Origin of the sequence: uncultured Rothia sp., assembly GCF_963555405.1 — a bacterium.
GTDB lineage: Bacteria > Actinomycetota > Actinomycetes > Actinomycetales > Micrococcaceae > Rothia.
In genome coordinates, this window is the sequence record NZ_CAUVVO010000002.1 from 1 (window position 1) to 230,686 (window position 230,686).

Sequence of the window (230,686 nt, forward strand, 5' to 3'; positions counted from 1 at the left end):
GTCAGAGTGTTTTAAGGATGCCAAAAAATCTTCAAAAAACTTCCAAAAAACCTCAAAAATCTGCGAATCCCCCTCTCTGGAGCCCCAAAACGGGGTCGAAAGGTACCCAAAGCCCTCGCGAACCAAGACAAACCCAGAACCAGAAAGCAGCAGAACGATAAAAGAAGAGCCCCTCCTGACGGAGGGGCTCTCTATAGGAGTCTGTATATAGGGACATGAGGAGAACAGAAAAGGAGGGGTGCTCCCCCACTGACTACTCAGTGGAGAAGCGCCCCTCCCCCTCTATGTATAGAGAAAGTCAGAAGAGACTAGATAAGCTCTACAGCGCCCTGGTTCTTCTTGCCACGGCGAACCATCGCAAAACGACCATGCAGCAGATCATCCTTGGAGATGGTAGCGTCCTCACCCTGGACCTTCACGCCGTTCACCGAAGCGCCGCCCTCCTTCAGAATGCGACGAGCCTCAGAGTTAGACTTCGCAAAGCCCAACTCGGTCAGCACCGAAATCAGGTCCAGACGATCCTCGGTCAGCTTCGCCGAAGGAAGCTCAGCAACCACAGACTCCAGGGTAGCCTCATCCAGAGCAGCAAAATCGCCCTTACCGAACAGAGCCTCCGAAGCAGCCACAGCCTGATCAGTAGCCTCAGTACCGTGAACCAGCGAAGTCACCAGGTACGCCAGAGTCTTCTGAGCCTCACGCTTAAACGGTTCCTTCTCAACCTTCTCAGCGAACTCAGCAATCTCCGCACGAGTCAGGAAGGTGAAGACCTTCAGGCGATCCACCACATCCGCATCCGCAGTGTTCAGCCAGAACTGGTAGAAAGCGTACGGCGAGCACATCTGCGGGTTCAGCCAAATAGCGTTACCCTCGCTCTTACCGAACTTAGTGCCGTCAGAGTTAGTAATCAGCGGAGTACCAATAGCGTGAACGCTCTTACCCTCCACCTTACGAATCAGCTCGGTACCGCTGGTCAGGTTACCCCACTGATCAGAACCACCGGTCTGCAGGGTGCAGCCGAAACGACGGTTCAGCTCCAGGAAGTCCAGACCCTGCAGAATCTGGTACGAGAACTCGGTGTACGAAATGCCTTCATCAGAGTTCAGGCGCTTCGCAACAATCTCCTTCTTCACCATGGTGCCCACGCGGAAGTGCTTACCAACATCGCGCAGCAGCTGCAGAGCAGACATCTGACCGCTCCAGTCCAGGTTATTCACCATACGAGCAGCATTCTCGCCCTCGAAGGAGAGGAAACGCTCAATCTGAGCACGCAGGGACTTCACCCACTCGGCCACAACCTCGGGAGAGTTCAGCACACGCTCAGACGTCTGACGCGGATCACCAATCAGACCGGTGAAACCACCCACCAGACCCAGCGGCTTGTGACCAGCCAGCTGCAGACGACGCATCACCAGCAGCTGCACCAGGTGACCCAGGTGCAGGGACGCAGCAGTCGGATCATAGCCCGTGTAGAAAGTCAGGCTCTCCTCGCTCAGCGCCTTCTCCAGAGCAGCCTCATCAGTGCTCACGTGCACCAGGCCGCGCCACTTCAGCTCCTGCCAAATATTCTCGAAGGTATCGTCATTATGCTGCGCGTTGAGGATCTCGGCAGACATGCTTCTCCCATTCACAAGGTAACAACGCCCAAAGGCGCTCGAACAAAATATGTAACAAGCCTAGCACCGCACCAGCCCAAACGCTCAGAAAAACCCAAACGAGCGCCAAACCGGTGCGGCACCGGCTCAAAGAAATAACAAGAAAGGTACTACAGAGCTACAGGCCCGCGGGCATCCGCGAACCCACCATGTGCAGACGCTGAGTCGGACGAGTCATCGACACGTACAAGTCACCCACAGCACCATCAGCATCATCAATCAGCTGCTGCGGCTCAACAATCACCACAACATCAAACTCCAGGCCCTTAGCCTCCCACGGAGTCAGAACCAGCACCTGATTCTCCAACGCCGTCTGCGCGGTACCCGTACGATCAGCATGAGCACGAGCCACAGCCTGAGCCGTCTGAACATACAGGCTCGGCGGGCACACCACGCCAATCAGAGCGCCGCCCGAATGAGCGACTTCCTCGCTGACCACAGACACGGTCTGCTCCACCACGGACTCGGCAGCGACCTCATGAACCAGCGGAGGCCACTTGCCCTCACGCACAGCACGAGGTGCAGACACCTCATAACCAGCAGCCTGAGCAACCGACACCGCCGCCTCAGCAATCTGAGCCGGAGTACGGTAATTAATCGTCAGCTCCTCCAGGGTGAAACGCTCACCCACGAACGGCTCCAACGCCTGCGACCACGACGAAGCAGCCGCAGCGGAAGACGCCTGAGCAATATCGCCCACAATCGTGAACGACTTCATCGGGCAACGACGCATCAGCAGACGCCACTGCATGGGCGAGAGCTCCTGAGCCTCATCCACCACAATATGGCCATACGCCCACGTACGATCAGCAGAAGCCGCAGCCGCAGCAGTCATACGCTCGCCACGAACCTCATTCATCATCGCAATCTGCTCAGGAGTAATCACTCCATCAGCGCCAATATCCTCCAGCGACTGGTGAACATTCTCCAGCGCCTTTGCAGCGTTCTCAAGGTTCGCGCGATGCTCCGCCGCAGCACGAGCCGCAGCAGCCGCACCGGTCACCTTCGAAAAATCACCCAGAAGCTCAGCAGCCTCATCCAGTAGTGGAACATCCGCCTCGGTGAAGGGGGCATCCGCAGGACGAGCCAGTAGAGCACGCTCGGCCTTCGACAGCTCACGGGTTGCAGACTCCAGGTAATGCGGCTTCGAGAACAGCGAGCGCAACAGAGTCTCCGGCGATAGCGGCATCCACGCCAGGTTCAGGGCGCGGCGCACATCCATCGAAGCACGCACATCATCCTGCAGGTACGGACGCTCCACCACACGACCCGCCGCACGATTCAGCTGATCATCCAGCTTCGCGGTCAGCTCCTTCAACAGAATCTTCACGAACGTCTCGCGAGCCTCATTATGCGGCTTACCGGTCGAACGAGCACGAGAACGAGCCGAACGAACCATCTCCGGAGTCAGCTCAACATCAGTACCCTCAACATTCAGGCGCTGAACCTGAGCCGGCACCTTCTGACGATCCGCAACCGCACGCTTAATAACCTTCACCATGCGCAAATCGCCCTTCAACGCGGCAACCGCACGGTCCTTCTCAGGCACAGCACGCAGACCCGGGTACAGGGTCGCCAATGAGGACATCACCACGCCGGTCTCACCCAGCGACGGAAGCACACGCTCGATGTACCACATGAACGAATTCGAGGGGCCAACCACCAGCACGCCAGCCTTCGACAGGCGTTCACGGTTCGTGTACAGCAGATACGCCGCACGATGCAGCGCCACAGCAGTCTTACCGGTACCGGGACCGCCCTGCACCACGCGCACGCCCGGCAGTTCCGAGCGGATAATCGCATCCTGCTCAGCCTGAATCGTCGCCACAATATCACCCATGCGGCCGGTACGCTTCTTATTCAACGCCGCCAGCAGAGCGCCCTCACCGTGGAGGGTGTCCTCATCCTGCAACATCTCCGAATCGAAGACCTCATCCTCAATATTTGCGACAGTACGGCCCTCAAGCATCAGGTGACGGCGACGGCGCACACCCATCGGCTGGAAAGCAGTCGCCTGATAGAACGTACCCGCCTCAGGGGCACGCCAGTCCATCAGCAGACGCTGCTGATTGCTATCCGTAATACCGATACGACCGATATAACGCACCGCATCAGCACCCTCACGGTCCATATCCAGGCGTCCAAAGGTCAGACGAGAATCCACAGCATTCAGCTGCGCCAAACGATCCTCATAGTGAGTAGCAAAAGAGTCACGCTCCGAACGGTTCTGATGACCGCCCACCGCCTGATTCTTACGCACAGCAGCCAGCTTCTCAGCCGTCTCCTCACGGAGCTCATCCAGACGGGCATACACGCGAGCAACATACTCACGCTCCGCAGCCATCTGCTCAGCAAACAGCTTCTCAGCCGCCGAAGAATCAGCAGACTGCTGGGGCAAAGATTCAGATGACACGTAAGCTCCTTAAACCTATAGTGCCTCAAAGACAGGGTGCGACAGGCACCGAAAAATACGGGTCACTATTTTACAGGACAGGCTCCGCAGCGCCGAAATATTACCCCCACAGAAAACCCGCCCAGGCATACACAGAAAAGTGCCCCACCGGACCAACCGGCAGGGCACCTCCACATCTATAAAACTACTTCGACGGCAGCGGATACTCAGAGACCAGGCTCAGCGTCTCAAGACGGTAACCGTCCAACGCCTCACGACCGCCCAGGCCCTCCAACTCCAGAAGAGCACCAACACCGGCAACCTTCAGGTTCGCGCGCTCCACCAGCTTCGCGGCAGCCACCAGGGTACCGCCAGTCGCCAGCAGATCATCCAGCAGAAGCACACGAGTACCCGGCGCGAAATCATTACAGTGAATCTCAATCGCCGCACTACCGTACTCCAACGCATACTCCTCACGGTACGTCTCACGCGGAAGCTTACCCGCCTTACGAACCGTCATCACACCGGTGCCGGTAGCGTACGCGAGCGCAGAAGCCAGCAAGAAGCCACGAGCCTCAACACCAGCCACCACATCAAACTGACCCTCAAAACGAGCAGCCAGCTCATCAATGCATGCCTTGAAAACCTCAGCATTAGCGAAGAGAGTGGTCACATCGTAAAAGAGGATGCCCTCGTGCGGGTAATTCGGAATCGTAGCGCAAGCAGCCGGAATCAACTGCTCGATAGGGGTTCGCGAAGCCTCAGAAGCGGGAACGCTCATGCTCTCTCTTTCGTGGATGGTTCAGCCCAGGTATAACAACCGGGAACAATAACGCGGTAGAAGCCGCCTACAAAATTCTACCCTCTTCGCCCGCGGTTGTCCTCAGAACAGCGCCACAAACCACCTGGCGGGTTCAGCCCTGCTGAATCAAAACCCGCAAGTCACGCTTGAGGATCTTACCGGTCGGGCCCAGCGGCATGCTCTCCACCATCACATAACGGCGAGGATACTTATACGCCGCCAAACGAGTACGCGCCAAAGCATTCAACTCCGCCTGCAGCACGCCCTCATCAGCACCCGGACGCGGCATCACCACGGCGACAACCTCCTCGCCCACGCGCTCATCCGGCACGCCCAGTACCGCTACCGACTGCACCTGCTCATGGGTGTAGAGAACATCCTCAATCTCACGCGGATACACCGAATAGCCGTTACGCAGAACCATGTCCTTAATGCGGTCCACGATGAAGATATTGCCCTGCTCATCAACACGAGCAACATCGCCGGTCGCAAACCACTCGCCGTCAAAAACCTCAGCAGTAGCCGCCGGATTATTCCAATAACCAGCCATCACGTTCTCGCCGCGCACCCACAGCTGACCGCTCACGCCCGGCGCGCACTCGGAACCTTCCGGGCAACGCGCCTGCACCTGCACGCCCGGTAGCACACGACCCACCGAACCGAGCACCATGCCAAACTCCGCCTGATTAAACGAAACCACCGGCGACGTCTCGCTCAGGCCGTAGCCCTCATACACCGGGCACTCAATCAGCGTTTTCAACGCAGCATGCACCGGTGCGGGTAGCGGCGAACCACCCGAAATACCGAAACGGATGCGACCGCGCAGCGAGCGCGCACGCTCAGGCTCAGCCTCCAGCGCCGCCGCCAACGACACGTACATGCTCGGAACCGCAGCCAACACCGACACCCCGGCACGCTCAATCAGGTTCAGCGCACCCTCGGGAGTAAAACGCGGCAGCAGAGCCACCGTAGCCGACGCCGCAAACGCCGCATTCATCGACACCGTCTGGCCAAACGCATGGAACAGTGGAAGACCACCAAAAATGACGTCCTCAGCCCTAAACCCAAAAACGCTCACGCAGCTACGAGCATTCGAGAGGATATTCGCGTGAGTCAGCGTCGCGCCCTTCGGCTTGCCCGTCGTACCCGAAGTGTACAGAATAATCGCCGGATCACTCGCCGACACCGGGACAGGCTCCAGAACAGCAGCCGACAGCGCACTATCGGCAGGCGCATCAAAAGGAGCCACCGGTGAACCCTCTCCCCCAGTGAAAATCTCGCAACGAACCGAACCGTTCTTCACCGGCACCGTCGAGGTTGCCTCCGACGCCAGGCGAGTACCCGCAAAAGCAAAAAGCATTTTCGCCCCGCTATCGCGCAGATGATACTCCAGCTCAGCACCCGACAACAGCGGATTCAACGGAACACAAATCGCACCCGCAGCCACAATGCCGTAATACAGCGCAGGCATCAACGCCACGTTCGGCATAGACAACGCCACACGGTCACCACGCTCAACACCGAGCGCCTCCAGATGACGCTGAACCTGCGAGGCAGCAGACGCCAACTGCGCGTAGCTCACCACCTGCGTATCAGCAGGTTCAGAAGCCGGAATCGCCAAAGCAGCCTTAGCCCCGGCAGACGATGCCGCCTCCGCCAGAAGGTAGGCAATATTGTTCGCTGAATCGTGCATTTCAGACATGATAAAAAACTCTCACCACAGAAAAATCGGTATATCTAGAAAAGAAGAAGCCAAGATAGAAGCCCGGAAAAGAGCCCGAAGACAGCAGAAGGGCGTACCTTCAGCCGCTCCCCCGACACATCAGAGGAACAGCACAAGATACGCCCCAGCTACTACTGAGCAGCAGACCAGTCCAAGAAGCTCTCGGCAAGCGCAGCCCCACCATTGGGGTCACGAGTCACAACAATGACCGTATCGTCACCGGCGATAGTGCCCATAATCGCCTCAAGACCGCCCTGGTCAATCGACGACGCCAAGAACTGCGCGGCACCCGGAGGAGTACGCAGAACCGTAATATTTGCCGAACCCTCAGCGGTAATCAGCAACTCCTTAAACAGGGAAATCATACGAGCATCAGGTGCAGTACCACCGCCACGACGAGCAGGATAATTCGGCACAGCATAAATCAGGCCGGCGCCTTCATCACGGATGCGCTCAGCGCCAATTTCAACAAGATCACGGGAAAGGGTCGCCTGAGTAACCTTCATACCATCATCGGTTAGGTACTGCGCCAGTTCAGCCTGGGAGCGGACACGTCGGGTCTGCAGCAATTCAACGATGCGTGCCTGACGCGCGATCTTGGTCGAGGGGAAAGGCATAATATCTCTTCTTCCTACGGTGCCAATCACGAATTCAGAACGGGCTGCCCAGCGGTGGCGCAGCGCAACATTCTTCACTACCCAAGATAATACATATGCACATAAATATGCGCACCAAATATGGATTATTCCAAGATATGGGGGAAATTTCAGGGTTTATCTCACCAGCTGTCACGCAAAACGCCGCGAACGTAGCGTGTATCTACACATTCAGGCGCATAACCTCGCAATGAATGCATAGCGTGCAAGAACATTGTGGGCTGGTGCGCCACACCGGTCAAGAGACCTTCCGGTAGGCGAGCGCGAAAAAGGAGCCCGCCTCCAGCAACACAACGTGCGCCAGAAACAGGCTCCTTCAACAAAACTTCGAGGTGAATCCTCAGGACTCAGAACGCCTAGCGCTCATCCTCCACCAGACCGTCCAGGTCCTCATACTCGACATCGTGCGAACGACGGTTCAGCCACACAGCAAAACCAAGACCCAGCAGAAGCACCAGCACCGCACCAACGATACTTGCGATACCGGCAAAACGCTCAGCATTCACGCTTGCCTCAGTCACAGGCTTCAACGTGCCCTTCTCAGCGGTGTAGACAACCTCAAGGCTGCCGTTCTTCTCCACCAGCAGGCCGTCCACCTCACGCGGGAACTCAGAAGGAACATCACCAGTCTGCGAACCACGGAACTCAATCGAAGCGCCCGAAGTCACCTGGTACTTATCCTTCAGATTCGACACGTACGTCTTACCGTTCAGAGCGTCATCAGCCGGCAAGTTGCCCTTATACCGAGCCACATTACCCTTCGTAATCAGGTCAGGAGTCAAATCCTGGTAAGTACCCTGAATAACCCAGCTCTTACCGGCATACTCGGCGTTATTATTCACCGACGCAAACGCGCGGACACCCACAACAGCCAAAATAATGGAAAGAATAACCGCAACCGCAGCAGAAAGAACCGACAGCCAGTTCACGCCCGGGCGGTCATCCAGCTCTTCCTCACTCATCGCGAAAAGAGAGGAGTTCTCTTCCTCATCGTCGTAATCCTCGTACTCGTCGTACTCCTCATACTCAGAATCTTCATACTCAGAGTCATCGTACTGAGAATCCTCGAAATAGGTTTCTTCGACCTCAGTAGACTGCGACAGCTCGTCCTGTTCGCGCGAGTTCTCTCGATTAGCCATTACTCTCTCCCTCACTTCATCTATCTTCTAGGGTACCCATAACCACATGAGTTCACCAAGGAAAGCGCTTATCAGCGCTTCATGAACACGCTAAACAGGTATACCCACGACGCAACACCAAAAGCTACGGGGTGGGAGCCAACAACTCCCACCCCGTCAGCATTAGGCGTTACGCCATAGGGTTAGACCCGGTTAGACACGCGGTTCCGCACCCAGCTGCTCAACAGTCGCAGCCACAGCAGCCTCACGAGCAGCCGACGCCTCATCAGCAGTCAGCGTACGATCCGGCGCGCGGAAACGCAGAGCAAACGCCAAAGACTTCTTCGACTCATCAATACCGACACCGCGGTAATCATCAAAGACGCGGATGTCCTCCAGCAGCTCGCCAGCGCCCTCACGCAGAACACGCTCCACCTCAGAAGCAGGCAGATCGCGGTCCACCAGAAGCGCCACATCCTGAGTAGCAGCCGGGAAAGTCAGCACCGGAGTAGCCTGACGCGCATCAACACGACCAGCAAACAGCGCCGAGAAATCCAGCTCAAACGCGCAGGTACGCTCAGGCAGGTTCAGCTCCTGCAGAAGCTTCGGGTGCAGCTCACCAGCAAAACCAACACGCTCACCGGTTGCATTCAGAACCTCAGCCACACGGCCCGGGTGGAACGCAGTATGCACACCGTTACGCACCTGAATCTCAGCCGAAACAGCGTCAGCAACCAGACGCACAGCGTCCAGAGCGTCACGCCAATCGAAAGCGCGCGGAGCGGCACCCGGCATCGCCTCGTGCTCAGTACCTGCAAACAGACCAGCAACGAAAGTGGGCTGCTGCGGAATACCGGCGTTCAGATCAGCCAGAACCTCATCCGACGGGCACGCGCCCAGCGGCGGAATAGACTCCGAACCCAGCTGCTCACCCGGAATGAACACGTGACCCGCCTCGAAAATAGCCAGGTTCTTGAAACCGCGAGACAGGTTACGCTTCAGCACCTCAACCAGGCCCGGCAACAGCGAACGGCGCATCCAGCCCTCAGCCAAAGAAATCGGGTTCTCCAGGCGAACCGAAGGAACCTCAGTCACCGGGTTCTCAGGGGTGCTCACCCACGGAGCCGACCACAGGTTGTTCGCATCAGCCGACACGAAGGGGTACGCGAACACCTCAGTCAGGCCCGAAGCCGCCAACGCATTCAGCGCACGACGCTTACCCGCCTGCTCCGGAGTGTAACCGCGACCCGCAGGAGCCACCGGCAGAGTCGAGGGGATGTTCTCGTAACCGTCAATACGTGCGATTTCCTCAGTCAGGTCCTCCTTCGCACGCAGGTCAGTACGCCACGAGGGGACAGTCACCGCGTAACCAGACTCGGTACGCTCCACCGAGCAGCCAATCTCACGCAGGCAGGACTCAATCTGCTCCGGCGAGTAATCCACGCCAATACGACCAGCAGTGTAGTCAGCAGGCAGATCAATCACGACCGGCTCGTAGCCCAGGGACACGTCGGTTACGCCCGGCTCAACCTGAGCGCCAGCCAGCTCAACCAGCAGCTCAACCGCACGCTGAGCAGCCGCGGCCTGAATCTGCGGATCCACGCCACGCTCAAAACGCTTCGAGGACTCAGAAATCAGCTTGTGACGGCGAGCAGTACGAGCCACCGACACCTCATCAAAACGAGCAGACTCCACCAGAATGCGGGTGGTCGAGTCAGTCACCTCAGTCGAGGCGCCACCCATCACACCGGCAAGACCAATCACGCCGGAATCATCAGCAATGACAATATCCTCGGGGTGCAGGGTACGCTCAACGCCATCCAGGGTCACCAGCTTCTCGCCAGCAGCGGCGCGACGCACCACAATCTCACCCTGAACCTTGTCAGCATCGTAGAAGTGTAGCGGCTGACCGGTCTCCAGCATCACGTAGTTCGAAATATCCACCGGCAGCGACAGCGAGCGCACACCCGCCAGACGCAGACGCGAAGACATCCAGGTCGGAACCGGCGCATCTGCCTTCACGCCCGACACCTCACGCATCACGAAACGAGTGCATGCGGGGTTACCGTGAATCGGGGCGTCATCACGCAGAACAACCGGGTGACCGGCGTCGTTAGCCTCCGGGGCGCGCTCGCCGTACGCCAGCACAAAATCCTCGAAGGAAGAACCGGTAGCGTGGCACCACTCGCGAGCAATACCGCGCAGAGAGAACGCGTAACCGCGGTCCGGGGTCACGTTCACCTCAGCAGCCTGATCGTACAGGCCCAGCAGCTCCATCGCGTCGGTACCAACCTCCGGGTCCAGGCCCAGGGTCGAAAGCACCAGGATGCCGCCGTGATCATCGCCAATACCCAGCTCACGAGTCGAAGCAATCATGCCAGCCGACTTGTGACCGTAAGTCTTACGGGCAGTAATCGCGAAACCACCGGGCAGAACAGCGCCGGGCAGGGTCACAACAACCTTGTCGCCGGGTACGAAATTGTGGGCACCACAAATAATGCCCTGAACGCCGGAAGGCTCAATGCCTTTACCGGTCAGAGTCTGCTCCTGACCCTCCGGAACCACACGCACCTGGCACCAGTTCACGGTCTTGCCGTTCGAGTGGGTCTCCGGCTCCATGGAGAGCACCTGACCAACCACAATCGGGCCGGACAGCTCATCAGAGGGGCGGTGAACGTCTTCTTCTTCCAGGCCAACCTTCACCAGGGTTGCCATCAAATCTTCAGCCGAAGCATCCTCGGCTACAGGCACGAACTCGCGCAGCCATGACAGGGGTACACGCATAATTTAGATCTCCATCCCGAACTGCTCAGAGAAACGGATGTCGCCTTCAACCATGTCATGCATGTCAGCGACGTTGTTACGGAACATGAGGGTACGTTCAATACCCATACCGAAAGCGAAGCCCGAGTACTCCTCAGGGTCAATACCCGCAGCACGCAGAACGTTGGGGTTCACCATGCCGCAGCCGCCCCACTCAATCCACTGCGGGCCGCCCTTAGCGTTCGGGTGCCACAAATCCAGCTCAGCGGAAGGCTCAGTGAACGGGAAGAAGTTCGGGCGCAGGCGGATCTTAGCGTCCTCACCGAACATGGCGCGTGCCATGTACTCCAGGGTACCCTTCAGGTCAGCCATCGTCAGACCCTTATCCACGGCAAGGCCCTCAATCTGGTGGAAGACCGGAGTGTGGGTCGCATCCAGCTCATCGGTGCGGTACACCTGGCCCGGGCACACAATGTACAGCGGCAACTCGCGAGAAAGCAGCGAGCGCATCTGCACCGGCGACGTGTGAGTGCGCAGCAGCAGGTGAGCGTTCTTCGGCTCAACGTAGAAAGTGTCCTGCATTTCGCGTGCCGGGTGATCCGGCTTAATGTTCAGAGCGTCAAAGTTGTACCACTCAGACTCCAGCTCCGGGCCGTCAGCAACTTCCCAACCCATACCGACGAAAATGTCGGTCAGGCGCTCCTGCATCAGAGCAATCGGGTGGCGGCCGCCCAGGGAACGGCGAGGCGAAGCAGCAGAAACGTCCACAGCTTCCTCAGCCAGGATGCGAGCCTCACGCTCAGCCTCCAGCTCAGCGGTACGAGCCTCAATAGCCTCAGTCAGGGCTGCACGAGCCTGACCCATCAGCTTACCCACCGGGCCCTTGTGCTGGTTCTGAAGATCACGCATCTGGCGGTTAGCGATGCTCATGATGCCCTTCTCACCGAAGAAGCTCAGGCGCACCTCCTTGAGGCTGTCAAAGTCCTTAGCCTTCTCGCGAATCTCCTGCTTGGCACGCTCACGCTCAGCCTCAAAAGCCTCACGGATAGCGTCCAAACCGTTCTCGGGGTTCTCCTCCAGAACCTGCGCAATGCGGGCGAGAACCTGAGCCGGGCCGTTAAGACCCTCGTGTTCCTGCACGGAATCGGTCATTGTCACTCTTCTCTGCATACCACCGGCACTATACCGGCTGGCTCGTTATACACCTTAGGTAGCACCGTCTGCTCTCCCCCGGCTGCCCGTACAGGGTGCGGGACAAGGGGAAAGCGACGGGCGCATATCCTATCCATTTTAGACCAGAGAAGGAAGCGTAAACAGCAGAACGCCCGGATAGTCCATCCGGGCGTTCTAGAGTATATCTTTTCAACAACAGGGTTGAAGAGGGCGCTTCTACTTCAGAGCCTGCTTCACAGCCGGGTCGAAAGATGCACGAATCCACAGCACGTTCGCAATGAACCATGCCGCGTACAGGGGCACGAAGCCGTAGCGCTGAGCGTCAATGACATTACCAATCAGAGACAGAATCGCCACGAACGCACCCAGAATCGCAAAAATCAGACCGACGGTCAGGCCCAGACGCTTGCCCTTCTGAATCGTGAAGTACACCCAGATGTACACAACCGCAGAAACGACCAGCAGGCCGATACCGCCCGCAACACCGACCTCCGGCAAACCCTTCAGAGGGGACAGGTTATCCGGTGCGAACGCGGAAATAACACCGTGGATCAAGCAGAGCAGCGCGGAGACAATCATAATCTCCTGCAGACGCAGAATCTTCGGGTGCTTGGTCGGCGAGTGGAACAGAATTCCGCGCGAATCAGCGCCGCCTTCCTGAATATAAATAGCTTGAGTGTCCGAGGGAACCGCGTCGGAGCGGTAAGCACCCGGATCAAACGGGGGTTGAGCAGTCATCATTGTCTCCCAATACGTATGTGATTTCTCCCTCAATACTACCCGCCTACCGATTGGTTTCCAAAGTATGTATCCGTGTCGAACCCATATATGACAAAATCCCCTCCCCAACAAACACACAAGTCAGGATTACACGGCGCATAAATCCCCCTCAAAATATGAATAAAGGCGGGACTCCCCACAGGGAATCCCGCCTTCAAACAGTGTCAAAAAAGATAGAGAAAATTTATCCTGTTACCGCCGCGAGTTTGTCACATAACGGCGACTTAGCCTCGCAACGAACTAGCGCAGAGCATTAGGTCAGACCTTGGGTCTACGCCTCACCAGTGCCAGTGTCCTGCAGCTGCTGCAGAAGCGCTTCCACAATCGGCAAATCCGCCGGAATCCACGGCAAACCCAGCAAATCATCGTACGCCTGTGCGTCATCCTTAGACTTCGGCAGCGGCATCCACCGCAGCGCGCTGTGATCTTCCAAAGTATCCGGAGTACCCGAAAGAATCTCCGCAAAGAACACGCGCATCGCCAGACGCTCACTCAGACGCCAGCCCTGCGGATACGCGCCGGGCACCTCAGCACCCAAACGCGCCTGCACGCCCAGCTCCTCCTTCAGCTCACGCACCAGCGCCTGCTTGCAGCTCTCCCCCGGCTCGACCTTACCGCCCGGGAACTCCCACATGCCGGCAACAGTCTGCGGCTCAGAACGCTGAGCCACCAGCATACGGGTCGGAGCCACCAAAGAATCAACCACGGCGGCGCCAACCACCTGAACCTCAAACGAGGGCGACACTTCACTCATCTTTCTCTACCTTCTTCTACGCTTTAGAATCCTTCAGCGGATGCGCATCCTCAGCAGCGTGCTCCGCTACTTCCTTCTCGGCATCCTCAGTATCCTCAGGCTCAGGAGCTTCCTCCACGCCTTCCTGCCACTCTTCTTCCTCATCATTCATATTCGAGGCTTCTGCCACCTCACGGCGAATATTAGTGCCGTCATTCAGCAGAATCAGAAGGCGGTTACCGTTCTTGAACTCCATGAGGAAGACATCCTCAAGCTCGACCTCAGCGGCACGCAACTGTAGGTACACCCAATCCTCGGTCTTGTGCGCATCCGCGATATCGCGAGTGACCAAGCTACCCTTCACAATCAGAGCAAAGTTCGGCACACCGTCACCCTTACGAATCACGCTCAGCGCACCGTTCGGTTCAATCTGAGCGAACTCAATGTCTTCCAGGTCGTAAATACCCTGCGCACGAAGGTCAGCAATCAGGCGCATCGGATCAAGAACCACATCTGCCTGCTGGAAGCTCTTAATATCGATATCACCATCCGTAATGACCGGCACGCGCTGCTCACGCACCGCCATATGCAGAAAACGAATCTTCGTGGTCGCCACGTTCAGCAGCTGAATCATGCACAGCGTAAACACCATGTAGATGACAAAGTAGAACAGGCTAATCTGCTTGCTGTACAACACGCCACCGAACACACCACCGATGACAAAGTTACCGATGGTATCAATCGGGGTCTGGTGCCCCGCCTGAGAACGGTGAGTCAGACGCAGGTACACCAAAAGAATGATCAGGCCAACGAAAATCTTTAGCAAACCATCAACGATCATCTCAACGGTCATAACAAAAATCTCCTAGAACTAAGCCCGGAAAATATCCGGCTCCAAATAAATGATGCGTGCCGCAGGAACAGCCTCGCGAATACGAACCTCAGCCGCGTCAATCTCATCAGCTACCGCACGACCAGTGTCAGCATCATGAATTCGAATCTTTGCCGCCACCAGAATCTCCTCAGGACCCAGGTGCACAGTCTTAATGTGGATAATGCGCTCGCTATCGCCATCCTCAATCGCCGCACGAATCTTCGCCAAATCCTCCGGCGAAGCAGCCTCACCCAAAATCAGCGACTTCATCTCCACCGCAAGGAACACAGCAATAAAGACCAGCAGCACACCAATAGCCAGGGTACCGAACGCATCCCACAGACCATTACCGGTCAACAGAGTCATACCCACGCCAAAAAGCGCGAAAATCAGACCCAGCAACGCACCCGCATCCTCCAGCAGAAGCACCGGAAGCTCCGGGTTCTTCGAAGTACGCAAGAAACGCATCCAGCTCTGCTTGCCCTTCAGATCACGCGACTCCTTCACCGCCACGCGGAACGAATTACCCTCCAGCAGGATCGATCCCACCAGAACAGCCACCGGAACCCACTGCCACTCAGTAATCCCGTGCGGATCATGCAGCTTCTCATAACCCTCATACAGAGCGAACAAGCCACCCAGGGCAAAGATAATAATCGACACAATAAACGCGTAAATATAGCGGTTACGGCCATAACCAAACGGATGTTCCTCATCAGCCTGCTTCTGCGAAGCACGACCGCCCAGAAGCAGCAGCAGCTGATTACCGGAGTCAGCCACCGAGTGAATAGCCTCCGCCAACATCGACGAAGAACGAGTCAGCGCAAAAGCCAAAAACTTCAGCACCGCAATACCCAGGTTCGCACCCAGCGCGGCAATAATCGCGCCCGAACCCGAATGACCAGAAGGAGCAGACATAATTTCCCTTTCTCAGCCCTAAACTAAAACTCTAAAACCCATGATGCTAAAGCGGCCCACCGCTGTACCACAGCCGTGAACCGCCCAAAACCTAGCGAGAAACGCCGCGCTGAGCCATCGCCGAAGCATACAGGCACACAGCAGCAGCCGTACCCACATTCAAAGACTCAGCCGAACCATAGACAGGAACAGCCACGCGCATCGTCGCCGCTGCCTTCTCTTCAGCATTCAAGCCCTGCGCTTCATTCCCGAAAAGCCACATCGTCGGCTTAGAAAGATCAAAACTACCCTTCACACCGGACGGGGCACTCGCCTCCACACCGGCACGACGAGCCGCCGTGTACTCACTCAGCTCCTGCAGATTCACCGCACCATAACCGTCAGCAGCCAGCACAGCAGTACCCTGAGACTTCACATCCTCCGCGAAATCCTCCAGCTGCACGCCCTGAATAATCGGCACATGGAACAGCGAACCCGCGGTAGAACGCACCGTCTTCGGGTTATACAAATCCACCGAACCCTTAGTCGTAATCACCAAGTCAGCACCGGCCGCATCAGCAACACGAAGAATCGTGCCCGCATTACCCGGATCCTGCACACGAGACAGCACAGCAATCAGCTTCGGGTTCAACGCGCCCTCACCCCACAGCAGCGAGAACGACGCATCCACCATAAAGGAAACCGCAATAATACCCTGCGGGCTCACCGAATCAGCCATCGCCTCCAGCACCTCATCGGTCACCACACGCATGAAAACGCGGCGGCCCTCCTCCGGGGTGGGAGTACCGTAGACCTGCTCCAGCAGATCAGCGATATCCTCATGACGGTCAAACGCCGCCTCCGTGACATACACAGCGTCCAGGATGGGGCTCTTCAGGTGCGCCTTCAACGCCTCACGCACAGCCTGCGGGCCTTCCACCAGGAACTGGCCCTTCTTCGTGCGCGCCGCGCGGGTACGCAGCTTCGCAATATCGCGCACACGATCAGCCTGCGGATTGGACATCACAACGGGGGTACTAATACGTTCAAAAAAGTTCACTCTTAAAGGGTACAGGCAAAGGCACACCCAAAAACGCAGAACAGTCACACGCACAACCCCCAGATACGCAGAAAGCGGCCGCCCACACTCAAAAGTGCAGACGGCCGCTCACGACGCTTGAGCATCCCACCCCGAACCTAGATCTTCAGGGCAGAAGCACACAACCTCAGGCTAATTAAGCCTTGGGAGCCGAGGTGTCCTCGGGCAGGTTGTTCTTAGCAATCTCAACCAGTGCATTGAAGGCAGCGGGCTCGTTCACAGCCAGCTCAGCCAGCATACGGCGGTCAACCTCAACACCAGCAGCCTTCAGGCCCTGGATGAAGCGGTTGTAGGTCAGGCCCTGTGCGCGGGAAGCAGCGTTGATACGCTGGATCCACAGGCGACGGAAGTCACCCTTCTTCTTACGACGGTGGTCGTAGCTGTAAACCAGCGAGTGAGTGACCTGCTCCTTAGCCTTACGGTACAGGCGAGAACGCTGACCGCGGTAGCCGGATGCACGATCGAGAATAGTACGGCGCTTCTTGTGCGCGTTAACCGCGCGCTTCACACGTGCCACGTGTGTCTCCTTCGTCTTATGTCCTGAACAGCTCACATATCACGCTGAACAGGAGCGAGTCTTTAATCAGTGCGCACCACTATCGGTGCGCCAGGTGCAGAGAGTAAGCGTTGCTTACTTACCCAGCATCTTCTTGACAACCTTTGCCTGGCCGCCGGTAACGATCTGGTCAGAAGCCAGACGACGGGTCAGACGAGAGGACTTGTGCTCCAGGTAGTGGCGGCGGTTCGCCTGCTGGCGCTTAACCTTGCCGCTACCGGTGAGCTTGAAGCGCTTCTTAGCACCAGAGTGGGTCTTCTGCTTCGGCATAGCTGCCGTTCTCCTTACATTCATCCCCCGCCACAACGGCGGGGTAGCTTAGTGGGGTTGAGCGATACACGCATCAGCCCCAAGGACCAAAGGTGAGGCACCCCCAACGAGGTGCCTCGGAACCGGCACCGGGTGAACCCGCAACACCCACCCAACGGTGGAGGCGCGTGCCCATCCTAAAGTGACGACCCGGTTCCCTACTCGGCGGAAGCCTGTGCCTTCAACTCGGCAGGCATAGCGTCTGCCAGAGAATTAGTTACGGGCTTCGCCTTGGTCGTGTCAATACGCTCGCGACCCTTGCGACCGCCGGCGCCCTGCTCACGGCGAGCCTCTGCCTTACCGCGAAGCGGAGCCAGAACCATCACCATGTTGCGGCCATCCTGACGGGGGCGAGACTCAACGGTGCTCACCTCAGCCAGCTCAGCCGCCAGACGCTCCAGCAGACGCACACCCATCTCGGGGCGCTGCTGCTCACGACCACGGAACTGAATCATTGCCTTGACCTTGTCACCACCGGAAAGGAAACGACGAGCGTGTCCAACCTTGGTTTCGTAGTCGTGGGTATCAATCTTCAGGCGGAAACGGATCTCCTTCAGAACGGCATTAGCCTGCTTCTTGCGGGATTCACGAGCCTTGATTGCGGCTTCGTACTTGTACTTACCGTAATCCATGAGCTTGCACACGGGCGGCTTCGCGTTCGGGGCAACCTCGACCAGGTCGAGTTCGGCGTCCTCAGCCAGACGCAGAGCGTCCTTCAGAGGGACAACGCCTACCTGCTCGCCACCGGGACCGACAAGACGGACCTCGGGAACGCGGATACGATCGTTAATGCGTGGTTCGCTAATGACTAGCTCCTGTGCTCTGTGGGTTTCCCCGTGAATACTATCCGTTGCGGGCACTAAAAAAGCCCCCGCAGTTACACAAGCGGAGGCACAAACCAGCGTACGCCGAAAGCGGCGGACGAACCCGTTCACCTCAAAACTCGCAAACAAACGCCTGCGGCGGTCAACCGGGTGGGAGGCATGCTCCACTTGCAAACTGCCTACAACCATACCGCAGAACCCCCTACAGGCGCAAGGAATTAGACGTAAAACACCATAAAAATTACGGTTCTGACCGCGGAAAGTCCACGGAGGCGCCCACTCTTAAGGACGCATTTACCGAAACAAACGAAATGTGAGATTCTAGGACTATGAGCACTGAAAACACGAGTTTCCGCTTCACCGCGGAAGAAGAAACCCCCGTACACGGCCACACCGAACTCACCGAAGAGCAGGTCGAAGCCGTCAACGAACAGCTGCGCGACATCGCAGACGTACCCGCCATCGAAATCATCAGCTCCGCAGCCATCCACATGATGAGCGCCGCAGCCGTCAAGTGCGGCCTCGCAGCCGACGACAACGCCAACGACCTCAAGGACCTCGACGAAGCACGCAAGCTCATCACCGCGCTGGCAGGCCTCGTCACCGCCGCAGCACCCGAAATCGGCTCCCAGCACGCAGCACCCCTGCGCGACGGCCTGCGCACCCTGCAGCTCGCATTCCGCGAAGCATCCCCCTTCCCGGACGAGCCCGGCAAGGGCCCCGGCGAAAAGCTCACCGGCCCGGTGTACTAAACCAGGTTTCTAACCCGCTCGGGCCGCCAAGCCGCATCTGGTCTACTTACAGCGAAGCCCCGCCTCCCTCACGATGAGGAAGACGGGGCTTCGTTATATATGCAGCCTGTGCGGACAAGGAAGCTGCGCGGGCTAGAGCAAGCCGGAAGCTTTAGCGGGAGCCGGCAGCCTCAAGAGCCTGCTCAAAACTAAAGTTGCCCACGTACAGTGCCTTACCAAGCACCACGCCCTCCAGCCCATAAGGCACCATGGAACGCAGCTTCTCAAGATCAGCCAGCGATGCCACACCACCGGACGCCACCACCCGACAGGCGGTCTGGGCAAGCACCTCATCCAGCAGCTCCGCACCGGGACCTGCCAGCGAGCCGTCCTTGCTCACATCCGTAACGATATAGCGGCGCACGCCCGCGCCCTCCAGCCAAGCCAGCGCCTCCGCCAGATCAGGGCCCGACCAGTCGGTACCGCGAGCCACCGTCACCCAGCCCCGCTCAGGGTTATAGCGGGCATCGAGACCAAGAGCCAGAAGATCAGAATCGGCGTAATGAGCCAGAGTGCCTTCAAGCCAGGAAGAATCCGTTAGAGCCGCACTGGTCACGTTCACGCGGTCCGGATTCAGGCTCAGGGCGCGCTCCAGGCTCTCAGCATTACGAACGCCGCCGCTGACCTGGATACGAACCGGAGCGGAGCCCGTTCGGGCATTCTCGGCACGGACGGCGGCAACCACCTCAGCCAGAACCTCAGTATTCGTGCCGCGACCAAACGCCAAATCAAGGTCAACCAGGTGGATCCAGCGGGCACCAGCCTTCACCCAGGTCAGAGCCGCATCCACCGGGTCGAGGCGTTGCTCACCACCGGACAGGGTGCCACCCACCGGGCGCACTGCATAGCCTTCAGAAATATCAACAGCGGGCAGAAGTTCAAGAACGGGTGCAGACATTAGTTACCTCCCGCAACAGTAGCGGAGTCGCCAGAAGACAGACGACCGGTCACCGCGAGAGACGCAACCCAACGGCGCATAAACTCAGCACCCAGCTCGCCGGATGCCAGCGGGCAGAACTGCACCGCCGTCAGCGGGCCGTTCTCAACCGCCGCAATATAGGGAGGTTCAGTTACCGTCCAGGTCACCGCCGGAGGAGCAATATAGTCAATGCTCTGATCAAAAGCCCACTCAAAAACGCCGTGCTCGGATTTGAAGTGAGCCTCACCCTCAAGGTCCTTGAGCAGCGCGCTATCGGCAGACGGGCTCAGAGCGGAAGTTCCGGGCATCAGGTCGCGGGTAGAAAGCTCCACGCCCTCACCGGGCCACTCCCCCATGCCCTGCACCTGAACCTGCCCCATCTGCGGATGCTCCACCGTAACGGACTCAAAGAGGCAGCTCAACGCTGCACCGGCAACCAGCACCGGACGACCGCCGGCAACACGGCGACCAATCACGCGCTCGGCGTCCTTGGCTTTCAGGTCTTCGTATGCCTCAAGAGAGCTCGCGCCGCCCGTAACCACCATGCCGTCAGCCTCACGTAGCTGATTGGGCACGGTAGTGACGATAACGTCCGCCCCCGCATCCTGAAGAAGCTTCACCAGGGCGCCACGAGTTCCGGGTTCACCCAAAACGGCAACCACAGGACGAGCGCTCTGCACAGTTTCAGCTTCGACGGCTCTGGATTCAACGGGAATAGGCATCGGTGCGCTCCTATTTCATAGGCTCAGAATTCATGTAGTTCAGGCACTACAGCTTAAGCCAGATAGCGGGTTCAGAATCTGCAGACTCAGCTCTGCTACCCCAGGAGCGGGCATGAGCCGCGGCCTTGAGCTTTAGCGCTGAGTCTGAGGAATTTCCAGACGCTGACCGGCATCAACAGAGGTGCTGGTCAGCGAGTTCAACTCCATAATACGAACCACAGTATCACGGGTGTCACCCTGCGGATCCACCGCCTGCGCAATATCCCACAGGGTCTCGCCGTGCTTGACCACAACGACGGTTCGAGTCATCGAAGCGTTCTCCACGGAAGCAGAAGCCGCCGGACCAAAGAAGCTAATAGCACCGAGCACAATCAGCGCCGCCAGGGTCAGCAGAGGTAGGCCCTTCAGGAAACCGCGCGGAGTGCCAAGACGACGAATAGAACCGGGAACAGAGCGCAGAAGCTCACCACCCTTAGCCAGAAGAGCACTCTTCACGCTAGGCGCCTGCACATCAGAAGCAGCCTGCGCCTCAGAAGCTACAGGGCGAACCGGAGCAGGTGCCTGAGCAGAAACAGCAGGGGTAGAAGCAGCGGGAACGGGCTGAGCCACCTGCGCGGGACGGGGTGCATGAGCCGCACGAGAAGAGCGAACAGACTGCGAAGACGCAGGCACACGAGAACGCCCCCGCGCGGTGCTGGCGGACGCGGTGCGGGCGGGGTGAAGTACCACCAAACCTGCCGGAAGGTGTGCAGAAGTGCCGCGAGAAGCAATAGGTGCTGCAGTAGTCATTGTGGTTCCTTTCTCTCAGCTCGCCCCGGGGATACCCCGCGGGTCTAGCAATGCCGAGCGATACCCGCTCGAAGGTCCTAGTTGAGTGATAATAACTATGGAGTGGTGATTGTTAGGCGATAACTATTGGGTAGCTAGTCCCTAGTAGTTAGGTCAGAGCGTCGGATGCACCGGGCTGATTTGGGTATCCCCGTTTTGGGCACCCCATCCCCTGCGCTCTCTCTTCGCCGGATACTGTCTAAAACATTCGGGGTAGAACGTGCGAAGAGAGAGGCAGAGGACTTCGAATACATTCGAACACTCATTCACTCTCCTCTCCCGAAGGACTCGGGGCCGAATCTTCGAATATTCTTCGAACACTCGCCTGTAAATCCTGCATTTCAGGAGAGATTCAAGAGTATATACGAACTCTTGTTCTAAAGTCTAGCAGAGATGTACTAAAAATTTCTTCGAGTTTCGAAGAAAAAATCTAGAATATTTGTTTGAGTTTTTCGGTGTAGTGTTCTACACTGGTGTCAAGAGACGTTCCACACGCTCCTGATGAGTCCTACTCACAGCAGGTCTCTGTATTCGTTACAGCTTGGTTCTGTATCGACCGCAGGTGCTGCTGGCTGAGTATTGCTATGTAGGGCGGAGGCACTGACTCGTTGCCCGCGCGTTGCTCCGGCACGAATAGAATTCCTCCACCCCCTGACGAGATAAGACCCATTTCGGCAGGGCCCCAAAAATTTTTAGGACACCATCAGAAAACGTGTGAAGCACCCATCCGTACCCCGACCGGACTATAGAAATCGGGGCACAGACCGAAGGAAAAGAAATGGCAACAGCACCCCGTCCGGCGCTGACCGCGCGCCAGCAGAAGATTCTTGACGCGATCCGCACCGAGATTGAACAGAAGGGTTACCCGCCGTCCATGCGCCAGATTGGTGACATGGTGGGTCTTGCGTCCCTGTCCTCGGTCACCCACCAGCTCGGTCGCCTCGAGACCATGGGCTACATTCGCCGCGACCCCAAGCTCCCCCGCGCCATTGAAGTGCTGGATGAGAACGGCGTCGGCATGCACGGTAGCTCCTCCTCGTCCCTGCCCGAGCTGCCGAACTTTGAGGTCGGCGACGAAGACCTCGTCCCCGTTCCCCTGGTCGGACGAATCGCAGCGGGCGGTCCCATTACCGCCGAGCAGTCCGTGGAGGATGTACTCGCCCTGCCCCGTCAGCTGGTCGGTAGCGGCAAGCTCTTCATGCTCAAGGTCAAGGGCGATTCTATGATCGACGCCGCGATCTGCGACGGCGACTGGGTGGTCGTCCGCGAGCAGCACACCGCCGACAACGGCGATATTGTTGCCGCTCTGCTCGACGATGAGGCAACCGTGAAGGTGTTCCGTCAGGTCGACGGCCACACCTGGCTCATGCCGCGCAACTCCAACTACGAGCCGATTATGGGCGACCGCGCAACCGTCATGGGTAAGGTCGTCTCTGTACTGCGCAGTCTCTAGACCGTGTTGCGCAGTCTCTAGATACATAACGCCAGGCTTTTAGCTCTACATAAAAATCACCCCGGTGATATGTGAACATGCACGTATCACCGGGGTGATTTTTATATTTCCAAAACGGATATTTCCAAAGCGGAGGGGCGGCGGCGCCAGGACTGGAGCCTGCCCGAGCTAACGCTCGATACTCGCCGAAAGACGAGCCAGCGCACCAATCACGGCTGCCTTATTCTGCGTCGACCACATGGGCGGCATCGCCTTCATCAAGAAACCGCCATAACGCTTAGTCGCCACGCGAGAATCCAGTACAGCCACCACGCCGCGGTCATTCACCGAACGAATCAGACGGCCCGCGCCCTGCGCCATACGAATCGCCGCGTGGTGAGCAGAAACCGCCATGAAGCCGTTTCCGCGGTGACGGTTCACCGCCTCCGTACGAGCCTGCGCAATCGGATCGTCCGGGCGCGGGAACGGAATGCGGTCCATCACCACCAGGCGGCACGAGTCGCCCGGAACGTCCACGCCCTGCCACAGGCTCATCGTGCCGAACAGGCACGAGTCGACGTCCTCGCTGAATTCCTCTACCAGTGCTTTGAGTGAAGACTCGCCCTGCAGAAGAATGTTCAGGTCGCTATGCTCACGCATGTACTCGGCGGCACGCTCGGCGGCACGTTTCGAGGAGAACAGGCCCAAGGCACCGCCCTCTGACGCCTCGCACAGCTCGCGAAGTCGCTCCAGCTGGCCCTCATGCACGCCAAATCCCGGAGGCTTCAAATCCCCGGCAACGTACATGATGCCCTGCTTGCGGTAGTCGAACGGCGAACCCACATCGATGCTCGTCCAGCGAGGCGCGCCCTCGCCCTGCAGTCCCAGGGCTGCGGCGGCAACGTCAAAAGAGTCACCCACGGTCAGGGTCGCGCTCGTCAAAATCACGGTGCGGTCAGCAAAGAGTCCGTCACGCAACTGCAGGCCAACGCTCAGCGGCGCAATGTTCAGGGTTGCCGGGTCGGTATCGGAAGCTGCAACGTAGCGGCCATTCTCCCAGCCGCCCTGACGAGAAATCCACAGCACATCCTGCTCGGCAGAAGCCTCCAGAATGCGGCTACTCATATCGTGTACCTCAGAGACACGCGAGCGCGCCATCTGCAGGCCCGCGTCAACGTCCTGGCCGTCCGGCTTGGTGTCGGACAGGGCGGTGCGGGCGGCATCATTCACCGCAGAAATCGCGGTCAGGAGGCGACCGTCCAGGCCCTTCAGCAGGCCCTCGGCAAGGCCTTCGAAAGCGGTCTCCAGGGTGCCTGCCGCCATTTCTAGGGCACCGGAATCAGCCTTCGAATGCTTCTTCACGCTACGCGCCGCACGGCGAACCATCGCAACCGTCAAAGAACCGGACACCGCACCGGTCACGCGGTCCACCAACTCATGAGCCTCATCAATAATGACCGTCTCGTGCTCGGGCAGAACCTTCATACCCTCAAAAGCATTAATCGCCAGCAGGGCATGGTTCGTGATGACAATGTCAGCCTCGGCGGCACGGCTGCGCGCCATCTCGCTGAAGCACTCCTCCACCAGCGGGCAACGGCGGCCCAGACACTCGGCGGCGCTCACCGACACCTGTGCCCAGGCGCGATCAGAGACGCCGGGCTTCAGCTCGTCGCGGTCGCCGGTCTCGGTGCGGTCAGCCCACTCACGCAGGCGCACCACTTCCTCACCCACGCGGGAGGTCGAAGAAGGCATGTCAAAGAGAGCATCCGGCTCGTCTTCCGGGTAGCCGCCCTCCAGCTTATGCAGGCAGAGGTAGTTATTGCGGCCCTTGAGCAGAGCCACCTGCGCCTGCGACTCCGGACGCGGCTCCAGTGCTTCCAGAAGGCGCGGAATATCGCGGTTCACGATCTGCGCCTGCAGGGCGAGGGTTGCGGTCGCAACCACAATCGGCTGGTCAGACTCCCCCACACGCGCCAGGGCAGGAACCAGGTAGCCCAGGGACTTACCGGTACCGGTACCCGCCTGAACCAGCAGGTGACGCTGCAGTTCAAGAGCCTGCGCCACATGCGCCGCCATGGTGCGCTGACCGGCGCGGTTCTGACCGCCGGTGGCGGCAACCGCCTCGTCCAGCAGGGTCAGGGCATCCTTCGCACCGGGCAGGGTCTCAAGCTCCTGCCCGGTGAATCGGGTGCCGTCGATTGCGGGTGCGGTTCCCGGGGCGTTTTTGGGCGCGTTGATGCTCTCGGTCACGCTCATACGCTCCTAGAAAGCCTCAGCGGCAGAGGGCTGCTCGGGCTCAGATGCGGTCGCCTCGGTGAGGGCGCGTGCCTCCGCAAGTTCCTCTTCCAGAACCTCCAGCAGGTCACCCTCCAGCACATACTCGGACAGCTCAGAAGCGACATCCTCACGGACCAGAGCCACCACGAAGGTGCCGTCCGATACGAAATCGGTGCTCTTAATTTCGGCATCCCACTCGTGCAGGCGCGAAATAATCTCACCGTGCGAGTACGGAATCAGCAGCTTCACCTCAATGGAGGGGCGCGGAATGGTGTCCGCAATCTTCTGCTTCAGCTCTTCAATACCCTCACCGGTACGCGCCGAAACAATCACGTGCTCCGGCTCGCGCTGACGCATGCGCTCCAGCACGAACGGGTCGGCGGCATCCGCCTTATTCAGCACAATGATTTCGGGGATATGGCGGGCGTCGACCTCCGCGATGACCTCGCGGACAGCACGAATCTGCCCCTCCGGGTCCGGGTGCGAAGCATCCACAACGTGCAGGATGACGTCAGCGTCAGCGACCTCTTCCAGGGTGGAGCGGAACGCCTCGACCAGCTGGGTCGGTAGCGAACGCACGAAACCCACAGTGTCAGAGAGGGTGTAGCCGATACCGTCCGGGGTCTGTGCCTTACGGACGGTCGGATCCAGGGTTGCGAACAGGGCGTTCTCCACGAGCACGCCCGCGTCGGTCAGACGGTTCAGCAGGGAGGACTTACCCGCGTTCGTGTACCCGGCAATAGCCACCGAGGGCACACGGTTACGGCGGCGGTTCAGGCGCTTCGTCTCACGTGCCGGCGCCATCGCAGCGATCTCACGCTTCAGCTTCGCCATGCGAGCGCGCAGGCGGCGGCGGTCCATCTCAATCTTGGTTTCACCGGGACCACGCGAACCGATGCCCTCACCTGCTGCGGCGCGGCCACCCGCCTGACGGGACAGGGACGCACCCCAACCGCGCAGACGCGGTAGCATGTACTCCAGCTGAGCCAGCTCAACCTGCGCCTTACCCTCGCGGGACTTAGCGTGCTGAGCGAAAATGTCGAGAATCAGGGCGGTGCGGTCAATGACTTTGACCTTCACAATGTCTTCGAGGGCACGACGCTGAGAGGGCGCCAGTTCGGAGTCGACGATCACGGTGTCGGCGCCGGTCGCCTCCACAATGTCCTTGAGTTCCAGTGCCTTACCGGAGCCGAGGAAGGTGCCGGGGTCCGGCTTGAGGCGGCGCTGAACCAGGCCGTCCAGAACCTCGGAACCTGCGGTTTCAGCCAGTGCCGCGAGCTCACGCAGGGAGTTCTCGGCATCCTCCACGGTGCCTTCGGTCCACAGGCCGGCAAGCACCACACGCTCCAGACGCAGCTGGCGGTACTCAACCTCGGTGACGTCTTCAAGCTCGGTGGAGAGGTTCGCGATACGGCGCAGTGCGCGGCGCTCGGCGAGGTCCTCCTGGTCACCATCAAATTCAGAGTGCTCGCGCTGAACGTCAGAAATTTCGCGTGCGCGAGTATCCAGCACACGGCGGCTATTGTTGCCGTGCGTGCTGGAGGAGTTGTCGCTGTGGTGCGCGGTACCGGCGGCGTCATACGTCGTGACGGAGGCGGCGGCCTGGGAGCGCCCCAGAACGCGGTCTACGGTGCGGCGTAGCTGCTCATCGCTGGGCAGCTTTTCGGTATCAGATACGGGGGTGTTCTTAGAATTCATACGGTTACAATTCTACCGCCGTTGCCCGCATCGGGTAGGGGGTTCGGTCGCCTGTGCGCTCAGGGCGTGCAAGCTGCTGAACCACCCCGCGCATACTCTGCCCGTGTGCGGCGGGATCTTGCCCTACCGGTACACTGGATAGCATGAGCGAGCAGCATTATTTCTCTGAAACCCCCGAGACCGAATTCAAGCCCCGCCCCGTGCAGGTAGAGCTTGCCGGCCGCAAGGTCACCGTCACCACAGCTAACGGCATTTTCAGCCCCTCCGGCATTGATAAGGGCACCGCTATTTTGCTGCAGGAAGCACCCGACCCGCAGGGCGAACGCATGCTCGACATCGGCTGCGGTTGGGGCCCCATCACCCTGACTCTGGCGATGCTCGCCCCGCAGGCTCAGGTGCACGCGGTGGACGTGAACTCCCGCTCCATCAGCCTGACCGAACGCAACGCCGCCGCTCTCGGCCTGTCCAACGTGACCGTGGGAACCCCCGACTCCGTCGACCCCGAACTGCGTTTTGACACCATCTGGTCGAACCCGCCGATTCGCGTGGGCAAGGAGGTTCTGCACGAGATTCTGCTGACCTGGCTGCCGCGCCTGGCGCCCGGCGGTGACGCCTACCTGGTGGTTCAGAAGAACCTGGGCTCCGATTCACTACAGAAGTGGATGGACGCGCAGCTTGAGGAACTGCACCCCGGCGAGTTTGAGGTGTCGCGCTATGCGACGTCGAAGGGCTTCCGTATTCTGCAGGTGCACCGCTACGAAGACTAAAACCCCTGACGCTGATTTCTCTGGCGCTCATTGCTAAAAACGTAAAAGCGGCGGGTGTTTTCTGATTTTAGTTTCAGAAAACACCCGCCGCTTTTGTATATCAAAGTCTCTATCGAGGACTGCTCGCTACCGCAGCAGACTATCGCAACACGACGGTTGCAACCATCTGCGCCGGACCAGCCAGAACCACATGCTCCAGGTCATCCGGGCCCAGCACGAAAGTCACCGCGAGGGTGCCGCCGGGCACGTGCACGAGCCACTCATCCGGAGCTTCCTCGCCACCCCAGAAACGGGTCGCCGCAGCCGCCGCACACGCACCGGTACCGCAGGAGAGGGTCTCACCCACACCGCGTTCGTGCACGCGCATACGGATAGCGCCCACCTGAGTGCCGCTCTCAGTATCCACATCGACCGGCACCACAAATTCAACGTTCGTGCCGTTGACCGGGGCGGGGTTCACCTGCGGCAGGCTGTGCAGGTCCAGGCCGTCCAGCTTACCGTCGGAGCCGAGCATCACCACGGTGTGCGGATTGCCCATCGAAATGGACAGACCAGCACGCGGAGTCTTCAGGCCGCGAGCAGACACCAGGCAGTCCTCGCCACCCTCACGGGCAGCGTCACCGTGAATGAAGCTCCACGGGCCCATATCAATCGCGTAGCCCTCTTCGGTGCGAGCCACAGTCTTCACGCCGGCACGGGTACCAATCTTGACGGTCTCGCCCACCTCAAGCTCAATCAGGCCCTCAGTGCGCAGGTACTCCACGAACGCACGCACACCGTTGCCGCACATCTCTGCGATAGAGCCGTCACCATTGCGGTAGTCCATGAACCAGACAGCGTCCGGGTGCTCTTCGAGCAGCTTCTGACCCGCGCGGGAGGCGGTGCTGCGGGCAGCACGGATGAAGCCGTCCGCGCCAATACCGAAATGGCGGTCGCAGACGCGGGCTACCAGCTCGGGGGTGAGGGCAATTTCTGCGTTCTCGTCCGTCAGAAAAATGAAGTCGTTACCGGTGCCGTGACCCTTGGTGAGGGTCAGGCCTGCCAGCTCGCCCCAGATGGAAGGGTTCTCGCTCATATGCTGTCCTTAAGGTTGGTGACCAGTCCGTTTATGATTTTACCGCGCCAGATGGTGATTCAGGCATTCTTCTCAGAAACGCTTCTGCGGCTCCCGGTTAACTTGATGAGTTCATCAAGTTCGCCGAAAGCCGCAGAAATAGGCGGAATACTTTTAGAGTTTATGAGGATGCCGTTACGGTGCCTGCGGGACGATTACGGCGAATGCGCAGAAGCTTTCGATCCTTCAAAGCCAGCGCCGGCTTCTCAACATACAGCCAAGACAGCCACGCCAGACCAATAGTAATTGCGAAGGTAAGGATGGCGTTCAGAACCCATCCCAAAGATGCGCTACCGAAAATCACTAGAAGAATCTGGACCGGGAATGCATAGATATATACACCGTAAGAAATGTCATTATGCCTACACATATTTGTCTTAATCGCAGCGCTGAGAGCCAGGATTCCATATGCCACAGGTAGGTGCATGTACTGGGCAATACCAGGTACAAACCATTGCAGAGCAAATCCTAGAATCGTGATCATAATAGCTAGGGTAGCGTTATAACGGATACGCTTACCCCACATGTAGAGAATGACACCTGCGAAAAAGTATGGATGCAGACGAAGAATATGCTCTACAAAGCGATTAGGCTCACGCCCCATTAGCGCAAAAATCTGGTGCCCAAAAAATAGCCCAGCATAGATGACAGGAACCAACCATTTTGCGTTCTTACGAATAAACCCAATGTAGAAAATCGGAATGAGCGCCAAGTAGGCAAGGAACTCGAAACCCAGGGTCCAGGCAGACCCATTCCACGCGTGAGTGAAGGGTATACCAATAGGGCCACCGAAAAGGGGGTATTGCAGATTGAAAAGGTCAAAATTGCGCGCTATGTATCCGCCTGCACCCTTCAGCGAGTAGGGCTCTTCGGTGTGTCCTGTTGCAACAGCAATCGGTGCGCACAGGAAAACGACAAAAAGGATCGATACCCAGTAGCCGGGAAAAATTCTTAGGGCGCGACGCTTAACATAACCGGCGATAGTACCCCGTTGTGCACTGTGAGCAATCAGGAATCCCGAAATGCAAAAGAACATATTCACAGCCCATTCACCCAAAGTGCCGATATGTTCGGGAACAGGAATTCCGAGAATTCCAGCGTTAAAACCGACAAGAGGGGCAGAATGGGCCACGATAACTAACGAGGCCAATGAGAGGCGAAGAAAATTCAGGGAATTTTGCTTGCCAAGAATAGCGTCATGAAGAGAAAACTTATCTGACCGTTCTGCAGACGCAGTGGCAGAATTTTTTGCATGTGATGTGAGTGACATATTTCTCTCTATGGTTGAGTCGAATATGCCCTCAGAATAACCCAGGACCCCCAGATTTAGTACACCTATTTGCTCATTTTTGCAAAATTGTAGCCAACGCCTCATCTGCAAGGGTGGGTGAGAGCGCATCCAGCCAGTGCACGCGCGGGTCCGCACGGAACCAGGTCAGCTGGCGGCGCGCAAACTGGCGGGTGGCAATCGTCGTATCCTCAATCGCCTGCTCCACGCTATAGTCTTCATCTTCAAGGGCACGGGCAAACTGCGCGTAACCAATCGCGCGGGAGGCGGTCTTCCCCTCCTGCAAACCCTGCTCGTTCAGGGTGCGCACCTCGTCCAGCAGGCCGCGCTCGTGCATCAGCTCCACGCGGCGGTGCAGACGCTCGTGCAGCAGGGCACGATCCATATCCAGACCAATCTGCACGCTCTCGGTCACGTACTCGCGCACCGGCATGAACGCCGAGAACGGGCGGCCCGTCACCTCGAACACCTCCAGGGCACGAATAATGCGGCGCTCATCCTTCACACGCGCAGCCGACTCCGGGTCAACCTCCGCCAGGCGGGCGTGCAGAACCCCGATGCCCTCGGCGCGTGCCTGCTCCTCCAGGCGCTCACGCACCCGCGCATCCGTGCCGGGGAACTCCAACTTATCCAGGGCGGCACGTACATACAGGCCGGAACCGCCCACCAGAATCGGGTAGCGGCCACGGCCGCGAATCTGCTCAATCAGCTCACGGCTACGCTCCTGAAACTCCGCTACGGACGCCTCATCCCGCACGTCCATGATGTCCAGCAGGTGGTGCGGAACGCCTCGCATCTCCTCCGCGGTGACCTTCGCGGTACCAATATCCATACCCCGGTAGAACTGCATAGAATCAGCGTTAATGCACTCGCCGTTCAGGCGCAGAGCCAGCTCAATCGCAAGCGCACTCTTACCGGTGCCAGTCGGGCCCACAATAGCGATAACGGGCAGAGTTTCGGAGATAGTCATGCGCCCCATTCTACCGGTTCCCTCACCCCCACTTGCGGTGGCGGTGCGAGCCCGAAGAACGGGGCGCATGATTCGTTATAGGTTTTAGGGGCGCAGACCGATGGTCGGCATGCCCAGACCCACCGGCGCACCGGGCACCTGGGTGGTGCCGGTACCGCAAGAGTCAGCCTGGGAGCGGTCCCACGCGTCACCGGCGCGGGTGCGGCGCAGCTGGTACTGCTCGGCGGTCGGATCAGAAATCAGGTGGAAGGAACCAGCCTCGGTAATGGGCACGGTGACCATGTCGCCGGGGCGGGGAGTCTCGCAACCCTCGGGCACCGAGAAGTGCACGAGGCGCTGGTCCGGGCCGCGACCGGAGAGGCGGTGAGTCTGCTCAGCCTTACGACCTGCCTCCGCAACCACCATCAGCTCAACGGTCTTACCGAGCTGCTTGCGGTTCTCCTCACCGGCGATGCGGTCCTGCAGGGCAATCAGACGCTCGTAGCGTTCCTGCACGACCTCCTTCGGAATCTGGTTCTCCATGGTCGCCGCGGGGGTGCCGGGGCGGATCGAGTACTGGAAGGTGAACGCGGAGGAGAAACGAGCCTGCTCCACAACCTTCAGGGTGTCCTGGAAGTCCTCTTCGGTCTCGCCGGGGAAGCCCACAATGATGTCGGTGGTAATCACGGCGTTCGGGATACGCTCGCGCACCTTGTCCAGAATGTTCAGGAACTTCTTGGAACGGTAGGAGCGGCGCATATCCTTAAGCACCTTGTCGGAGCCGGACTGCAGCGGCATGTGCAGCACGGGCATGACGTTCGGGGTTTCCGCCATCGCGTCGATCACGTCGTCGGTGAACATTGCCGGGTGCGGGGAGGTGAAGCGTACACGCTCCAGGCCTTCAATTTCACCGCAGGCACGCAGCAGCTTGGAGAACGCCTGGCGGTCGCCGAACTCCACGCCGTAGGAGTTCACGTTCTGGCCGAGCAGGGTCACCTCGATAGCGCCATCGTCGACCAGCGCCTGAACCTCGGCGAGAATGTCGCCGGGGCGGCGGTCCTTCTCCTTACCGCGCAGGGAGGGCACGATGCAGAAGGTGCAGGTATTGTTACAACCCACAGAAATCGACACCCAGCCGGAGTACACGTGATCGCGCTTGGTCGGCAGGGTCGAGGGGAAAACTTCGAGGGATTCAAGTAGCTCAGCCTGCGCCTCGTGGTTGTGGCGGGCACGCTCCAGCAGAGCCGGCAGGGAACCAATGTTGTGGGTACCGAACACGACGTCAACCCAGGGCGCCTTCTCGATGATGGCGTCCTGATCCTTCTGTGCCAGGCAGCCGCCCACCGCAATCTGCATGCCCTTGTGGGCGCGCTTGACTGGTGCGAGCTGGCCAAGGTGACCGTACAGGCGGTTGGAAGCATTTTCGCGGACCGCGCAGGTGTTGAACACCACCAGGTCGGGCTGGGTGCCTTCCTCAGCGCGAACGTAGCCGTTAGCCTCCAGCAGGCCGGACATTCGTTCGGAGTCGTGCACGTTCATCTGGCAGCCGAAAGTGCGCACTTCGTAGGTGCGGGGGCTGGTTTCGGGGGTCTGGGCGGAATCGCTGAGGGTCGAAGTCATGCCCTATAGGGTATCCGATGGGGGATAATGGCTCTATGCAGGTTTCCCTTAGTAGTAACTTTCCGGCTCTGTCACCGAACGATTCTTCCGCTCCCGCCCCTGATGGGGAGCTTCTGAGCGCCCTCATTGAGGAGGCGATTGCCGCCTACTCCCCCGTGCCGCCCCAGGCGAGCGCCGATTCTGCCTCGATGCGCCAGAACCTGATGCAGCTACTTAGCTGGGCGCATTCCCTGGAGCAGGTGGCTGGTCGTACGGTTGAGCGCGTACAGATTCTGGGTACCGGCATGCGTTCGGTTGTGGTGCGTGTGGCGTATGAGCCTGCGGCCGAGTCTGCCCAGTCTTTCGAATCTGTCCAGTCTTTGCCGACCTCGATTATTGTGAAGCGTTACCGCCGTAAAGATTCGACGGTGAACGCGGGCGGTTTCGGGTACCTGCGTGAGCGCTACGGTCTGGAGGCGCTGAACCAGCAGGTTCCGGGCCTGTTCCCGCAGCTCTACGGTGCGGACGCCGAACTGCGCGTGCTGGCGCTGGAGGATGTGAGCGCCGGAACCGTTGAGGGCGAGCAGTATTCGGTCGCCCATGCCCTGCTGGAGGGCACCGAGCAGCAGGCGCTGGATGCGCTGAACTACTACATTGAGGCGTACCGTTCCCTTGCCGCCAGCGGCATCATGGGTGAGGCGGTAGAGGATTACCGTCTGAACCTGGCGCGCGCCGACCGCAAGGCGCAGTTCCCGGGTGCTATCGCCTCGCCGGGGCTGGCTGAGCGCGGTTTGAAGAAGCTGTACGGTGTGGCTGACGACGCACGTGCGCCCGAGCATGGCGTTGACTCTAGCCCCGATTCAAGCCCTGCCGCGCATGAGGACGCGCCCGTTCTTCCCGCCGCGGTTGAGGAGCTGTCCTTCCGTTTCCGCCGCGTTCTGCAGCCCTTCTTCACCAAGCGCCCACCAGTGCCCGAGCAGTTCAAGCTCAACCGTGGACGTGTCTACATGCTCTCGTCGGGCGATTTTTCGCCGCAGAACGTGCTGATCGGTTCGGCGGACGGCGCGCAGGTGCGCATGGTCGATGCGGAGGGCACCTGCCTGCACCACCGCGGATTCCCCTTCGTTGAGGCGATGCTGGGCTTCCCCTCCTCGCCGGAGTACCCGCGCTACCGAGTGGACCGCAAGAAAGCGCTACCGGCGCTGTACTCGGCACTCTTCGAGGACGCCCCGCTGGATGAGCACCTGGCGGAAGACCTTGCCGTGTGCACGGCAGTGACCGTGTGCGCCCTGCTGGAGCTCTACTCTTCTTCGGCGCGTTCCGATTTGTTGCCGCGTATTCGCCGCGAAGGTGCGCAGCTGATGCGCCTGCTCCTGGAAATCGCCGGCTCTCAGGATGCAACCCTCGCCGAGTTCGCGGAGCGTCTGGGAGCCGCTGAATAAACAGCAGAGTAGAGGGCGGATATAGCCTTCGACAAGGCGCTTTATACAGCTCAAAACGTAAAGGGTGAGCCCACAACAGAGTATTTCTGCAGCGGGCTCACCCCTTATTGCGTCTGTTTTCGTGGTCACCCCGGCGTGGGTCTATCCGTGCGTACAGAGCGTATTTATTCGCCCTCTACCAGAGCTCGTCCTCCGCACCGTAGGCGGCAAGCTCCTCACGAATCACCGACATCGACACCGAAGAAGAGTACCCGCGGCGAGCCAGCATCCCCAGCAGTCGGCGGGTCACCCTATCCTTTTCGGCGCGGTCGCTCAGAGCCATGCCGGGGCGCAGCTTCTTACGCACCAGCTCGGCGGCGTCCTCACGTTCCTGCTCGTCGGTGCGCTGAGCCAGGGCGTTCTCCGCCTCTTCACCGCGCACCCCGCGTTCAGCGAGCTCACGGCGTAGCGCGGCGCGGGAGAGCTTCTTGGTGCGGCTCTTCTGCGCCACAAAGCTTTGGGCGTATTCGGCATCGTCAATGAGTTTTGCAGCCTCGAACTTATCGAGTAGCGGCTCAATGAGCTCCGCCTCGAAGCCTTCTGACTGGAGCTTCTTACGCAGCTGACCTCGGGTTTTTGCCGAGTACGCCAGCTGGTTGTACACGATGGTTTTAGCGCGAGTGTAGGGGTCGGTCTCCTCGGCGGCACGGGCGGCACGCACCTTCTGCTTCCAGGAAGGCACGTTGCTTTCCGCCGGTGAGGAAGTATTTCCTCTCTGAGAGCTACCCGGCTGAGAACCGTGCGCTCGAGAACCGCCCTTTGGGGAACCAGTCGAAGCGGCGCGGCGCTTTCCGGCGCCGACGCCCTGCGCCTCTTCCTCTGCAATACCGCGGATGAGCGCTTCTTCGGCGGGGGTGAGTTCTTCGTTCAAGGCGCTTCCCTCCCTAAATAGGTTGCTTCCCGAGCCGCGGCGCGTGGGGCTCTTGCGGGTTTCCTCGTCGTCACTGCGAGCCCCGAAGGCAGGCGCATAGGGCGAGCGGCTCCGCATTTTCTCTTCCTGCGCCGCGCTCATGCGACGGAATCCGCGTTTGTAGTCGGTGTTCTTAGAGACTCGCGAAGGCTTGCGTTTCTTCTGCTTATCCCGCTGCGCAGCTTGCCTCTCGATTTCTTCCTTCTCTTCGGCGGTGAGCCCCGATCCGATGGAGGCGGCGCCGGCTCGGCTCATACGGCCTGCCGCCATGGGGCGCGGCTCAGCACCGCCGGGAGTGAAGGCACGCTGGGGTGCTTCGTCGATGGAGACGGCGGGCAGGTTCGGGTCGATGAGCAGGCTGCGGCGCGGTGATTTACCGTCTTCCTCAGAGCTGCCACCTTCAGAGTTGGCGGGCACAGCCTGCAGGGGTAGGACGGGTACGCGGAACTCACCGGCGTAGTCGCCGCCGTTATCCCGAGCAATGCTTTCTTCGATAAAGCCGTGTGCGGCGGGGTGCCAGTCCGGGAACTCCTCAGTGGCTACCTGCTCCGCGGCCTTGTTCCGCGCCCACTTTTTGGGTGCGTTTTCTGCGGACGCTGACTTCTTCTGAGGCGCGGGCTTTTCAGCCTGCGGTGCTTTCGGCTTGGGTTTTTGGGGTGAGGGTTCTTGGGGTGAGGGTGCGCGGGGCGAAGGGTCCAGAACAGCAGAGGTATCCTGCGGTGTCTCCCAGCTGAGGGTGGGCTCCGCCAGGGCGGCAGGCGCCTCAAAACTGAGCGCCTCGAAGCCGCCTACCTCAACCGGCGGGGCAACAGGTTCAAAGGAAATAGCGGGCTCGAAGGAAGCAGACGCCGAGAATACAGAGTTACCAAGCGCTGAGGAACCAAAGTGCGGTTCGGTCGCATCCAGCGCCGCAAAACCGGCGTCGCCGTCACGCGTGCTGTTTCGCTCGTGCTCTTCATGACCGTTCTGTTCCGTCATGCGCTGTTCCGTCATGCTCAGTTCCTCCTCTCCCCTGTGTTGGCTCGCTTGATGACCCGTGCGCCAGGCTATACGGCGCTCCCCCATTGTATCTAGGCGTTATCTCGGCGCCCCCGATACTCCCCTTAATGAGTGCCCATTAACGCGCTCCCGTTAACGACAGATTGCCGTGCACCGTGCGGAATGCACAGCACACGGCAATAAGTCGTGGCGTTAGCAAGAAGCTACGCGGGCCGGTTTAGAACTCCTCAGCCAGCTCGTCCAGCGGGTCGTTGCCCTCGGACTCAGCAACTGCCTGCTCGTCAGCTTCTTCCTCAATGATGCCCAGCTTCACCAGAACCTTGTACTGCAGTTCCTCGGTGAGCTCGGGGTTATCCTTGAGCAGCTTACGAACGTTCTCACGACCCTGGCCCAGCTGCTCACCGTCGTAGGTGAACCATGCGCCGGACTTCTTGACGATGTCGTTCTCCACCGCCAGGTCCAGGATGCCGCCCTCAACGGAGATGCCCTCACCGTAGAGAATGTCGAACTCAGCCTGCTTGAAGGGCGGAGCCATCTTGTTCTTCACGATCTTGGCGCGGGTGCGGTTACCGATCGGGTTAGCACCGTCCTTGAGGGTCTCAATGCGGCGGATGTCGATACGGACCGAAGCGTAGAACTTCAGTGCCTTACCACCGGTGGTGGTTTCGGGGGAGCCGAAGAAGACACCAATCTTCTCACGCAGCTGGTTGATGAAGATTGCGGTGGTGCCGGTTGCGGAGAGGCGACCGGTAATCTTACGCAGAGCCTGGCTCATGAGGCGAGCCTGCAGACCCACGTGGGAGTCACCCATGTCGCCTTCAATTTCGGCGCGGGGTACCAATGCTGCCACGGAGTCGACGACCACGATATCGACGGCGCCGGAACCAACCAGCATGTCCATAATTTCCAGTGCCTGCTCGCCGGTGTCGGGCTGAGAGACCAGCAGCTGGTCGATGTCCACACCCAGCTTTGCCGCGTAGATCGGGTCCAGTGCGTGCTCGGCGTCGATGAACGCTGCCACGCCGCCTGCCTTCTGAACGTTCGCTACCGCGTGCAGTGCGACGGTGGTCTTACCGGAGGACTCGGGACCGTAAATCTCGATGACGCGGCCGCGGGGCAGACCGCCAATGCCCAGAGCGGCATCCAGAGCGATAGCGCCGGTGGAGATAACCTCGGTCTTGGTGGTTTCCTTATCACCCAGGCGCATGACTGCACCCTTGCCGTAGTTCTTGTCGATCTGTGCCATCACGGCTTCAAGTGCCTTGGCGCGGCCCTCTTCGGGAACGCGAGCTACGCTCTGAGACTTGGTGTTCTTAGCCACGGTAGTACCTCGTTCTTTGTGTTGTCAGTGGTTGACGGGAGTAATGTTTCTTCGGAATCGGTGGGACTCGTAATCGAGACCTTGAAGGTTTTGGCCTACCGGTTCCTTCTGAGACTACTCTAGGGTCACAGCCTGACAGGATAAGGCCATTTTTTAAAATCTGTGGAAAACTTTGAAGATTTTTCCGAAAAATTCCTGATGTGGAAAAGTCTAGCACGAATCGAACAAAATTACGACACGGTTTCGAATGAATCGGATAGGGTTTCGGCATATATTTTCGAAAAACCCCGGAATCCCAGCTAATTATTCGAAAATACCGCCCGCGCGAGCGCTCATACTCGAACAAACGGCAGGGCTTGAACAAACCCGACGCACGCGCCAGAAAACGCCAGCCCTGCTACTTAGCGCAGCGGCTCCTTATCCGGCCCCAGGCGGCGCTCCTGCGGAATCTCCTGCTCCTCACAGATCGCAAGCCACACATCCTTCGGGGTAACGCCCTGGTCCAGCGCCTCTGCCGCGGTCACATGGCCCAACGAACCCAACACCAAGTCCCGCGCCAGCACCGGCGCATACCCGGCACCGAACTCATACTCCATGCACGCCCAAAATTCGCTCAGCTTCACAAGCACTCCTCCACTTCACCGCTAGTTCGCTTCATAATTCGTCACATCACCCGAGAATAAGCGATGCCGCACACCCACCTTACGGGGATGCACGGCATCGCTTCACGTTTAGTGCGGCATGTGCCGCCTCGCATTACTTCGAGAGAATGTAGTAATCGCTCTTGTACTGCTCAGACATCTCAGCCGGAACAGTATCCGGAATCTGAACGCCCTCGAGAACCGCCATACGGTCGGCAACCTCACGCAGCATCTGGGACATCGGAATGTCCAGAGCCTGGCAAATCCATGCCAGCAGTTCGGAGGAAGCTTCCTTCTGACCGCGCTCAACTTCGCTCAGGTAACCGAGGGAAACACGGGCACGCTGGGAAACCTCACGCAGGGTGCGACCCTGACGCTGGCGAACATCGCGAAGAACCTCGCCGATTGCCTGTCGCAGGGGAACAACCTTAGCTTCCTCAACGACCGGGGCGACCTGACGGGGGGTCTCCTCGATTTCCTTCCACTTAGTAATGCCATTAATCGATACGCGCTGCTTAGCCATGAGCTTCTATATCACTTTCCTGAGTAGGTATTCCCGACCTGCGGGACTGTACAGAGTTAAGCCTAACTGATTTTTGGAGCGTGAGCTAGGAGCCCCGCCATTTTCGTCCTCTTCTTATGGCTTGTATCTATTCAAACAGGCGAACCTATGCCTTTATTCCTACGGAGCTGAAAGAACCCTGTGAATATATTTGAACCGTAAAACTTTTTCTCAGTCAGGTACCGCACAGCCCGGCGCACTACGCCAGCTCGTTCTCCAGCACACCACCGGCACCGCCGCGCACCGCACGCGCCAGCAGAGCAATTGCATCCGCGCTCGCCGCCGCACGAATCTGCGCCCGGTCCCCCGAATAGTGACGTTCAAACACCTCAGAACCGCCCGGGGAACACACACCGATATAGACCGTACCCACCGGCTGACCGTCCGCAGGATCAGGACCGGCAACACCTGTGGTCGACACCGCATAATCGGCACCGCACACACGCGCCGCACCGACCGCCATCTGCACCGCCACCGCAGGATGCACCGCACCCTCACGCGCCAGTAGCTGAGCGTCCACGCCCAGCACCTGCGCCTTCACCTCGTAGGCGTAGGAAATCACGCCGCCACGGTAATACGCGGATGCGCCCGGCACCGTACAAATCGCGCCGCCCACATCCCCGCCGGTCAGCGACTCAGCCGTCGCCACCTGCACCGGCCCCTCCTGGGAGGCACGCAACCGCACCGCATCACGCAGTAGCAGCGCCGCCGCCTCCGGAGTACCGGAGAAAACCTCAGCGGAAGAAAGCTCAAGGGACAGAGCATCTTCAAGTACGAGGGGAACCATCATTCTCTCCTTTCAGCGGCGAACCGCCGCCCAAAACCTCACGCGGCACGCAACGCACCGCAGGTACAGCGAAGGGGAGCAGCACACGCCACTCCCCTCGCCTCTAGTTACCGCCGCCCTGGGAGGCCTGAGCCTGCAACCAGTTACGACGCAAAATATACGCATCACGCACATACACCAGGCCGGTCCACACGGTAATCGCGGTGACCGCGCCCATCAGAACCCAGCCCGGAATCAGCCAGCCAAGACCCAGCTGGCCCAGCGGCAGAAGCATCAGCACCAGCGCCACCGTCTGCAGCACGGTCTTAATCTTGCCGCCCTTACTAGCCGCCATCACACCGTACTTAATGACGAACAGGCGCATGATCGTAATGCCCCACTCACGCAGCAGAATCACGATCGTGACCCACCACCACAGCTCGCCCAGCGCCGACAGCACAATAAACGCCGCGCCGGTCAGGAACTTATCGGCAATCGGGTCAGCAATCTTACCGAAGCTCGTAATCAGATTACGCGAGCGCGCCAGGTAGCCGTCCGCCCAGTCCGTGAGCATGGCAAGAATAAAAATAATCCACGCGAGCCAGCGGTGCGTCGAATCAGCGGCACCAAAAGTACCGCCCGCGACCAGGGCAATGATAAAGAAAGGAACCGCAATAATACGCAGAACCGTCAACACATTCGGCACGTTCCAGTTCGAAGGCTTCGCTGTGCTGACCGCACCGGCGGGGGCGGAATTGCGAGCTTCACTCATAACGGCTCCTTACGGGTAGATGGCTTTCGACGGTGAGAGACCGCGTACGCACCGACACCTAATCGTATCGGGGGTACGCAAACACCCCGTACCGTCCATTATACGTGTGCCGTAGCAGACATCACGGGGACGATACGGGGTGCATGTCGCGCGCGCACTCAGCCGAGTGGACTCAACCGGGTGGGCTGGGCGCTGAGGGGCTAGCGGCCGGTCAGCTGCCAGGCGTCCTCCGAGCCCTCGTCATCGGACTCATCGAAGTAATCGGTGACCGGTTCGCCCGGATCCACCGCATTCGCGTACGGGTCAGCCGCCGGAGGCTCCTCGCCGCGAATACGCGCCAGGGTCGCCTGCAGGTCGTCGGGGCGGACCAACACCTCACGTGCCTTCGAGCCCTCCGAGGGGCCCACCACGCCCTGCGACTCCAGCAGATCCATGATGCGGCCAGCCTTCGCGAAGCCCATGCGCAACTTACGCTGCAGCATCGAGGTCGAACCGAACTGGGTCGTAATCACAATCTCCGCCGCCTGCAGCAGATCGTCGAGGTCATCGCCGATTTCCTCATCAATCTGCTTCTTCGCGGCAGAGACCATCACGTCCTCACGGTAGATGGTCGGCGCCTGCTTCTTCACGTGTTCAACCACGGCGTGAATCTCAGATTCAGACACCCACGCACCCTGAACACGCATCGGCTTCGAGGCGCCCATCGGCAGGAAGAGCGCGTCACCCTGACCGATCAGCTTCTCAGCGCCGGGCTGATCCAGCACCACGCGAGAGTCAGTGACCGAGGAGGTCGCAAACGCCATGCGCGACGGAACGTTCGCCTTAATCAGACCGGTCACCACATCCACCGAAGGACGCTGGGTCGCCAGCACCAGGTGAATACCCGCCGCACGCGCCAGCTGGGTAATACGAACAATCGCCTCTTCCACATCGCGCGGAGCGACCATCATCAGGTCGGCGAGCTCGTCCACAATCACCAGCAGGTACGGGTACTCGTGCACCGTGCGCTTGCTGCCGGGCTCGGGCTGAACCTTACCCTCACGCACCGCCTTGTTGAAGTCATCCACGTGCTTGTAGCCGTAGTGGGCGAGGTCATCGTAGCGGGCATCCATCTCACGAACCACCCATTGAAGAGCCTCAGCGGCCTTCTTCGGGTTCGTAATGATGGGCGTAATCAGGTGCGGAATACCCTCATAGGCGGTCAGCTCCACGCGCTTGGGGTCGACCATCACCAGGCGCACCTGGTCGGGGGTTGCACGCATCAGAATCGAGGTAATCATCGAGTTCACGAACGACGACTTACCGGCACCGGTCGCACCCGCGACCAGCATGTGCGGCATCTTCGCGAGGTTCGCCAGCACGAAGCCGCCCTCAACGTCCTTACCCACACCCATGACCATCGGGTGGTGGTTCGCGTGAGCCTGCGGGGAACGCAGCACGTCGCCCAGGGCAACAGTCTCACGGTCCGTATTCGGAATCTCAATACCGATCGCGGACTTACCCGGAATCGGGGACAGAATACGAACATCAGGGCTCGCCACAGCGTACGCGATGTTCTTGCTCAACGCCGTTACGCGCTCCACCTTCGTGGCGGGACCCAGCTCAATCTCGTAGCGGGTCACGGTCGGGCCGCGCGAGAAGCCGGTGACCTGCGCGTCCACCTTGAACTGCTCCAGCACATTCGTCAGAGCTTCAACCACATGCTCGTTGACTTCGGAGGATTCCTTAGCGGGCGGGCCGGAAACCAGCATTTCCTCCGAGGGCAGCACGTACGCGCCGCGGGAGGACTGCACAACCTGCTCACCGCGTGCCTGCTCGGTGGTCGCCATCTGAGTGTTGTTCTGCAGCGGGCGGGATGCGCCAGCCTCGGGCGCTCGCGAAGCCGCGGGAGCCGCGTTCTTCGGGTGCGCACCCGGCGAGTGCATGCGGGTCGGAATCGGAGGCTGAGCCGCGGGAGCCGGGGCGGCACCCTGGTTCACTACTTGATGAGGTTTGGTCTGCGGTGCAGCGTCCTCAGCGGCGCCGAAGCCGTCGTATGCCTCAACATCAAAGAGGGGCTCCTCGCCAGGAATGCGGTTCACGCGGCCATTCGCCACGGCGGCGCGCTGCACCTGGTCCAAGCGGGCTGCGGGTGCATCCGATGCCTCAACGTCGAAGAGGTCCGGGCTACTCGAATAAGCGCTGTTCTGAGCGGAAGCACCCTGCGCAGCCGGTGCCTGGTTGAGGCGACCGGGCAGGCGGGACAGACGGTTCGGCTTAGCCGCAGGGCGTGCCTGTTGAGCGGATCCCTGCGCAGAATCCTGAGCAGAGTCTGCGGGCTGCACCGGCATCTGCGTGGTTTCCGGGTGGGTCTCGTCCACCACGGCGCTCACGAATGCCTCATCACCGGCGTACTCGTCCAGGGAAGAATCGGTCGGCGCAGCGGGAGCAAAGCCCAACCAGCCGCGCAGACGCGAGAACAGACCACCAGACTTCTTAGCCGGGCGTGCCGGCTTCTCATCGTCACCGTACAGGTAGCTGCGGTCGTGCTCCTCAGCGCTCAGGTCCACGGTCTGAGTCGCATCCGAAGGGCTGTCCTTCACGGAGGTTCGGGTCGTACCATTGGGCTTCTCTCCCAGAGCCAGACCGACCAGGTGCAGGGTACGCGGCACCACCTGACGAATCGGAGTGTTCGTCAGAACCATCAGACCGGCAATACCCAGCAGCAGATGAATCAGAATCTCAACGAACGCAATATGGCCGCTCACCCGCACAATGGGGGTGCCCAGCAGCACGCCGGCCACGCCACCGCCAGCCCAAACGGCGTCAAAACCATCCGCGAACGTCGGGTGACCCGCATGGCGCGCAAAGAACAGAGAGGTCGCCACCAGCATGATGAAAGAGCCCAACGCCACGCGGTTATTACGCTTAATCAGGTCGGGCCCACGGAAAACACACCACGCCATGATGAGGCAGAACACCGGAATCAGCAGGGCACCCTGGCCGAAAATACCGCCCAGCATGGTGTGCCAGGCGTCCAGGGGCGCTCGCAACAAACCGAGGGAAGTGTGCGCACGCCAGTTGTACCACTCCACTCCGGCGCTAATCAGGCCGAACAGCAGAATGGTGAGCGCGCCGCCGTCACGACGGTCTTCGGGCGCAAGGTCGGTGCGCACCGCGCCAATGGAGCGGAACAGCCCACCGATAGCGTGAGCGATGCTCAGCCAGACGGAGGAGATAGCGCCCGCTACAGGGTTCGCCGCGTTGGCACCGCGCTGGGCACCGCCTCGGGAGGTGGTGCGCTTGCGGGTGGTTTTCTTAGTGTTTGCTTTAGTAGAGGTCGTGTTACGACCCTTCGTGGTCCGTGGAGCCATACCTTTTAGGGTATCAACCTTCCCGTTAATGTACCGATTCTTTCGTTATCAGTGAGCTAAAAAGTGCGCCCCGCCCTGTCTCTGTGAGGGCACTGATAGGGCGCTGATGAGGCGCTTCTCCCCTACCGCGTTCGCTTTCGCGTAGCTTTCGCGTAGCTTTCGCGCATACGTTCGGCAGATACACAGCAGGCGGGGCCGACACAACGTATCGACCCCGCCTTTTCGCTATGACAGGCGACTAGCCTCGCGCAGAGTATTAGTTCTTCGCAGCCTTCGAGGTGTTCTCAACGACCACGGGAACAATCATGGGCTTGCGGCGCAGACGGCGCGAAATCCAAGCACCGATGGTGCGGCGCACAATCTGCTGCAGCTGCTGCACGGTGTGCACCTTCTCGGGCGCGCGGTGCAGAGCATCCTCCAGAGCGGCAGTAATCTTCGGAACAATCTCGTCAAAGACCGAGTCGTCCTCAGCGATACCGCGGGCGTGAATATCCGGGCCGGTCACCACGCGCTTGGTGGCGCGATCCACCACGGTCACGATGGACACGAAGCCCTCTTCACCCAGGATGCGGCGGTCCTTCAGGTCGCTCTCGGTGACCTCACCGACGGAGCGGCCGTCAACGTACAGGTACTCGCAGGGAACCTCGCCCACCACAGACGCCACGCCATCGCGCAGATCCACAACGGTGCCGGACTCGCAGAGCAGCACGTTCTTCTTCGGAACACCGGTCTCCATCGCCAGGTCACCGCTAGCGATCAGGTGGCGAACCTCGCCGTGAACGGGCATAACGTTCTTCGGCTTGAGAATGTTGTAGCAGTACAGCAGCTCGCCCGCGGCAGCGTGACCGGAAACGTGAACCTTCGCGTTGCCCTTGTGCACCACGTTAGCGCCCAGCTTCATGAGGGCGTTAATGATGCGGAACACGCTGGTCTCGTTACCGGGAATCAGCGAGGAGGCGAGCACCACGGTGTCGCCGGGCTCAATCTGAATCTTGTGGTCGCCGTTTGCCATGCGCGACAGTGCCGCCATCGGCTCGCCCTGCGAACCGGTGCACATCATCACGATCTGGTCGGGGCGGTAGTCGTCAACCTTCTTCAGATCCACCAGCACGTTGGCGGGAACCTTCAGGTAGCCCAGCTTCTCAGCGATGGTCATGTTACGCACCATGGAGCGGCCCACGAGCACGACCTTGCGGCCACGCTCAGCGGCTGCGTCCAAAACCTGCTGCACACGGTGCACGTGCGAGGAGAAGGATGCCACAATGATGCGGCCGCTTGCGTCACGGAAAACGTTCGATAGCACCGGACCGATGTGCTTCTCGGTCGGGGTGAAGCCGGGAACCTCGGCGTTAGTGGAATCCGGCAGGAACAGGTCCACGCCCTCCTCGCCCAGGCGGGAGAAGTGGCGCAGGTCGGTCAGGCGACCGTCCAGGGGCAACTGGTCCATCTTGAAGTCACCGGTGTGCAGAACCTTGCCTGCCTTGGTGCGGATGTAGACAGCCAGCGCATCCGGAATCGAGTGGTTCACTGCCACGAACTCGCACTCGAAGGGGCCGAAACGCTCGACCTGGTGCTCCTTCACCGCGAGGGTGTAGGGCTTGATGCGGTGCTCGGCGAGCTTAGCCTCGACCAGTGCCAGGGTCAGTTCGGAGCCGACCAGGGGGATGTCGGGGCGGCGGCGCAGCAGGTAAGGAACCGCGCCGATGTGGTCCTCGTGGCCGTGGGTCAGCACCATGGCGACCACGTCGTCCAGACGGTCGACAATGTAGCTGAAGTCGGGCAGGATCAGGTCCACGCCGGGCTGGGACTCTTCGGGGAAGAGCACGCCGCAGTCAACAATCAGCAGCTTGCCGTTGATTTCGTACACGGTCATGTTACGACCGACTTCGCCCAGGCCGCCCAGGGGCACCACGCGCAGGGTGTCCTTCTTCAGGCGGGGAGGCAGGGGAAGATTCGCTTCAAAGACGCTCATCGTGTGTCTCCTCTTTCTTCTATGTTTTCTTGTGATGTCTGTGATTCGTAAGCGACGCTTCGTACCGCAAGCACCCCAGCCGGCTCTCATGTGCCGAGGCGGTGGTGCTGCCGGTGCGTCCAAATCACCGAAAGTATTCAAAAGTATGCGGGGCGTAGTGCTCGGGTGCCTCTGACTAAGTTGGGCCCCTGTCTGAGTGGGAGCCGATTCATGTGGCGGTAAACCGCGACAATACGCCAGAGCGGACCCCTCACCTAGTGTTAGGTGTGGAGTCCGCGTCCGTTGGCTACATCACGCGCCCCGAAAACGGGGCGTAGGATAGCCGAATTCCTCTATATATACGCTCCCCCGCGCTATTGAATGCGCCGGGTATGCGTCAAAGTTTAGGAGTTCTTGAGGGTGTGAGCAATGCTCGAGGAGAGCAGGTCAGCTCGCATCGCCTGTACAACCTCCGGTTCGGAGAGTACGTGCGGCAGGCGAACGACGGGCTCATCTAGCACACCCTGCCAGGAAAGAATTTCCTTGGCGGCAACGCAACCGGGCGCACGGCCCATGGTTGCGCGGACAATCGGAGTCAGTTCCAGGTGAAGACGCTGCGCCTCCACCAAATCCTGTGCAACAACAGCATCAATCAGGGCACGGAAGAGTGCGGGTGCCACGTGTGCGGTCACCGAAACGAGGCCGACGGCACCCATTGCCATCCAGGGAAGGGTCAGTCCGTCGTCGCCGCTGTAGTAGTGCAGGTCGGTGGTTGCCATGACCTCGGTTGCGGCACCGAAGTCTGCCTTGGCGTCTTTCACCGCTACAATACTATCAATTTCTGCAAGGCGGCGGTAGGTTTCGGGTGCGATGGGGATGCCCGCACGACCCGGAATGTCGTACAGCATGACGGGGGTCTCAGTTGCCTGCGCAACGGTCGCAAAATGGGCGTAAACACCCGGCTGAGTCGGCTTGTTGTAGTACGGGGTTACGACCAGCAGGCCGTCCACGCCAACCTTTTCAGCGCGGTGCGCCAGCTCAATGGTGTGCGCGGTGTCGTTCGAACCAACACCGGCAATAATCTTCGCGCGAGAACCGACGGTGTCCTTCACAATCTGGAAGACGCGCTCGTTCTCGTCATCGGTCATGGTGGAGTATTCACCGGTGGTACCGCAGACCACCAGGCCGTCGTGGCCGTTCTCCACAAGGTAGTTCGCCAGGTCCGCGACCTGCTTTTCATCAACGGAGCCGTCCTTCGCGAAGGGGGTCACCATTGCGGTCAGGAGGCGACCGAAGACAGGCTCAACAAAAGTACCGGGGTTCGAAAGGTTCTCAGACATATGTCCAGAGTACGCCCGAAATGCAGATTTTTGCTACAGGACGCATAAGTTTTCATACGTTTTCTACTATTCGGACTCTTTCAAACCCGCGGTACTTCCGCGAGAGCCTATGAAACCGGGCACACAGCCTCGGCGTTATCAACCTCATGCCGAAAATACATACGGCATCAACCGCAAGTAACCGGGGATAGCGCCTAACGCATCCCCTTCGCTGCACCGCCCGAACGCAACGCCCACGCATTACGCATCGCCGCACGGGCACGCTTGCGCTCGCCGCCCGCATCGTACATACACGCCAGGTTGAACCATGCCTTCCAGTTGCTCGGCTCCTGCTCCACCGCCGCGGCGAAGCTCTCAAACTCCACCGCAGCAGCCTCACGATCCACACGACCCGCAGGGGTGCGCGGCAGGGTGTCCTCAGCCAGCTCGCCCGAAGCCGCCAGCTCCTGAGCCATACGCTGAATACGAGCACCGAAAAGCACCTCACGCACCAGCGCCCAGGCACCCAGAATCGGCAGCAGAATCATACCCGCGCCGAGCACCATGCCAGCCACCGAACCGGAGGCCAGCATCACAAAACCCTGCTGCGCAATATGCACCAGGTACAGGGTCAGCAGCGCGCAGGTCAGCGCCGCGAAGGTCTTACCGAATCCGCCCGCATCCACCGTCACGAAGACGGCGCTAAAAATCAGCACGCCCAGAATAGAGGCGCGCGCTGCCAGCGGCAGCGGCAGAATCAGCACGGTCAGAACCATCAGCACGCACGCGCAGACGGTCCACAGGCGCAGCGACGTCCACCAGGGACTAGGAGCCTCGGAAGATACCTGCGAATTCTCGGGTGAAGTCTGTTCAGACATAACGCTCCCCTACGACAAATCCATGTAGGCGTCCAAGCCCACGCTCAAACCCGGATGCGCCGCCACCTCACGCACGCCCAGCAGCACGCCGGGCATGAAGGAAGCACGGTCAAAGGAATCGTGACGAATCACCAGCTGCTGGCCGGGGTCACCCAGCAGAATCTCCTGATGCGCCACCATGCCGCGCAGACGCACCGCGTGCACGTGAATATCGTCAATGACGGCGCCACGCGAACCCAGCGGGTCGGAGGTGGTGGCGTCCGGGCTTGCACCCACGCCAGCCTCCGCACGGGCGGCGGCAACCTTGCGGGCGGTGTGCACCGCGGTACCGGAGGGGGCATCCACCTTATTCGGGTGGTGAATCTCAATGATTTCTACCGACTCAAAGTAGCGTGCAGCCTTCGCCGCGAATTCGGTTGCCAGGATTGAACCAATCGCGAAGTTCGGGGCGATGAGCACGCCCACCTCGGGGTGCTCCGCCAGCAGCTCGCGCAGGGAGTCGAGACGCTCGGGAGTCCAACCGGTCGTACCCACCACAGCGTGCATGCCGTGCTCCACCGCAAAGCGCACGTTCGCCTCGCTGGATTCGGGAACGGTCAGGTCAATCACAATCTCGGCGCCAGCATCGACCAGCTCCTGCAGGTCGTCGCCGCGGCCCAGTGCCGCCACCAGGTCCATATCAGCGGAGGTGTTGACGGCGCGCACCGCCTCGGAACCCATACGCCCCGCGGCACCGAGTACCGCTACCTTCCAGATTTTTTCGTCAACCTCGTGGGTCATGGTTCTCTCCTCCGTAACTTGTTAGCGCCCCGACGATGGGGCTTGTGACGTACAGCCTCTATTATCCCCCGTGTGGGTGCGGCGCACGCCATCGTACACACGGTGTGAGATACCCGGTGAGGCCTAATCACCCAAAAGGTGACATTTTATATACGTCATATAAGGGCATTTATCCGTCGTCTAAAGAGAACAAACATATAATTAGGAAGTATTTCTATAATTTCCGTCCTACGGAGTACACAGACAGTATGAAGTCCCTCTTTACCTCCTCCGTGCGTCCAGATGAGGCTAACCGGCGTTATATTCTGCCGGGTCTGGACGGCCTGCGAGCAATCGCTGTGCTCCTCGTGATGGTGTACCATTTCTGGCCCACCGTACTACCCGGCGGCATGATTGGCGTGGATATTTTCTTCGTCATCTCCGGCTTCCTGATTACCTCCCTGCTTCTGCGGGAGGGTGCGCTCACCGGCAAGATTGCCCTGGGCAGCTTCTGGATTCGCCGTGCCCGCCGACTGCTTCCCGCCATTACCCTGCTGATTCTGGTCCTCGGCCCGATCAGCCTGCTCATTGGCGGCGATATTCAGGTGAACCTGGGCCGTCAGCTTGCCGGTGCGGCAACTTTCTCGTCCAACTGGATCTCCATTTTTGCCGGTAACGACTACTTCGCGCAGACCTCCCCGGAGCTCTTCACGAACTTCTGGTCGCTGGCGGTGGAAGAACAGTTCTACGTGGTGTGGCCGCTGCTGATTGTTGCTGCTGGCCTGCTGCTGCGCCGCCGCTGGCGTCGTTTTAGCGTGGTTATGGTGCTGGGCATTATTGCGTCACTGAGCGTTGCTACCGCTCTTTTGATGTCCGGAGCACCCATCAGCCGCGTCTACTACGGCACCGACACCCACCTCTACGGCCTGCTCCTCGGCGCCCTGCTGGCGTTTGCGCGCCCCTGGTCGCTGTACCCGCCGCTGCAGCAGTCCGTGCTGTACCGCGTGGCTCAGCCCTTCGGCCTGGTCGCCTTCGCCCGCGTCATGATTAGCTGGCTGTCCCTGTTCGCGCTGACTCCCTACGCGGTTCTCGTGCCCGAATCGGCACCCGGTGCAATCCCCTGGGGTCTGTTCGGTGCTTCCCTGCTGGCGCTCGGTGTGATTCAGGGCATGCTGCCCGACATGCTCGCTGGCGCCTCCGAGATGCTGCGCCGCCTGCTGAACTTCGCTCCCCTGCGCTGGGTGGGCGAGCGCTCCTACGGCCTGTACCTGTGGCACTGGCCGCTCGCCGTGGTCATGCACTACGCTCTGGGTGCGGACCGCTCCCCGCTGGTGAACGTGGGTGTTCTGGTGGCGACCTTCGCTATCGCGGAGATGTCTTTCCGCTGGGTTGAGACCCCGATTCGCCGTTACGGTTTCCGCGGTAGCGCTAACCGTGCGGTGGCGGCGTTCCAGTCCTCGCGCACTAAGTTCCTGCCGGTTTCGGTGGTTCTGGCTGTTGTTGTGGCGGCTGCTTCGACCGGCCTGGCGGTGCACACCGCTCCCGCTATGACCGCCGCGCAGCAGTCCGTTGAGGACGGCAAGCGTGCCGCGGCTGAGCGTCTGAAGGCGCGCCAGGAGGCGCAGGCTGCGAGCGCATCGGCAAGCCCGAGCGCATCCGCCTCGGGTAAGGATGCGAAGGCTTCGGCAAGCCCCTCGGCGTCGAAGGCCGCAACCGGTTCGGTGAACTCCTCGCAGGTGACCATTGTGGGTGACTCCATTGTGGTCGCGGTTTCCCCCGAGCTGTACGACAAGATGCCCGAAGCAACTATTGACGCGCAGGAAGCACGCACCATCGCCAAGGCTCTGCCGATTATTAAGTCCATGGGTGCCAACGGCCAGATTCGTAAGACCTTCGTGCTGTCGGTGACCGCGAACTCGACCATTCTGGACGGTCAGCTCGACGAGGTTCTGGCGGCTATGCCTGCCGGTTCTAAGCTGGTGCTGGTGACCGGTTACGGTCCGCGCAACCTGACCTGGATTGATTACTCGAATGGAAAGATTCGTGAGTTTGCGGCGCAGCATTCTGACCGCGTGATTATTGCGGATTGGAACTCTGCGATTCGCCAGGCGTTGCAGACTCAGAGTGGTCTTCTTGCTTCCGACGGCGTGCACCCGGAGGCTGCCGGTCAGGAGCTCTACGCGCAGGTGCTGATGGAAGCTATTGCCAAGGCGCAAAAGTAGTACTGCTCAGAAGTAACGCGCTGAGGTAGCTCCCAACGGTAGCTTTTCGGGTTCTGCCGCTCGCTCATGCTGAGCGTCAAAAGCATGGGCGGCAGATGGCCCGTAAGCGCTGCTTCAGACAAAGAAAATGCCCGTTCCCTCCCCCTCAGATGGGGTGTGGGAACGGGCATTCTATGCCTTATCAGCGTTGGGGGTTAGCGCACGATGGTGGTAATCATCTGCTGCTCACCCAGGTACGCAGCCAGGTCGCGAACCTCCTCCAGGGAGACCGCGCGGATCTTCTCCAACAGCTCGTCGGTGCTGGTGAACAGACCCGAATCCAGTTCGGCACGACCCAGGCGGGACATGCGCGAGCCCGAATCCTCGCTACCGAGCACGGTGGAGCCAGCCAGCTGGCCGCGGACCTTCGTCAGCTCCTCCTCGGTAATACCGGCGGTGGCGAGCTTATCGAACTCGTAGCCCATGACTTCGCGCACCTGCTCGGTCTTGGCGGGCAGACAGCCCGCGTACATGCCGAAGTAGCCTGCATCCGAGTATGCACCGGAGAACGCGAACGTGCTGTAGGCGAGGCCGCGCTTCTCGCGAATCTCCTGGAACAGGCGCGAGGACATACCCGCACCGAATGCACTGGTCAGCACGCTCATGGCGTAGCGGCGGTCGTCGCCGGCGATAATGCTCGGGCAGCCCATCACAATGTTGGTCTGCTCGAAGCCCTTCTCCACCTCGCGCAGCTCACTCAGCGGAACAATACCGCTGTCGGTGCGCACGCGGCGCGGTGCCGGCGCCACGCCCTCCTGCAGATTCCAGCCGTAGCGGGTCAGCGCCTCCAGCACGAGGCGGACCATAGTGCTGTGCTCCAGCGAACCTGCTGCAGAAATAACCAGGCGGTCCGGAGTGTAGTAGCGCTTGTAGTGCTCCCACACGGCGTCGCGCGGCACCTCGGTAATCTCCTGCGGGGTACCGCCAATGGGGCGGCCCAGCGGGTTATCACCCATGAGCTGCTCCACGAAGTTCTCGAAAGCAACGTCGGTCGGGTCGTCCTGGTCCATGGCGATCTCTTCGAGAATCACGCCGCGTTCCTGCTCCAGGTGAGCCGGGTCCAGCAGGGCGTTGGTGACCATGTCGGTGATAACGTCCACCGCCATGGGTGCGTCATCGTCGAGCACACGCGCGTAGTAGCAGGTGTGTTCCTTAGCGGTCAGGGCGTTAGATTCGCCGCCTACAGCGTCGAAGGAGGATGCAATGTCCAGGGCGGTGCGGGTGCCGGTGCCCTTGAACAGCAGGTGTTCCAGGAAGTGGGTGGAGCCAAGCATGCCGGGGGCCTCATCGCGGGAGCCAACTCCCACCCAGAAGCCGATGGATACGCCGCGAGTACCGGGCATTTTTTCGGTAATCACGCGCACGCCGCCGGGCAGGATGGAGCGGCGCACCTCGTTACCGCCCACACCTTCGTAGATGAGGCGGCCGTGCTCGTAGTTGAGCTCTTCGGCAATCGCCTCAAGCTCGACGGGCAGGGAAATAGACATTCAGCGTCCTTCGATATTTCGATTAGCTAATTTTTCGTTCAAGAGGGCGAGGCAACGCAAACAGCGGAACCCGTAGCTTCTGGGCGCAGTACCCCAGCAGGAGCGAGGCGAGGATCGCGAAGATCGTTCCTCCCACAAGGAAAAGGGGCACCGAGAAGAAACCGGACTTACTCAGTACGAAACGGAAAGCGGCACCGCACACGATGTGCGCGATAAAGATTTCCAGGGAGTGGCGTCCCAGGTAGGCGAGCCAGCTGCTCCACGGAACCCGCGCTAGCAGGTAGGAGAGCGAGAGCACCGCCAGCGACGACAGCAGGGAGGCGACAATACCGACAGCAACGGCCGCCGGGTTGTTCGCAAAGTACGGCACGACGGTCGGCGGAGCGGCCTGCACATTCACCAGGATGACGGTGTAGACGACCAAACCAACGACCGCGATAACGGCATGAATCGCCAGCGATACAGACTCCATCATAGCCTGGAACTTCTCGTGGCCAAGAGCCACGCCAAGCATGAAGAAGACCGCCAGGGAGATACCCTGCGTTCCCACGTAGTCACCGCTGTAGCCCCAGAACGCAACGGCAAGGATTGCGCATACCGCCACAATAACGTAGGCATTGACGTCCTTCTGCCAGACGCGCCCCAGCACAGCGATGATGGTGACAATCATGAGCCAGGGGAAGAACCAAAGCTGCCCTTCGGGCTTCCACAGCTCCAGCAGGCTCATCACAGTCGTCTTATCGGAAGAATTAGACGGAAGTACAAGCTTCATACCCACCTGTAGAACCTGCCAAATGACGTACAGGTATCCGAAGAGAACCAGACGTTTCGTCAGGTACGAGGAGGGAGTAGTCTTCGACGCTCCTCGCGACACGAACAGGCCGCTCAGGAGGGCAAAAACTACCAGGTGCCAGAAGTAAACCCCGTAATCCAGCATGAACTTGTAGGGGCGCAGGGCCTCGGTGCCCAACCCTGACGCCCACATTCCTCGATGAATATGACCAAAGACGATCGCGATAATCGCGAGGCCCTTGGCAACGTCAATCGTCGTATCTCGTCGAGTCGACAATTCCGATATTCCTTTCATAGCGAGAACAGCAGTCTGCATTCTGTTGTTCTCTATCCTCATGAAAATGAGGGGCGCCCGGTGCATCCGGCGGGGTATGAACCGCACCGGGTGCGCCGAACGCCCCTCATCGCTTAGCGGGGGTTACGACTACTCGTCGTCGCCGCCCTCAACGACCGGTGCCAGCGAGAGCTTGCCGCGGTCATCAATCTTGGTGATCTCCACCTGGACCTTCTGGCCCACGGAGACAACGTCCTCAGCATCAACAACGCGCTTGCCACCGTTGAGCTTACGCATCTCGGAGATGTGCAGCAGGCCGTCCTTACCGGGGGTCAGGGAGATGAACGCACCGAAGTCGGTCACCTTCACCACGGTGCCCAGGTAGCGTTCGCCGACCTCGGGAACCTGCGGGTTAGCGATAGCGTTCACTGCCGAACGTGCAGCCTCAGCGGAGGGGCCGTCAGCTGCGCCGATGTACACGGTGCCGTCGTCCTCAATGGAGATGTCTGCGCCGGTGTCTTCCTGAATCTGGTTGATCATCTTACCCTTGGGGCCGATGACCTCACCGATCTTGGCGACCGGAATCTTCACGGAGATAATACGCGGTGCGAACTCGCTCATCTCGTCGGGTGCGTCAATCGCGCTGGTGATGACCTCGAGGATGTGCAGGCGAGCCTCACGTGCCTGGGTCAGTGCGCCAGCGAGCACGGATGCGGGGATGCCGTCGAGCTTGGTGTCCAGCTGGATAGCGGTCACGAACTCGGAGGTACCGGCAACCTTGAAGTCCATATCGCCCAGTGCGTCTTCCGCACCGAGGATGTCGGTCAGGGCTGCGTAGCGGGTCTCGCCGTCAACCTCGTCAGAGACCAGGCCCATTGCGATACCTGCAACGGGTGCGCGCAGCGGCACACCTGCGTTCAGCAGGGACAGGGTCGATGCACAGACCGAACCCATGGAGGTCGAGCCGTTGGAGCCCAGCGCCTCAGAGACCTGACGGATTGCGTAGGGGAACTCTTCGCGGGAGGGCAGCACCGGGGTGATTGCGCGCTCTGCGAGGGCACCGTGACCGATTTCGCGGCGCTTGGGCGAACCCACGCGGCCAGTCTCACCGGTGGAGTACGGCGGGAAGTTGTAGTGGTGGATGTAGCGCTTGGACTTGACCGGGTGCAGGGAGTCCAGCTGCTGCTCCATCTTGAGCATGTTCAGGGTGGTGATACCCATGATCTGGGTTTCGCCGCGCTCGAAGAGAGCGGAACCGTGAACGCGGGGCAGGATTTCAACCTCAGCGGTGAGCTGGCGGATGTCGGTCAGGCCGCGACCGTCAATACGGACCTGCTCGGTGAGGATGCGCTGGCGAACCACGTGCTTGGTCAGTGCCGCGAATGCTACGGAGACCTCGTTGGAGCGCTCTTCGAATTCCTTGCCTTCGCCGGTGAGAGCTTCCATGAGCTCGTCCTGCAGCTCAGCTGCTGCGGCTTCGCGCTCCTGCTTGCCAGCGATGGAGTACACCTCTGCCAGGCGGTCTGCTGCGAATGACTCAACTGCTGCGTCGACGTCCTCGCCGTGGCCGCCGAAGAAGGGCAGCTCCAGGGCGGGCTTACCTGCGCGAGCAACCAGGTCAGACTGTGCCTTGCACAGGGCTGCGATGAAGGGCTTAGCTGCTTCCAGGCCCTCTGCAACGATCTCTTCGGTGGGGGCGGTCTGGCCGTCTTCCTTGATGAGCTTCCAGGAGTTGTCGGTTGCTTCTGCCTCAACCATCATGATGGCGACGTCTTCGGTACCGTCAGCCTTGGTGACGATACGACCAGCAACAGCCATGTCGAAGACAGCGTTTTCCAGCTGGGAGTACTTGGGGAAGCAGACCCACTGGCCGTCGATCAGTGCCATGCGCACGCCACCGATGGGGCCGTTGAACGGCGCACCGGACAGCGAGGTCGATGCGGAGGCAGCGTTGATTGCGAAGGTGTTGTAAATTTCGTCCGGCTCGTAGGTCAGGACGGTGACAACGACCTGAACCTCGTTGCGGATGCCCTTGGTGAAGGCGGGGCGCAGCGGGCGGTCAATCAGGCGGGCTGCCAGGATTGCCTCGGTGCTGGGGCGGCCTTCGCGGCGGAAGTACGATGCGGGAATCTTGCCGCCTGCGTACATGCGCTCTTCCACGTCCACGGTCAGCGGGAAGAAGTCGAAGCCCTCACGGGGAGACTTGCCGATTGCGGTTGCGGAGAGCAGGGTGGTCTCGTCATCGATGGTGACGAGAACGGAGCCGGCAGCTTGCTTTGCGAGGCGGCCGGTTTCAAAGCGCACGTGGCGCTTACCGTGAATGCCGTTGTCGATTTCGACTTCGGCAAACTTGATTTCGGGACCTTCCACGGTTCCTTCTTTCTTCTTGGTAGGCCGTACGGCGCACGAGTCGGCCTTCGATAGGAAACCACGGCACCGCTCCCCTACCTTTTACATAACGCGCACCGACGTGCGTCGGCGAGGTTGTGGGGTGGTGTTGTTCCGTAATTCGCTACCGAGGACCGCGGCGTGTGTGCCGGTACGGCCCGTGTTCTTTCTTTCAGGTGGGACGGCATCTTCTCACGTTGCCTAGCTTTGAATTCCGGTGTGGAATCTAGCCAGTGGAAGATGCGCCCCTCAACGCGGCAGTACGGACGCGCTGGCGCTACCCGCCTCCGAAATGGAGGGTTGGTAGTGCTGACAGCACGTCCGCACACACCGCCTAAAGGCGATTAATCACCACAAAAGCGTCAAGACGCTCCTGTTTTATCGGCGCAGACCCAGGCGCTCGATCAGCGAACGGTAACGCTCGATGTCGACGCTCTTCAGGTAGCCGAGCATGTTGCGGCGACGACCAACGAGGATCATCAGGCCACGACGGGAGTGGTGATCGTGCTTGTGGAACTTCAGGTGCTCGGTCAGGTCGGAGATACGACGAGACAGAACTGCAATCTGAACCTCGGGCGAACCGGTGTCGCCCTCGTGGGTTGCGTATTCCTTGATGATTGCCTGCTTGACAGCGGGATCCAGTGCCACTTTTTAACTCCTAGAGTTAGTACCGCATACGTCCCGTACGGACGGTTGCCGCCGGGTGGTGGGCTTACGCCCTGTAATACACGTCGTCTACTGCGGACTGCAGACGCGTTCTTCCCATTCTACGCTACCGGGGCGCTTTCGTGGAAGGGTGAGCAGAAGCCCGGCGGCAGGTAGCTCATCACACTACCGGTCGCCGGGCTTCACAGCCGGGTTCTCGAACCAGGCTCTACATTTTCGGTATTTATGCTTCAGTGCGAGCGCGCACCACCACGAGGCGGTAGTAGCCCAGCAGGAACAGGCACCAGATTGCGCCCATGACCAGCGCTAACTGGGTGTCGGCGAAGAAGCCGAAGAGCACCACGATAAAGATCATGAACGCCAACGCCAGGTAGCTCAGCCACAGGGGCTGGCGCACCGGCTGCGGGTCGGTATCGGCGCCGGTGCGCTTGTATGCGATGTGCGCCAGCAGGATCATAACCCACACGAATACGGTCGCGAAGGTCGCCAGGGAGGCAACCACCTCGAACGCGTTCTCAAAGAGCACGTTCACAATCACGCCGACCGCCATGACCAGCACCATGATGAGGGTGGTCATCCAGGGTGCGCCGTTCTTGGTGACCTTCGCGAAGGATGCGGGGGCGAGGTTCTGCTTCGCCAGGCCGTACATCATGCGGCCAGCACCGTACACGTCCGCGTTCAGCGCAGAGATAGCGGCGGTAATGATGACCACGTTCAGAATCGAAGCAGCAGCGGGAATACCCAGGCCCTCAAAAATCTGCACGAACGGCGAGTTCGCCTTGGTCACCGAGTACCAGGGGTACAGGGACATGATGACCGACAGGGTCAGAATGTAAAAGATGAGGATGCGGAACGGCACCGTGCGAATCGCCTTGGGGATCGAGGTGCGCGGGTCCTTCGCCTCACCGGCTGCAATACCGATGTTCTCAATACCGCCGAACGCAAACATCACCACGGTAAAGCAGGCGAGGAAGCCAGAGAAGCCGTTCGCGAAGAAGCCGCCTTCAAGAGCCCAGAGGTTCGTGACGGAGGGCGCCACAGAGTCGTGCGCCTGCACACCCACGAAGAGCAGAGCGATACCGCCAACAATCATGGCGATAATGGCGCTGACCTTCACGAGCGTGAACCAGAATTCGGTCTCGCCAAACGCCTTGACCTTCGCCAGGTTGATGGCGAGCAGAATCAGCAGGACTGAGACAATCCAAATCCAGGAGGGGCTGTTCGGGAACCAGAACTTCATGTACACGGCAAAAGCGGTGACGTCCGCGATAGCGACCAGCGCCATTTCCAGGGCGTAGGTCCAGCCGGTCACGAAACCAGCCCAGCGTCCAAGGTAGCGGGTCGCGTATTCAGAGAACGCACCGGAAACCGGGTGCGCCAGGGCGAGTTCGCCCATTGCGCGCATCACCATGAACACTGCCGCGCCGCCAATAACATAGGCAAGCAGCACGGAGGGGCCCGCCAGCTGAATGGCGGATGCCGAGCCGTAGAACAGGCCCGTACCAATGGCGGAGCCGAGGGCGATGAACATAATGTGGCGCAGGGAGAGTCCACGCGCTAGCTGCGGGCTCTCGGAGGATGCCGCTCCCTGCTGTACCGGGGTTGAATCCGGGGTGGTATTCATCTTCTTCTTTTCCTTTACCTCGTGGGGTGTACCCGCCGGTGGCGGGGAAACTTATCGGGCGGTGCCGCGGCTCAGCAGGTTACTGAGAGCGGTACCGGTTGATTCACTCCCCATCGAGTGATGGGGCGTTACGCGGAAGGGGTTGCCTTCGCACGTCGCCCCGGCGCATCCCCACCCAACCGGTACGGCGGGAGGGAATACAAAAGACGGCGGGAAGGCAACGTTGCCTTTCCGCCGTCTTTTCGTCAAAGACTACTTCTGTCGCTTACGTCCAATGACGATAGAGCACAGAGCGGTTGCAGCAGTCACGGTGTAGACTGCAGGCCACGCGCCAAGCTTCTTGGCGAGCGGATGAGCGGCGCCGAACGCGCCGAGGTAGACAGCGGTGAGGAAGGTGGCACGGCCTGCGCCAGCCTTACGCTTCCAATTCTTGTAAGCCACGGCACCGCACAGTGCCAGGACAGCGCCACCGAGCGGGCGAACGCCAGTGCTGGTAGCAACCTTGTAGCCACCGAGCAGGCCGGTGACGGAGGCGAGAGTCGGACAGAACTTCACGACGTACTCCTCTGTGAGATCGGATAGTTTCCTCATTCATAGTACTCCACGACACACAGAATGTATATTCACCACGGTTAATATTTCTGCATTTCTCACGGTTCAGGCGTAAAACCGGGTACAAAAAGACCGGTACAAAAAGGCCGGGGCGTGAACCCATCAGGTCCACGCCCCGGCACTTCACGCGGCACTTCAAACGGTGGGCTCAAATTCGCATCTCACTGCAATCCAGCCGCGTGTTCTAGAGCTTTAGAGAGCCAGCTCCAGCGCCTCCAGCTGCGCCTCGGTCCACAGCTCAGCAGCCAGCTGCAGAGCGTAACGAGCCGAACGAGGAGCCACAATATCCATCGCCAGGTGGAAGTCCTGGTCAGCCTCCGGGCCGCACAAATCAGACACGCAACGTACACCGATAAACGGAATCTCGTAGTTGTGGCAGACCTGCGCAATAGCGGTGGTCTCCATGTCGGTGCTGATCGCACCCTCGAACGCCTCGCGGGTGTCCTTCACGTTGTGGGCGGTTACAAAGGAGTTGCCCGCCAGCATCTGGCCGCGGCGCACCTCCCACGCGCTCTCAGCCTGCTCACGCACCGGCTCCAGCGCGGCGAGCGCATGCTCCAGAGCGTCCTGCCACTCATCCGCCTGACCGTCGTAGCTTTCGGGCATGCCCGGAACCTGGCCGCGCGCGTAACCGAACGCGGTCGCATCGGCGTCAGTGTAGGTGTAGTTCTCGCCAATCAGCACGTCACCCACGTTAATGCCGCGAGCCAAACCGCCGGCGGTACCTGCGCTAATGACGCCCAGACAGTTCGAGGAGTAGCTAATCGCCTCGGTCACGGCGCTCGCCGCGTTCACCAGACCAATCTTGGAGCGAACCAGCAGCAGCGGCACCTGATCCTCGCCCACCTGCAGGTAGCGCGGGTGGAACTGGGCGGCACCCTCGGTGAAGGAGGGCTGCAGCTCCTCGGTCACCTTCAGGAACGGCGCGAGCTCCTCATCCATCGCCACCTGAATAATGATGGCGTTAGACATGCCGTCCATCAGCTCAAACATGCTGTTGAACGCCTCAGCCGGGTCAAAAGCGTTCGGGTCAAAATCCACCGGGTTGAAGGCGGATGCGAAAGCGTCAGGAATCTGTGCACTCATTACGCCATCACCTGCGCCCACTCATCGCGTGCCGCGAGGAACTCGCGTGCCGCAGTCTGCGCACCCTCGAGGGTGTGGTTAGCGCCCCAACCACACTGCACCTCGTTCGCCGCCGGAACCTCGGTCGCGTTGAGGATATCGTTGAGGGTTGCTTCCAGAATCGGGAAGAACTCCTCGGGCTCCAGGCCCAGGGTCAGCGCATAGAAACCGGTCTGGCAACCCATCGGGGAGAAGTCAATCAGACGGTCGGTGTGGTTGCGCATGTGCTCAGCGCTCAGGTGCTCGATGGAGTGCACAGTCGGCATTTCCAGGTGCGCGGTGTTCGGCTGGGTGAAGCGGATATCGTACTTGATGAGGGTGTCGCCACCGGGCAGAACCTTGCGGTCCGCGATACGCACGTAGGGTGCTGCTACGGCGCGGTGGTCAAGGTTGAAGGATTCGACGTTCATTTTTTCCATGACTCTATCTTCTCTTAAAACGGGAGCGACTAAAACAGGGGTGCCGTACGGCAGGTAGCCGAGCCGGCGCATAAAGGAGGGTACGCAAAAGCCCCGACGGCAGATCCGAAAATCTGCCACCGGGGCTGCAAAGCCGTTAAAGGCAAAAGCTATGAGTGCAGGATGTCGCTCTTAGAGGCCGGGCTGCTTCACTTCCGCCTGCACCGGGCACTCCGGCGGGCAGTAGTTCTTCGCATCCTCAGCCAGCACCTCGCGGGTCTGCACCACGTCATCGTTAATCTGCTCAATCAGCGCTTCAACGCCGGTGTACGCGACCATGGGGCGCAGACGCTTCACAAACTCAATGAGCACACGCTGACCGTACAGGTTGAAATCCTCCACGCGCTCTTCGGGGCGGTCAATCACGTGTGCCTCAACCTGACGGTGCTCAATACCGTCAAAGGTGGGGTTCGTACCCACCGAAATAGCGGAGGGGTGACGGTTACCGTGTTCATCCACGAGCCAGCCGGCGTACACGCCGTCGGCGGGAATCAGGCCGCGCGCCTCAAGCTCAAGGTTCGCGGTCGGGAAGCCCAGCTCGCGGCCGCGCGCCAGACCGTGCACAACCTCGCCAGCCATCATGTGGTGGCGGCCCAGCAGCTCGGTTGCGGCGGGCATATCGCCCTCCAACAGCAGCTGGCGGATGCGGGTCGAGGAGCAGCGGGTGTTCTCATCCACCATCAGATCCTCAACGACCACGACCTCAAAGCCGTACTTCTCCCCCAGCTCACGCATAGTGTTCAGGTCGCCGGAGTTGTTCTTGCCAAAGCGCACGTCGTCACCAATGACCACGAAACGCGCGTTCAGCGCATCCACGAAGGTGGTCTTCACGAACTCCTCGGGGGTCTGCGCAGCGAACTCCAGGTTGTAGTTCAGCAGCAGGTAATCGTTCAGACCCAGCAGGCACATGAAGTAGCGGCGCGAGCCCTGACCCATAATGTCGTGGTGGGCCGCCTCGGGACGGTGCACCTGCATCGGGTGCGGGTCAAAAGAGACCGCGATAGAGCTCAAACCGTGCTCTTCAGCAAGGGAGACCACGCGCGAAATCACGCGGGCATGTCCACGGTGCACGCCGTCAAAATTGCCGATGGTCACGACCGAGGGGCCGTAGCCGGCGGGGACCTCGCTCAAAGCGGTGTAGAGGGTCACGGGCTCTCCTGAAAAAGATAAATGTACCTATCCATCCTAGACCACAGGCGGCAGGATGCAGAATTCAAAACGGGAATCAACAGGGAATGGGACGGTGCCCCTCGCAGGCGATGCCCTCTCCCCTGCCGTCACGGAGTCTGGAGGCGCCTCCGGCACACGTCGAGGCACACGTCGAAAGAGCCGCACCGTGCGAACCCCGCCCATACAAAAGCCCGGGCAGGCACCCCACCGTGTGGCAGGAACCTCCCCGGGCGTTAAGACTACTTACGAGCCTGGTTACGAGAAGCCTTCAGCATCTCCTCGCGAATCTTATTGGACTTGTTAATCCAGCCGTACCAGACCAGCAGGCAGGGCGGAATCACAAGCTCAGTCACCATCAGCACGATCAGCGACCAGTGCGGGGTGCCGAAGAACGCCCACGACAGGATACGACCCACGCCGCCCAGGAAAACCACCAGGCAGGAGAACGCAAGCATGTTCACCCACTTGAACTTCAGTGCGATAAACACGAAGGACAGGCCCACACCCACATAGGTTGCCGCGAAGAACACGTAGTTCGACTGCACCGAGGGGTTCGCAAAGTCCTGAGGCGCATCCGGAATCACGCGGATACCGCCCAGAACCTGCCACACACCGTACGCAATCATGAACAGACCGTACAATGCCACCGCCGCACGGAACGCCGCACGGTTCTGAGGCTTAGCCGCCTCCTCAATGCTCTTGGGGCGGGCAAACGCCTCGCGGGTTGCCTTCTTCTCAGCCTTCTTAGCCGCCTTCTGCGACGCCTTATCGCCGGCAGCCGGTGCGCTCACGCGAACACCCTCGGGGGTCTTCGCCGCAGAAATAGGCTCAGCGGTCTTAGCAGTACCTGCCTTCGCAGCAGCTTCAGTCTGTGCAGACTCTACGCGCGGTACCGGCGCGGTACGAGGCTCACTCGCCTTCTTAGCGGAGCTCTGGTTCTCGCTCATCTTCTCTCCTTCAGCAGGGCCGGGCGGCACCCGCACGAGTAGTCATGTGTGTTCAGGGTTGTATCAGTTAGCGCGTTGAATGAGGGCGCACGTTCAATAGGCGCTGAATCAATCAGGCTTGAGGAATCAGGCTTAGGCAGGTGCAAATACCGAACCCTCTTCGCCCATCATAATGCCTCAACACCTAGTTGAAGGAACGATTCGCCTCAAAAACCAGCACCGGGGCGGCCTGCACCTTCCCGCGCTGCTTCTTGTTCTCCAGCAGGGCGACCAGGGTACCGTCCGGGGCGAAGCCCGCCACAATACCCTCAACGCTGGCATGCTGCACGGCGCCGGACTCATCCGCGCTCGCGTGCACGGAACGCTTCACCACGGAACCGTCGCCGCTGGGGCTAATACGGCGGCCGTAGGAAATATCGCTCGCCTCCGCAGCCGTGAGCTCACGCGCACCAAAGATACGGCGTGCCGCCTCCTCCAGGGGCAGTAGCGGCAAATCTTCCAGCGGCGCCTCCGACTCTTCGCGGCGCTGCTTCAACTGCGCCAAATCGGCGGCATCCTCAAGCACCACAGCACCCACACGGGTACGGCGAAGAGCCGTCAGGTGACCGCCAGTGCCCAGAATCTTGCCCAAATCACGCGCCAGGGCACGAATATAGGTGCCAGAGGAACACGAGACCGTCACCTCGCAGTCAATCACGGGAACCGAGGTAGCCGCGTGCTCCCCCTCATTCTCGGGATCCTCGATGACATACTCGGCAAAACCGTCAGTCACAGAATGCACCGTGAACTCGCTAATCGTCACCGGACGCGCCGCCAACTCAACCTGCTCACCGCTACGCACACGCGCATACGAGCGAACACCGTTGATCTTGATAGCGGACACCGCAGAAGGAACCTGCAGAATATCGCCGCTGAGCTGCGCCACAGCCTCCAGGATGCGCGCACGCATCTGCTCAGCGTCCATACCGGTCAGCGCCTCAACGGCATCCGGATGCGCGGCGGTGTGCTCGCCCTCGGCGTCCTCAGTCAGCGTCTCAATGCCCAGGCGAATCGTCGCGTCATAGGTTTTGTCCTGACCGACCAGGTAGGTCAGCAGCTTGGTCGCCTTATTGATGCCCAAAATCAGCACACCGGTCGCGGCGGGATCCAGCGTACCGGCGTGACCAACCCGCCGGGTGCCAGCAATACGACGCATCTGAGAGACTGCGTCGTGGCTGCTCATCCCGGCGGGCTTATCAATGACCATCAGGCCGGACGGGCCCTGAGGTTGCTTCTTCGCCACTTAGGCGTCCTCACCCTCGGCAGGCTCATCCTTCTTGTAGGGGTCAGCCTCACCAGCGTACTCGGCGCCCTCAGCAGCGGCTGCCAGGGCGGCGTCGCGCTCGCGAGTCTCACGCAGAAGCGCCTCAATGTGGAAGGCGTTCTCGGGAACCTCGTCAGCAACGAAAGTCAGGGTGGGGGTCAGGCGGGCAGTAATGTTCTTACCCACCTCGGCGCGCAGAATACCCTTAGCGGATTCCAGCGCCTTCTTGGTGTTTGCGGCGTCCTCTTCGGAACCGAACACGGTGTAGTAGAGGGTTGCGTGCTGCAGGTCGTTGGTCACGCGGGCGTCGGTAATGGTCACAAAACCGAGGCGGGGATCCTTAACACGACGCTCCAGCGCCTTCGCCACAATTACCTTGATGCGGTCGGCAAGTCGTGCCGCACGGGCTGCATCAGCCATGTGTTTCTCCTTGAAATCTCGTGGTGCTTCCGCGAACACTCGAGGTGCCGCGGAGGCGTTCCAGGTAATGCGGAAGCGCCCGCCCCGCCAGCCTCCGCCCCGCCAGCTCCAGTTTTAGAAGCCTGCGGGTGCGGGAGCACTAGCGGGTGACGGGCGCATCAGCGTGTGAGCCTTAGACACGCGGCTTTTCGCGCATCTCCCAAGTCTCGATAATGTCGCCTTCCTTGATGTCGTTGAAGGAGCCGAGGCCAATACCACACTCGAAACCTTCGCGAACCTCGGTAGCGTCGTCCTTGAAACGACGCAGCGACTCGATGATGAGGTTGTCTGCCACCACGGAACCGTCGCGCACCAGGCGTGCCTTGGCGTTGCGCTTGATGATGCCGTTCTTGACGATCGAACCTGCGATGTTGCCCCACTTGGAAGAGCGGAAGACCTCGCGGATCTCTGCGGAGCCGAGCTCCACTTCCTCGTACTCGGGCTTGAGCATACCCTTGACGGCCTGCTCAATTTCCTCAATCGCACGGTAGATGACCGAGTAGAACTTCATCTCGACGCCTTCGCGGTCGGCAAGTTCTGCAACGCGCTCTGCCGGGCGGACGTTGAAGCCGATAATCACCGCGTTGTCCACGGTTGCCAGGTTCACGTCGTTCTGGGTAATAGCACCCACACCGCGGTGAATGACGCGCAGCTGAACCTCGTCGCCACCGGCGTCGATCTTCATCAGGGACTCTTCCAGTGCTTCCACAGCACCGGAGACGTCACCCTTAATAATCAGGTTCAGGGTGTCCATCTTGCCCTCAGCCACAGCGGCATCGAAGGACTCCAGGGTCACGCGCTTACGACGCTTAGCCAGCTGAGCGTTACGATCAGCAGCCTCACGCTTCTCAGCAATCTGACGAGCGGTACGCTCTTCCTCGGTGGAGAGGAAGGTGTCGCCTGCACGAGGAACGGTGGACAGACCCAGCACCTGAACGGGGCGGGACGGGCCAGCTTCCTTCACAGCCTGACCGTTCTCATCGAACATTGCACGAACACGGCCGTGAGCAACACCGGCAACGATAGCGTCACCGACGCGCAGGGTACCGGACTGAACCAGGACGGTGCAGACCGCGCCGCGGCCCTTGTCCAGGTTTGCTTCAATAGCAACGCCGCGTGCTTCCTTGTTCGGGTTAGCGGTCAGTTCGAGCACGTCAGCGGTCAGGGTGACAGCCTCAAGCAGCTCGTCGATGTTGGTGCCGTTGCGAGCAGAGACATCCACGAACATGGTGTCGCCACCGTACTCTTCGGGGATCAGACCGTACTCGGTCAGCTGGCCACGAATCTTGTCCGGGGACGCGCCTTCCTTATCAATCTTGTTCACAGCAACCACGATCGGCACGTTAGCTGCCTGTGCGTGGTTCAGTGCTTCAACGGTCTGGGGCATAACGCCGTCATCCGCTGCGACCACGAGGATCGCCACGTCGGTGACCTTCGCACCACGGGCACGCATAGCGGTGAACGCCTCGTGACCGGGGGTATCGATGAAGGTAATCGCGCGGTCTTCACCCTCAACGGTGGTGTGGACCTGGTATGCACCAATGTGCTGGGTAATGCCGCCGGCTTCACCCTCAATGACGTTGGTGTTACGGATAGCGTCCAGCAGGCGGGTCTTACCGTGGTCAACGTGACCCATGACGGTAACGACCGGGGGACGGACCTCCAGAACATCCTCGCCCTCAGCTTCCGCTTCGGCTTCGAGGTTGATGTCGAAGGACTCGAGCAGCTCGCGCTCCTCATCCTCCGGGGAAACAATCTTGATGACGTAGCCCAGTTCAGCACCCAGCAGCTCGAAGGTCTCCTCGTCCAGGGACTGAGTCTGGGTAGCCATCTCACCCAGGTGGAAGAGAACCGTAATCAGCGATGCCGGGTTTGCGCCAATCTTCTCAGCGAAGTCCATGATGGACGCGCCGCGGCGCAGACGAATCTCGGTCGAGCCGTCGCCGCGAGGAACAACCACGCCACCGGGTGCCGGTGCGTTCAGCTGCTCCTGCTCATGGCGGCGAGCTGCCTTGGACTTGCGGCCCTTACGCTTGGAGCCGCCGCGACCGAATGCACCCTGTGCATTGCCGCGACCGCCGGGGCCGGGACGACCCGGGCCACGGTTGAAGCCGCCGGAACCGCCGCCGCGACGTGCGCCGCCGCCGCCGTTACCGCCGCCGTTGTTGGAACCGGACGCGCCGCCACCAACGTTGGAAACCTTAGGCATCATCGAGGGGTTCGGGCGTGCGCCGCCACCAGCCGGACGGGGTGCACCGGGACGTGCGCCACCTGCCGGGCGGGGACCGCCGTTACCACCGGGACGTGCGCCACCTGCGGGGCGGGGACCGCCGTTACCGCCGGGGCGTGCGCCACCGTTGCCACCGGGACGACCGTTACGTGCCGGACGGGGACCGCCGGAACGCTGGGAGTCGCCGCCGTTACGCTTCATACCCTGCTGGGATGCGAAGGGGTTGTTACCGGGGCGAGGACCGGGCTTGGGGCCGGGCTTCGGAGCGGCAGGCTTGGGTGCTGCCGGCTTCGGTGCAGCCTCGGGGCGTGCCATGCCCTGCTGGGATGCGAAGGGGTTGTTACCCGGGCGGGGGCCGCCGGGCTTGGGTGCTGCTGCCGGCTTTGCGGCGGGCTTAGCCGCTGCAGGCTTGGGAGCTGCGCTCTCAGCTGCTGCGGGCTTAGCTGCAGGCTTGGGTGCCGGCTTAGCGGCAGGCTTTGCCGCTGCGGGCTTGGGGGCTGCCGCAGGCTTAGCGGCGGGCTTTGCCGCTGCAGGCTTGGGAGCCGGCTTAGCAGCCGACTCTGCGGGAGCTGCTGCCTTTGCGGCAGGCTTAGCGGCTGCGGCGGGGAATTCCGCGCGCAGCTTCTTCAGAACCATGGGGTTCAGGGTGGAAGAGGAGCTCTTAACGAACTCGCCCATATCCTTGAGCTTGGCGATAACTTCCTTGGAAGGTACGCCTACCTCTTTAGCAAACTCGTGTACTCGAGGCTGAGCCAAATTTTCTCCATTCCCGGTCCGCACCGGGAATGGTGCGGACACTAATGTTTACGGGGTGCACGCCCGAAGGCGCGCCAATTCGTGAAATTGCCGGTGGGTGAGCACGAAAGGGTACTCATTTCGCGGCACTCATTAGATATCCATCAGTTTTCTGACTCGCTTTCAGATAAGAAGTCGTCAAACTCGTTGACTTACAGAGGGCATATACCCGAAAAGCGTCTACGAGGGGGTCGAGTCCGCAATCACGGCTCGAATCTGCTCGCAGCACGCCTGCAGCTGGGTTGCAGGGACCGCTTTTTTGAAGGCGCGTGCCAGACCGTTCTTCTTCTGCAGAGCGGCTACGCACTTTTCGCTCGGGTGAATCCAAGCGCCTCGTCCGGGCATAGTTCCCGCCACATCGGGCTGATAGGGCGGGGTGTCCGTCTGCTCGGTAGCAGACGTGACGGGTGTGCGGGCGATGCGCAGCAGGTTACGCTGTTCATCGCGGGCACGGCATCCGATGCAGGTGCGGACCGGTCCTTCAAACGCTTCGGAGGTTGCAGTGAGGTCGTGATTGCTCATGGTCCTCTCCCCTCTCTAGCGTGTGTGCAGAACCGTGTTCGCGGTGCATTCATGATGCTCAATCCGGTGTGTGCGAGGGCGCGTTAAAGCGCCCGGTTACACACCGGCACATCTTAATAGTGTATCCCGTTTTTAAGAATCATGGGCAAAACTGTGACGCAGGCGCAAGAACACCGGGCACGTACCTGCCCGATATCTTGCGCCTGCATCAAAAGGATATGCCGCGGGATACGCCCCTCACCGGGGCTAATGCTTATTCAGCGTCCTGTGCGGACTCTTCTGCAGCTTCTTCAGTTGCCTTCTCAGCGGAAGCTTCTTCAGCCAGGCTACGAGCCACGCGAGCCGCAACCTCTTCCTCAGCACGAACCTGAGCGTACTTGGACTCGGAGAGAATGTCGATACGCCAGCCGGTCAGCTTCGCAGCCAGGCGGGCGTTCTGACCCTCGCGACCGATGGCCAGGGACAGCTGATCGTCCGGAACCACTGCACGAGCGGAGTACTCGCGCGGGTTCGCAATAATGACCTCGGTGACCTTAGCCGGGGACAGCGCCGCCGCGATGAAGGTTGCCGGATCGGTCGAGTAGTCGACAATGTCAATCTTCTCGTCGTTCAGCTCGGCTGCAACCGCACGCACGCGGGCACCCATATCGCCGATGCACGCACCCTTAGCGTTAATGGTCGGGTTCTTCGCGGACACAGCGATCTTGGAGCGGTGGCCAGCTTCACGTGCGATGGAGTTAATGGACACCAGGCCCTCAGAAATCTCGGGGACCTCGTGCTCGAACAGGCGCAGAACCAGGTTCGGGTGCGAACGAGAAACCACAATCGAGGGGCCCTTAGGACCGCGGCGAGCCTCCACCAGGTAGGCGCGCAGGCGGGTACCGTGCGGGTACTTCTCGCCAGGAACCTGCTCGTTGCTGGGCAGAACAGCTTCAACGGTGCCCAGGTCAACCTGAACCATACGCGGGTTGTTGCCCTGCTGAATCACGCCGGACACCAGGGTGCCCTCACGGTCCTTGAACTCGCCCAGAACGGATGCGTCCTCAGCGTCACGCAGACGCTGCGACAGCACCTGACGGACGGTTGCGGCAGCGATACGGCCAAAGTTGTTCGGGGTATCGTCGAACTCGTCAATCTTCTGGTTGTCCTCATCAAGCTCAGGAGCCAGAATGACGAACTCGCCGGTAGTACGGTCGATGACGGCACGAGAGCCCTTAATAGCGCCGGGCTGCTTCATGTACGCGAGCAGCAGGGCGTTCTCAACCAGGGTGAAGAGCTCCTCCATGACGAGAGAGCGCTGCTTCGCCAATGCGCGCAGTGCGCCCAGGTCAATAGTTTTAATATCCTCCACGCTTTTCAGCCTTTCCCAGTTAGCACGGCGCCGGGACGCTCTCCGCGCCCCGGCTCCCGAACGGTATATACCTGGCACGGAGCACCCCGTGCCTGAAGCTTTAATAACTCTATTCTACCGGCTCAGCAGGCGAATTGAAGTCAATCTCGACGTGAGCAGAAGCAATATTTTCCCACGGAAGCAAAGACGGCTCGTGGTACGACTCCTTCTGGCCCTTCTTCGTATTCTTCTTACGAGCCAGCACCGGACCCTCATCCTGCACCTCGTGCAGACGTGCCAGATACTCGGTGCCGTCGGGTGCGGTCACCGCAATCAGACGGGTACGGGCACGCTCCCAGTGGCGGCGCTCGGTCAGGGCGCGGGTAGCGCCGGGCGAGGACACCTGAAGCTCGTAGGGGAAGAACTCGTCGTTCTCATCCGCACGGTCCAGCGCGCTCGAAATCGCACCGGAAATCTCCGCCAGAGAATCCAGCGACAGCGAATCGGTACGCTCAGCGGTGTAGTCCACCGTAATCTTCACGGTACGGTTCGCCGCCGGGCCCGAAATCTTCAGACCCTCCAGCACCAGCGAGAACTCGGAAATCACCGGGGCAATCGCCTCGGCAACCTCCTCCTCACGGATCGCGCGGGTACCCACGCGCACCGGTGCCTCCACCACGGGCTCACGCTCAGCGCGAGTACGGGAAGTGTTCACACCGTTTGCCACGCGGGATGCGGCACGGCGAGCGCGCGCATTCGGGGCGCTCTTCTTAGAGCCAGAACGCTTCGGCTTATACGCCACGATTACGCTCCCTTGACCTCTGCGATGACCTCAGCCACCGCGTTCTCAACGGACACCTCACGAGCTTCACCGCTACGGCGGTCCTTCAGCTCGAGCACGCCGTCCTTGAAGCCGCGACCAATCACCAGGATGGTGGGCACGCCCAGCAGCTCGGCGTCGCCGAACTTCACGCCGGGGCTGGTCTTGGGGCGGTCGTCCAGCATGACCTGCAGGCCGGCAGCTTCCAGGGATGCGCTGAGCTCTTCAGCGTACTCGTGGGATGCTGCGTCCTTGCCGGTGATGACAATGTGCACGTCTGCCGGTGCCAGGTTACGCGGCCAGATCAGGCCCTTCTCGTCGTGGTTGCCCTCGGCGATAGCGGCAAGTGCGCGGGTCACGCCCACGCCGTAGGAGCCCATGGTCACGGTCTGCAGCTTGCCGTTCTGGTCCAAAACCTTCAGGCCCAGTGCCTCGGCGTACTTGCGGCCCAGGGCGAAGATGTGGCCCATCTCGATGCCGCGGGCTGCCACCAGCTCGCCGGAGCCGTCCGGTGCCGGGTCGCCTTCGCGCACCTCGCACGCCTCAATGACGCCGTCGGCGGTGAAGTCACGGCCGAAGACCAGGTTCGCCACGTGCTTGCCCTCTTCGTTCGCGCCGGTGACCCAGCGGGTACCGCGCACCACGCGGGGGTCAACGAAGAAGGGAATGCCGGTTGCGGAAGCTACCGCATCCTCGTCCTCGGAGTGTGCACCGAGCAGGGGTGCATCCAGGCTCAGGCCGGGGCCAATGTAGCCCTTGACCAGCTGCGGGTATGCCTTCAGGTCCTCTTCGCTGGCTGCCTCAACCTCAACCTCGCCGCCAATACCCATCAGGGCACCGATGTTGACCTCAACGCGGCCCAGGTCCACGGCACGGTCGCCGGGAACGCCCACGGCGAAGACCTTACGCTCGCCGGAGGGGGTGATGACGGTGCCGAGGAAGCACTTGAGGGTCTGCGAAGCCTCGATGGCGCCGCCGGTCACCTCGGTGTGCAGTTCGTTCATGCGCTCCACCAGGGTCTCAATGGTGGCAGAGTCGGGGGTGTCCAGGATGACTGCCGCCGGGGTGTCCTCGGTGATTTCGATTTCCTCGGGAACCACGGTGGTCACAGCCTCAACGTTTGCCGCGTAGCCGCCTGCCGAACGCACGAAGGTGTCCTCACCGATGGGGGTCGGGTGCAGGAACTCTTCACTGCGGGAGCCGCCCATCGCACCGGACTGCGCGGTCACAATGACGATCTCCAGGCCCAGGCGCTCGAAGATGCGCTGGTAGGCGGCACGGTGCGCCAGGTACGCCTCGTTCAGGCCCTCATCGTCAATGTTGAAGGAGTAGGAGTCCTTCATGACGAACTCGCGGCCACGCAGCAAACCCGCGCGGGGGCGCGCCTCGTCGCGGTACTTGGTCTGAATCTGGTACAGGGAAACCGGCAGATCCTTGTAGGAGGAGTACAGGTCCTTCACCAGCAGGGTGAACATTTCCTCGTGGGTGGGTGCCAGCAGCATGTCTGCACCCTTACGGTCCTTGAGGCGGAAGAGGTTGTCGCCGTACTCATCCCAGCGGTTAGTTGCCTCATAGGGTTCGCGGGGCAGCAGCGCGGGGAAGTGAACTTCCTGCGCGCCGATAGCGTCCATCTCTTCGCGGATGATGTTCTCGACCTTGCGCAGTACCTTCAGGCCCAGGGGCAGCCAGGTGTACACGCCGGGGGCTGCGCGGCGGATGTAACCGGCGCGAACCAGCAGCTTGTGGCTGGCGACCTCGGCATCTACGGGGTCCTCGCGCAGAGTGCGCACGAAGAGGTTGGAAAGGCGAAGTACCACGATTCTCCTTGAAAGGTCGATAGGTTTAGCTAGGGTGCCCGAGGCTCACCGGGTGAGCCGTAAATAGGCACAGTCGTCTTTAATTTTATAGCGTTTTAGGGTTCAGCGTGTTTAGCGCTCGAAAATGATGGTCGAGAACTGCCCAATCTGCTCCCAACCGGTCCCCCGATACATGGCAAGCGCGCGGGCATTGTAGTCGTTCACGTACAGGCTCAAATGCGGGTAGTGGCGCTGCAGAATCTGCGCGGCGGCGGCAAAGAACGGCTTAGCCAGCCCGTAGCCGCGGTAGTCCGGGTGCAGCCACACACCCTGCACCTGCGCGGCGTCCAGGTTCACGATGCCCGCATCCGCCTTGAAGATGACGCGACCGTTCACGTCGGTGACAATGGCGCTACGCTGACCGGCAATGAGCGTGCGCAGGCGCGCCGCGTAGCCGTCGCCGTAGCGGGCGATCGGGTCGAAGCCGACCTCCTCGGTGAACATGGCGGCTGCGGCGGGCAGCAACTCCCCCAGGTCGGCGGAGGTGGCGAGGCGCGCATACCCGGCAGACTCACCGATGAGTTGAAAAGCACCGGTGGGGGCATCGGCAGGTTTGAGGGGTGCGGGCAGGTGCTCCGGTAGTTCAGGAAGCTCCGCGTCGTAGAAGCGGGCAAGGTTCTTTTCCGGCGGCAGGTACAGCAGCGGCTGTACGGGACGCTCCGATAGAACCCGCGCACGGTGATCGCACCCATCACGCAGGCTCGGCTGCAGCATCTGCAACAGCGAGTTCTTACCGTCCCGAGTCTGCTCGCACAACTCCTGCATGCGCGTCCACAGGGGCATCACGAAGGCACTCTCACCGAACATGGAATCCAGGCGAGAACCCACCTGCAGCAGCAGCTGAGCCAGCGCGTCACGATGCGCGAGCGCCGTAGCATCCAGGGTGGGGGCGTCCAGGGTGGGGGTATCAGAGGTTTCTGCCTGTTCGGCAACATCATGTTCAGCATGTTCAACGGCGACATGTTCAACCGCGGCACCGCACAGGCGCACAGGCACCACATTCGAGCCCAACAGCAGCACACAGCACAGCTGACCGTCACGCTCACAACCCACAAAACCCTGATAGTAGTGCAGCGGAATACGCGGCGCCCTCACCGGAAGAGGGCACGCCAAATAATGCTCAATGGGGTACAGATTCGGGACCGGGTCGCTGAACAGGACGTCCTCCAGCTCATCGCACCACCGAGCGTCCAGAGCAAATACGTGTTCCTTCACGCGATCAGGCATAGGGGAAGAATCCATCGACGAAGCAGCCCGCCTGCCGCGCTTGGATTTAGCGCGGAAAGAACTTGGGCGAAGAGAAGATAAAAGATTAAGCATGCTGTGTTGAGTGATAGGAGTTGAGCGATAGACAGATGAGTGACGATACGGGGCGTGCCCCGAAAAGTAGCCGAATTATGCGGCCACAGCCAACGGCGACAAGCACAAAGCCTGCCACCACCATAACCGGACATAACCGGAAAAGCGCGGAGGCGCCCCTCACCAGGGCGCCTCCGCGCACAAAGCTAACTAGCTCACCGAAACAGCCGGGGAACCTTCGGGAACGTACTCGCCCGAAGCCTCCATCTCAGCTGCGATACGGGTAGCCTCTTCAATCAGAGTCTCAACGATCTGATCCTCGGGCACAGTCTTAATGACCTCACCCTTCACGAAAATCTGGCCCTTACCGTTACCGGAAGCCACACCCAGGTCAGCCTCACGAGCCTCACCCGGACCGTTCACCACGCAACCCATCACGGCAACACGCAGCGGAACCTTCATGTGCTCCAGGCCCTTAGTCACGTTCTCGGCAAGCTCCCACACGTTCACCTGCGCACGACCACAGGACGGGCAAGAAACGATGTCCAGCTTGCGGGGGCGAAGGTTCAGCGACTCCAGGATCTTGGTGCCCACCTTCACTTCCTCAACCGGAGGAGCAGACAGCGACACGCGGATGGTGTCACCAATACCCTGAGACAGCAGAGTACCGAACGCCACCGAGCTCTTAATAGTGCCCTGGAACGCCGGACCAGCCTCAGTCACACCCAGGTGCAGGGGCCAGTCACCGCGCTCAGCCAGCTGACGGTACGCCTCCACCATCACCACAGGGTCGTTATGCTTCACAGAAATCTTGAAATCACGGAAACCGTGCTCCTCAAAGAGCGAAGCCTCCCACACGGCAGACTCAACCAGAGCCTCCGGAGTAGCCTTGCCGTACTTCTCCAGCAGACGCTTATCCAGCGAACCGGCGTTCACACCAATACGCAGAGAAACGCCGTGGTCCGAAGCCATCTGAGCGATTTCCTTCACCTGGTCGTCGAACTTACGGATATTACCCGGGTTCACACGCACAGCACCGCAACCAGCCTGAATAGCCGCATACACGTACTTCGGCTGGAAGTGGATGTCAGCAATCACCGGAATGCGGGACTGCTTCGCAATAATCGGCAGAGCCTCCGCATCCTTATCGGTCGGGCACGCCACACGCACAATATCGCAACCGGCAGCGGTCAACTCAGCAATCTGCTGCAGAGTCGCACCAATGTCGTGGGTCTTAGTGGTCGTCATCGACTGCACCGAAATCGGAGATTCAGAACCAACACCGACAGAACCCACCTTGAACTGGCGGGTTTTACGACGCGGCGACAGAACCGCAGGAGCGGGCTTCGGCATACCAAGGCTGACCGACAAGGTTTTCCTCCATACATGGGTTGTGAAGGACGTACGACGCATCCTTCGTTCAACTTTTTATTGTGCCACTGACGCGAAAGAAAGCACTAATACGGGTACCCTTACCGCACGTGACAACACACTAAAACAGGGTGATGGGCTTAACAATATCCGCCACAATCAGGATGACGGACATCACAATAAATGCGCCCGCCACCACATACGTCAACGGCAGCAACTTCACCGGATCAAACGGCCCCGGATCCTTACGCCCAGTCAGACGCGCAAAGAAGCGACGCGCACCCTCCCAGAGCGCACCCAACACGTGGCCACCATCCAGCGGCAACAGCGGAATCAGATTGAACGCAAAAAGCATCAGATTCATATTCGCCACCAGCGAGACCAACATCGCAGCCTTCGACTTCAGGTCGATGCGGTCAGTAGCCGTCACCTCACCGGCAATACGGCTCACACCCACCACAGACACCGGCGACTCAGCACTACGCTCGCCACCGGTCACCAGGGTCACCGTCAACTCCCACACACGCTGCGGCAACGAAAGCATCGACGAACCCACACGCGAAAGCGTATCGCCCACCATCGCGGGCACCTCAGTAATAGAACCGGGTACCAACTCACTCGACGGGGAAACACCCACAAAACCGCCGCGAGTCGTCGCAATCGAACCATCAGCGGCACGCGCATACTGGCCCTTACCGTCAGAAACCGGGCGGATCATCTCAACCGGAGTCACCGACAAATTCAGACGCTGACCATCACGCTCCACCGTCAGGGTGCTCGGGTGAGAACCCGCCGCACGAATCGCCGAAGACACAGCCTCCCACGAACCCGTCGACGCACCATTCACAGCAACCACGCGGTCACCCACCTGCACACCAGCAGCCTTCGCAGGCGACGGAGTGGACTTATCCGTACACTCGCCATAGCTAATCGAATCATGAGTGACATTCACGCTCGGCACGCACTCAGACACCGCCGACACCTTATTCGTCACCTGCGCCGTACCAAAACCACAAATCAGCACAGCAGTACACACCACACCAATCAGCAGGTTCATCGTCGGGCCACCCAGCATAATCACCATGCGCTTGAGCACCGGCAACTTATAGAACAGGCGGTCCTCATCACCGGGCTTCAGACGCTCAGCGTCCGCCGCACGCGCCTCCTCAGCCAAGGACGCAAACGGGCTGGTACTGCCCGAATGGCCCTCCTCATGGTGCTCCTTCACCTCAGCAGGGCTCGGCGGGTACATGCCAATCATCGAAATGTAACCGCCCAACGGGATCGCCTTGAAACCGTACTCAGTCTCGCCGCGGCGGAAAGAGAACACGGTCTTACCGAAGCCAATCATGTACTGCGGGACGCGCACATTGAACAGCTTCGCGGGCACCAGATGCCCCACCTCGTGCAGGGCAATCGAGACGGCAATAGCGATTGCCATGAGGATAATGCCCACAGCGTACAGCAGGATTTCCACGCTTTTTCTCGTTTCGGTTCGGGGATACGAAGCTTCTAGGATACTCGCTTAGCCTGTGAAGGCGCCCTCCCCCGCTTTCTGGAGGGGCTGGTTTGGGTGGGATTTGTATGAGATAGATGTGGAGGGACGGTGTTCGTCCTCGCTCCTACAGGGGCACCCGCCCTCGCTTCGCTCCGGGCACCCTGATGTCACGTTCGGACGACACCGCCCCCTCCACGCACGCTAGGCTACCCGAGGTGGCGCGCCGTGTTTTCCGGATGCGCCCTCAGGGTGTCACACGGACGCTCTCCGATGCGGAGCGAGGAAGAACGGAGCGTCCGGGTGACGGGTGCCCCTGCGTAGGCGCGGAGGAAACATGCGGCGTGCCATCCCAACCAGCGAGGCGAGGACGAACACCGCCCCTCCAAACCCTACTCAGCGCGACTAGCCTGCCGCCAGGGTCTGCGCCGGGTCAATACGCGAGGCCTTCGCCGCCGGGTACAGACCAGCCAACACACCAACCAGCGCGCCAGCGCCCAGGCCCAGCAGGATAGTGTCAGCGCTAATAATCGGCGTCCAACGGTTCATCAAAGACACAATCGAAATGCCGTTAACCGCCAGCACAATACCAGCCACAGCACCCAGGATGCCGGTCAGTAGCGCCTCCGCCGAGAACTGCAGCAGAATACCCGAAGGGCGCATGCCAATAGCCAGACGCAAACCAACCTCACGGCGACGCTCCATCACCGCGACCAGGAACGTATTCATAATGCCCATCGCACCAATCACGAGGGTAATAACGCTCATGGCAAGAAGCATGGTGCGCTGCTGCTGGTCTACGGCTTCACGCAGGGTCTTCGGTTCCGGCGGAACACTCACGCTATACAGGGTGGGACGTTCCGGCGAGAGAGCGTACGGCGCTTCCTCCGCGATCTGGTTTGCGGCACCGGCAACAGTACTCACCACAATCTGAGTGGAACGCTTACCGGTCTGCGCTGCCGCGCCACCACCACCGGCGGCGGGCTGTGCTTCTTCAGCATCGGCACCAGGCTTCGCACCCAGTGGCAGGTAGACCGAACCGTACGACAGAGTCAGCGAGGGATTCTCCCGCACCACGCCGATAACGGTGTACGGCTCATCGTGAATATAAACCGTGACCCCGGGGCTATATGGCAGCGCGAGCTGGCGCATCACGCTTTCGCTGAGCACCACAACCTTATCGTTACGCTCCACATGGCCCTCATCGAAGGTGCGACCCCACACCAGCTCGTGACCCTGCACGCTAAAGATGCTGGGCGTTGCCGCCAGAACGGACGCCGTCACGTTAGCGCCGCGCTCGCCAAAGTTGTCGGGGCCGCGCTGAATATCGGTGGATTCATCCAGCTGATCCACCAGCGCGGTACCGGTCACTCCGTTCAGCTGGCTAACACGCCGATAATTCTCACTCGCCGCCAGGCTCAAGAGTTCAGCACGGCTCATGGATTCGGTTCGGGTCGAGCTAATCGTCAGGTGCTTAGCCCTAAAAATGTCGAAGCTGTCCGCCAGCTGCCCAGAAATGGTGGCGGTCAGACCAACAGTCAGCACAAGCGAAGCGATACCCAGAACCACACCAAGCATGGTGAAGATATTGCGCCTCACCCGGTGCACGGTAGCGTCCCAGGCTTCTTTGAGGGAGGCGAGCGCCCAGGGTGCACGCCCGCTCCCCTGCGGCTTAGAGGCTTGTTCCTCAGTAAAGCTAGGCTGGTTCAGATACTCACAGCCGGTCGTTTCCTCCTGCCGCGGCGCCTTCTGCTCGATGAGCTGCCCCTCGTGCATGCGCAGCACCCGGTCGCAGTGCTCCGCCACGAGCGGGTCGTGGGTAATCACAATCGTGCTTTGCTGATTACCCGTGCATTCACGGAGCAGGTCAATCACTTCACGGGTGAGCTCTTCATCCAGCGAGCCGGTCGGCTCGTCACAGAGCAGCAACGCCGGTTCCCCGATGAGCGCACGAGCAATAGCCACGCGCTGCTTTTCACCGCCGGAGAGAGTGGTGATGGGCGCATCCGTCCGGTGGCTCAACCCCAGCAGGGCGAGAGTATCCGCAACACGTTGTGCTCGCTCCGCTTTGGGCACGCCACGGTAGATGAGCGGTAGCTCAACGTTGCGGTACACGTTCTTATGCTCGATGAGGTGGAACGCCTGGAAGACGAAACCGATGTTGTCTAGGCGCGCTTCAGCTCGCTGTGCCGCGGTGAAGGTTGCGGTGTCTGTACCGTCCAGCAGGTAGTTGCCGGAGGCGGGCGTGCTGAGCAGACCGAGGATATTCAGCAGGGTTGATTTGCCGCTGCCGGACGGTCCCAGGATTGCGACGACTTCTCCGTAGCGGACTTTCAGGTCAATATTTTTGAGCACGTCAATTCGAGTGTCACCCTGCATAAAGTGCTGGGACACTCCCTGAATATCGACGCTATAGGCTGGTGGGTGCGCGTGAGCGGCGCGGGAGTCAGTCATGTCTACTCCCTACTTTTTCTCGCGCATGATTTTGACGCTGTCGCCTTCGTGCAGGTCACCGGTGACGGCGTTCTTGCCGTTGGCGTTGCTGATGACGGTAACGGTTACCTCGCGTTCTTCACGTGCCTTCGATCCGTTGGAGCTTTCGGGGCCGAGCACGATGACTCGGGTCTGTCCATCACGGGTGTAGAGCGCCGATGAGGGTACGACCAGGTGCGCTTCGGGGGTTTCTTCGAGGGTGAGTTCCGCGTTGACGGCGCCTCGGAGGCTGTCCGCCTTATCTCCTACGTCGAGGGTGAGGATGCGTTCGCCTTCGGTGCCTCCTGCCGCACCGGCTGCGCCCTTGAGGTTGGAGCCAGCCGCACCTTCTGCGCCATTGACCTGGCGACCGGCCTGGCTGTTGCCTGCGGCACCGGCGGCTTCGGTGGTGTTCCTGTATCCGAGGGTTGCTACGTACTCAGTATCACCGAGGGAGGGCACGGTTACCTTCTGACCGCTACGGGCTTCGGGGGTGAGCCTGCCGGTGGTTCCGGTGCAGCTGAGGGTCTTGCTACCTTCGGCGATGGTGGCTACGGGACCATCTGCGATGGCGCCGGTTGCGCGGGGATTGCCGGTGACAACTCCGGCACGGTTGATGACGAGGAAGTAGCGGGCGGGAATAGGCTGATCAGTCTTGACGTGCGCGTAACCGAGGCTGTCGAGGAGGTTGTTGAGAGCCTCGTAGGTGTCTTCGGTGATGCGCGCGGGCTGCGGACCCTGGCGTCCCATGGCGGTCAGTGCCTCGTTGAGGAGTGCGGCGTCGGGGCCGCTGTCGTCGAGTTTGAGGTCGCGGTAGAGTGCGAAACCGCCGGTGAGGGTGATGAGCGGTTCACCGTTGACTTCTGCGATGAGGGTGCCGTTGCCGACGGTGTCACCGTGTTTGATGGTGATTGCGGTGTACTGCCCTTCCCCGCTGTAGCGCAGCGGGGTTGAGGTGGCGTAGTTCGCGGTGCAGGTTAGGGGCACGGTGGTGCGCAGTTTTTCGCGGGTGACCGTGGCGGTGATGGTGGAGGGGTCCGGAGGTGCCGCTTCCGCATCTTTTTGGGCGGTGGTTTTGATGTTTTGGGCGCTGATGAGCGTACCAACGGTGATGATGAGGAGCAGGGCGATAATGCCGTAGAGCCAGAGGGTTTTCTTCTGGCGGGTGGGGGTGGCGCTCATGGTGTCCCTTCTTTGGGTGCGCGTACGGGAACGCTATTGTCTGTGCCGTTTGGGCTTAGGCGGCGATGCCGTGTGGGGTTAGTTTGTGCCCGGCACGGGGATACGTGCCGGGCACAATACGCTGTGACGAGGTGTAGCTGTTGAAGCTACTCTATACGCCTGTTCCTGGTTAGTCCGGTCTGATTAGTCCGCAGGATTAGCTCAGAATCTTTCGGGCGTTCTCTTCAGCAGTTTTCTTGGCGGTGGTCACCTGTTCGATGAGACCCTGCTCCTTTTCGAGGAATGTGCTCAGGTAAGCGATAGCCATCTTTCGCTGTTCTGCATCTAGCCCGGTTGCTTCGCGGCAGGTCGCGTCGTTAATCGCCAGTTCGTGGGTGTCTTGGTTGTTCTGGCGGTACTGTAAGCGAGCCATATCCGGAGAGGTGTAGTCGCCTCCGAAGCGTTCTTTCATGCACTGTGCCCACTTCTCGGTGGCAGGCCCAAGGTCTTTGGTAATCGCGTCGTTGTTAAGATAGTGAACCGCAGTAATGTAGACCTTTTTTATGGTCGCGCGGGATTCCTCTGAGCCGAAGACTGCGCGGGTGGCTTCTTGTTGGCAACCGCCCTTTCCTTCGGTGCCGTTAAGAGCCTGCATTTCAGCGTCGCTCATAGTACGGCTCTGCTCTTCCAGTTCAGCAGTCACCAAAGAGTAGCGCTCTTTGTATCCGCGAGTGCGGGCATCCGCGACGGTGAGAGGTTCGAAACCAGCGGTCTGTAGCAGCGGGGTTTCAGTTTCTCCGGCAGGAGCCTTGTAGTTCGGGAATCCTCGTTCAGTCATGCACTGGCTCAGGGAGCGCTGGTAGGCACGGACAACGTTGTCAGAAAGTGAGGCGAGGTTCTCTACTTTTTCGATAGCTTGACTATCGGGGCTCGTGGAGGCGCTATACGCCTTCTCAGCGTTAGCGGAAGCCGAGGAGCCGGTACTGGGTTGCCCGGACGCGCAGGAGCTAAGCACCAGGGTCAGCGGGAGTAGAGCCCCGGCGAGGGCTCGTAGGGTGTTCTGTCGACGCATAGGTGTGCACTTCCTCGTGAAATATAGCTGCATCTTTGTCCACTCGCTCAGGGGCTCACCATTGTTTGCCCTTGAGAGAAGATGATTTGAACACTAGCCTACTATGCGCGGGGGGGGGAGGCAAGAGGAACCGGTATCCGTCCTCTCGCCTTATGCAGTGTCTGGGAGGGGCTGGCTGGGGAGGATACGAGGGGCGGTGTCGTCCTCGCCTCGCTGGTTGGGATGGCACGCCGCATGTTTCCTCCGCACCTACGCAGGGGCACCCGTCACCCGGACGCTCCGCTTCCTCCTTGCTTCGCTGCGGAGAGCGTCCGTGTGACACCCTGAGGGCGCTTCCGGAAAACACGGCGCGCCACCTCCGGTAGCCTAGCGTGCGTGGAGGGGCGGTGTTGTCCGTAGTGACATCAGGGTGCCCGAAGCGAAGCGAGGGCGGGTGCCCCTGTAGGAACGAGGACGAACACCAGCTCCTTCACGCCCCATTCGGGAACATGCATCCCCAGAACCGGTTAGTTGCCGGTCATACCCAGCAGCTCATTCGCGCGAACGCGAGCCCAACGCTCCGCGTTCAGCACAGCCTCCAGCGTCAAATCAGCGTCGGAGACAGCCTCAGCGCTGCCGGTGTGCTCCTCCAGCACGCGCGCGACCGAATCGACAATGTCGGTAAAGCGAATCGCGCCCGCATGGAATGCGGCAACGGCTTCCTCGTTGGCGGCGTTGAACACTGCCGGGTGGGTGCCGCCCACCTTACCGGCGTCCTTGATCATGCGCACGGCGGGGAATGCTTCCTCATCCAGCGGCTCAAAAGTCCAGGAAGCCGCCTTCGACCAGTCACAAGCGGGCACGGCACCGGGGATGCGGTGCGGCCAGGTCAGACCCAGCGCGATGGGCAGCACCATGCTCGGCGGCGAGGCCTGCGCAATGGTCGAGCCGTCCACGAACTGCACCATGGAATGCACGATCGACTGCGGGTGAACCGCCACGTCAATACGGTCCAGGTCCACGCCGAACAGGTGGTGGGCCTCGAGCACTTCGAGTGCCTTGTTGACCATGGTTGCCGAGTTGGTGGTGACGACCAGACCCATGTCCCAGGTGGGGTGTGCGAGCGCCTGCGCGGGGGTCACGTCGTGCAGCTGTTCGCGCTTGTAGCCGCGGAACGGGCCGCCCGATGCGGTGAGAATCAGTCGGTCGATTTCTGCGTCGGTTCCGGAGGCAAGCGCCTGCGCGAGGGCGGAGTGTTCGGAGTCGACGGGAACCATGGGGGTGGCCAGGGGTGAGGCGTCGACGGCGGCGCGTACGAGCGGGCCGCCTGCGATGAGGGATTCCTTGTTCGCCAGTGCCACGCGGTAGCCGCTGTTGAGGGCGGTGAGGGTCGGTTCCAGGCCGATGGAGCCGGTGATGCCGTTCAGGACGGTGTCTGCCGGGTGTGCTGCCGCCTGTACGGATGCTTCGGCGCCGTGGGCAATCTGCGGGGTGTAGCCGGTGGCGCCTGCTTCGGAGGCTGCCGCTTCGATAAGTTCGCGGAGGCGCTGTGCGTCTTCTGCGGTGCCGCTGGTGGCGACCAGTTCGGCGCGCACGTGCACTGCTTGGCGTGCGAGCAGTTCGAGGGATCGGGAGCCTGCGGAGAGGGCGACGACCTTCAGCGGTGCGTCGGCGGCGGAGGCGCTGGTACCTTTGAGCGCAGCGAGGTGGTCGATGACTTCCATGGCTTGGGTGCCGATGGAGCCGGTTGAGCCGAGGAGGGTGACGCGCTGCGGTGCGCGGGTGAGTTCTGTGAGGGCGTCGGTGAGGCGGTCGCGGCTGCCGCCGACGCGTGCTGAGGATCCAAACTTCATGGTTCTAGTGTCTCATGAGCTCGCGGGTGTCTCCGGGCGTGTAGCCTCGCCTCGGCGCAGAAGCCACTACGTAGAAGGCCCCAGTACAGAAAACCTCAGCACAGAAGAATCCCCCGCCCTGTCGTACGGGGCGGGGGATTCAACACGTAACGTTTTAGAGCAGGTCCTGCAGCAGCTCAATGCAGCGGTCCAGGAAAGCGTCCACCTGGGATTCCTCGTAGCTGACGGTGCCCGAGGCGGGGCGGAACTTTGCGTGGCGCACCACGGAGGGGTCCAGCGGCTCTTCGCTGTTGAGCTGGGCGTACACGCGGTCGCAGATAGCGTCCACGTCGCCGACGAAGTAGCCCATGTGGCGGCGCTTGCTGGGGCGGCGGAAACGCTCACCGGCGGGGCGTTCCAGACGGCCGGCGAGCAGCTCGCCGGTTTCGACGAGGGAGCGTTCCCAGTTGTCCAGGCCGTACGCCTCAATGTAGCGGCTGCGTTCGAGCTTGGCGAAGCGTTCCTCAATCTTTTCGAGGGCGCGGTCGACCACGTCCAGCTGGTAGCCGCCGGGTTCTTCACGGAAGACGACCTGGCGGATTCGTCGGGAGGTGTAGAGGTCTTCGGGCAGTTCGGAGGCTCCGCTGAGCTTCTCGTAGTCCTCGGCGAGGCGGGTGAACAGGCGGTCTACTTCACTACGCTTGTAGCCAGGTTCGGTTTCTGCTGCACGGGCAAATCCGCCTCCGCGGGTGGTGCTTGCCAAGGTGGGCTCCTCTCGACGATTGAACTTTAAGAATACCAATGCGCAGGCTACCTGACGCAAGGTTGGCGGGCGGTGTCTTAGATATAGCCCCCGTCTTCCTGACCTCTTACGCTCCTACTCAGCGGATCCTACGCCCTAAGCACGATGAGGCGGGCACAGCAAAGGCGGGGCGCCCCTCCCCCACCTGTGAGAAGAAACGCCCCGCCTCCGAGCGATAAAAGCTTGAAGCTTTAGAGCGGCATAATAAACCGGAAAATCAGGCAACCAGCCGCCGCCGCAAAAAGAATCGAGTCCAGGCGATCCATCATGCCGCCGTGACCGGGCAGAATATTCGACATGTCCTTCACACCCATACGGCGCTTGAACACGGACTCCACCAGGTCACCGGCAGTCGACGCAACCACCATGACCGCAGCCAGCGGAATAGCCCAATACCAGGGCGAACCCATGACCGCCAGGGCGATAGCGCCAACCACCGCCGAGCCGACGAAGGAACCAGCCAGGCCCTCCCAGCTCTTCTTCGGGGAGATCTTCGGCGCCATCGGGTGCTTACCCCAATTCACGCCGGCAATAAAGCCGAACGTGTCATTGCAGATGGCCATCAGCAGAATCATGAGGACGCCGCGCTCGCCGTGGTCCGTCTGGAAGTAGACCATGGCGATGCCCAGCATCAGCGGCACCCACAGCAGGGCGAGGGCGCTGCCGCTCAAAGACTTACCCAGTGAGACCTGACGGTCCGCACGCACGAGAGCAGAAGAGAGCAGCAGCACCAGCAGGCTCACCGCCAGGGCGATGCCCAGACCGGTAAAACCGAACAGGTAAGACACCGCCACAATCGCGCCGGACAGGCCACCCAGCAGGTATTCCGGGATGCCGTAGCCGCGGCGGGTGTTGAGCACGTGCCCAATCTCCCAGGCGCCCAGGCCAGCCGCAGCAGCTGCAATCGCCACAAAAATCGGCTGGTAGATCAGACCGAGCACCAACAGCACGCCGAAACCAACACCCACGCCAATGGCGGCGGGCAGGTTACGGCCTGCTTTGGCGCTACGCGACTTCACGGGGGTTACCGCCGCCTGCGGGCTCGACTGTGGAGCCGGCGGCGCGCCTCTCTCTTCTTTCGCTTCTTTGCGTGCACTCATTTGGGGTTTAGACCTCGAGCAGTTCAGCTTCCTTGTGCTTGTACAGTGCGTCGACCTGGTCGATGTGCTTCTTGGTCAGTGCGTCCAGTTCCTTCTCGGCGCGTGCGCCTTCGTCCTCACCGATTTCGCTGTCCTTGACCAGCTTGTCGATAGCGGTCTTAGCGTGGCGGCGGACGTTACGGATGGAGACACGGGACTCTTCAGCCTTGTGGTTGACGAGCTTGGTGTATTCCTTACGGCGCTCAGCGGTCATTTCGGGCATGACAACACGGATAGCTGCACCGTCGTTGCTGGGGTTAACACCCAGGTCGGAGTCACGCAGAGCCTTCTCGATAGCTGCCAGTGCGGTCACGTCAAAGGGAACGATCTTGACGGTACGTGCGTCCTCAACGTTGAAGGACACCAGCTGCTGCAGCGGGGTCGGTGCACCGTAGTACTCTGCGGTCAGGCCGCTGAAGATTGCGGGGTTCACACGACCGGTACGAACCTTAGCGAACTCAGTCTTGGTTGCTTCGATGGTCTTTTCCATCTTCTCGCCGGCTTCGGCAAGGATTTCTTCGATCACGAAAGGATCTCCTTTGTCGGAATTCTGGGGTGCCAGAATTGTCGGTGGGCGCACGCTCAGCCCTCATGATTTCTCACCGGCTCCGCGGCGCATCCGAGGCGAAAACCTTAGGAATAACGCGTAGTCGGCGGGAAAGAGGCGGAACGTCGTATTTGATATAAGTCTAGACGGTACCGGCGGGCATAAGCGAGTTTTAGCGCCTACCCGCGCGGTACCGTCCAGAATAAGTCCGCGCTATCGAGCACGGTCACAATCAGAGGGGGCATCAGGCATGCCCCAACCTAAAAATTTAGGTGTTAGCGAGTAACGAGGGTACCCATCTTCTCGCCCAGAATCGCGCGGGTCACGTTACCCTCGCCCTGCATGCCGAACACGCGCATGGTCACGTTGTTGTCGCGGCACAGGGAGAACGCGGTCTGATCCAGCACGCGAATGTTACGCTGCATCGCCTCATCGTAGGTGAGGTTGTACAGGCGCTCAGCGTTGGGGTCCTTGTTCGGGTCAGCAGTGTAGATGCCGTCCACGCCGTTCTTAGCCACCAGAACCTCATCTGCGTGGATTTCCAGGGCGCGCTGCGCAGCCACAGTGTCGGTGGAGAAGTAAGGCAGACCCGCACCAGCACCGAAAATCACGACGCGGTCCTTCTGCATGTGGCGAATCGCGCGGCGAGGAATGTAAGTCTCAGCAACCTGCGGCATGGTGATAGCGGACTGAACGCGGGTGTCAATACCCTCCTGCTCCAGGAAGTCCTGCAGAGCCAGGGAGTTCATCACGGTGCCGAGCATACCCATGTAGTCTGCACGGGAGCGGTCCATACCCGCCTGAGAAAGCTCAGCGCCACGGAAGAAGTTGCCGCCACCAATCACGATGGAGGTCTCAACTTCGCCAACGGTTGCGGCAATCTGCTTAGCGATGCTGCGCACGACCTCGGTCGAAATGCCAACTTCACCGCCACCAAAAACCTCACCGGAAAGCTTGAGCAAAACGCGGCGGCGGCCGGTCTCGTCACGGTGCATCGGGCGGGGATTCGCTTCAGTCATGGTTCCTCCAGTGGCTTACCTATGGATTGTTATGGGTGATTTGGGCGGGCTCATGCCGCCTAGTCCTTATCAAGGATACAGCAAAGCCGGGTAGCCACCAGTGGTGACTACCCGGCTTCAGGCTATAATCCCAACCTCATACGATTTCCCTTACCGGGAACCCGTAATACGGGAGGGCAGAACTGCAGCGAGTCCTTATGCACCCACGCGGAAACGTGCGAATGCGGTTGCGGTTGCGCCAGCCTCGGACAGAACCTGTGCAACAGACTTCTTGGAGTCCTTTGCGAAGTCCTGATCCAGCAGGGTGTTCTCCTTGAAGAAGCCCTTCAGGCGACCCTCAACGATCTTGTCCAGAATCTTCTCGGGCTTGCCCTCAGCGATTGCGGTCTCGCGAGCAACGCGCTTCTCGGTCTCGATCTGGTCTGCGGGGATGGACTCGGAATCCAGGTACTTGGGGCTCATTGCAGCAATGTGCACTGCAACGTCGTGTGCGATCTCGTCGGTGTTCTCACCGGAGACAGCCAGCAGAACGCCAACCTGTGCGGGCAGGTCCTTGGAGGTCTTGTGCAGGTAAACTGCAACGTTCTCGCCCTCAACGCGTGCAACGCGGCGGACAACAATCTTCTCGCCGAGCAGTGCACCAGCGTCGGTGGTCAGCTCCTCAACGGTCTTGCCCTCGTAGGATGCAGCCTGCAGCTCTTCCAGGGTGGAAGCGTCAGCAGCAATAGCAGCCTCGAGCACGTTCTGGCCGAAAGCGATGAAGGGGTCGGACTTTGCCACGAAGTCGGTCTCAGAGTTGACCTCGATCATGTAGCCAACGCCGTTCTCAACGCGTGCAGCTACCAGGCCCTCAGCGGTTGCGCGACCCTCGCGCTTGGTGATGCCCTTCAGACCCTTAACGCGGATGATCTCGGCAGCCTTCTGCTGGTCGCCGTTAGCCTCGTCCAGAGCCTTCTTGACGTCGAGCATACCTGCGCCGGTCTTCTCGCGCAGTGCCTTGATGTCTGCTGCGGTGTAGTTCGCCATTGTGAACTCCTTGTGTTGCTGTAATAAATCGGGATGACATCCCGGTGGTACAAATGGCGGACGGCGCCGCGCCCAGGTCAGGGCGGGCGCCGTCCGAACGTGGTCCCCACAGGCGGGGGCCACAAAGCATAAAGCTTAGTGGGCTAAGAAAGCTTACTTAGCTGCCTCTTCAGCCTGTGCAGCCTCGTGCTGCTCCAGGAGCTCGCGCTCCCAAGCTGCCATGGGCTCCTCAGCTGCTTCAGCCTTGCCGTTCTTCTTAGCGTTGCGCTCGATCAGGCCGGCTGCCACTGCGTCAGCAATCACGCGGGTGAGCAGGTTGACGGAGCGGATAGCGTCGTCGTTACCGGGGATCGGGAAAGCAACCTCGTCGGGGTCGCAGTTGGTGTCGAGGATAGCAACAACGGGGATGCCCAGCTTCTGAGCCTCGTTAACTGCCAGGTGCTCCTTCTTGGTGTCAACAACCCACAGGAGGGAGGGAACCTTGGACAGGTTGCGGATACCGCCGAGGGTCTTCTCGAGCTTCTCGAACTCGCGACGCATGAGGAGCAGTTCCTTCTTGGTGTAGCGAGAACCTGCTACATCGTCGAAGTCAATCTGCTCGAGTTCCTTCATGCGCTCGATGCTCTTGGAGATGGTGCTGAAGTTGGTCAGCATACCACCGAGCCAGCGGTGGTTCACGTAGGGCATGTTCACGCGGGTTGCCTGCTCAGCGATAACTTCCTGAGCCTGCTTCTTGGTACCCACGAACAGGATGTTGCCACCGTGTGCGACGGTCGACTTAACAGCCTCGTATGCCTTGTCGATGAAGGCGAGGGACTGCTGCAGGTCGATGATGTAGATGCCGTTGCGCTCGGTCAGGATGAAACGCTTCATCTTGGGGTTCCAACGGCGGGTCTGGTGACCGAAGTGAACGCCGGAGTCCAGCATTTCACGCATAGTTACGACGGGCATGTCGTCTCCTTTGTGGTGCCGCGCGGACCTCCCATTCGGGCTAGCCCAACGCGCGCATAGTAGTTATCAGTTTTTCCTGGCGGCGGTTAGCGTTCACGGTTACCCGTTCAGCTCAGGCCCTAACCACCCCGTGTGGGTGGACCGAAGGTCCCTTATCGGCTCCCCGTTTGAGGATGCCGCTCACGCCGCGCGTCGTCAGTGATGCTGTGCGGAATCCCTCGATGAGGGAGAATACCCGCGCAGGCACACTGCAATACGACATTGTACCGTATATTCCGCGATTAATCCGCCGGGTCGGGGTTAAAACCTGTGCGGGCGGTTCGGGTGTGTGCGGGGGCACTGTGGATAACGGATTTTAAGGCGGAAACGGCGGAGTTATCCACAATTTTTCGCGAGGCGCTGCGGGGCGGGGCAATTCGTGATGTGCTCAGAAGATGAAGCAGAACATGAAAAGTTTAGAGTCCGCGCTACGGCGTGCCGTGCTGGTGGCGTGCTGCCTGCTGGGTGTGCTCGTGTGTGCTGGCGGGCAGGGCTACACAGGTGGGCAGGGCTACACAGGTGGGCAGGTCTACACGGGTGGGCAGGTCTACACGGGTGGGCAGAGCTACGCGGGCAGTCAGGGTTATTTGGGCAGTCAGGGTTATTCGGGCTGGATTAGTCCTACAGGCGGGGCTGGTTTTACTAACGATGCCATCTCAAGTGCACAAGCTCCCAGCAGCGCGCACGTTCCCCACACCGTTGAGCTCACCGCGAGCCGACTACGCTACCGCTCCCCCACCTCCGAATCCAGACCGCAGGTAATCCGTCCTTTTGAGAAGCCCGCCCAACGCTGGAGCGCGGGGCACCGCGGCGTAGACCTTGCCGTACCCGAGAACGACCGGCGCGTCTACGCACCGGCACCGGGAAAAGTGGTGTTCAGCGGCACGGTCGTCAACCGCAAAGTACTGGTCATTGCGCATCCGGATGGGCGGCGCAGCACCTTCGAACCCATGGACGAAGCACTACCGGTCGGCACCACCGTTACAGCCGGTGAGGTCATCGGCACCGTCGCAGACGCGGCAGACGGCAACAGCGAGCGCCCCTACCGGCGATGCTCCACCCCCTGCATGTACTGGGGAGTACGACAGGGAGGCGCCCGCGGGGACGGCAGCGGCAAGGACGCCGAGTACATCAACCCCGTGAGCCTGCTGGGTTCGAAGGAGCCGAGTATTCTGCTTCCCGTGCCGGGCGGATACTAGCGGCGGGTACTAGCAGAGACAAGCCGCAGATACAGCTGTGGCCCGTCACCTCCCCAAAAGGAGGCAACGGGCCACAGGAGCCAGCCTAGATTGCGTTCTCTAGCGGTGCGCTAGAGGCGGCTGATTACTGGAGGATGTCACCATCATCAGCGCCGAACTGGTTCGGCTGTACAGGCTGCTGGGCAGTCTGACCGGGTTGAACCGGCTGAGTGGGCTGAGTCGGCTGGGTGGGATATGCAGACTGGGCGGCCTGCGCATCGTACGCGGGCATTGCTTTGGTCGGTTCATTCTCGCCGTAGTTCAGGCCGTGCTGCGGGGTGAACACCTGAGTCGGCGAATCATCACCGGCAGTATAGGCGGTGTTCTGCGCCGGGTAGCCGCCCTGTGCCGGGTAACCATTCTGTGCGTCAGCCTGGGTTGCACCGTAACCGGTCGCAACACCAGCCGCAGCACCCAGTGCAGCAGCCGAAGCGGCACGACGCTCACGGCCCTTCGCACGAGCCGCCGCAATCTTCTTGCGGAACAGGAAGAGCAGAATCAGGATGAGCAGCAGCAGACCCACAATAACCGCATCCACGATTACATCAGTCATGCTCAGACCTGACACCGGAACAGTCAGACCGGAGGTGCTACTGACACCGCGGTCGGTCTTCACGCTCAGCTCGCCACCATTGACGGTGAGCTGCACGTGCTGAGAGTTCTTCGCGAGGCTGTTCGCGGCATCAACCTTCTGCTGATCCAGCGAGGAGAAGGTCGGAGCCTTGAAAGTGAACTCGAAGGGAGCGGAGTAGTAGTTACCCAGCTTCGAAGAGAGCTTGATTTCAGGGGTCACCGTGTAGTCGGAACCGAAGGGGTGGTAGCCACCGGGGCGGGTGACAGTTACCTTCGAGTCGGGCAGGTATGCGTTCAGACGCTGGTTGAACTCGTTCTGGTCCTTACCGCGAACCTTCACGCTCACGATGGTGGAGTCGCCGTCCTGGCGCACCTCGGTCTCGTCATCGCCGCCGCCCGCGAAAACGTCCTTGAGCTTCTGCTCAGCGCCCGCAACATCCGCGGTCGGGAATGCGTAGAGGAACCGCGCTTCCATGGAACCGTCCAGGCCCAGGGAGGTAGCCACCTTCATGCTCTTCATCTCGATTTGGCGCGAAGAAACGCGGTCAACCGCGATGAGAGTGCTGCTACCGCCAGAACGGGAGGAGCTAGCGCGACCCTCGGGGTCAACCATGTAGGACTTATCGTTGCTGTCCACGATGGTCAGGGTCAGGCCATCACCGTTCGGGGAGCACAGCAGGGAGCAGTCCAGCAGACCCGAAATCTTCTTCTGAACGGTGAAGGTGTTGTCCTTCGCCACTACCTCACGGCTGGCAGAGAAATCGGTGCTGCTTGCGCCAAACAGCTTCTTGAGACCGTTGCCCAAGTCCTCAATCGAAGAAGCGCTAAAGGTCAGGGTACGACCCACTTCTTCCTTCGCACTGGCGGTCGATGCGGAAGGAGCGTATGCCTTCGCCTGCGAGGACTCCAGACCCTTCTTCAGCTCGGAGCCCTCAGGCTTGACCTGGTTCAGGTAGGCGTCGACCGCAGAAGCGGTCTCGGTGTTCATGATTTCCTTCGCGACGAAGGAAACCATCACGGAGTAACCGCCGTCCTTCTCCTTCACGTCAAGAATGACGTTACGGAAACCGCGGTCCTGAACATCCTTCGCAGAAATCTTAGAACCACCGGAGTTCTTCACTTCCTTCTCGCCAAACTTCACAGTGGTTTCATCGCTGCTGCTGAGAACACTGTTCTTATTGGATGCAGACACCACGCCGTCCACTACCAGCGCTTCCGGAAGCCAGCCCAGCAGGTCGCCAGAGCTGAAGTTTTCCTTCACCTGGATACCCTGAACCAGGCCCTGGTCAGAGTTGATAATGCTAATCTGCGGCTTGATATCGGAGCCGGAAGCCTTCAGCAGGGAGGTCACCTTGGAGTGGTACTCGTCCACGGAGGAGAAAGATACCTTGAAAGTCGCACGAGCCTTCTCACCCTCGGACTGAATACCTTCGTACTCCATGCCCTCGGGCAGGTGCTTACGCACGGACGCATCCAGCGCCTGGGTGCCGCCCTTAACCTTGTCCTGGTTATCCTTCATGTTGAAGGAAACCAGGATGGTACGAGTACCCTTCTCGGCGCTCTCAAGACCAAGCTGGGTCTCAATCTTTGCGCTGCAGGCACTCAGAATCAGGGCGGCAATGGTTAGCAGAACCGCCAGGAACATCCAGCGCTGACGAGCCGGTGCACTCGAAGTATGAGTCATGGTGTGCATCTTAGGCTCCCATCAGGCGGATAGCCACGTAGTAAACAACCATGGATGCCAGAACCCACGCGGTGCTCAGCGCCGCGTGCATGATAATCGGGGACTTCGCGAAGCGGCCCAGACGGTTCAGGCCCAGGTAGGTCAGAGCCTCACCCGAGAACACCGCGAAAGCAAGCACCAGGCCCATGAGCATGGTCAGGAAGAACGCGCCATCACCGCTACGGGTGAGACGCAAGAAGAACACCAGCAGGTTCAGCAGCAGGAACGAAGGAATCAGCATCAGAGAAGACACCGAAACAGCGTGCATGCTCGCGGTGAAGGACGCCGGAGCCTTACCAATACGCGCGGTCAGCTGCAGCTGTACACCGCGCAGAACCTGCACGCCGAAGATGGCGAGAGCCATCAGCACGTACGCCAGAATCATGCGTCCGGTCGGCACAGCCTGTGCGGCGTAGGCGCCACCGTAGGCGGCACCGCCTCGACCGCCGTACATGTAGCCCACCATGGACATCGCAACAACAGCAGCCAGGATAACCAGCTGGCTGAAGAAGAACGCGCCCACCAGCGCCTGCAGAGTCGTGGGAACAATCCAACCCCACGCACCTGCGGAAGAGATGCGGGCGTGCGCGGTCGCCGGATTGCTGGAGAAAACGTCCAGGAACGCGTTCCAGGTAGCGCCCAGCGCCTTCACTGCCGGATGCGGTGCGCTCGGCGCGTAGACTGCCTGCGCGGGCTGACCGGACTGCGCGACACTAGGCTGGGCAGTACCAGGCTGGGTTGCGGCGGCGGGCTGACCGGGCTGTGCGGGAGCTGCCTGAGCCTCCGCATTCGGCTGTGCATGAGCGCTCGCCGGAGTGGGCTGGGGTGCCTGCTGAGGCTGGACGGGCTGCTGAGGTGCTACCGGTGCGGCAGGCTGAGCAGCATTACCCGGCTGGCTCGACTGCACGGGCTGGCTCGGCTGAGCAGCCTGAGCTGCATTACCCGGCTGAGCAACCTGGCCCGGAAGCGAAGCGTCCTGCGCGGGACGCGCGCCGGCATCGTAGCCGTAACCGCCAGCTACACCCTGCGACGGGTTGTTGGGAGTGTTCTCCGACATTGAGATCCTCTCGTATGGTGTGTGGAAGCAACACCTACCGGCTGAATCGGCATCTACCGGCGGCATCACGCTGTCTTTCGTGACAAGACTCTTCAACCCTACCGTATTGAACGGTATGATGCGTCTTCGTTCGTCATTTACTCATTTTCATCACCGTTGATGCATTCCATGCACAAAAATAAGCTCTGCCGAGAGCACGACAAAAGAGCACGAAAAGAGAGCACGGAAAAGCCCCGCCCGCCGACAAGTGGGTGAAGTCGACGGGCGGGGCCGTAGGGAGTGCGGGGCTCGAACCCGCGACCAAGGGATTATGAGTCCCCTGCTCTAACCGGCTGAGCTAACTCCCCATCCGGTGCAGTGACGGCGCGCAATGGGCGCCAGCACCATCCTCTAGAGTACCTGAACGGCGACTGAGAACGAAAAACGCTCTCTCCTACTCAACGCTCGGAGGTCTAGAGAAACTTAGCCTAGAGAAGCTTATCGGCGCGAATCCAGGTAACGCTGGTACGGAGCGTCGCTCACGTACAGCTCCTCGAAGGTACGCCAGGTGTTCTCCGCACTGTGGAAGCCCACAATGCGGCGGGATTCGCGCCCCATCTGCTCACGCTCAGCGGCGGGCAGGGAGAGCACAGCCTCCAGCTTCTTCGCCAAATCCTGTGCGTTATTGGGTTCGAAGAGGTAACCGTTCACGCCTTCCTCCACCAGGTGCGGCAGAGCCAGCGCGTTCGCGAGCACCACGGGGGTGGAGGCGCTCATCGCCTCCAGAGAGACGAGGGACTGCAGCTCGGCGGTACCGGGCTGGCAGAACACGTCAGCCATCTGGTACACCTCGGGCAGATGCTCATCCGGAACGAAGCCACGGAAAATCACGCGGTCGGACACACCGCAATCGTGTGCTTTCTGCTCGAGAGCCTCACGCAGCTCACCGCCACCGGCGATATCAAGCACCACGTGCTCGAGGGTATCCGGCAGCAGAGAGAGCGCCTCAATGAGCACGTCCACATTCTTCTCTTCGGCAAGGCGACCCACAAAGGCGATACGCAGCTCGCCGGGAACCTTGCCAGCGTCCGCGCCCTCAGCCAGCTCGTAGTCGCTGATCTCAATACCGTTAGAAACAGGCATGACCGGGCGGTCAAAATGACCCAGGTCGCGCATCGCATCCGCACCAATCTGGGTGGGGGTGGTAACGACCGCGGTCTTGGAGAAGCAGAAACGCATGTCCTTCCAGGTTGCCTTCTCAATCACGCGCTTCACGGGAGAGGGGAAGGGTAGGAACGGATCAAGGTTCGCGGGCATGAAGTGGTTGGTTGCGATCACGCGGATACCGCGGCGCTTCGCCTGGAAAATCAGCGCACGACCAATAATGTAGTGGCACTGCACGTGCACCACGTCCGGGCGGACCTCGTCGAGGATTGCGCCAACCTCGGACCAGATTTCCCAGGGCAGGCAGATGCGGTTCGTTTCGTGGGTCGGGGGCAGGTGGGAACGCAGGCGGTGCTCCACAATGCCGCCCTCTACCTCGGTGCGGTAGCTGGGACCGGGGATGGGGCTGGCGGCGACTACGTGTACGGAGTGGCCGCGCTTGAGCATGGAAGTGGCAAGGCGGTGACCGAATTGTGCTGCACCGTTGATGTCCGGCGGGTAGGTTTCTGCGCCAATCAGAATCGTCTTTGCCTGTTCCATGACGGGGCTCCTCATCGGGGTGTAGTGTGTCGGTGACTTTGGGGTTTCGGGTGCGACGGTGCGCCGCTTCTACCTCTGTCTGCCGCGCGCACCGGGTGGGTCCAGTACGTACAGCACTTGTCTATTCTACCTGTGAGCTGCGTCCTTCTCCGATTTGTGGCGGGCGGCTTTGGCTGGGAGTTACCTCTAAACCAACCGTTGAGACAGACGCCCGGAACCTGCCTATAGACGCACAAACGCCCCGATACGAGTATCGGGGCGTTTGGACGCTTGGCGTTAAACCTGTGCGCCGGTTTGAGCGGCGACGGGGTTTATGGTGTACCGGGTTTAGCGGCGTACCAGGCGATTCAGGAAGTGCAGGACGGTTGCAATGGATGCACCCAGTGCTGCGAAGGACTTCCAGCGTGCCTGCAGAACCTCGGGCTTGCGCACGTTCTCTGCCAGGCCGCGGCCGGTAGCTGCTGCACCTGCAGCAACTTCGGAGGGTACTGCCTTGAGAGCGTCCAGGGCCTGCTGGGTGTTGGACTGAACGTCGCCGGTGTAGGACTGCAGGTCGTCGCGCAGGGCTGCCAGGTGCTGGCGACGCTCTGCGGTGCGCTGCTTGAGCTCTTCGAAGGTCGGCGGCTTGGGCTCTTCCTCGCCGCGTGCCTTGCGCTCTTCAGCTTCCTTACGGGCGCGTTCTGCTGCTTCTTCAGCTTCCTTAGCCTTCTGCTCAGCGCGCTCTGCCTGCTCCTTCTTCAGGCGCTCAGCGGACATGGCGGTACCTTCCTTGAGTACGCCGAGGTCGAAGAGCAGACCGAAGATTGCGGATTCGGGCTTGAACGGCAGCTGAGCCTTGACCTTCTTCAGACCGACCAGTGCGCAGATAGCGAGGACGATGAGGAAGATGAGGGCGAAGATCAGCGCGGATGCCCAGTAGGGCATGACGGTGCCGAGGCCGAGGATTGCTGCGGCGACCAGCGCAATGATCAGGAACAGACCGAAGACTGCTGCGACGCCGAAGAAGGCTGCGCCCTTACCAACGGCGATGCCCTTGGTCTTCAGCTCGTGCTTTGCAATCTGGATTTCGTCCTTGACCTGGCTGGGTCCGAGGGTCTTGATGGTTTTGCCAGCGTCGATGATGTTCGCGACGCCGGACTTAATCCCGCTGATGCCAGCAAAGAAACCCTTGGGTGCCTTGGGATTAGTAGTAGTGGTCATGACCACCTCTCCGTGACGTGTTTTTGGAGGCTTCTTTTTCGCACTCCACCTCCTATAGTTTAGCCCCTTATGGTACCCCTGCGTGACCGTTTGAACGGGGGTTTGCGCTATCTCTTCAGGTATTTTCGACTTTCTGAGGTCTGTATTGAGCTGCGGGCGTAGCATTCTGGGCTTGGTTGCGTCTGTGGATTTGCTCTGGAGTAGGTGCAAGAGGGCGCCGGTGGGGCGCTCCCCCGCTGCGTTCGGGATGCGGATGCGACGCGTGTGGACGGGGTGAACTTTTCTTGAGGAGCGGGCTTCATAAACTGGTTCACGGCTGTGGACAAGACTGCGGAGGGAACGTTCCGACTGGGTTCGCCTAGCGAGGCGAAGATTTTCCGAGCGCGCGAGGAAGCAAAAACCGTTATCCCGCCGAGGGCGTAAGCCCGAGGAGTTGCTGGTTCGAGTCAGAGGAACGTATATAGCAAGAACCCCGGAACTTCGTTCCGGGGTTCTTGCTATATTGGCTCCCCCGACTGGACTCGAACCAGTAACCCTTCGATTAACAGTCGAATGCTCTGCCAATTGAGCTACGGGGGATTATTTTGTTTCCGTTGCTGGTTTCCCTTGCAACGAGTAATAACTATACCGGGGCTGTTTGGGCTCCGCAACTTGAAATGCCGTGAAGTGCATCACTCTTTGAACTGGGGCTGGTGTTGCCCTCTACTGACCGGTGGCGCTCCCCCGGCAACATGCAGAACGCAGGACATTCGACAGGTTGCCGGGGCGCTCACCAGGAACTGTGTTTAGCCACGCTGGGCGCTGAGCTGGCGGCGGCGCATCTCCAGCTCAAGAAGCTGACGCTGTACCGCTTCGAACTCTTCGTCATCCGGGTTGGCGCTGAGCTGCTCCAGGCGCATCATCAGGTCGGACTTTTGGCGGGCAATCTGCTGCTCAAACAGGGCGTTGAGTGCGCCGGTCACGAAGTCGGGCAGACGCTCGGCGCTGCTGACCGGTAGCGGTGAGACGGCGAGCTCCGCAATGGCGGGGTGCACGCCCTCCACCGCGCCGGAGCGCACGCAGTTGATCCATTCGATGCCGGGTGTGGGTGCCATGACGGTTGCCGCATGAATGATGCCGGCGGCTACCTCGCGGTGGGTGCGGTAGCGGAATTGCACGGTGGCGAGGGTTCGCCACTGTTCCACGCTGATGAGTTCGGGGTGCTGCAGGGCTATCTCGAGTGCCGCTTTTTCGAGGCGGGCGACCGGGTCGGTCGGGTCGGGGGTGAGGAACTCCTCGACGGCGGGTGCGGTCGCCTCCGGCTGGGGTGCGGCGGGCTGAATGCTGCTCGGCGGATGCGCGGCAGCGTTCTGTCCGGCGTAGGCGCTGGGCGCGGCGTAATCCTCGGGAGGCGGCGCATCGTAGGCGGGGTCGTAGGGCGCGTCAGCATGAACTGCGCCCTGAGCACCCGTATAGCCCGGCGCACCCGCGTAACCCGGCGCACCCGTATAGCCCGGCGTGCCCGGCACGCCCTGCGGCCCCTCGTTCAGACGCTCGTAACGCGGCGCGGCGGCGGGAGCCTCCGCCTGCTGGGAGCGGGAAAGCTTCGGGTGGTTCTGCGCGTACGCTACGGCGCGCTGAATCTCGTCGAGCTCCAGCCCGAGCTGACCCGACACCTTACGCATGTAGGCGGGGCGCAGGTCGCGGTCCTTGATACCGGCGATAATCGGGGCGATAGCGCGCATCGCCAGCACGCGGCCTTCAAGGGTCGCCAAATCGTACTTGGCGAGGGTCGAATCAATCGCAAACTCGAAGAGCGGGCGGCGCGAAGCGATCAGCGAGCGCACGGCGGCGTCGCCCTTGTGCAGGCGCAGGTCGCAGGGGTCCATGCCGTTCTCGGCAACAGCCACGAAGGTCTGCGCGACGAAGCGCTGGTCCTCCTGGAAGGCGGCCATGGCGGCTTTCTGGCCTGCGGCGTCACCGTCGAAGGTGAAGATGATTTCACCGCCGGAGCCGTCATCGGTAATCATGCGGCGCACCATCTTGATGTGGCCGGGACCGAACGCGGTGCCGCAGGTGGCAACGGCGGTGGTGATGCCGGCGAGGTGTGCCGCCATGACGTCCGTGTAGCCTTCCACGATGACGACCTGCTTCTTCTTGGTCATCTCGCGTTTGGCCAGGTCAATGCCGTAGAGCACCTGGGACTTCTTGTACAGCTGCGTCTCGGGGGTATTGAGGTACTTGGGGCCCTGGTCGTCGTCGAAGAGGCGGCGGGCACCGAAACCGATGGTTTCACCAGCGATGGTGCGAATCGGCCAGATGATGCGGCCGCGGAAGCGGTCGTACAGGCCGCGGTTGCCCTCCGAGAACATGCCGGTCGCCTTCAGCTCCTCATCCGTGAAACCCTGGGAGCGAAGGTGCTTGAGCAGGTGGTCCCAGCCGCGCGGGGCGTAGCCTACACCGAACTTGCGGGTTGCGGCGGGGTCGAACCCGCGGGCGCCAAGGAAGCGCTGTGCCTCCTGAGCATCAGCGCTGTAGAGGTTGCATTCAAAGAACTCGGCGGCAATCTTGTGCGCGTCGAGCAGGCGGCGGCGCATACCCGCCTCGTAGAGGTCGCCGGGCTTACCGCCCTCATAGTGCAGGGTGTAGCCGATGCGCGCGGCAAGACGCTCCACCGTCTCAACGAAGCTGGTGTGCTCCATCGCCATGACGAAGGAGTACACGTCACCGGATTCACCGCAACCGAAGCAGTGGTACGAGCCGACCTGCGGGCGCACATTGAAGGAGGGCGTGCGCTCGTCATGGAACGGGCACAGCCCCTTGAAGGTGCCTATACCTGCGCTTTTGAGGCTCACGTAGCCTTCAATGATTTCGCGGATATCGGTACGGGCGCGGACTTCGTCAATGTCTTCTTTGCGGATTAATCCAGCCATAAACTCAATTCTACGGTGGGGGTCAACAGGTAGCGCCTGTGTGCGCTGCAGGAGCGGGAAATAGCGCGCGAACAGGCTCGAAAAAGGATGTGCCGCGACGCGCAAACAGCACGCCGCGGCACACAAGTACAGGGGGTTAGCCGCCGGAAATATCCAGCTCAGCCTCCACCAGACCCAGACGTTCAGCATCGCCGAGGATGCGCGAATCCAGCCAGCCATCGGGCAGGTGCGGCTGCTTGGGGCTGCCGGCGCGACCGCGCGAACCCTCCACAGCGGCGCCCGGGTAACCAATCGAGTGATCCAGCTGAGCAATCAGCTCACGGAACGTCGCCAGGTCGGGCACCTGAGCCATCTTCGCGCGCAGCTCACCGCCAACCGGGTAACCCTTGAAGTACCACGCCACGTGCTTGCGGATCTCGCGCAAGCCGCGAGTCTCATCGCCAAAGGTCTCCACCAGCAGTTCTGCGTGGCGGTAAATCATGTCCGATACCTCAGTCAGGGTCGGGCGGATACGCTCCGACGAACCCTCAAACGCATTCTGCAGGTCACCAAACAGCCACGGGCGGCCCTGGCAGCCGCGGCCAATCACCACGCCGTCCACGCCGGTCTGCTCAACCATGCGCACCGCATCCTCAGCGGAGAAAATATCGCCATTACCCAGAATCGGCACGTCCGGAATCAGTTCACGCAGCTGCGCAATCGAATCCCAGTCAGCCTTACCCGAATAATGCTGAGCCGCAGTACGGCCGTGCAGAGCAATCGCCGCAACACCGGCATCACGCGCAATCTTGGCGGACTCCAAGAACGTAATGTGGTCATCGTCGATGCCCTTGCGCATCTTAATGGTCAGCGGAATATCGTTGCGGGACGCCTCCTTCACCGCGGTCTGCACAATCGCGGTGAACAGGTCAGTCTTCCAGGGCAGGGCGGCACCGCCACCGCGGCGAGTCACTTTAGGAGCCGGGCAGCCAAAGTTCAAGTCAATGTGGTCGGCACGGTCCTCTTCAACGACCATGCGCACAGCCTTACCGACGTTGACCGCGTCCACACCGTAAATCTGGATAGAGCGGATCTTCTCGTCCGGGTCATGCTCAATAATGCGCATGGACTCGGGCTTACGCTCCACGAGGGCGCGCGCAGTCACCATCTCGGTAACATACAGGCCGCCGCCATATTCACTGCAGAGGCGACGGAAAGCCTTATTGGTCACGCCAGCCATCGGGGCGAGAACCACGGGAGTATCAACGGTCAGATTGCCCAGTTTCAGGGGCGGAAGGGTAAGACGGGGTGCTTCAGAATTCACCCCTATATTGTGGCATACGGGGGCAAATCGAGAACCGGACTCAGCTGAGGGGGTACAGAAGCGCAGTGCAAGCTCAGCAACCGCGAGGATGCGCAAGCACGCACAAGGGGCGAGGAAGCGTTCCGCTCCCCCGCCCCTTCAGCAAGAGTCAGCCCGCAGGCTCAGTACCGAGAATCTACTCGGGAACCTACTCGGTCACGTAAATATAGGTCGGGTCACCCTCCACCGAGGCAGTACCGGCACGCAGCAGCACGTCAGTCACCTGAACCAGCGCCTCCATGGCATCATCAACCTCAACCAGCACCGGATACTTAGCGCTCAGCAGGGACAACACCTGCATAATCGCCTCCACGGCGCCCTCATTATCGAAGTCATAGCCCAGCAGCAGTTCGGTGGCGGTGTTCTCATTCACCAGCGCCGCCTCCGGGTCAGTCTCGAAGGGGTGGTAGCTCACCGCAAACGCAACAATCGGACCCTTCTTACCCTCTGCAGCCGCCTCACGAATATGGTCACGAAGCACCACGGCGCCAAAAGCACGCACCTCATCCGAAAGGAAGTAGCGGTTCACCGTGCCCAAACCAACCTCGGCGGGAACATCCCACTCGTGGGCGCGGCGGTAGAAATCCCACAGCGCGGCGGTCAGCTCCACCGAACCGGTCGCCAAATCCTCAATCGCCTGAGTCTCATTACCGTCAGCGTCCTCACGCAGTGACACCGGAGGAATCGCACCCGGCTCCACACGCACCATACGGGAACGCTGAATCAGCTTCATGCCAGCCGCCTGCGCGAACTCCTCACCGTCACTAAACGGCGCCAACTTCACACGCAGAGCAGTGGTCTGACCGTGCGCCGCCGCAATCTCACGCAACGCATTCAGCAGAGCAGAACCAATACCCTGACGGCGGTGGTCAGCAGACACCTCGATGTAGGACCACAGACGCGTCGGATGCAGCAGCGAAGCTACCACAGTACCCGCAGCCACCGGCACACCAGAAACAGTCACCACCAGAGTACGGCTAAAAGGCGCGTCACTGTCCGGGCCAAAGAGGCCACGCTGGCGCTCCTCAACCTCATTGCGGGCAGAGTTCCAAATCTCAAGCAGGGCAAGGTCATCACCCTCCTGCCAGGGGCGAATCTCAAATTTTTCGCTGAGGCGTTCAGCCATATCCGTGCACCTTTCCTTTGCTCGCGTCAAACGTGCCAATCAGTCTAACCAGGGTAGCCCAAATACACGACGGCGGGTAGCCTCTTTCGCTCTAAGAAGCTACCCGCCGACCATGTTATGAATTATTTTTAGCCTGCCAGGCGTGCAGCCAGGTAGGACTTCACCTGGTCCAGAGCCACACGCTCCTGGTTCATGGTGTCGCGCTCGCGGATGGTCACAGCCTGATCCTCGAGAGTGTCAAAGTCCACGGTGATGCAGAACGGAGTACCGATCTCATCCTGGCGGCGGTAACGGCGGCCAATAGCACCCGCCTCGTCGTAGTCCACGTTCCACAGGCCGCGCAGCTCATTCGCCAGCTTGGTTGCCGGTTCAGACAGTTCAGCCTTCTTCGACAGCGGCAGAACAGCAGCCTTGACCGGTGCCAGGCGCGGGTCAAGCTTCAGCACGACGCGCTTATCCACGCCACCCTTAGTGTTCGGTGCCTCATCCTCAACGTATGCGTCAACAAGGAACGCCATCATGGAGCGGGTCAGGCCAAAGGACGGCTCAATCACGTACGGCACGTAACGCTCGCCGGTAGCCTGGTCGAAGTACTCAAGCTTCGCGTTGGAGTGCTCATTGTGCACGCCCAGGTCGTAATCGGTACGGTTCGCAACGCCCATCAGCTCGCCCCACTCGGAACCCTGGAAGCCGAAGCGGTACTCAACGTCAATAGTGCCAGCCGAGTAGTGTGCACGCTCCTCCTTAGGAACGTCGAAGCGGCGCATGTTATCCGGGTTAATACCCAGGTCAACAAACCAGTTCCAGCAGTCCTCAACCCACTCGTTGAAGTACTTATCAGCGTCATCCGGGTGCACAAAGTACTCAATTTCCATCTGCTCGAACTCACGAGTACGGAAAATAAAGTTACCGGGAGTGATCTCGTTACGGAACGACTTACCAATCTGGCCAATACCGAACGGCGGGCGCTTACGAGAAGCAGTGACCACATTGTTGAAATTCACGAAAATACCCTGAGCGGTCTCCGGGCGCAGGAAGTGCAGACCCTCCTCATTATCAACCGGGCCCAGGTAAGTCTTCATCAGACCGGAGAAGTTCTGCGGCTCAGTCCACTCACCGCGAGTACCACAGTTCGGGCAAGCAATCTCTTCCATGCCCTCAGCCGCGCGGCCCTTCTTCGCCTCAAAGTTCTCCAGCAGGTGATCCTGACGCAGACGTTTGTGGCACGACAGGCACTCAACCAGCGGGTCGGTGAAGGTCGCCACGTGACCGGACGCCTCCCACACCGCACGAGGCAGAATAACGGAGGAGTCCAGGCCAACCATGTCCGCACGGGAGCGGACGAAACGCTGCCACCACTGCTGACGGATGTTTTCCTTCAGCTCTGCACCGAGGGGGCCGTAGTCCCATGCGGAGCGGGAACCGCCGTAAATTTCACCGGCCTGGAAAACAAAGCCGCGGCGCTTCGCGAGCGCAATAACGTTATCGAGGGTGGACTTTTCAGCCATAGTTACTCCTTCTGCCCCGCCACCGGCTGTGACGTGCGTGAGTTCGGGTTCATAAGGGACGCGACCCAGAACGGGGCGCCCGTATTCGCGCTCATCGGCGCAATATGCACACTTTTTGATGCAAGACACTAGGGTACCATCACCACCCCACCCCTGGGTATGCCTACCCGGCCCACCACACCCCCATTTTTGCCGGACACCAGTATGCACCCGGCGGGATAAACTAGAGAGCATGGAAGAAATTTTTATTCGCGACGACATGATCCGCCTCGGCCAGTTCCTCAAGCTCGCCAACCTCGTAGAGGACGGCGCGCAGGCACGCGAGGTCATTCAGCACGGCCTGGTAAAGGTCAACGGCGACATTGAGGAAGCACGCGGCAAGCAGCTGCACCCCGGCGACACCGTGACTCTCAACGGCGTGACCGTGAAGATTGCGCACGAAGACTAACACTCCCCTTGACGTGAAATCTTGAGGGACGGTGCTCGTCCTCGTTCCTACAGGGAACCCGCCCTCGCTTCGCTTCGGGCACCCTGATGTCACTACGGACGACACCGCCCCTCCGCTCGCACCAAGTCGCATACCTCGGACAGCTGGGGTAGCTATACCCTCCGGAAGCGACATCAGGGTGCCGCCCCGGGCGCTCTCCGCCGCGAAGCAAGGAGAAGCGGAGCGTCCGGGTGCGGCGGGTGCCCTTGCAGGAGCGGAGGAAGGGTATAGCGTCCCACCCGCCCAGCCTCTATAGGAACGAGGACGAATACCGCTTTCCGTGCTGAGCAAAGCTGAGCACCGTTTTTCCAAACGGAACTCAACGTAAAGCCCCCGAGTCGTCAGACCCGGGGGCTTTCCATATAGTCGATTTAGGCGTCAGAGCCTTCCACGGTGCCGGTCGCCTCCGCAACCTTCTGCGCACGAATACGCGGCTCCTTACCCTGCACCTTCACCTCCAGGAACTCGCCCACATGGCGAATCTCCATGGCGCTCACGCCGTGATCCATTCCACCCATCTCGTCCATGGTCCCCATATGACCCTGAAAGGGTGCGCTTCATGGTGGAGCCTTTCAGGGTCATATGGGGCAGTGGAGAGAAGTGGTGAATCAGTGGACGGCGGTGGATGCCGGAGTAGGAGTGGTGTGTTCTTCCTTCGGACTGGTGGGAGCCAGGTGGGCAGGGTCCAGATCAATCCGGCGCAGCAGCTGAGCGTTAAGCGCCACCACAATCGTCGACAGCGACATCAACACCGCAGCAGCAGCCGGGGGAAGCAGAATGCCGCTAGAGGCGAGCACGCCGGCGGCCAGGGGCACGGACAAGATGTTGTAACCGGACGCCCAGATGAGGTTCTGGATCATCTTGCGGTAGCTGGCCTGCGAGAGCTCAATCATCGACAATATTGCCCGGGGATCGTCACTGGCCAGGACCACTCCGGCGGATTCCATTGCCACATCCGTGCCGGCCCCGATGGCGATGCCGACCTCGGCGCGGGCCAGGGCCGGGGCGTCGTTGACACCGTCGCCGACCATGGCCACGCTCAGGCCACGCTCCTGTAGCTGGGTGACCTTGGTGTCCTTGTCCTGGGGCAGGACCTCGGCGAAGACCTCATCAATCCCCAGGTCCTGGCCAACCGCATGGGCCACCTGCTGCGCGTCACCGGTGATCATCGCGACCTTCACCCCGCGGTCCTGCAGGGCTTTCACAGCGGCGCGGGATTCGGGGCGGATCTTGTCCTCGACGGCCACCGCACCGATAATCTGACCGTTGCGGACAATATGGAGTACACCGGCCCCACGCCCGGTCCAGGCGCTGGTGGTGTCGGTGAGCTCGGCCGGGGTGGTGAGGTTGAACTCGCGCAGCATGTTCGGCCCGCCCACGAGGATCTCAGCGCCATCGACAGTGGCCCGGACCCCCCTGCCGGAGGCGGCGCTGAAACCAGTTGCACGGATTTGCCGACGAGAGGCCTCGGGATGGGCGGCCGCAGCCGCCACGATGGCGCGGGCCACGGGATGCTCGCTGTCGGCCTCCGCGGCGGCAGCCAGGGCCAGCAGCTCGCCCTCAGTGACGCCGACAGTTGCCGCGACACCGGTGACCGCGTGCGCGCCCTCGGTCAGGGTGCCAGTTTTATCGAAGAGCACCACGTCGATGGTGCGCATCCGCTCGAGCGCCATCCGGTCCTTGATGAGCACCCCGGATTTCGCGGCCCGCTCGGTGGAAATCGCAATGACCAGCGGAATCGCCAGGCCCAAGGCGTGCGGGCAGGCGATGACCAGCACCGTGACCGTGCGCACCACGGCATCGTCCGGGCTGCCGATGGCGGTCCACACCACCGCGGTGATCAGAGCAGAGATCAGCGCGAACCAGAACAACAACGCCGCCGCCCGATCCGCCAGGGCCTGGGCCCGGGAGGAGGACTCCTGTGCGTCGGCAACCATGCGTTGGATTCCGGCCAAGGCGGTGTCCCCGCCGGTAGCCTCCACCCGGACGCGGACGGTGTTGTCGGTGGCCACGGTACCGGCGACCACCTTGTCACCGGTGTCGCGGAAGACGGGACGGGATTCGCCGGTGATCATCCCCTCATCGAATTCGGCGGCTCCGTCGAGGATGGTTCCGTCGGCCGGCACCCGGGCACCGGCCCTCACCAGCACGACGTCGCCGACGACCAGCTCGGAGATGTCCACGGTGCGGGTGGTCCCATCGATGACTTTCTCAGCCTCATCCGGCAACAGGGCAGCCAGCGCGTCAAGCGCGGAGGACGCACCCCCGAGAGCGCGCATCTCCAGCCAGTGGCCCAGCAGCATGATGGTCACCAGCAGGGCCAGCTCCCACCAGAAGTCCAGGTCAAAACCGCCCAGCCCCAGAGTGGTGACCCAGGAGGCGACAAACGCCACGGTGATGGCCATGGCAATCAGGAGCATCATCCCGGGTTGGCGGGATTTCAGTTCCTTCCATCCGCCCTTGAGGAAAGGCGTTCCGCCGTAGACGAAGATGATCGTGTCCAGTACCGGGGGAATCCAGGTGGATCCGGGGAATTCCGGGAGGGGGTAGCCGAGCAGGTGGGCGACCATGGGGCTGAAAATAACGACGGGAATGGACAGAATCAGTGACCACCAGAAGCGTTCCCGAAACATTGCGGTGCTGTGCCCGGCGTGTTCGCCGTGACCATGAACCTGGTGGTCTTCGTCCAGGACAGAGTGCGGGTGACCGTGGGGCATCGCCTGGCCGTGAGTGTCGGCATCTGCATGGTGTTCGTGGCTGGCATGATCCGGGTGGTGGGTGTGGTCTGTTTCCGGAGCGGGGTGATCACCATGGTGATCGCCGGAATGGTGGGGAGTGTTCATGACGTTCCTTTCGCTCAACCCGGTCGGGGTCGAGATGATGGGTAAATCGATCAGGATAAGACGGTGTAGCCGGTCGCCTCGATAGCCCGGCAAACCGCCTCCGGAGGTACGACACCGGTGACCGTGACGGTGGAAACACCACCAGCAGCGAGATCAACCTGGACGTCGTCGACCTGGGGGAGGGCCTGAAGGGCCTGGGTCACGCTTTTCGCGCAGTGCCCGCAGGTAAGGCCGGTGACCTGATAGCTAGAGGAGGACCCTCCTGCTGACGAGTCGCTGGCGGCAGGGTTGGAGACGGTGTCGGCACGTGAGGTAGGTCCGCAACAGCTGCAGCCGTGGGAGGCCATCGGCAAGAGGTGGGGTGGGGAGGTGGTCATGGGAAAGCTCCTACGGGTCGGTGGGATGCGGGGATGCTACTCTCCAGTACATACCCCCCTGGGGTATATTTTGAATGGCGGCGATGCTGTTCTCCAGTATATACCCCCCTGGGGTATATTTTCAAGAGGTGGAGGACACGGCCCTCACGCAGGGCAGGGCGAGGGCAACCAGTAGCTCGAACTCCGTGCGGGTGAGCTCCATGGTCGTCTCCCCCACCCGCGCCTGATGGGCGACGAGGTCAAGGATGAGGTCACCAACGATTAAGGGAGTGGTCACCTGCGGTGGGGTGGTGCTGGTGCGCGGGCGGCACAGCACCGCATGCACCCGGGTCACCAGTTCCCGGATGCTAAAAGGTTTGGTGATGTAGTCATCAGCCCTCAGGGTCAAACCGCTGATCTTGTCGTCCTCGCTGCCACGCGCGGTGAGCGTGAGGATGTAGCAGTCCGAGAAGGTGCGGATCCGTCGGCACACCTCCAGGCCGTCGAGTTCGGGCAGCCCCAGATCCAGCACCACAACATCGGGGGAAAAGCGACGGGCCTCGTCCACGGCCTGGGTGCCGGTGTGCGCCTGGCGGGTATCGAAGCAGGCCCCGAGGTCACCACCCTGGCGCATGCCTTCAACACCATGGCCGACCGGCTGGAACACACCGAACAGGTCCGCCGCCAGATGCTCTCTAATCTGGCCCACGAAATGGGCATCCCCCCTATCGGTGCTCACGGTCTGCCTCGATGGTCTCCAAGACGGGGTCGTGGACTGGAATAATGCCACCCACACGATCATGGCTGACCAACTCGCCCGCCTAACCCGGTTGATGGAAGACATCGACGATGTCTCCCTGGCCCAGGAACACCGGATCGATTTGGACCTGGCGGAGGAAGGGTATAGCGTACCCACCCACCCAGCCCTGTAGGAACGAGGACGAATACCGAATTTCCGTGCGGAGTCTAAACTGAGCCACGCATCCCAAGCGGACGCAAAAGCTAAACGTAAAGCCCCCGAGTTGATGACCCGGGGGCTTTCCATATAGTCGATTTAGGCGTCAGAGCCTTCCACGGTGCCGGTCGCCTCCGCAACCTTCTGCGCACGAATACGCGGCTCCTTACCCTGCACCTTCACCTCCAGGAACTCGCCCACATGGCGAATCTCCATGGCACTCACGCCGTGGCCCGCACCGGCGTACAGCACCTTAATGCCGTCGGTGTACTTGCGGATCCAGTCGTAGGTGTAGTTCACTATCTCCTGCGGGATGACGGGGTCTTCCTGGTCGCGGCCGAAGAACACCGGCAGTTCGGTCTTCTTCAGCTCCTCATCCTTGAAATAGGGCGAGTCGGAATCCACCGCGTAGCCCGATAGACCCACCACGGCGGCAAACTCGCCGGGAGCATGACGCACCATCGAAGTTGCGATGGCCATGCCCTGCGAGAAGCCCAGCAGGGTCACCGAAGCGTACAGGGTGCGGTTCTCGCGTACCCACTCCAGCACGTAGTCGCTGGCCTGTTCGATGGCGCGCTGGTCGGATTCAAGCTGCTGGTTCAGCGGGTACCACTGGTAGCCGATAGCATCTGCGGCAATGTAGGAGCCGGTCGAGTTCGCGGAGAACTGGGTGCCAACCGGCTGCGGGGCGCGCATGGAGGCGTAGGTGAAGCCCTCCTGCGGAAGGTGTGCAGCCAGGGACAGTAGGTCGTGTTCCTGGGAGCCGTAGCCGTGTAGCATGAGCACCAGGTGGGTGCCTGCGCGTTCGTTCTCGGGGCGGGTGTATTCGACGACGTATTTGTTTTCGCTCATGCACCCATCTTAGCGAGGACTCCCCCCATAAACCTGCACCGCGGGTTCCGCCGCTAGCTTGACCCTCACCTAACGTCAGGTTTTAGAGTGAAACCATGGACGCGAACAGAACACCGCCTGACGGGCAGCATGAATACACCGTAGGAGAAGCGGCATCATTGCACGGGCTAACAGTCCGCACGCTGCACCACTGGGAGCAGCGGGGCCTACTCAACCCGGCACATGATGAGTTCAACGGGTACCGGTACTACACCGATGCAGATCTTGAACGAATCACCGTCATCATGGGGTACCGCGCCATCGGCATGAGCCTTGACGCTATTCGCAACATACTGCAGGACGAAGCGAACAGCACCGAGCATCTACTCGCTCAGCGGGATATGCTTCAACGCAAAATCGCCGCGTACGGGCACATGCTTGAAACCATCGAACATCTTTTGGAGGACGCTATGGCACCTAAGAATGAGCAGCTCAGCGCTGCTGAGAAAGCAGAAATTATGGGCGAGGGATTCAGCCTCGCCCACCAGCAGGAAGCGCAGGAACGTTACGGAAAAACTGACGACTGGGCCGAGTACCAGCGCCGTACTGCAACAATGAATCGTGCCGACTGGCAGAACGGCAAGCAGCAAGTTGAGGAGGTGGAACACGCCCTCGTCGAGGCGTTCAACCGCGGCGTGCAGCCGGGCAGCGAGGAGGCGAACGCGCTCGCCGAGCGGCACCGCGCCTCCCTGTTCTTCTTCGAGGTCACCCCCGCCAAGCACGCCATTCTGGCTCGCGGCTACGTTGAAGATGCCCGCTTCAAGGCGCACTACGAGAAGCTTGCGCCCGGGCTTGCGGAGTGGCTGCGGGAGGTCATCTTTGAGAACGCTCGTGCGCACGGTGTTGACCCGGAGAAAACTACTTGGGGGTAGACTTCCGGGGTGAAGATACCTCGTGACTAAGCCTGAGTAGCTGAGCACGAAAGACGCCCGGATTCCCTGCGCGGGAATACCGGGCGTCGGCGTGCATACCTGCATGGAAGCTAGAGGGTTATCTAGCGGGTGCCATCGAGGTGACGGCGGTGCTCCTGAATACGGCGATCCAGGTGCTCAAGGTTCTGCTGCAGCCCCGCAATCTCGTTTTCAATCTTTCGGCGGGCACGCTCCATCACATCAACGGAGAGGGCGTGATCATCCGGATTGTCCAAGATTGTACGAATGTCGGCAAGACTCATGCCGGCCTGACGGCAGGTAGCAATAAACCGTGCTGCGGAGATAGACTCCTCATCAAAAATACGGGTTCCGTGAGCATCACGGGGCACCGCAATGAGCCCCTCTTTCTCGTAATAGCGCAGGGCGTGGGTGCTCACCCCCAACTGCTCCGCTACCTCTTGAATACTTACCACAACTTTAATGCTATGGGGTTAGAGCGGGTCTAAAGCAAACCGAGAACCCTTACCTTCCAGTGCAACAGGAGGCTACTTCCGCGGTATCTCGCGGAGGTTTCGCAAAGCACCCAAAAACCGGAAAATATTCCCTGACTTGGCACAATACTCTTCAAAAAAGATGCAAAGAAACGCCGGGTGCTCGCATTACGCAAGCACCCGGCGTCTCCTTATCTAACCTTTAGGATGAAGGTTAATTCTCGGCGGGCGGAAGGGCAGTTGAGAATACCCAACTATTCGCACACAATCCCACACCTACTGTTTAGGTAAAACAACATTCTGCGGGATACGTGTAAAGCACCGGGCACCGGTTGAGTTAGCGATTAACCGTGCCGTACAGGCGAGTCATCGAGTCCAGCGCTTCACGCTCGCGCTGCGCCTCGCTCGGGGTAGCAGATTCCTCCTCAACGCCCAGGGCGCGAGCCAGAATCTTCTCCACCTGCTTCGCCTCAATCAGGAAGCCGTCATGGCCGTGGTTCGACTCGATAATGTCCACGGTAACCGGGGTGGGCAGCGCCTCCGCGAGGCGGTGCGACTCGTGCGGGAAGAACAGGCGGTCCGTATTCACCGCCGCGATGGTCCACTCACAATCGGTGTGCGCCAGCGCCTGCGCCAGGGTGCCGCGGCCACGAGCCACATCATGCGAAATCAGTGCCTCGTTGACCGCCAGGTAGCTGTTCGCGTCAAAACGCTCAACCAGCTTGGCGCCGTGGTGGTCCAGGTAGCTTTCAATCGCGTAGCGGCCGCGCGGCTCACCCAGCGAACCGCCCACGGTGCTTTCGCCGCGGTTCTCCTCGCGACCGAAGCGGTGCTCCAGCTCGGCGGGGCTGCGGTAGGTGGTATGCGCAATACGGCGCGCCAGGGCAAGACCCGCAGTCGGCGCGGGGCCAGCATAGTAGTCACCGCCGGCGAAGTTCGCGTCCGAACGAATTGCAATGTTCTGGGTGTGAGCCCACGAAATCTGCTCGGCAGTAGCCGAAGGGCCGGAGGCGATGACCGCGCATCCGCGCACCAGCTCCGGGTTAGTCGCCGCCCACTCCAGGGCGCGGGCACCGCCGAGGGAACCACCAATCACGTAGCGGAAGCTAGTCACGCCCAGGGCACGAGCCAGACGCGCCTCGGCACGTACCGAGTCGCGGATGCTCACCTGCGGGAAGCGGGAACCCCAATGCTCACCGGCGCCCGGGTAGCCCTCGGGAATGACGCTTGCCGGGCCGGTAGAGCCGTAGCAGCCGCCCAGAATATTGGGGGCAATCACGAAGTAGCGGTTAGTGTCCACGACCGAGCCTGGGCCCACGATGCCTTCCCACCAGCCGTCCGATTCGATAGCGCGAATCAGCGGGGCGGGCATATCCGGGGTGGGTACGCCACGGGAGACGTGCGTATCACCGGTGAGCGCGTGCAGAATCAGGATGGCGTTATCGCCAGCCTCGTTGAGGGTACCCCAGGTTTCGTAGCCGATGGTGACCTGCGGCAGGGTTACGCCGGATTCGAGCTCCAGGTCGCCGATGTTCAGCTGACGCAGGTACCCTTGCGCTTCGGGATGCTCACGCTGGGTGCCCGCCACGGGGATGGGTGCGGTGACAGGCTGGTTGATAGTGCCGGATTGTTTGGAGCTGGACAGCGTGGTGCCGGAGGGGCTAGTGCTCTGGGCGGTCATGGGGGTCCCTTCACTGGGTTGGCCGGCGAGGTGGTGCCGGGTGTGAGCGGGGTACTCGTCTGCGGGTAGAAGAAGCAACAGGTTGGGCGGCAGCAACGCCGCTCAGTCACAAAATGCTCCGTAACGGGGAATCCGCAGGTGGACCGAAAAGCCGTAGTCTTTCCGGTCCACCTGCGGGTTGCATCACCGTTTAGGAGAGGGTGTCAAAGCCCAGCTGCAGGTCGGCGAGAATATCGTCAATGTTCTCAATACCGACTGCCAGGCGCACGAAGTTCGGGTACACGCCAATCTTCTCCAGCTCTTCAGCGGAAAGCTGGGAGTGGGTGGTCGAGGCGGGGTGAATCACGAGCGAGCGCACGTCACCGATGTTCGCCACGTTGGAGTGCAGCTTCAGTGCGTCCACGAAGTCGCGGGTCTGTTCCAGGGTTGCACCCTTGAGGGTGAAGCCGAGCACCGCGCCGGGGCCCTTGGGCAGGTACTTCTGTGCACGCTCGTACCAGGGGGAGGATTCCACGCCAGCCCAGATGACCTTGTCGACCTGCGGGTTTGCTTCGAGCCAGTGGGCGACCTTGGTGGCGTTCTCAATGTGGCGTTCGATGCGCAGGGAGAGGGTCTCCAAGCCGATGCCGATGTTGAAGGCGTTGGTCGGGGAGATTGCGGCGCCGGTGTCGCGCAGCAGGGAGACGCGTGCCTTCAGGATGTAGGAGAGGTTCGCACCGAATGCGGAGTCCTTGCCCAGGTCGCGTGCGTAGACCAGGCCGTGGTAGCCGGGTGCGGGCTGGTTGAACTTGGGGAACTTCTCGGGGTCTGCACCGTAGTCGAAGTTACCGGAGTCAACAATCACGCCGCCAATGGAGGTGCCGTGGCCGCCCAGGTACTTGGTTGCGGAGTGGACCACCACGTCCGCGCCGTGCTCGATGGGGCGCAGCAGGTAGGGGGTGGGTACGGTGTTGTCTACAATCAGGGGCACACCGTTTTCGTGCGCAATCTTGGCGATGGGCTCAATGTCGAGCACGTCGTTGCGGGGGTTGGGCACGGACTCGCCGTAGAAGAGCTTGGTGTTGGGGCGGACTGCGGCGCGCCATGCGTCCAGGTCGTCCGGGTCCTCAACGAAGGTGGTTTCGATGCCGAGGTCGGCGAGGGTGTACTTGAGCAGGTTGTAGGTGCCGCCGTACACGGAGGGCGAGGCGACCACGTGGTCACCAGCACCGGCAATGTTCAGGATTGCATAGGTAATAGCTGCCTGGCCGGATGCCAGCAGCAGCGCGCCAACGCCGCCTTCCAGGGAGGCGATACGGTTTTCGATAGCTTCCTGGGTGGGGTTGTTGAGGCGAGTGTAGATGGGGCCCAGCTCGGCGAGAGCGAAACGGTTCGCTGCCTGCTCGGCGCTGTCAAAGACGAAGGAAGTGGTCTGGTAGATGGGTAGTGCCCGAGCTCCCGTTGCGGCATCCGGTGCCTGTCCCGCGTGGATCTGGCGGGTTTCGAACTTCCAACCGGTGGGGTTGGCGGGAGTCGGGACGGTAGTGTTGTTGCTCATGCGTGGCTCTCCTAAGGGGATAGTTAGGGGGCCGCATGCCGATTGGTACAGGAATCGTCGTCGAATAATCCTGTCACGATTGATGTACCGTTTTCGGTCACATCGGTCCCGCGCTTGCGTCACGCTTGTGCGTGCCGCCCGGTCTTCACCCAGGGCACCCCACCGCGGAGGAGGGTTGCCGGCCAGCTAGCTGGGGCTTATCGCTGGCGCTCTTGACCTGTTATTTAGAGTGTCACAGGGCACGGGGCGGGGTCAAGGGTTTTGTGGGTGCGCGGCACTTTAAGACGTTTCATTGCAAAGATGACGTTTTTTAACGTCCGTAACAAAAACCCGCCTGCAACAAAACGTTGGCAACAATACCGGGTGGCAATCGAGGGGTTTGGAGGACACCCTTCCACATGCAGTAACCCCCATCACTTTTATCCGCGCTTTTCGGTACACTGAGACTACAACACTGACTACACATACACTCGCGCAGGGCGCGGCTCACTACGCCGTTTATCCTGCACAGCATCCCTCCGGTATAGGGGCCAGAGGGTCATACCCGAAGGTTACCTACCATGTCTCTTGTTCTTGACGCCGCGCAGCTCAGCCGCGTCTTTGGCAAAGGTGAAAACGCCTTTACCGCCGTCGACCGGGTGTCGCTTCGCGTTAGCTCCGGCGAGATTCACGCCCTCCTCGGTCCCAACGGCGCGGGCAAAACGACGACCGTGCAAATGTGCTCGACCCTGCTGACTCCCACCGGCGGTAGCCTCACCGTGAATGGCGTTGATGCCATCGCTCACCCGCAGCGGGCACGCCGTCACGTGGGCCTCGCCCTCGGCGGGGAGAACGGCTTCTACCCGCGCGCCAGTGCCCGCGATAACCTGCTGTTCTTCGCCGATGTTGCGGGGGTTTCCGGGCGAGCTCGACGACACGAGGTGGAGCATGCCCTAGCCCGCGTGGAACTCTCCGACGCTGCGACGCGGCCTGTCCAGGAGTTTTCTCGCGGCATGAAGCAGCGCCTACATATTGCCCGCGCCCTGCTCGGCTCCCCCGCCCTGCTCCTGCTGGATGAGCCGACCAACGGGCTCGACCCCGATATCGCTCTGACCGTGCGTACCCTCATCCGATCTCTGGCAAATGAAGGTACCGCCATTCTGCTGACAAGCCACCTGCTGGGCGAAATCGAGGACCTGGCGCACACCATCACCGTTTTGGGTGCCGGTTCCGTTGCGGTGAGCGGCACCCTCGAGGATATTGCCGCGCACGCCGGTATTGCCGCCACGACCGTGGTTCAGGTCGAGGCCACCGCCACCGAGGGCATTGATACGCTCCGCGGATTCCTCCACGATAAGGCGGCGGTACTTTTTGCCCCGCGTGGTTCCGGCTGGGAACTGACCCTCTACTGGCATGGCGAGCGCGCCACGTTCGAGGCGGGCGAGGCTCACCGCATCCTCACGGAGGGGCTTGCCACCGCGAACATTGGGGCACGGACCGAACCGTACACACGCCCGGCAACTCTGGAAGAGGCATACCTGGCGATGGCGGAGGGGCTCAAGCGATGAACGCTCAGACGCAACGCTCGGAAGAGTTCCAGCGGCAGGATCGACGGTACGACCTGTGGCAGGAGTGCGCCCGTCAGTTGCGGCTCATGGGATTTAGCCTGCGCCAGTTCCTGACGGTCCCGTACTTTATTCAGCTGCTTATCAGCACGGTGCTCGGGTCGGTCATCCTCCAGGCACTCGCCGTGCACGCGGCGGCGCAGAGCTCCGAGGGTCACTCCGTCGACCCGACCCTGGCGTGGACCCGCGCGGGCATCGTGGGCATGTGGTCGGTCTGCATCGTGTCTGCGGGCATTATCAATTTTGAGCGCTTCCGCGGGACCCTCGTGTACCTGTGTTCCGGGTCCATTTCTCCGGTGCGGGTACTGGCGGCTATCGTTTCGAGCGCCTCCATCGTGGGTCTGGCGGCTTTGCCCCTATCGTGGGCGGTTTGGGCTCTTGTGACGCTTAACCCGCGGGTCACGGACTTTTCTGCCCTCTGGCCGCGCTATGTTCTGGGCGTTCCCCTGCTGTGGGTTGCGTGCCTGTCGGTCACGTTCATGATTGCGGTGTTTTTCGTGGCGACGCCGAACGCTATCGCCTACGAGGAGCTGCTCCTCGTGCCGGTATTTATTCTCTCCGGGGTTCTCTTCACGATGGTTGAGGCGCCCACCTGGCTAGATGCTGTAGGCACGCTCATTCCCCTGCAGGCGCCGGTTCATCTCCTACTTGGGCGTACCACCATCACTACCCCGGCGGATGCACTCTTGCCCGTAATTCAGACCCTGGCCGTGAGCTTCATCTGGGCGTTGTGCGCCTTCCTCTTTGCCCGGAAAGCTCTCGCATCCGCCCGTCGTCGCGGCACTCTGGGGGCGATGTAGCGTGCGTGTTCTCTCTACTGATTCTCTGCCCGGTGTGATGCGTCGGGCTCTGTCTACCGCCTCTATTGGCTGGTCGTCGTCCATTACCTTTGCGACCCTCGGAACGGCCATCACGACCCTGGTGCTCGTGCCGGGCCTCAACGTGCTTTTCACGGTGCTTCTGGGTGCCGACCTCGCCGCAAACGATACGGTACGCATCGGCTGTGCAACCGCCCTGATTGCCACCCTCAGCTCGGTGGCAGCCGGTATTGTCGCGCGCGTCGCCACCGACCGTTGGATTGGTGTCTTCGAGTACGTGTGTACGGCTCGCCCGGTGGACGCTGGCTACTGGCTCGGTGCGGCGGCGGTACCCGCGTTGCTGGCATCCGTGACGGGTCTGAGCAATGTGGGCATCGTGTGGTTGCTCTCCCTCACGGCACCCGCTACCGGGGCGGGTTCCGGGCTTCTGCTCGGCGCCATTGCGCTGATGCCGGTTGCGGTTCTGGGCGGGGTCTGCCTGGGTATTTTTGCCGCCGGGCTGGGCCTGTACCTGTCCGATCCGTACACGGGATCCAATGTTCTGTCGATTATTCTGCCGGTGAGCGCGGGCGTGATTGTGCCGGTGAGCACCTACCCCGCATGGCTTGCTTGGGTGTGTTCCTGGGTTCCCGGCTCCCGGCTGGTGCAGGTTTTAGATGCCTCTAGCGGTATTGCGAACGGCGCCACACGGGATCTGTTCGCGCTCCTAGCGGCAGACGCGGCACTGGCGGTACTCTACGCCGCAGTGGGGTTGGGGCTGACCTTCCTTGCCGCCCGACGCATCCGCGCCGGTGCCCGCGCCTCGCTGCTATAAGGCATAACACCCCCGAGATAAACGAGATAAAAAGAACGAACCTTTTAAACACTCTCTCCCCCCAGCGCACTATCCGGGTGTGACAACCAACCGGGCGCCGCAACCACGAAAGACTATTCCTGTGACCATTCCTCCCGCCTCATACACCTTAGAGACCATCGGCTTCGACCCGTCCTGGCAGGGCGCAGCAATCCGCGCCGCGTTCACCCTCGACGGCACGCTTGATGATTTCACCCTCGCCCGCGTCAGCGCCGTGCACCGCACCCGCTGCGAACTGCTGACCTGCGAGCAGGGCGAGCTCGTGAAGCTCTCCGCTCCCCTGCGTCCGGTCGAAAACGACTACGGCGAAGAAGAGTACCCCGTCGTGGGCGACTGGGTGCTCGCCCAGCCCATCCCCGGGACCGGTAGCGATAGCCAACCCGCGGAGCACAAACCCCTCGCGATTCTGCCCCGCCGAAGCTACCTCACCCGCCCCAGCGCCACCCGCGAATCCTCGGATCAGCCCGTCGCCGCCAACGTGGATATGCTCTGCATCGTTGAGCCGTGCTTCCCCGAGCCGTCCATCGGGCGAATCGAACGCTACACCGCCCTGGCGCACGCCTCCGGGGTGCAGGTCGCGCTGATTCTCACCAAGGGCGATTTGGTGACGGCCGAACAACTCACCGGGTACCGGGAATCCCTGGGTAGCGGCGTGGATGCGGTGCTCACCGTCTGCACGGATAACGGCTACGACCCCGCACCGGTCGCGGAACTCGTCGCAGGGCGTACCGCCGCGTTCCTGGGCCGCAGCGGCGCCGGAAAATCTACCCTGGTCAACGCCCTGCTCAACCCCGGAGTTGACCCCCGCGAAGATACTTCAGAGAACCAGGTGCAGGCCACCTCGGCGGTTCGCGGTGCCGACGGCAAGGGGCGCCACACCACCACCAGCCGCCAGATGATCGTTCTGCCCGGCGCTGGAGAATCTGGCGCTGAAGAATCCGATGCAGAAGGCTCCAGTGCGGAATCCTCGGCTGGCACGGTGCTGATCGACACCCCGGGCGTGCGCGCCCTCGCCGCCACGAGCGACAGCGCCGCCATTGACGAAACCTTCGACGACGTCTCCAGCTACGCCTCCTCCTGCCGGTACAGCGACTGCTCCCACGGCTCCGAACCCGGATGCGCGGTGCAGCAGGCGCTCGCCGACGGCACCCTCGACCCCGAGCGTTTTGAACGCTACCGCAGGATGATGGCGGAATCCGCGCGCCTGCGCCTGCGCTCTCAGGAGCGCGAGTACCGGCAGAGTAACCGCGCCTTCACAAAGGCGAACAAGACGGGCCGCCGCACCCTCATGTCCATTAAAGGCCGCGCCAACTAGCCGCGAACACGCACGCCCCGGCTAGGCTTCGGTGAGACTTCGGCGGGGCTTCCACAGGCTGAGCCGGGCAACCCCGTACAAGCCGCAATATAGTAGCCTCCCTCACTCTTCGATACACTAGAACTAGGCGTGCCCATAGTCCCCTGCCCCGTCCCCTCGGCGGTAGAAGACGCAGGCGCAGACGGCACACACCATTCACAAACCCATAACTCATGAAAGAGGTGGCAGCATGGCTGAACAGAACCTCACCCCGCCCGTACCGAAGAAGGTCGAGCACCGCCGTGAACACCACGGCGACGTCTTCATCGACCACTACGAATGGCTCCGCGACAAGGAAAGCGAAGAGGTCCTCAACTACCTCAAGGCAGAAGCCGAATACACCGAAGCTGTCACCGCAGACCAGCAGCCCCTCCGCGAGTCCATCTTCAACGAGATTAAGAACCGCACCCTGCTGTCGGATCTGACCGTCCCGAACCGTATCGGTGACTGGTGGTACTACAGCCGTATGGTGCCCGGCGGCCAGTACCCCGTCTTCTACCGCTACCCCGCCCTGCACGAAGGCGACGAGGTGGTGCGCTACACCCCGCCGACCGTCACCCCCGGCGAGGTGCTTGAGGGTGAGGTCGTCATCCTCGACTGCAACGAATACGCCAAGGACATGGAGTTCTTCTCCCTGGGTAGCTTCCAGCCGGCGCGTAACGGCAAGCTGCTGAGCATCTCCGTGGATGAGAAGGGCGACGAACGCTACGAGCAGCGCTTCCTCAACATGGAAACCGACACTTTCCTCGAAGACACCATCCCCAACATTGCGGCGGGTTCCTTCTTCATCAACCACGCCGAACAGCTCATCTACGTAGTCCCCGACGACTCCTGGCGCCCCTGGCGTGTCTACGTGCACGACGTCGGACAGGGCACCGAAGATCACCTCATCTACGAGGAACCTGACAACACCATGTGGCTCTCCGCCGCTATGAGCTCCGACCGTTCCTCCGTGGTGCTCACCAGCTCGAACTCCGAGTACACCGAGGTGCGCATCGTCCCCACCCGCGAACCCAAGGGCGAGCCGACCCTGCTCATCCCCAAGAGCGCGGGCATCGAATACTACGCTGAGCCGCTCAACATTGCCGGCGAGCAGCACCTGCTGATTCAGCACGACTACAATGCTCTGAACTCCGAGCTGGTGCTCGCAGACATGCCGCGCGAAGGCGAAAGCCTCGAGGAGTACGCGCAGCGTTGGGTGCCGGTCATCCGCCACAGCGAGCACGTGCGCCTGGAGGGCTTCACCTTCACCGCAACGCACCTGGTCGTCACCGCCCGCGCAGACACGACCACCCGCATCTTCCTTGCGCCGCGTGAGCAGCTGCCCATCCAGTGGCGCCGCCGCCGACCCGCCGGCGTGACCTTCATGGAGCCCGCCGGCTTCGACGAGGAGCTGTACACCGCATCCGTGCTGCGTGCGGAGAACTACTCCCCCGTGCTGCGCATCGCCTACACCTCGTACCTGACCCCGCGCCGCGTCTACGACTACTTCCCCATGTCGCAGACCCTGCTGCTGCGCCGTGAAACCCCGGTGCTCGGCGGCTACAACCGCGAGGACTACCGCGCCTACCGCGACTGGGCACCGGCGGCGGACGGCACGCTCATCCCGATTTCCGTGATTCACCGCGCCGACCTGGACATGAGCCAGCCGCACCCGGTCATCCAGTACGGTTACGGCTCCTACGAGTCGTCCATGGACCCGATGTTCTCCATCCCGATGCTGTCGATCCTGGACCGCGGCGTCATCTACGTCATCGCGCATATTCGCGGCGGCGGCGAGATGGGCCGCTCCTGGTACCAGAACGGCAAGAAGCTCGCGAAGAAGAACACCTTCACCGACTTCGTTGACGTCACCAGCTACATTGCGGCCAAGCCGTGGGCTGATGAGGCACGTATCGGCTGCTACGGCGGTAGCGCCGGCGGCCTGCTCATGGGCGCCGTGCTGAACCTCGCCCCCGAAAAGTACGCCGCCTGCCTGGCAGCCGTGCCGTTCGTGGATGCGCTGACCACCATCCTCGACCCGGAGCTGCCGCTGTCGGCGATGGAGTGGGAAGAGTGGGGCAACCCGATTGAGGACCCCGAGGTCTACGCCTACATGAAGTCGTACACCCCGTACGAGAACATCCGCCCGGTCCGCTACCCGGCGATTGCTGCGGTGACGAGCCTGCACGACACCCGCGTGCTCTACGTGGAGCCCGCCAAGTGGATTGCGGCGCTGCGCGAGCAGATTGACCCGTCGTCGCCGGTGCCGCTGCTGAAGATTGATATGTCGGGCGGTCACGGTGGTGGTTCCGGCAGGTACACGCGTTGGCGCGAAATTGCGTGGGATTACGCGTTCCTGTTGACTAACCTCGGCGTTACTGAGTAGCTCATCTCTTAAATAGAACGCTCCGTCTGTATCTGAGTGATGCGGACGGAGCGTTCTTCGTTTATCCCTGCTCTTGTGGCGGTTCGCTACACACTTCCTCCGCGCCTACGCAGGGGCACCCGTCACACGGGCGCTCCGCCCTTCCTCGCTTCGCTGCGGAGAGCACCCGTGTGACACCCTGAGGGCGCTTCCGGAAGGTGTAGCCTCGCCGCCCGGTCACATGGGCCGCGGAAAGCACCCGAGAGGGTACCCTGATGTCGCTTCCGGAAGGTGCACCGGCACGCTTTGACCGCGGGGCCGAGAGCGGCTCGCTGAGGGGCTACCCGAGCACCCAACCGGAAAACGCGGCCGCCCCCCCACAGTACCCCAGCGCGGAAAGGCGGTATCGTCCGTAGTGACATCAGGGTGCCCGAAGCGAAGCGAGGGCGGGTGCCCCTGTAGGAACGAGGACGATAACCGCCTTTCCAAGCGGAACCGTGCATCCCGCGCAGAACCTGGAATGAGGTAAAAGAGCGAAAGAGGCGCCGCCTCCCACACGGGAGACAGCGCCTCTTTCATTAGAACCGGGTCAGCGGAAAAGCTTAGCCTTCCACGCCGCACTCAGCCAGAATCAGCTCACGCACGCGGGCGGCGTCAGCCTGACCGCGGGTAGCCTTCATGACCTGGCCGACGATAGCGCCAGCTGCCTGAACCTTGCCGGCACGAATCTTGTCGGCGACGTCGGGCATTGCTGCCAGTGCTTCCTGAACGGCTGCGGTGAGTGCGCCGTCGTCGGAGACCACGGCCAGGCCGCGTGCCTCAACGATTTCGGCGGGGGTGCCTTCACCGGCGAGGACGAACTCGAGCACCTGGCGGGCGATCTTGTCGTTGATCTTGCCTTCGGAGATGAGCGCTTCGAGGGCAACCACGGTTGCGGGCTCCACGCCGAGGGCGGTGAGCTCAACTTCGGCCTGCTTTGCGCGGCGGGCGATTTCGCCCATCCACCACTTGCGGGCTGCTGCTGCGGTTGCGCCTGCTGCGACGGTCTCTTCGATGACGTCGAGTGCGCCGGCGTTGACTACGTCGCGGAACTCTTCGTCGGAGTAGCCCCACTCGCCCTTGAGGCGGCGGCGGCGCTCTGCCGGGGGTTCAGGCAGTTCGGCGCGCAGACGCTCAATCCATTCGCTGTTGGTGACGACCGGGACCAGATCCGGCTCCGGGAAGTAGCGGTAGTCGTCAGCATCGGACTTGGGGCGACCCGAGGAGGTTTCACGAGTGTCTTCGTGCCAGTGGCGGGTCTCCTGGGTGACCTTTTCGCCGCGTTCGAGGATTGCGGCGTGGCGGCGGATCTCGTAGCGGACGGCGCGCTCGACGGAACGGAGGGAGTTCACGTTCTTGGTTTCGGAGCGGGTGCCGAACTTCTCTGCGCCCTTGGGCATGAGGGAGACGTTGGCGTCGCAACGCACATTACCGCGTTCCATGCGGGCGTCGGAGATGCCGAGGGAGCGGACGATGTCGCGGATTGCGGCAACGTAGGCGCGTGCCAGTTCGGGTGCGCGTTCGCCGGCGCCGACGATGGGTCGGGTGACAATCTCGATCAGGGGCACGCCTGCGCGGTTGTAGTCGACCAGGGAGGAGGTTGCGCCCTGGATTCGGCCGTCTGCGCCGCCGACGTGGGTGAGCTTGCCTGCGTCTTCTTCCATGTGGGCGCGCTCGATTTCGACGGTGAAGATGGTGCCGTCTTCGAGTTCTACGTCCAGGGAGCCGTTTTCCGCGATGGGGCCGCCAGCCTGGGAGGTCTGGAAGTTCTTCGGGGAGTCCGGGTAGAAGTAGTTCTTGCGGGCGAAGTAGGACTTGTCTGCGATGTCGCAGCCCAGTGCCAGGCCGAGCTTGATGGCGGACTCAACAGCGGTCTTGTTCACCATGGGCAGCGCGCCGGGCAGGCCGAGCGAGACGGGGGTGACGTTGGTGTTGGGCTCGTCGCCGAACTCGTTGGGTGCGGAGTCGAACATCTTGGTCTTGGTGTTCAGTTCGACGTGCACCTCGAAGCCGAGGACCGGGTCGTACTTTTCGATGGCTTCTTCGAAGCTGAGGACTTCTTCACTCATTACTTGGTTCCCCCAAAGTCAAAGTCGCGGATCAGGGTTTCGGTGTCGGGCAGGCTCTTGTAGAGCGGTGCGCCCCACTTTGCGGTGAGCAGTTCTTCCAGTGCTGCGCCGACGCGGTAGAGGCGTGCGTCTTCGCGTGCGGGTGCGGTGAACTGGATGCCGACGGGCAGGTTGTTCTCTTCGGAAAGGCCGCCGGGCAGGGAGAGCGCCGGGACGCCTGCCAGGTTGACGGGCACGGTGGCGACGTCGCCCAGGTACATTGCCATGGGGTCGCCTTCGGTCTTCTCGCCGAGCTTGAACGCGGTGGAGGGCGCGGTCGGGGAGATGAGCACGTCGCACTTTTCGAATGCTGCCGCGTAGTCGCGCTGGATGAGGGTGCGTACGCGCAGTGCGGCGCCGTAGTAGGCGTCGAAGTTACCTGCGGACAGTGCGTAGGTGCCGAGGATGATGCGGCGCTTGACCTCGTGACCGAAACCTGCGGAGCGGGTTGCGGACATGACGCGTTCGATGGTGACGGGGCCGTCTTCGGGTACGACGCGCAGGCCGTAGCGGACGCCGTCGTAGCGTGCCAGGTTGGAGGACACCTCGGAGGACATAATCATGTAGTAGGCGCTGATGGCTTCGGTGACGGAGGGCAGGGAGACCTCAACGATCTCTGCGCCTGCGGCACGAAGCTCTTCGACGGATTCGCGGAAGCGTGCGAGGACGCCTGCTTCGAAGCCTTCGCCGTCGCCGCCACCGAGTTCCTTGATGACGCCGATGCGCAGACCGGACAGGTCGCGCTTGCGCGCTGCTTCTGCGCCTGCCTTGGCTTCTTCAACAAAGTTGCCGGGCTCATCGGGCAGAGAGGTGGAGTCGAGCGGGTCGTGGCCTGCGATTGCTTCGTGGAGCAGCGCGGTGTCCAGGACGGTGCGTGCGACGGGGCCGACCTGGTCGAGGGAGGACGCCATGGCGATGACGCCGTAGCGGGAGACGGAGCCGTAGGTGGGCTTGACGCCGACGCTACCGGTCAGTGCTGCGGGCTGGCGGATGGAGCCACCGGTGTCGGTGCCGAGTGCCAGGGGTGCCTGGAAGGCGGTGACGGCTGCTGCGGAGCCGCCGCCGGAGCCGCCGGGTGCGCGGTCGAGTGCCCAGGGGTTGCGGACTACGCCGAATGCGGAGTGCTCATTGGAGGAGCCCATTGCGAATTCGTCGAGGTTGGTCTTGCCGAGGATGGGCATGCGTGCTTCGCGGACCTTGCGGGTGACGGTGCCGTCGTAGGGGCTCATCCAGCCTTCGAGCATTCGGGATGCTGCGGTGGTGGGCTGGCCCTTGGTGACGATGAGGTCCTTGACGGCGATGGGTACGCCTGCGAGCGGGGGCAGTTCTTTGCCTGCTGCGCGGTCTGTATCCACTGCTGCTGCGGTGGCGAGTGCTTCTTCGGCGTTGATGTGCAGGAAGGCGTTGAGGCCGCTCTTGCCGTCTGCGCGGTTATCGCTCAGGGGTGCGCCGTCGGTGGCTGCGATGCGGTCCAGGTGTGCCTGGGTGAGCTCGACGGAGGTGATTTCGCCGGATGCGAGCTTTTCTGCTGCTTCTGCGGCGGTGAGCTGGATCAGTTCGTTCACTTGGTTGTTCTCCTCTTAGTCTTCGTCGAGGATTGCCGGCACGCGGAACTTGCCGTCCTGTGCGTCGGGGGCGCCGGAGAGCGCCTCTTCCTGGGTGAGGGTGGTGACGGGTACGTCTTCGCGGAAGACGTTCTCGAGGGGGATGGGGTGGCTGGTCGCGGGGATGTCGGCAGTTGCTTTCTGCGACATGGTCTCAACGGATGCGACGATGACGTCCAGCTCAGACGCCATCGCGGTGAGTTCTTCATCGGTCATCTCAATGAGTGCCAGCGATGCCAGGTGCTTTACCTGTTCAAAGGTGATGGCAGACATGGTTCTCCCGTAGTTTGTTTTCTTGTCTCTTCTCTAGTGTAGTGGAGGTTGCGTTTTCCGTCTCATTGGGGGTTGGAGGGTTTACCTGCTGGTTTGCGTGGTCAGGCGGTGTTCTCCTCCCCTATTTTCGGGTTAAATGCTCAACGCCCCGCTCCTCGTGTGAGGTGCGGGGCGTTGAGCTACAACGTGTCCACGTTACGCTTGGGGGTTAATCCTTAGGCGGGGATGGTCAGAACCTGGCCGGGGAAGATCAGGTCAACGTTGTAGATGATGTCGGTGTTCGCAGCTGCGATTGCCTGGTAGCCGCCTGCAACGCCGAGCTTTGCAGCGATCAGCGAGAGGGAGTCACCGGGAACCACGGTGTAGGTGCCTGCTGCAGCCTTGGGAGCTGCGACGGGTGCTGCTGCTACGGGAGCCTCAGCTGCCGGTGCTGCTGCGGGAGCTGCGGGAGCCTCAACTGCGGGTGCAGCGGGTGCTACCGGTGCAGCGGGAGCTGCTGCGGGTGCCTCAACTGCTGCGGGTGCAGCCTGAGCTGCAGGAGCTGCGGGTGCAGCCTGTGCCGCGGGAGCGGTGTAGGTCTGCTGGGTCTGCGACTGTGCAGCCACGGTGGTGGTGGGCTCGGTGTAGGTGGGAGCTGCGCCGGTCTTGCCGTAGAGGCCAAGCTTAGCGGAGCATGCGGGCCATGCGCCCCAGCCCTGGATAGCGAGCAGACGCTCGCCAGCCTCGATCTGCTGTGCACGGGAAGCGGTTGCGGGGGAGCCGGACATGCCGACGCCGTTCCAGGACTGCTGGGTGAACTGCAGACCGCCGTAGAAGCCGTTACCGGTGTTGATGGACCAGTTGCCACCGGACTCGCACTGTGCCAGTGCGTCCCAGGTAGCACCGTCTACTGCGTTTGCAGCGGGCATCGACATGGTAGCTGCTACAGCGCCACCGATGGCGAGAGCTGCTGCGGTACGACGAATGGAAGTGTTCTTCATAATGCTCCTTGGGGCCGTCCCCGCTCGTTCCGTCCCCGGAACTCTAGCGCGCCGCCGCTCACCCTTTGATAACGAAGTAGGTTACTCATTTTCTGGCTCTACCATGTGAGCGGCTCTCCACCGATTTCATGTCACTGTGAGCGATTCTGCACTTGTGTGCGGAATCCGGGTGGCACTTCCTCGGTGGGGACGTGCGGTAGAACCGGGCATCGTTTCAAGCATTCCAAGCTTGAAACCACACAGGCGATTCCCTTGCGAGAATCTGTCTGGTCTCAAAGATAACCGAGGTTTTTTATGATTCCAACCTGATTTCAAGTTCACAGTGAACGTCCCGGGTTCTCCCAGGGTTCTTTCAGGTTAAAAGTGCAGGAAACATTAATCAAGACCTAGAACCCCGCGTATCTTAAGGGTTTCACCCCGGAATTTCGGGGTTTTCTAGGGACTTAACCCCGAGTGCACTCCCCCACTGAGCTTTCCGAATCGGGGTGAATGAGCACCACCTTTAAGGGTTTTGAACGGCGTGTAAATATTTTTTAAATATTTCTTCGCTTTGGGAGTGTTTTAAGGCGCTTCCACCTTAAATGCTGTGGTAATTACAAATACCAAAAATTGGCATTCAGGCTCTGGAGCACGCACTCCAGAGCCTGAATGCTCTATATATTGCAGGGGTCAGATTCAGATGACCCCGCTACCGGGTCTACTCGGCGGTAGCCTCAACCGCCTCCGGGCCACCCTCGAGCAGGGCGGTAAAGCCCTCCTCATCCAGCACCTTCAGACCCAGCTGCTGAGCCTTATCCAGCTTTGAGCCGGCGTTCGCGCCAGCGACCACAAAGTGGGTCCTCTTAGATACAGAACCGGATGCCTTACCGCCGCGAGAAATAATGGCTTCCTTCGCACCGTCACGGGTGTAACCGTTCAGCGTGCCGGTCACGACCACGGTCAGGCCCTCCAGGGTGCGCTCTACGGACTCGTCACGAGTATCTTCCATGCGCACACCGGCGGCAGCCCAGGAGTCCACCACCTCGGCGTGCCAGTCCTCAGCAAACCATTCAATAATCGAGTCGGCAATCGTGGTGCCCACACCGTCCACAGCGGCGAGGCGTTCACGGTCAGCCTCGCGGATCGCCTGCATCGAACCGAACTCCGCGGCGAGCGCGCGGGCAGCGGTCGGGCCCACGTGGCGAATCGAGAGGGCAACCAGCACGCGCCACAGCGGCTGCTGCTTTGCCTTCTCCAGCTCGGCAAAGAGGTTCAGCGTATTCTTCGTGGGCTTCGGCTCGGGGCGCGCCTTGGTCGGCTTGGTGTAGAAGTAGGGCACGCGCTCCATCTTTCCGGTGCCCACGCCCTTGACCTTCTTCTCACGCTCGATGGTGACCTCGCGCAGGTCCTCGATGTTGAGGCTGAACAGGTGCGCTTCGGTCGTGAGCGGAGGGGTGTCCGGGGTTGCGGGGCTGGTGAGTGCCTTTGCTGCTTCGTAGCCGAGCGCCTCAATGTCGAAGGCGCCGCGGCTTGCCGCGTAGTACACGCGCTCGGTCAGCTGCGCAGGGCAGGAGCGGGGGTTCGTGCAGCGCAGGTCCACGTCGCCTTCCTTGCCGGGGGCAAGGGGCGAGCCGCAGGAGGGGCATTCGCTGGGCATGACGAACTCGCGTTCGGTGCCGTCACGCAGGGCAACCACGGGGGCGACAATCTCGGGGATCACGTCGCCTGCCTTGCGTAGCACCACGGTGTCACCGATGAGCACGCCCTTAGCCTTGACCACGTCCTGGTTGTGCAGGGTGGCGCGTTCCACGGTCGAGCCGGAGACGAACACGGGCTCCATGACGCCGTAGGGGGTCACGCGGCCGGTACGTCCCACATCCACGCGGATGTCCAGCAGCTTGGTGTGCACCTCTTCGGGCGGGTACTTGTACGCGACCGCCCAGCGCGGCACGCGGGAGGTGTAGCCCAGCTGAGCCTGGGTCGCGAAGTCGTTGACCTTAATGACGATGCCGTCGATTTCGTGCACCAGGGAGTGGCGCTGCTCGCCGTACTTATTAATGAAGTCGAACACCGCCTCGGTGTTAGCGGCGATTTCACTGTAGGGGCTCACGGGCAGGCCCCAGGAAGCGAGCAGATCGTAGGTCTCGTACTGGGTGGCGATGTCCAGGCCGGTGCGTGAACCGATGCCGTGCACGTACATGCTCAGCGGGCGCGAGGCAGTCACCGCAGCGTCCTTCTGGCGCAGGGAGCCTGCCGCGGCGTTACGCGGGTTCGCGAAGGGGTTCTTGCCGGCGGCAATCATGGATTCATTGAGCTTCTCAAAATCGGCGGAGGAGATGAACACTTCGCCGCGGATTTCAATCTCTTCGGGGTGGTTCTCGCCGGTCAGCTGCTGCGGGATGCTCGCAATGGTGCGCACGTTGTGGGTGACGTCTTCACCGGTGGTGCCGTCGCCACGGGTTGCCGCGCGTACGAGGGTGCCGTTGCGGTAGAGCAGGTTCACGGCGAGGCCGTCAATTTTCAGCTCGGTCAGCCACTGAGGTGCGGCACCGGTGAGGGTGCGGGTGCTCTCCTCGGTCTTGGTCAGCCAGGTGCGCAGTTCTTCGAAGGAGAAGACGTCCTCAAGGGAGTACATGCGCTGCAGGTGGGTGACGGGCGCGAAGGCCTCGATGGCTTCGCCGCCGACCTCCTGGGTGGGCGAGTCGTTGGCGATGATGAGCGGGTGCTCGGCCTCAATGACTTCGAGGCGGCGGTAGAGCGCATCGTATTCAGCGTCGGAGAGGAAGGGGGCATCCTCGTTGTAGTAGGCGCGGCGGGCGGCGCGAATCTTATCGGTCAGTTCCGCGTACTCGGCACGCAGAGCCTCGGTAATCTCTACGGTGTTCTCTGCCGCAGTCTTTGCGGGGGCAGTCTGCTGGGTGGTGTTGTTCTCAGTCACCCGTCCAGTTTAACGTTTTTGCCGCGCCGCTCCCCTATCGCTCGTCATATTGCTCGGGTTCCGCCAGCGCAAACGCTGGCGCAAGAACACCGTAGCTACTTCCTGGATTGCGCTTCCTTAGTTTCTGTACGCGAATACAGTTCACCCCCGCCTCCTGCAGGCACTCAATCGAGCGCTCGAAGAAAGCGGGGGGGGGTGAACCGTCAGGTATGAAGTTTAGGCTTCGACAGCGTCGGCAACAATCACCGTAATGTTGTCGCGTCCGCCCGAACGCAGAGCCTCGTGCTGCAGAACGTCAGCGGCATCCTGCGGGTGGCGGATTGAGGTAAGCACGCGCGCCATGTACTCGTGCGAAAGCTCACCGGAGAGACCATCGGAGCAGAGCATCAGGCGGTCACCAGGGCGGGCGGGCAGAACCCAGAAGTCCGGCTCCCAGTAGTTGCCGGTACCCAGCGCGCGGGTAATCACGTTACGGCGCGGGTGGGTCAGCGCCTCCAGGGCGGTAATCTGTCCTTCATCGACCAGGTACTGCACCTCGGAGTGGTCACTGGTGACCTGCTCAAGCGATGCAGAACCCTCGGAACCGGGCAGCTTCTCCATGGCGGAGTGGTGAATGCCCTCTTCCTCACGCAGCAGACGGTAGGTTCGGGAGTCACCCACGTTGAAAACAACCCACAGGTTACGGTCGCCAATGCGGGTCAGCCAGGCACCGGTTACGGTCGTACCGCCGGAGCGGGAAAGCGCCTGCTTAATCTCCTCGTTAGTTTCACCAATCAGATCGTGCAGACGGTTCAGGGTGCCCACAATCTCATTGTTGAGCAGGGTGTTTGCGCGGCGGCGGCGCTTGGCGGGATCTTCCTCATCAATAGCGGCGAGGCGCTCAAGGTAAGTCTGCTGTTCCTCTTCGCTACGACCACCGGGCATGGTGAAGAAGGGCGAGTAGGCGAGCTGACGCACGCACAGGCGCGAAGCGACCTCGCCCGCCTCGTGACCTCCCATGCCGTCCGCGACCACGCAAAGGGAACCGGCGACGACCATCGAATCTTCGTTATTTTCTCGATGTGCGCCGCGGTGCGTTGCACCACCGGTACGTAGTTTCAGTTCAGTCATGAGAGGTCTATCTCCATTGTGTAGTTCACGCGACGAGTCACCGCCACGGGGTCTACGTTACCAAAGCTTCTAACGTTTCGTGTTCCCTGAGAGGTGAGATTGTAGCGATTTCCCACCTGTCGGAGCGTGTTTGCTGTCTCATTATCGGTCAGCACGGTACCCGGTTCAGCCAGGGAGACCAGGCGCGCAGCCAGGTTCACGCTGGAGCCGTACACATCACCGCGGTTAGCCAGAACCTCACCCCAGATGAAGGCGACACGTGCATCCGGCAGTTGCGGGTCGGCACCAATCTTTTCGGAGAGCTGCAGGCTAATCTCTGCGATAGCATCCGGGGTTTCGGTGAGGAAGAAAACTTCGTCACCGAGAGTCTTAATAATGCGACCACCCAGGGGTGCAATAACGTCCAGGCAACTCTGCTCAAAGTGGTTGATGAGCTGAGAAAGAGCCGCCGCGTCTAGGTTACGTACCAGAGAGGTGTACGAGACCAGATCCACGAATCCCACGCCACGCACCAGGGGCAGGCGGGAAAGACCGGAGGTGGTCACGTTATTTTCGCGCAGTCCCAAGCGCAGGATTCCGGCGTACATCTGACGGCGGTATGCGTACAGCGCCAGACGCTCGAGAACCTCGAGGTAACGCGGGAAGTCTTTGAGGAGCTTGCGGCGGGCATCATTGTCGTCGAGGTTTTCGGTGACCATAATGTTGTGCACCAGCGCCTCAATCTGCCAGGCAACGGTACGGTCGGTCAGTTGGCCTTCGGCACGAACCAGGGACGCTACGTACTCCATCCGAATATCGCCGGATTCATCCAGCTTCTGCAGGTCGGCGAGCATCTGCACGTCGGTTTCAGTGAAGTAGGGCGCGTGCTCGGCGATGGTCGGGAAGCCCATGTTGTGCCAGATGCGCTGTGCGGTTTCGAGGGGAATTCCGGCGTATTCGGCAGCCTGTACGGGAGTGTAGCGGCGGCCTTGGCCCAGAAGGGATTTTTCGAGCTCTCGGATTCCTGCCTTAGATTCCTCGTCTCGATAGATATTGTTCTGGGCGAGGTTCTGGAGGATTCGGAGGTTGAGCATTTGGGTTTCGGGGCCCATGGTGGCGCCGGTGTCCTGCGGCGAGTGCGCAGGTTCGTGGCGGTCTGCCGTGCTCATTGCCGCTGCCGCTCCTTTCATCCCTGCCGGAAAATACTGTCTGGTCTATACCGTGGTGGCGCTAGGTTACGTGGTACCTCGTTGTGCTCTGCGGGTTTCGCATTGCGTCGCTGCGATGATGCTCACCGTGTAGCGCCTTGTTAATATACCCCTCCGCGGTGGTGTTTGGGTCACAAAAGCGCCCGCACCCCAGGATAGTTTAGTGGAGTAATTCACATTTAAGAATACTCTAATCCGCATTTTTTCGGCAGATTTAGCGGCGGGTTTAGGCTCTGAGCCGACCCGACAGTTCCCGCCCGGGTCGGTGACAGAGGCGATGAAGCCCTAAATATAGCGAGCGCGCAGGGCGTAGTAGTCGCGTCGGGCGGCTTTAATTTCTTTCTCAAAGCGCTTCGGGTCGGGCACATAGGTTAGGCGGTGATGCACCCCGCGGCAGACCACATACACCGAACCGTAGCCCAGCCAGGCACCCGGGCCGCGCTGTTTTGCCCAACGCTCCCCCATGGAATCCAGGTAGAGGGATTCGTCTCCGCTGCGGGTCATCACGCCGCGGCGCACCACGAGCCGGTGTGTGGTCAGCAGGTAGTAAGTGGTTGCCCAACGCCAAGCGGTACGCACGGCACCGACCAGGGTACCTACCGCGCAGAGCATGCCGAGAGTCCACAGAATCGGTGAGGACCGTGCCGTGGAGGCGAAGGTTGAGGCGGCAATAGCAACCAGCAGGTAGGCAAGCGTGGGCAGCAGGGCACCGTAGTGCTGGCGGGTCGCAATGATGACATGCTCACCGGGGTTGAGTTTTCCGCGCAAACGCATGGTGTTCCTTAGCTGTGCTGGTTGGTGTGTTCCGGCTGGGGTCGCCGGTTGAGGTGGTGCGGGTTCGTTGAATGCAGCCGTGCCGGACTGAATTTTTAGGGGTTGGTTCTAGTGTGCCTGCTGAAAATCTCCGTAGCTACCGTTGGCGGGGCGAAGGTGCTCAATATCGCCCACCGCGTAGGGTTCTAGCGTGCCATCCTCGCGGCGAATGAGGATGCGCCCCTGCGCGTCGAGGTCTTCGGCAACGCCTTCTACGGTGCTTCCGTCGGGTAGGCTCATGCGCACGCTGGCGCCGAGGGTGGCGGTGGCGTCGCGCGCCTGATCGAGCAGGCTGAGGCTCTCCGGGTTGAGCGGGTCGGGGCGTTCCGGGTCGCCACCGGCGCGCACGAAGGCGCGGTAGCGTCGAGCGAAGATGCTCAGTAGTCGGGTGAGCACCTCGGAGGAGTCGACCGCGGCACCGGTGCACAGGCTCAGGCTGGTGGCGGTGGGTACGGGCAGCTGTTCGGCGGACATATTCGTGTTCTGACCGATGCCCACGATGATGCTGCGCTGCCCCTCGGTGGAGCCGCTTTCGGGTACAAGCTGGGCGAGGATTCCGCATCCCTTAGCACCCTGCGCGATGACGTCGTTGGGCCATTTGAGGGCCGCATCCACGCCGTAGCTGCGCCAAATATCAACCACGCTGAGCCCGGCGATGAGGGTCAGCCAGTGGTAACTGTCTTCGGGGAGCTCTCGGGTCAGCGGGTCGGTGGAGACGTGCGGGCGCACCACAATGCTCGCGGCAAGGCACGCCCCGGGAGGCGCGGTCCAGGCTCGGGCGAGGCGGCCGCGTCCGGCGCTTTGGTAGAGGCTGGCGTAGACGGAGAGCTCGCCGAGCTGTTCGCGTTCGGGGTCGGTGCCGCCCATGAGTAGCTCGCGGGCGCGGGTGGTGGTGGAGTCCACTTCGTCGTAGAGGTTCACGCTGGAGTAGCCCGCATCCAGCGCCACGGTGCGGATGCGCGGCGCATCCAAAACCGAATGATCACTCTGGGTGTTCATATTCTTCTCCATAGCCTGCACCTTTCTATCCTGTCCGAAACTACTCTGCACTATGGCCGCTCGTCACCGAAACCTGCGGATTTCAGTCGAGCCACGTTGATTTCTCACCATATCAATTTCTTGCCGCCGGTGATGCCCACCCGGCACCCGAGACGGTACATTAGACAATGAGGGTGCATCAAGCACCGACCGGCTGCGGAGGTTCCTCCGCCCTGCTCGAAAGAAGACCGTTATGGCTTATTACGCAATTACTTACGTTTACGCAGCTCCCGAGGAGCAGGCGAAGTACCGCCCGGCTCACCGCGAGTACCTTGGTTCGCAGATTGAGGCGGGCAACCTGATCGTGTCCGGTCCCCTGCTGGATGGCGAGACCCCCACTGGCGCCCTGCTGATTGCAAAGGTTGACTCCGCTGAGGTTGCTGAGAAGATCGTGGCTAACGACCCGATGAACGTTGGCGGCGCGGTTCTGTCCCACACCGTGACCGAGTGGAACCCGGTTCTGGGCACCATCTAAGCGTCATTTCACGTTGAAAGCTTGAACAAAACCCCCTTTTCGCCGGCATGGCTTGCCGAGACGGAAGGGGGTTTTCTGTGCTCTTTTGAGCGGTTCTTTCGCGCTTTTCGTTCACTGTATGCACCTTCTTGGGTGCTGGGTGCATAAAAGTGTATCTAGTGTTGATATTCTGGCTTCTCGCCTGGCATGTGTGCCCTAGTTCGCACTATAGTTGAGGGATATGCACATTGTTCAAGAGTGCTCTTCAGGGCCTTCTGAACAACCATCACCGCAACCACTGGCTCCCGACAATCGGGTGGAGCAGGAACGAGGAATAATGTCCGAGAACCTCCAGCAGGAATTTGATTTGAGCACCACCGCCGGTAAGCTCGCTGATTTTTATGCACGTCGAGAGCGCAGCTTCGCGCCCAGCGGTGAGGCAGCTATCGAGAAGCAGCACGCACGCGGCAAGAACACCGCCCGCGAGCGCATCGAAATGCTTCTGGACGAGGGTTCTTTCGTTGAGTTTGATGCCCTCGCCCGCCACCGCACCACCGCGTTCGGTATGGAGGCGAAGAAGCCTCTGGGTGACGGCCTGGTGTCCGGTTACGGCACCGTGGATGGCCGTCTGGTCGCCGTGTACTCGCAGGATTTTACCGTGTACGGTGGCTCCCTCTCGCAGGTGAACGGCGAGAAGATCGTGAAGGTGCAGAAGTTCGCGCTGAAGAACGGCTGCCCGGTCATCGGCATTAACGACGGTGGTGGCGCCCGTATTCAGGAGGGCGTGGCTTCCCTGGCGATGTTTGCCGATATTTTCCGCATGAACGTGCGCGCATCCGGTGTGGTTCCGCAGATTTCGGTCATTATGGGCCCCTGCGCTGGCGGTGCCGCGTACTCCCCCGCTCTGACTGACTACATCATCATGGTGGATAAGACCTCGCACATGTTCATTACCGGCCCGGACGTCATTAAGACCGTGACCGGCGAGGACGTGGACATGGAGACCCTCGGTGGCGCGCGTCAGCACAACTCTGTGACCGGCACCAGCACCTACCTGGCTGAGGATGAGGAAGACGCGTTCGACTTTGTGCGTGAGCTTCTGGAGTTCCTGCCCTCGAACAACCTTGCTGAGCCCCTGCCCCTGGAGCACGACCAGGAGCCCGTGGTGACCGTGGACGATCTGGATCTGGACACCCTGATTCCGGATTCGGCGAACCAGCCTTATGACATGCGCGCGGTCATTGAGTCCGTGGTGGATGACGGTCACTTCCTGGAGATGCAGGCGCTGTACGCCCCGAACGTGATGATTGGTTACGCCCGCGTCGAGGGCCGCACGGTCGGTATTGTGGCGAACCAGCCGATGCAGTTCGCTGGTTGCCTGGACATTTCGGCATCCGAGAAGGCCGCCCGCTTCGTGCGCAATTGCGATGCGTTCAACATTCCGATTCTGACTTTTGTGGATGTTCCCGGCTTCCTGCCCGGCACCGATCAGGAGTTCAACGGCATTATTCGCCGCGGCGCTAAGCTGCTTTACGCTTACGCGGAGGCGACCGTTCCACTGGTCACCGTCATTACCCGCAAGGCGTACGGTGGCGCGTACATTGTGATGGGTTCGAAGAAGCTGGGCGCCGACATTAACCTGGCGTGGCCCACCGCGCAGATTGGCGTGATGGGTGCGCAGGGTGCGGTGAACATTCTGTACCGTCGCGAGCTGGCTGCGCTGGCGGCTGAGGGCGGCGACGTTGAGGCTCGCCGCGCTGAGCTGATTGCCAAGTACGAGGAAGAGCTGCTGAACCCGTACCAGGCTGCTGAGCTGGGCTACATTGACGAGGTCATCGCCCCGAGCGAGACTCGCGTGCGCATCATTTCTTCGCTGCGCGCCCTGCACGATAAGCGTGCGGCTACCCCGGCGAAGAAGCACGGTAACATCCCGCTGTAGGCTTCCGTTGTGCCCGCACCGTTTGTGGTGCGGGCCTTCGCATGATTTTAGGTTTCTAAGGAGGCGTGCCTTTGGCAGGCTACAATCCGCTGAGTTATTTCTCGTTCGGTAAGAAGAAGGATAGTTCGGAGTCCGCTGAGGGTTCCGAGCAGCTTGAGCGTAGCTCCGCTCGTTCTTCTGCCCGTTCTTCTGCGCGCTCGGCTACCGCATCCAGCGCAACGAAGGAACCCGTTCAATCTTCGGTAGATACTGACGCTGAACAGGAGCCGCTGCTGAAGGTGGTCAAGGGCTCCCCCACTCCGGAGGAGATTGCCGCGCTGACCGCCGTTGTGGCGATGATGCAGGCGAGCGCCGCGAAGCAGGAGCAGAACTCGCTGGTGGGTGCGGCATCGCGTCTGCTGAACCGTCGCCAGCGTCTGGGTGCTTCGTTGCGTCCGGGTCCCGGTTCGTGGAGGCGTGCCCGCCCCATGTAGTGTGGGTGGTTCATCTGAATAGTAAATTCCCGTTGCACCGGCTGGTGCGGCGGGAATTTATTGTTTTGCCTCAAATTCAAGATTTATATTGCGTTATTCAACATCTAATGCGCTGATTCTTTCGGTTTTGTCATATTAGAAACGATAAAGTCATGATGATACGTACTGATGCTACGATGTATATACCATCACATTAGTGTTAATAAATTGGCAGGGACCATGGCAAAGATGCTGAATAAAAACCATAGGCCCCCACCGGATGTCTATATCGCGCTTCTGTTGCCGACGCTACGGCGCTTGTCGAAGACTGTACCTCGCACCGCAGCCTATGTTAGTGAGCAGTTGCGGCAGCAGACTAAGGCGTTGGGGTCGAAGAAGAACCTTCCTGATCTTGAGTCCACCGATTTTGCGGTGGCTGTACGTACCACCTTGAAAATCTTGGTGGCGCTTCGCTATGCCCAGTTGATGCCTCGTCTGACCCCGTGGGAGAAGAGGAAGTATCTGCTCACTCCCCTGGGCGCCGAGCTGACCTGCACCCCGCATCTGCACGGTTCGGTGCCGCCGCGTGTAGTGAAGCAGGTGCAGGCTCTGTGTGCTCAGAGTTTGACGGCGAGGACGACGAAGAAGCTCAAGAAGCAGGCGAATGCACTCCTGGCGACTGCGGAGGCGGAGCATCGTCTCATTTTTGGTGCTTCTGATGGTGATGCAATCACCGGTATGGAGCCGTTCCTCCCTGCTACCGATACCGGGGAAACCACCTCCGCCCATAAGGCAACCGGTGCGGAGCATCTTGCACATGCGTTGAATTCTGCGGGTACTGCCGAGACCTGGCCCGTGGGTCAGTCTCCTATGGATATTATTTTGCGTGCCAGCGATTCACCGGTTATTCATGCTCAGGCGGAATTTGCTGAGCACTTTACGCAGGATTTAATTCAGCATATTCACGCGGTGACTCCGGAATATTTTGAGCAGATTGTTGCCGATATTTTTACGGCTCTTGGTTTTAGTACCGAGGTAACCGGCGGTGCCGACGATAAGGGTGTGGATGTGATTGCCCGCTACTCTGACGGCCTGGATTTCGCGCCGATTTATATTCAGGTGAAGCACTATTGCGGAACCATGAAGGTCACTCCTAACGAGATTCAGAAGCTTGCCGGTGCGGTGCTTCTGCACGGCGGTTTGCAGGGTGTTTTGGTGACTTGCGGTGCTTTTGCGCAGCCGGTGCCTGAGTATTTGCAGGGTTTGCCGGGGGCACGCAATATTGCTCTGGTTGATCAGCATCAGCTGGTGGAGCTGATGATTCGTCACCGTGTGGGCGTGCTTGATGGTGAGGGCGAGTGCGGTTATCGCATTGACGAGGAGTATTTTGCCCGCGGCATGGAGTAGCCGGGGGTATTTTGGGGTGAGCGTTTCACTCTGAACGTCTCTGCTCTTTGCACATTCCCACGTTATTTCACTAAATGTATTTTCACTTTTCCATGAGGATATTTTTCATATATCGGCTGGTTTTAGAAATCTAGGTTATTTCTCGAACCAGCCGATACAATGAGAAGGTAGTGCGTTATATATTCTTCGCATTATTTCACGAAGTGTATATACCCGTGACGGTCTAGACACTTCACCCCAATTTATAGCGTTCTTTCTGAGTGCGCGTCATAGAAGACGGTGCGTAAGCGGGACGGGTTGAGAAAAAACTACCTACCTTGCTTCTCTTCACAGCGGGATTTCAAAGTGCCGGCCCAAAAATAAAGATGGTGCCGCTCACTTTCGTGATTATTTTCCCGCTCAAATGACTGCACTTCATGAAGAACGCCTGCACGATAAATAACACTAGATAAGGAGCCCGGCGTGGCTTTTGTGAATAAAACAATGCTCCATATCGATCATTCCGAATTGCACTCTTTGCAGCAGGAAACCTCGTGGGAGGCTCTACCCGAGGAAGCACGCACTCTCAGCGTTGCGGCGGCTTTCTCTCTGCTCCGCCATTTTGAGCGCGCGCAGGATCGTGGCGAGAAGGTTTTCTTCCCCGATATGTACACCCCGGTTGGCGTAGACCTGGGTTTCAATATGACTCAGCGTTTCATCGCTGTGGGTGACAATGTCCTCTTCCGTGAGGCGCTTAATAAGCTGATTGCGGCGCTGGTCAACGCTGATTATCTTGAGGTGTCCCTCAGCCAGCTGCATCCGGGCAATCTGCACTACACTCTGAGCGAGGCTGGCCGCGAGCTGTTGGGTACCCCGAAGGAGCAACAGGCTCAGGCTCTCTTGCCGGTTCTGCCCCTCCTCAGCGGCGTGTACCTCTACTACTTGAAGCAGTTCTACCCGGTTCTGCTCTCGCACATTACGGTGCGTGAGCTTCTGCCCATCGTCCTGAGCGTTACCCCGTCCTACCCCGCGGCGGCTCCCGTGAAGATTCGTGAGCTGGTGCTGCGCGAGTGCGGTTTCGTGCAGGGTTGGTACGGTCTGTCGTACCTGGAGCAGCGCATTGTTGAGCCGGTGATTGCTCAGGCATTGAGCCTGCTGACCCGTGAGGGCTACCTGCGCACCAAGACCATTCACGAGCACACGGATTCGCCGCTGACTCTGTACTCGCTGTCCCCGTCTGCGAAGGAGCTGGTGGCTCGTCATGAGGAGACCGGCGTGCCGGCGAGCGAGCTGAGCTCCGTGCTGGCGTTGGTGAAGGATGAGGGCACCTCGATTACCGCTGAGGATATTGCCGCAACCGACGCTCTGCTGACCCACATGGGCGTGCTTCTGCTCGATACTCTCAACGACCACGGCGCCGATGTGGAGCTGAGCCTTCCGAGCCTGGAGCAGGTCTTTGACCGCGACGAGCGTATTCAGCAGGCGTCCTCGAACCCCTATTTTGTGCAGATTGACGCGCAGGATTACATCTACGATGTGCTGACCGCGCACCACTACCTGTCCGAGCGTGAGACCGTCTACTCGCTGGGTTCCGCGTTTGCGCCCACCCTGGCGCAGATGGCTGAGCCGAGCGTTCAGAAGCTGGTGGCTTCGGCTCTGCTGGATCCTGCCGCTGTGGATGCTCTGCCGTACCCGCATCAGCTGCTGTACCCGATTCTGAAGCTCGTGGAGGAGAACCCGCGCATCTCCTACTACGACATTTACGATGAGCTGAAGATCGCCCTGGACATCCCGTACCTGCAGGGTGAGGTCGCGCCGCACCGCTACAAGCTGACCCCGCGTCTACGTAACCGCTATTCGGTGGCGATGCACGTGCTGAAGGGCGAGCGCTACCTGAACGCTCTGCGTGAGGGTACCGGTCGTACTTCCCGCAAGAACCCGGAGCGTTACGAGCTGAGCGAGGCGGGTAAGGAACTGCTCAAGCGTTTCCCGGAGGGCGCTCCGGAGGCGGTGACCGCCCGCATGGCGCCGCTGCCGCCCCAATCGCTCAAGCACAAGCTGCCTCAGGATATTGCCGCTGAACTGCAGGCTCGTGAGGAGGCTCTTCAGGCTGCCAAGGAGGCGCGTGCCGCGGAGCGTCAGGCTCGTCTGGCGGCCCGTGAGGGTCGTGAGCCGTTGGCTCCGGTACCGGGTGCTTCTCCGGCGCTGTTGGCGCGTCCGGCTGGTTCGCCGGTGGCGGCTGCTACGCAGGCTCCCGCTGAGGTTCCGGCGGCTGCGCCGGTTGTTTCCGCGGCTCCGGTTGTTGAGCCGGCTGCGCCCGCTGTTTCTGCACCCGTTGTGGCTCCCGTTCAGCCGGTTGTTTCCGCTCCTGCTGTTTCTGCTGCTGAGCCCTCGACCGCGCTGCAGGTTGCTGCCGCTCAGGTGCGTGAGGCTCTGAAGCGTTACCGTCAGGTCTTCCGCCGCGAGGCTCTGGCACCCGCCCTGGCGCAGGTGTCTGAAGAGCGTTTCCGCAGCATTGGTTTCGACCTGTTCCTGATGCGCGGCTACACCGTGGAGGCTCTGGAGGCTCGGGGTGTGGACGGCGTGGCTACCCCCGCCACCGGCGAAAAAGAGCGAGCGTTCTACGTTCGTACTCTGCGTCCGGCATCTAACGGCGTACTGTCCGCCGGCGTTCAGCCGCAGGACATTACCGCGTTCTTCCTGGCGATTCACGCCCGCGGCGGCCAGCTCGGCACCTTCATTACGAACGCCCCGTTCAGCGATGAGGCGTACGACGAGTTCATCCGCTGCTCGACCAAGTACCCGAACATTCTGGTGGACTTGGTGTCAGGTGATGAGCTGCAGGACCGCCTCATTGCGCACCGCCTCGGCGTGGTCGAGGGTGCGAACGGTCTGCTGGAGCTGAACGGCGAATACTTCGCCGGCTAGCCTCCCCTGCTAGTAGCTTGTAGCCCATCTTGGGCACGCCCCGGTTTTCTCTTTCCTGCACGTTCGGAGGGAGAAAGCCGGGGCGTTTTCGCGCATCCGCCCCTGGGAGTTGTCCACAGGTGTGCCCTTTTTGTCGCATTCGGTGCTTCTCAGCCCGTAATATTGCCGGTTTAAGCGAGCTAAATCACCGAAAATCGTGGTTGAAGGCACACCCCTGCGTTAGGATATGAACATGAGCACTTACCAGGAACTTCCCAGCATCTACCGATTGAAGCGCTCGCTGACCGACGTCGATCAGATTGCTAACGAATACTTTGAAAAGGTCCTCGACCTGAACCCCGTCCATGCAACCGAGCTTGGTCGTAAGGGCGTAGAGACCCTGTACCCCGATTACTCGCCCGCCGGCGAGAAGGCTTTCGCGCGCCTTGCGAAGAAGACCCTCAAGAAGGTTGATAACGTCCTGCCTATTGATGACGTTGACCTGGTCACCCTGGATGCTCTGCAGGAGCGTCTGAGCCTGTACCGCAAGCAGCACAAGGCTGGTTTTGGCGGCTGGCAGCTGAACAATATTGCGTCCGTACCGCAGGAAGTGCGTTCGGTCTTCGACCTGATGAAGCGCAACACCCAGCAGGATTGGGAGCATATTGTCGGTCGTATGCACCGCGTCACCGAGGCTCTGGAGGGCTACATCCAGACCCTCGAGGCGGCTCGTGAAGAGGGCAAGGTCGCCCCGCGCCGCCAGGTGGATATTGTCATTGAGCAGACCGCCGCGTACTACGCTCCGGGTGGTTTCTTTGACGATTTGGCGGCTGAGGTCGCCGAGGCTGTCCCCGCCCTGAAGGACGAGGCTGCCGCAGGTGCCGAGGCTGCGAAGGAAGGCTACCGCCGCCTCAACAGCTACCTGGTGGAGAAGCTGCAGCCGGTCGCGCCTTCCCGCGATGCTGTGGGCCGTAAGGCGTACAGCCTGCACTCCCGTTCGTTCCTGGGCACCACCATTGACCTGGACGAAACCTACGCTTGGGGCGTGAAGGAGCTGGAGAGCATTATCGCTCGTCAGCGTGAGGTTGCCGAGGAGATTGAGCCGGGCGCAAGCATTGAGCGCGCGAAGCAGCTGCTCGATGAGGACCCGGCACGTCAGCTGCACGGCACCGATGAGCTGAAGGCGTGGATGCAGAAGCTCGCTGACGCCGCTGTGGAGAACCTGGCGGGTAGCCACTTCGAGATTGGCGGCCCCATGCGCCGTATTGAGTGTTGCATTGCGCCGACGAACGAGGGCGGTATTTACTACACCGGCCCCTCCCCTGATTTCTCGCGTCCGGGCCGCATGTGGTGGTCGGTTCCCGAGGGTGAGAATACGTTCACTACCTGGCGTGAAACCTCCACCGTGTACCACGAGGGCGTTCCGGGCCACCACCTGCAGATTGCGATTGCTACGGCTCTGCAGGGCACCATGAACTCCTGGCGCACGAACATGCTGTGGGTGTCCGGTCACGGTGAGGGCTGGGCACTGTATGCCGAGCGCCTCATGGAGGAGCTGGGCTACCTGAAGGATCCGGGTGACCGCATGGGCATGCTGAATGCTCAGCGTATGCGCGCCGCCCGCGTGGTCTTCGATATTGGTGTTCACTGCGAGATGCCGATTCCCGATGAGTGGGCTGAGCAGCTGGGCGTTGAGCCGGGCACCATCTGGACTTCTGAGCTGGGTTACGAGTTCTTGAAGCTGAACCTGGACGAGTCCGAGGGCCACCTGCGTTTCGAGTTCCTGCGTTACCTGGGTTGGCCGGGTCAGGCACCGAGCTACAAGATTGGCGAGCGCCTCTGGCTGGAGCTGCGTGATCAGGCTGTGCGCCGCGGCGATGACATGCGTGCATTCCACACCCGTGCGCTTCTGCTCGGTTCGGTGGGTCTGGACACTCTGCGCCGCGCCCTGACCGATGAGATGATGCTTCCTCTGGATACTGAGGATGACGACGATGAGGACGACGAGTAGCCTCTAGTCTGCTCGCTCCTCGCCGCTTCTGGAGTGTCTCCGGGCGAGGCTCTATAGATGAAGCCCCCGCTTCAGCTGTTGCTGAGGCGGGGGCTTCGTCTTTTCATGCAAGGTTTATCTATCGGGATTCCGGGCTATCCGAAGTTTGCGGTGCCGGGGTCCGTGGTGCCGAAGCCCATACCGGTGGAGTCGTTCAGGTCCACCAGGTGCGGGGCGAAGCGGCACCAGTAGTCGGTGAGTGCGCCGTTGGACTCGCGGATGCCCATGCCTACGGTGCGTCCGTCGACCACCCACACGCCGAGGATGGGGTGGCTGACCGGGTTGATGATGCCTTCGTAGCGCGGTGCCGGAATGTACTCCTGGTAGATGAATTCGCTTTCGGGGGCGTTGGCGAAGAAATCGTCGTCTTCGGGTTTGATGAAGACGTCGTAGTCAGGGGCGTAGATTTCTACGCCGTCGCCTTCGCGTCCGAAAAGGGGCTTGCGAACCCAGTTGCGCATGCCGCCGCGGTGGCCGGCGTAGGTGGGGACCAGGTTCGGGTGGCCGGGGTATTTGTCCCAGAGCGCGGCGAGCAGCAGCTTATTGGAGAGGAACATCTTCCACGCCGGCTCAATCCAGCGGTCCATGGCGCCGTGGTAGGCGAAGAGGAGCTTGTCGTAGCCTGCTTCGCTGTCGGTGACGAGGTCTTCCCACGGGTAGAGCTTGAAGAGGTTGGTGATGCGCCGTCCCTGTGCGTCTTCCCAGCTCTTGGTGTCTTCGTTGAAGATGACTTCGTCAATGGGGATCATGTGGGTTTTGATGCCTGCCTGCTGTGCCGCGTAGGCGATGAGCCAGAGGTTGTTGTAGTCCTCGTTGGTCTCGTCAATCTCGGGGGGCACGTGCGCCAGGTGCAGTACGGGCTGCACGCCGGCGGTGATTTCGGGGGCGAAGATGTGGCGCCAACGGTTAGTGAAGGCTTCACCGATTTCACCCCAGTGGGCGTAGCCGCGGGTGTCGAGGCGCTGGTCTTTCGCCCAGGTTTTCTGGCTGACTGCCGCCTCCACAATGCCGGTGGGGGTGTCGGCGTTGTATTCGAGCAGCTTCATCGGGTCGCCAGGCACGCCCGAGTAGGTGAAGTCGAAGCGTCCGTAGAAGTCGGCGTCGCGGCGGTTCCAGGATTCTACGGCGAGGTTGAACGCCGCCTGGGGCAGGCCAAGGGTGCCGAACGCGCCGGAGGCGATGTACTCGACGGTCTCCAGGCACATGCGGTGCATTTCTTCCGCCTGGGCGCGCACAGAGTCCATTTCTTGCGGGCTGAAAATGTAGGCGGCGTATTCGTTCCAGTAGTGGTCGGTGTCGTGGGGGCCGTCCACGCTGTAGGTGAGGCCTTCCTCAATGATGACGTTCTCCCAGTCGGGTCGGCCGACGGGAAATTCTTCACGGCGCATGAGGGGCTAGGCTCCTTCGAAGTAGTGAATGGAAAGCGGTGTTGTTACATCACCGCGGGTGTGGTTGTTCTAGTGAGGAAAATGCGGGCGGGACCGTTCAGTCCCTGCCCGCATTCAGTGTGATGGCTGATGGCTTAGCCGCCGGAGCGGCCGCCACCGGACTTGGAGCCGCCACCGAAACCGCCCTTGCTGCCGGACTTCGAGGAAGAGCCAGACTTGGACGAAGAGCCAGACTTCGAGGACGAACCCGACTTGGAGCCGGACTTCGAGGTATTCGACTTGCTGTAGGAGCCGGTACTACCGCTATTGCTGGTGCCCTGCTTACCGCTAGAGACCGAGCCGGTGGTCTTGTTACGCACCGTGGAGGTCTTACCGGAGTTATTGGTGCTGGTCACCTTGCCGGAGGAGACGGTGGAGGACTTCTTCGCGGTGCGGTAGGAGTCCTCGAATCCGCCGCCCTTAGAGGAGACACCGCTGTAGACGGTGCCGTTGCTGGGGCGGGAGGTGGTGCCTCCGGACAGCTTGGATCCTACAGGAGGAATGTAGTGGGATCCGGAAGAGTTAGCGGCACTCTGGCGGCCCAGATAGTACCAGAGGAAAGCATTCGACGTATTGTGACTGGTGGTCGAACCAGATGAGCCCGAGGAACCAGACGAACCGGAAGAGCTGGAGGAGCCAGAGGAGTTAGAGGAACCCGAGGAATCACTGCTGGACGAGCCGTTGCTGGATGAGTCGGTCGGCTCCTGAACGCCTGCCTTCTCACATTCGCTATCTTCCACGCGCAGGCCGGTCTTCGCGTCCTGGCAGACGCGGGCGTACTCTTCGCCCTGCGACAGGAATGCGTTCTCTTCCTGGTGCATGGAGTTGTAGGCGAAGATGCCACCGCCAACCAGTAGCACGCCGGCACCCGCTACGGCAATCATCTTGGCGATGCCGGGGCGGGTCGCGCCCAGGTTTAGGGTCTGCTGGGCAGAGGTCTGTGCGGCGCGGGTAGCGAAATCTGCAACCGCTTCCATGCGGTTGCGAGGCTTCTTCGGGCCGTTGGGGGTGGTGGTTCCGCCGGGGTATTGGGGAGCAGAACTCATGCATCTCTCCTTGAGGGGTGGTGCGTGGCGTAACGCTCAACGCGTACATGAAGCTGAGTGGGTACAGCATCATCCGGCGACTTTCGCCGGACTATCGGTGTGATTCCAGCATATCAAGCCCTCGCTTTCGGATTATTAGCTGACGGCAAAATCTCAGTAAGCTTCGCCGCATGTTGCGCAGTTGTTTCCTTTCTGTTTGCTTTCGCGGTGATTCCCCCTTAAATATCTGCCTCTAGCTACCTCACGAACTGCCGTTACGCTCGCTTGCAGGCGGGCCTGCCGGAAGGTCACGATTCGTCACACATCCCCTACACTGCACCGGGTTGAAACACTTCTTCACACAAACTCGCGCGCGAGTGCACAAAAGTTTTAGAGTATGCCACATGTCTACACCGCATGCATCATCTCGTTCACGTCTGCCCAAGTGGGCTACTTCTTTCGGCAACCAAATCATTGCCTCCCTCATCCTGGGTATTGTTCTCGGCGCGCTCGCCCTCGCACTGGGCGGGGACGCGAAGAGCAACCCCAACTGGCTCATGGTGACCCTGGATACCATCGGTTCTTCCTACGTCACCCTGCTGAAGGCAGCCGTTGTTCCGCTGATTTTCACCGCCGTAGTCGCCTCCATCTCGAACCTGTCGCAGGTGACGAACGCGGCACGCCTGGCGGTTAACACGCTCATCTGGTTTGCGATTACCGCGTTCTTCGCTGTGCTCATCGGTATTGCGATGGGCCTGATTGTTCAGCCGGGCGTGGGCGCGCAGGTGCAGGGTAAGGCGTACACCGGTTCGACCGGTTCCTGGACCGCGTTTTTGACCGGTCTGATTCCGGTGAACTTCCTGGGTCTGGGCGTCAGCGCCAAGTCCGGTGATTCCGGCATCACCGCTTCTGCGTCCTTCAACGTGCTGCAGATTCTGGTTATTTCCGGTGCGGTCGGCATTGCCGCGCTGAAGGTCGGCGAGGCAGCTAAGCCCTTCATCGACGTGGTCAAGAGCGCTCTGGCGATTATCCAGAAGATCCTGTGGTGGATTATCCGCCTGGCACCACTGGGCACCGTGGGTCTGATTGCTAAGGCAGTGTTCGCGTACGGTTGGGCGTCGATGGGTTCGCTGGTCGCGTTCGTTATCGCCCTCTACATTGGCCTGCTGCTGGTCTTCCTCGTGGTCTACCCGATTATTGTGCGCGCGAACGGCCTGTCGGTCCGCCAGTACTTCTCGGGCGTGTGGCCGGCGCTCCAGCTGGGCTTCGTTTCCCGTTCCTCGATGGGTTCGATGCCGATGACCCAGACCGTTGCAGAACGCAACCTGGGCGTGCCCCGTGCGTACGCGTCCTTCGCGGTTCCGCTGGGTGCAACCACTAAGATGGACGGCTGCGCTTCGGTTTACCCGGCTCTTGCCGCAATCTTTGTGGCTCAGTTCTACGGTATTCAGCTGGACTTCACCCAGTACCTGCTGATTGTGATGGTGTCCGTGCTCGGCTCGGCAGCGACCGCCGGTACGACCGGCGCTATCGTGATGCTGACCCTGACCCTCTCCACTCTGGGTCTGCCGCTGGACGGTGTGGGTCTGCTCCTGGCGATTGACCCGATCGTTGACATGGGCCGTACCGCCCTGAACGTTGCCGGTCAAGCTCTGGTTCCCGCGATTGTGGCTCGCCGCGAGGGCATCCTGGATGAGGAGCTTTACAACGCTCCCCGTTCGGAGGGCGGCTTCGTGGCTCAGGAATTCTACGATGAGCGCATCGCCGGTGAGGCGCAGCGACTTCACGAGGTGGAGGACAACACCGTCGCGGCACGCCGCTAATCTGACGAATCTTGAAGCTACACGGCGCTAGGCGTACTGCTTAGCGCCGTGTAGCTTTCTTAATCTCGTGCCTCAGCATGGACGAAATACATTTGTCAAGCGTCATAAAAACGTCACGATTGATTCTTCTTTTCTTTAACGTTTGAGAAGAGTTATGATTTTGAACGGCGTGTTCCATCTCCTACGTGGTTGAGGGGGATGGGACACGCTCTTTTCATACCCCTTCACCTTCCCCTTTCCCCAGCTTCTCAGCGCCCTTCAATCTGCACCCGAGGGTAAGGGTCACTCGTGAGGCTCTAAAATAGAACCTATGAGTACCACACCGACCCGATTGATTCTTGCCTCCGCCTCCCCGGCACGCCGCAAGCTCCTGGAGGATTCCCGCATTGCTTTTACGGTGCGCGTCTCCTCCGTAGATGAGGACGCCGCGCTCGCCGCAGCCAACGAGCAGGCGCGAGCGCAGGGACGTGCGGGACTCACCCCGGCTGAAACCGCCTCCCTGCTGGCGCGGTTGAAGGCGCAGGCAGTTGCCGCGGAGCTTGCCGTCGAGGGTGTGCGCGATGCGCTGGTTCTGGGCTGCGATTCGGTCTTCGAGTTTGAGGGTGTCGCCTACGGCAAGCCCCACACTGCGGAGGCGGCACGCGAGCGCATCAGTGCGATGAGCGGCAACTACGGCGTGCTACATACCGGTCACGCGCTCGTGGATTTGCGCGGTCTTGAGCCGGGTGCCGAGCTGCCCGCAACTTCTGAGCTGCCTACCGTTTCCGAACTGCGCAGCGCCACCGTCCACTTTGATGAGCTCAGCCCCGAAGAAATCGAGGCGTACATTGCCACCGGCGAGCCGCTCTGGGTGGCGGGTTCCTTTACCCTGGATGGTTACGGTTCCGCGTTCATTCGCGGTATTGAGGGTGAGTTCCACACGGTGGTGGGTCTGTCCATCCACGCGCTACGCGATATGCTGCGCCGCCGCGAAGTAGCTGTGACCGATTTGTGGCTACCGCCCGAGGATGAGGACTAGAACCACGCCCACCGCATAAACCCACCGCATAAATCTGTCTCAAAGCGCGCCCTGAAATACACATTGTTGAACACCAATCGATAAGATAGAACAGTATGATGCGCGTTATATTCGCCAATCCTGCCGATGTATCCTTGGAGCAGGAGATTAAAGGAGAGCTTTAAGTGACTCAGCACCAGGCAGAAGCCGCCAAGAAATTTACTGCAGTCCCCGGCCGCCACACCGGCCCGGTCAGCAAGATTCTGATCGCTAACCGCGGTGAAATTGCTGTCCGCGTGATTCGTGCAGCCCGCGATGAGGGTCTGCAGACCGTCGCCGTCTACGCTGACCCGGACCGCGACGCCCAGCACGTGAAGCTCGCCGATGAAGCCTACGCTCTCGGCGGCGCCACCGCGGCTCAGTCCTACCTGGTGATGGACAAGCTCATTGAGATTGCTATCCGCTCCGGTGCCGATGCTGTGCACCCCGGCTACGGTTTCCTGTCTGAGAACGCGCAGTTCGCTCAGAAGTGCATCGACGCGGGTCTGACCTGGATTGGCCCCTCCCCCGAGTCCATTACCCAGCTGGGCGATAAGGTGGCAGCACGCCACATCGCGCAGAAGGTGGGCGCTCCCCTGGTGCCCGGCACCAAGGATCCCGTTAAGTCCGCCGATGAGGTTGTCGCGTTCGCTGATGAGCACGGCCTGCCCATCGCAGTGAAGGCTGCTTTCGGTGGCGGTGGCCGCGGCATTAAGGTTGCCCGCGACCGCGAGAGCATTGTTGAGATGTACGAGTCCGCTGTTCGTGAGGCTACCGCGGCATTCGGTCGCGGAGAGTGCTTCATCGAGCGCTTCTTGGATTCGCCCCGTCACGTTGAGACCCAGTGCCTGGCCGATGCGCACGGCAACGTCGTGGTGGTTTCTACCCGTGACTGCTCCCTGCAGCGCCGCAACCAGAAGCTCGTTGAGGAGGCGCCCGCCCCCTACCTGACCGATGAGCAGAACGAGCGCCTGTACGAGGCGTCCCGCGCGATTCTGCGCGAGGCCGGCTACCAGGGTGCCGGCACCTGTGAGTTCCTGGTCGGTACCGACGGCACCATCTCCTTCCTGGAAGTCAACACTCGTCTGCAGGTGGAGCACCCGGTTTCCGAGGAGATTTCCGGTCTGGACCTGGTTCGTGAGCAGTTCCGTATTGCTCGCGGCGAGAAAATTGAGGAGAAGGACCCGGTTCTGCGCGGTCATTCCTTCGAGTTCCGTATTAACGGTGAGGATGCGGGCCGTTCCTTCATGCCCGCCCCCGGCACCATCGAGAAGATGACCGTACCCACCGGCCCCGGTGTTCGCTGGGATTCCGGCTTCGTTGCTGGTGACGTTATCGGCGGTAACTTCGACTCCATGCTGGCTAAGCTCATTGTCACCGGCGCGGATCGCGAGCAGGCTCTGCAGCGTGCCCGTCGTGCCCTGGCTGAGCTGAGCATTGAGGGTATGCCCACCGTCATCCCCTTCCACCGCGTCGTGCTGGATGACCCCGCCTTCGCACCGGCTAAGGGTGGCGAGTTCAAGGTGCACACCCGCTGGATTGAGACCGAGTTCAACAACACCATCCCCATGTACTCCGGTGCTCCCGGTAGCGTGGATTCGGATGAGGACGAGCGCACCACCGTGGTTGTTGAGGTCAACGGCAAGCGCATGGAGGTGTCCCTGCCCGACCTGGGTGGCGCCACCAAGCCTGCCGCTAAGCCCGCCGCCAAGACCCGTAAGTCGCGTTCGGCACGCGGCGCGGCGAAGGGTGGCGGCGACGAGCTGACCAGCCCCATGCAGGGCACCATCGTGAAGGTTGCTGCTTCTGACGGCGACACCGTTGCTGAGGGCGACCTGATTCTGGTGCTGGAGGCGATGAAGATGGAGCAGCCCATTACCGCGCACAAGGCGGGTAAGGTTTCGGGTCTGTCCGCTAAGCCGGGCGATACCGTCACCTCCGGTGCGGTTCTGGCGACCATCAAGTAGCTTTCGCTCCTGCGCTCTCGCGACTGCGAGCGCATGGCGCCACCGCGAGCGCATAGGTTTGATGACTCCCCCGGGAGGGTACGAGGTATTACCTCGTGCCCTCCCGGGGATTTTCTGTATGCGCTCTTGTCTGTTTCTGTGGGGTTTGAGCGACCACCTATTGCGATTACGTCCAGATAGTGACCGTATTTGTTGGGTCTTTTCTGAACAGAGTTATAATGTTGCACTTTAGAGGAGCCTTTCAGATTCCGGCACCCACCCACCTCACCCGGTGCGGTCACGGCACCCGGTACGCGCCCACGGCACACCCGCCTCCCGCGCCGACCGGTCATGGAACACCTATCCCAGGCTCCTTGTGTACACACAAATTCACCATCTCGGGAGTTTTCCTCATGAGCGCCTCTGCACCCGACACGAAAGCGTCTGCTGCATCGGTGAAGAATACGACTCCTCGCAGTCGAGTTATTCTCGCCTCGCTCGTTGGTACCACCATCGAGTTCTACGATTTCTACATTTACGCCACCGCGGCAGTGGCTGTTTTCCCCGTGCTGTTCTTCCCCTCGAAGGACGCAACCACCGAGCTTCTGGCGTCCTTCGCCACCTTCGGCGTCGCCTTCATCGCACGCCCCCTCGGTTCCGTGATCTTCGGCCACTTCGGCGACAAGATTGGCCGTAAGGCAACCCTCGTCGGTGCACTGCTCACCATGGGTCTGGCGACCTTCATCATCGGTCTGCTGCCCACCTACCACCAGATTGGTCTGTGGGCACCGACTATGCTGACCATCATGCGTTTCTGCCAGGGCCTGGGCCTGGGCGGCGAATGGTCCGGTGCGGCACTGCTCGCCAGCGAATACGCTGAGGACGGCAAGCGCGCTCGCGCCGCCATGTGGCCTCAGCTGGGTGCACCCATCGGCTTCGTGCTTGCGAACGGCTTTATGCTGCTGCTGACCAGCTGGATTACCTTCAACTCCGCAACCGACGGTAAGAACCTGGACCACCCCTTCCTCATCTGGGGTTGGCGTATTCCGTTCCTGCTGTCCATCGTGATGGTTGCTGTCGGCCTGTACGTGCGTTTCAAGCTGGAGGAGACCCCCGTCTTCGCCAAGGCTGCCGCTAACAACGAGAAGGTTAAGACCCCGCTCGTTGAGGCGTTCAAGGTCGCTTGGTGGCCCATGATTCAGGGTACCTTCATCATGGTGGCATGCTACGTGCTGTTCTACCTGATGACCGCGTGGGTTCTCTCCTACGGTATCGGCAAGGCTGACAAGGGCGGCCTGGCTATCCCCTACCGCGAGTTCCTGATTATTCAGCTGATCTCCATTATCGGCTTCGCGATCTTCATCCCGATTTCGGGTTGGCTGGCTGACAAGTACGGCCGCCGCACCCAGCAGCTGTGGACCACCATCGCTATGGCTGTTTTCGGCCTGTCCTTCGGCCTGTTCATCTCCCCCTCCGTCGTCGGTACCGGTGCGAACGCAAACGCCGCAGTGGTCACCCTCTTCATCTTCATCGGTATGTGCCTGATGGGTCTGTCCTTCGGTTCCATGTCCGCATACCTGCCGGAGCTGTACCCCACCAACGTGCGTTACACCGCCAGCGGTATCGCCTACAACGTGGCGTCCATCCTCGGTGCGGCGCTGACCCCGTTCGTGGCAGTGTGGCTGAACACCTCCTACGGTGTGGCTGCAGTGGGCGGCTACCTGGCATTCGCCTCGATTCTGAGTGTTGTCTTCATCCTGCTCACTCACGAAACCCGTGACGTGGACATGAACGCTGTCAGCACCACGAAGTAAAGCTTCGCGTAGCTAACGCGTCTCTACGGCAAAGCGGTGGGGGTCGCCTCCTGATTCTTAGGAATTCAGGAGGCGACCCCCACCGCTTTTGTGCGTTTCAGAGATACCGGCTCTCTATAAGCCCAGGGTATCTATGCGCAGGCTACAGGCTACAGACCGCGAGTGTGCAACTTGCGTGCTGCCTCAGCAATAGAGCCGGAGAGCGAGGGGTAGACCGTGAAGGTATCCGCCAGGTCGTCCACCGCGAGCTTCTTCTCCACCGCCAGAGCAATGGGGTAAATCAGCTCGGAAGCACGCTGACCAACCACCACACCGCCAATGACGGTGCCGGAGTGGCGGCGAGCAAAAATCTTCACGAAGCCGTCGCGCATCGCCATCATCTTCGCGCGCGGGTTGGTGCTCAGTTGCAGGGTCACCGCATCACCACGGTAAGCGCCCTCGGCGAGATCCTTCTCGCTCACACCCACGGTCGCAATCTCCGGGGAGGTGAAGATGTTTGCCGCGACCTTATCGGTACGCAGCGGACGCACCGCATCACCCAGGATGTGCGCCATAGCGATACGACCCTGCATCGCAGCCACGGAAGCCAGCGGGTAAACACCCGTGCAGTCGCCGGCAGCGTAAATGCTGTTCACGCTCGTGCGGGACACACCGTCCACCTTAATGTGACCGCTCGGGGTCTGCTCCACACCGGCTGCTTCCAGGCCCAGATCTTCAGTGTTCGGAATCGAACCAATAGCCACCAGGCAGTGAGTACCGGAAACCTTACGGCCGTCCGACAGGGTCACGATAACGCCGGATCCGTCCTCGGTGCGCTCAACAGCCGAAGCACGCGAGCGCGGCATCACTCGCACGCCGCGACGCTCAAACACGTCCTCCAACACGCGGGCTGCGTCCTCGTCCTCACCGGGAAGCACACGGTCACGCGAAGACACCAGAGTCACCTTCGAACCCAGACCGTTATACGCCGACGCGAACTCCGCACCGGTCACACCCGAACCAATCACAATCAGTTCCTCGGGAACCTCGCAGAGGTTGTACAGCTGAGTCCAGGTCAGGATGCGCTCGCCATCAGGCATGCCGGTCGCCATTTCACGCGGGTGCGTACCCACAGACAGCAACACAAAGTCTGCCTGCAGGGGGTAAACCAGACCCGCCTCGTCAGTCACCTGCACGGTGTGGCGGTCCAGGAGCTTACCGGTACCGTGAATAATCTTCACGCCAGCAGAAGCCAGCGCACGCTTAATATCGGCTGACTGCTGCTGAGCCAGGTCGCGGACTCGGCGGTTCACGCGGTCCATATCAACACGAAGCTGCGGCGCCTTACCCTTCGTGTTTTCGATGCCCAGGCTACCCGCCTCGGAGAAGCGGGTCATCATATCCGCCGTAGCGATCAGGGTCTTAGAGGGCACAACGTCAGTCAGAACGGCGGAGCCACCAATGGCATTACGCTCGATCAGAGTCACGTCCGCGTTGGATGCGGCAGCCACCATCGCTGCCTCGTAGCCGCCGGGGCCGCCACCAATAATTACAATTCGCTGAGATGCATAGTTCACCGTTGAAGTCATGCCTTAATTGTGAGCTATGCCGCCCCTACGGGGCAAACGCACTCGCCGTGCAGATATGCCATATTGTGGCAATCTGCACGGCGAGCATTTTCTGACGCGGTAGCCCGGTATGACCGGGCGCTCCCCTATTCTTCTAGTCTCTAGTCCTCGAGTGCCTGGGGCTTCTCCGAATAAATCGAGTTAATGAACTTCTCAGCCCACTGCAGCATCGCGCCGTCCACCAGGTCCTTACCGCCGACCGGCATGGTCTTCGGGCGTGGCACCAGCGTCAGCCAGGTATCCATGCCCTTCGGCTGAGCGTGCGTGGAGCCCGGGTACACGCGCTTCAGACGCATCTGACGGGACTCCGGCAGCGGCGCAGCGGTCACCACGCGGACCTTCGGACCCAGAACCACCAGCTCGTGAATACCGGCGGCACGGGCGTGCATACGCACCGTCGCCACGGCAAGCAGGTTCTCTACCGCCTCCGGCAGCTCACCGTAACGGTCGACCAGCTCCTCGCGAGCCTCCGCAATCTTCTCTTCGGTATCGGCGGCAGCAATCTGACGGTACGCCTGCAGGCGCAGACGCTCAGAATCAATGTAGGTGTGAGGAATATGCGCGTTGACCGGCAGGTCAATCTTCGTCTCGACCTCGCGTTCTTCCTTCTCACCGCGATAGTTCGCCACCGCCTCACCCACCAGGCGCAGGTACAGGTCAAAACCAACACCTGCAATATGACCGGACTGTTCGCCGCCGAGCAGGTTACCCGCGCCGCGAATCTCCAGGTCCTTCATGGCAAGCTGCAGACCCGCACCCAGCTCGTTGTGGGTCGCGACAGCCTTCAGACGCTCGTGCGCAATCTCGCCGAGGGTCTTGTCCACCGGGTACAGGAAGTACGCGTAGGCGCGCTCGCGACCACGACCCACGCGTCCGCGCAGCTGGTGCAGCTGGCTCAGGCCGTAGTTCTGGGCGTGGTCCACAATGAGCGTGTTCACGTTCGAAATATCCAGGCCGGTCTCCACGATGGTCGTGCACACCAGCACGTCAAAGCGGCGCTCCCAGAAGTCCACAATGATCTGCTCCAGGCGCGACTCACTCATGCGGCCGTGCGCGGTGGCGATGCGCGCCTCCGGCACGAGCTTGCCGATTTCTGCGGCAACATCGTCGATATCGGCCACGCGGTTATGCACGAAGAACACCTGGCCCTCACGCATGAGTTCTCGGCGGATTGCTGCGGTGATTTGGCTGTCGGTGCGCGGGCCAACGAAGGTCAGCACGGGGTGGCGCTCCTCGGGGGCGGTCGCCAGGGTGGAGGTCTCGCGGATGCCGGTCAGCGACATCTCCAGGGTGCGCGGAATCGGGGTCGCGCTCATGGCGAGCACGTCCACATTCGTGCGCATCTGCTTGAGCTTTTCCTTATGCTCCACACCAAAGCGCTGTTCCTCGTCAATGATGACCAGGCCCAGGTCCTTGAATACCACACTGTCCGAGAGGATGCGGTGCGTACCAATCACCACGTCCACCGCGCCGGATGCGATCTCTTCGGTAATCTGGCGGGTTTCCTTCGCCTTCTGGAAGCGGGAGAGCACGCGAATCTTCACGGGGAAGCCCGAGAAACGCTCGCTGAACGTCTCGTAGTGCTGCTGAGCCAGCAGGGTCGTGGGTACGAGCACGGCAACCTGCTTACCGTCCTGCACAGCCTTGAACGCGGCACGCACGGCGACCTCGGTTTTGCCGAAGCCCACGTCGCCGGAGATGAGGCGGTCCATGGGAATTTCCTTCTCCATGTCTTCCTTCACCTCGTGAATGGCGGTGAGCTGGTCGGGAGTCTCGTTGTAGGGGAAGGACTCTTCCAGCTCACGCTGCCAGGGGGTGTCTGCGGAGAAGGCATGACCGCGCGATGCCTGACGTGCCGAGTAGAGTTTCACCAGGTCCGCAGCGATTTCCTTGACAGCCTTGCGAGCGCGGGACTTGGTCTTCGCCCAGTCACTGCCACCCATCTTGGAGAGGCTCGGGTTCTCGCCGCCCACGTAGTTGGAGATTAGATCCAGCTGATCGGAGGGTACGAAGAGGCGGTCGGGCGCGCCACCGCGCTTGGCGGGGGCGTACTCGATGACCAGGTATTCCTTCATGGGCTGCACGCCGTTGACCGGGGAGGCACCCGCCACCGGGCGGGAGGTCATCTCGACAAAGCGACCGATGCCGTGGCGTTCGTGCACCACGTAGTCGCCGGGGTTCAGTGCGAGCGGGTCGACGGCATTGCGGCGACGGCGGGTCTTGAATTTCTGTCCGGCAGCGCCTCGGGGTGCGTAGGTACCGCGGCGTCCGAGTAGCTCGGCTTCGGTGAAGACGGCGAGCTTCGCCTCCTCAATCAGGAAACCTGCGGAGGCGGGCGCCTCGCACACCTCGACGATGCCGTGATCGAGGTCGCCGGCGGGGTCGGCTTCGAGGGTGGTGCGGCGGGCTGCGGGGACGGCGGATGCCCCTTCCCCGGAGTGGAAGAGGTCGATGAGTCGGTCGGTGGAGCCGCGGCCGTTGGTGAGGGCGAGGACGGTCCACTGCTTCTGGATGAGTTCGCCGACCTGGCTGAGCATGCGTTCGACGGAGCCGTTGAATGCGGTTGCGGGGACGGCATTGACGGTGTAGGTGTCGATGCCGTCTTCGATGGCGTCGGCGATGCTCTGGCTCTGGATTGCTCCGGCGGCGTCTTCGAGCAGGTCTGCGTCGGTGACGAGTTCGGTGATTTCCCACCAGCTGAGCTTGGCTTCGAGTGCCTGTGCGGTGGTTTGGTCAATAGTTCGGAATCCGCTGTCGCTCATGCGCAGCTGGCCCAGGTCGATGGGTGCTACAGCATCGGCTTCTGCGGAGGTGTCCCAGGCGGCGGCGAGGAATTCCTCGTTGGTGGCGACGAGGTCTTCGGCGCGGGCGCGCACGCGTTCGGGTTCGACGTTGATGATCATGGACCCTGCCGGCAGCAGCGCGGTGAGGGTGGTCATGGATTCGATGAGTAGCGGGGTGAGCGATTCCATGCCTTCGACGTAGATTCCGCCCGCAATCTTCTCAAGCATGGATGCGGCTGCCGGGTAGTCTGCCTTCAGGCGTGCGGCTCGGCTCATCACCTCGGGGGTGATAAGCAGTTCGCGGCAGGGCAGCAGCGTGAGTTCGGTGAGTTCTTCTCCACCGCTGAGGGTGCGCTGGTCGGCGACGGAGAAGTGGCGCATTTCGTCGAGTTCGTCGCCGAAGAATTCGAGGCGTACGGGGGTGGTTGCGGTGGGCGGGAAGACGTCGATGATGCCGCCGCGCACCGCGTACTCGCCGCGCTTGGCGACGAGGTCTACGCGGGAGTAGGCGGCATCGTTGAGGCCTCGTACTACGTCTTTGAAGGGGTATTCTTCACCGCGGACCAGGTGCACGGGTTCGAGCTTTTCGATGCCGGTGACGATGGGCTGGATGACGGCCCGCACGGGTGCGATGACAACCTGCGGGCGGTTGGTGGCGTCCCCGGTGATGGCGCGTAGTACCTGCAGGCGGCGGCCGACGGTGTCGGAGCGCGGTGAGAGGCGTTCGTGGGGCAGGGTTTCCCATGCGGGGAAGAGTGCGATGTCGGCGGCGGGCAGGTAGGAGCGCAGCGCTGCGGCGAGGTCTTCTGCCTGGCGGTCGGTGGGGGCGATGATGAGGCTGAGCGCGTCGGCAGTGGTGCCGCGTACTGCGGTGGAGATGTCTGCGATGAGTGCGGCATGGGTTCCAGCAACGGCGCCGATGAGGGTGCGTGCGCTACGTTCAGCGGGCTGTGCGGAGGCTGCGGTGCGGATTGCCGCCCAACTGCTGAGTTGGTTGAGGGTGTTCAGGAGGGGCTGCAGGGGTGCCTCGAGGGGCTGTGCGGTAGCTTTTCGGGTGGTGCTCACGGGTTCTCCTGAATCTGCGGTCCTCGGTTGGGGCGGGTACGTCGGTGGTGTGTGCCGTGTTGGGTACCTGCGTGAGGTTGGGTACCCGAGTGGTTTTACCTTTATTTCACGGTGCTTTTGTGTGTTTTGGGGTGTTTTATGCGGCTTTTCCATTGTAGGACTTGTCTGCATTTTCTGGCATTTTTCTCCTGCGTTCTTCCGCGGTGGAATATATGTCTTTTTGCACTCGACTGTCGCTTTCATGGGTGATATTTGAATATGGTTTTCTTCTGTGTCTTTTCCTGTGTCACAACGCCCATTACATGGGGCGTAAATCACACACCCACAGGCATCTTTGCACTTTGTGCACCATTATTTTCACAGCTTAATCCTGTACCCTAATCATTAACACTTACAGAAAAACCAGACGGTATATCCTCTTCCGGATTCTGTTTACCTCTTCCAACCAACCTCAGGTTTTCAGTATTTACTGCGGTTTTTCTAGTGCAATAATTCACCGTATCTTTCGATGTTTCTTCCGGAACGTCGCATCAGAAAGACGCATATGACAACCACATACACGAACAATCCCGCTGAAAAGCCCCATGCCCATTCATGGTCCGCTAAGAAGTGGGCTGCTTTCGCACTCGCTTTTGGTACTGCTTTTACTGCGGCACCGCTTACTCCTACTACTCCCGCCTCGGCTGCAACCGGAACCCATGACGGTTCCAGTAGCGATAAGGCGGCGGCTTCCTGCTACGAGGTCAAGCAGGTTAATCCTTCTGCCTCTTCTGGCACTTACTGGCTGTACACCCCGCAGATGAGCGGCCCGGCGCAGTTCTATTGCGATCAGGAAACTGATGGTGGCGGCTGGGTCATGATTGGCCGCGGTCGTGAGGGCTGGACCGAGTCCTACAACGGCACCGGCGACCCAAACCAGCTGCATCAGAACCCCACCGGCCCTTCCGCTTTTACTCCGGTCCAGCTTCCCGCAAACACTGTCGATGCGCTGCTGAACGGTATTAAGCCTCAGGACCTTCCCGACGGTATGCGCCTGCACCGTGCCCACAATGCGAGGGGCACCCAGTGGCAGAACGTTTATGTTCAGCGTCCTCAGACTGAGCAGTGGACCTGGGCGATGAGCTACGGTCAGCGTTGGGGCACCGTGAAGTTCACCGGTGCCGGCATTAACCGCACCGCGCGTATGGGCGGTTCCGCTTCGGAGATGGCTCCGGGTATTACCACCAGTTCGGTGCGTTTCTTCGCGAACCCGAACCAGGGCTACCAGATTGGCTTTGCGTACGGTGCGCTGGTGAACTTCGGTAATGAGAACTCAGATTCGTACATTTACCACAAGCGTGGTTCTGCCGGTTACTCTATCCCCTTCACTCAGGTGTTCCTGCGTCCGAAGCTGACTCAGCGTGACCTGAACTTCTCGCAGATTGGTTCTGGCTCCGCGGCTAGTAACCGCCGCGCCCTGCCGAATAGCTACACGATGCCCGTTCGCTGGCGCACCAGTGAGCAGACTGGCACCGGCAAGAAGAACGAGATGAACACCTACGTTCAGGCTATTACTCAGGTGGGAGACACCGTCTTCACCGGTGGCGACTTCAAGTACGTTGAGTCTGCTGGCGGCGAGCGCGTGGACCAGTCGTACCTGGCTGGCTACAACGTAGATTCGGGCGAACTGGTTCGTTCCTTCCGCCCGACCTTCAACGGCCAGATTAAGGCTCTTGAGGCGCTGCCAAATAACCGCCTGGCGGTTGGTGGCGAGTTCACCGAGGTCAACGGCGAGAAGGTCAACCACTTTGTGATTCTGGATGCGACCACCGGCCAGATTGACCGCACGTGGGATCTTCAGATTCAGCGCCGTAACGGTGCTGCGGCTCAGGTGAAGACCCTGCTGGTTCAGGATGGTTACCTGTACATTGGCGGTAACTTCACCCACGTGAAGGGAAACACTTCTAAGGCGTACGCTTACTCTCGTGGTGCCGCTCGTATTAATCTTTCGAACGGTGCGGTGGATTGGAATTGGCGCCCGAACTTCAACGGTACGGTCAACGGTATTACCGCTGCATCCGATAACTCTACTGTTCACGCTGCGGGTTACTTCACTGAGCTGAATAACCAGCGTGCGTTCCGTCTGGCTGCGCTGAATGGTTCTAACGCTTCGAACATTAAGTGGGAGTGGGAACCGTCGCTGAAGCTGAACATTACTGACCGTATTGTGTACGCGTTCCAGTTCGATGTTCAGGATGCCGGCTCGACCGTGTGGACTGCTGGCGCGGACCACCTGATTGCGAACTACTCGAAGAACGGTTACGGCCGTATCTCCACCGCGATTTCTAAGTACGGTGGCGACTGGCAGGATCTGCACCTGAGCGGTAACACCATTTACGGTGCGTGCCACTGCGGTGACGTTCTCTTTGAGGGTTCTACCGGCTACCACACCTACTGGAAGGAGTCGAAGGCGGTTCACCGTATGCGCCTGGTCGCAGCGTTCGATAAGGACAGTGGCGAGGTTGTTGGCGAGTTCAGCCCGGTTCTGAAGGGTGCTAGCGGCTACGGTGTCTGGGAGTCCTTCGTGGATTCTCGCGGTAACCTGTGGGTTGGTGGCGACATCAACCGTTCGCTGGGTGCTAATGGTGAGCAGCGCACTGTCGGTTTCGCTCGTTTTGCTCCTCGCGATGTAACTCCCCCGTCGACCCCGTCGAACCTGTCGGTTCAGCGTGATGGCTCGACCGATAAGCTGTCCTGGTCTGGCGTTCGCGAGGCGGGCACCCGTTACCAGGTGCTGCGTGATGACCGTGTGATTGCTACGGTCTCGGGTACCAGCTACGAGGTTGAGCACACCGATGGAGCTCGCTACTACGTGCGTTCTATCGACGCGTCTGAGAATTTCTCGGCTTCTACGGGAGCTGCTCAGGCTTAGGTCAGGTTACTGATCTAGTTTCTTTGAGCCGCCGCCTGGTTCGGGCTCTGCAGGGTTTGCGGGGTCCGGATCAGGCGGCGGTGCACCCGGGGTGTATGCCCCCTATAGTTTTGGTTCGGTCCGTGTTGCCCGGTTTGCTATCTCTTCGCCCCTGTGGCGGCTATGATGGGTTGGGATTCATTGCGTCGGATGGGTTGCTTCCGTCCTTCCGATGATGGGCTGAATCTTTGTCTGTGGTGTTTCTTCGCTGTTGGTACGGCAGGGGAGGCTTCACAGATTTTTAGCGTTCCGCTTCGTACGGGTGCGTTGCCATTGTTGGCTTCGTTCTTGAGGTTGTGGGGCGTATTCATTCAATTTCCGATAACTACACTCACTGATTCCGGCAGCAGACTCGCTGTTAGTGCAGTTCATACCGCTTCTTCTTTCCCCGATGCATGGTCACTATGCTGTGCCTTGTGTTGGGTGGGTGTTGCTGTGTGAATTGCATTTTTCTGCTATGTGCCGGTTGAGGTCTCTAGGAGAGACAAATGAATTTTCTTCCGTTCACGCGTGGAGGGCGTTCGCAGGACGTTGCTTCCTCCGCTTCTGAGGGCTCTCGCGTAGCTTCTCGTTCTGCTTCGCGTGCTTTGGGCGCGGCGGCTGCTTCTTTTGCGATGGTTGCGGCTTCTTTGGGCCCGATTGCTTCGGGCGCTCAGGCTGCTGATGCGCGCTACTACGATGGTTCGTCGAGCGAGCGCGCTGCGGCGAGCTGCTGGGAGGCTAAGCAGAATAATCCGCGTGGCAAGAGCGGCGCGTACTGGTTGTACAACCCTGCAATGAGCGCTCCTGAGCAGTTCTATTGTGATCAGGAAACTGATGGCGGCGGCTGGGTTATGATTGGCCGCGGCCGTGAGAGCTGGACTGAGAACTACTACGGTCGTGGTAGCGCTGATCAGCTGCATAAGAACCCTACCGGTTTTGATGCTGTGCAGCTCTCCGGCGTGACCGTAAATGCGCTACTGAACGGTACCCGTCCGCAGGATCTGCCTGACGGCGTGCGTTTCCATCGCGCAATGAACGTTGAGGGTACTACCTGGCAGGATTTCACGGCTCGCCGTGATTCCAGTACCGAATGGACTTGGACTTTGCGTTCGAAGATGTTCTGGTCAAATATTTCGGTTAAGAACACCTGGCAGTACAGTAACCGTTATAACTACACGAACCGTGGTCAGGTGGCCGGTAGCATCTTCACCCACGAGTATGATGATTTCCGTTCTCTGCATTTCGAAGAGAAGGCGTCACAGGGCTACAAGTTGGGCTTTACTTACGGTCGCAACGCCCAGATTACTTGGTGGACCGAGACTTACCTGATGAACCGTCCTTCGGCGTATATTTACCGTCCGGCGGATGATTCGACCGCTCCTCTGGTGTTTACTCAGATGTTCTTGCGCCCGAAGGTGACTCAGAACGATTTGGCGGCTAAGGGTCTGCACGCCTATGGCCAGCAGGGTGCTGCGGCAAGTAATCGTCGTGCGCTGCCCAATAGCTACTCCGAGAAGTGGAAGTGGCGTACCAGCGCTGACACCGGTACCGGCAAGAAGGGTGAGATGAACACCCAGGTTGAGGCGATCACCGAGGTTGGTGGCGCTGTCTTTACCGGTGGCGATTTCGCGTATGTTGAGTCGGCAAGCGGCGAGAAGGTCGAGCAGGCTTTCCTGGCGGGCTACGAGGTGGGTACCGGCGAGCTGCGCCGTTCCTTCCGCCCGAAGATTAACGGTCAGGTGAAGTCCGTTGAGGCCCTGCCGAACGGCCTGCTTGCCGTGGGTGGCTCCTTCGACCGGGTGAATGGCGAGTACTACAATGGCTTCGTGATTCTGGATCCGCAGACCGGCCAGGTGGCTAAGGACTGGGATATCCGCGTGGTCAGCCGCATTGCTTCTGTCCCGGTGCAGATTAAGACTCTGCATGTGCGTGATGGTTACCTGTATATTGGTGGCTCCTTCACTCATTTGAAGGGTCAGACCTCCCCCACCTACGCGTACGCGAGGAACCTGGCTCGCATTAAGTTGAGCAATGGTGAGGTGGACTGGAACTGGCGTCCGGTCTTTAACGGTACGGTCAACGGCGTGAGCGCTTCTGAGGGCAACGCCGATGTGTACGTTGCTGGCTACTTCACTCAGCTGAATAATCAGGAGGCGTTCCGTCTCGCTCATATGCAGGGTAATAGCACGAATCCGCTGACGTGGAACCACCGCCCTTCATACACCCCCAAGGGCGCGAACCTGAATGACTTGAAGAATGAGCGCAGGATGTGGGGCTTCCAGTTCGATGTTCAGGATGCTGGCTCCTCCGTCTGGGTGGGTGGCACCGAGCATATGATTACCCGCTACGAGAAGAGCTCGATGCGCCGCACCGACAGCGCGATTACTCGCGAGGGTGGCGACTTCCAGGATCTGCATCTGAGCGGCAACACTATTTACGGTGCATGCCACTGCGGCGATTTCCTCTTCCAGGGCGCAGATACGGTCTATTCGGAGTGGGAGAACGCGACTAACGCTCAGACAATTCGTCTGGTAGCTGCCTTCGATAAGGACAGCGGCAAGATGCTGCCGGAGTTCGCCCCGATTATGAACGGCGCGTATGGCTACGGTGTGTGGGAGTCCTTCGTGGATTCGACCGGCACTCTGTGGGTTGGTGGCGATATCCGTAAGTCGCTGGGTGCTAATGGTGTGCAGCCGACTATTGGCTTCGCTCGTTATGCGCCTCGCGATGTGGCTCCTCCGGCTACTCCGAGCAACCTGAAGGTTACGACGAATGGTTCGAAGGATCAGCTGACCTGGTCCGGTATTTCCGAGCGTAAGGTGAGGTACCAGGTTCTGCGCGATGATCGTCCTATTGCAACGGTTACGGGTACGAGCTATTCGGTGGATCACCGCGATGGCGCCCGCTACTATGTGCGTGCGGTAGATACTGCGGATAACTATTCGGCAAGCACCGAGGCTGTCCAGGCGGCATAATCCCTCATCGGGGCGATATACCACTATATGACAAAGAATTTTAGTGATGTTCACCCTATTGTCCCGGGTTGGTTTTATAACCAACCCGGGACTTTTTTGCACATAGTGAATCCATTTCATTCATTTACATGAAGGTTTTTTCATTCAGAGATATATATTTACCTTCTAATCAAGCCAAAATAGAGCATTAGTTAGGGCTTATTCTCATCATTTATAAAAACGTTATTTTTGCGAATCTAAGTATTTTCCCAGCTTTGCGTGTTAGCCTTTAGGTGCTTTGCCATCGCGCAAGGTATTATCTTCCGGAATATAGTCAATCTCACTCCAACCACTAAAGAGGCTTCCTATGTCAGCATTCTTCAAGCAGCCCTCCCGGTCCCGCGTTCTGGGCACTCTGGGCACCCTTGCAGTATCTGCTCTGGTTCTGAGCGCTTGCGCTACTGAAAACCCGAGCACCGACAGCTCCTCCTCCGCTTCTGCTTCCGCAAGCGTTTCCGCTTCTGCACACGCTTCGTCAAACCAGTCGTCGAGCACCTCTCCCCATGTCTCTGAACAGGGCACCGCTTCTGCATCCGCCGAGGCTTCGGGCGAGGCGTCCCCCAAGGCAGATGCTGAGGCTACTTCTTCTGACGGTCAGAAGCTTGAAGAGATTTACACCGGTTCGGAGGAAATGAAGAACGCTTCTTCCGTGCCCGTTGACACTGAAGAAGTGAAGAAGACTACCGAGCTGGTCAATTCTTTTGAGAACATTCTGACTAAGGTTAAGGCAGCTCCTTCCGCCGCTCCCTCCCCCGAACGCACCGCTGACCCGAGCAGCGATGAAGAAGCTGAGCAGCAGAACGTTGAGCAGGCTCGTGCCGTTCTCGATGATGAGACGATTCGCTCCATCGAGGCGGTGGCTGTTGATTCCGCTGCCGCTGAGTTTGCCGTGCAGGCTTCCGAATACGCACTGGCAGGCTGGCACTATGAAGGTTCTTCCACGGTCGTGGGCACTCCCCGTATGACTGAAACCCAGTACAAGGGTCAGCCCGCGCGCATGCTGGAAGTATGCATGGATTCTTCCTCTGTGAAGATCTATGACGAGAATAATCAGCCTGTTAAGGATGACAATTCTCCCAAGCGTTCACTCAATATTTACACCCTCGTTCAGGTCGATGGTCAGTGGAAGATTGCGACCCATGATTTCCCGAACAATCCTGATTGTTAGGGTCTAATTAAGAGATGCCGGCTTCCAGCTACGATTCGCTAGAAACCGCGCATTATCATCCATAGCGCATTAATGTTGATGCGCACTCGATAACATTTCTTGGCATTCATTTGGAGATATTATGAAAGCCCACCTTGGCATGACGGGCTCTGGCTTTTCTCGTTCTGCTATAACCCGCTCAACTCTTTGCTTGAGCATTGCTACGGCTTTGGCTTTGCCCGTAGCTATCCCCGCTATTACGCCGAGTACCGCTGTAGAACAGACTGCGGATAAAAGGGACTCTGCTTTCTACAACGGCACGACCTCCGAGCGTGCTGCCGCTAGCTGTTGGGAAGCCAAGCAGGCTAACCCCGAGGCAAAGAGCGGCGCCTACTGGCTGTACACTCCCGCGATGAGCCAGCCGACCCAGTTCTACTGCGATCAGGAAACTGATGGCGGCGGCTGGGTCAAGATTGGTGAAGGCCGTGACGGCTGGACCGAAAACTATGAGGGCCAGGGTGACACCTCTCAGCTCTACAGCGATGCCGCCCCCGCATCCTCCGGTTTGACTCTCGAGCAGGGCAAGCCTCTGAGCTCCCTGCCCGCCGCAAAGACCCCGATTCAGCTTTCGGGTACCACTATTTCTCAGCTGCTCAACGGCACCCGCCCCGATCAGCTGTCCGATGGTTACCGTTTCCGTCGCGCTGTAAACACTTCTGGCACTAAGTGGCAGGAGGCGACGGTGGAGCGCCGTCAGACCTCCGAGTGGACCTGGGCCCTGCGTTCAAACGCTGTCTGGTCTAACGCGGTCGTCACGAACCCTGACGAGTTCTCTTCCTACAACGAAAATGGTCGCAGGGACTGGTTTAACGGCACCTGGGAAGACCATATGCTGCGCGGCCAGAACTACGGCTTCAGGACGATGCTCTTTGAGGAAATGGCCTCACAGGATTACCGTATGGGCTTCCGTTACGGTGCGAACGCCCCCATTTCCCAGGACGGCTCTGAGCCGGCGATGACCGACGCGCAGAACTCCTACATCTACGGCAAGGAAAGCAAAGGTGAAACCTCTTTCGGTTACACCCAGATGTTCCTGCGCCCGAAGCTGACCCAGAACGATTTGCATCTGGGCACTATCCCGGATTCCGGTACTCAGGCGAGCGCTCGTCGTGCCCTGCCCAGTAGCCGTTCGGCGGATTGGCGCTGGCGCACCAGTGCTAAGACTGCCTCCGGTAAAACCGGCGAGATGAACACCTATGTTGAGGCCATCACCGAGGTCGATCACGGCAACGGCACCTCCAGCGTGTTTATTGGCGGCGACTTCGAGTACCTTGAGTCCTCTACCGGTGAGCATGTTGCGCAATCTAATATTGCTGCTTTTGACCCGGAAACCGGCGAGTTGCGCCGCGACTTCAAGCTGACTGTTAATGGTCAGGTGAAGGCTGTTGAGGCTCTGCCGAATAACCGTCTGGCGGTTGGCGGCACCTTTACCCTGGTTAACGGTAAGAAGCATGAGAGCTTCGTCGTTGTTGACGCTACGACCGGTGAAGTTGCCCCTGAATGGGCCCAGGTTAAAGTCGAAGATCGCATTCGTACCGAGGTCATGACAGTGAAGACCATTCACCGTCAGGGTGACTACGTGTATATTGGCGGCACCTTTACCCACATTTATGAAAGTGAAAAGGCGGGTGAGGCGTATTCGCGCAATATTGCCCGTTTTAAGTTGGGCGAGCCTTCTAACGGTGTGCCCGGCATTGTGAGTATAGACCGTAACTGGCGCCAGGTGTTCAACGGTACTGTCAACGGTATTAGCGCCTCCGCTGATAACTCTCATGTTTACGTAGCCGGTTACTTCACCTGGCTCAACGGCGGCCTTGCCTACCGCGTGGCTGATATTACTCAGCATATGCAGAAGGGCAGCCCGTGGGCGTACCAGCATTCTGAGATTCCTGCCGGCGCTAATGTCTCTGACCTGCGTAATGAAACCAAAATTTGGGGTTTCCAGTTCGACGTCCAGGATGCCGGTACCGGCGTCTGGGTGGGCGGTACTGAGCACCTCATCTCTCGTTACGATAAGGCCTCTCTGACCCCCACCTACACCGCGATTACCCGCGATGGTGGAGACTTCCAGGATCTGCATCTGAACGGCAACACCATTTACGGTGCCTGCCACTGCGGCGACTTCCTGTACCAGGATGCGCGCAACAAACCGTCCCCCGTGAACGGTTCAAGCGTGATTCACTCGGTCAAGCTGGTTGCTGCGTTCGATAAGGACAGCGGTAAGATGCTGCCGGAGTTCTCCCCCGCGATTAAGGGTGACCACGGCTTCGGTATCTGGGAGTCTTTCGTGGATTCGAAGGGTACCCTGTGGGTCGGTGGCGATATTCACCGTTCGCTGGGTGTTCACGGCACTCAGGACACCGTCGGTTTTGCGCGCTTTGAGGCTCGCGATGTGACTCCTCCGGCTACCCCGCAGAACCTGCAGGTTGAGCTGAAGGACGATAAGGACGTTCTGACCTGGGATGCTGTACAGGATACCGGTAGTGTCCGCTACCAGATTCTGCGTGATGACCGCGTCATTGCTAGCACTTCGGGTACGAAGTTCGAGATTGACCACACCGATAACGCACGTTACTTTGTGCGCGCTGTGGACAGCTCGGACAACTACTCTGCGTCCACTCCGGTTCAGGTAGCTCCGGTTCGCCCGACTCCTACCCCCACGGAGACCGCGACCGAGACTCCTAGCGCTGATCCGACGGCAAGTGCTGACCCGACCGCGAGCGCTGACCCCAGTGCTTCGGCAAGCGCTACCCCGAGTGCAGAAGCAACTACTGAGGCACCGAAGGAAGAGAATCCGAAGCCTGAGGAGCCTAAGCCTGCTGATCCTAAGCCCGAGGACCCGAAGGAAGAAACTCCTAAGGACGATCAGAAGGATGAGGCCGCTAAGGACCAGATTGTTCTGCCCTACGCATCCGAGTGGAAGTACATGGTTGCTGCCAATGCTCCCAACCGTAAGTACGGTTGGAAGTACAACTTCCACTTCACCCTGGAAGATATCGCGCAGGAAGCATGGCAGACCGGCAAGACCCCGATTGGTGTCGGTACCGGTAACCTCAACACCTCCGTTAATGTTCCGCTCGTGCGTACCCGCCACAACATCTACGCCTACACCACCATCCAGCTCACTCGTGAGCAGGCGAGCCGCGACCTGGTGCTGACCACCTACGCGGATGACGCTATTGCGGTGGGTGTCAACGGTGAAGAGGTTGGTCGTTCCAACTTCGACACCAGGGGCAAGCTGTGGAATAGCGTGGTAGCTTCCAGCTCGGTAGATACCGCTGAGGCCCAGAAGACTCCGGTGACCTTCACGGTTCCGGCTTCTCAGCTGAAGGCTGGCGAGAACCTGATTGCTGTTGAGGTTCACCCGGCATTCACTCGACGCAATATTCTACCGAACGTGAGCTTCGATCTGCAGGCTACTTCCAAGGCACCGGTTGCTGAGCAGCCCGCCGAGAAGGAAGCCGACAAGGAGGCGGAGGCTCCCGCCGCAAACGAGGCTGAGCAGCCCGTGGTCGATAACGCGAACAACGCAGCAGCCGACCAGGGCGAGCGACGCGTCGCCAATAACGGAGTCGGAACCCGCGTTCCGATGCAGTCCCGAAGGAACTAATACCTTCTAGACAATCTCAGCTAAATGGGGTTTGATTTTCTGAACGATTCAGGAAATCAAACCCCATTTGCGTATGCTCCCCACTTTTCTGTGTTTTTTGCATCATTTATTCCCATTATTTGTGATTCTGTTATGTGTGTCTCTGCACAATGTTCAGAAATATTTTCTAAAGCCAGAATTCACAGGAACAAAGCGTCGATAAACCCGCCTAACAGCACGCCAAACCTACCCGACGAATCCCGCAAATCTGCACTAAAGCGCATTGTCAGAGGCTTTTTACGACACAATTGTTGACCCTGACCACACGCACCCTGTCGCACTTTATCTCGTTGTAAAATATCTATATAGTGGTGTATGTGAAAAAGGGACCAACCACCTCTTTTTTCGCGTGCGGGACTTCCGGACTTTCTCGCAACCGCCCCGAAAGGGAGTAATTCACTCTCCTTCACTCCTCTCACCGATTAAAAAGGAATGTGCATGTCCACCTCTGAGGCACCTCACGCCCCGAACTCCGCGCCCGCATCGGGATTTGCCGCGAAGTTCTCCCACACCCTGCGCTCCCTTGAGGCAGCGCAGAAGCCCGGCATTGGCGTTCCCGCCTACACCCGCTGGGTCAACCGCCGAGTAGCACGCTACTTCGCTGCGACGGCTGTCGCTCTGGGCATCACTCCCAACGGCGTTACCGCTATTTCCGCTGCATGTTCCGCAGCAGGCCTCATCGTTCTGATCACTTGCCCGCCCAGCGTTGGTGTAGGTATCTGCGTTGCGCTGCTTTTCGCCCTCGGTTACGGTCTGGACTCTGCTGACGGCCAGGTTGCTCGCGTGACCGGTGCGTCTTCTCCCGCCGGTGAGTGGCTCGACCACGTGGTCGACTCCATCCGTGTGCCCTCCGTGCACATGGCGACTCTGCTCTCCTTCCTGCTGTACCCGGCACACTACTCTTTCACCGGTTCCAGCGCATTCAACGGCTGGATTATTGCTATGCCGATGATTTTCACCGCGCTGACCGCAGGTCACTTCATGAGTCAGATTCTGGCTGAGCAGCTGCGCAACAACCGCAAGACCGCGGCTCCTCCAACCGGTGGCCCACTGCGTTCCTTCATCAACCTGCACATGGACGCTGGCACCCTCTGCTGGATTTACATTTTCGTTGGTTTCGGCCCCGTATTCGTCATTGTCTACGCGCTGCTTCTGCTGGCTAACGCCGCAACCGTCCTGCTGTCCATGCGTCGCAAGTACGTTAGCCTCGCGACCCCCGCTGAGTAAGGAGAAACCCAATGATGCACTTCACCTCTCGCAACCCTGCCGTTTCCGCCGTGATTGCAACCAACGGCAAGCGCCCCGAACTGCTGCGCGTGGCGGTACGCTCCATCCTTGAGCAGAGCTACCGTGGCTTCGTTGAGGTTGTTGTCGTCTTTGACCGCGTTGAGCCCGACCATCTCGAAGATATTGAGGTCGGTGAGAACCGTGCTCTGAAGATTGTCTCCAATACCCGCTCCGGCGGTCTGGCTGGCGGCCGTAACAGCGGCATTATCGCCTCCAGCGGCGAGATGATTGGCTTCTGCGATGACGACGACTACTGGATGCCGTCCAAGCTCACCCAGCAGGTCGCTCTCTGGCGCGAAAACCCCGAAGCAGCCGCTATCTCTTCGGGTATTACCGTGCGCTCCGGCGGTCAGGACATCGTGCGCCTGGCACCCGAGCGTGCGACCTTCGCGGACTTCCTGCGTTCGCGCATTACTGAGATTCACCCCTCCGCCATGCTGTACTCCCGCGAGGATCTGCTCGGCGTTGACGGTCAGCCCGCCCGCATCGGCCTGGTCGATGAAGAGCTGCCCGCCGCCTATGGTGAAGACTACGACCTGCTGCTGCGCGCAACCCGCCACGGCGATGTACTGAGCATGCCCGAGCCGCTGATTCTGGTGCTCTGGGACCGCCCCTCCTTCTTCTCCGGAAAGTGGCAGTCCATGGTTGACGGTCTGAGCTACATCCTGCGCAAGTTCCCCGAGTTCGAGCAGGACCCCAAGGGCCTGGCACGTATTGCCGGTCAGATTGCCTACGCTCAGGCGTCGCTGGGTAACAACAAGGAGGCACGTGCCTACGCTCGCGCGGCTCTGCGCCGCGACCCCAAGCAGCTTCGTGCTTGGGCGGCGTATGTTGTGTCCACCGGCATTATTAAGCCCGCTACTCTTCTTGATCTCATCCAGAAGACCGGTCGAGGTCTCTAACCAGGTATCGCACAGACATGGTTTCCTCTTCCGTTCTTTCCCCTCCGGGTGCTTCGCCTGCGGCGCTGAAGGATTCCGCGGGATTGGCTAGTACGCCGCCTAGCGGTATTCTGCGTGCCCGCGCGCGTAACCGTCCGGTATCTACGGCGCAGAAGAAGCTCCCCGCTTGGCCCCTGCTGGCGTTGCTGTACGGCTTCCCGGCGCTGTGGGCTTTAGGTTTGCTTCAGATTGCGCCGCTGGTTCTGGCAGCAATCATGCTCTTTTACCTCATTATTCGAGGTAATGTGCGTGTACCCGGCTCCCTGTGGGTGTGGGGCGCGTTCTGCGTGTGGGTTGTTGTTGCGGCGCTTGCGCTGACCCGTTCCACCGACATGATTGGTTGGGGTCTGCGCTTTGTGAACATTCTCAGTGCAGGCATTTACGCCCTGTACTACTACAATGCGCGCTCCTCTATTAGCCTCAACAGGTTGTTGGGTGGTCTGGCGACCCTGTGGGTGACCCTCATTGTTCTGGGTTACGGCGGCGTGCTCTTCCCCGAGTTCCGTCTGCGTACCCCGATGAGCTTCATCATGCCTTCTGGCTTTATGCAGAACCCGCTGGTGCGCGACTACATGCTTCCTCCGCTGGCGGAGGTTCAGCGTCCGTGGGGTGCTCCCGAGGCGTATATTCGTCCCTCCGCGCCGTTCCCTTACGCGAATAGTTGGGGTCTGGCGTACACTCTGCTCACCCCGGTGATGCTGGCGTGCCTGTTGCGTCTGCGTTCCATCTGGCTGCGTATCGCGCTGCTGGTCGGTATGGCGCTTTCTACCGTGCCGGCAATTGCGACCAGTAACCGCGGTATGTTCATTGGCCTGGGTATCAGCGCGGCGTACGTACTGCTGCGTCAGTTCCTGGCGGCTAATTGGCGTGCTGTAGGTATGGGTATTGCGGCGATTGCGGCTGTGGTTGTTGCGCTCTTCGCTTCGGGCACCGTGGACAATATCCTGGGTCGTCAGGACTACTCGGACTCCACCGGTGGTCGTGCGGCGCTCTACCGTGCCACCTGGAAGGCGACTTTGGAGTCCCCGATTATCGGTTACGGCACTCCGCGTATGGAACCGAGCATTGGTGTGTCGATGGGTACCCAGGGGTACCTGTGGACTCTGATGTTCTGCTTCGGCTTCGTGGGTCTGGCGCTGTTCGCGCTCTTCATGGTGTGCACTGTAGCAAGCGGCGCGCGAGTGAAAACTACCTCCGGGTACTGGCTGCATAGTGTGCCGGTAGCGTGCTGTGTTGTCTTCATCTTCTACAGCTTCGATATTGCTCAGCTGACCATTCTGATGCTCGCGTCGATGGCGTGTATTCGTTCCATTCGGGATGGTGAGGGACTATGACGAAGAATCAGTCCCCTCGTGGTTTAGAGACCACTGCGGTTTCAGCTTTTGATGATGCATACTCGACGGGTGGTCGCCCTAGCCGCCGTGCACGTCTGCGTGAGAGCGGCGAGTACGTGGAGCCGGTAGTGGAAGAGGCTGAGTCTTCTGCTGATGAGTTCGCTCCGACGGTGGATGACATCCGCTCGGGTCGTTTTCCGGCGACCACGGCGCTGTCGATTGTGCCTCCGGCTCGAGGCTTTGCTTCCGAGGAGTTGTTGCCCGATTCTTTGGAGGCGGGTTCTTCGGAGTTAGGTACTTCGGCTGTAGGCTCCGTAGCGGGGAGCGCTACCGCTGTAGCGGGTGCTCATTTGTCCGGTTCCCGGCGGGTTGCCCCGGCTACTGCTGAGTCTGTAGAAAAGGCGCAGGAAGAAAAGACTTTGACTGAGAAGGCTAAGCCTTCCGCGTCAGGTGGTCCGGCAGATAGCGCATCCGCAAAGAGCGCGCCGGTTAAGAAAGCTCCCGCTAAGGGTAAGCAGCCCAGCCTGGCGAAGAGCGGTTCTCTTGCTTCGCTGTGCGTGATGTACGGTGCGGGTATCGCATTTGTGACCACGATGGTGGTGTCGAATGGTATTGGTGCTGAAGGTTCGGGCGAGTTCTTCCGTCTGATGGCGTTGTTCGCGATTGCGATTTCACTGGTGACCTTCGGCGCGGATACTGGCTTGGTTCGTACGATGAGCGCTCAGCGGGCACTGGGACGTTACGGTGTGTTGCCGCAGCTAATCCGTTACGGTCTGATTCCTTCGCTGGTGACTTCAGTGCTTCTGGTGACGGGTGTGTACATCTACACCGGGATTGTGCCGATGGCTCCCGAGTATCAGGCGGCGATGCGCGTCAGCTCCGCTTTCGTGCTGGTGGCGGCGTTGATGACGGTGTTCTTCGGCGCTCTGCGTGGTCTGCATCGTGTGGTGACCTTTACGCTCCTGCAGAATGTTCTGCTTCCTACTCTGCGTTTTACGGCTGTGGGTTTGGTGGTTCTGTTCTCGGGTCAGCTCATGGATTTGGTGTACGCCTGGACCATTCCGGTGGCGATTACTGCGGTGGTTGCCCTGTGGCTTTTGGAGCGGGCGTTCCCCTCGGAGGAGCATCTGGAGGTTCTTCCTTCTGAGGATTCTCCGCCCGAGACGTTCCGTTCATTCTGGGGTTTCAGCTCTGCACGCGGTGTCGCAACCGTTGTGGAAACGATTCTGGAGTGGATTGACGTACTGGTGGTGACGGCGTTCTTGGGTGCTGCTGCAGGTGGTATTTATGGTGCTGTGAACCGTTGTGTTCGTGTGGGCACCATGATTGAGCACACCGGACGCGTGGTGACCGGCCCGTCGATTAGTGCGGCGTTGGCTACCCGTCAGCTGGATCGTGCTCGAGAGATTTTCTTGTCGACCACTCGCGTGTTGACTGCTCTGTCGTGGCCGTTCTATCTCTCCCTGGCGTTCTTTGGTCCCGTGCTGTTGCATTTCTTCGGTAAGGGCTTTGAGGCTGGCGCTGGTATTCTCTGGGTGATTTGCCCGGCGGCGATGCTGTCGATGAGTGCCGGTGGCGTGCAGTCCGTTCTGCTGATGAGCGGTAAGAGCCGCTGGCAGCTGTTGAACAAGCTCTCCTCGCTGGTGGTGGCTGTGACCTTGAACTTCACGCTGGTTCCGGTTTGGGGCCTGTACGGTGCGGTGACGGCGTGGGCGTCTGCTCTGCTGATTGATACCTTCCTGGCGAGCTACCAGGTGTTCCGTCTGGTCGGTATTCGCGCTTCGGTTCGTGAGATGGCTCCGTCGCTCTTCTTGGGTGCGGCTGTTCCGACGGCGTGCGCGCTAGTGTCTTTGGCTATCTTGGGTCAGAGCGTGCTGGGCGTCATCGTGTACGTGGTGCTGCTGGTGCCGGTGTACGGTGCGGTGCTGTTCCGCTTCCGCAAGGCACTCGGTATTGAGCGTTTCCTTTCCGCCCGCCGAGCGAAGTCTTAGCCTTCCGCTTCTTCTACAGTTTTTCTCCGATATTTAGTGTCCGTTTCTCTTCCTCAAGGATGTCCTCATGGATAACACCTCTCATACCTCCTCGGTTACCCTTGGCAGCCAGGTACGTCGCATTTTCCGACACCGTCTGCTGATTCTGCTGTCGGTTGTGGTTTTCGCTGTGGCGGGTGCCGTCTACGGCTACATGACCAATAGCAAGTACACTTCTAAGGCTTCGCTGGTTGTTTACCCGCTGGTGGTTGATCCCGCCGGTACCGGTAGCGCTAACTCCGCGAAGGTGGATATTGCGACCGAGTCTCGCGTTGCGTCCTCTCGTGAGGTTGCGCAGAACGCAGCAAAGTCCCTGATTGCGAATGGCGATACCCTCTCTGAGGCTCAGCTGACCAGCCGCCTGATGAACTCCGTCAAGGTGACCGGTACCTCCCAGACTGCTGTTCTGGATATTGAAGTGACCCGCCCCAACGGCACGGATGCGGCACGTTACGCTAACGCTATGGCGAACGCGTACCTGCAAGTTCGTTCTGAGGCGCTGAAGAGCAGCGTTGATTCTGCTCTGCACCAGATTGATGAGCAGATTTCTGCTCTCGAGGGTGATAACAACCGTGCGACTCTGCTCTCTCAGTTGCAGGAGCGTCGTGCTCAGATTCAGCTGACTTCCACCACCGGTGGCCGTGTGATGAGCGAGGCTCAGGTTCCGTCTTCTTCCTCGGCTCTTGGCCCGGTGAAGATGGGTATTGTTGGTGCTGTTGCCGGTCTGCTGATTGGTGCTGTGCTGGCGTATGGTCGTGACCGCACCATGCGTCACGTTGGTTACGCTGATCGTCTGGAGGATGCTGGCATCCCGGTTCACGAGCTGGGGTCCACTTCCGAGGCGAATGACGCGTTCATGCTGCTGCGCACCATTGGTGCTCCTGACGGCGATGTGAAGAGCGCTGGCGCTTCCGGCATTGTGATTCTGCCCGGTACTGACCGCGGTGTTGAGCACCTGTACCAGATGCTGCAGCGTGTTCTGCCCACCGAGTACGCACGTTTCACCGACTACGCGTCGGTCCGTGACGCTCTGACCCGCCACACTCCCGAGTCGCTGGTTGAGAAGAGCGAGACTCCTCTGGTGATTAGCCTGAGCACCGCTACTCCCCTGTCGACCCAGTTGCGTTTCGTTCAGGCTGGCGGCGTGGCTCTGGTTCCGGTAACTGCGGCTACTTCGCTGCAGCAGGTTCGTGAACTCTTCGCTCAGCTGGATCAGCTTGAGGGCGTGAACGCTCTGGCTGTGTTCCTGGACCGCGAGTAATTGCGAGTAATCGGGTTTCTGTTGATGGATGCCTCGCTTCTGTGCGGGTTCGTCCTTCGTCCTTGAGCGTGGGGTGAGGTAACGCCTGTTGAGGCGGATTTGTTGCGGCAGGTCTGTTGATGCAGGCGTTACCGGGCCCGGTAGCTCATCCTTATCTTCTCTTCTTATTTTTCTCTTGTATTGGGGCTTTAGGAGAACACTATGACTGAGGCAACTTCCTCTCAGGCACCGAAGAAGAAGCTTCTGCTGGTTTCTAGCAGTGGCGGACACTTGAAGCATCTGACGGCTACTTCTGCTGCGTGGCAGGATTATGACCGCGTATGGGTTAGCTTTAAGCAGCCCGATGTTGAATCTTCTCTTGCTGATGAGAAGACCTATTGGGCTTATTACCCGACTACCCGAAATATTAAGAACGCTATTCGTAATTTGTTCTTGGCATTTCGTATTTTTCCGAAGGAACGTCCGGATGCGGTTGTTTCTGCGGGTGCGGGTGTTGCGGTTCCTTTCTTTGTTGCGGCTAAACTTTTTGGCGTAAAGACTCTTTATATTGAGTGTTTTGACCGCCCGACTCTGCCGACGATGACCGGTAAGATGCTGTACACCTTTGCTGATCGAATTATTGTTCAGAGCGAGGAACAGCAGGAGAATTTCCCTGATTCTCGTGTAATTCATCCCATTTTCTAAGAGTGATGAATTTATCCTGAAAATAGCGTCCCCGCGTGTGCTGGGGGCGTTATTTTCAGGGTATAGTATTTATTAAACATACAGATACGCGTAAGTCGTGCGCTCCACTGTGGACTCACCATCCAAGCGAACTAACCACTCGCCAGAGAAGCGTATGCGGAGATTACTCACCATTTTCTCCGGCACGACGCCGCCGCGTATACCAATGATGCCCTCCGGATTTTTGCGTCAGGTATACGGGGTTACTACCGATAAATACATAGAGAGGAATAGGCGATGTCTATTCAGAACTTCCCCCACGTCAGCGTTGATACTTCCAAGTTCGACCTGCCCGTATTTACCCCTGCCGTCGCGCCCGTTCGTATTCCTACCAAGACTTACGATTTGGTGGTGTCCCTCGGCACCGACGTTCACACTTTTGATCGTCTTCTGCGCTGGGTTGAGGCTTACCTTGAGGCTCACCCGCAGGTCACCTGCCTCGTGCAGCACGGCCACACTGCGCCTATTAAGCACGCAGACAACCTTAAGCTTCTTCCCGCCTCCGAACTGCTGGATTACTACGCAACCGCACGCGTGGTGCTGGTTCAGGGCGGCCCCGGTTCCATCCAGGATGCCCGCCGCACCGGCGCTCTGCCCCTGGCTGTTCCGCGCCGCGCAGAGTTCAACGAGGTCGTTGACAACCACCAGGTCCCCTTCACCGCTCTGATGGAGAAGCGCGGCCACGCTGTTGTCGTTGAGAGCCGTGAAGACCTCTTCGCTAAGCTGGATCTTGCTCTGGCGAACCCCTCCCTGTTCCGTACCGCTGAGCCTTACGTCTCCACTCCGGAGATTTCCGCAGCTCAGCTGGGCGAGGAGCTGCAGGATCTGCTCGCTGGCAAGACCCACCGTAAGGATTCCTTCTGGGGTCGCCTGAAGCAGGCTGCTCGCGCGCACCGTGCGGGCAAAGCTGAGATGGCTCGCATCGACGCGATGGCTCCCAGCGCCTAAGGTTTTCTTGCTTTCTAAACTCAGCATCCTCGTGATGGGGTGTGGGAGGTGCCCTGCCGGGTGCTTCCCACATTTTTAGACCGGCATGCGAATCCTCCAACCACCCTGTGAGAGGCTGTGGATGTTTTCCCTTGTTCACGGCATATTCTCAGGTGGATTCGCGTCTTTACATTGGTTGCGAAACCCCGCGCACCGTATCCTTAGTAAGGGATAATGCGCGGGGTTTTCGCGCACTACGAAAGGAACAATTATGGCAGTTCAGGAATCGACCGTTATCAACGCAAACGTTGAGCAGGTTATCGAGGCGTTCTCCAGCGAGGACTTCGCACGCTTCGTCTGCTCCGAGGTTGGCGTCGAGTTCGGCAGCTTCTCCGTTTCCGGTGACACCTCCGCTGAGTTCACCGCAACCACCGAGCGCACCGTACCCGCTGAGCGCGTACCGGACATCGCTCGTAAGTTCGTCGGTAGCGGTGTCTCCATGACTCAGGTGGACACCGTGAGCGCACCGGCCGCTGACGGCTCCCGCACCGTCTCCACCGAGGTGAAGGTCAACGGCGTACCCGTTTCCGCTCAGGCTACCCAGAAGCTGACCCCCGAGGGTGAGCAGACCCGCCTGGACGTCAACGGCGAGGTTTCTTGCTCCATCCCGCTGGTGGGCAAGAAGATCGCTGCCGCTGCTGAGCCGCAGGTTGGCCGCGTGCTGAAGGTTCTGGGCACCTCCGCTGAGAAGTGGCTGGCACAGCGCTAAAGCTTATAAACGCTCGCCTTTGGAGGTGTAGCTGATATACGGCTAGATATGCCGATATGCAGAGGATCCCCGTCGTAAGTTATTACGGCGGGGATCCTCTGTTCTTTATGAGTCTCTACGAGCTCTAGCGCCCTGATAAAGGCCTATGCGCTTTAGGAAGCGACAGCGTTAGGAAGCAACAATCGCCTCGGAGTACTCGCGCTCGCCGAGCAGCTCGGCGAAGCGGCGCATCTCTACACGCAGGTCGTGCTCTGCTTCGAGCAGGTCAACAACCTTGCGCAGCTTGGTACTGGAGGTGTGTTCGGTGTAGGGGAAGTAGTGTACTTCCACGCCGACCTCTGCGAAGCGTTCTTCGAGGGCGTTGCCCTTATCGGTGCCCTTCCAATCGTCACCCTTGAAGAAGACGTTAAAGGGCTTCTGCTTCCAGGTTTCGAGCTTGTCGGGGGTGGTTTCGACGTGCACTTCGTCCACGTAGTCGATGTGGCTGACGATAGCGGCACGCTCTTCGATGGGGATGACGGGACGGCGGCCCTTGGTCACTTCCAGGACGTCATCGTGCACGACGCCTGCAATGAGGTAGTCGCAGTTTTCCTTGGCTTTGCGGAGAATCTCGAGGTGGCCGTAGTGGAAAAGGTCGTAGGCGCCTGCGGCGTAGCCAATAATCATGGGGCTTCCTTGTGGTTGGTAGCGGCGATGGGTATTCCGGTGTGGTTGAGGTACCGGAGGGGGTGAGAAACATATCCGCTGTCTGGGGTGAGAGCCTAAGAATAAGTGAAGAATGTGCAATATTGAGAAAATATTTTCTTATTATTGCCGTATTTCTTCTCTCTGTCGTCCCAGAGTATGCGGGTCCGAAAAGAGTTTCTCGAGGGTGCTGGTTGGGCGCCCTTCGTCCTTTTATTTTACCAGTCACCTTTTTGGAGGAAAAGGGAAAGATATAAATATGAGGCGGATACAGTGTAGTATCCGCCTCATATTTTCTATACGTCGCTTGAAATCAAAGAAAGCTTATATAGATAAACAATTAACCGCTAGATTTTAGCGAAGAGTTTTAGCCAGTATTTTCTGCAGGCTTTGACCGCATATGCTTACGTTCTCGTGCAATATTTTAGGTTGAGTAGCCATTCGGTATTTTCGATTGGCGTTCAAATACTAGCTACTCCCCCGCCGTTTCCGCCTACATTCTCAGCGAAGAGTTAGTTCTTGACTGCCGCTTCCTTAGTAGCTTCCTCAACCGCAACCCACGAAAGCATCGCGCACTTCACACGAGCCATAAACTTCGAAACGCCAGAGAAAGCCGCCATATCGCCGTACTCCTCTTCGTCCAGGGTCACCTTACCGCGCGAGCGCAGCATCTCGCGGAACGCATCCACGTGGCTCTGCAACTCGGAGATGGTCATGCCGGGAGCCATTTCAGAGAGCACGGAGGCGGCAGCCATGGAAATGGAGCAACCGTCGCCTTCCCAGGAGATCGACTCAATGGTCTTCTCGCCATCTTTCAGCTCGTCAGAGAGCACCACGCGCAGGTTGATTTCGTCGCCGCAGGTGGGGTTGTACTGGTGGTTATCGGCGCTCGCGTGGCCGGCGGGTACCTCTACGAGGTGCTCGCCGCTGCGCTGCTTGGAATGCTCCAGAATGATTTCCTGGTACAGGGATTCAAGAGACACGGTGTTCTTCTTCCGTCAATTGGTATGTCTGAAAATTTGGGGCGCTAGCGTCTAACGCGTCTGCCTAGAAGCCGAAGTAGGGGCGCACCTCAGCAAGCGCCTTCAGGAAAGCGTCCACATCTTCGGTGGTGTTGTAGATGTAGGTGGATGCACGGGTCGAGGCAGTCACGCCGGCGCAGCGGTGCAACGGCTGGGCGCAGTGGTGGCCCACGCGCACGGCGATGCCCCGAGTATCGAGCAGCTGCCCCACATCGTGCGGGTGCACGCCGTCGATGGCGAGAGCAACCAGGCCGGCACGCTTGGAGGGGTCGGCGGGGCCGAGCAGGCGCACGCCATCGATTTTCTGAACGCCATCAACCAGGCGAGCGCCCAGTTCGTGTTCCCACGCCTCAACATTCTCCATGCCCAGGTGCTGCAGGTAGCGCACAGCTGCCGCGAAAGCTACCGCCTGGGAGACGCGCTGGGTACCCGCCTCAAACTTGATGGGGGCGGGCATGTACTCGGCGTCCTGCAGACCCACGCGGGTAATCATGGAGCCACCGGTCAGGAAGGGCGGCAGAGCCTCAAGCAGTTCCGCACGACCGTAGAGGGCGCCGATTCCGGTGGGCGCCAGCATCTTGTGGCCGGAGAACGCGGCGAAGTCGACGTCCAGGGCGTGGAAGTCTACGGGCATGTGCGGTACGGACTGGCAGGCGTCTAGCACAACGAGCGCGCCGTGTTTGCGGGCCAGGGCAACCATGCGGGGCACGTCGGTAATCGCGCCGGTCACGTTCGAGACGTGGGTGAACGCGACGATGCGGGTCTTCTCGTTGATGATGCCCTCGGCAGCTTCGTAGTCGAGCTGACCATCCTCGGTGGAGGGGATGTGGCGCAGGGTCGCGCCGGTGCGCTGGGCAAGAATCTGCCAGGGGATGAGGTTCGCGTGGTGCTCAATCTCGGTGGTGACGATTTCGTCACCGGGGCCCAGGGCGAAACGCTCAGCAGCGGGACCACCGATACCCTGAGAAGCGTTACCGATCGAGTAGGCAACCAGGTTCAGCGCCTCGGTTGCGTTGGAGGTCCACACGATCTCTTCGTCAGTGGCACCAACAAAGTTCGCGACGGTAATGCGCGCATCCTCAAACAGGTCGGTTGCTTCGACCGCGAGGGTGTGAGCACCGCGGTGCACGGCGGAGTTAGCGTGCAGGTAGAAGTCGCGTTCAGCGTCGAGCACCTGAAGGGGTTTTTGGCTGGTCGCCCCCGAATCCAGGTAGACCAAGGGATGCCCGTTGACCTCGGTATTGAGGATCGGGAAGTCCTGGCGAAGCTGGCGTACGATGTCATCGCTCAGCGGGGTGTTGGCGGGGGTGGAGTATTCAGCCACGGGTACCTTCTTCTCTCGCTCATACGCTCCACGGGTCGGGTATTTTCCCGTCGTGGAGCGTATAACGTCATTCTTTTCTAGCTTATTCCCTCGCCGGGCGCTTGCATAGTTAGGTAGAGCCTAGTTCACACCTCAACCCGAATCATGCGTTGCCCCGGTTCAGTGCTTGCCCGGCACGGGTCATGCGCTAGGAGCCTGCGCCGTGGTAGCGCTGCTGGGTTGCCAGCAGGCCTTCCTTCACGAGCATCATGGTTGCATCCGCCGCGTTCGAGATGAGGAAGGGCAGATCCTTCGCCTCGGTGCTGCTGAAGGGCTTGAGCACGAAGTCTGCGGTGTCCATGCGTCCGGGAGGTCGGCCGATGCCGGTGCGCACACGGTAGTAGTCCTTGGTGCCCAGCGCCTTGGTGATATCGCGCAGACCGTTGTGGCCACCCTCTCCCCCACCGATCTTGAGCTTAATGGTGTCGAAGGGGATATCGAGTTCATCGTGCACAACGATGATGTGGTCGGGGTCGATGCCGTAGAACTTGGCAATGGCGCTGACCGGGCCACCGGAGGTGTTCATGTAGCCGAGGGACTTCATGAGGATGACCTTGGGCCCGCCAAAGCCGAGGCGCCCCTCCGCCACAACAGCAGAGGCCTTGGAGTGCTTCTTGAAGCTGCCGCCAACTTCCTTGGCGAGCTCATCCAGAACCATCTGACCAATATTGTGGCGGGTTTTAGCGTAGCTGGGGCCGGGGTTTCCTAGACCCACGATGAGCCAGGTATCAGACATCTCTTCGTGTACCTTTCTGAAGTTCTAAGGGACTGCTCCCGCTTCTTGTCTGCGGGGTATGCAAACGGCCCGCACCCCGTATGAGGATGCGGGCCGTTCCCAGCCCGGCTTATGCCGGTCTATAAGCGTTGAAATCCGCTACTTACGCAACGAACACCAGGTCGATGTGCTGCAGTTCGGGGCGGATGGGGTGGCGCTGGATGTCCTGAACGCGAGCCTTGATGGTCTCACCCTCAACCTCGATAACCAGCACTGCGTCTGCGTTACGAACTGCCAGGGTGGTCTCGTGACCGGGCAGGGTCAGGTGCTTGGGCTCTGCGCCGTTGCCGTAAACGACAGCGGGGATCTTGCCTGCAACGCGTGCGCGGCGTGCGTAGCCCTTACCGAAGTCAACGCGGGGCTCTGCAACAATCTTGAATTCAGCCATGGGAATCTCCATTTCTATAGTCTGTACATAACGCGCCAAGAGAAACGGCGCGGATGAAGAATCCGTACGCCACCTCGTCGATAACGGCTCACCGCATTTGCGGCGGCCCTCGCCTTGGCCAAGACAATATTGTACAGGTTCCCGGCTCTTCTTCAAGGGCCGGGAACCTGCGATATGGCGTTTTTCACGCCTTTTATGCTGTTATCAGCAGATATAGGGTCGAATCCTTAGAGGACTAGGAGCCCATTTCTGCCAGGTAGGCGGCGAGCGCCTCGCGGTGATCACGCGGGGTGAAGCCTGCAGCAATCAGCTTGGACAGGTCCATTGCCGAGTTCGTCGGACGGTGAGCGAAGAGCTCAGCGTTGGCGAAGTATTCCTCGGTGGTGGTGTCGCTGACGCGTGCCGGGTCGTGGCCGGTACCCTCGTACACTGCACGAGCGAACTGTGCCCAGTTGATGACTTCACCGGTGTTCGACACGTTGTAGGTGCCGTATTCAGCGCCGGAGAAGAGCAGGTGCAGGGCAGCTGCTGCCAGGTCCTGGGTGAAGGTCGGGCGACCCCACTGATCGGCGACCACGGACGGGTCGATGCCGCGCTCAGCCAGGGAGGCCATGGTGCCCACGAAGTTCTTGCCGGCGCCAACAACCCAGCTGGTGCGCAGGGTGTAGTGCTTACGCCATGCGGCGGCGGCAACCTCACCGGCAGCCTTGGATGCGCCGTAGACGCTCAGCGGTGCCAGCGGATGGTCCTCCGGGTACTCCTCGCCCAGGGGCAGGGAGCCGTCAAAGACGTAGTCGGTGGATACGTGAACCAGCGGCAGGTTAGCTTCTTCACAGATGGAGGCAAGAGCGCTCACGCCCAGGGCGTTAGCTGCCCAGGCGTCGCGGCGACCCTCGGGGGTTTCTGCCTGATCCACTGCGGTGTACGCTGCAGCGTTGATGACCGCACGGAAGGAGCGCCAGCGGAATGCGTCGCGCCACTGCTCGGGCTTGCCCAGGTCGAGGCGGTCGCGATCCACAGCCAGGAAGGGTACGTTCTGCTCGGTGAGCTGGCGAACCAGCTCGGTGCCGAGCTGACCACCCGCGCCGATAATCAGAATCGGGTCGGCTTCCAGGGGCTTAATCTCGTTCAGACGCGGGTGGTTACGGTCCTTCTCCGAGAGCTCAGCCTTCGCCAGGTCGATGGGCCAGTCAATTGCGACGGTCTCATCGGCAAGGTTCAGGAAGCTGTAGCCGGATACTGCGTCCGCCGACCAGTGGTCGTTCACCAGGTAGGTGTAGGCGGTGTTCTCTTCCAGGGTCTGGAAGGAGTTACCCACGCCGCGGGGCACGAAAATTGCGGTGTCCGGACCCAGCTCAACGGTGACGACCTTGCCGAAGGACTCGCCAGCGCGCAGGTCAACCCACGCACCGAAGATACGGCCGGTCGCAACCGACACGTACTTATCCCACGGCTCGGCGTGGATACCGCGGGTGGTACCTACCGAAGCGTTGAAGGAAATGTTGTTCTGCACCGGGTTGAAGTCGGGCAGACCGGCTGCGACCATCTTTTCGCGCTGCCAGTTTTCCTTGAACCAGCCGCGGTTATCGCCGTGAACCGGCAGGTCAATGATGAGCAGGCCGGGAATCTCGGTTTCAGTAACCTTCAATTCCTTGGTCATTACTGGCCAGCCTTTGCATACTTAGCCTCAACCTCAGCCTTCAGGGGCTCCCACCAGCCGCGGTTGTCGGTGTACCACTTAATGGTGTCGGCAAGACCGGACTCGAAGTCGGTGAACTTCGGCTCCCAGCCGAGCTCTGCACGCAGGCGGCTACCGTCGATTGCGTAACGCAGGTCGTGACCGGGGCGGTCAACCACGTGCTCGAAGTCGTTCTCATCCTTACCCATCAGGCGCAGGATGGTGCGCAGAACGGTGATGTTGTTCTCTTCGCCGTCTGCACCGATGAGGTAGGTTTCACCAATCTTGCCCTGCTCCAGGATGCGCAGCACAGCAGAAGAGTGGTCGGATGCGTGAATCCAGTCACGAACGTTCAGGCCCTCGCCGTACAGCTTCGGGGTCAGGCCCGAGAGGATGTTAGTGATCTGGCGGGGGATGAACTTCTCGATGTGCTGGTAGGGGCCGTAGTTGTTGGAGCAGTTAGAGATGGTTGCTTCAATACCGAAGGAGCGGACCCATGCACGCACGAGCAGGTCGGAACCTGCCTTGGTGGAGGAGTAAGGAGAAGAGGGGTTGTAGGGGGTGGTTTCGGTGAACTTCGCAGGATCGTCCAGCTCGAGGTCGCCGAAGACCTCGTCGGTGGAGATGTGGTGGTAGCGAGTGCCGTGCTTACGGACTGCTTCCAGAAGGCTGAAAGTACCGATGAGGTTAGTGTGGATGAACGGTTCGGGGTTGGACAGGGAGTTGTCGTTGTGCGATTCCGCAGCGTAGTGGACAACAGCGTCTGCCTTGCCGACCAGTTTGTCAGCCAACTCGCGGTCGGCAATGTCGCCTACGACAAGCTTGAAGCGGGATTCAGGAAGACCCTCCAAAGACGCAGCATTTGCGGCGTAGGTCATCTTATCCAGCACAGTAATAGTGTGATCAGTGTTATCGATGAGGTGGTGAACAAAGTTCGAACCAATAAAACCGGCACCGCCGGTAACAAGAATGTGAGCCATACGGTATATTTTACCCACTTAAATAGCGATTTTTATGCCTCAACAACGAGATAAACATGACACAATAAGAAGTTATGAAGGGAATTATTCTTGCCGGCGGCACCGGAAGCCGTTTGCACCCTATCACTCAGGGTATTAGCAAGCAGCTCACTCCGGTCTATGACAAGCCGATGATTTACTACCCGCTGTCCACTCTCATGCTGGCGGGTATCCGCGATGTTTTGATTATTACCACTCCTGCCGACCAGGAGCAGTTCCAGCGACTGCTCGGTGACGGTTCCCGTTTCGGTATTAATCTCGAATACAAGGTGCAGCCTTCCCCTGATGGCCTGGCACAGGCATTTATCCTGGGCGCCGATTTTATTGGTAATGACCCCGTAGCACTCGTGCTCGGTGACAATATCTTCTACGGCCCCGGTCTGGGTACTCAGCTTGCCACCTACGAGCAGAAGGACGGCGCAACCGTCTTCGCTTACCGGGTTGCTGATCCTCGCGCCTACGGCGTGGTGGAGTTCGACGAGAACTTCAACGCACTGTCCATTGAGGAGAAGCCCGAGAACCCCAAGAGCGACTACGCTATTCCGGGTTTGTACTTCTACGACTCAAAGGTTGTAGAGTATGCACGTCAGATCAAGCCTTCCCCGCGCGGCGAGTTGGAAATCACTGACCTTAACCGCGTCTACCTGGAACAGGGTAAACTGAAGGTTGAGGTTCTGCCTCGCGGTACCGCATGGCTCGATACCGGAACCTTTGATTCACTCGCTGATGCCACTAACTTCATCCGCACGGTTCAGAGCCGTCAGGGCCTGTCGGTTGGTTGCCCGGAGGAAATTGCGTGGCGCCACGGCTGGCTCTCCGATGAGCAGTTGCGCGACATCGCTACCCCGCTTGTTAAGAGCGGCTACGGTAGCTACCTGCTCGGATTGCTCCGCTAATAAACACCAGGGGATTTTCGTATCCCTTCACCACCTGCAACAACACTCCACGTTGCAGGCACACTAACTCAAACTTTCTGGAGTATTCTCACTACCATGACCATTTTGGAATTTTTCCGCACCACGAGGGCTAACCTCTGGCTGCTGATTATTGGCATCGTTGTCGGTGCCGCAGCGGGCTTCGGCTATGCATCACTGCAACCGAAGGTCTACGCCGCATCCTCCTCGGGCTATGTGACCGTGGGCGAATCCGGCACTGTGGATGTCCTCTCGGGTTCTTCTGCGGCTAAGGAACGCGCTCGCTCCTACGCAGCTATCGTCTCCTCTGAGGCCGTGGCACAGAAGATTAAGCAGAACAACCCCGAGCTCTCCCTGACCACCGGTCAGATTCGTGCGAGCCTCACCGCAACCGCAGGTGATAACGCTGCACTGATTACCGTGAACGCGAAGGCTTCTTCCCCGAAGAATGCACAGATGCTCGCTAACAGTGCACTGCAGGCTACCGCCGACTACATCAAGGAAATTGAGCAGAACCCCGGTAACGCTCAGGCTCTGGTGAACGGCGAAAACACTGGCGCTGCCCCGACCGGAGGCAACACCGTTCGTGTGATTCCGCTGAACAACGCGAGCGTGAACCCGCCGCTGGTGGCCCCGAACTACCAGCAGAACGTGCTCATCGGTGCCGTTGCTGGCCTTGGTCTGGTGTACCTGGCGATTTTCCTGCGCCGAGCACTGGATCAGCGTATTCGAACCCGTGACGACGCTACCAAGGCAACCGGTGCAAACGTCCTCGGCGTTCTGCCCATCAGTGAGGACCTGAACGAAGAGAATATCGTTAACGGTGACACCGACGATCACATCGCACAGGAGTCCATCCGTCAGCTGCGCACTAACCTGCGCTTCGTGAACGTTGACACTCCCCCTCGTTCGTTCATCGTCACCTCCGCAGTGCCCGGTGAAGGTAAGTCGACCGTGTCGCTTTCGCTGGCTCGGGCAATGGCTGACGCTGGCTCGCCCGTCATCCTTATTGACGCCGACCTCCGCCGCCCGACCGTGGCTAAGAAGCTGAAGCTCGACGCTAAGGTTGGTCTGACCCAGGTTCTGGCTGGCCAGGTTGAGATTGCTAACGCTGTGCACCAGCTGGGCGATTCGAACCTCTTCGTCCTGCCCGCAGGTCGTATCCCCCCGAACCCCTCCGAACTTCTGGGCTCGGATAAGATGCGCCAGCTGATCAACGAGCTCTCCGAAGAGTTCATCGTGGTTGTCGACGTTCCGCCGCTACTGCCCGTGACCGACGCTTCACTGCTCTCCCACTCCGTGGATGGCGTGATCCTCGTTGGTTCTATCGGTCGAAGCCACCGTGAACAGATGACTGAGGCAGCAAGCATCCTGAAGAAGGTTAACGCTAACCTCTTCGGTATGGTTCTGAACCGTGCACCCCGTAAGGGCCTGGGTAACTCCTACTACGGCTTCGGTTACGCAAGCTCGTACGTCGGTTACTCCACCTACTACGGTTACGGCAAGGACGGCGATAAGAAGTCGTCCAAGAAGTCCTCGGCTAAGAAGTAATAACGTAATAAGCGCCCTAAATCTTAGGGAGCAACTTAGGGCGGGATGGGCAGTTTTTCTGTCCGTCCCGCCTTATACTTATCTGGTATACATGTGCACCGAAAGGCTATTGTGACCACTCACTCACCCAATACCCCGGAGCCGCAGACCACTCCTCTTGCGGCACGGATTCGGCTTGCGCACGCCTACTTCCAGCGAATTGCCGACATGCACTCCATCGATATTTTGCATGTCAAAGGCTACGCTTTCTCCCAGGAAATTTACCGCAAGGGCAGGTACAGCTCCGACGCTGATCTGCTTGTCCGTCCCTCTCACGTGGACCGCTTTGTAGAGATCCTTCTGGCAGATGGATGGCGTATCCAAGCCCACTTCGAAACAGGCTCCGTGTTCGAACACGCGATGACGCTCTACCACGCTTCATGGGGTCTGACCGACATTCATCGTTTCTTCCCCGGTCTGGGACGCCACGGCGACTACGAGAAGGCTTTTGACCGCGTCTGGGCGGCGCGCAAGACTCGCATGATCGCGCACCGTCCCTGCGTCGTCCCCAGCGATTTGGATGCGCGTCTTCTCGTGGTGCTTCACCGCGCCCGCGCGGCATCGCGTTACAGCGCAGATATTAACTATCTGGTCTCTCTGCTCTCCTACAGCGATTGGCAGCGCCTGCGCGCCCGTGCGGAGGAGCTTGACTCCTCCCTGGCGTATAGCGCGGCGATGGGCGGTCTGGAGCAGTACCGTGACGACCGCGACTACCTGCTGTGGCTGTCTGTCTCTCAGGACGTCCCCCACTATATTCAGTGGATTGGGCGTCTGCAGTCAGCAACCACCCTGCACGATAAGCTACGCACCCTCAAAAATATTTTCTTCGTGAATAAGGACCACTTGGCAATGCAGCTGGGACGCACCCCCACCAAGGCTGAAATTCGTGCCAAGTTCTTTGAACGTTTCGGAATCAAGGTGAAAAAATGAGCAACCCGGTAGATTCCCATCAGACCGTCTACGGTATCCCCGAGAACATCGCGTACGTTCATTCTGAAGAGTTCGCTAAGTACTCCCCCACAGCAACGTATCTTGCAAATCTTGCCAACGGTGAGCTGTCTGTTCTTCAGGATTCTGCCTCCATTATTTGGAGTATTTTTGAAGACCCAATGTCTCTACAGGAAGCTATCGATCTGCTCTGCGAAATGTATGAACAGCCCATAGAGACCATGGGGTCGCAGATCGAGGGTTTTATCCCCGAGTTACTCTCCAAGGGGCTCCTAGAGGTCCGCTAGGTCTCCCAGAAGACACAAAGAAAGCGGGGCGGTAGAACTTTTGTAGTTCTACCGCCCCGCCTTCTTCTATGAGCCGTCTAGCGCGTCTAGTCTTCGGGCAAAGCCTGCACGTACGTCTTCAGACGGCTAATGAAACGAGCCTCCGAGAAACCGTCGACGTGCTCGCGGATATAGTCAGCGTCCCAGTCAGCCGGGTTGAAAGCCTTGAGAGCTTCCACCAGCTGCTCCACGGTCGGCTGGTTGATGAACATACCGGTCTTGCCCTCCTGAATGGTATCCAGGAAGCCGCCCGCACGATAGGCAATCACGGCCTTGCCGCTAGCACCCGCTTCCAGCGGGGTAATACCGAAGTCCTCATAAGAGATAGCCAGCAGTGCCAGGCAGTGACGGTACGCGTAACGAAGCTGCGCGTCCGAAACACCCGAAGCAATACGAACAGTCGGGCCCGCAAGCGCTTCCAGGCGTTCCTTCTCCGGACCGCGGCCAATCACCAGCAGCTTCTTACCCAACTCATTGCAGGCTTCAACAGCCTTATCAACATTCTTGTAGGGCAGCAGGCGAGAAACGATCAGGAAATAATCGTCCGATTCGGTGAACTCTTCCAGGCCCGGGATAGGTTCAACCGGTGCGGTGGTATCTACCGAGTGCGGCGGGAAGAAAATCGGAACGTCCTTCTTACCGTAGACATTCTCAATACGCTTCTTAATGACGCTCGCATTAGCCACATACACAGCCGAGCGGTGAGCAGCCCAGTGATCCCACAGCATCAGTGCAGGACGCAAGGTCTTCAGCAACAGCGGCACGGGACCGGTGCTCTTCTCGCCCAGGTACTGATCGCTCAAGTACAGCCATCGCGCCGGCGAATGGCAGTATATGAACTTGCGGCCGGCGAAGTTGAAGCCGTGCGCCCAACCGGTCGTCGATACCACAGCGCGCTCAGCCGGTACCTTCAGGAAAGAAGAAGCAATCGGCAGAATTGGCAGAGCCATGCGGTGGTTACGACGTAGGTAACCAATCTTGTTCAGCGGGCTGGTGATGATTTTCGCATCTTTGAACTCCGGGAAGGTGCCCTCCGGGTCGTACAAAGTCGTGTAAATCGGTGCATCCGGGAACGCACGATGCATTGCCAGCACAACACGCTCCGCACCGCCACGCTGAGTCAGGTAGTCGTGGGCAATTGCTATCTCTTCAGTAGCCTCAGGCTTGACCAGCGGCACGTAACGGCGCGCCAGGCGGGCAAGCTTCTTGAGGCTCTTCGGGATATCCGCGAGCACCGCGTCAGGGTTCTTCGGCCCGGTAAACGGAGCGGAGGTCAAGAGCTGAGTGAGTGACATTTTCTTTTCCTCCTAAAAGACTTTCTGAGCACGCTCAGGGTAGTGAATACCGGCGTAAGATGCAGCCTCAACCTGCAGTGCCACAAGCTTCTCAGCGGCCTTAGCGGGCAGCTTCAGCAGAATCTTATCGCTCGCATCGCCCAGAGCCTTAATGGTCTTCTCGGTGGTGAAACGAGCGAGAGTCTTGACCAGCAAACCCCACGGACCCGTCGGGTTCGGGGCGGGGTGTGCTTCTTCACCATGCTTACGCACGAAGATAGTGCGGGCAGAACCCGAGTGCAGGGCACGCAGGGCACGCACAGCAGTGGTGGTAGCCTCGGCGTAGTGCTTGACCTCAACCTCATCAGAGATGATGATGCGGCCACCAGCGTCATGAACCATTTTGCCCATGTCTACGTCTTCCCAGCCGTAGAGACGGTATGCGGGGTCGTAGCCTCCAGTACGCTCAAAGTACTCCGCAGAGATAGAAGAGTTGCCGTTCCAGTACAGCCAACGGCCTTCTTCAGCTACGCTGAGGGCGCCCTCTTTGAATCGAGCATCGCGGAAGTTACCGTACACACGAGAGTAGGGAGTGTCCGGGTACACGTTCTTCAAGGTACCAATCACACCGTCGTAATCACGGTGCAGGCGGATCTGCGCCTCGACGTAGTCGGATGCCGGCTCAAGATCATCATCGCAACGGATGAGGACATCCGCATCAGCCGCACGGTGGCCAGCGTTCAGCGCAGCCACGCGGCCACGGTTCTCCTCGAAAACAATCTTGGTCAGGTTCAGCTTGCCTTCGGCAATGTAGCGGTCAAGCACAGCTTCACTGTTATCGATATCGCCGTCGAGGACCACGATAACTTGGAAGTCCTTCTCGGTCTGGGCGGCAAGCGCATCCAGCGGGTAGTGCAGAATATCTGCACCACCGCGAGACGGAATGATAACCGCAGCCTTGTAACGGTGGGTAGTCGTCATAATTTTCCTTCAGGGTTTGAGTGAGAGGATATCCGTTGGGAATGGCTTATACGTTTAGAAGCACCTTAGCGGATAAAACGCTCCAGAATCTCACCAACACGGACCTTACCTGCTTCAGGCGAGTAGTTTTCCTGCCATCGCCAGAACAGCTCGGAGGTTCGCTCCGCCAGGGCATCCGTATCTTCTCGAAGCTCAGTACCCAGGCTCTTAATGGCCTGTGCAAGAGCTACCGGCTGATCAGCAGGCACAACGTACGGGTACGACGCGCCGCCCAGCACCTCCGACAGAGCACCAGCATCACTGACAACCACAGGGATGCGTGCGCTCATCGCTTCAGCGACCACCAAGCCAAAAGACTCGGGGGCAATCGACGGTACAACGAGCATGTCGATGTCACCGAAAAGACGGTCCGGGGTAGTCCAGCCCAAACGCGTGCTGAACGTAGCAACACGGGCTAGTGCATCCTCAACCTCAGCACGTTCTTCATCAGATGCAAAGACAGGCTCGCCACCAATCACCAGGTCGTATTCAATACCGTTAGAGTTCAAGGAGCTCATCGCCTGGCACAGGGTTGCAATACCCTTGGACGGGGTCAAACGTCCCAGGTACCCGACGCGGAGGCGGCGCTCCCCCACACGGTGATCCAGCTCGGTGGACACGCCACTGACCCAGTTCGCAAACAGCTCGCTACCGGGGCAGGCACGTGCCACATAACGGCTCGGAACCAGGGTGACCGATGCCTTATGGCGGGCAAAGGGTACGAGCTTCGCGTTCACGCCGGCAGGAAGCTGGTGCAGGTGCACGATGCGGTTCTTACGACCGCCCGTTGCCGCTGCGGGAACCAGACCGTTACACCACAGCAGAACGTCCTTATGGCGGGCATGCCAGCTACGCAGAGCCACCATGTACTGCGCGCGGTTCTTAGCCGGCAAGACAATACGGGGGAACCCCTCATCCGCAGCGGCTTCTACAAGCTGCTTCGGCTCGGAAGGACCCACGATAGTGACCTTGTAGCCAAGGCTACGGGCTGCGCGGGCAATATTCAGGAGCATGACCTCGCCGCCACCCATGTCACCGTTATTGGTGGCGATGTAGAGTTCTTTCTTCATCCTTCTACTCCTTCACCAGCTTGCGTGCAGGTACGTAATTCTTACCGGAATATTTGATGCTTCCGCGAATACGTCCCAGCGATGCAACCCAGTTGGCAACATCACGACGAGCAACCTTACGCTGGGTCACCGCCTGACGCAGAATATTCAGCAACTGCTGAACGCTACCGGTCACAGTAGACTTCAACGAATACGTTGCAGAATCGTACTTGGGGAAACGACGAGCCATCAGCACACGTCCCACACCCAATTCATACTTCTTACGGATAGAGCTTTTCCCCTCCGAGAGAGTAAAACGGATCTCAGCTTCAGGGATAAAACGCATCACACCGTCAGCTTCCTGGTGGCGCCACGAAATGTCCACATCCTCATAACCATAGCGAGGAAGGGACTCATCGTAGCCGCCAATTTCAAAGAAGCGTGCACGGGTAATAGCACAATTGCAGTTACCCACATGCGGCAAATAAGGAGTTGCAATCAGGCCCTTGCCAAAAGCATCGGGACGGGGATTGCCGTTAGCGTCAAAGGCACGAATCCAGCCACCAGCCAGGTCCTTATCCTGCACGTCCGAATACGCCTGCACCCAGTGCGGAGACACTTCATCGTCAGCATCGCAGAAAGCCAGCACACGACCGGATGCAGCGCGGGCACCAGCATTACGAGCCGCGGGAATGCCGGGAGTAGCCGAGGCGTCAACAACCTTGACGGTGAACTTACCTTCACGGGGTTCCTGAGCCCACGCCTCCATAACAGCGCGGGTGTTATCTTCCGAACCGTTGTCTACCAGAATCACTTCGTACGGAAGCTCAGTTTCCTGGTTTTCCAGAGCTTTGAGCTGGCGAGGAAGAGTCGATGCAGCGTTCAGCGCACAAATAATGACGCTAACTTCAGGATCTCGATTAGTCTTAAACATTTTCGTCCTTCCACATCGGCGCAACGTGCTGCGACTTCTCTTCCGCCTCACGAATTTCAATTCGCTCGTCAAAGCCTTCGATACTCGCCTCATCGTGACCGGTACCCAAACGCTGTTCGCGTTCAAGCAGCAACACACGCAGAGCAAGACCGCATGCAATAGCCCACGGCCAGGTGTAGAACACCTCGCCCAGACGGGATGCACAAATCATGATGGCAATGCCAGCACCCTGCACGACATAGAACTTCGGCGGCAGAGTCTTTTTGCCGCTAAACACGTTCACGATAAAGAGCAGGGTGATGGTAACAACCAGAATCATCCATGGCCAGCCGCCCTCAATCAGAACAGACCAGTACGAGTTATGGAGGAACCAGGTCTTCGAACCGGTATGGGCTAGGTAGACATATGCCTCACCCAAACCCTGACCAAAGAATCCAGTCGCCTGAACTTTAACTTCAGACGCCTGGTCAATCAGAGCACGAAGCGCATCCGTACCAGTACGGTCCGCAAAGACGCCGGACTGCGCATAGTCGCTGGTCAAAATATCAATCAACCAGTACAGGACCACACCCAGCGCAATACGGCCAAAAGTCTTCATACGGTTCGCAATAACAATCCAAATCAGACCCGCCGCATACGCCGCAATAGAGGTACGCGAACCCGTAGCCCACAGCAGACCGGAGAAAATTACGATAGAGAGAATGACTTCAATCTTGTTGCGGGCAAAGCTTAGAATCAACAAACCGAAGAGGCAATATACTAGGCCCGAGAAGTTTTTGTCACCCAGCCAGCCGGTCAGATAACCAACATAACCAGTTGTCGGGGCAAAACCTGCAAAATACCCTACAGCGTTGAAAAGAATCGCCGATGAGTATCCCAGAACAATGGAACGAATATGCAGGCGTCCGGCTGCGATAGTCCATATCAACACGGTTGCCGCCACAAGACGGAGCAAACGACGTGTCCAATCCGACGCATCCTCCGAGTGCACACCATTAATTGAGACGATTGCAAGGTACCCCATTGCAATGAACATGATGGCGCGCAAACCCGAAAAATGGCTCACGTCAAAAGTCGGTTTACGGGTCAGACCGTACAGCGCGAGCAGAAGAATGATTACCTGGTTAAAGGGCAAACCAACACCCGGTACCGCATCACCAAAAAGCAGAAGGAACGCCATGATGAACTCAGGCATTCGAATCTGGCTACTCTGATGGCGGACATACTCGCTACCGCGAGACATAGTCTCAGAGAAACGCGAAACCTCAGGCTTCTCATTGGGTTCATTCAAGTGCGCGTAAACCTGCGAAGTCTGGCTCATGAGCGGCCTCCTCGAAGTACACGTGCATAAATATCAACCGTCTGAGCAGCCATCTGCTCATTCGAAATCCAGGTGAAAGGCTCAGACTCGCCCTTCTGCAGCTGCGCGCGCATTGCCTGCAGAACATCCTGAGTCAGGGTTCCGCTCTGGCGGTCCACCAGCTCGTCGGCACCCAGAATCTCCGGGTTACCACCCACCGCGGTAGCCACAGTCTTCAGACCCGCTGCCTTAGCATCCAGCAGGGTGTAGGAGCAGTTCTCCCACACCGACAGCTGAACAATCATGTCGCTACGGCCCATCGCCTCAATCGGGTTAACAAAGCCGCTAAAGGTCACCGAATCACCCAGGTTCAGACGCTGAGCCTGAGCCTGCAACTCAGATGCCAAATCGCCTGCGCCCGCAATCTCAAGATGAGCCTTCGGGTACTCAGCACGAAGCTGCGCAAAAGCATCCAGCAGCACGTCGATTCCCTTCTCAGGGGACAGACGAGACAGCGAGAGAATACGTGGACCCCCTTCAGAGGGAACACGCTGCTGCTCAACAGCCGCATGTACCTCGGGGATATCCACGCCGTTATACACCAGCTCCACGCCACGAGCGCCCCACTTGACGCGCATCTGATCAGCGGTAGAACGAGAAACAGCAATCGCCTGATCGGTACCCCACAGGCGCACACGGTGCACGGTCTCCATGAGCTTAGAACGCCAGGAGCTACCGTGGTACACCGAGTCGTTACCGGCAATACCGTGCTCGGTGGTCAGAAGCTTCGGCACGCAGGTACCGCGCTTAATCACGCTACGGATGCGCAGAGCATTCACCACAGCGGTTGCGACAACGTCCGCATACGCCAGGTGGCTGTGCACAATATCCGGGCGGATCTGCTCAATAGCCTTCTGCAAAGAAGCAAAGGAAGTCTTGAAACCGTAGTCGGGGCCGAACTCAGCCTTAACGACGGTGACACCCAGTTCCTCAAGACGGCTCGTGAGCTTACCCTCGGGTGCGAGAACAACCAGGTTAAAGCCGGGGAGCCCGGCACGTGCCATATCGACAACGTGCCGAGCTACTCCACCAAACTCGGGAACCGGAACGACCCACAGGGCAGTGGGAACTCCGTTTGAATTCATGAGTGAGTGTCTACTTTCTACAGCCACTTCTCGAGGCGGTCCAGTGCGGTGAAGAAGCCTTCACCGTTGTTGATGTGGCCCTGCCAAATTTCGGGAATGAAGGATGCCTTCGGCGCCAGCTCACGCAGCTGCTTACCCAGGGATGCCCAGTCGACATCGCCTTCGCCAACCTGAACGCCCTCACCGTCAACGCCGGTGCCGTCCACCAGGTGCAGGTGGATGGACAGCGGTGCCAGCTGCTCAACAGCCTCCGACAGCGGAATGTTCAGGAAGTTGCAAGCAAGCATGGTGTGCGAGATGTCCAGGCAGAGTGCGGTATCGAATGCACGCGAGAACTCTGCGGTGTCCTTCGGGTCCAGGAACAGGTTGTGGTACTGCTGACCACCCATCAGCCACGGGTACGGGGGCAGAGTCTGGGCAGCCAGGCGAACGCCGGATGCGTCCAGACGCTTCAGCGCCTCACCGATACGCTCGTACTTCTCAGCACGTGCGGATGCGGGGATGTGCTTGTCCTTGGTGAAGCCACCCATGGTCACGACCATGACCGGGTCCTCGTCCACAGTGAAGTAGCGGGTCAGGTCACGGGTGATGTCGATGGTGCGCTGAACCTCAGCGATGGAGCGCTCCCACACCTCGGGGTCCTTGGATGCGAGGTCCACCAGGAAGTCACCTGCGAACAGGTCGGGCAGGTGGGTGGTGAAGCCCATGTCCAGCTTGGAGTCAAAGACGTCGTCGATGTTGATCTCGAGGTCCTTGTAGGAGAAGTGGAACTCCAGGAAGTCCGGCTTAGCCTCTTCAATCAGCGGCTTGTAGTCGTGGTAACGAACCGGCAGACCCCAGGGGCGGTCGAACTTGAAGTCACGGCGGGTCACCAGGTCATCCTTCAGGTCGCCCTCGAAGAAGAACGAGCCTTCTTCAACGTCGCGCTGCATAGTGCGGCCCAGCAGCTGCGGCAGGTAGTTCGGCTGCAGACCGCGGCCGGGGGACTTCACAGCAACGTCAGCCTCGGTCACGACCTCGCCCTTAGCGATGTGGCGGGTAGCAACCAGGGACTTTGCCAGGTTCACGCGGTTCATCAGCTCACCGGTGGACACCTCGCGCGGAGCAGCGGAACCAATAGCGGTCTCAACCTCACGGATCTGCTGAACCATTGCCTTGAATTCCTCAGGCAGCAGGGAGACGGTGTGGTCGTTACCCTCAAGGGTCTTGTCGGTGGTGAAGTGCTTCTCAATGATCTTTGCGCCGCGAGCAACAGCAGCAATCGGCACATGGTAGCCACGCTCGTGACCGGAGTAGCCGACCAGGCACTGACCAATCTCAGCCAGGCGGTCCATGTACGCCAGGTTGACGTCCTTGAAGGGTGCCGGGTATGCGGACTGGCACTGCAACAGAGCGTAGGATGCACCAGCGTTACGCAACAGAGCAACGGACTCGCGGATTTCCTCTTCGCGGCTCATACCGGTGGAGACCAGCATGGGCAGACCGCGGGAAGCCACGTCGCGTAGTAGCTCGTGGTTGGTCAGGTCAGCAGAAGCAATCTTCATACCCTGGATACCGTAGTCAACCAGTGCCTGAACGGAGGGTGCGTCCCAGGGGGTGCACATAATGTCCATGTCGTGCTGCTTGACGTGGTCGAAGACCTCGTACATCTGGTCAACGGTCAGGGAGAAGCGAGAGAGCAGGTCCAGGGTGTACTGAACGCCCAGGTCCTCACCTGCGGTTGCTGCGCCGCGCTGGCGGTACAGAGCGTCCATGTCGCGCAGCTGGAACTTCACAGCGTCCGCACCGGACTCAACAGCCAGGTCCACCAGTTCCTTAGCGAAGTCAACGCTACCCTGGTGGTTGTTACCAATCTCAGCAATGATGAAGGAGGGGGAATCCTCGCTGATGGTGTGCTTACCGATGCGCAGGACGTCCTGCTCGTCCATTGCCAGTGCCACGAGGTGACCGCGCTCGTCGGTCAGCGGAACGTGGTTGATGCCCTTCGCGAAGTATGCGCGCAGGGTCTCGGGGTCAGCGTCAGCCGGTGCGGTCTGCGGGTTGGTGTTCGCAGCGTCCAGAGCGCTGGTCTCCAGGGATGCGGTCGGGTTAGCAATCAGCCAACGACGGAAATCGCCGTCAGAGAGCGAACCGCGCAGAATACCGGACTCGTTCACCAGGAAGATGATGCGCTGGCCGTTAGCAGAAATCTTCTGCAGGGCGTTGAGAATCGGGTCTTCAGCGAAGACCACGTAGGGGGCAATATTGCGTTCAATAATCACGATTTTGACCTTTTCGTTTGAGTGTTTAGTTGAATGCCTGAGTGCCGGTCAAGCCGGGAGCGGCAGACGAGGTACTGCCGCTGGTGAAGGTTACTTGCCTTCGGCCAGGATCTGAGTGAGCTGGTGCTCTGCCACGGAGAAGTCAATCGGCGCGTCAATGTCGACGCCCTCGACCTCGTCCAGCATGAACAAGTCAATGGTACCGCCGGGGTAGCCCGCCAGGCGGTTGTGGTGGTCCATGTACACGGGGGTCTTGGTGATGTACATCGAACCGTTCTCGCGGTAGCGGAAGGTTTCCTTGGTCAGTTCCTGGCGGCGCGGGCGATGCATAATCTCGAATGCCGCGGTGGGCTCACCGTCTGCGTGCCAGGTCCAGATGAACGGACCAATCGGAATCACACCGACCATGGAGTCCTTACCGTTCTCAGCGAACTGGCGGACCGCACGAGCCAGGGTGCCGGGCAGACGCACGGGGCTGGTTGCCTGCAGCAGCATGACAGCCTCGGGCTCCCAACCGTTCTCGGCGTAGAACTCGATGGCATGCTCAATGACCGGCTCGGTTGCGGTGGTATCTTCAGCCAGGTGTGCCGGACGCATGAACGGTACCTCGGCACCGTACTCGCGGGCGATATCAGCCAGCTCAGCATCGTCGGTGGAGACGACAACGCGCAGCTCGTGCTCGCCGGCTACTTCTTCCTTCGCGGCCAGTGCCTGCTCGATGGTCCATGCAACCAGCGGCTTTCCCGCGATGGGACGCAGGTTCTTACGCGGAATGCCCTTCGAGCCACCGCGCACGGGAATGACGCAGAGAATACGCATTATGCCTCCAAAGTTTCAATCATGAGCTCGGCGATGCGACGCGCGGGCTCCTTATCCGGCTGAATCGGTGCGGGGGTCGGTTCCTGACCCCACTGGTTCATGCCGTAGCGGTCCCAGAATTCCACCAGCCATGCCGGCGGTGCCGGGTGGTACACCCACGCCGGGATACCGCGGATTGCCGCCTCCAGAACACCGGTAGAGAAAATCGACACGACCGGGTTCGGTACCTCGTTCAGCGGAGTGCCGGAGCGGTCAATACGGATGCCTTCCTTCTCCCACAATTTATGGGTCAGTACTGACAGCTTATCCTTCTCGCTCGGGTGCGGACGGTAAACGCCGCCGAACTTCTTCAAGAAGGAATGCGAAGCGTAGGCGAAGGATGCGCGCGGAAGCTCCGCACCGTGCATCTGGCCCAGGAAGATGGGCTCCAGGTCGTTCTGCTTCTGTGCCTCGGTGCCAGCGGCCTTCTGTGCCGCCAGGTAGAGTAGCTGCGAACCCACCGCGTGGGTGGTCACATCGCGGCGACCCGATGCCCAGAATTCTGCATCAGCTTTGCTGAACGCCAGCAGGGTGCAGCCGACCGGCAACGGCGGAGCCTGCGGCACCAGCAGGCCGTGCTGAACCATCCAGTACTCAGCGCCAATCGCGCGAGAGAACTCGTAGGCTACTGCACCGCGTCCAAGAAACTGCGCGGCAGATAGAACGATACGAACATCCGGCAGGAGGCTAATCAGCTCATCGCCGGAGATTTTCTGCTCGGACCAGTCCTTGCGAGAGTAGCGCTCGCTCGCATACTGTCCGTCCAGGTACTCGCTAGCGTCCTCGGGAACCCACAGGGCAACATCGACAGCATCCAGATGCTTGAGAGGTTCCAAGATTGCGTTGCGGTTCGTTGGAGAGAACGAATCCATAACGATCAGCACCTGAGGCTTAGTACCGCGAGTGTACAGAAGACCGCGTACGGGTTCCTCCCTGCCAGTCTGAGAACGTGCAGAATCAAGAAGCGTGTTCAGCTTATACTTAGCCCACTTCAGCTTCTTCTGACGCCTCTGCCATGCCTGCCAAGCATCCAAATCTAGAGGGTACTTAAGCATCCTGCTTCTCCCCAGAACGGACTCGAATAACGGTAGCCGGAATGCCCACAGCCACAGCGTTAGCCGGAATGTCGCGGGTGACCACAGCTCCAGCACCAATCACCGCGCCGTCTCCAATAGTGACGCCACCGAGCACAGACACATTCTGACCCAGGAAAACACGATCACCAATCACGATGTCACCACCGGGCTGCACATCGTGCAGAGAGTCCAGAGGATGCTCACCAGAATTCACCATCACGTTATCGGCAAAGACACAGTCCTTACCAATAGTCACATTCGACAGAGCGTGAATATGGCTACGGTGACCAACGTAGGTACCGGAACCAATACGCAGAATACCTCCGGCTTCAGAAGCAATCCACGCATCCTCGTAGATTGCAATCTGGTCACCAAGGTAGATGTTCTCTACACCGACCATGCGCAGGGGACGGACAAGAACAGTGCCCGAGCCGAAAGAACCGAACGCTCGCGAGTACAGGGTCTTTCCTAGCAGGTCTGCCATGTGCCAACGCACGCTCGGCATCTTGGTCACAATCTTAGAAAGGTTTAGGCCCATAGCTGCTCCAAAATCTTTACACGCTGATCGAAGGTGTGCTCAGCCAGAGTACGCTTCTGACCGGCTTCACGAATCTGACGAGCCCACTTAGGCTCACGGAAAATGCGGGTACAAATCTCGATGAGCTCATCGATGCTCTCGTAGACCAGAACCTCTTCGCCGGGAATGTAGTAGCGATCCACGTCGGGGCGGTCAATCACCTGCAGAGCACCCACGCCGGGAGCCTCAAAGGTACGCATGGTGAAGCCGTCCTGGTTATTGTGGATGTTCAGCGTTGCCGGGGAGGACGCCATAATGCCGTATGCCTCAGAGCGGTCGATGTCGCGACCTGCCGGAACACCGGAGTCCTTGAACTGCTTAGTGCGCAGAATGTCGTAAGGGTGACGCGACCAAGCACGGCCGTAGGCACGCACCGGCAGACCGGCTGCGACCAGCGCCTGCAGGGTCTCCTCACGGTTGGGGTACTTAGCGCCCACAAAGTTGATGGAGTCCTCACGCATAGGAACAACCGGGCAGTGGGTGTCGTAGGCGTTAGGCATGTCGAGCACCTCGAAGCCCTGCTCGCGCAGGTGCTGCGCATCCAGCGGGCTGTAGCTTGCCAGCGCGCCCAGGTGGTGCAGGTCCTCTTCGGTGTAGCTCATACGGCGCATTTCGTCGTACAGCCAGGTGCCGTAGCGAACGCCGGAAGTCTCCAGCAGGTCCCACCATTCGCGGGAAAGCATATCGCCCTTAATGACCAGCACAATATCGGGGCGGAACTCGTTGAAAGCGTCAATAGCCTTACGGGTTGCCTGAGCCGCGAAGCTTTCGGGGCGGTACTTCTCGGGCAGTTCGTGGGCAAGCTTGTTGAGGATGCGCTCGGGCAGAGTACCCGGGGCATCGTAGATGTGGGTGTGCACTTCGTATCCATGCACTTCCAGGGATGCCTGAATTGCCTTCCAGTACCCGTGGAATGCTGGTGAGAGCAGTAGAAGTTTGGGCTGAGTCATATGAGGATTGAATCCTGTCGGCGTTTGCTATAAGAACCCGCAGGGTAGAACCGTGCGGTGCTATGTGTTGGAGTGAAGAGGAACGGAAAGTTTCACCTGCTACTTGAGACAAAACATACCTATTGAAATTTTACAACGAAAGCAGGAGACGACACACTCGAGTGCACTGTGTCGCCTCCTACGTTCTATGTGAACCTTCTTATGAAGAAGGCAACAAATTATACGGAACCATCACGGTAAATTCCGCAGGTTTCGCACCTAGTTCTCGCGGCGCTCTGCCTTGGCAATACGCTCCAGCTCGGTGGCAAGGAAGCCACGAGCGTCCACATCCTTATTGCGCAGGCCGCGCACCGAGTTCACCGCAAAGTTTGCGTAGCTGGTAGCGCGCAGAGTAGCAGCAAGCTTCTTCTCCCAACCCCACTTATCCGCATAAATGAAGCGGGCGGTGGTCAGCCACTGCACACGACGCTCGGAGGGCGAAGATCCGCCACCCTCGTGGGTTACAGTCACCGAGGGGATCAGGTAGCGGTCCACGCCAGCGTTCGAGAGGCGGTACTGGAAGTCCACCTCTTCGCTGTTCATGTAGAAACGTTCGTCCATGCCGCCGATGCGGTTGAAGGTTGCGCGAGGAACAACCATGCACGCGCCCATAACCCAGTCGACCTTCGCGTCGGAGGTGCCGGTGCATGCCTCGACGTCGTGGCCGACGCCGCGGTGCCACCAGTTGGTCGGCTTGAAACGAGCCAGCGGGGTGAACCATTCCCACGCAATATGCGCTGCGGTGGGGAACTTGCGTGCGACCCACTGTTGCTTGCCGTCGTGGCCAATAATCTGGGGGCTAGCCAGTACCTCGCCGTGGCGTTCCACGGCTGCGAGCATGCGCGAGACGAAAGTGTTATCCAGCTCCAGGTCGCTGTTGAGGATGAAAACCCATTCACCGGTCGCGGCAGCGACACCGGAGTTCACCGCTTTACCAAAACCACCGTTGACGGCACGACGCACGACGGTCACGCCCTCGACCTCAGGGAAGGGGGTGGGAGAAACGTCATCAGAGACGACGATTTCAATATCGGCGGGGTCAATACCCTGCTGAGCACGCAACGTGTCAATAATGGCAAGAACCGGTTCCGGCTCGCCGTAGAAAGGAATAACCGCAGAAACGCGGGGAGAGTAGGTCATGTATTACAATCTTTCTTGAGTGAGAGGGAAGATAGACCCCACCATAAAGGGAGCTTTATCGTCCCTAGGATTATACAACTTCACTACTTTTTCAGCTGTACTTTTCAACTAACTGTGCAGCGGATAACTTGTGTAGCAGATAAATACTCACCCACTATCAACTCGCTATCTTACACATCTGAAGGGGACCTTCTCGTGGCTTCTGAGACCCACGCTGTCAATGAATCAGAAAGGGTTGCCGAATATACTGTTCAGCAGTCCGCTTTTAAACGCGTTATCAAGGCGACTTACGATTCTATTCGCCACAAGTATCTGGCTGAATACATTAACCTTTTGCGTCGCGGCGAAAAGATCGTTCTTCTCTCCTCTCCTATCTCCAGAGGCGGTAACTGGCTGTACCTCTGGGCTCGTGCTGCTACTCTGCGGCATCGAGGTACTGACAAGGCCTCTTTGCTTTACAACCCCGGTATGGAGGCATGGACTGAGGAGTTCCCGAAGCTTTCCTCTATTACGGTTCCCTCGTCAGAATACGGCTTCTTTACGCGGCGTAGTGGCTACTTCCCCGCTGACATTGAGACGGATATTAACGAAGAGGATTTGCACTATTTTATTCGCGAATATCTTCTTTCTTCAGAGGCTTTCAGCGAGCGCCTTGCAAGAATGCAGAATGTAGTGGATGAAAATTCTCTCGTCATTAATATTCGCCGTGGCGATTACTATTCCGTGCCTCAGATTAATGCGGTTTTTGGAATTGATACGGTGACATATGTGGAGGAAGCGCTGAAGAAGCTTCAGGATACCGTTACTCCTTCAAAGATTATTTTCGTATCGGATGACCTTCAGTGGTGCGAGGAAAATCTCTCGCATCTGAGCTCGGTCGCGCCCTGCATTTTCGAAAAGCAGGGTTCCGGTATGTTCGATGACCTAGCCCTTGTAGCCAGCGCACCTTACCTGATTCTGACCAATACGACTTTCGGTTATTGGGGGGCCTATATCGGTGAGTTGCTGGCGCAGAAGATGGTCCTTTCCCCCGATATTCACCAGCTGATCCCCACCGATGCGCGGGTCTATCAGGAACGTCCGCAGATGCATCGTGCCCGATGGGTGCCTATCAGCCACCCCGAGAAGAAGAATTGGATTTCAGGAGAGGCACAGTGATGTCTAAAACTACCCTGCTGACAACAGCGAAGGAACTCAAGCATAAGCTCTTCATTCAGAAGGTCAATTGGGAAAAGCGACGCAAAGCCCACGCTATCCGCAACAGCACAATTGAGCAAAATTGCCAAGCTACTCGAGAAACAACCGATACCAACTTGTAGAAGCTTCAAAAACATACAGAACATGCAATATAGCTGGGGGCGGGGTTCTAATCAGTGATTAGAACCCCGCCCCCAGCTGCATCAACTTCGACCTAACCTGGCCAACACGGTGTATAGGGTTACCCCAGCCGCTAATTTTACTCAGGAAGCTGTCCCAGCTTTACCAGGTTTGCAAACTCTGCGTTAGCCTGCTGAACCTCAGTAAATGTGCCTTGATTAGCGATTCGGCCATTGGAGAGATAAACCAGCTGGTCAACATTGCGCACCGTGGAGAGACGGTGAGCCACGATAATGACCGTAATATCCTTGGAGATGCGCTCAATGGTCTTTGTGATCTTGTGCTCAGTCTCATTATCCAGAGCACTGGTAGCCTCATCGAGAATTAGAACACTCGGGTTGCGATACAGGGCTCGAGCGATGCCCAAGCGCTGCTTCTGACCACCCGAGAGACGAGTTGCGTTGTATCCCAGTTTAGTATTCAGGCCGTCTTCTAGGGAATCGACAACTTCGGTCAAAGCTGCAACCTCCAAGCAGTACTTGACACGATCCACATCGATTTCTTCTGGCAAAAGTCCGAAAGCTACTGCTTCGGTTACAGTGCAATCTGCGATGAACACATCCTGAGGGACATAACCAATATGCTGATGCCATGAACGCAAGTCCTTGTGAATTGATTCACCGTTCTTCAGCACCTGCCCATGGGTCGGAGCGAAAAGACCCAAGATTAGGTCAATTAGAGTAGTCTTACCCGACCCAGAGCCACCCACGAAGGCGATTGAGGATCCCATCGGGATATCCAAGGTGATGTTATTGAGCACGGGCTTATCGCCGTCGGGGTACTGGAAACTCAAATTGTCAACCTGAATGTTAACAGGTTCAATTGTTTTATTGATGTACTCATAGCCTTCCGGAACGACAGGTTCAGAAGACAGGTTAAACATTCGAGCTTCAGGAGAAAGCTGCTTAATCTCCTTCACGAGTTCATCGCTGGCATGCTCACCAGCACGGATGTTACCCAAGGATGCCACCATACGAGTGTAGTTCGGCAGGATTCGGATACAAGCGCCAGCGAAGAGAACCAGGTACCCGGTGCTATCTGCACCCTGAGTTGCACTCATAAATGCAAGGAGACCCGCAATTCCCAAGATAAAAATAATCTCAAGGGTGTACTTAGGAAATTCCGAAAGGAAAGCACTGCGCATAGAAGCACCTACCGCGTCCAAACGCTTTTTCTGGTAGCGATACATGTAACGATCAGTCGCGTCATACAGACGAATCTCACGGAAGCTATCTACCGACTCAACCATCGCAGACCATGCACCCTTAGTCGCGTTGAGAGCGATAACGCCCAGCTCACGGTTCTTGTGCTTAAGAACGCTCTGCAGAACGAATGAAGTCAGCCCGAAATAAACCATAGCCAGCAGTGCCGGAACAGGCATAATAACAAGCAGCATGACCATAAGCATTAGAATCGATAGCAATTCACCGATAAATCCTAATACTCCACCAATAAAGGAACCATATGCTTGGGCGGTAACATCATTCACCGCGTTATAAATGGGTGCTGCTCCGCGTTTGCGGTGATCCAAGTAAGGCTCACGAGCATACCGATTCAAGAGAGCTACTGATACCGCACTCTGCTGAGTGGCTAGAAAACCAAGGCTCCAGCGACGGACCACCAGCGAAAAAATGCCTTTAAGGACAAACGCTGCAACAAGAGTCAAACCAAAGATAATAATCAAGGTCGGCGTGTCCGGATCACCAAAAAAGTTAGAGACCTTCAGAATAAAACCCTCACGCGGGGCTCCCATAGCAAGGTTCACCAAAGGAAGTACCAGTGCAACACCAAGCATCTCGAACAACGAGACGAGGAAGAGGCCAATAATATTGATGATAAGGAGCCTAAATTTCTTACCAGGGAAGAAAAGTCGGATTTTAGAGTACATACTCTTCACGATAAAACCTGCACCTTCTGCAGATAACCATCCGCAATAGAACAAATGAATTGAGTACGAGAAGAACGATTACAGTATCTGCAATAAATTCAGATTCTTAATCCAAATTCTACTATCAGACACGAAGTATGCCTTCCAGATAAACAAGATTGAAATAGATATCCCAAAGCTCCACATTTCACACCATAAACATCGTTTCTGGTGTCGTAAGCCTGTTTGAATTCTGCTACCCTCTATGAGAGAATATGCTCTCCGAGCTTCCCTTGCTGTTGCACAGAGAAGAGAAATATAACAGAACGTAAAGAAACCCGTTAAATCTCAGCATATTTTGCCAAGAAACGGATCTGGAGTTTGCGGGTAGAACCGAAGTTCTTGCTGCGAGAAGGTTCATGATGCCTTTCTCGACCCGTCACAAGATACGGACGAGCCCATGAGTTTGATGAGTGATGAGTAGAGTCTAGGCATAATTCTAGCATGCAAGCTTTCTTTAGCTTTAGAGAGTTTTCTGTACTTTAGGTCATTTTTAAATGGAAGTTTCTACGGCCCCTGCTCATCTGTAGGGTATTCGCCACACGCAGGAAAAGGACCCGTTGAAGGTGCAAGTAACTCGGTATGATAGATACTATTCATTCAACCAACCCGACACTTCCGGCTTCCCTGTTCACTGTTGGGTACGTCAATTAGAAAAGGCTTTTTGATGGGCATCTTCAACATTAAGTCCCTCAAGGACAAGTACGCGTGGGGGTCCTCCGAGGACAAAACCAACTCCGCAGAAACCGCCGAGGAGCACCCGGCACCCCCCGCTTCTTCCTCCGCGAATATTGCCGATGGAGTCCGTTCCCTCATTAAGAGCAACCCCGAACTGGCAGGCAAGAACCGCCGCGGGGTAGCCGGTCGTACCATCACCCCCGACGGTTCGCTCCGCGAAGCCATCGAGGACTATAAAGATCACTCCCCCACCAAGGTAACCGTACAGGAAGTCACCCCGGAAGAAGAGCTCAGCGCCGACGGCACCGCAACCGTCTCCGCGCAGCCCCTCACCCACACCGATATCGAGGCTACCCCCGGTGACATTCTCGACGTAGACGAAAAGCCCGCAGGACCCAACATTATCCGCGTGGGTCAGCGCAACGCGCCCACCGTTGATGCCGAAGAGCTTGCCAACCCCGAAGAAGCCAACAGCCAGAATACGCAGGCTTCCCGCCAGACAACGAAACCCCGCAGCGAACGCCCCTCCCTCTTCAAGTTCTCCCCCAGCACCCTCAACCAGGCTGACAGCACACGTAAGGACGGCCCCTTCGAAGCGCTCTTCGTGTGCACCGGCAACATTGCCCGTAGCGCATCCGGCGAGGTCATCTCCAAGCACCTTGCCGCCGAGTACGGTCTGGAAGACAAGTGGATTTTCGCCAGCGCAGGCACCGGTGCCCTCGTCGGCCACGGCGTCTACGAACACGTGGCCAACGAACTCATTGAGCGCGGCTACAACCCCGAAGGTTTCGCGTCCCGCCAGCTCAACGGCCAGATTATTGAGAACGCCACCATCATCCTGGTGGCTGAGAAGGTGCATGCCGACTGGATTGTGCGCGAGTGGCCCCAACACCACTCCAAGATTAAGCTGCTCAAGCAGGTTGCACGTATCCGCGAAGATGCTCGCCGCGCCGAACCGCTGTCCTACCTCTACTCTTACGGCGCCCGCCCGCTTGATACCGACAAGCTGGAAGACCCCTACCGCCGTGGCCCCGCAGCCGCTAAGGTCGCAGTGGACGAGGTGGAGCAGTCCCTGCGCGTGATTCTGCCCTGGCTCGCACAGGCACACCGCTAAGCGCACACCGCTAAACATACGAGGCTAAATACAGCGCTAACCCGGCTGGAACAGATATCTGCTCCAGCCGGGTTAGCTTTAGCCTCTATAACTCAGCCTCAATAGCAGAAAGTCCCCCGCCGACAGTAGTCAGCGGGGGACTTTCGTTAGGCTTTAGAAGCTTAGTGATCGAAAATCTCGGTCACAGAGCCCTCGTCGAAGACCTCGCGGATAGCGCGAGCGATCAACGGAGCGATGGAGAGAATAGTCAGGTTATCGAACTGCTTCTCTTCCGGCACGGGCAGGGTGTTGGTCACGACGACCTCCACAGCACCGCACTGGGACAGACGCTCAGCAGCCGGATCGGACAGAACCGGGTGGGTTGCCGCAATGATAACTTCCTTCGCGCCCTTGTCCATGAGGACCTTCACAGCGCCAGCAATGGTGCCGCCGGTGTCAATCATGTCGTCAATCAGCACGCAGGTACGACCCTCAATGTCACCCACAACAGTCTTAGAAACAGCCTGGTTGGGGACGTTGATGTCGCGGGTCTTGTGCACGAATGCCAGGGGCGCGCCGTCCAGCAGGTCAGCCCAGTGCTCAGCCACACGGACACGACCGGTATCCGGGGACACAACGGTCACGTTGGACAGGTCGTCCACGCGGTCGCGGATGTGCTTAGCCAGAACCGGAATCGCGAACAGGTGATCCAGCGGACCGTCGAAGAAGCCCTGAATCTGCGAAGTGTGCAGATCCACGCACATCAGACGGTCAGCACCAGCGGTCTTGTACAGGTCCGAAATCAGACGTGCCGAGATAGGCTCGCGACCCTTGTGCTTCTTGTCCTGACGAGCGTAGGGGTAGAAAGGAGACACCACGGTAATGGAACGAGCGGATGCACGCTTGAGCGCATCGATCATAATGATCTGCTCCATGAGCCACTCGTTGATGGGTGCCGGGTGCGACTGAATCACGAAAGCGTCCGCACCGCGCACCGACTCCTCAAAGCGAACGTAGGTCTCGCCGTTGGCGAAGGTGTATGCGGAGGTGGGCAGCAGGTCGTGATCAAGTGCCTGTGCAATCTCCTCGGCAAGCTTGGGGTGTGCTCGACCGGAGACCACTACAAGCTTGCGCTCACCGGGGTTGGTAATCTCGCTACTCATGGTGTTGTTCTTTCCTCGAATTAGGATTCTGCCGGTTCCTGCGCGCCAGCTGCCTTAGCAGCCTCGGCGGGTTCGGTACCAGCACGGTTCTTCAGGACCCAGCCTTCAATGGTCCGCTGGGAAGTCTCAGAGTAGGCGAGGGCGCCCGCAGGAACATCCTTACGGATCAGCGCGCCCGCGCCGGAGTAGGCACCGTCACCAACGGTAACGGGTGCAACGTAAATGCCTGCGGAGCCCATGCGAGCATGAGCACCAATGACGGAACGGTTCTTCACCAGACCGTTGTAGTTCGCGAAAATCGAGCCAGCACCAATGTTCGCGCCCTCACCGATGGTGGCGTCACCAACGTAGGACAGGTGCGGGATCTTTGCGCCATCGCCAATCTGCGAGTTCTTAGCCTCGCAGAAGGTGCCGAGCTTAGCGTCCTTGCCCAGGGTGGTACCGGGGCGCAGGTACGCGAAGGGACCAACAGTTGCGCCTTCGCCGATGACAGCACCGAAGCCGTGAGCGCGGATGACGGTAGCGTCAGCCTCAACAGTCATATCGGTCAGGGTGGTGTCCGGGCCAATAGTCGCGCCGGTAGCAACGGTGGTGGAGCCGTGCAGCTGCACTCCGGGCAGCAGGGTCACGTCGTTCTCAATGGTGACGGTAACGTCAATCCAGGTGTTCTGCGGATCAACGATAGTCACGCCGTTACGCATGTGCGCCTCAAGGATGCGGTTGTTGAGCATACGACCCAGCTGAGCCAGCTGCACGCGGTCGTTAGCGCCCTCAACTTCCCAGCGGTCCTCAATAGCCAGAGCGGAGGTGCGGTGGCCCTTCGAACGAGCGATGGACAGAACGTCAGTAATGTACTTCTCGCCCTGTGCGTTGTTGGTGGTCACCTCAAGCAGTGCCTCACGCAGGACAGCAGCATCAAAAGCGTAAATACCGGAGTTAATCTCGGTGATTTCGAGCTCTTCGGGGGAAGCGTCCTTCGCCTCGACAATGGCGGTGACTTCGCCAGCCTGGTTACGGACAATGCGGCCGTACGCGCCGGGCTCATCCACGTGGGTGGTCAGCACGGTGACAGCGTTCTTATCTTCCTCGTGGAAAGCGATCAGTTCACGCAGGGTCTCGGGGCGCAGCAGGGGGACGTCGCCGTAGGTCACCAGAACGGTACCGGAAACGGTTTCCTGAGCATCCAGAGCGTTCAGACCGACCTCAACAGCGCGGCCGGTACCGGGAATCTCATCCTGGTCAACAATGGTTACTTCAGAATCAAAAGCCAAAACGTGCTCAGCAACCTTATCGCGCTGGTGGCGCACCACAACAGCAAGACGCTCAGGGTTCAGGTCGCGTGCAGCAGCAACAGCGTGCTCAACCATGGAACGACCACCAATGCCGTGCATGACCTTGGGGGTGGCGGACTTCATGCGCGTACCAGCGCCTGCGGCGAGAACAATCACTGCAGAGGGTGCCAGTTCAGTATTCACTGGGAAGACTCCTTAGACGAGGTTGTAAGAGTGAGGAGTGAGCGCGGACCGCCAACTCTCTATCAACGGTGCCGTTGAGTGCTTACGCTCCGCCACTAGGACTCGAACCTAGACAAACGGCTCCAAAGGCCGCTGTGCTGCCATTACACCATGGCGGATTATCCATACATCACCGGTAAGTCCTTTAAAAGTTCCCACCGTCATCAGCCGCCTTTTGGGCACAGAACAGCGCAATGCAGGAAATGCTTTCCTCAGTTTATCAAATATCTGCCCTCAACCTCGCCGCGCACCCAGGCAAAACCCCGCGGCATTTCTCAACACTGCAGTAGCCCCTCATCAAAGCTTGGAGCGCTACTTGAACCGAAGATTCACCCTGTACCCTAGAAGGCGTGGCACATCTACTTGGCGGCGAATCGCTGCACCTCGAATTCCCTACCCGAACCATCTTTGAAGGCATCACGGTCGGTCTGAACGAAGGCGACCGCATCGGTATTGTCGGACGTAACGGCGACGGCAAGTCCACCCTCATGAAGCTCCTTGCCGGCCGGCTCGAACCGGACTCCGGCCGCGTCACCGTGCGCGGCGGCACCCGCATCGGCTACCTCGACCAGTCCGATGTACTCGACGACGACCACACGGTCGGCTACGCGATTGTGGGCGACACCCCCGAATACGAGTGGGCGTCGCAGGCGCGTATCCGCGACGTTATCTCCGGTCTGGTCTCCGACCTGCCCTGGGATGCACCCGTTTCTTCACTCTCCGGCGGTCAGCGCCGACGCGTAGCGCTCGCCTCCCTACTCGCGCAGGAGTGGGACGTGCTCATGCTCGACGAGCCCACCAACCATCTGGACGTTGAAGCCATCACCTGGCTCGCCAACCACCTGAAGTCCCGCTGGGCAAAGAACGCGGGCGGCCTCATGGTTGTCACCCACGACCGCTGGTTCCTCGACGAAATCTGTACCGACACCTGGGAGGTGCACGACCGCATCGTCGAGCCCTTCGAGGGCGGCTACGCGGCGTACATCCTGCAGCGTGTGGAACGTGACCGTCAGGCAGCCGCAGCGGAGGCGAAGCGTCAGAACCTGATGCGCAAGGAGCTCGCCTGGTTGCGCCGCGGTGCGCCCGCACGTACCTCCAAGCCGAAGTTCCGCATTGATGCCGCCAACGCCCTTATTGCGGACGTTCCGCCCGTACGTGACACTGTGGAGCTGAAGAAGATGGCGGTCTCCCGCCTCGGCAAGGACGTGGTCGATCTCGAAAACGTTTCCGTCGTCTACGACGATCCAACAATGCCCGGCGGCAAGCGCCCGGTGCTGAAGAAGGTCACCTGGCGTATTGCCCCCGGCGAGCGCACCGGCATCCTGGGTGTGAACGGCGCGGGTAAGTCCACTCTGCTTTCTCTGGTGACTGGCGACCTGAAACCGACCGAGGGCCGCGTCAAGCACGGTAAGACGGTGAAGATTGCGACCCTGACCCAGCAGCTTGATGAGCTCAACGAGGTCGCTAACGACCGCGTCTCGGATGTGATTGGCCGCAAGAAACGCAGCTACATTGCTGACGGCAAGGAGCTGTCCCCCTCGCAGATGCTGGAGCGTCTGGGCTTTACGAGTGCGCAGCTGTCTACCCCGGTCAAGGACCTTTCGGGTGGTCAGAAGCGTCGCCTGCAGCTCATGCTGATTCTGTTGGATGAGCCGAACGTGCTGATTCTCGACGAGCCGTCCAACGACCTGGATACCGATATGCTCGCCGCAATGGAGGATCTGCTGGACACCTGGCCGGGCACCCTGCTGGTGGTCAGCCACGACCGCTACCTCATGGAGCGCGTGACCGACCAGCAGTACGCCGTGATTGACGGTTCGTTCCGCCACCTGCCCGGTGGCGTGGACGAGTATTTGGCACTCTCGGCGGCAGGTGCTGGCGGCTCCGCGGCAGGTTCTGCACAGGCGCGTTCCGCCTCCCCGATGCAGAAAGCTTCAGCGCAGGAGGCTGAGGCAGCTGCTAAGCCGAAGGTTTCTGGTGCCGAGCAGCGTGCGGCGCAGAAGGAGTCCGGTGCGATTGAGCGCCGTCTGGCGAAGCTTGCCACGGAGCAGGAGAAACTCTCCGAACAGATGAGCGCCCACGATGCCTCCGACTACGCCGGTTTAGCAGCACTCGGTGAGCAGCAGCAGGCACTTCAGAACGAGATTGACGAGCTAGAAATGCGCTGGCTCGAGCTCTCCGAGCTACTCGGTTAACGCCAACTTCATGTGCCATATGTAACAGCGGATTTCTCATCTGCTTCTGCGGGATACCGCCTCGTTCCGGGGCGGTATCCCGTTACTATAGGTAGTAGCTTTTAACACTTTTAGGGAGCCTTTTCCCGCCCACCCTGATGAAGGTATCTATGCTCAACACTCTCAAACAGCTCAAGCATCAGCATTTTCTGAAGCAGAAGAAAAAGCGCCGCGCGGCACGCATCGAAAAGTTCCGTGCCTCCGGCGTCACCATTGGTGACGGCACCTATGTGCACCCCAGCTCCGAAATTCTTCCCGGTGCCCAGATTGGCTCCGGTTGCTGGGTCAACCGCGATATTTTTATCGACCGTGCTGCCCAGATTGGTGACCGCGTCTACCTGGGCCCTCGAGTCACCCTGTGCACCGCAAGCCACGAGATGGGCCCTTCCCGTCAGCGTGCCGGCGAGAATATTGAGGCTCCCATCGTGATCGGTGACGGTTCCTGGCTCGGCCAGAACGTCTCCGTCATCGCCGGTGTCACCATCGGTGCCGGATGCATGATTGCCGCAGGTGCCGTTGTAGTCTCCGATTGCGAGCCGAACGGACTCTACGCGGGTGTTCCTGCACGCCGCATTAAGGATATGGGTGAATAAAATGAGCGAATATTACACCTATGATGCTACCGTCGTTATTCCTGTCTACAACGGTGCCGCATTCATTGAAGGGCAGTTACAGGCGCTCGCGGCGCAACAAACTAGCCGCTCTTTTGAGGTGGTTATCAGCAATAACGGTAGTACCGATTCTACGGTTAAAATTGTTGAGAGCTTCAAGGCACCTTTCCCCCTGCGTATCGCTGATTCGAGTCAGCACCAAGGGATTTGTCATGCGCGCAATGTAGGTGTCCGTGAAGCTCGGGGCAAAATTATTCTCTTCTGCGACGCAGATGATTACGTAGAACCTGGGTGGCTTGAAGCCCACCTGGTTGCTCATGACCAGCATGCTCCGGCTCTCATAGCTGGCGCTGTACTACATGGAGATAACCCTCCGGAAGCCCTTGCAGCCTATGGTATTGCTACGGACGAAGACCAGCGTCTCCGTAAACATTCTGGTGAGTTAGAACCTTCCGACATGCTTACCCCATACGCTGGCTTCCGTCCCTCAGCCGTAGGGTGTAATTTCTCAGTTCCTCGCGATGTCTATTTGGATCAAGGAGGCATGGATTTAAGCTATGTAGGTGGCTCCGAAGAAACAGACTTCACCTGGCGTTTGATGGATGCCGGAATTCCCATGTACAAAGCATCCGCTGCCCTCGTAAGTTACAAACTACGTACAACCCCCCGCGCGATATTCCGTCAGCAACGCAATTATCAGCGTAATAAGATGCTCCTCTGGACACGCTTTAAAGCTCAGGGAATGCGTGGATCTAGCCTTAAGTACTCTATCGTAGCGTTCTTCAAGGCTCTTCCTCTGTTGGTTTCTCCCGTAACCCGGCTCGAAGGCGCACGCCTAGCCGGCGGTAATTTAGGTGCTGTTCAGGGAATCATTAAGTATCGCATTTTCCCCGCTCCAAAGCGTCAGCTCATGAACAACCGCTAGATTATAAATAATAGAGAGTGCCGGTCCTAGATTTTACTCTAGAACCGGCACTCTTCTGTATAAGCATTCCTCGACACTTACGACTATCGGTGAATAGACTCAAAAACTTTCTCCCAACACCGAACAATATATTCAGGAGAGAAAATAGAGGACTTATCAATACACAAAGCAGATTTTTTAGCTCGCAATTCATCATCACCTATAGCCAAACGCAACTGCTTCGTCAGCGCTTCAACACTACGTTCTTCAGCTAGGTAGCCGACTTCAGGCAAATAGTCCAACAATAGATAGCTGGAGGGGTAAGAAACCATAGGCGTACCAACACGCATGCCCTCTTGCAAAGACATGGGGCCACCCTCAAAATCAGAGGCACAAATGGTCAATGATGCTTCGGCATAGGCTTCAAGCACCTGCTCGGAGCTCAGGGGTCCACCCACCACGATACGCTCGGCAAGAGCAGGCTCCAGCGAAGCAACGCGGTCCTTAATCTGCTGTTCCACCTCCTGGCTACCGCTACCGTTGAGTTTCAGAACCCACTCGGGAAACTCCTGCGCACACGCAATGAAGCTCTCCAGAATACGCAGGAGACCCTTCTCCGCACCATAGCGGCCAACATACTGAATAACTGGCTTCTTCTGCTGAGCTACCTCCAAGACCTTCTTCTGAACTTCAGGGTCGATGAAAGCGTTAGGGTTAGAGACCGCATCAACCGGGCGGTTCAGCCACTCAGCAAAGAGTCGTGCGTCTCCTTCAGAAAGCGCGATGAAGGAGTCATAGTAGCGCCCAATATCCTGAAGGGTCTTTTCACGAGTTGTGCGGTGAAAGCTATCGAAAGCGCTGTGGAATTCGTAGAGATACCCAATCCCCTGCTTCCGACCCTGTCGCGCATAGTCCACCAGATACTCGGCGATATCGGTCATCGAGGTCAAAATAACGGTGTCTTTGCCCAATGAATGCAGGTAACGACGGGTACGCACTGCGTTATAGCGGTCCCACAGTGCGGTAAACACCTTCTTAGCCGTCAGCACGGCACCCAGCGGTCCGGGGTTGTTGTACACCAGCTTATTGTGGGTGGTCTTTGAGACAAGCGATCCAGAACGAATAACAAAATCAGGAGTCGTCGCGTCAGGGTTATTGCCCGTATTGTCGTAGAGCGCCAGATAGCTAACGTTGTATCCGGCTTCCTCAAAAGCCCTACCCAGAATCCTGTTAACGGTCGTAATACCGCCAAGAAGGCTAAAACGGTCCTGGGCGATAACAATATTTTTAACCTTCATCGTATTCTCCCTTTCAGCCAGAGAACGGTAGAAGTCAGTGAGTGATAAATCGTTATCTAGTGTGACAGATAGAAAAGCTATGCACTAGTCACTTCAGTAGCTACGGCATGGTGGCCCTCAACACGAAGAGAGGTAGCGAGAGCTTCCGCTTGTGCATGTGAAGAAGTTAGCAGAAGCACCGTCGGACCGGAGCCAGAGACCAGGGAGGCGTACACGCCCTCGCTCTCGCGCAGGTTCAGGGTCTGCTCCAGCTGCGGGGCGCACGAAAGCGCGGGAGCCTGCAGGTCATTGCGCAACAGCGACGCCAAGGAGGCGAGCGCCGCCTCCGAACCGTCATACGAGTTCAGGGCGTTCAGAAGCTCTACGGGTTCCACCAGCTCGCCGGAGGCGGGGTACAGACCCGAAGCGCGGCCCGCGTCCAGCTGCTTGAATACGCTGGGGGTTGAGAGGCCAAACTGCGCGGCGACGATCACCAGATGCAGAGGTTCCTGAGGCGCCGCAACGTTCTGCAGCTCGGTTCCGGTCCCCTGCCCCAGGGCGAGGGGCTGACCCAGCGCGGCACGCACGCTAAAGGGAATATCGGCGCCCAGCTGCGCTGCGAGGCGCTCGTAATCCGTCTGGGTCAGTAGCGCGCCGGTACGACCGGTGGCGTGCAGGTAGCGGTCCGTGGCGATGAGGGCGGCAGCCGCGTCCGCTGAGCCGCCCGCCATGCCTCCTGCCACGGGGACAGCCTTTGCAATATGAAGGTGTAGCGCCGGAGCAGAGTCAATGCCGTGCTCCGCAAGAATCAGCTCGGCGGCACGGTACACGAGGTTCCGCTCATCCATCGGCACGTCGGCAGGGTCAAATTGCCCCGCCTGCATTTGCTGATCCACCAGGGAGCCGGGCACAATATCCATGCTCAAGGTCAGCCCGGGAACAGACCCCTCAGAGACCGTGATGGTCTCCAGCAAAGAGACCGCCGCAAAAAGCGTAGTCAACGGGTGGTAGCCGTCCTGACGGACATCCCCAACGGCAAGGTACAGATTGACCTTACCGGGAGCATCAACCGAAATAGTGACCTGGGAGGCGGTACTCATCAGCGCATACACCTTTCGCGCGGGAACTCGCGTGAGAACGTCAGTGAAAAATTTAGAGCGGGAAGAAGCTACTCCACTACAGGCTCAGCCGGGACAGTCAGCGAAGCCTCCGCAATGCGGATAAAACCGTGAATATCCAGCTTCTCGCCGCGCTCCGTCGGAGCGATACCGGCAGCCACCAGAATCTGCTCCGCACGCGCACCCGAGCCCGCCCAGGAGCTCAACGCAGCGCGCAGAGTCTTACGGCGCTGAGCGAAAGCGGCGTCCACAATCGTGAATACCAGGTCGCGGTCAACGGTCGAGAGAGGCTCCTCGCGCATACGGAAACCCACCAGACCAGAGTTAATCTTCGGTGCAGGCCAGAACACGTTCTTGCCAATCACGCCCGCCTTATACACCTCGGCATACCAATTAGCCTTCACCGAGGGCACACCGTAGATCTTCGAGCCCGGGGTCGCCGAAAGACGGTCGGCGACCTCGTCCTGGACCATCACCAGGGCGTGACTGATACTCGGGAACTGCGCAAACAGGTGCAGAAGCACCGGAACCGCCACGTTATATGGCAGGTTCGCAACCAGAGCGTCCGGAGTGCGAGGCAGCTCGGTGACCTTCAGAGCGTCCATAAGCACCACGTCGATATCGTCCGCCTTCTCGGGGCGGAACTTCTCAATCGTGTGCGGAAGCTGCTGAGCCAGCGGCGGGTCAATCTCAACCGCAACCATGTCCTTCGCAGCATCCAGGATGCCGAGGGTCAACGAACCCAGGCCCGGGCCGACCTCCAGCACCGTCTCCTCCGGTGAAATCTCTGCCGCGTTGACAATACGACGAATCGTATTGGGGTCAATCACAAAGTTCTGCCCAAGAGTCTTCGTCGGACGAATACCGAGCATCTCGGCAAGCTCGCGAATCTCAGCAGGACCGAGCAGGGGCAGATCGTTCACGGTGTTCCTTCGGTAGGCGTAGAGTTCTACACTCCAGGTTACCGTGCCAGGCGACGCTTCACATCTTCAACGGTAGACAGCAAGGCGTTCTTAGCGTTGGCCAAACGTGCCTTCGGTGCTAGCAAAACACGCAAGCGACCAATAATGTTGTTAGCTTGCAGCCCCCTATACAGCGTTTCAACGTGGCGAATACCGAGGTCGTCGATGAGGCTAGAGCCTTCCCAATCGCATAGGCCAGGCTGTACGTAGCGCACGTCCACACCCCATTTCTCGTACAGGGGGTAATCATCAGCCACAGTACCCGGCATTCCCTTATCAAAATTCTTCAGAAGAAGTTCAGCACCGGAACGCGAAATTAGGTATAGACCAGTACCGGTCAAGCGGGTCAGGCTGTACTTCCCTCCCATACGGTATTTACCGTATACGAACGGAGAGAGCAAAGAGATACGAGGATATGTCACCCGCGGGTTCATCTTACCCGCTTCGAGCGCGAATGCATCACAGAGGACAACCATCTGGACTTGCGGGTATTTAGCAATAATATTCTGCACTACGGGCTCAGCATCTGCGGAGATAATAATGTCGTCCTCAGCAATGAGGGCCCAGTCAGCATCACTTGCTAGAAAATCACGCCACATATTCAGGTGGCTGAGCATACATCCTCGTTCGGCGTTTTTCGGGTCACGATGCCAACGGGATCGAAAAAATTCGACATCAAATTCTTCATCAGTGACATGGCCGTCAAGGTTATCTACGGCGGAGTAGCGTACAAAATCTTGGGCAGGCGCACCCGCCGAATAGAAAGATTCAAAGCGATTCTTATTGTCCATACCAAGGACGTATTTTAGGACTTTTGCCATGATGTTCCCTTTTCTGTGGCACACCCATACAGCCCTAGCATGAAACGACATGAGCCCTGCATGAGTTTGCCGAAATATTGACCCGGCAACGCTAAGTACAAGGTGCACCAAGTGCACGCGAATACTAGGGCATATCGCCTAGTCAGTGAGTGAATGATATGTATAAAACACCCTATCACCTAAGCTAAGATAGCCCCAGCAATTGAGGCACAGTCTCCTGTAATGTCTCACACTTTATGCACAATCTCACACGCAAAATCTGAAAACACCCGTCAAAAAATCCCTCTCCACCACACATGTGACGAAGAGGGACTTCATATAGAGGCTTGCTTACTTCGGTTTACCCAGGCGATGCTTAACCTCATCGAGAGTTGCGTCCAGAGCATTTTTTGCATTCCTCAGACGCATCTTCGGAGCCAACGCAATACGCAGACGATCCAGGGCGTTCGAACCCTTCTGGTTCTCAGCCAGCATCTCCAGGTGGCTCTTACCGGAATCCAGGATGACGCTACTACCCTCCCAATCGCACAGACCGGGCTGCACAAAACGCACATCCACGCCCCACTGCTGGTACAGCCTATAATCATCAGCCACTGTGCCCGGCACATTGTCTTCAAACTGCTTGAGCAGTAGCTCAGCACCCGAACGGGAAATTAGGTACAGACCGGTACAACCCAGGCGGGTCGAACCATAGAGCTTACCCATACGGTACTTACCGTGCACAAAAGGAGACAGCAGAGACAGGCGAATATAGTCCAGGCGCGGGTTCATCGTACCCGCCTCGAACGAGTACGCATCGCACAGGTTCACCAGCTGAACCTGCGGGTACTTGGTGATGATTGCGTTCACCACCGCCTCGGCATCCGGAGAGATAAGGATGTCGTCCTCAGCAATCAGAGCCCAGTCCGCATCTGATGCGACGAAGTCCTCCCACATCTTCACGTGGCTGAGCATGCAACCGCGCTCAGCCGGGGTAGGTTCGCGGTGCCAGCGGCTACGGAAAAGTTCCACATCAAATTCGTCATCGGTCACATGGTTATCGCGGTTATCCACCGCAGAGTAAGGCACAAAGTCCTTCGCGGGCGTGCCCACCGAATAGAACGAGTCGAAACGGTTTGCGCCGTCCAAACCCAGAACATACTTGAGAATCTTTGCCATAGCGTCCTCCTAAAACACCAATCACCGGGAGCAAGGCACAAACCCAAGTGAGAGTTCTTGCACCCCTAATTTTTAAGCGCATTCTTTTAGGCGCAAAACATGCCTAAAGTACTACGCGCCAGATCATGGCATAGCTGTTTGAGTGAGTTGTTTGTAGTTGCTACAGTCTAGCACGCAGGCACGCGCTGCGAAGCGACCCAGGATAAGCAACCCAGAGTAGCTATCCGCTACAGGCTGCGCACTCCTACCACTGACCGTACACACGCTCCGAGTTCTCGCGGATGCGGCGGCAAAGCGCTTCCAGCTCCTCGCCGCGGTGGGCCGCCATGAAACGCACCGTATAGTTCGTCATATAGGACGCATTCGGGCGGCCACGGAACGGATGCGGGGTCAAGAACGGCGCATCCGTCTCAGCCAGCATCAGCTCCGGGCGAGCCATCGCCAACGATTCCTGAATACCCTTCGAGTTCTTGAAAGTCACCGTGCCGGCAAAGCTCATATACCAGCCGCGCTCATTGCAGATCGCGGCAAGCTCCGGGCCGCCCGAGTAGCAGTGGAACACGGTACGTTCCGGCGCGCCCTCTTCATCCAGGATGCGCACAACGTCCTCGTGAGCGTCGCGGTCGTGAATCTGCAACGCCAGGTTGTGCTTCTTCGCCAGGCGGATATGCTCACGGAAGCTGTAGTGCTGCGCCTCCTTGCCTTCCTCACCGGTGCGGAAATAGTCCAGGCCGGTCTCACCGATAGCACGCACACGGTCGGCGGCGGCGAGCTCATCGAGGGTGGCGAGCGCAGCCTCCAGCTGACCGGTTGCAGCCAGTTCGGGGGCGGTGTTCGGGTGAATCGCAATGGCGGCGAGGACGCGTTCATCAGCCTGGGCGGCGGCGACCGCGTACAGGGATGAGGGAATATCGCATCCGACCTGCACGATGACGCCGATGCCGAGCTTCTCACCGGCGTCGAGTGCGTCGCGGGCGCTGATTTCTACCTCGCCGTCGAGCAGGTCCATGTGGGTGTGGTTATCCACGATGGGGTACGGCAGCGGCTCGGGAGCGGGCGGGAAGACCAGGTTGCGGCTGCGGCCGTTCTCGCCGGTGGTGGAGCGGCGACGGGTTCCTTCTCCGCCTTCGGCGTCGCTGATGCCGGTGTAGAGTTCCGCCTGATAGGGGGCGGGCACTTCACCGGGCACGGGCTCCCAGCCGTTAGGCAGGGCGGTCGCCTGGAGCGCCGCGGGAGTGGGCAGGGTGTAGTTCGCCAGCGCGGCGAGGGAGTTCAAGTATTCCTGGGTGATTTCAGGACCGGGGTGGCTCTGACACATTGATAAATCCTTGGGATAAAAACTTGGGGGTAATACTGTGGGGTAAGTCCGGGCTATTCGAAGCGGTCTAGGTTATTCGGAGCGGGCAGCCAGTGCCGCCTCGTACAGGTCTCGCTTGGAAGTGCCGGTTTCGGCGGCGACCGCGGCGCAGGCGCTCTTGAGGCGCTCGCCGCCAGTCACTCGGTCGAGGACCAGCTGCACGATGTCCTGCGCTTCGGGGGTTTCGGGGGTCTGCGCGCCCTCGACGATAATGACAATTTCACCGCGAATACGTTCGGACTCTGCCCACTCGGCAAGCTCAGCCAGGGTACCGCGTCGAACCTCCTCGTGGAGCTTGGTCAGCTCGCGGCTGACGGTGCCTCGGCGGTCCGCGCCAAAGGTCTGCACGAAGTCCGCGAGGGTTGCGGCGGTACGGTGCGGGGATTCGTAGAAAATCATGGTGCGCTCCTCCCCCGCCAGCGATGCCAGGCGGCGGGTACGTTCGGAGCCCTTGCGAGCGAGGAAGCCTTCGAAGGTGAATCGTCCGGTGGGTAGGCCCGAGAGCGCGAGCGCGGTCAGTGCGGCGGAGGGGCCGGGCACCACGGTGACAGGCAGGTCGGCTTCCGCGACGGCTGCGGCGGCAACGTAGCCGGGGTCGGAGATAGTGGGCATGCCCGCATCCGAGAGCAGTAGTACGCGCTGGCCATCCTGTACCGCCTGCACGATGGTTTCGCTGCGTTCTTCTTCGTTGTGGTCGTGGTTGACGATGACGCGGCCGCGGGTGCGCACGCCAAGCCCGGAGGCGAGGGTTCGCAGCTTGCGGGTGTCTTCAACGGCGATGAGGTCTGCGGTGGCGAGTTCAGTACGCAGACGGTCGGAGGCGTCGGCGAGGTTGCCGATGGGGGTGCCGCCGAGGATGAGCATGCCGCCTTCTTCAGAGGTGACAGCAGCATCAGCGGTGTCAGTCTCGGGTGCCTCGACCGTTTCTGCGGGGTCGGTGGTTTCTTCGGTGTATTCTGCGGGTGCGGTCATGGCAGGCCTCGTGTCTGTGTCTGGTCTTCGTGTACCCACTAAGTGTAACGCCCGCGCTCAATCCGGTGCCGGGTAATCTTGCCGAGTGGGGCGCAGGTCAGAGCTCTGCGTCAGGTGCAGGTTCCGGGTGCGTCATATAAGCCGTTCACGGGCTGAAATGGTGCATCGTGCCTTCTGACCCTTTAGGATTGATGAGGTGAAGATACCTAAGCTACTTTCTCCCGCATCTGTCGCTCCGGCTGGTTCGGCTGGTTCGGCCCGTTCTTCGTTTGAACGTGGTCGTTACAGCCTCGATTCTCTGCTGGATGCGCTCGCTGTTGCCTATATTCGTGCCCCGCGTTGGGGCTGGCTGGCGCCCGCACTGATTGTGCTGGTTGCCGGTATTCTGCGTTTTTATAATTTGGCGCATCCGAATGCCATTGTTTTTGATGAGACCTACTACGCCAAGGATGCCTACTCGTATGTGCATTACGGCTATGAGTTGAGCTGGTCGAAGGACGCTAATGCGTCTTTTGCGGCGGGTCATCCGTCGGGTCTGTTGACGGATTCGCCGGAGTATGTGGTGCATCCGCCGTTGGGTAAGTGGATGATTGCCGCGGGCATGGCAATTTTTGGTGATAACAATCCCTTTGGTTGGCGTGTTTCTGCTGCGGTGATTGGCACCCTGTCGGTGGCGTTGATTGCGTATGCTGGCTGGTTGCTGTTCCGTTCGATGACGGTGGCGACTATTGCAGCTCTGCTGGCTGCGGTAGATGGCCTAATGCTGGTGGAGTCTCGTTTGGCTCTGCTGGATATCTTCCAGATGTTCTGGATTCTGGCGACTTTTGTGTGCCTGGTGCTTGACCGTGTTCAGGCGCGGCGCGTGTTGGCGCGCCATATTGCGGAGGCGGCACGTCAGAATAGCGGTGTGCTTCCGCCGATGCCGTGGGGCCCGAGCATGGGTCTGCGCCTGTGGCGTTTTGCTGCCGGTGTGTGTGCCGGTGCCGCGGTGGGCGTGAAGTGGAATTCGCTGTTCTTTATTGCGGCGATGGGTCTGCTAACGGTGTTCTGGGATATTAATGCTCGCCGTATTGTGGGTCTGAACAAGTGGGGTTTGACGGCGCTGGTACGTGATGGCATCCCCGCGTTCTTCCAGATGATTGGTGTGGGTCTGCTGGTGTACCTGAGCACCTGGGCGGGCTGGTTCCAGTCGTCGAATGCGTATTTCCGCCGTTGGGCTGTTGAGAACCCGGGCAAGGGCGTCATGTGGCTTCCTGAGGATCTGCGTTCCTTGTGGGAGTATCATGTGTCGGCGTTTAAGTTCCATTCTGGTTTGAGCAGCCCGCACACGTATTCTTCGCAGGCGTGGCAGTGGCTGGTTTTGGGCCGCCCAACCTCGTACTACTATGAGTCGCCGAAGCTGGGCTCTTCGGGTTGTACCGTGAAGTCCTGTTCCGAGGCTATTTTGAATATCGGTAACCCGGCGATTTGGTGGGCTTTTATTCCGGCGATTATTGTGGCGCTTCTGGTTCTGTTGTTGAAGCGTGATTGGCGTTTTGGCGCGTTGCTGGTTGTGTTCGGTGCGGGCTATTTCCCGTGGTTTATGTACCCGACTCGCACGATGTTCTACTTCTACGCGCTGTCCTTTGAACCGTTCCTGATTCTGCTGTTGGCAGGTACTTTAGGTCTGGCGCTGTCGGGTGCTCGCGGTTCGGTGTTGCGTGCTCGTTTGGGCGTGACGCTGGTGGCGATTTACCTGGTGGGCGTGCTCATGTTGAGTGCGTACTTTATGCCGCTGTGGACTGCTCAGGTGATTCCGTATGAGCAGTGGTATTCGCATATGTGGTTTAAGTCCTGGATTTAGGCTCGGATGATGCAAGCCGGGTGATACGTGCTTGGGTATAGCGAAGGGGGCTGGGCTCTACCGTATGGGTAGATGCCCAGCCCCCTTTGTTGTGCCCTCAGCGCTCTAACGTGGGGAGCGAGAAGGCTTATGGAATTTAGTTCTCGCCGACTCGTGCGGAGGCGAGCTTGACGCGCAGTTCCTGACGTTCCTGGCGGCGGCGTTCTGCCTTGAGCTTGCGGTATTTGGTGGGCCAGGTGGTCACGAGCAGGAGGGTAATCTGCGCTGCCACGAGGACCGCCACGGCGATTGCCGCGTCGATCCAGAACTGCGGCGGGTAGAGGCGGATTAGGGAGCTTCGCACGGAGAACTCCCAGTTGCCCTGCGGGAAGAATACCTGGTGGAAGGTGGTGAACAGCCATTCCCAGCCGAAGACGCCCACAACACCGAGTGCCACGATGAGTCCCAGGGTAATCCAGGTGCCGGCGAAGAGGCTACGGCGAATGGTTCCGGGGGCACGCTCACGCAGGGAGATGCTGCTGAAGAGCGTCACCAAGAAGAGCGCGGCAACGGCAACGGTGGCGATGAGCAGTACCCATTTCACGTCGTGCATGTGGTTCACTTCTGCCTCGGTGAAGGCGAGGGTGTTGTCGGCGCCGGTGGTGACGCGGGCGAGGTATTCTCGCGGCGCGAAGTTGTTGATGTAGTCCACACCGTAGGAGCCCAGGCGCATCCTCTCGATGAGGTAGTAGCCGTAGCTGTCTTCGGGGAATCCGGGGCGGTGGTATTCGAGCCAGAGGAAGGGCGCGGAAGCAACGGCACGAATCGCGATCATGAGTACGGTCAGCGGTACGGTGAGCGCGATGAGGGTTGCTCGGAGCTTGAGGAAGCGCGGGGTGTCTTCCACAGCGTCTTCGCGTGCCGCGGCGCGTTCAGCGGCCTCGGGTGAGGCAGCCAGGGAGGACAGCGGTGCGTTGGGGTCTGCAACTGCCTGGGTGTGGCCGGTACGGGTGGTTTCGGTGCGGTACTTGCGTCCGGCGGTGGAGGCGCTTGCCGCCTCCGCGGTAGCGACGGGTTCTGCTTCAGCGGCTTTTTCGGCTTCTGCTGCTGCGGCTTCTGCTTCGGCGGCGCGCTGCATGGTTTCGCGGTTGAGGTCGCTGAGGGTCGGGTTTTTGGGGGTGCTCTGCGAGTCGCGGACGAGGGGCACGAAGCCGGTGGAGACGTTGGTGCGGGTGCGCACGCGGGTGCCGACGCCCTGCTCACGAAGTTTGCTGCGTGCCGGGACGACGGGTACGGAGCCGGTGGGCAGGTCGGGTTCTTCAGCGACGGTGGGTACGTCTGCTGCGATGCGGCCGAATGCGCCGGTGTGCGGCGCCGGTTCACTGGTGACGGTCTCTGCGCGGCGGGCCTTGAGAAGTTCTTCGGCGCTATTGCTGCGGATGGCCGGGCGCAGTGCGCCCCACATTCCTCGGTGTGTTTCTTTGCTCATTGATCTCGCGTTCTTCTTCGAGTGAATGGTGTTTGAGTGAGTTGCGGGTGTCTGTACTATCTGCCAGTTTCTCATACGCAAAGAACCTTCCGTGTGAATTCACGGAAGGTTCTTTGCATTCGGGTGTTTAAATCTTGGGTTCGAATTCTAGGATTCGGTGGTGTCCGCACCCTGGACGGGTACCTTGTAGACCACTCGCCAACCCTGCGGTGCCGTCAGTCGTGCGGCGTGGTCGTCGCAGAGGTCGTAGGCGTGGGGTTCGCGAAATTCAGAGAGCGCGTCAATGAGTGCCGTGGAATCTGCGTAGGAGTAGTGGAGAGTAACAGTCGCCTCTCGCTGGCAGGTTTGGCGGGAGCACAGTCGTGCGGTCTGCATGTAGATGGTACCTTCCTGGCTTAGCTCGCCTGCTTGCGCAGTCGGCGGCGTTCACGTTCTGACAGCCCGCCCCAGATTCCGAAGCGCTCGTCATTGTCCATTGCATATTGTAGACATTCTTCGCGCACGGGGCATACACTGCATACCCTTTTGGCGTCTCGGGTGGATCCGCCTTTTTCGGGAAAGAAGGCTTCGGGGTCGGTTTGGGCGCAGAGTGCTTCAGCTTGCCAGGCGAGTTCTCCGTCTTCGCCTTCGGTTCCGTAGAGTCCTGCGGCTGCGGTCCATACGTCGGTGCAGGCAGGCATGTTTCGTTCTGCGTCTGCGAGAAAGGCGTCGGTGGCTTTTTCGAGAGATTGAGTGGGATTCATGCTACGGTGCTGAGCGCCTGATGCGCGCGCGGCCGCGATGGAGCGGTCCGATGCAATGTAGGAGCCCATGGGTTTTCCTTCCGTGTTCTCATTGTGAGCTTAATGAGTCTGCGGATCCGTCGTGGACGGAATCTTAGTGTGTATGGTGTGGCATGGTTCGCTTTGGCCTCTACGGTCCCTCCAAGGCAAACACGCTTATATATCTATTAGACGTGCGACACGCCGTTTCGTCAAACTAGACTTAAACAATATTTAGATGTATGTGTTAGGGGCGTCATATTTAATGTAAATTTGACCTTTATATATTTTCCCACGCACCACTTACCCTCGCTCACACCTAAGGGACACCCAGGTTTTCCCTTCTCCAGGAGTGGTTTCCATCGCCCGCAAATTCCGCATCCTGACTGCAAATATAAGGGTTCATGACGACCATCCCACACGCCCCATCTCGAGTACAGGGAAAGATTCTAATAATTAGATAAGAAAAACTTATCTTTTTCACCATGCGGTTTCTGAATATTTTCGAGGCATTGCGAACCATTTACATTTCCAATTTATATTTATGCCACATTCCAAAATGAGACATTAGGGCTGTCAAACATTTTGAGCCATTAGATTTTTTAAGGCATCCTTAGGCGTTTTTACTTTACCCCTGTATCTTTTACTCCCGCGTCGGCTTCTCCACGCGCCCCACCACACGGTGCGGTAGAGTGAAACCCATGGTTACTCTCTCCCCCACCGGCGCCTCCGTGCCCACAACTCTGAACCGCTTCTTTGAGAAGCTCAGCAGCCAGCAGACTCCCGCCCTCATCTGGTATTCGGTAAATGGCGAGCGCATCGAGCTCTCCGGCAGGGTCCTCATGAATTGGGTTGATAAGAGCGCAAACCTGCTGGTTGAAGAATGCGAACTGGAGCCTGGTGAGGACTTTGACCTTCAGGTTCCCCTGCACTGGCGCACTATTGTTCTGGGCTTGGCGGCGCTGCGTGTGGGCGCTCTGCTGAACCAGGATGAGCCGTTGGTTGCCGCAGTCTGCACCGAGCAGGAGGCTGGCTACACGAACGACCCCGCGTACCTTCTGGCGGTTGATCGTGCCCCGCTGGCGCTTTCTTACACCGGTGACCTGCAGGCGCTGTCCTCCTATGCCGATGAGGTGCTCGATTATTGTGCGCTGGTGCGTAGCTTTGGCGACCAGTACTCCGGTATGCTTCCGGATGACTCGGCAGAGGTGCTTGAGGGCTTCACATACGCAGAGGCGTACGAGCAGGCGCTTGCACAGGCACAGATTTATCGCACGGCGGGTTATGCGCTGCCTTCGGGTCAGCGTGCGCTCGCGCTGGAGTTGAGCCCCGATTACGCTTTTGATGCCTCGGAGGCGACCATGAGCGCCCTGTTGGAGGTGCTGGCGATTTTGCTCTCCGGTCATGCGGTGTTTGTGGCTGACCCGAGCGTAGACTGGCAGGATGAGCAGTTGGCGTCTCTGATGGATTCCGAGCGTGCGGCGGAGATTCCCCGTAGCTAGTGAGTCTTCCACAGTTTCTAGATTTTTAAAAAACTTATCCCCCGATACAGCGTGTATCGGGGGATAAGTTTTTGGAACAAGTCTTAGCTGATGGTCGGCCTTAGGCGGGTCTAGGAGTTCTGCGAACCGGGCTTCGACTGCGCCTCGGATGCAGCCGCTTCAGAGGTTGCCTTACGTGCTGCGGGCTCTTCGCCGTCGAGAATGGCGGCAGCTTCGTCAAACATGCGGCCGAGCTCCTCGTGGTCGGTACCTTCGCCCTCTTCGACTTTCTGGCGGTGCGAACCGTACACCCAGAAGCGGTAGAGGAAGTAGCGAAGGATGGTGCCCAGGATGGTACCGATGATCGTACCGGAGATGAAGGACGCCTCGGGGGTGCGCAGGTTCAGCACGTAGGTACTGAATGCCACACAGCCGGCCTCAACGAGGATGCCGAGCAGATTGACCAAGCCGAATTCGATAGCTTCGCGCTTCCAGTTCTCGGAGCGGGAGTCGCGGAAGGTCCACAGGCGGTTCATGAGCCAGGAGAAGATGGTTGCGACAACACTTGCAACGACCTTCGCCTTAGTGTGGGACTCCGACATGATGGTCATCATCAGCACCCACACCGTCACAGAGTTTACGATGAAGGCGGCGCCGCCCACGGTACCGAATTTGAGCACCTCAATACCGTAGCTGTCCCAGAGGGATTTCAAGCGTTCGGTGAGGGTCGGTTTCGTCTGTGCGCTCATACGGGGCCTATCTAGCGGAGTTTTATCGGGAAAAAGGGGCGATATGCGACGGTGGACGCTAGTTACGCGGCGACGGTCGAATGTTTCAGCCTCTTTTACAAGCTCTTATATGTTAATACAGTCCTGCCGTCTTCTCTGTACCTCTGAGAGTTTTTCCATGGACCTCCCAGCTATCGGGATACCTCCGTTCACCTTACCGCTGATGATGTCGAAGAGGCACGCTTGAGGGCTTTACCGCGTATCCGCCGCGCTACATCGACCGCGCAAGAATCTATGCGCTGGATTGTTTTACCTCCCTGGCACTCATTCTGTGACCTTAATGTGGTCTTGCTCCCATAAGCACTCTGAAACCGGTACACTTAGGTGCTGTGACTTACCCTGTGACTGGACCCGTAATTGGCGTCATCGGCGGAGGCCAGCTGGCCCGCATGATGGCACCCGCAGCAACTAACCTTGGCCTCGACCTGCAGATTCTTGCGGAGGCGCCCACCGTCGGCGCCGTGGCAGCGGTACGTACCGCGCCCGTCGGGGACTACAAAGACCTGGACACCCTCCGCGAGTTTGCTCGCGGCAAGGATGTCATCACTTTCGACCACGAGCACGTGCCCACCGATTTTCTGCGCGCTCTCATGGCAGAGGGCGTGAACGTTCAGCCCCGCCCCGAAGCCCTGCAGTACGCCCAGGACAAGCTCCTGATGCGCCAGGCCGTTGAGCGCCTGGGTCTGCCGAACCCGCGTTGGGCTCAGGTTTCTACCCTGGACGAGCTGCTCGCCTTCGGTGATGAGATCGGCTGGCCCGTGGTGTTGAAGACCCCGCGCGGCGGCTACGACGGCAAGGGCGTTCTCGTTCTGGATTCCCCCGCCGATGCTCGCGAGCGCAGCGCCGAGTGGTTCGAGCAGCTGCCTTCCCGCACTGATTTCTCCGCCCTGCTCGCTGAGGAGAAGGTGCCCTTCACCCGTGAGCTCTCCGCGCTGGTTGCTCGCCGTGAAAGCGGCGAGGTGCGCCCCTGGCCGGTCGTTGAGACCATCCAGGTGAACTCCATCTGTGACGAGGTCATTGCCCCCGCGCAGAATCTGGACCCCGAGATTGCTGAGGCTGCCGCTTCCGCCGCCGTGACTATTGCTTCCGAGCTGGGTGTCACCGGTGTGATGGCTGCTGAGCTTTTTGAGGTGCCCGGCTCCCCCGCAGGCTTCTACATCAACGAGCTGGCGATGCGCCCGCACAATACCGGCCACTGGACCCAGGACGGTTCGGTGACCAGCCAGTTCGAGCAGCACCTGCGTGCGGTGCTTGATCTGCCGCTGGGCGATACCTCCGTGCTGGAGGGCGTTGCAGTGATGAAGAACTACCTGGGCGGCGAGAACGAAGACATTTTCGGCGTCTACCCGCTGGCGCTCTCGGCTGAGCCGCGCGCCAAGATTCACTTCTACGGCAAGGAAACCCGTCCAGGCCGCAAGATTGGTCACGTGAACATTACCGGCACGGTGGCTGAGCTTGAAGATCTGCGCCATAGCGCCGCGAATGCCGCCTCCATTTTGCGTGACGGCCGCCCCCTGTAGCCCCTGTTTTAGCCGGTGCGCGGGGTGAGTGCATCCTGCATATCCGGTACCCCCTAGTGATGGTGGTTCGCCACCGCATCCTGAAAGGATATGAGGATTATGTCTCAGTCTCCCTATGATTCCTCCCAGCCCATCGTCGGTATTGTGATGGGTTCGGATTCGGACTGGTCGGTCATGGAGGCCGCAGCCGAGGTTCTGGACGAGTTCGGCATCCCCTACGAGGCTGACGTCGTCTCGGCTCACCGCATGCCCGAGGACATGATTGAGTACGGCAAGAAGGCTCACAGCCGCGGTATCCGCGTGATTATTGCCGGTGCCGGCGGTGCCGCTCACCTGCCGGGCATGCTCGCCTCCGTCACCGCTCTGCCGGTGATTGGTGTTCCGGTGCGCCTGAAGAACCTCGAAGGCATGGACTCGCTGCTGTCGATTGTCCAGATGCCCGCCGGTGTTCCGGTGGCTACCGTGTCCATTAACGGTGCTCGCAATGCGGGTCTGCTGGCCCTGCGCATCCTGGGTTCGGGTACTGATTCTTTCGCCCGCCAGGTGCATGACGACCTGCGTCAGTTCTCTCAGGATCTGCGTCAGAGCGCTATGGACAAGGGAGCCACTCTGCGCACCCGAGTTGCCGAGGCGAAGGCAAAGGCAGCGGCCGAGCGCGAGGCGGAGGAGAGCTCCTCCGCACCCCGCCCCGTTTCTGCTCCCGAGGCTTCGTCGGAGCCCCAGGCTTACGTTCCCTAAGCTCGGATACACTAGAAGGATGAGCAATATTCTTCAGTCCGATATTTGGGCACGTTTTCAGGAATCTAATGGTCACACCGTAATTCGTAATAGCGGTAACGGCTGGTCGTACCTTGCAACCGTTGAGGGCGGCACTACCGGCCGCTACCTGTACAGCCCGTACGGACCGGTCGCCTCCAGCGCTGTGGCTTTTGATGAGGCTCTCGCGTCGTTGAAGGAAGAGGCCGCAAAGCTTCGTTGCCTGTTTGTGCGCATTGAGCCTACTGAATCCGCTATTTGGGGCGATCAGGATGCGGCTGCTTTCTTGGCTCGTCGCGGTGCGGTTCTGGCTCCTCGCCAGGTGCAGCCTTCGCACACTCAGATTATTGATCTTTCGGGCACTGAGGACGAAATCCTCAAGGGAATGAGCTCCAGTTACCGTAATCGTCATCGTAATCTCCACAAAAAGGGCGTGACCATTGAGGTGTCGACCAATCCCTCGGATATGACGATTCTCTTCGGCTTCCTCGAGGAAACCGCGGACCGTAACGGTTTTAACCGTCAGCAGGATGAGTACCTGATGCAGGTTGCTCGCGTGCTGATGCCCGCCGGTGCGGCGTCCCTGTACATTGCGAAGCTGACCGATGAGAACGGTGAGAGCACCCCGATTGCGGCGGCGTTTGTGTACGATTCGGATGACACCCGCACCTACGCGCACGCTGCGGCTTCCTTCGAGCACCGCAACCTTAGTGCAGGTGTTGTGGTGGTGACGAACTTTATCCTGGACGCTAAGCGTAAGGGTCTGAAGTACGTTGACCTCTTCGGTATTGCGCCGGAGGATCAGCCGGACCACGAGTGGGCTGGTTTCACGAAGTTCAAGAAGTCCTTCGGCGGCGAGTCGGTGGAGTACCCGGGTACCTGGGATGTTCCGGTGACCTCGCTGGGCTACCGCGCCTACACCCTGGCGTACAAGGCTCGTCCGGCTGTTCGTGATGCTGTGTCGAAGGCGAAGGCGAAGGTTCAGTCTTTCCGCTCTCGCTAACGGCTTCAGGCTCGTCCTTACTGGGGCGTATCCTGAGAACTAAAAGCTAAATATACGAGGGAGCCGCCCTCACCGAGTTCTTCGGTGGGGGGTGGCTCCCTGTGTATGTATGTGCAATGTTTGAGGAGTCTCGCTAAGACTCCTCAGCCCTTGCGGGGGCGAAGATTACTGCCCTTCGAGGATTACTGCTCTTCGGGGCTCTTGGTGTGAGAGAGAATCTCGCGCAGGCGGGAGAGGCGGTGCTCAGCCTCAACGGTACGCACGGTACCCGAGGAGGAACGCATAACCAGCGACTGGGTGGTCACAACGTTCTTGCTGTAGCGAACGCCGCGCAGCAGCTTACCGTCGGTGATACCGGTTGCGGCAAAGAAGCAGTTGTCGCTGGTGACCAGGTCGTTGGTGGTCAGCACGCGGTCGAGGTCGTGGCCGGCTTCCAGCGCCTTTTCACGCTCTGCCTCGTCGGTCGGTGCCAGGCGGCCCTGGATAACGCCACCGGTTGCCTTGATAGCGCATGCTGCGACAACGCCTTCGGGGGTGCCGCCGGTGCCGAGCATGAGGTCCACGCCGGTGTTTTCGCGGCAGGCTGCGATAGCGCCGGCGACGTCACCGTCGAGGATGATGCGGGTACGGGCACCTGCCTCGCGAATCTCCTGAATCAGCTTGGCGTGGCGGGGGCGGTCCAGCACACATACGGTCAGCTCGCTGACCTTCTTGCCCTTAGCCTTAGCGACCAGGTGCAGGTTCTGCTTGACGGGCAGGCGCAGGTCGACGAACTCTGCGGCTTCGGGGCCGGTGACCAGCTTCTCCATGTAGAACACTGCGGAGGGGTCGAACATGGTGCCGCCGTCTGCCACAGCAATCACGGAGAGGGCGTTGTCCATGCCGAGTGCGGTCAGGCGGGTACCGTCGATGGGGTCAACCGCGACGTCGAGGGAGGGACCGGAGCCGTCGCCGACGTTCTCGCCGTTGTACAGCATGGGAGCCTTGTCCTTCTCGCCTTCACCGATGACGACGGTGCCGTTGAAGTTGACGGTGGAGAGGCGGTAACGCATTGCGTCTACGGCTGCACCATCTGCGAGGTTCTTTTCACCTGCGCCGACCCAGGGGCCTGCAGCAATTGCTGCTGCTTCAGTCGCGCGGACCAGTTCCATTGCGAGGTTGCGATCGCCGTGATTGTTGTTCGTAGTCATAGACTCACCTTCGAGATTTCTGAATACACTGTCGGCTGGCTGGTTCTTTCCAGCACGAAGTCGCCGACGCAGTAGTGCTTCTTTCAGGATAGCGCGCGCAGGCTTCGTTTTTCTTGTTCTGAACGAGTTTGCGTGCGTGTTGACTTTAAGGTGAGCAGATGCGGCAAATCTGTGAGGGCTGCGTCTCGCTTCGAGGCTTCATACGCTCTGAGGCGCTGATTTTGGGTGTTGTGAAGGCGTGCCAAACTAGCTATTTTTCGCATATTTAAGGCATATTTGAGGTAGGTTCTTTCTCCGGGAGACTCCCGGCAAGGAGCTGAGCTTCAGCGCGAGCGCCTGAAGCCCCACATACCCGTTCGCAGATTCGCTGGCTCCGACGGCACGCGTTATCTGTATTTGTCCGCTAAGGAGCATCATATGGCCGGCATTCAACCGACTCCCGCAGAAGCATGGAAGCGTCTGAAGGACGGTAACCGCCGTTTTGTTGAGGGTAGCAACGAGCACCCCAACCAGGACACGATTCGCCGTACCGACCTTGCATCAGGTCAGTTCCCGTTCGCCTCGATTTTTGGTTGCGGTGACTCGCGTCTGGCGGCGGAGATTATTTTTGACCTGGGTCTGGGTGATGCGTTCGTGGTGCGTACCGCCGGCCACGTGCTGGAGAACGCTGCGCTCGGCTCGTTGGAGTACGCGGTTGAGGAGTTTGAGACCCCCATCGTGATGGTTCTCGGTCACGACTCCTGCGGTGCTGTGACCGCAGCCAGCAAGTCCCTGGAATCCGGTGAGATGCCGCACGGCTTCATCCGTAACCTGGTGCAGCACATCCTGCCTTCGGTGATGTCCCCGAAGCTGCCGGAGAACCCGGTCGTCAACGATATGGTGCGTGAGCACACCCGCCAGACCGCTATCCGCATTATTGAGCAGTCCCACATTATTTCGGATGCGGTGGTTGAGGGTAAGGTCGCCGTGATTGGTGTCTTCTACCACCTGAAGGAGGGTAAGGCGGAGCTGGTGTTCAGTTCGCAGGACCTGGCCCTGCCGGAGGAGAAGAACAGCGCGCAGAACCCGCCGACTCAGGCGCTTCCGGTGGTCGTGAAGACTCCCCCGCGCGTTGTGGTTGCCGAGAACCTGGACTAGATTTCCTCTTCTCCGCTCGTTGCGAGCCTTAGTGCGAGAACCCACACGCTCGCACTTAACAACAGATTTTTCTATGGGATATCCCCGCCACGGTAGCGTGTTCGCACATCTACCGGGGCGGGGTTTTTCTGCGCCTTCTCACGCCGCAAAATTTATGAGCGTTTT

Annotated in this window: 179 protein-coding genes, 3 tRNA genes, 2 pseudogenes and 1 riboswitch; of the genes and pseudogenes, 52 read left to right on the forward strand and 132 right to left on the reverse strand. The window is 59.7% G+C overall.

Annotation, left to right across the window (positions count from 1 at the left end; genetic code table 11):
- Positions 1 to 211 (forward strand): hypothetical protein (locus RWL87_RS01470; RefSeq protein WP_313968649.1); only part of this gene is annotated, 211 nt, incomplete at its 5' end.
- A 97-nt stretch (positions 212 to 308) separates the two neighbouring features.
- On the opposite strand, the gene tyrS is transcribed toward RWL87_RS01470, so the two are convergent.
- The 16 genes from tyrS to infC form a co-directional block, all read right to left on the reverse strand.
- Positions 309 to 1,613 carry a tyrosine--tRNA ligase gene (gene tyrS / locus RWL87_RS01475; RefSeq protein ID WP_313968650.1) on the reverse strand — a complete coding sequence of 435 codons (1,305 nt, stop codon included), beginning with the start codon at positions 1,611 to 1,613 and terminating at the stop codon, positions 309 to 311.
- A 157-nt stretch (positions 1,614 to 1,770) separates the two neighbouring features.
- Positions 1,771 to 4,065 (reverse strand): AAA family ATPase, encoded by a 2,295-nt coding sequence (locus tag RWL87_RS01480; protein WP_313968651.1) that lies wholly within the window; start codon positions 4,063 to 4,065, stop codon positions 1,771 to 1,773.
- A 184-nt stretch (positions 4,066 to 4,249) separates the two neighbouring features.
- The gene (locus RWL87_RS01485; protein ID WP_070737333.1) at positions 4,250 to 4,825 is read right to left on the reverse strand and encodes an adenine phosphoribosyltransferase; all 576 of its coding nucleotides are present in this window, start codon (positions 4,823 to 4,825) and stop codon (positions 4,250 to 4,252) included.
- 133 nt (positions 4,826 to 4,958) lie between these two features.
- Positions 4,959 to 6,548: an AMP-binding protein gene (locus tag RWL87_RS01490; protein ID WP_313968652.1), complete on the reverse strand. Its 1,590-nt coding sequence runs from the start codon at positions 6,546 to 6,548 to the stop codon at positions 4,959 to 4,961.
- A 152-nt stretch (positions 6,549 to 6,700) separates the two neighbouring features.
- Entirely contained in the window at positions 6,701 to 7,186 is a 486-nt protein-coding gene (locus RWL87_RS01495) for an arginine repressor (protein WP_044150633.1), read from the reverse strand.
- A 395-nt stretch (positions 7,187 to 7,581) separates the two neighbouring features.
- The gene (locus RWL87_RS01500; RefSeq protein ID WP_313968653.1) at positions 7,582 to 8,364 is read right to left on the reverse strand and encodes a hypothetical protein; all 783 of its coding nucleotides are present in this window, start codon (positions 8,362 to 8,364) and stop codon (positions 7,582 to 7,584) included.
- A gap of 192 nt (positions 8,365 to 8,556) precedes the next feature.
- Positions 8,557 to 11,127 (reverse strand): phenylalanine--tRNA ligase subunit beta, encoded by a 2,571-nt coding sequence (pheT, locus tag RWL87_RS01505; RefSeq protein ID WP_313968654.1) that lies wholly within the window; start codon positions 11,125 to 11,127, stop codon positions 8,557 to 8,559.
- Between the two features lie 3 nt (positions 11,128 to 11,130).
- Positions 11,131 to 12,258 carry a phenylalanine--tRNA ligase subunit alpha gene (pheS, locus tag RWL87_RS01510; protein ID WP_005507134.1) on the reverse strand — a complete coding sequence of 376 codons (1,128 nt, stop codon included), beginning with the start codon at positions 12,256 to 12,258 and terminating at the stop codon, positions 11,131 to 11,133.
- A gap of 237 nt (positions 12,259 to 12,495) precedes the next feature.
- Complete coding sequence (locus tag RWL87_RS01515; protein ID WP_313968655.1) at positions 12,496 to 13,017, reverse strand: ABC transporter ATPase; 522 nt, start codon at positions 13,015 to 13,017, stop codon at positions 12,496 to 12,498.
- 313 nt (positions 13,018 to 13,330) lie between these two features.
- Positions 13,331 to 13,813, reverse strand: a complete 483-nt coding sequence (locus tag RWL87_RS01520) for a (deoxy)nucleoside triphosphate pyrophosphohydrolase (RefSeq protein ID WP_313968656.1) — start codon at positions 13,811 to 13,813, stop codon at positions 13,331 to 13,333.
- 16 nt (positions 13,814 to 13,829) lie between these two features.
- Positions 13,830 to 14,645: a YetF domain-containing protein gene (locus RWL87_RS01525; RefSeq protein WP_313968657.1), complete on the reverse strand. Its 816-nt coding sequence runs from the start codon at positions 14,643 to 14,645 to the stop codon at positions 13,830 to 13,832.
- 18 nt (positions 14,646 to 14,663) lie between these two features.
- Entirely contained in the window at positions 14,664 to 15,584 is a 921-nt protein-coding gene (locus RWL87_RS01530; protein WP_070684934.1) for a cation diffusion facilitator family transporter, read from the reverse strand.
- A gap of 91 nt (positions 15,585 to 15,675) precedes the next feature.
- Entirely contained in the window at positions 15,676 to 16,677 is a 1,002-nt protein-coding gene (locus RWL87_RS01535; RefSeq protein ID WP_313968658.1) for an RNA methyltransferase, read from the reverse strand.
- Positions 16,678 to 16,798: 121 nt separating this feature from the next.
- On the reverse strand, positions 16,799 to 17,179 hold the full coding sequence (gene rplT / locus RWL87_RS01540; RefSeq protein ID WP_005507127.1) for a 50S ribosomal protein L20: 381 nt from the start codon (positions 17,177 to 17,179) through the stop codon (positions 16,799 to 16,801).
- A gap of 114 nt (positions 17,180 to 17,293) precedes the next feature.
- A complete protein-coding gene (gene rpmI / locus RWL87_RS01545; RefSeq protein ID WP_004006287.1) occupies positions 17,294 to 17,488 on the reverse strand; it encodes a 50S ribosomal protein L35 in 195 nt (64 codons plus the stop codon).
- Between the two features lie 197 nt (positions 17,489 to 17,685).
- The gene (infC, locus tag RWL87_RS01550) at positions 17,686 to 18,387 is read right to left on the reverse strand and encodes a translation initiation factor IF-3 (protein WP_005507875.1); all 702 of its coding nucleotides are present in this window, start codon (positions 18,385 to 18,387) and stop codon (positions 17,686 to 17,688) included.
- 293 nt (positions 18,388 to 18,680) lie between these two features.
- On the opposite strand from infC, the gene RWL87_RS01555 reads away from it, so the two are divergent.
- A complete protein-coding gene (locus tag RWL87_RS01555; RefSeq protein ID WP_313968659.1) occupies positions 18,681 to 19,103 on the forward strand; it encodes a DUF1844 domain-containing protein in 423 nt (140 codons plus the stop codon).
- Between the two features lie 151 nt (positions 19,104 to 19,254).
- On the opposite strand, the gene RWL87_RS01560 is transcribed toward RWL87_RS01555, so the two are convergent.
- From RWL87_RS01560 to RWL87_RS01570, 3 genes are all read right to left on the reverse strand, one after another.
- Entirely contained in the window at positions 19,255 to 20,040 is a 786-nt protein-coding gene (locus tag RWL87_RS01560) for a HisA/HisF-related TIM barrel protein (RefSeq protein ID WP_313968660.1), read from the reverse strand.
- Complete coding sequence (locus RWL87_RS01565; protein ID WP_313968661.1) at positions 20,040 to 20,783, reverse strand: imidazole glycerol phosphate synthase; 744 nt, start codon at positions 20,781 to 20,783, stop codon at positions 20,040 to 20,042. Before RWL87_RS01565 ends, RWL87_RS01560 begins: the two co-directional genes overlap by 1 nt.
- Positions 20,784 to 20,915: 132 nt before the next feature.
- Entirely contained in the window at positions 20,916 to 21,572 is a 657-nt protein-coding gene (locus RWL87_RS01570) for a LysM peptidoglycan-binding domain-containing protein (RefSeq protein ID WP_313968662.1), read from the reverse strand.
- A gap of 817 nt (positions 21,573 to 22,389) precedes the next feature.
- Here RWL87_RS01570 and lexA point away from each other — a divergent pair.
- Entirely contained in the window at positions 22,390 to 23,064 is a 675-nt protein-coding gene (lexA, locus tag RWL87_RS01575) for a transcriptional repressor LexA (protein ID WP_070737306.1), read from the forward strand.
- Between the two features lie 168 nt (positions 23,065 to 23,232).
- Here lexA and RWL87_RS01580 read toward each other — a convergent pair whose 3' ends face one another.
- Together RWL87_RS01580 and hflX are read right to left on the reverse strand one after the other, a co-directional pair.
- The gene (locus RWL87_RS01580; protein ID WP_313968663.1) at positions 23,233 to 25,299 is read right to left on the reverse strand and encodes an ATP-dependent DNA helicase; all 2,067 of its coding nucleotides are present in this window, start codon (positions 25,297 to 25,299) and stop codon (positions 23,233 to 23,235) included.
- Between the two features lie 6 nt (positions 25,300 to 25,305).
- Entirely contained in the window at positions 25,306 to 27,018 is a 1,713-nt protein-coding gene (hflX, locus tag RWL87_RS01585) for a GTPase HflX (RefSeq protein ID WP_313968664.1), read from the reverse strand.
- Between the two features lie 143 nt (positions 27,019 to 27,161).
- On the opposite strand from hflX, the gene RWL87_RS01590 reads away from it, so the two are divergent.
- Positions 27,162 to 27,785: a methyltransferase gene (locus RWL87_RS01590; protein WP_313968665.1), complete on the forward strand. Its 624-nt coding sequence runs from the start codon at positions 27,162 to 27,164 to the stop codon at positions 27,783 to 27,785.
- A gap of 139 nt (positions 27,786 to 27,924) precedes the next feature.
- Here RWL87_RS01590 and dapF read toward each other — a convergent pair whose 3' ends face one another.
- The 4 genes from dapF to miaB all read right to left on the reverse strand — a co-directional run bounded on the left by dapF (position 27,925) and on the right by miaB (position 32,756).
- Complete coding sequence (gene dapF, locus RWL87_RS01595; RefSeq protein ID WP_313968666.1) at positions 27,925 to 28,860, reverse strand: diaminopimelate epimerase; 936 nt, start codon at positions 28,858 to 28,860, stop codon at positions 27,925 to 27,927.
- A gap of 160 nt (positions 28,861 to 29,020) precedes the next feature.
- Complete coding sequence (locus RWL87_RS01600) at positions 29,021 to 30,169, reverse strand: acyltransferase (protein ID WP_313968667.1); 1,149 nt, start codon at positions 30,167 to 30,169, stop codon at positions 29,021 to 29,023.
- 73 nt (positions 30,170 to 30,242) lie between these two features.
- The gene (gene miaA / locus RWL87_RS01605; RefSeq protein ID WP_399534027.1) at positions 30,243 to 31,157 is read right to left on the reverse strand and encodes a tRNA (adenosine(37)-N6)-dimethylallyltransferase MiaA; all 915 of its coding nucleotides are present in this window, start codon (positions 31,155 to 31,157) and stop codon (positions 30,243 to 30,245) included.
- Positions 31,158 to 31,241: 84 nt separating this feature from the next.
- A complete protein-coding gene (gene miaB / locus RWL87_RS01610) occupies positions 31,242 to 32,756 on the reverse strand; it encodes a tRNA (N6-isopentenyl adenosine(37)-C2)-methylthiotransferase MiaB (protein WP_070692049.1) in 1,515 nt (504 codons plus the stop codon).
- Between the two features lie 35 nt (positions 32,757 to 32,791).
- On the opposite strand from miaB, the gene RWL87_RS01615 reads away from it, so the two are divergent.
- Positions 32,792 to 34,177, forward strand: a complete 1,386-nt coding sequence (locus RWL87_RS01615; protein WP_313968669.1) for a hemin ABC transporter substrate-binding protein — start codon at positions 32,792 to 32,794, stop codon at positions 34,175 to 34,177.
- A 175-nt stretch (positions 34,178 to 34,352) separates the two neighbouring features.
- Here RWL87_RS01615 and RWL87_RS01620 read toward each other — a convergent pair whose 3' ends face one another.
- The 11 genes from RWL87_RS01620 to dapB form a co-directional block, all read right to left on the reverse strand.
- Positions 34,353 to 36,119 carry a RecX family transcriptional regulator gene (locus RWL87_RS01620; RefSeq protein ID WP_313968670.1) on the reverse strand — a complete coding sequence of 589 codons (1,767 nt, stop codon included), beginning with the start codon at positions 36,117 to 36,119 and terminating at the stop codon, positions 34,353 to 34,355.
- A gap of 223 nt (positions 36,120 to 36,342) precedes the next feature.
- The gene (recA, locus tag RWL87_RS01625) at positions 36,343 to 37,446 is read right to left on the reverse strand and encodes a recombinase RecA (RefSeq protein ID WP_313968671.1); all 1,104 of its coding nucleotides are present in this window, start codon (positions 37,444 to 37,446) and stop codon (positions 36,343 to 36,345) included.
- Between the two features lie 401 nt (positions 37,447 to 37,847).
- The gene (locus RWL87_RS01630) at positions 37,848 to 38,069 is read right to left on the reverse strand and encodes a DUF3046 domain-containing protein (protein ID WP_254757496.1); all 222 of its coding nucleotides are present in this window, start codon (positions 38,067 to 38,069) and stop codon (positions 37,848 to 37,850) included.
- 133 nt (positions 38,070 to 38,202) lie between these two features.
- Positions 38,203 to 38,610, reverse strand: coding sequence for a helix-turn-helix domain-containing protein (locus tag RWL87_RS01635; protein ID WP_005507109.1), 408 nt, complete (start codon positions 38,608 to 38,610; stop codon positions 38,203 to 38,205).
- Between the two features lie 238 nt (positions 38,611 to 38,848).
- Positions 38,849 to 39,439, reverse strand: a complete 591-nt coding sequence (locus RWL87_RS01640; protein ID WP_313968672.1) for a nicotinamide-nucleotide amidohydrolase family protein — start codon at positions 39,437 to 39,439, stop codon at positions 38,849 to 38,851.
- 100 nt (positions 39,440 to 39,539) lie between these two features.
- Positions 39,540 to 40,187, reverse strand: a complete 648-nt coding sequence (pgsA, locus tag RWL87_RS01645; RefSeq protein WP_313968673.1) for a CDP-diacylglycerol--glycerol-3-phosphate 3-phosphatidyltransferase — start codon at positions 40,185 to 40,187, stop codon at positions 39,540 to 39,542.
- A gap of 200 nt (positions 40,188 to 40,387) precedes the next feature.
- Positions 40,388 to 43,540, reverse strand: a complete 3,153-nt coding sequence (locus RWL87_RS01650) for a DNA translocase FtsK 4TM domain-containing protein (RefSeq protein WP_313968674.1) — start codon at positions 43,538 to 43,540, stop codon at positions 40,388 to 40,390.
- 256 nt (positions 43,541 to 43,796) lie between these two features.
- A complete protein-coding gene (locus RWL87_RS01655; RefSeq protein ID WP_313968675.1) occupies positions 43,797 to 45,512 on the reverse strand; it encodes a ribonuclease J in 1,716 nt (571 codons plus the stop codon).
- A 383-nt stretch (positions 45,513 to 45,895) separates the two neighbouring features.
- Entirely contained in the window at positions 45,896 to 46,831 is a 936-nt protein-coding gene (gene dapA / locus RWL87_RS01660; RefSeq protein WP_313968676.1) for a 4-hydroxy-tetrahydrodipicolinate synthase, read from the reverse strand.
- A 194-nt stretch (positions 46,832 to 47,025) separates the two neighbouring features.
- A complete protein-coding gene (locus tag RWL87_RS01665) occupies positions 47,026 to 47,688 on the reverse strand; it encodes a tetratricopeptide repeat protein (protein ID WP_313968677.1) in 663 nt (220 codons plus the stop codon).
- Positions 47,689 to 47,697: 9 nt separating this feature from the next.
- Positions 47,698 to 48,468: a 4-hydroxy-tetrahydrodipicolinate reductase gene (gene dapB / locus RWL87_RS01670; protein ID WP_070847182.1), complete on the reverse strand. Its 771-nt coding sequence runs from the start codon at positions 48,466 to 48,468 to the stop codon at positions 47,698 to 47,700.
- A 248-nt stretch (positions 48,469 to 48,716) separates the two neighbouring features.
- Between dapB and RWL87_RS01675 the strand changes: the two genes are divergently transcribed.
- Positions 48,717 to 50,669 carry an acyltransferase family protein gene (locus RWL87_RS01675; RefSeq protein WP_313968678.1) on the forward strand — a complete coding sequence of 651 codons (1,953 nt, stop codon included), beginning with the start codon at positions 48,717 to 48,719 and terminating at the stop codon, positions 50,667 to 50,669.
- Positions 50,670 to 50,863: 194 nt separating this feature from the next.
- Here RWL87_RS01675 and RWL87_RS01680 read toward each other — a convergent pair whose 3' ends face one another.
- The 30 genes from RWL87_RS01680 to rpsB all read right to left on the reverse strand — a co-directional run bounded on the left by RWL87_RS01680 (position 50,864) and on the right by rpsB (position 87,731).
- Positions 50,864 to 52,195 carry a pitrilysin family protein gene (locus RWL87_RS01680; protein WP_049341706.1) on the reverse strand — a complete coding sequence of 444 codons (1,332 nt, stop codon included), beginning with the start codon at positions 52,193 to 52,195 and terminating at the stop codon, positions 50,864 to 50,866.
- 22 nt (positions 52,196 to 52,217) lie between these two features.
- On the reverse strand, positions 52,218 to 53,264 hold the full coding sequence (locus RWL87_RS01685) for an acyltransferase (protein WP_313968679.1): 1,047 nt from the start codon (positions 53,262 to 53,264) through the stop codon (positions 52,218 to 52,220).
- A gap of 147 nt (positions 53,265 to 53,411) precedes the next feature.
- Entirely contained in the window at positions 53,412 to 55,631 is a 2,220-nt protein-coding gene (locus RWL87_RS01690) for a polyribonucleotide nucleotidyltransferase (protein WP_313968680.1), read from the reverse strand.
- A 396-nt stretch (positions 55,632 to 56,027) separates the two neighbouring features.
- The gene (rpsO, locus tag RWL87_RS01695) at positions 56,028 to 56,297 is read right to left on the reverse strand and encodes a 30S ribosomal protein S15 (RefSeq protein WP_313968681.1); all 270 of its coding nucleotides are present in this window, start codon (positions 56,295 to 56,297) and stop codon (positions 56,028 to 56,030) included.
- Positions 56,298 to 56,538: 241 nt separating this feature from the next.
- Positions 56,539 to 57,939, reverse strand: coding sequence for an amino acid permease (locus RWL87_RS01700; RefSeq protein WP_313968682.1), 1,401 nt, complete (start codon positions 57,937 to 57,939; stop codon positions 56,539 to 56,541).
- Between the two features lie 252 nt (positions 57,940 to 58,191).
- Positions 58,192 to 58,530: a hypothetical protein gene (locus RWL87_RS01705; RefSeq protein ID WP_313968683.1), complete on the reverse strand. Its 339-nt coding sequence runs from the start codon at positions 58,528 to 58,530 to the stop codon at positions 58,192 to 58,194.
- 213 nt (positions 58,531 to 58,743) lie between these two features.
- Entirely contained in the window at positions 58,744 to 59,637 is an 894-nt protein-coding gene (gene mtnN / locus RWL87_RS01710; RefSeq protein WP_313968684.1) for a 5'-methylthioadenosine/S-adenosylhomocysteine nucleosidase, read from the reverse strand.
- Positions 59,637 to 60,095, reverse strand: coding sequence for an S-ribosylhomocysteine lyase (locus tag RWL87_RS01715; RefSeq protein ID WP_313968685.1), 459 nt, complete (start codon positions 60,093 to 60,095; stop codon positions 59,637 to 59,639). The genes mtnN and RWL87_RS01715 overlap by 1 nt, the downstream gene beginning before the upstream one ends.
- Positions 60,096 to 60,266: 171 nt before the next feature.
- Positions 60,267 to 61,283: a bifunctional riboflavin kinase/FAD synthetase gene (locus RWL87_RS01720; protein ID WP_313968686.1), complete on the reverse strand. Its 1,017-nt coding sequence runs from the start codon at positions 61,281 to 61,283 to the stop codon at positions 60,267 to 60,269.
- Between the two features lie 260 nt (positions 61,284 to 61,543).
- Positions 61,544 to 62,251: a DUF4345 domain-containing protein gene (locus RWL87_RS01725; RefSeq protein ID WP_313968687.1), complete on the reverse strand. Its 708-nt coding sequence runs from the start codon at positions 62,249 to 62,251 to the stop codon at positions 61,544 to 61,546.
- Between the two features lie 184 nt (positions 62,252 to 62,435).
- Positions 62,436 to 63,533, reverse strand: coding sequence for a tRNA pseudouridine(55) synthase TruB (gene truB, locus RWL87_RS01730; RefSeq protein ID WP_313968688.1), 1,098 nt, complete (start codon positions 63,531 to 63,533; stop codon positions 62,436 to 62,438).
- Positions 63,534 to 63,974, reverse strand: a complete 441-nt coding sequence (rbfA, locus tag RWL87_RS01735) for a 30S ribosome-binding factor RbfA (protein WP_005507090.1) — start codon at positions 63,972 to 63,974, stop codon at positions 63,534 to 63,536.
- A gap of 172 nt (positions 63,975 to 64,146) precedes the next feature.
- Positions 64,147 to 66,999 carry a translation initiation factor IF-2 gene (gene infB, locus RWL87_RS01740; RefSeq protein WP_313968689.1) on the reverse strand — a complete coding sequence of 951 codons (2,853 nt, stop codon included), beginning with the start codon at positions 66,997 to 66,999 and terminating at the stop codon, positions 64,147 to 64,149.
- Positions 67,000 to 67,218: 219 nt separating this feature from the next.
- Positions 67,219 to 67,560 (reverse strand): YlxR family protein, encoded by a 342-nt coding sequence (locus RWL87_RS01745; protein ID WP_313968690.1) that lies wholly within the window; start codon positions 67,558 to 67,560, stop codon positions 67,219 to 67,221.
- 253 nt (positions 67,561 to 67,813) lie between these two features.
- Entirely contained in the window at positions 67,814 to 68,911 is a 1,098-nt protein-coding gene (gene nusA / locus RWL87_RS01750; RefSeq protein WP_070832709.1) for a transcription termination factor NusA, read from the reverse strand.
- A 109-nt stretch (positions 68,912 to 69,020) separates the two neighbouring features.
- A complete protein-coding gene (gene rimP, locus RWL87_RS01755; protein WP_313968691.1) occupies positions 69,021 to 69,692 on the reverse strand; it encodes a ribosome assembly cofactor RimP in 672 nt (223 codons plus the stop codon).
- Between the two features lie 2 nt (positions 69,693 to 69,694).
- The gene (locus tag RWL87_RS01760) at positions 69,695 to 71,527 is read right to left on the reverse strand and encodes a proline--tRNA ligase (protein ID WP_313968692.1); all 1,833 of its coding nucleotides are present in this window, start codon (positions 71,525 to 71,527) and stop codon (positions 69,695 to 69,697) included.
- Positions 71,528 to 71,638: 111 nt separating this feature from the next.
- Positions 71,639 to 72,808, reverse strand: coding sequence for a GNAT family N-acetyltransferase (locus RWL87_RS01765; protein WP_313968693.1), 1,170 nt, complete (start codon positions 72,806 to 72,808; stop codon positions 71,639 to 71,641).
- A gap of 267 nt (positions 72,809 to 73,075) precedes the next feature.
- Positions 73,076 to 74,218, reverse strand: a complete 1,143-nt coding sequence (gene ispG / locus RWL87_RS01770) for a flavodoxin-dependent (E)-4-hydroxy-3-methylbut-2-enyl-diphosphate synthase (RefSeq protein WP_044142245.1) — start codon at positions 74,216 to 74,218, stop codon at positions 73,076 to 73,078.
- A gap of 139 nt (positions 74,219 to 74,357) precedes the next feature.
- Positions 74,358 to 75,713: a site-2 protease family protein gene (locus RWL87_RS01775; RefSeq protein WP_313968694.1), complete on the reverse strand. Its 1,356-nt coding sequence runs from the start codon at positions 75,711 to 75,713 to the stop codon at positions 74,358 to 74,360.
- A gap of 423 nt (positions 75,714 to 76,136) precedes the next feature.
- On the reverse strand, positions 76,137 to 78,185 hold the full coding sequence (locus tag RWL87_RS01780; protein WP_313968695.1) for an ATP-binding cassette domain-containing protein: 2,049 nt from the start codon (positions 78,183 to 78,185) through the stop codon (positions 76,137 to 76,139).
- Between the two features lie 9 nt (positions 78,186 to 78,194).
- Positions 78,195 to 79,385 (reverse strand): secretion protein HlyD, encoded by a 1,191-nt coding sequence (locus RWL87_RS01785; RefSeq protein ID WP_313968696.1) that lies wholly within the window; start codon positions 79,383 to 79,385, stop codon positions 78,195 to 78,197.
- A 196-nt stretch (positions 79,386 to 79,581) separates the two neighbouring features.
- Positions 79,582 to 80,436 carry a chromosome partitioning protein ParA gene (locus RWL87_RS01790; protein ID WP_313968697.1) on the reverse strand — a complete coding sequence of 285 codons (855 nt, stop codon included), beginning with the start codon at positions 80,434 to 80,436 and terminating at the stop codon, positions 79,582 to 79,584.
- A 506-nt stretch (positions 80,437 to 80,942) separates the two neighbouring features.
- On the reverse strand, positions 80,943 to 82,268 hold the full coding sequence (gene dxr / locus RWL87_RS01795) for a 1-deoxy-D-xylulose-5-phosphate reductoisomerase (protein WP_313968698.1): 1,326 nt from the start codon (positions 82,266 to 82,268) through the stop codon (positions 80,943 to 80,945).
- Between the two features lie 154 nt (positions 82,269 to 82,422).
- A complete protein-coding gene (locus RWL87_RS01800) occupies positions 82,423 to 83,010 on the reverse strand; it encodes a cell division protein DivIVA (protein WP_049341682.1) in 588 nt (195 codons plus the stop codon).
- Positions 83,011 to 83,240: 230 nt separating this feature from the next.
- The gene (locus RWL87_RS01805) at positions 83,241 to 84,149 is read right to left on the reverse strand and encodes a phosphatidate cytidylyltransferase (protein WP_313968699.1); all 909 of its coding nucleotides are present in this window, start codon (positions 84,147 to 84,149) and stop codon (positions 83,241 to 83,243) included.
- A 7-nt stretch (positions 84,150 to 84,156) separates the two neighbouring features.
- On the reverse strand, positions 84,157 to 84,714 hold the full coding sequence (gene frr / locus RWL87_RS01810; RefSeq protein WP_005507069.1) for a ribosome recycling factor: 558 nt from the start codon (positions 84,712 to 84,714) through the stop codon (positions 84,157 to 84,159).
- Between the two features lie 296 nt (positions 84,715 to 85,010).
- Complete coding sequence (gene pyrH, locus RWL87_RS01815; protein WP_005507067.1) at positions 85,011 to 85,754, reverse strand: UMP kinase; 744 nt, start codon at positions 85,752 to 85,754, stop codon at positions 85,011 to 85,013.
- A gap of 195 nt (positions 85,755 to 85,949) precedes the next feature.
- Positions 85,950 to 86,780 carry a translation elongation factor Ts gene (gene tsf, locus RWL87_RS01820; protein ID WP_005507065.1) on the reverse strand — a complete coding sequence of 277 codons (831 nt, stop codon included), beginning with the start codon at positions 86,778 to 86,780 and terminating at the stop codon, positions 85,950 to 85,952.
- 153 nt (positions 86,781 to 86,933) lie between these two features.
- Positions 86,934 to 87,731 (reverse strand): 30S ribosomal protein S2, encoded by a 798-nt coding sequence (rpsB, locus tag RWL87_RS01825; protein ID WP_005508818.1) that lies wholly within the window; start codon positions 87,729 to 87,731, stop codon positions 86,934 to 86,936.
- 446 nt (positions 87,732 to 88,177) lie between these two features.
- On the opposite strand from rpsB, the gene RWL87_RS01830 reads away from it, so the two are divergent.
- Positions 88,178 to 88,969: a M23 family metallopeptidase gene (locus RWL87_RS01830; RefSeq protein WP_313968700.1), complete on the forward strand. Its 792-nt coding sequence runs from the start codon at positions 88,178 to 88,180 to the stop codon at positions 88,967 to 88,969.
- Between the two features lie 124 nt (positions 88,970 to 89,093).
- Here RWL87_RS01830 and RWL87_RS01835 read toward each other — a convergent pair whose 3' ends face one another.
- The 10 genes from RWL87_RS01835 to RWL87_RS01880 all read right to left on the reverse strand — a co-directional run bounded on the left by RWL87_RS01835 (position 89,094) and on the right by RWL87_RS01880 (position 102,132).
- Positions 89,094 to 91,265: a flagellar motor protein gene (locus tag RWL87_RS01835; RefSeq protein ID WP_313968701.1), complete on the reverse strand. Its 2,172-nt coding sequence runs from the start codon at positions 91,263 to 91,265 to the stop codon at positions 89,094 to 89,096.
- A gap of 10 nt (positions 91,266 to 91,275) precedes the next feature.
- The gene (locus tag RWL87_RS01840) at positions 91,276 to 92,361 is read right to left on the reverse strand and encodes a hypothetical protein (RefSeq protein WP_313968702.1); all 1,086 of its coding nucleotides are present in this window, start codon (positions 92,359 to 92,361) and stop codon (positions 91,276 to 91,278) included.
- Between the two features lie 273 nt (positions 92,362 to 92,634).
- Positions 92,635 to 92,708, reverse strand: a tRNA-Ile gene (locus RWL87_RS01845).
- 130 nt (positions 92,709 to 92,838) lie between these two features.
- A complete protein-coding gene (locus RWL87_RS01850) occupies positions 92,839 to 94,044 on the reverse strand; it encodes a glycosyltransferase (protein ID WP_313968703.1) in 1,206 nt (401 codons plus the stop codon).
- Positions 94,045 to 94,371: 327 nt separating this feature from the next.
- Entirely contained in the window at positions 94,372 to 95,244 is an 873-nt protein-coding gene (locus tag RWL87_RS01855; protein ID WP_313968704.1) for a phage holin family protein, read from the reverse strand.
- Positions 95,245 to 95,747: 503 nt separating this feature from the next.
- A tRNA-Asn gene (locus tag RWL87_RS01860) sits at positions 95,748 to 95,823 on the reverse strand.
- Between the two features lie 206 nt (positions 95,824 to 96,029).
- Positions 96,030 to 98,156, reverse strand: a complete 2,127-nt coding sequence (gene dnaG, locus RWL87_RS01865; protein WP_313968705.1) for a DNA primase — start codon at positions 98,154 to 98,156, stop codon at positions 96,030 to 96,032.
- Between the two features lie 136 nt (positions 98,157 to 98,292).
- Positions 98,293 to 99,459, reverse strand: coding sequence for a tRNA dihydrouridine synthase DusB (gene dusB / locus RWL87_RS01870; protein WP_044142776.1), 1,167 nt, complete (start codon positions 99,457 to 99,459; stop codon positions 98,293 to 98,295).
- A 187-nt stretch (positions 99,460 to 99,646) separates the two neighbouring features.
- Positions 99,647 to 100,624, reverse strand: coding sequence for a GNAT family N-acetyltransferase (locus RWL87_RS01875; protein WP_313968706.1), 978 nt, complete (start codon positions 100,622 to 100,624; stop codon positions 99,647 to 99,649).
- A 128-nt stretch (positions 100,625 to 100,752) separates the two neighbouring features.
- Positions 100,753 to 102,132 (reverse strand): glycine--tRNA ligase, encoded by a 1,380-nt coding sequence (locus tag RWL87_RS01880; protein ID WP_005507052.1) that lies wholly within the window; start codon positions 102,130 to 102,132, stop codon positions 100,753 to 100,755.
- A gap of 232 nt (positions 102,133 to 102,364) precedes the next feature.
- Here RWL87_RS01880 and RWL87_RS01885 point away from each other — a divergent pair, with 232 nt between their 5' ends.
- Positions 102,365 to 102,580, forward strand: a complete 216-nt coding sequence (locus tag RWL87_RS01885) for an RNA-binding S4 domain-containing protein (RefSeq protein WP_313968707.1) — start codon at positions 102,365 to 102,367, stop codon at positions 102,578 to 102,580.
- Positions 102,581 to 102,990: 410 nt separating this feature from the next.
- Here RWL87_RS01885 and RWL87_RS01890 read toward each other — a convergent pair whose 3' ends face one another.
- From RWL87_RS01890 to RWL87_RS01905, 4 genes and pseudogenes are all read right to left on the reverse strand, one after another.
- Positions 102,991 to 103,146: a hypothetical protein gene (locus tag RWL87_RS01890; RefSeq protein WP_313968708.1), complete on the reverse strand. Its 156-nt coding sequence runs from the start codon at positions 103,144 to 103,146 to the stop codon at positions 102,991 to 102,993.
- An 81-nt stretch (positions 103,147 to 103,227) separates the two neighbouring features.
- A complete protein-coding gene (locus tag RWL87_RS01895; protein ID WP_399534045.1) occupies positions 103,228 to 105,462 on the reverse strand; it encodes a copper-translocating P-type ATPase in 2,235 nt (744 codons plus the stop codon).
- A gap of 50 nt (positions 105,463 to 105,512) precedes the next feature.
- On the reverse strand, positions 105,513 to 105,839 hold the full coding sequence (locus RWL87_RS01900; protein ID WP_313968709.1) for a cation transporter: 327 nt from the start codon (positions 105,837 to 105,839) through the stop codon (positions 105,513 to 105,515).
- A 154-nt stretch (positions 105,840 to 105,993) separates the two neighbouring features.
- Positions 105,994 to 106,452: pseudogene (locus RWL87_RS01905) on the reverse strand (response regulator transcription factor); the annotation flags it as partial.
- Between RWL87_RS01905 and RWL87_RS01910 the strand changes: the two are divergent.
- Positions 106,414 to 106,744: pseudogene (locus RWL87_RS01910) on the forward strand (histidine kinase dimerization/phospho-acceptor domain-containing protein); the annotation flags it as partial. The pseudogenes RWL87_RS01905 and RWL87_RS01910 overlap by 39 nt on opposite strands.
- Positions 106,745 to 106,872: 128 nt before the next feature.
- Here RWL87_RS01910 and RWL87_RS01915 read toward each other — a convergent pair.
- Entirely contained in the window at positions 106,873 to 107,625 is a 753-nt protein-coding gene (locus RWL87_RS01915) for a dienelactone hydrolase family protein (protein WP_313968710.1), read from the reverse strand.
- A 95-nt stretch (positions 107,626 to 107,720) separates the two neighbouring features.
- On the opposite strand from RWL87_RS01915, the gene RWL87_RS01920 reads away from it, so the two are divergent.
- Positions 107,721 to 108,536: a MerR family transcriptional regulator gene (locus tag RWL87_RS01920; RefSeq protein ID WP_313968711.1), complete on the forward strand. Its 816-nt coding sequence runs from the start codon at positions 107,721 to 107,723 to the stop codon at positions 108,534 to 108,536.
- A gap of 122 nt (positions 108,537 to 108,658) precedes the next feature.
- Here the strand turns inward: RWL87_RS01920 and RWL87_RS01925 are convergent, their stop codons facing one another.
- The 3 genes from RWL87_RS01925 to RWL87_RS01935 all read right to left on the reverse strand — a co-directional run bounded on the left by RWL87_RS01925 (position 108,659) and on the right by RWL87_RS01935 (position 112,245).
- A complete protein-coding gene (locus RWL87_RS01925) occupies positions 108,659 to 109,009 on the reverse strand; it encodes a MerR family transcriptional regulator (protein WP_070634991.1) in 351 nt (116 codons plus the stop codon).
- A 355-nt stretch (positions 109,010 to 109,364) separates the two neighbouring features.
- Positions 109,365 to 110,708, reverse strand: coding sequence for a homoserine O-acetyltransferase (locus RWL87_RS01930; RefSeq protein ID WP_313968712.1), 1,344 nt, complete (start codon positions 110,706 to 110,708; stop codon positions 109,365 to 109,367).
- A gap of 190 nt (positions 110,709 to 110,898) precedes the next feature.
- Positions 110,899 to 112,245: a bifunctional o-acetylhomoserine/o-acetylserine sulfhydrylase gene (locus RWL87_RS01935; protein ID WP_311448553.1), complete on the reverse strand. Its 1,347-nt coding sequence runs from the start codon at positions 112,243 to 112,245 to the stop codon at positions 110,899 to 110,901.
- 105 nt (positions 112,246 to 112,350) lie between these two features.
- Positions 112,351 to 112,463, reverse strand: a riboswitch (SAM riboswitch).
- 342 nt (positions 112,464 to 112,805) lie between these two features.
- Here RWL87_RS01935 and RWL87_RS01940 point away from each other — a divergent pair.
- The 5 genes from RWL87_RS01940 to RWL87_RS01960 all read left to right on the forward strand — a co-directional run bounded on the left by RWL87_RS01940 (position 112,806) and on the right by RWL87_RS01960 (position 119,242).
- Entirely contained in the window at positions 112,806 to 113,792 is a 987-nt protein-coding gene (locus tag RWL87_RS01940; protein WP_313968713.1) for an ABC transporter ATP-binding protein, read from the forward strand.
- Entirely contained in the window at positions 113,789 to 114,649 is an 861-nt protein-coding gene (locus RWL87_RS01945; RefSeq protein ID WP_313968714.1) for an ABC transporter permease, read from the forward strand. The genes RWL87_RS01940 and RWL87_RS01945 overlap by 4 nt, the downstream gene beginning before the upstream one ends.
- A 1-nt stretch (position 114,650) precedes the next feature.
- Positions 114,651 to 115,481 (forward strand): ABC transporter, encoded by an 831-nt coding sequence (locus RWL87_RS01950; RefSeq protein WP_313968715.1) that lies wholly within the window; start codon positions 114,651 to 114,653, stop codon positions 115,479 to 115,481.
- Between the two features lie 121 nt (positions 115,482 to 115,602).
- Positions 115,603 to 116,835: a GTPase RsgA gene (gene rsgA / locus RWL87_RS01955; protein WP_313968716.1), complete on the forward strand. Its 1,233-nt coding sequence runs from the start codon at positions 115,603 to 115,605 to the stop codon at positions 116,833 to 116,835.
- Positions 116,836 to 117,064: 229 nt separating this feature from the next.
- Complete coding sequence (locus RWL87_RS01960) at positions 117,065 to 119,242, forward strand: S9 family peptidase (RefSeq protein ID WP_313968717.1); 2,178 nt, start codon at positions 117,065 to 117,067, stop codon at positions 119,240 to 119,242.
- Between the two features lie 581 nt (positions 119,243 to 119,823).
- On the opposite strand, the gene gatB is transcribed toward RWL87_RS01960, so the two are convergent.
- The 9 genes from gatB to RWL87_RS02005 all read right to left on the reverse strand — a co-directional run bounded on the left by gatB (position 119,824) and on the right by RWL87_RS02005 (position 131,251).
- The gene (gatB, locus tag RWL87_RS01965; protein WP_005507019.1) at positions 119,824 to 121,329 is read right to left on the reverse strand and encodes an Asp-tRNA(Asn)/Glu-tRNA(Gln) amidotransferase subunit GatB; all 1,506 of its coding nucleotides are present in this window, start codon (positions 121,327 to 121,329) and stop codon (positions 119,824 to 119,826) included.
- On the reverse strand, positions 121,329 to 122,933 hold the full coding sequence (gatA, locus tag RWL87_RS01970; protein ID WP_313968718.1) for an Asp-tRNA(Asn)/Glu-tRNA(Gln) amidotransferase subunit GatA: 1,605 nt from the start codon (positions 122,931 to 122,933) through the stop codon (positions 121,329 to 121,331). Before gatA ends, gatB begins: the two co-directional genes overlap by 1 nt.
- A gap of 15 nt (positions 122,934 to 122,948) precedes the next feature.
- Positions 122,949 to 123,245: an Asp-tRNA(Asn)/Glu-tRNA(Gln) amidotransferase subunit GatC gene (gatC, locus tag RWL87_RS01975; RefSeq protein ID WP_005507016.1), complete on the reverse strand. Its 297-nt coding sequence runs from the start codon at positions 123,243 to 123,245 to the stop codon at positions 122,949 to 122,951.
- Between the two features lie 215 nt (positions 123,246 to 123,460).
- Positions 123,461 to 124,225 carry a transglycosylase family protein gene (locus RWL87_RS01980; RefSeq protein ID WP_049361726.1) on the reverse strand — a complete coding sequence of 255 codons (765 nt, stop codon included), beginning with the start codon at positions 124,223 to 124,225 and terminating at the stop codon, positions 123,461 to 123,463.
- A gap of 697 nt (positions 124,226 to 124,922) precedes the next feature.
- Positions 124,923 to 127,142 carry an NAD-dependent DNA ligase LigA gene (gene ligA / locus RWL87_RS01985; RefSeq protein WP_313968719.1) on the reverse strand — a complete coding sequence of 740 codons (2,220 nt, stop codon included), beginning with the start codon at positions 127,140 to 127,142 and terminating at the stop codon, positions 124,923 to 124,925.
- 216 nt (positions 127,143 to 127,358) lie between these two features.
- The gene (locus tag RWL87_RS01990; protein WP_313968720.1) at positions 127,359 to 128,252 is read right to left on the reverse strand and encodes a protein phosphatase 2C domain-containing protein; all 894 of its coding nucleotides are present in this window, start codon (positions 128,250 to 128,252) and stop codon (positions 127,359 to 127,361) included.
- Positions 128,249 to 129,400 (reverse strand): adenylate/guanylate cyclase domain-containing protein, encoded by a 1,152-nt coding sequence (locus RWL87_RS01995; protein ID WP_313968721.1) that lies wholly within the window; start codon positions 129,398 to 129,400, stop codon positions 128,249 to 128,251. The genes RWL87_RS01990 and RWL87_RS01995 overlap by 4 nt, the downstream gene beginning before the upstream one ends.
- Positions 129,401 to 129,724: 324 nt before the next feature.
- Positions 129,725 to 130,213, reverse strand: coding sequence for a glucose ABC transporter permease (locus RWL87_RS02000; protein WP_313968722.1), 489 nt, complete (start codon positions 130,211 to 130,213; stop codon positions 129,725 to 129,727).
- Positions 130,214 to 130,321: 108 nt separating this feature from the next.
- Positions 130,322 to 131,251, reverse strand: a complete 930-nt coding sequence (locus tag RWL87_RS02005) for a biotin--[acetyl-CoA-carboxylase] ligase (protein WP_313968723.1) — start codon at positions 131,249 to 131,251, stop codon at positions 130,322 to 130,324.
- A 232-nt stretch (positions 131,252 to 131,483) separates the two neighbouring features.
- On the opposite strand from RWL87_RS02005, the gene RWL87_RS02010 reads away from it, so the two are divergent.
- From RWL87_RS02010 to RWL87_RS02035, 6 genes are all read left to right on the forward strand, one after another.
- Positions 131,484 to 131,765: a YciI family protein gene (locus RWL87_RS02010; protein WP_313968724.1), complete on the forward strand. Its 282-nt coding sequence runs from the start codon at positions 131,484 to 131,486 to the stop codon at positions 131,763 to 131,765.
- Positions 131,766 to 132,081: 316 nt separating this feature from the next.
- Positions 132,082 to 133,683 (forward strand): acyl-CoA carboxylase subunit beta, encoded by a 1,602-nt coding sequence (locus RWL87_RS02015; RefSeq protein ID WP_313968725.1) that lies wholly within the window; start codon positions 132,082 to 132,084, stop codon positions 133,681 to 133,683.
- Positions 133,684 to 133,754: 71 nt separating this feature from the next.
- Positions 133,755 to 134,156, forward strand: a complete 402-nt coding sequence (locus RWL87_RS02020) for an acyl-CoA carboxylase subunit epsilon (RefSeq protein WP_399534055.1) — start codon at positions 133,755 to 133,757, stop codon at positions 134,154 to 134,156.
- A gap of 297 nt (positions 134,157 to 134,453) precedes the next feature.
- Positions 134,454 to 135,542, forward strand: a complete 1,089-nt coding sequence (locus RWL87_RS02025) for a restriction endonuclease (RefSeq protein WP_313968727.1) — start codon at positions 134,454 to 134,456, stop codon at positions 135,540 to 135,542.
- Positions 135,543 to 136,004: 462 nt separating this feature from the next.
- Positions 136,005 to 138,449 (forward strand): restriction endonuclease, encoded by a 2,445-nt coding sequence (locus RWL87_RS02030; RefSeq protein ID WP_049355055.1) that lies wholly within the window; start codon positions 136,005 to 136,007, stop codon positions 138,447 to 138,449.
- Between the two features lie 232 nt (positions 138,450 to 138,681).
- Positions 138,682 to 140,439 carry a DUF885 domain-containing protein gene (locus tag RWL87_RS02035; protein WP_313968728.1) on the forward strand — a complete coding sequence of 586 codons (1,758 nt, stop codon included), beginning with the start codon at positions 138,682 to 138,684 and terminating at the stop codon, positions 140,437 to 140,439.
- A 134-nt stretch (positions 140,440 to 140,573) separates the two neighbouring features.
- Here the strand turns inward: RWL87_RS02035 and RWL87_RS02040 are convergent, their stop codons facing one another.
- Both RWL87_RS02040 and RWL87_RS02045 read right to left on the reverse strand, forming a co-directional pair.
- Positions 140,574 to 141,866: a glutathionylspermidine synthase family protein gene (locus RWL87_RS02040; protein WP_313968729.1), complete on the reverse strand. Its 1,293-nt coding sequence runs from the start codon at positions 141,864 to 141,866 to the stop codon at positions 140,574 to 140,576.
- A gap of 134 nt (positions 141,867 to 142,000) precedes the next feature.
- Positions 142,001 to 142,951: a hypothetical protein gene (locus tag RWL87_RS02045; protein ID WP_313968730.1), complete on the reverse strand. Its 951-nt coding sequence runs from the start codon at positions 142,949 to 142,951 to the stop codon at positions 142,001 to 142,003.
- Positions 142,952 to 143,334: 383 nt separating this feature from the next.
- Between RWL87_RS02045 and RWL87_RS02050 the strand changes: the two genes are divergently transcribed.
- The 4 genes from RWL87_RS02050 (at position 143,335) to RWL87_RS02065 (ending at position 149,549) form a co-directional block, all read left to right on the forward strand.
- Positions 143,335 to 144,753: a dicarboxylate/amino acid:cation symporter gene (locus RWL87_RS02050; RefSeq protein ID WP_049341627.1), complete on the forward strand. Its 1,419-nt coding sequence runs from the start codon at positions 143,335 to 143,337 to the stop codon at positions 144,751 to 144,753.
- A gap of 310 nt (positions 144,754 to 145,063) precedes the next feature.
- The gene (locus tag RWL87_RS02055; protein WP_313968731.1) at positions 145,064 to 145,771 is read left to right on the forward strand and encodes a nucleoside triphosphate pyrophosphatase; all 708 of its coding nucleotides are present in this window, start codon (positions 145,064 to 145,066) and stop codon (positions 145,769 to 145,771) included.
- Positions 145,772 to 145,935: 164 nt separating this feature from the next.
- Positions 145,936 to 147,756 carry a biotin carboxylase N-terminal domain-containing protein gene (locus RWL87_RS02060; RefSeq protein ID WP_313968732.1) on the forward strand — a complete coding sequence of 607 codons (1,821 nt, stop codon included), beginning with the start codon at positions 145,936 to 145,938 and terminating at the stop codon, positions 147,754 to 147,756.
- A 392-nt stretch (positions 147,757 to 148,148) separates the two neighbouring features.
- The gene (locus RWL87_RS02065; protein WP_297605922.1) at positions 148,149 to 149,549 is read left to right on the forward strand and encodes an MFS transporter; all 1,401 of its coding nucleotides are present in this window, start codon (positions 148,149 to 148,151) and stop codon (positions 149,547 to 149,549) included.
- 149 nt (positions 149,550 to 149,698) lie between these two features.
- Here the strand turns inward: RWL87_RS02065 and RWL87_RS02070 are convergent, their stop codons facing one another.
- A complete protein-coding gene (locus RWL87_RS02070; RefSeq protein WP_049355047.1) occupies positions 149,699 to 151,117 on the reverse strand; it encodes an NAD(P)H-quinone dehydrogenase in 1,419 nt (472 codons plus the stop codon).
- Positions 151,118 to 151,257: 140 nt separating this feature from the next.
- Positions 151,258 to 155,004 carry a transcription-repair coupling factor gene (gene mfd, locus RWL87_RS02075; RefSeq protein WP_313968733.1) on the reverse strand — a complete coding sequence of 1,249 codons (3,747 nt, stop codon included), beginning with the start codon at positions 155,002 to 155,004 and terminating at the stop codon, positions 151,258 to 151,260.
- 544 nt (positions 155,005 to 155,548) lie between these two features.
- Between mfd and RWL87_RS02080 the strand changes: the two genes are divergently transcribed.
- The 12 genes from RWL87_RS02080 (at position 155,549) to RWL87_RS02135 (ending at position 175,078) form a co-directional block, all read left to right on the forward strand.
- Positions 155,549 to 157,915, forward strand: a complete 2,367-nt coding sequence (locus RWL87_RS02080; protein WP_313968734.1) for a fibrinogen-like YCDxxxxGGGW domain-containing protein — start codon at positions 155,549 to 155,551, stop codon at positions 157,913 to 157,915.
- A 527-nt stretch (positions 157,916 to 158,442) separates the two neighbouring features.
- On the forward strand, positions 158,443 to 160,911 hold the full coding sequence (locus RWL87_RS02085; protein WP_313968735.1) for a fibrinogen-like YCDxxxxGGGW domain-containing protein: 2,469 nt from the start codon (positions 158,443 to 158,445) through the stop codon (positions 160,909 to 160,911).
- Positions 160,912 to 161,257: 346 nt separating this feature from the next.
- Positions 161,258 to 162,118 (forward strand): hypothetical protein, encoded by an 861-nt coding sequence (locus tag RWL87_RS02090; protein ID WP_313968736.1) that lies wholly within the window; start codon positions 161,258 to 161,260, stop codon positions 162,116 to 162,118.
- Positions 162,119 to 162,332: 214 nt separating this feature from the next.
- Positions 162,333 to 165,767 carry a fibrinogen-like YCDxxxxGGGW domain-containing protein gene (locus RWL87_RS02095; protein ID WP_313968737.1) on the forward strand — a complete coding sequence of 1,145 codons (3,435 nt, stop codon included), beginning with the start codon at positions 162,333 to 162,335 and terminating at the stop codon, positions 165,765 to 165,767.
- A gap of 477 nt (positions 165,768 to 166,244) precedes the next feature.
- The gene (locus RWL87_RS02100) at positions 166,245 to 167,033 is read left to right on the forward strand and encodes a CDP-alcohol phosphatidyltransferase family protein (RefSeq protein ID WP_313968738.1); all 789 of its coding nucleotides are present in this window, start codon (positions 166,245 to 166,247) and stop codon (positions 167,031 to 167,033) included.
- A gap of 11 nt (positions 167,034 to 167,044) precedes the next feature.
- Complete coding sequence (locus tag RWL87_RS02105) at positions 167,045 to 167,995, forward strand: glycosyltransferase (protein ID WP_313968739.1); 951 nt, start codon at positions 167,045 to 167,047, stop codon at positions 167,993 to 167,995.
- 83 nt (positions 167,996 to 168,078) lie between these two features.
- Complete coding sequence (locus tag RWL87_RS02110) at positions 168,079 to 169,368, forward strand: O-antigen ligase family protein (RefSeq protein ID WP_313968740.1); 1,290 nt, start codon at positions 168,079 to 168,081, stop codon at positions 169,366 to 169,368.
- On the forward strand, positions 169,365 to 171,359 hold the full coding sequence (locus tag RWL87_RS02115) for an oligosaccharide flippase family protein (RefSeq protein WP_313968741.1): 1,995 nt from the start codon (positions 169,365 to 169,367) through the stop codon (positions 171,357 to 171,359). Before RWL87_RS02110 ends, RWL87_RS02115 begins: the two co-directional genes overlap by 4 nt.
- Before the next feature lie 67 nt (positions 171,360 to 171,426).
- Complete coding sequence (locus tag RWL87_RS02120) at positions 171,427 to 172,659, forward strand: Wzz/FepE/Etk N-terminal domain-containing protein (protein WP_313968742.1); 1,233 nt, start codon at positions 171,427 to 171,429, stop codon at positions 172,657 to 172,659.
- Between the two features lie 201 nt (positions 172,660 to 172,860).
- Positions 172,861 to 173,343, forward strand: coding sequence for a PssD/Cps14F family polysaccharide biosynthesis glycosyltransferase (gene pssD / locus RWL87_RS02125; RefSeq protein WP_049327955.1), 483 nt, complete (start codon positions 172,861 to 172,863; stop codon positions 173,341 to 173,343).
- 276 nt (positions 173,344 to 173,619) lie between these two features.
- Positions 173,620 to 174,330: a glycosyltransferase gene (locus RWL87_RS02130; RefSeq protein ID WP_313968743.1), complete on the forward strand. Its 711-nt coding sequence runs from the start codon at positions 173,620 to 173,622 to the stop codon at positions 174,328 to 174,330.
- A 250-nt stretch (positions 174,331 to 174,580) separates the two neighbouring features.
- Positions 174,581 to 175,078: a DUF2505 domain-containing protein gene (locus RWL87_RS02135; protein WP_294627788.1), complete on the forward strand. Its 498-nt coding sequence runs from the start codon at positions 174,581 to 174,583 to the stop codon at positions 175,076 to 175,078.
- Between the two features lie 168 nt (positions 175,079 to 175,246).
- On the opposite strand, the gene RWL87_RS02140 is transcribed toward RWL87_RS02135, so the two are convergent.
- The 7 genes from RWL87_RS02140 to rfbB all read right to left on the reverse strand — a co-directional run bounded on the left by RWL87_RS02140 (position 175,247) and on the right by rfbB (position 181,968).
- Positions 175,247 to 175,744, reverse strand: coding sequence for an adenylyltransferase/cytidyltransferase family protein (locus RWL87_RS02140; protein ID WP_294627787.1), 498 nt, complete (start codon positions 175,742 to 175,744; stop codon positions 175,247 to 175,249).
- 530 nt (positions 175,745 to 176,274) lie between these two features.
- Positions 176,275 to 176,745, reverse strand: a complete 471-nt coding sequence (gene sufU, locus RWL87_RS02145) for a Fe-S cluster assembly sulfur transfer protein SufU (protein ID WP_313968744.1) — start codon at positions 176,743 to 176,745, stop codon at positions 176,275 to 176,277.
- A gap of 64 nt (positions 176,746 to 176,809) precedes the next feature.
- Positions 176,810 to 178,108, reverse strand: coding sequence for a cysteine desulfurase (locus RWL87_RS02150; protein WP_313968745.1), 1,299 nt, complete (start codon positions 178,106 to 178,108; stop codon positions 176,810 to 176,812).
- A 187-nt stretch (positions 178,109 to 178,295) separates the two neighbouring features.
- Positions 178,296 to 178,883, reverse strand: coding sequence for an aminoacyl-tRNA hydrolase (pth, locus tag RWL87_RS02155; RefSeq protein WP_313968746.1), 588 nt, complete (start codon positions 178,881 to 178,883; stop codon positions 178,296 to 178,298).
- Between the two features lie 142 nt (positions 178,884 to 179,025).
- Complete coding sequence (locus RWL87_RS02160) at positions 179,026 to 179,310, reverse strand: 50S ribosomal protein L25 (protein WP_294497826.1); 285 nt, start codon at positions 179,308 to 179,310, stop codon at positions 179,026 to 179,028.
- 235 nt (positions 179,311 to 179,545) lie between these two features.
- On the reverse strand, positions 179,546 to 180,970 hold the full coding sequence (rfbD, locus tag RWL87_RS02165; RefSeq protein ID WP_294627782.1) for a dTDP-4-dehydrorhamnose reductase: 1,425 nt from the start codon (positions 180,968 to 180,970) through the stop codon (positions 179,546 to 179,548).
- Positions 180,970 to 181,968 (reverse strand): dTDP-glucose 4,6-dehydratase, encoded by a 999-nt coding sequence (gene rfbB, locus RWL87_RS02170; RefSeq protein ID WP_060823811.1) that lies wholly within the window; start codon positions 181,966 to 181,968, stop codon positions 180,970 to 180,972. The genes rfbD and rfbB overlap by 1 nt, the downstream gene beginning before the upstream one ends.
- A gap of 74 nt (positions 181,969 to 182,042) precedes the next feature.
- Here rfbB and rfbA point away from each other — a divergent pair, with 74 nt between their 5' ends.
- The 4 genes from rfbA (at position 182,043) to RWL87_RS02190 (ending at position 185,746) form a co-directional block, all read left to right on the forward strand.
- A complete protein-coding gene (rfbA, locus tag RWL87_RS02175) occupies positions 182,043 to 182,903 on the forward strand; it encodes a glucose-1-phosphate thymidylyltransferase RfbA (RefSeq protein WP_049346725.1) in 861 nt (286 codons plus the stop codon).
- A gap of 96 nt (positions 182,904 to 182,999) precedes the next feature.
- Positions 183,000 to 184,472: a polysaccharide biosynthesis tyrosine autokinase gene (locus tag RWL87_RS02180; RefSeq protein ID WP_313968747.1), complete on the forward strand. Its 1,473-nt coding sequence runs from the start codon at positions 183,000 to 183,002 to the stop codon at positions 184,470 to 184,472.
- Between the two features lie 111 nt (positions 184,473 to 184,583).
- The gene (locus RWL87_RS02185) at positions 184,584 to 185,441 is read left to right on the forward strand and encodes a nucleotidyltransferase family protein (RefSeq protein ID WP_313968748.1); all 858 of its coding nucleotides are present in this window, start codon (positions 184,584 to 184,586) and stop codon (positions 185,439 to 185,441) included.
- On the forward strand, positions 185,438 to 185,746 hold the full coding sequence (locus tag RWL87_RS02190) for a PqqD family protein (RefSeq protein WP_313968749.1): 309 nt from the start codon (positions 185,438 to 185,440) through the stop codon (positions 185,744 to 185,746). Before RWL87_RS02185 ends, RWL87_RS02190 begins: the two co-directional genes overlap by 4 nt.
- Positions 185,747 to 185,832: 86 nt before the next feature.
- Here the strand turns inward: RWL87_RS02190 and RWL87_RS02195 are convergent, their stop codons facing one another.
- From RWL87_RS02195 to RWL87_RS02250, 12 genes are all read right to left on the reverse strand, one after another.
- Positions 185,833 to 187,080 carry a glycosyltransferase gene (locus tag RWL87_RS02195; protein ID WP_313968750.1) on the reverse strand — a complete coding sequence of 416 codons (1,248 nt, stop codon included), beginning with the start codon at positions 187,078 to 187,080 and terminating at the stop codon, positions 185,833 to 185,835.
- A gap of 12 nt (positions 187,081 to 187,092) precedes the next feature.
- Positions 187,093 to 188,040 carry a glycosyltransferase family 2 protein gene (locus tag RWL87_RS02200; protein ID WP_049352040.1) on the reverse strand — a complete coding sequence of 316 codons (948 nt, stop codon included), beginning with the start codon at positions 188,038 to 188,040 and terminating at the stop codon, positions 187,093 to 187,095.
- A 65-nt stretch (positions 188,041 to 188,105) separates the two neighbouring features.
- A complete protein-coding gene (locus RWL87_RS02205; protein WP_313968751.1) occupies positions 188,106 to 189,149 on the reverse strand; it encodes a glycosyltransferase family 4 protein in 1,044 nt (347 codons plus the stop codon).
- A 4-nt stretch (positions 189,150 to 189,153) separates the two neighbouring features.
- On the reverse strand, positions 189,154 to 190,062 hold the full coding sequence (locus tag RWL87_RS02210) for a glycosyltransferase family A protein (RefSeq protein ID WP_313968752.1): 909 nt from the start codon (positions 190,060 to 190,062) through the stop codon (positions 189,154 to 189,156).
- A complete protein-coding gene (locus RWL87_RS02215) occupies positions 190,055 to 191,383 on the reverse strand; it encodes an O-antigen ligase family protein (protein WP_313968753.1) in 1,329 nt (442 codons plus the stop codon). Before RWL87_RS02215 ends, RWL87_RS02210 begins: the two co-directional genes overlap by 8 nt.
- Positions 191,380 to 192,507, reverse strand: coding sequence for a glycosyltransferase (locus RWL87_RS02220; protein ID WP_313968754.1), 1,128 nt, complete (start codon positions 192,505 to 192,507; stop codon positions 191,380 to 191,382). The genes RWL87_RS02215 and RWL87_RS02220 overlap by 4 nt, the downstream gene beginning before the upstream one ends.
- A 17-nt stretch (positions 192,508 to 192,524) precedes the next feature.
- Positions 192,525 to 194,768 (reverse strand): N-acetylneuraminate synthase family protein, encoded by a 2,244-nt coding sequence (locus RWL87_RS02225; RefSeq protein WP_005506934.1) that lies wholly within the window; start codon positions 194,766 to 194,768, stop codon positions 192,525 to 192,527.
- 90 nt (positions 194,769 to 194,858) lie between these two features.
- Positions 194,859 to 195,587: an acylneuraminate cytidylyltransferase family protein gene (locus RWL87_RS02230; protein ID WP_313968755.1), complete on the reverse strand. Its 729-nt coding sequence runs from the start codon at positions 195,585 to 195,587 to the stop codon at positions 194,859 to 194,861.
- A complete protein-coding gene (locus RWL87_RS02235) occupies positions 195,587 to 196,681 on the reverse strand; it encodes an RNA-binding protein (protein WP_313968756.1) in 1,095 nt (364 codons plus the stop codon). The genes RWL87_RS02230 and RWL87_RS02235 overlap by 1 nt, the downstream gene beginning before the upstream one ends.
- The gene (locus RWL87_RS02240; protein ID WP_012904026.1) at positions 196,674 to 197,240 is read right to left on the reverse strand and encodes a DapH/DapD/GlmU-related protein; all 567 of its coding nucleotides are present in this window, start codon (positions 197,238 to 197,240) and stop codon (positions 196,674 to 196,676) included. The genes RWL87_RS02235 and RWL87_RS02240 overlap by 8 nt, the downstream gene beginning before the upstream one ends.
- Entirely contained in the window at positions 197,231 to 198,229 is a 999-nt protein-coding gene (locus RWL87_RS02245) for a glycosyltransferase (protein WP_313968757.1), read from the reverse strand. Before RWL87_RS02245 ends, RWL87_RS02240 begins: the two co-directional genes overlap by 10 nt.
- A 258-nt stretch (positions 198,230 to 198,487) precedes the next feature.
- Positions 198,488 to 199,408 (reverse strand): glycosyltransferase family 2 protein, encoded by a 921-nt coding sequence (locus RWL87_RS02250; protein WP_313968758.1) that lies wholly within the window; start codon positions 199,406 to 199,408, stop codon positions 198,488 to 198,490.
- A gap of 195 nt (positions 199,409 to 199,603) precedes the next feature.
- On the opposite strand from RWL87_RS02250, the gene RWL87_RS02255 reads away from it, so the two are divergent.
- Positions 199,604 to 200,566, forward strand: a complete 963-nt coding sequence (locus tag RWL87_RS02255) for an alpha-1,2-fucosyltransferase (RefSeq protein ID WP_313968759.1) — start codon at positions 199,604 to 199,606, stop codon at positions 200,564 to 200,566.
- Positions 200,567 to 200,864: 298 nt separating this feature from the next.
- Here the strand turns inward: RWL87_RS02255 and RWL87_RS02260 are convergent, their stop codons facing one another.
- Complete coding sequence (locus RWL87_RS02260) at positions 200,865 to 202,673, reverse strand: ABC transporter ATP-binding protein (RefSeq protein ID WP_313968760.1); 1,809 nt, start codon at positions 202,671 to 202,673, stop codon at positions 200,865 to 200,867.
- A 706-nt stretch (positions 202,674 to 203,379) separates the two neighbouring features.
- Between RWL87_RS02260 and RWL87_RS02265 the strand changes: the two genes are divergently transcribed.
- A complete protein-coding gene (locus RWL87_RS02265) occupies positions 203,380 to 204,504 on the forward strand; it encodes a low molecular weight phosphatase family protein (protein WP_049346761.1) in 1,125 nt (374 codons plus the stop codon).
- 161 nt (positions 204,505 to 204,665) lie between these two features.
- Here RWL87_RS02265 and RWL87_RS02270 read toward each other — a convergent pair whose 3' ends face one another.
- From RWL87_RS02270 to RWL87_RS02280, 3 genes are all read right to left on the reverse strand, one after another.
- On the reverse strand, positions 204,666 to 205,646 hold the full coding sequence (locus tag RWL87_RS02270) for a ribose-phosphate diphosphokinase (protein WP_049346763.1): 981 nt from the start codon (positions 205,644 to 205,646) through the stop codon (positions 204,666 to 204,668).
- Between the two features lie 20 nt (positions 205,647 to 205,666).
- Complete coding sequence (glmU, locus tag RWL87_RS02275) at positions 205,667 to 207,121, reverse strand: bifunctional UDP-N-acetylglucosamine diphosphorylase/glucosamine-1-phosphate N-acetyltransferase GlmU (RefSeq protein WP_313968761.1); 1,455 nt, start codon at positions 207,119 to 207,121, stop codon at positions 205,667 to 205,669.
- A gap of 87 nt (positions 207,122 to 207,208) precedes the next feature.
- A tRNA-Gln gene (locus RWL87_RS02280) sits at positions 207,209 to 207,279 on the reverse strand.
- 231 nt (positions 207,280 to 207,510) lie between these two features.
- On the opposite strand from RWL87_RS02280, the gene RWL87_RS02285 reads away from it, so the two are divergent.
- The 3 genes from RWL87_RS02285 to RWL87_RS02295 all read left to right on the forward strand — a co-directional run bounded on the left by RWL87_RS02285 (position 207,511) and on the right by RWL87_RS02295 (position 210,930).
- Entirely contained in the window at positions 207,511 to 209,355 is a 1,845-nt protein-coding gene (locus RWL87_RS02285) for an ABC-F family ATP-binding cassette domain-containing protein (protein ID WP_313968762.1), read from the forward strand.
- Between the two features lie 149 nt (positions 209,356 to 209,504).
- Positions 209,505 to 209,987 carry a DapH/DapD/GlmU-related protein gene (locus tag RWL87_RS02290; protein WP_313968763.1) on the forward strand — a complete coding sequence of 161 codons (483 nt, stop codon included), beginning with the start codon at positions 209,505 to 209,507 and terminating at the stop codon, positions 209,985 to 209,987.
- A 1-nt stretch (position 209,988) separates the two neighbouring features.
- Positions 209,989 to 210,930, forward strand: coding sequence for a glycosyltransferase family 2 protein (locus RWL87_RS02295; RefSeq protein WP_313968764.1), 942 nt, complete (start codon positions 209,989 to 209,991; stop codon positions 210,928 to 210,930).
- 83 nt (positions 210,931 to 211,013) lie between these two features.
- Here the strand turns inward: RWL87_RS02295 and RWL87_RS02300 are convergent, their stop codons facing one another.
- From RWL87_RS02300 to rsmI, 7 genes are all read right to left on the reverse strand, one after another.
- Positions 211,014 to 212,207, reverse strand: coding sequence for a glycosyltransferase (locus RWL87_RS02300; RefSeq protein WP_313968765.1), 1,194 nt, complete (start codon positions 212,205 to 212,207; stop codon positions 211,014 to 211,016).
- Positions 212,208 to 212,284: 77 nt separating this feature from the next.
- Positions 212,285 to 213,286 carry a 4-diphosphocytidyl-2C-methyl-D-erythritol kinase gene (locus RWL87_RS02305; protein ID WP_313968766.1) on the reverse strand — a complete coding sequence of 334 codons (1,002 nt, stop codon included), beginning with the start codon at positions 213,284 to 213,286 and terminating at the stop codon, positions 212,285 to 212,287.
- A 68-nt stretch (positions 213,287 to 213,354) separates the two neighbouring features.
- Complete coding sequence (gene rsmA, locus RWL87_RS02310; protein ID WP_313968767.1) at positions 213,355 to 214,227, reverse strand: 16S rRNA (adenine(1518)-N(6)/adenine(1519)-N(6))-dimethyltransferase RsmA; 873 nt, start codon at positions 214,225 to 214,227, stop codon at positions 213,355 to 213,357.
- 38 nt (positions 214,228 to 214,265) lie between these two features.
- Positions 214,266 to 215,087 carry a glycosyltransferase family 25 protein gene (locus RWL87_RS02315; RefSeq protein ID WP_313968768.1) on the reverse strand — a complete coding sequence of 274 codons (822 nt, stop codon included), beginning with the start codon at positions 215,085 to 215,087 and terminating at the stop codon, positions 214,266 to 214,268.
- A 330-nt stretch (positions 215,088 to 215,417) separates the two neighbouring features.
- Complete coding sequence (locus RWL87_RS02320) at positions 215,418 to 216,245, reverse strand: glycosyltransferase family 25 protein (protein ID WP_313968769.1); 828 nt, start codon at positions 216,243 to 216,245, stop codon at positions 215,418 to 215,420.
- Positions 216,246 to 216,489: 244 nt separating this feature from the next.
- Positions 216,490 to 217,563, reverse strand: coding sequence for a TatD family hydrolase (locus RWL87_RS02325; protein ID WP_313968770.1), 1,074 nt, complete (start codon positions 217,561 to 217,563; stop codon positions 216,490 to 216,492).
- Positions 217,564 to 217,635: 72 nt separating this feature from the next.
- Complete coding sequence (gene rsmI, locus RWL87_RS02330; protein ID WP_313968771.1) at positions 217,636 to 218,574, reverse strand: 16S rRNA (cytidine(1402)-2'-O)-methyltransferase; 939 nt, start codon at positions 218,572 to 218,574, stop codon at positions 217,636 to 217,638.
- 196 nt (positions 218,575 to 218,770) lie between these two features.
- Here rsmI and RWL87_RS02335 point away from each other — a divergent pair, with 196 nt between their 5' ends.
- Positions 218,771 to 220,417, forward strand: coding sequence for a phospholipid carrier-dependent glycosyltransferase (locus RWL87_RS02335; protein WP_313968772.1), 1,647 nt, complete (start codon positions 218,771 to 218,773; stop codon positions 220,415 to 220,417).
- 136 nt (positions 220,418 to 220,553) lie between these two features.
- Here RWL87_RS02335 and RWL87_RS02340 read toward each other — a convergent pair whose 3' ends face one another.
- From RWL87_RS02340 to RWL87_RS02350, 3 genes are all read right to left on the reverse strand, one after another.
- Positions 220,554 to 221,885 carry a DUF1461 domain-containing protein gene (locus tag RWL87_RS02340; RefSeq protein ID WP_313968773.1) on the reverse strand — a complete coding sequence of 444 codons (1,332 nt, stop codon included), beginning with the start codon at positions 221,883 to 221,885 and terminating at the stop codon, positions 220,554 to 220,556.
- A gap of 147 nt (positions 221,886 to 222,032) precedes the next feature.
- Positions 222,033 to 222,260, reverse strand: a complete 228-nt coding sequence (locus RWL87_RS02345) for a DUF3499 family protein (RefSeq protein WP_049355007.1) — start codon at positions 222,258 to 222,260, stop codon at positions 222,033 to 222,035.
- Positions 222,261 to 222,280: 20 nt separating this feature from the next.
- Positions 222,281 to 222,697, reverse strand: a complete 417-nt coding sequence (locus RWL87_RS02350; protein ID WP_049355006.1) for a WhiB family transcriptional regulator — start codon at positions 222,695 to 222,697, stop codon at positions 222,281 to 222,283.
- A gap of 650 nt (positions 222,698 to 223,347) precedes the next feature.
- On the opposite strand from RWL87_RS02350, the gene RWL87_RS02355 reads away from it, so the two are divergent.
- Positions 223,348 to 224,148, forward strand: coding sequence for a TIGR03089 family protein (locus RWL87_RS02355; protein ID WP_313968774.1), 801 nt, complete (start codon positions 223,348 to 223,350; stop codon positions 224,146 to 224,148).
- Between the two features lie 110 nt (positions 224,149 to 224,258).
- On the opposite strand, the gene RWL87_RS02360 is transcribed toward RWL87_RS02355, so the two are convergent.
- Positions 224,259 to 224,876 (reverse strand): GtrA family protein, encoded by a 618-nt coding sequence (locus RWL87_RS02360; protein WP_070634169.1) that lies wholly within the window; start codon positions 224,874 to 224,876, stop codon positions 224,259 to 224,261.
- Between the two features lie 428 nt (positions 224,877 to 225,304).
- Between RWL87_RS02360 and RWL87_RS02365 the strand changes: the two genes are divergently transcribed.
- The 3 genes from RWL87_RS02365 to RWL87_RS02375 all read left to right on the forward strand — a co-directional run bounded on the left by RWL87_RS02365 (position 225,305) and on the right by RWL87_RS02375 (position 228,194).
- Positions 225,305 to 226,435, forward strand: a complete 1,131-nt coding sequence (locus RWL87_RS02365; RefSeq protein ID WP_399534109.1) for a 5-(carboxyamino)imidazole ribonucleotide synthase — start codon at positions 225,305 to 225,307, stop codon at positions 226,433 to 226,435.
- 99 nt (positions 226,436 to 226,534) lie between these two features.
- The gene (purE, locus tag RWL87_RS02370) at positions 226,535 to 227,173 is read left to right on the forward strand and encodes a 5-(carboxyamino)imidazole ribonucleotide mutase (protein WP_296545522.1); all 639 of its coding nucleotides are present in this window, start codon (positions 226,535 to 226,537) and stop codon (positions 227,171 to 227,173) included.
- A 19-nt stretch (positions 227,174 to 227,192) separates the two neighbouring features.
- Complete coding sequence (locus RWL87_RS02375) at positions 227,193 to 228,194, forward strand: peptidoglycan bridge formation glycyltransferase FemA/FemB family protein (RefSeq protein ID WP_313968775.1); 1,002 nt, start codon at positions 227,193 to 227,195, stop codon at positions 228,192 to 228,194.
- A gap of 182 nt (positions 228,195 to 228,376) precedes the next feature.
- Here the strand turns inward: RWL87_RS02375 and glpX are convergent, their stop codons facing one another.
- A complete protein-coding gene (gene glpX / locus RWL87_RS02380; protein WP_049327916.1) occupies positions 228,377 to 229,384 on the reverse strand; it encodes a class II fructose-bisphosphatase in 1,008 nt (335 codons plus the stop codon).
- Positions 229,385 to 229,801: 417 nt separating this feature from the next.
- Between glpX and RWL87_RS02385 the strand changes: the two genes are divergently transcribed.
- The gene (locus RWL87_RS02385; protein WP_311448600.1) at positions 229,802 to 230,521 is read left to right on the forward strand and encodes a carbonic anhydrase; all 720 of its coding nucleotides are present in this window, start codon (positions 229,802 to 229,804) and stop codon (positions 230,519 to 230,521) included.
- The last annotated feature ends 165 nt before the right edge of the window (positions 230,522 to 230,686 follow it).

What these genes read in the sequence shown, in the direction of transcription:
- RWL87_RS01940 (WP_313968713.1), top strand. Translation starts at nt 112,806, where the DNA reads ATGTCTCTTGTTCTTGACGCCGCGCAGCTCAGCCGCGTCTTTGGCAAA.
- RWL87_RS02220 (WP_313968754.1), bottom strand. Translation starts at nt 192,507, where the DNA reads ATGAATTCAAACGGAGTTCCCACTGCCCTGTGGGTCGTTCCGGTTCCC.
- RWL87_RS02005 (WP_313968723.1), bottom strand. Translation starts at nt 131,251, where the DNA reads ATGAACACCCAGAGTGATCATTCGGTTTTGGATGCGCCGCGCATCCGC.
- RWL87_RS01830 (WP_313968700.1), top strand. Translation starts at nt 88,178, where the DNA reads ATGAAAAGTTTAGAGTCCGCGCTACGGCGTGCCGTGCTGGTGGCGTGC.
- RWL87_RS01920 (WP_313968711.1), top strand. Translation starts at nt 107,721, where the DNA reads ATGGACGCGAACAGAACACCGCCTGACGGGCAGCATGAATACACCGTA.
- RWL87_RS02135 (WP_294627788.1), top strand. Translation starts at nt 174,581, where the DNA reads ATGGCAGTTCAGGAATCGACCGTTATCAACGCAAACGTTGAGCAGGTT.
- RWL87_RS02260 (WP_313968760.1), bottom strand. Translation starts at nt 202,673, where the DNA reads ATGTACTCTAAAATCCGACTTTTCTTCCCTGGTAAGAAATTTAGGCTC.
- RWL87_RS01715 (WP_313968685.1), bottom strand. Translation starts at nt 60,095, where the DNA reads ATGGAAAAAATGAACGTCGAATCCTTCAACCTTGACCACCGCGCCGTA.
- RWL87_RS02240 (WP_012904026.1), bottom strand. Translation starts at nt 197,240, where the DNA reads ATGGGCCTAAACCTTTCTAAGATTGTGACCAAGATGCCGAGCGTGCGT.
- gatB (WP_005507019.1), bottom strand. Translation starts at nt 121,329, where the DNA reads ATGAGTGAAGAAGTCCTCAGCTTCGAAGAAGCCATCGAAAAGTACGAC.
- RWL87_RS02350 (WP_049355006.1), bottom strand. Translation starts at nt 222,697, where the DNA reads ATGGGCTCCTACATTGCATCGGACCGCTCCATCGCGGCCGCGCGCGCA.
- RWL87_RS02265 (WP_049346761.1), top strand. Translation starts at nt 203,380, where the DNA reads ATGGGCATCTTCAACATTAAGTCCCTCAAGGACAAGTACGCGTGGGGG.
- RWL87_RS02080 (WP_313968734.1), top strand. Translation starts at nt 155,549, where the DNA reads ATGACAACCACATACACGAACAATCCCGCTGAAAAGCCCCATGCCCAT.
- RWL87_RS01650 (WP_313968674.1), bottom strand. Translation starts at nt 43,540, where the DNA reads ATGGCTCCACGGACCACGAAGGGTCGTAACACGACCTCTACTAAAGCA.
- RWL87_RS01700 (WP_313968682.1), bottom strand. Translation starts at nt 57,939, where the DNA reads ATGAATACCACCCCGGATTCAACCCCGGTACAGCAGGGAGCGGCATCC.
- pheT (WP_313968654.1), bottom strand. Translation starts at nt 11,127, where the DNA reads ATGCGTGTACCCCTGTCATGGCTGCGCGAGTTCGTGCCTGTAGCCGAG.
- RWL87_RS01890 (WP_313968708.1), bottom strand. Translation starts at nt 103,146, where the DNA reads ATGGACGAGATGGGTGGAATGGATCACGGCGTGAGCGCCATGGAGATT.
- RWL87_RS01640 (WP_313968672.1), bottom strand. Translation starts at nt 39,439, where the DNA reads ATGATGGTTCCCCTCGTACTTGAAGATGCTCTGTCCCTTGAGCTTTCT.
- RWL87_RS02270 (WP_049346763.1), bottom strand. Translation starts at nt 205,646, where the DNA reads ATGAGTAGCGAGATTACCAACCCCGGTGAGCGCAAGCTTGTAGTGGTC.
- RWL87_RS02105 (WP_313968739.1), top strand. Translation starts at nt 167,045, where the DNA reads ATGATGCACTTCACCTCTCGCAACCCTGCCGTTTCCGCCGTGATTGCA.
- RWL87_RS01620 (WP_313968670.1), bottom strand. Translation starts at nt 36,119, where the DNA reads ATGACGGAACAGCGCATGACGGAACAGAACGGTCATGAAGAGCACGAG.
- ispG (WP_044142245.1), bottom strand. Translation starts at nt 74,218, where the DNA reads ATGCCGAAGCCCGCTCCTGCGGTTCTGTCGCCGCGTCGTAAAACCCGC.
- RWL87_RS01490 (WP_313968652.1), bottom strand. Translation starts at nt 6,548, where the DNA reads ATGTCTGAAATGCACGATTCAGCGAACAATATTGCCTACCTTCTGGCG.
- RWL87_RS02210 (WP_313968752.1), bottom strand. Translation starts at nt 190,062, where the DNA reads ATGTTTAAGACTAATCGAGATCCTGAAGTTAGCGTCATTATTTGTGCG.
- RWL87_RS01895 (WP_399534045.1), bottom strand. Translation starts at nt 105,462, where the DNA reads ATGAACACTCCCCACCATTCCGGCGATCACCATGGTGATCACCCCGCT.
- dapF (WP_313968666.1), bottom strand. Translation starts at nt 28,860, where the DNA reads ATGAGCGAGAACCCTTCCATCTGGGGCGAGCTGGCAGGCCTGACCCTC.
- dapA (WP_313968676.1), bottom strand. Translation starts at nt 46,831, where the DNA reads ATGTCTGAGAACCTTTCGAACCCCGGTACTTTTGTTGAGCCTGTCTTC.
- rpmI (WP_004006287.1), bottom strand. Translation starts at nt 17,488, where the DNA reads ATGCCGAAGCAGAAGACCCACTCTGGTGCTAAGAAGCGCTTCAAGCTC.
- RWL87_RS01680 (WP_049341706.1), bottom strand. Translation starts at nt 52,195, where the DNA reads ATGTCTATTTCCCTGCCCGTCGAGCTTGAGGCGATTGCCGAAGAGCTC.
- rfbD (WP_294627782.1), bottom strand. Translation starts at nt 180,970, where the DNA reads ATGACCAAGGAATTGAAGGTTACTGAAACCGAGATTCCCGGCCTGCTC.
- RWL87_RS02180 (WP_313968747.1), top strand. Translation starts at nt 183,000, where the DNA reads ATGACCATTTTGGAATTTTTCCGCACCACGAGGGCTAACCTCTGGCTG.
- miaB (WP_070692049.1), bottom strand. Translation starts at nt 32,756, where the DNA reads ATGACTTCGACCCTCAGCGATTCCGCCCAGACCCCCGAAACCAGCCCC.
- RWL87_RS02360 (WP_070634169.1), bottom strand. Translation starts at nt 224,876, where the DNA reads ATGAGCGCACAGACGAAACCGACCCTCACCGAACGCTTGAAATCCCTC.
- RWL87_RS01935 (WP_311448553.1), bottom strand. Translation starts at nt 112,245, where the DNA reads ATGAGCAACAACACTACCGTCCCGACTCCCGCCAACCCCACCGGTTGG.
- RWL87_RS01500 (WP_313968653.1), bottom strand. Translation starts at nt 8,364, where the DNA reads ATGGCTAATCGAGAGAACTCGCGCGAACAGGACGAGCTGTCGCAGTCT.
- RWL87_RS01615 (WP_313968669.1), top strand. Translation starts at nt 32,792, where the DNA reads ATGCAGGTTTCCCTTAGTAGTAACTTTCCGGCTCTGTCACCGAACGAT.
- RWL87_RS01980 (WP_049361726.1), bottom strand. Translation starts at nt 124,225, where the DNA reads ATGAAGAACACTTCCATTCGTCGTACCGCAGCAGCTCTCGCCATCGGT.
- rbfA (WP_005507090.1), bottom strand. Translation starts at nt 63,974, where the DNA reads ATGGCTGATGCAGCCCGTGCGGCACGACTTGCCGACCGCATCAAGGTA.
- RWL87_RS01995 (WP_313968721.1), bottom strand. Translation starts at nt 129,400, where the DNA reads ATGAGCACGGCAGACCGCCACGAACCTGCGCACTCGCCGCAGGACACC.
- RWL87_RS02035 (WP_313968728.1), top strand. Translation starts at nt 138,682, where the DNA reads ATGAGCACTTACCAGGAACTTCCCAGCATCTACCGATTGAAGCGCTCG.
- RWL87_RS01945 (WP_313968714.1), top strand. Translation starts at nt 113,789, where the DNA reads ATGAACGCTCAGACGCAACGCTCGGAAGAGTTCCAGCGGCAGGATCGA.
- RWL87_RS02215 (WP_313968753.1), bottom strand. Translation starts at nt 191,383, where the DNA reads ATGAGCCAGACTTCGCAGGTTTACGCGCACTTGAATGAACCCAATGAG.
- RWL87_RS01565 (WP_313968661.1), bottom strand. Translation starts at nt 20,783, where the DNA reads ATGCCTATTCCCGTTGAATCCAGAGCCGTCGAAGCTGAAACTGTGCAG.
- RWL87_RS02195 (WP_313968750.1), bottom strand. Translation starts at nt 187,080, where the DNA reads ATGTCACTCACTCAGCTCTTGACCTCCGCTCCGTTTACCGGGCCGAAG.
- RWL87_RS02290 (WP_313968763.1), top strand. Translation starts at nt 209,505, where the DNA reads ATGCTCAACACTCTCAAACAGCTCAAGCATCAGCATTTTCTGAAGCAG.
- RWL87_RS01590 (WP_313968665.1), top strand. Translation starts at nt 27,162, where the DNA reads ATGAGCGAGCAGCATTATTTCTCTGAAACCCCCGAGACCGAATTCAAG.
- RWL87_RS02205 (WP_313968751.1), bottom strand. Translation starts at nt 189,149, where the DNA reads ATGAAGAAAGAACTCTACATCGCCACCAATAACGGTGACATGGGTGGC.
- RWL87_RS02305 (WP_313968766.1), bottom strand. Translation starts at nt 213,286, where the DNA reads ATGAGTACCGCCTCCCAGGTCACTATTTCGGTTGATGCTCCCGGTAAG.
- dnaG (WP_313968705.1), bottom strand. Translation starts at nt 98,156, where the DNA reads ATGGCTGGATTAATCCGCAAAGAAGACATTGACGAAGTCCGCGCCCGT.
- RWL87_RS02070 (WP_049355047.1), bottom strand. Translation starts at nt 151,117, where the DNA reads ATGACTTCAACGGTGAACTATGCATCTCAGCGAATTGTAATTATTGGT.
- RWL87_RS01780 (WP_313968695.1), bottom strand. Translation starts at nt 78,185, where the DNA reads ATGACTGACTCCCGCGCCGCTCACGCGCACCCACCAGCCTATAGCGTC.
- RWL87_RS02385 (WP_311448600.1), top strand. Translation starts at nt 229,802, where the DNA reads ATGGCCGGCATTCAACCGACTCCCGCAGAAGCATGGAAGCGTCTGAAG.
- RWL87_RS02320 (WP_313968769.1), bottom strand. Translation starts at nt 216,245, where the DNA reads ATGGCAAAGATTCTCAAGTATGTTCTGGGTTTGGACGGCGCAAACCGT.
- RWL87_RS01885 (WP_313968707.1), top strand. Translation starts at nt 102,365, where the DNA reads ATGGAAGAAATTTTTATTCGCGACGACATGATCCGCCTCGGCCAGTTC.
- RWL87_RS01570 (WP_313968662.1), bottom strand. Translation starts at nt 21,572, where the DNA reads ATGACTACTGCAGCACCTATTGCTTCTCGCGGCACTTCTGCACACCTT.
- rsmI (WP_313968771.1), bottom strand. Translation starts at nt 218,574, where the DNA reads ATGACCGCACCCGCAGAATACACCGAAGAAACCACCGACCCCGCAGAA.
- RWL87_RS01555 (WP_313968659.1), top strand. Translation starts at nt 18,681, where the DNA reads ATGAGCACTGAAAACACGAGTTTCCGCTTCACCGCGGAAGAAGAAACC.
- RWL87_RS02130 (WP_313968743.1), top strand. Translation starts at nt 173,620, where the DNA reads ATGTCTATTCAGAACTTCCCCCACGTCAGCGTTGATACTTCCAAGTTC.
- RWL87_RS02090 (WP_313968736.1), top strand. Translation starts at nt 161,258, where the DNA reads ATGTCAGCATTCTTCAAGCAGCCCTCCCGGTCCCGCGTTCTGGGCACT.
- RWL87_RS01855 (WP_313968704.1), bottom strand. Translation starts at nt 95,244, where the DNA reads ATGACCACTACTACTAATCCCAAGGCACCCAAGGGTTTCTTTGCTGGC.
- RWL87_RS01655 (WP_313968675.1), bottom strand. Translation starts at nt 45,512, where the DNA reads ATGAGCGTCTTTGAAGCGAATCTTCCCCTGCCTCCCCGCCTGAAGAAG.
- RWL87_RS02295 (WP_313968764.1), top strand. Translation starts at nt 209,989, where the DNA reads ATGAGCGAATATTACACCTATGATGCTACCGTCGTTATTCCTGTCTAC.
- RWL87_RS02245 (WP_313968757.1), bottom strand. Translation starts at nt 198,229, where the DNA reads ATGACTCAGCCCAAACTTCTACTGCTCTCACCAGCATTCCACGGGTAC.
- RWL87_RS01785 (WP_313968696.1), bottom strand. Translation starts at nt 79,385, where the DNA reads ATGAGCGCCACCCCCACCCGCCAGAAGAAAACCCTCTGGCTCTACGGC.
- RWL87_RS02325 (WP_313968770.1), bottom strand. Translation starts at nt 217,563, where the DNA reads ATGTGTCAGAGCCACCCCGGTCCTGAAATCACCCAGGAATACTTGAAC.
- gatC (WP_005507016.1), bottom strand. Translation starts at nt 123,245, where the DNA reads ATGTCTGCCATCACCTTTGAACAGGTAAAGCACCTGGCATCGCTGGCA.
- RWL87_RS02065 (WP_297605922.1), top strand. Translation starts at nt 148,149, where the DNA reads ATGAGCGCCTCTGCACCCGACACGAAAGCGTCTGCTGCATCGGTGAAG.
- RWL87_RS02100 (WP_313968738.1), top strand. Translation starts at nt 166,245, where the DNA reads ATGTCCACCTCTGAGGCACCTCACGCCCCGAACTCCGCGCCCGCATCG.
- RWL87_RS02085 (WP_313968735.1), top strand. Translation starts at nt 158,443, where the DNA reads ATGAATTTTCTTCCGTTCACGCGTGGAGGGCGTTCGCAGGACGTTGCT.
- RWL87_RS01850 (WP_313968703.1), bottom strand. Translation starts at nt 94,044, where the DNA reads ATGGAACAGGCAAAGACGATTCTGATTGGCGCAGAAACCTACCCGCCG.
- RWL87_RS01900 (WP_313968709.1), bottom strand. Translation starts at nt 105,839, where the DNA reads ATGACCACCTCCCCACCCCACCTCTTGCCGATGGCCTCCCACGGCTGC.
- RWL87_RS02000 (WP_313968722.1), bottom strand. Translation starts at nt 130,213, where the DNA reads ATGCGTTTGCGCGGAAAACTCAACCCCGGTGAGCATGTCATCATTGCG.
- RWL87_RS01580 (WP_313968663.1), bottom strand. Translation starts at nt 25,299, where the DNA reads ATGAGCGTGACCGAGAGCATCAACGCGCCCAAAAACGCCCCGGGAACC.
- pth (WP_313968746.1), bottom strand. Translation starts at nt 178,883, where the DNA reads ATGTCTGATACCTGGCTCATCGTGGGTCTAGGAAACCCCGGCCCCAGC.
- RWL87_RS02160 (WP_294497826.1), bottom strand. Translation starts at nt 179,310, where the DNA reads ATGGCTGAATTCAAGATTGTTGCAGAGCCCCGCGTTGACTTCGGTAAG.
- RWL87_RS02015 (WP_313968725.1), top strand. Translation starts at nt 132,082, where the DNA reads ATGTCCGAGAACCTCCAGCAGGAATTTGATTTGAGCACCACCGCCGGT.
- RWL87_RS02050 (WP_049341627.1), top strand. Translation starts at nt 143,335, where the DNA reads ATGTCTACACCGCATGCATCATCTCGTTCACGTCTGCCCAAGTGGGCT.
- tsf (WP_005507065.1), bottom strand. Translation starts at nt 86,780, where the DNA reads ATGGCGAACTACACCGCAGCAGACATCAAGGCACTGCGCGAGAAGACC.
- RWL87_RS01915 (WP_313968710.1), bottom strand. Translation starts at nt 107,625, where the DNA reads ATGAGCGAAAACAAATACGTCGTCGAATACACCCGCCCCGAGAACGAA.
- RWL87_RS02040 (WP_313968729.1), bottom strand. Translation starts at nt 141,866, where the DNA reads ATGCGCCGTGAAGAATTTCCCGTCGGCCGACCCGACTGGGAGAACGTC.
- RWL87_RS01485 (WP_070737333.1), bottom strand. Translation starts at nt 4,825, where the DNA reads ATGAGCGTTCCCGCTTCTGAGGCTTCGCGAACCCCTATCGAGCAGTTG.
- RWL87_RS01805 (WP_313968699.1), bottom strand. Translation starts at nt 84,149, where the DNA reads ATGAGTGCACGCAAAGAAGCGAAAGAAGAGAGAGGCGCGCCGCCGGCT.
- pgsA (WP_313968673.1), bottom strand. Translation starts at nt 40,187, where the DNA reads ATGAGTGAAGCTCGCAATTCCGCCCCCGCCGGTGCGGTCAGCACAGCG.
- mtnN (WP_313968684.1), bottom strand. Translation starts at nt 59,637, where the DNA reads ATGAGTGCACAGATTCCTGACGCTTTCGCATCCGCCTTCAACCCGGTG.
- RWL87_RS01725 (WP_313968687.1), bottom strand. Translation starts at nt 62,251, where the DNA reads ATGAGCGAGAACCAGAGCTCCGCTAAGAAGGCGAGTGAGCCTCGTACC.
- RWL87_RS01840 (WP_313968702.1), bottom strand. Translation starts at nt 92,361, where the DNA reads ATGTCGGAGAACACTCCCAACAACCCGTCGCAGGGTGTAGCTGGCGGT.
- RWL87_RS02375 (WP_313968775.1), top strand. Translation starts at nt 227,193, where the DNA reads ATGAGCAATATTCTTCAGTCCGATATTTGGGCACGTTTTCAGGAATCT.
- RWL87_RS02315 (WP_313968768.1), bottom strand. Translation starts at nt 215,087, where the DNA reads ATGGCAAAAGTCCTAAAATACGTCCTTGGTATGGACAATAAGAATCGC.
- pyrH (WP_005507067.1), bottom strand. Translation starts at nt 85,754, where the DNA reads ATGACTGAAGCGAATCCCCGCCCGATGCACCGTGACGAGACCGGCCGC.
- RWL87_RS02140 (WP_294627787.1), bottom strand. Translation starts at nt 175,744, where the DNA reads ATGATTATTGGCTACGCCGCAGGCGCCTACGACCTTTTCCACTACGGC.
- RWL87_RS01745 (WP_313968690.1), bottom strand. Translation starts at nt 67,560, where the DNA reads ATGAGCAATCACGACCTCACTGCAACCTCCGAAGCGTTTGAAGGACCG.
- RWL87_RS01515 (WP_313968655.1), bottom strand. Translation starts at nt 13,017, where the DNA reads ATGACTGCTCAACCCCCGTTTGATCCGGGTGCTTACCGCTCCGACGCG.
- hflX (WP_313968664.1), bottom strand. Translation starts at nt 27,018, where the DNA reads ATGAATTCTAAGAACACCCCCGTATCTGATACCGAAAAGCTGCCCAGC.
- RWL87_RS02355 (WP_313968774.1), top strand. Translation starts at nt 223,348, where the DNA reads ATGGTTACTCTCTCCCCCACCGGCGCCTCCGTGCCCACAACTCTGAAC.
- RWL87_RS02250 (WP_313968758.1), bottom strand. Translation starts at nt 199,408, where the DNA reads ATGACCTACTCTCCCCGCGTTTCTGCGGTTATTCCTTTCTACGGCGAG.
- rfbB (WP_060823811.1), bottom strand. Translation starts at nt 181,968, where the DNA reads ATGGCTCACATTCTTGTTACCGGCGGTGCCGGTTTTATTGGTTCGAAC.
- pssD (WP_049327955.1), top strand. Translation starts at nt 172,861, where the DNA reads ATGACTGAGGCAACTTCCTCTCAGGCACCGAAGAAGAAGCTTCTGCTG.
- rpsB (WP_005508818.1), bottom strand. Translation starts at nt 87,731, where the DNA reads ATGCCCGTCGTAACTATGCGTGAAATGCTGGACTCCGGCGTTCACTTC.
- RWL87_RS01790 (WP_313968697.1), bottom strand. Translation starts at nt 80,436, where the DNA reads ATGCGTCGACAGAACACCCTACGAGCCCTCGCCGGGGCTCTACTCCCG.
- RWL87_RS01960 (WP_313968717.1), top strand. Translation starts at nt 117,065, where the DNA reads ATGGCTGAACAGAACCTCACCCCGCCCGTACCGAAGAAGGTCGAGCAC.
- glpX (WP_049327916.1), bottom strand. Translation starts at nt 229,384, where the DNA reads ATGACTACGAACAACAATCACGGCGATCGCAACCTCGCAATGGAACTG.
- RWL87_RS01875 (WP_313968706.1), bottom strand. Translation starts at nt 100,624, where the DNA reads ATGGCTGAACGCCTCAGCGAAAAATTTGAGATTCGCCCCTGGCAGGAG.
- RWL87_RS02055 (WP_313968731.1), top strand. Translation starts at nt 145,064, where the DNA reads ATGAGTACCACACCGACCCGATTGATTCTTGCCTCCGCCTCCCCGGCA.
- RWL87_RS01635 (WP_005507109.1), bottom strand. Translation starts at nt 38,610, where the DNA reads ATGGCTAAGCAGCGCGTATCGATTAATGGCATTACTAAGTGGAAGGAA.
- RWL87_RS01705 (WP_313968683.1), bottom strand. Translation starts at nt 58,530, where the DNA reads ATGAGGAAACTATCCGATCTCACAGAGGAGTACGTCGTGAAGTTCTGT.
- miaA (WP_399534027.1), bottom strand. Translation starts at nt 31,157, where the DNA reads ATGACTATCTCCGAAACTCTGCCCGTTATCGCTATTGTGGGCCCGACT.
- RWL87_RS01560 (WP_313968660.1), bottom strand. Translation starts at nt 20,040, where the DNA reads ATGTCTGCACCCGTTCTTGAACTTCTGCCCGCTGTTGATATTTCTGAA.
- RWL87_RS01930 (WP_313968712.1), bottom strand. Translation starts at nt 110,708, where the DNA reads ATGACCGCCCAGAGCACTAGCCCCTCCGGCACCACGCTGTCCAGCTCC.
- RWL87_RS01530 (WP_070684934.1), bottom strand. Translation starts at nt 15,584, where the DNA reads ATGTCTGCTCCTTCTGGTCATTCGGGTTCGGGCGCGATTATTGCCGCG.
- RWL87_RS01675 (WP_313968678.1), top strand. Translation starts at nt 48,717, where the DNA reads ATGAAGTCCCTCTTTACCTCCTCCGTGCGTCCAGATGAGGCTAACCGG.
- RWL87_RS01525 (WP_313968657.1), bottom strand. Translation starts at nt 14,645, where the DNA reads ATGACCGTTGAGATGATCGTTGATGGTTTGCTAAAGATTTTCGTTGGC.
- RWL87_RS02010 (WP_313968724.1), top strand. Translation starts at nt 131,484, where the DNA reads ATGGCTTATTACGCAATTACTTACGTTTACGCAGCTCCCGAGGAGCAG.
- tyrS (WP_313968650.1), bottom strand. Translation starts at nt 1,613, where the DNA reads ATGTCTGCCGAGATCCTCAACGCGCAGCATAATGACGATACCTTCGAG.
- RWL87_RS02115 (WP_313968741.1), top strand. Translation starts at nt 169,365, where the DNA reads ATGACGAAGAATCAGTCCCCTCGTGGTTTAGAGACCACTGCGGTTTCA.
- RWL87_RS01835 (WP_313968701.1), bottom strand. Translation starts at nt 91,265, where the DNA reads ATGACTCATACTTCGAGTGCACCGGCTCGTCAGCGCTGGATGTTCCTG.
- RWL87_RS02235 (WP_313968756.1), bottom strand. Translation starts at nt 196,681, where the DNA reads ATGCTTAAGTACCCTCTAGATTTGGATGCTTGGCAGGCATGGCAGAGG.
- RWL87_RS02120 (WP_313968742.1), top strand. Translation starts at nt 171,427, where the DNA reads ATGGATAACACCTCTCATACCTCCTCGGTTACCCTTGGCAGCCAGGTA.
- rfbA (WP_049346725.1), top strand. Translation starts at nt 182,043, where the DNA reads ATGAAGGGAATTATTCTTGCCGGCGGCACCGGAAGCCGTTTGCACCCT.
- purE (WP_296545522.1), top strand. Translation starts at nt 226,535, where the DNA reads ATGTCTCAGTCTCCCTATGATTCCTCCCAGCCCATCGTCGGTATTGTG.
- RWL87_RS01520 (WP_313968656.1), bottom strand. Translation starts at nt 13,813, where the DNA reads ATGAGTGAAGTGTCGCCCTCGTTTGAGGTTCAGGTGGTTGGCGCCGCC.
- RWL87_RS02200 (WP_049352040.1), bottom strand. Translation starts at nt 188,040, where the DNA reads ATGACGACTACCCACCGTTACAAGGCTGCGGTTATCATTCCGTCTCGC.
- RWL87_RS01600 (WP_313968667.1), bottom strand. Translation starts at nt 30,169, where the DNA reads ATGTCACTCACATCACATGCAAAAAATTCTGCCACTGCGTCTGCAGAA.
- RWL87_RS02190 (WP_313968749.1), top strand. Translation starts at nt 185,438, where the DNA reads ATGAGCAACCCGGTAGATTCCCATCAGACCGTCTACGGTATCCCCGAG.
- RWL87_RS02365 (WP_399534109.1), top strand. Translation starts at nt 225,305, where the DNA reads ATGATGGCACCCGCAGCAACTAACCTTGGCCTCGACCTGCAGATTCTT.
- RWL87_RS02300 (WP_313968765.1), bottom strand. Translation starts at nt 212,207, where the DNA reads ATGAAGGTTAAAAATATTGTTATCGCCCAGGACCGTTTTAGCCTTCTT.
- dapB (WP_070847182.1), bottom strand. Translation starts at nt 48,468, where the DNA reads ATGACCCACGAGGTTGACGAAAAAATCTGGAAGGTAGCGGTACTCGGT.
- pheS (WP_005507134.1), bottom strand. Translation starts at nt 12,258, where the DNA reads ATGACCGATTCCGTGCAGGAACACGAGGGTCTTAACGGCCCGGCTCAG.
- dxr (WP_313968698.1), bottom strand. Translation starts at nt 82,268, where the DNA reads ATGAAGTTTGGATCCTCAGCACGCGTCGGCGGCAGCCGCGACCGCCTC.
- lexA (WP_070737306.1), top strand. Translation starts at nt 22,390, where the DNA reads ATGGCAACAGCACCCCGTCCGGCGCTGACCGCGCGCCAGCAGAAGATT.
- RWL87_RS01990 (WP_313968720.1), bottom strand. Translation starts at nt 128,252, where the DNA reads ATGACTGAACTGAAACTACGTACCGGTGGTGCAACGCACCGCGGCGCA.
- RWL87_RS01765 (WP_313968693.1), bottom strand. Translation starts at nt 72,808, where the DNA reads ATGGATTCTTCCCCTATGCCTGATCGCGTGAAGGAACACGTATTTGCT.
- RWL87_RS02045 (WP_313968730.1), bottom strand. Translation starts at nt 142,951, where the DNA reads ATGAGTTCTGCTCCCCAATACCCCGGCGGAACCACCACCCCCAACGGC.
- RWL87_RS02340 (WP_313968773.1), bottom strand. Translation starts at nt 221,885, where the DNA reads ATGAGCAAAGAAACACACCGAGGAATGTGGGGCGCACTGCGCCCGGCC.
- RWL87_RS01665 (WP_313968677.1), bottom strand. Translation starts at nt 47,688, where the DNA reads ATGTCTGAACAGACTTCACCCGAGAATTCGCAGGTATCTTCCGAGGCT.
- RWL87_RS01495 (WP_044150633.1), bottom strand. Translation starts at nt 7,186, where the DNA reads ATGCCTTTCCCCTCGACCAAGATCGCGCGTCAGGCACGCATCGTTGAA.
- RWL87_RS01880 (WP_005507052.1), bottom strand. Translation starts at nt 102,132, where the DNA reads ATGGCTGAAAAGTCCACCCTCGATAACGTTATTGCGCTCGCGAAGCGC.
- RWL87_RS02345 (WP_049355007.1), bottom strand. Translation starts at nt 222,260, where the DNA reads ATGCAGACCGCACGACTGTGCTCCCGCCAAACCTGCCAGCGAGAGGCG.
- RWL87_RS02230 (WP_313968755.1), bottom strand. Translation starts at nt 195,587, where the DNA reads ATGCGTATTCTCTGCGTCATTCCCGTGCGCGGTGGCTCGAAGGGCATT.